General features: G+C 73.9%; 185 protein-coding genes and 4 pseudogenes (1 of these 189 cut by a window edge). 125 read left to right on the forward strand and 64 right to left on the reverse strand.

The window, feature by feature from the left end:
- The 3 genes and pseudogenes from BMW62_RS03660 to BMW62_RS03670 form a co-directional block, all read right to left on the reverse strand.
- A pseudogene (locus BMW62_RS03660) lies at positions 1 to 306 on the reverse strand (endonuclease); the annotation flags it as partial.
- Positions 307 to 805: 499 nt separating this feature from the next.
- Positions 806 to 3001 carry an MMPL family transporter gene (locus BMW62_RS03665; RefSeq protein ID WP_091929498.1) on the reverse strand — a complete coding sequence of 732 codons (2196 nt, stop codon included), beginning with the start codon at positions 2999 to 3001 and terminating at the stop codon, positions 806 to 808.
- Between the two features lie 6 nt (positions 3002 to 3007).
- Complete coding sequence (locus tag BMW62_RS03670) at positions 3008 to 3607, reverse strand: TetR/AcrR family transcriptional regulator (protein ID WP_091929499.1); 600 nt, start codon at positions 3605 to 3607, stop codon at positions 3008 to 3010.
- Between the two features lie 327 nt (positions 3608 to 3934).
- On the opposite strand from BMW62_RS03670, the gene BMW62_RS03675 reads away from it, so the two are divergent.
- The 14 genes from BMW62_RS03675 (at position 3935) to hypE (ending at position 17450) form a co-directional block, all read left to right on the forward strand.
- Positions 3935 to 4264 (forward strand): hydrogenase maturation nickel metallochaperone HypA/HybF, encoded by a 330-nt coding sequence (locus BMW62_RS03675; RefSeq protein WP_091929500.1) that lies wholly within the window; start codon positions 3935 to 3937, stop codon positions 4262 to 4264.
- Position 4265: 1 nt separating this feature from the next.
- Positions 4266 to 5033 carry a hydrogenase nickel incorporation protein HypB gene (gene hypB, locus BMW62_RS03680; RefSeq protein WP_091929501.1) on the forward strand — a complete coding sequence of 256 codons (768 nt, stop codon included), beginning with the start codon at positions 4266 to 4268 and terminating at the stop codon, positions 5031 to 5033.
- 168 nt (positions 5034 to 5201) lie between these two features.
- A complete protein-coding gene (locus BMW62_RS03685; RefSeq protein WP_244523814.1) occupies positions 5202 to 6704 on the forward strand; it encodes a hypothetical protein in 1503 nt (500 codons plus the stop codon).
- The gene (locus tag BMW62_RS03690) at positions 6701 to 7252 is read left to right on the forward strand and encodes a hydrogenase maturation protease (protein ID WP_091929502.1); all 552 of its coding nucleotides are present in this window, start codon (positions 6701 to 6703) and stop codon (positions 7250 to 7252) included. The genes BMW62_RS03685 and BMW62_RS03690 overlap by 4 nt, the downstream gene beginning before the upstream one ends.
- A gap of 34 nt (positions 7253 to 7286) precedes the next feature.
- Positions 7287 to 7832: a hemerythrin domain-containing protein gene (locus BMW62_RS03695; RefSeq protein WP_091929503.1), complete on the forward strand. Its 546-nt coding sequence runs from the start codon at positions 7287 to 7289 to the stop codon at positions 7830 to 7832.
- Positions 7833 to 7878: 46 nt separating this feature from the next.
- A complete protein-coding gene (locus tag BMW62_RS03700) occupies positions 7879 to 8943 on the forward strand; it encodes an NADH-quinone oxidoreductase subunit B family protein (RefSeq protein WP_091929504.1) in 1065 nt (354 codons plus the stop codon).
- 43 nt (positions 8944 to 8986) lie between these two features.
- Positions 8987 to 10783: a nickel-dependent hydrogenase large subunit gene (locus tag BMW62_RS03705; RefSeq protein ID WP_091929505.1), complete on the forward strand. Its 1797-nt coding sequence runs from the start codon at positions 8987 to 8989 to the stop codon at positions 10781 to 10783.
- Positions 10776 to 11519, forward strand: coding sequence for a hypothetical protein (locus tag BMW62_RS03710; RefSeq protein ID WP_211434965.1), 744 nt, complete (start codon positions 10776 to 10778; stop codon positions 11517 to 11519). Before BMW62_RS03705 ends, BMW62_RS03710 begins: the two co-directional genes overlap by 8 nt.
- 37 nt (positions 11520 to 11556) lie before the next feature.
- Positions 11557 to 12159, forward strand: a complete 603-nt coding sequence (locus tag BMW62_RS03715; RefSeq protein WP_091929506.1) for a DUF5947 family protein — start codon at positions 11557 to 11559, stop codon at positions 12157 to 12159.
- 12 nt (positions 12160 to 12171) lie between these two features.
- Positions 12172 to 12396 carry a hypothetical protein gene (locus tag BMW62_RS03720; RefSeq protein ID WP_091929507.1) on the forward strand — a complete coding sequence of 75 codons (225 nt, stop codon included), beginning with the start codon at positions 12172 to 12174 and terminating at the stop codon, positions 12394 to 12396.
- A gap of 255 nt (positions 12397 to 12651) precedes the next feature.
- The gene (hypF, locus tag BMW62_RS03725) at positions 12652 to 14979 is read left to right on the forward strand and encodes a carbamoyltransferase HypF (RefSeq protein ID WP_280138610.1); all 2328 of its coding nucleotides are present in this window, start codon (positions 12652 to 12654) and stop codon (positions 14977 to 14979) included.
- 5 nt (positions 14980 to 14984) lie between these two features.
- The gene (locus tag BMW62_RS03730) at positions 14985 to 15287 is read left to right on the forward strand and encodes a HypC/HybG/HupF family hydrogenase formation chaperone (protein WP_091929655.1); all 303 of its coding nucleotides are present in this window, start codon (positions 14985 to 14987) and stop codon (positions 15285 to 15287) included.
- Positions 15284 to 16390, forward strand: a complete 1107-nt coding sequence (hypD, locus tag BMW62_RS03735; RefSeq protein ID WP_091929509.1) for a hydrogenase formation protein HypD — start codon at positions 15284 to 15286, stop codon at positions 16388 to 16390. The genes BMW62_RS03730 and hypD overlap by 4 nt, the downstream gene beginning before the upstream one ends.
- Positions 16383 to 17450 carry a hydrogenase expression/formation protein HypE gene (gene hypE / locus BMW62_RS03740; RefSeq protein WP_244523815.1) on the forward strand — a complete coding sequence of 356 codons (1068 nt, stop codon included), beginning with the start codon at positions 16383 to 16385 and terminating at the stop codon, positions 17448 to 17450. Before hypD ends, hypE begins: the two co-directional genes overlap by 8 nt.
- Before the next feature lie 34 nt (positions 17451 to 17484).
- Here hypE and BMW62_RS03745 read toward each other — a convergent pair whose 3' ends face one another.
- From BMW62_RS03745 to BMW62_RS03770, 6 genes are all read right to left on the reverse strand, one after another.
- Entirely contained in the window at positions 17485 to 17934 is a 450-nt protein-coding gene (locus BMW62_RS03745; protein WP_091929510.1) for a PPC domain-containing DNA-binding protein, read from the reverse strand.
- Between the two features lie 67 nt (positions 17935 to 18001).
- A complete protein-coding gene (locus tag BMW62_RS03750) occupies positions 18002 to 19114 on the reverse strand; it encodes an enolase C-terminal domain-like protein (protein WP_091929657.1) in 1113 nt (370 codons plus the stop codon).
- Positions 19111 to 22206, reverse strand: coding sequence for an FAD-binding and (Fe-S)-binding domain-containing protein (locus BMW62_RS03755; RefSeq protein WP_091929511.1), 3096 nt, complete (start codon positions 22204 to 22206; stop codon positions 19111 to 19113). Before BMW62_RS03755 ends, BMW62_RS03750 begins: the two co-directional genes overlap by 4 nt.
- A 10-nt stretch (positions 22207 to 22216) precedes the next feature.
- Positions 22217 to 24013: a thiamine pyrophosphate-requiring protein gene (locus BMW62_RS03760; protein WP_091929658.1), complete on the reverse strand. Its 1797-nt coding sequence runs from the start codon at positions 24011 to 24013 to the stop codon at positions 22217 to 22219.
- Between the two features lie 108 nt (positions 24014 to 24121).
- The gene (locus BMW62_RS03765) at positions 24122 to 25972 is read right to left on the reverse strand and encodes a glycoside hydrolase family 15 protein (RefSeq protein WP_244523816.1); all 1851 of its coding nucleotides are present in this window, start codon (positions 25970 to 25972) and stop codon (positions 24122 to 24124) included.
- Positions 25965 to 26993: an SDR family oxidoreductase gene (locus tag BMW62_RS03770; RefSeq protein ID WP_091929512.1), complete on the reverse strand. Its 1029-nt coding sequence runs from the start codon at positions 26991 to 26993 to the stop codon at positions 25965 to 25967. Before BMW62_RS03770 ends, BMW62_RS03765 begins: the two co-directional genes overlap by 8 nt.
- A 348-nt stretch (positions 26994 to 27341) precedes the next feature.
- Between BMW62_RS03770 and coxB the strand changes: the two genes are divergently transcribed.
- The 4 genes from coxB to BMW62_RS03785 are packed head-to-tail and all read left to right on the forward strand — an operon-like array spanning position 27342 to position 31895.
- On the forward strand, positions 27342 to 27968 hold the full coding sequence (coxB, locus tag BMW62_RS03775) for a cytochrome c oxidase subunit II (RefSeq protein WP_091929513.1): 627 nt from the start codon (positions 27342 to 27344) through the stop codon (positions 27966 to 27968).
- Complete coding sequence (locus BMW62_RS03780) at positions 27965 to 30520, forward strand: cbb3-type cytochrome c oxidase subunit I (protein ID WP_170852192.1); 2556 nt, start codon at positions 27965 to 27967, stop codon at positions 30518 to 30520. Before coxB ends, BMW62_RS03780 begins: the two co-directional genes overlap by 4 nt.
- Positions 30517 to 30987 (forward strand): hypothetical protein, encoded by a 471-nt coding sequence (locus tag BMW62_RS22450; protein WP_170852193.1) that lies wholly within the window; start codon positions 30517 to 30519, stop codon positions 30985 to 30987. The genes BMW62_RS03780 and BMW62_RS22450 overlap by 4 nt, the downstream gene beginning before the upstream one ends.
- The gene (locus BMW62_RS03785; RefSeq protein ID WP_170852194.1) at positions 30984 to 31895 is read left to right on the forward strand and encodes a cytochrome c oxidase assembly protein; all 912 of its coding nucleotides are present in this window, start codon (positions 30984 to 30986) and stop codon (positions 31893 to 31895) included. The genes BMW62_RS22450 and BMW62_RS03785 overlap by 4 nt, the downstream gene beginning before the upstream one ends.
- Here BMW62_RS03785 and BMW62_RS03790 read toward each other — a convergent pair.
- The 3 genes from BMW62_RS03790 to BMW62_RS03800 are packed head-to-tail and all read right to left on the reverse strand — an operon-like array spanning position 31861 to position 33897.
- Complete coding sequence (locus BMW62_RS03790) at positions 31861 to 32331, reverse strand: heme-degrading domain-containing protein (protein ID WP_091929516.1); 471 nt, start codon at positions 32329 to 32331, stop codon at positions 31861 to 31863. The two genes, BMW62_RS03785 and BMW62_RS03790, sit on opposite strands and share 35 nt — an antisense overlap.
- 9 nt (positions 32332 to 32340) lie before the next feature.
- Positions 32341 to 32697 (reverse strand): putative quinol monooxygenase, encoded by a 357-nt coding sequence (locus BMW62_RS03795; protein WP_091929517.1) that lies wholly within the window; start codon positions 32695 to 32697, stop codon positions 32341 to 32343.
- A gap of 3 nt (positions 32698 to 32700) precedes the next feature.
- Entirely contained in the window at positions 32701 to 33897 is a 1197-nt protein-coding gene (locus BMW62_RS03800; RefSeq protein ID WP_091929518.1) for an FAD-dependent oxidoreductase, read from the reverse strand.
- Between the two features lie 124 nt (positions 33898 to 34021).
- Here BMW62_RS03800 and BMW62_RS03805 point away from each other — a divergent pair, with 124 nt between their 5' ends.
- Positions 34022 to 34681 carry a TetR/AcrR family transcriptional regulator gene (locus BMW62_RS03805; RefSeq protein WP_170852195.1) on the forward strand — a complete coding sequence of 220 codons (660 nt, stop codon included), beginning with the start codon at positions 34022 to 34024 and terminating at the stop codon, positions 34679 to 34681.
- A 109-nt stretch (positions 34682 to 34790) separates the two neighbouring features.
- Here BMW62_RS03805 and BMW62_RS03810 read toward each other — a convergent pair whose 3' ends face one another.
- Genes BMW62_RS03810 through BMW62_RS03835 form a run of 6 tightly spaced genes read right to left on the reverse strand, consistent with a single transcriptional unit; the run spans position 34791 to position 40789 of the window.
- Positions 34791 to 35966 (reverse strand): alpha/beta hydrolase family protein, encoded by a 1176-nt coding sequence (locus BMW62_RS03810; protein WP_091929519.1) that lies wholly within the window; start codon positions 35964 to 35966, stop codon positions 34791 to 34793.
- Positions 35967 to 35987: 21 nt separating this feature from the next.
- Positions 35988 to 36728, reverse strand: coding sequence for an SDR family NAD(P)-dependent oxidoreductase (locus BMW62_RS03815; RefSeq protein ID WP_091929520.1), 741 nt, complete (start codon positions 36726 to 36728; stop codon positions 35988 to 35990).
- On the reverse strand, positions 36725 to 37687 hold the full coding sequence (locus tag BMW62_RS03820) for a fumarylacetoacetate hydrolase family protein (protein WP_091929521.1): 963 nt from the start codon (positions 37685 to 37687) through the stop codon (positions 36725 to 36727). The genes BMW62_RS03815 and BMW62_RS03820 overlap by 4 nt, the downstream gene beginning before the upstream one ends.
- Positions 37687 to 38625, reverse strand: a complete 939-nt coding sequence (locus BMW62_RS03825; RefSeq protein ID WP_091929522.1) for a VOC family protein — start codon at positions 38623 to 38625, stop codon at positions 37687 to 37689. Before BMW62_RS03825 ends, BMW62_RS03820 begins: the two co-directional genes overlap by 1 nt.
- A 16-nt stretch (positions 38626 to 38641) precedes the next feature.
- Entirely contained in the window at positions 38642 to 39772 is a 1131-nt protein-coding gene (locus BMW62_RS03830) for an FAD-dependent oxidoreductase (RefSeq protein ID WP_091929523.1), read from the reverse strand.
- A gap of 18 nt (positions 39773 to 39790) precedes the next feature.
- Positions 39791 to 40789 carry a cyclase family protein gene (locus tag BMW62_RS03835; RefSeq protein WP_091929524.1) on the reverse strand — a complete coding sequence of 333 codons (999 nt, stop codon included), beginning with the start codon at positions 40787 to 40789 and terminating at the stop codon, positions 39791 to 39793.
- An 86-nt stretch (positions 40790 to 40875) separates the two neighbouring features.
- On the opposite strand from BMW62_RS03835, the gene BMW62_RS03840 reads away from it, so the two are divergent.
- The 3 genes from BMW62_RS03840 (at position 40876) to BMW62_RS03850 (ending at position 44322) form a co-directional block, all read left to right on the forward strand.
- Positions 40876 to 41835, forward strand: coding sequence for a LysR family transcriptional regulator (locus BMW62_RS03840; protein ID WP_091929661.1), 960 nt, complete (start codon positions 40876 to 40878; stop codon positions 41833 to 41835).
- Positions 41836 to 41920: 85 nt separating this feature from the next.
- Positions 41921 to 43180: an MFS transporter gene (locus BMW62_RS03845; RefSeq protein WP_211434967.1), complete on the forward strand. Its 1260-nt coding sequence runs from the start codon at positions 41921 to 41923 to the stop codon at positions 43178 to 43180.
- 95 nt (positions 43181 to 43275) lie between these two features.
- Positions 43276 to 44322 carry a YihY/virulence factor BrkB family protein gene (locus BMW62_RS03850; RefSeq protein WP_091929526.1) on the forward strand — a complete coding sequence of 349 codons (1047 nt, stop codon included), beginning with the start codon at positions 43276 to 43278 and terminating at the stop codon, positions 44320 to 44322.
- A 56-nt stretch (positions 44323 to 44378) separates the two neighbouring features.
- On the opposite strand, the gene BMW62_RS03855 is transcribed toward BMW62_RS03850, so the two are convergent.
- Positions 44379 to 45857, reverse strand: coding sequence for a GGDEF domain-containing protein (locus BMW62_RS03855; protein WP_091929527.1), 1479 nt, complete (start codon positions 45855 to 45857; stop codon positions 44379 to 44381).
- 164 nt (positions 45858 to 46021) lie between these two features.
- Positions 46022 to 47551, reverse strand: coding sequence for a DUF2252 family protein (locus BMW62_RS03860; protein ID WP_091929528.1), 1530 nt, complete (start codon positions 47549 to 47551; stop codon positions 46022 to 46024).
- A 160-nt stretch (positions 47552 to 47711) separates the two neighbouring features.
- On the opposite strand from BMW62_RS03860, the gene ggt reads away from it, so the two are divergent.
- Entirely contained in the window at positions 47712 to 49574 is a 1863-nt protein-coding gene (gene ggt, locus BMW62_RS03865) for a gamma-glutamyltransferase (RefSeq protein ID WP_091929529.1), read from the forward strand.
- A 3-nt stretch (positions 49575 to 49577) separates the two neighbouring features.
- Here the strand turns inward: ggt and BMW62_RS03870 are convergent, their stop codons facing one another.
- The 3 genes from BMW62_RS03870 to BMW62_RS03880 form a co-directional block, all read right to left on the reverse strand.
- Positions 49578 to 50444 (reverse strand): siderophore-interacting protein, encoded by an 867-nt coding sequence (locus BMW62_RS03870; RefSeq protein ID WP_091929530.1) that lies wholly within the window; start codon positions 50442 to 50444, stop codon positions 49578 to 49580.
- A gap of 100 nt (positions 50445 to 50544) precedes the next feature.
- On the reverse strand, positions 50545 to 51756 hold the full coding sequence (locus BMW62_RS03875) for a cytochrome P450 (protein ID WP_091929531.1): 1212 nt from the start codon (positions 51754 to 51756) through the stop codon (positions 50545 to 50547).
- Between the two features lie 25 nt (positions 51757 to 51781).
- Positions 51782 to 52717, reverse strand: coding sequence for a PDR/VanB family oxidoreductase (locus BMW62_RS03880; protein WP_244523817.1), 936 nt, complete (start codon positions 52715 to 52717; stop codon positions 51782 to 51784).
- A gap of 213 nt (positions 52718 to 52930) precedes the next feature.
- Between BMW62_RS03880 and BMW62_RS03885 the strand changes: the two genes are divergently transcribed.
- The 4 genes from BMW62_RS03885 to BMW62_RS03900 all read left to right on the forward strand — a co-directional run bounded on the left by BMW62_RS03885 (position 52931) and on the right by BMW62_RS03900 (position 56844).
- Positions 52931 to 53698: an IclR family transcriptional regulator gene (locus BMW62_RS03885; RefSeq protein WP_211434968.1), complete on the forward strand. Its 768-nt coding sequence runs from the start codon at positions 52931 to 52933 to the stop codon at positions 53696 to 53698.
- 115 nt (positions 53699 to 53813) lie between these two features.
- Complete coding sequence (locus tag BMW62_RS03890) at positions 53814 to 54797, forward strand: ABC transporter substrate-binding protein (protein WP_244523818.1); 984 nt, start codon at positions 53814 to 53816, stop codon at positions 54795 to 54797.
- Positions 54798 to 54869: 72 nt separating this feature from the next.
- Positions 54870 to 55691, forward strand: a complete 822-nt coding sequence (locus tag BMW62_RS03895) for an acyl-CoA thioesterase (protein WP_244523819.1) — start codon at positions 54870 to 54872, stop codon at positions 55689 to 55691.
- Between the two features lie 124 nt (positions 55692 to 55815).
- Complete coding sequence (locus BMW62_RS03900) at positions 55816 to 56844, forward strand: ATP-dependent 6-phosphofructokinase (protein ID WP_091929535.1); 1029 nt, start codon at positions 55816 to 55818, stop codon at positions 56842 to 56844.
- Here BMW62_RS03900 and BMW62_RS03905 read toward each other — a convergent pair.
- Positions 56834 to 57418: a TetR/AcrR family transcriptional regulator gene (locus BMW62_RS03905; RefSeq protein WP_091929536.1), complete on the reverse strand. Its 585-nt coding sequence runs from the start codon at positions 57416 to 57418 to the stop codon at positions 56834 to 56836. The genes BMW62_RS03900 and BMW62_RS03905 overlap by 11 nt on opposite strands.
- Before the next feature lie 55 nt (positions 57419 to 57473).
- Here BMW62_RS03905 and BMW62_RS03910 point away from each other — a divergent pair, with 55 nt between their 5' ends.
- From BMW62_RS03910 to BMW62_RS23095, 3 genes and pseudogenes are all read left to right on the forward strand, one after another.
- Positions 57474 to 58295 carry a mycofactocin-coupled SDR family oxidoreductase gene (locus BMW62_RS03910; protein ID WP_091929537.1) on the forward strand — a complete coding sequence of 274 codons (822 nt, stop codon included), beginning with the start codon at positions 57474 to 57476 and terminating at the stop codon, positions 58293 to 58295.
- A gap of 157 nt (positions 58296 to 58452) precedes the next feature.
- Positions 58453 to 59254: pseudogene (locus tag BMW62_RS23090) on the forward strand (alpha/beta hydrolase).
- A gap of 47 nt (positions 59255 to 59301) precedes the next feature.
- Positions 59302 to 60060 carry an alpha/beta hydrolase gene (locus tag BMW62_RS23095; protein WP_244523820.1) on the forward strand — a complete coding sequence of 253 codons (759 nt, stop codon included), beginning with the start codon at positions 59302 to 59304 and terminating at the stop codon, positions 60058 to 60060.
- 4 nt (positions 60061 to 60064) lie between these two features.
- On the opposite strand, the gene BMW62_RS03920 is transcribed toward BMW62_RS23095, so the two are convergent.
- Positions 60065 to 60928 carry a polysaccharide deacetylase family protein gene (locus BMW62_RS03920; protein ID WP_091929539.1) on the reverse strand — a complete coding sequence of 288 codons (864 nt, stop codon included), beginning with the start codon at positions 60926 to 60928 and terminating at the stop codon, positions 60065 to 60067.
- A 105-nt stretch (positions 60929 to 61033) separates the two neighbouring features.
- Between BMW62_RS03920 and BMW62_RS03925 the strand changes: the two genes are divergently transcribed.
- The 5 genes from BMW62_RS03925 to BMW62_RS03945 all read left to right on the forward strand — a co-directional run bounded on the left by BMW62_RS03925 (position 61034) and on the right by BMW62_RS03945 (position 66127).
- Entirely contained in the window at positions 61034 to 61885 is an 852-nt protein-coding gene (locus tag BMW62_RS03925) for a sulfite exporter TauE/SafE family protein (protein ID WP_244523821.1), read from the forward strand.
- A 105-nt stretch (positions 61886 to 61990) separates the two neighbouring features.
- A complete protein-coding gene (locus tag BMW62_RS03930) occupies positions 61991 to 63490 on the forward strand; it encodes a class I adenylate-forming enzyme family protein (protein WP_091929540.1) in 1500 nt (499 codons plus the stop codon).
- Positions 63491 to 63585: 95 nt separating this feature from the next.
- Positions 63586 to 64566: a phosphotriesterase family protein gene (locus tag BMW62_RS03935; RefSeq protein ID WP_091929541.1), complete on the forward strand. Its 981-nt coding sequence runs from the start codon at positions 63586 to 63588 to the stop codon at positions 64564 to 64566.
- A gap of 72 nt (positions 64567 to 64638) precedes the next feature.
- Positions 64639 to 65418: a sporulation protein gene (locus BMW62_RS03940; RefSeq protein WP_091929542.1), complete on the forward strand. Its 780-nt coding sequence runs from the start codon at positions 64639 to 64641 to the stop codon at positions 65416 to 65418.
- 91 nt (positions 65419 to 65509) lie between these two features.
- A complete protein-coding gene (locus tag BMW62_RS03945) occupies positions 65510 to 66127 on the forward strand; it encodes a carboxymuconolactone decarboxylase family protein (protein ID WP_091929543.1) in 618 nt (205 codons plus the stop codon).
- A gap of 11 nt (positions 66128 to 66138) precedes the next feature.
- Here the strand turns inward: BMW62_RS03945 and BMW62_RS03950 are convergent, their stop codons facing one another.
- Entirely contained in the window at positions 66139 to 66648 is a 510-nt protein-coding gene (locus BMW62_RS03950; RefSeq protein ID WP_091929544.1) for a phosphohydrolase, read from the reverse strand.
- A gap of 9 nt (positions 66649 to 66657) precedes the next feature.
- A complete protein-coding gene (locus tag BMW62_RS23400; RefSeq protein ID WP_091929545.1) occupies positions 66658 to 67617 on the reverse strand; it encodes a hypothetical protein in 960 nt (319 codons plus the stop codon).
- Between the two features lie 224 nt (positions 67618 to 67841).
- Between BMW62_RS23400 and BMW62_RS03960 the strand changes: the two genes are divergently transcribed.
- Positions 67842 to 68063: a hypothetical protein gene (locus BMW62_RS03960; protein ID WP_139206186.1), complete on the forward strand. Its 222-nt coding sequence runs from the start codon at positions 67842 to 67844 to the stop codon at positions 68061 to 68063.
- Positions 68064 to 68074: 11 nt separating this feature from the next.
- Here BMW62_RS03960 and BMW62_RS03965 read toward each other — a convergent pair whose 3' ends face one another.
- From BMW62_RS03965 to BMW62_RS03980, 4 genes are all read right to left on the reverse strand, one after another.
- On the reverse strand, positions 68075 to 68713 hold the full coding sequence (locus tag BMW62_RS03965) for a response regulator (RefSeq protein WP_244523822.1): 639 nt from the start codon (positions 68711 to 68713) through the stop codon (positions 68075 to 68077).
- Positions 68710 to 70728, reverse strand: coding sequence for a sensor histidine kinase (locus tag BMW62_RS03970; protein ID WP_091929547.1), 2019 nt, complete (start codon positions 70726 to 70728; stop codon positions 68710 to 68712). The genes BMW62_RS03965 and BMW62_RS03970 overlap by 4 nt, the downstream gene beginning before the upstream one ends.
- A 55-nt stretch (positions 70729 to 70783) precedes the next feature.
- The gene (locus tag BMW62_RS03975; RefSeq protein WP_091929548.1) at positions 70784 to 71434 is read right to left on the reverse strand and encodes a hypothetical protein; all 651 of its coding nucleotides are present in this window, start codon (positions 71432 to 71434) and stop codon (positions 70784 to 70786) included.
- A 189-nt stretch (positions 71435 to 71623) separates the two neighbouring features.
- A complete protein-coding gene (locus BMW62_RS03980) occupies positions 71624 to 72598 on the reverse strand; it encodes a zinc-binding dehydrogenase (RefSeq protein ID WP_091929549.1) in 975 nt (324 codons plus the stop codon).
- Positions 72599 to 72785: 187 nt separating this feature from the next.
- On the opposite strand from BMW62_RS03980, the gene serA reads away from it, so the two are divergent.
- The 5 genes and pseudogenes from serA to BMW62_RS04010 all read left to right on the forward strand — a co-directional run bounded on the left by serA (position 72786) and on the right by BMW62_RS04010 (position 77517).
- Positions 72786 to 73994 (forward strand): phosphoglycerate dehydrogenase, encoded by a 1209-nt coding sequence (serA, locus tag BMW62_RS03985; protein ID WP_091929550.1) that lies wholly within the window; start codon positions 72786 to 72788, stop codon positions 73992 to 73994.
- 49 nt (positions 73995 to 74043) lie between these two features.
- Positions 74044 to 75441 carry a thioredoxin family protein gene (locus tag BMW62_RS03990; RefSeq protein ID WP_091929551.1) on the forward strand — a complete coding sequence of 466 codons (1398 nt, stop codon included), beginning with the start codon at positions 74044 to 74046 and terminating at the stop codon, positions 75439 to 75441.
- A pseudogene (locus BMW62_RS23405) lies at positions 75438 to 75956 on the forward strand (UGSC family (seleno)protein). Before BMW62_RS03990 ends, BMW62_RS23405 begins: the two are co-directional and overlap by 4 nt.
- A 40-nt stretch (positions 75957 to 75996) precedes the next feature.
- Positions 75997 to 76620 carry a peroxidase-related enzyme gene (locus BMW62_RS04005; RefSeq protein WP_244523838.1) on the forward strand — a complete coding sequence of 208 codons (624 nt, stop codon included), beginning with the start codon at positions 75997 to 75999 and terminating at the stop codon, positions 76618 to 76620.
- A gap of 159 nt (positions 76621 to 76779) precedes the next feature.
- Positions 76780 to 77517, forward strand: a complete 738-nt coding sequence (locus BMW62_RS04010) for an HpcH/HpaI aldolase family protein (RefSeq protein WP_091929555.1) — start codon at positions 76780 to 76782, stop codon at positions 77515 to 77517.
- Positions 77518 to 77527: 10 nt separating this feature from the next.
- Here BMW62_RS04010 and BMW62_RS04015 read toward each other — a convergent pair whose 3' ends face one another.
- Together BMW62_RS04015 and BMW62_RS04020 are read right to left on the reverse strand one after the other, a co-directional pair.
- Complete coding sequence (locus BMW62_RS04015) at positions 77528 to 78817, reverse strand: D-arabinono-1,4-lactone oxidase (protein WP_091929556.1); 1290 nt, start codon at positions 78815 to 78817, stop codon at positions 77528 to 77530.
- A 354-nt stretch (positions 78818 to 79171) separates the two neighbouring features.
- Positions 79172 to 81610 carry a phosphatase PAP2 family protein gene (locus BMW62_RS04020; protein WP_170852196.1) on the reverse strand — a complete coding sequence of 813 codons (2439 nt, stop codon included), beginning with the start codon at positions 81608 to 81610 and terminating at the stop codon, positions 79172 to 79174.
- A gap of 163 nt (positions 81611 to 81773) precedes the next feature.
- On the opposite strand from BMW62_RS04020, the gene BMW62_RS04025 reads away from it, so the two are divergent.
- From BMW62_RS04025 to BMW62_RS04055, 7 genes are all read left to right on the forward strand, one after another.
- The gene (locus BMW62_RS04025; RefSeq protein ID WP_091929665.1) at positions 81774 to 82640 is read left to right on the forward strand and encodes a patatin-like phospholipase family protein; all 867 of its coding nucleotides are present in this window, start codon (positions 81774 to 81776) and stop codon (positions 82638 to 82640) included.
- Between the two features lies 1 nt (position 82641).
- A complete protein-coding gene (locus tag BMW62_RS04030; protein ID WP_091929558.1) occupies positions 82642 to 83715 on the forward strand; it encodes a 1-acyl-sn-glycerol-3-phosphate acyltransferase in 1074 nt (357 codons plus the stop codon).
- A 7-nt stretch (positions 83716 to 83722) separates the two neighbouring features.
- Positions 83723 to 84691, forward strand: coding sequence for an MsnO8 family LLM class oxidoreductase (locus tag BMW62_RS04035; protein WP_091929559.1), 969 nt, complete (start codon positions 83723 to 83725; stop codon positions 84689 to 84691).
- A 154-nt stretch (positions 84692 to 84845) separates the two neighbouring features.
- Complete coding sequence (locus tag BMW62_RS04040) at positions 84846 to 85595, forward strand: sulfotransferase family protein (protein WP_170852197.1); 750 nt, start codon at positions 84846 to 84848, stop codon at positions 85593 to 85595.
- A gap of 281 nt (positions 85596 to 85876) precedes the next feature.
- Positions 85877 to 86275, forward strand: coding sequence for a hypothetical protein (locus BMW62_RS04045; RefSeq protein ID WP_091929561.1), 399 nt, complete (start codon positions 85877 to 85879; stop codon positions 86273 to 86275).
- Positions 86276 to 86349: 74 nt separating this feature from the next.
- A complete protein-coding gene (locus BMW62_RS04050) occupies positions 86350 to 87912 on the forward strand; it encodes a phospholipase D-like domain-containing protein (protein WP_091929666.1) in 1563 nt (520 codons plus the stop codon).
- Positions 87913 to 87968: 56 nt separating this feature from the next.
- Positions 87969 to 88454, forward strand: a complete 486-nt coding sequence (locus BMW62_RS04055; protein WP_211434969.1) for a cupin domain-containing protein — start codon at positions 87969 to 87971, stop codon at positions 88452 to 88454.
- Between the two features lie 44 nt (positions 88455 to 88498).
- On the opposite strand, the gene BMW62_RS22455 is transcribed toward BMW62_RS04055, so the two are convergent.
- Both BMW62_RS22455 and BMW62_RS04065 read right to left on the reverse strand, forming a co-directional pair.
- Entirely contained in the window at positions 88499 to 90151 is a 1653-nt protein-coding gene (locus tag BMW62_RS22455) for an ABC transporter permease (protein WP_091929562.1), read from the reverse strand.
- Positions 90148 to 91071, reverse strand: a complete 924-nt coding sequence (locus BMW62_RS04065) for an ABC transporter ATP-binding protein (protein WP_091929563.1) — start codon at positions 91069 to 91071, stop codon at positions 90148 to 90150. Before BMW62_RS04065 ends, BMW62_RS22455 begins: the two co-directional genes overlap by 4 nt.
- A 75-nt stretch (positions 91072 to 91146) precedes the next feature.
- Between BMW62_RS04065 and BMW62_RS04070 the strand changes: the two genes are divergently transcribed.
- A complete protein-coding gene (locus BMW62_RS04070; RefSeq protein ID WP_211434970.1) occupies positions 91147 to 91644 on the forward strand; it encodes a GbsR/MarR family transcriptional regulator in 498 nt (165 codons plus the stop codon).
- Between the two features lie 178 nt (positions 91645 to 91822).
- Here the strand turns inward: BMW62_RS04070 and BMW62_RS04075 are convergent, their stop codons facing one another.
- A complete protein-coding gene (locus BMW62_RS04075; RefSeq protein WP_091929564.1) occupies positions 91823 to 92758 on the reverse strand; it encodes a polysaccharide deacetylase family protein in 936 nt (311 codons plus the stop codon).
- Positions 92755 to 93762: an asparaginase gene (locus BMW62_RS04080; RefSeq protein ID WP_091929565.1), complete on the reverse strand. Its 1008-nt coding sequence runs from the start codon at positions 93760 to 93762 to the stop codon at positions 92755 to 92757. Before BMW62_RS04080 ends, BMW62_RS04075 begins: the two co-directional genes overlap by 4 nt.
- Positions 93763 to 93936: 174 nt before the next feature.
- Here BMW62_RS04080 and BMW62_RS04085 point away from each other — a divergent pair, with 174 nt between their 5' ends.
- Positions 93937 to 94281, forward strand: a complete 345-nt coding sequence (locus BMW62_RS04085; RefSeq protein ID WP_091929566.1) for a hypothetical protein — start codon at positions 93937 to 93939, stop codon at positions 94279 to 94281.
- A gap of 18 nt (positions 94282 to 94299) precedes the next feature.
- Here the strand turns inward: BMW62_RS04085 and BMW62_RS04090 are convergent, their stop codons facing one another.
- Positions 94300 to 95490 (reverse strand): helix-turn-helix domain-containing protein, encoded by a 1191-nt coding sequence (locus tag BMW62_RS04090; RefSeq protein ID WP_091929669.1) that lies wholly within the window; start codon positions 95488 to 95490, stop codon positions 94300 to 94302.
- Between the two features lie 129 nt (positions 95491 to 95619).
- On the opposite strand from BMW62_RS04090, the gene BMW62_RS04095 reads away from it, so the two are divergent.
- The 3 genes from BMW62_RS04095 (at position 95620) to BMW62_RS04105 (ending at position 99100) form a co-directional block, all read left to right on the forward strand.
- The gene (locus BMW62_RS04095) at positions 95620 to 97443 is read left to right on the forward strand and encodes a flavin-containing monooxygenase (protein WP_091929567.1); all 1824 of its coding nucleotides are present in this window, start codon (positions 95620 to 95622) and stop codon (positions 97441 to 97443) included.
- Positions 97444 to 97520: 77 nt separating this feature from the next.
- Positions 97521 to 97739, forward strand: a complete 219-nt coding sequence (locus BMW62_RS04100; protein ID WP_091929568.1) for a hypothetical protein — start codon at positions 97521 to 97523, stop codon at positions 97737 to 97739.
- A gap of 149 nt (positions 97740 to 97888) precedes the next feature.
- Entirely contained in the window at positions 97889 to 99100 is a 1212-nt protein-coding gene (locus tag BMW62_RS04105; protein WP_091929569.1) for an MFS transporter, read from the forward strand.
- Here BMW62_RS04105 and BMW62_RS04110 read toward each other — a convergent pair.
- Positions 99036 to 99746: a hypothetical protein gene (locus BMW62_RS04110; protein WP_091929570.1), complete on the reverse strand. Its 711-nt coding sequence runs from the start codon at positions 99744 to 99746 to the stop codon at positions 99036 to 99038. The genes BMW62_RS04105 and BMW62_RS04110 overlap by 65 nt on opposite strands.
- 216 nt (positions 99747 to 99962) lie before the next feature.
- On the opposite strand from BMW62_RS04110, the gene BMW62_RS04115 reads away from it, so the two are divergent.
- Together BMW62_RS04115 and BMW62_RS04120 are read left to right on the forward strand one after the other, a co-directional pair.
- Positions 99963 to 100949, forward strand: a complete 987-nt coding sequence (locus BMW62_RS04115; protein WP_244523823.1) for a zinc-binding dehydrogenase — start codon at positions 99963 to 99965, stop codon at positions 100947 to 100949.
- A gap of 147 nt (positions 100950 to 101096) precedes the next feature.
- Entirely contained in the window at positions 101097 to 102254 is a 1158-nt protein-coding gene (locus tag BMW62_RS04120; RefSeq protein WP_091929572.1) for a serine hydrolase domain-containing protein, read from the forward strand.
- A gap of 54 nt (positions 102255 to 102308) precedes the next feature.
- On the opposite strand, the gene BMW62_RS04125 is transcribed toward BMW62_RS04120, so the two are convergent.
- Entirely contained in the window at positions 102309 to 103349 is a 1041-nt protein-coding gene (locus BMW62_RS04125; RefSeq protein WP_091929573.1) for an NAD(P)-dependent alcohol dehydrogenase, read from the reverse strand.
- A 130-nt stretch (positions 103350 to 103479) separates the two neighbouring features.
- Here BMW62_RS04125 and BMW62_RS04130 point away from each other — a divergent pair, with 130 nt between their 5' ends.
- The 4 genes from BMW62_RS04130 (at position 103480) to BMW62_RS04145 (ending at position 107162) form a co-directional block, all read left to right on the forward strand.
- Positions 103480 to 104364 (forward strand): helix-turn-helix transcriptional regulator, encoded by an 885-nt coding sequence (locus tag BMW62_RS04130; protein ID WP_091929574.1) that lies wholly within the window; start codon positions 103480 to 103482, stop codon positions 104362 to 104364.
- 121 nt (positions 104365 to 104485) lie between these two features.
- On the forward strand, positions 104486 to 104896 hold the full coding sequence (locus tag BMW62_RS04135) for a YciI family protein (protein ID WP_244523839.1): 411 nt from the start codon (positions 104486 to 104488) through the stop codon (positions 104894 to 104896).
- On the forward strand, positions 104869 to 106206 hold the full coding sequence (locus tag BMW62_RS04140; protein ID WP_091929576.1) for an RNA polymerase sigma factor: 1338 nt from the start codon (positions 104869 to 104871) through the stop codon (positions 106204 to 106206). The genes BMW62_RS04135 and BMW62_RS04140 overlap by 28 nt, the downstream gene beginning before the upstream one ends.
- Positions 106207 to 106253: 47 nt before the next feature.
- Positions 106254 to 107162 (forward strand): NAD-dependent epimerase/dehydratase family protein, encoded by a 909-nt coding sequence (locus BMW62_RS04145; RefSeq protein ID WP_091929577.1) that lies wholly within the window; start codon positions 106254 to 106256, stop codon positions 107160 to 107162.
- Between the two features lie 22 nt (positions 107163 to 107184).
- Here the strand turns inward: BMW62_RS04145 and BMW62_RS04150 are convergent, their stop codons facing one another.
- From BMW62_RS04150 to BMW62_RS04160, 3 genes are read right to left on the reverse strand one after another with little or no spacing between them, the layout of a single operon-like run.
- On the reverse strand, positions 107185 to 108216 hold the full coding sequence (locus BMW62_RS04150; RefSeq protein ID WP_091929670.1) for an NAD-dependent epimerase/dehydratase family protein: 1032 nt from the start codon (positions 108214 to 108216) through the stop codon (positions 107185 to 107187).
- Positions 108213 to 110804 carry an alpha/beta fold hydrolase gene (locus BMW62_RS04155; protein WP_244523824.1) on the reverse strand — a complete coding sequence of 864 codons (2592 nt, stop codon included), beginning with the start codon at positions 110802 to 110804 and terminating at the stop codon, positions 108213 to 108215. Before BMW62_RS04155 ends, BMW62_RS04150 begins: the two co-directional genes overlap by 4 nt.
- Positions 110801 to 111826, reverse strand: coding sequence for a 3-oxoacyl-ACP synthase III (locus BMW62_RS04160; RefSeq protein WP_091929672.1), 1026 nt, complete (start codon positions 111824 to 111826; stop codon positions 110801 to 110803). The genes BMW62_RS04155 and BMW62_RS04160 overlap by 4 nt, the downstream gene beginning before the upstream one ends.
- Before the next feature lie 278 nt (positions 111827 to 112104).
- Between BMW62_RS04160 and BMW62_RS23105 the strand changes: the two are divergent.
- Positions 112105 to 112191: pseudogene (locus tag BMW62_RS23105) on the forward strand (cryptochrome/photolyase family protein); the annotation flags it as partial.
- 77 nt (positions 112192 to 112268) lie between these two features.
- Here BMW62_RS23105 and BMW62_RS04170 read toward each other — a convergent pair.
- Both BMW62_RS04170 and BMW62_RS04175 read right to left on the reverse strand, forming a co-directional pair.
- On the reverse strand, positions 112269 to 112634 hold the full coding sequence (locus tag BMW62_RS04170) for a hypothetical protein (RefSeq protein ID WP_091929578.1): 366 nt from the start codon (positions 112632 to 112634) through the stop codon (positions 112269 to 112271).
- A gap of 437 nt (positions 112635 to 113071) precedes the next feature.
- Positions 113072 to 114523 (reverse strand): NAD-dependent succinate-semialdehyde dehydrogenase, encoded by a 1452-nt coding sequence (locus tag BMW62_RS04175; RefSeq protein WP_091929579.1) that lies wholly within the window; start codon positions 114521 to 114523, stop codon positions 113072 to 113074.
- A 194-nt stretch (positions 114524 to 114717) separates the two neighbouring features.
- On the opposite strand from BMW62_RS04175, the gene BMW62_RS04180 reads away from it, so the two are divergent.
- The 4 genes from BMW62_RS04180 to BMW62_RS04195 are packed head-to-tail and all read left to right on the forward strand — an operon-like array spanning position 114718 to position 117921.
- Complete coding sequence (locus BMW62_RS04180; protein WP_091929673.1) at positions 114718 to 115659, forward strand: NAD(P)H-binding protein; 942 nt, start codon at positions 114718 to 114720, stop codon at positions 115657 to 115659.
- Positions 115656 to 116501, forward strand: coding sequence for a CPBP family intramembrane glutamic endopeptidase (locus BMW62_RS04185; RefSeq protein ID WP_091929580.1), 846 nt, complete (start codon positions 115656 to 115658; stop codon positions 116499 to 116501). The genes BMW62_RS04180 and BMW62_RS04185 overlap by 4 nt, the downstream gene beginning before the upstream one ends.
- Positions 116477 to 117556 carry an NADH:flavin oxidoreductase gene (locus BMW62_RS04190; protein WP_091929581.1) on the forward strand — a complete coding sequence of 360 codons (1080 nt, stop codon included), beginning with the start codon at positions 116477 to 116479 and terminating at the stop codon, positions 117554 to 117556. Before BMW62_RS04185 ends, BMW62_RS04190 begins: the two co-directional genes overlap by 25 nt.
- Positions 117553 to 117921, forward strand: coding sequence for a hypothetical protein (locus tag BMW62_RS04195; protein WP_091929582.1), 369 nt, complete (start codon positions 117553 to 117555; stop codon positions 117919 to 117921). The genes BMW62_RS04190 and BMW62_RS04195 overlap by 4 nt, the downstream gene beginning before the upstream one ends.
- Before the next feature lie 18 nt (positions 117922 to 117939).
- Here BMW62_RS04195 and BMW62_RS04200 read toward each other — a convergent pair whose 3' ends face one another.
- The 7 genes from BMW62_RS04200 to BMW62_RS23575 form a co-directional block, all read right to left on the reverse strand.
- The gene (locus BMW62_RS04200; RefSeq protein ID WP_091929583.1) at positions 117940 to 118764 is read right to left on the reverse strand and encodes an MOSC domain-containing protein; all 825 of its coding nucleotides are present in this window, start codon (positions 118762 to 118764) and stop codon (positions 117940 to 117942) included.
- 69 nt (positions 118765 to 118833) lie between these two features.
- Positions 118834 to 120705, reverse strand: a complete 1872-nt coding sequence (locus tag BMW62_RS04205) for a BCCT family transporter (RefSeq protein WP_091929584.1) — start codon at positions 120703 to 120705, stop codon at positions 118834 to 118836.
- 275 nt (positions 120706 to 120980) lie between these two features.
- Positions 120981 to 123191: a diguanylate cyclase domain-containing protein gene (locus BMW62_RS04210; protein WP_170852198.1), complete on the reverse strand. Its 2211-nt coding sequence runs from the start codon at positions 123189 to 123191 to the stop codon at positions 120981 to 120983.
- Positions 123192 to 123658: 467 nt separating this feature from the next.
- On the reverse strand, positions 123659 to 124369 hold the full coding sequence (locus tag BMW62_RS04215; RefSeq protein ID WP_091929586.1) for a monooxygenase: 711 nt from the start codon (positions 124367 to 124369) through the stop codon (positions 123659 to 123661).
- 196 nt (positions 124370 to 124565) lie between these two features.
- Entirely contained in the window at positions 124566 to 125888 is a 1323-nt protein-coding gene (locus BMW62_RS04220) for a hypothetical protein (RefSeq protein WP_244523826.1), read from the reverse strand.
- A 22-nt stretch (positions 125889 to 125910) separates the two neighbouring features.
- Complete coding sequence (locus tag BMW62_RS04225; protein ID WP_091929587.1) at positions 125911 to 126678, reverse strand: alpha/beta fold hydrolase; 768 nt, start codon at positions 126676 to 126678, stop codon at positions 125911 to 125913.
- Positions 126679 to 126780: 102 nt separating this feature from the next.
- Complete coding sequence (locus tag BMW62_RS23575; protein WP_091929588.1) at positions 126781 to 127443, reverse strand: VOC family protein; 663 nt, start codon at positions 127441 to 127443, stop codon at positions 126781 to 126783.
- Between the two features lie 35 nt (positions 127444 to 127478).
- On the opposite strand from BMW62_RS23575, the gene BMW62_RS04235 reads away from it, so the two are divergent.
- On the forward strand, positions 127479 to 127691 hold the full coding sequence (locus BMW62_RS04235) for a hypothetical protein (RefSeq protein ID WP_170852200.1): 213 nt from the start codon (positions 127479 to 127481) through the stop codon (positions 127689 to 127691).
- Between the two features lie 204 nt (positions 127692 to 127895).
- On the forward strand, positions 127896 to 128552 hold the full coding sequence (locus tag BMW62_RS04240) for an AfsR/SARP family transcriptional regulator (RefSeq protein WP_244523827.1): 657 nt from the start codon (positions 127896 to 127898) through the stop codon (positions 128550 to 128552).
- Positions 128553 to 128661: 109 nt separating this feature from the next.
- Here BMW62_RS04240 and BMW62_RS04245 read toward each other — a convergent pair whose 3' ends face one another.
- Positions 128662 to 130578, reverse strand: coding sequence for an alpha amylase C-terminal domain-containing protein (locus BMW62_RS04245; protein ID WP_091929590.1), 1917 nt, complete (start codon positions 130576 to 130578; stop codon positions 128662 to 128664).
- A gap of 26 nt (positions 130579 to 130604) precedes the next feature.
- Positions 130605 to 132689, reverse strand: coding sequence for an alpha-amylase family protein (locus tag BMW62_RS04250; RefSeq protein WP_139206188.1), 2085 nt, complete (start codon positions 132687 to 132689; stop codon positions 130605 to 130607).
- Between the two features lie 506 nt (positions 132690 to 133195).
- Between BMW62_RS04250 and BMW62_RS04255 the strand changes: the two genes are divergently transcribed.
- The 27 genes from BMW62_RS04255 (at position 133196) to BMW62_RS04390 (ending at position 180458) form a co-directional block, all read left to right on the forward strand.
- Complete coding sequence (locus BMW62_RS04255) at positions 133196 to 133402, forward strand: hypothetical protein (protein ID WP_244523828.1); 207 nt, start codon at positions 133196 to 133198, stop codon at positions 133400 to 133402.
- Positions 133403 to 133555: 153 nt separating this feature from the next.
- The gene (locus BMW62_RS04260; RefSeq protein WP_091929676.1) at positions 133556 to 134752 is read left to right on the forward strand and encodes a S8 family peptidase; all 1197 of its coding nucleotides are present in this window, start codon (positions 133556 to 133558) and stop codon (positions 134750 to 134752) included.
- Between the two features lie 158 nt (positions 134753 to 134910).
- Positions 134911 to 136764 (forward strand): S8 family serine peptidase, encoded by a 1854-nt coding sequence (locus tag BMW62_RS04265; protein WP_211434972.1) that lies wholly within the window; start codon positions 134911 to 134913, stop codon positions 136762 to 136764.
- A 24-nt stretch (positions 136765 to 136788) separates the two neighbouring features.
- Entirely contained in the window at positions 136789 to 138150 is a 1362-nt protein-coding gene (locus tag BMW62_RS04270; RefSeq protein ID WP_091929593.1) for a hypothetical protein, read from the forward strand.
- A gap of 212 nt (positions 138151 to 138362) precedes the next feature.
- Positions 138363 to 140195, forward strand: a complete 1833-nt coding sequence (locus BMW62_RS04275) for a DNA/RNA non-specific endonuclease (protein WP_091929594.1) — start codon at positions 138363 to 138365, stop codon at positions 140193 to 140195.
- Between the two features lie 592 nt (positions 140196 to 140787).
- Entirely contained in the window at positions 140788 to 142701 is a 1914-nt protein-coding gene (locus BMW62_RS04280) for a phage tail sheath family protein (RefSeq protein WP_091929595.1), read from the forward strand.
- A gap of 16 nt (positions 142702 to 142717) precedes the next feature.
- Entirely contained in the window at positions 142718 to 143218 is a 501-nt protein-coding gene (locus tag BMW62_RS04285) for a phage tail protein (RefSeq protein ID WP_091929596.1), read from the forward strand.
- A 19-nt stretch (positions 143219 to 143237) separates the two neighbouring features.
- Positions 143238 to 143966, forward strand: a complete 729-nt coding sequence (locus BMW62_RS04290) for a hypothetical protein (RefSeq protein ID WP_091929597.1) — start codon at positions 143238 to 143240, stop codon at positions 143964 to 143966.
- Positions 143967 to 145136: 1170 nt separating this feature from the next.
- Positions 145137 to 146306, forward strand: coding sequence for a Pvc16 family protein (locus BMW62_RS04300; RefSeq protein ID WP_091929599.1), 1170 nt, complete (start codon positions 145137 to 145139; stop codon positions 146304 to 146306).
- Positions 146303 to 148186, forward strand: a complete 1884-nt coding sequence (locus BMW62_RS04305) for an ATP-binding protein (protein ID WP_091929600.1) — start codon at positions 146303 to 146305, stop codon at positions 148184 to 148186. The genes BMW62_RS04300 and BMW62_RS04305 overlap by 4 nt, the downstream gene beginning before the upstream one ends.
- Positions 148183 to 148470, forward strand: coding sequence for a hypothetical protein (locus BMW62_RS04310; RefSeq protein WP_091929601.1), 288 nt, complete (start codon positions 148183 to 148185; stop codon positions 148468 to 148470). Before BMW62_RS04305 ends, BMW62_RS04310 begins: the two co-directional genes overlap by 4 nt.
- Entirely contained in the window at positions 148467 to 149144 is a 678-nt protein-coding gene (locus BMW62_RS04315) for a hypothetical protein (protein WP_091929602.1), read from the forward strand. The genes BMW62_RS04310 and BMW62_RS04315 overlap by 4 nt, the downstream gene beginning before the upstream one ends.
- 10 nt (positions 149145 to 149154) lie before the next feature.
- A complete protein-coding gene (locus tag BMW62_RS04320) occupies positions 149155 to 149433 on the forward strand; it encodes a hypothetical protein (RefSeq protein ID WP_091929603.1) in 279 nt (92 codons plus the stop codon).
- Positions 149434 to 149441: 8 nt separating this feature from the next.
- Positions 149442 to 150587: a hypothetical protein gene (locus BMW62_RS04325; protein ID WP_091929604.1), complete on the forward strand. Its 1146-nt coding sequence runs from the start codon at positions 149442 to 149444 to the stop codon at positions 150585 to 150587.
- Entirely contained in the window at positions 150584 to 151324 is a 741-nt protein-coding gene (locus tag BMW62_RS04330; RefSeq protein ID WP_091929605.1) for a phage baseplate assembly protein V, read from the forward strand. The genes BMW62_RS04325 and BMW62_RS04330 overlap by 4 nt, the downstream gene beginning before the upstream one ends.
- Before the next feature lie 8 nt (positions 151325 to 151332).
- A complete protein-coding gene (locus BMW62_RS04335; protein ID WP_139206189.1) occupies positions 151333 to 151803 on the forward strand; it encodes a hypothetical protein in 471 nt (156 codons plus the stop codon).
- A 10-nt stretch (positions 151804 to 151813) separates the two neighbouring features.
- Entirely contained in the window at positions 151814 to 152212 is a 399-nt protein-coding gene (locus BMW62_RS04340) for a GPW/gp25 family protein (RefSeq protein ID WP_139206190.1), read from the forward strand.
- A complete protein-coding gene (locus BMW62_RS04345; RefSeq protein ID WP_091929607.1) occupies positions 152209 to 154665 on the forward strand; it encodes a baseplate J/gp47 family protein in 2457 nt (818 codons plus the stop codon). Before BMW62_RS04340 ends, BMW62_RS04345 begins: the two co-directional genes overlap by 4 nt.
- Positions 154662 to 157214: a baseplate J/gp47 family protein gene (locus tag BMW62_RS04350; protein WP_091929608.1), complete on the forward strand. Its 2553-nt coding sequence runs from the start codon at positions 154662 to 154664 to the stop codon at positions 157212 to 157214. Before BMW62_RS04345 ends, BMW62_RS04350 begins: the two co-directional genes overlap by 4 nt.
- On the forward strand, positions 157211 to 160489 hold the full coding sequence (locus BMW62_RS04355) for a phage tail protein (protein ID WP_091929609.1): 3279 nt from the start codon (positions 157211 to 157213) through the stop codon (positions 160487 to 160489). Before BMW62_RS04350 ends, BMW62_RS04355 begins: the two co-directional genes overlap by 4 nt.
- 22 nt (positions 160490 to 160511) lie before the next feature.
- A complete protein-coding gene (locus BMW62_RS04360) occupies positions 160512 to 163823 on the forward strand; it encodes a hypothetical protein (protein WP_091929610.1) in 3312 nt (1103 codons plus the stop codon).
- Positions 163824 to 163983: 160 nt separating this feature from the next.
- On the forward strand, positions 163984 to 168102 hold the full coding sequence (locus BMW62_RS22910) for an eCIS core domain-containing protein (protein ID WP_211434973.1): 4119 nt from the start codon (positions 163984 to 163986) through the stop codon (positions 168100 to 168102).
- Positions 168103 to 168129: 27 nt separating this feature from the next.
- Positions 168130 to 169155, forward strand: coding sequence for a hypothetical protein (locus tag BMW62_RS04370; protein WP_091929611.1), 1026 nt, complete (start codon positions 168130 to 168132; stop codon positions 169153 to 169155).
- A gap of 240 nt (positions 169156 to 169395) precedes the next feature.
- Positions 169396 to 170685: a hypothetical protein gene (locus tag BMW62_RS04375; RefSeq protein WP_091929612.1), complete on the forward strand. Its 1290-nt coding sequence runs from the start codon at positions 169396 to 169398 to the stop codon at positions 170683 to 170685.
- 18 nt (positions 170686 to 170703) lie between these two features.
- Positions 170704 to 173043, forward strand: coding sequence for a CHAT domain-containing protein (locus BMW62_RS04380; RefSeq protein WP_139206191.1), 2340 nt, complete (start codon positions 170704 to 170706; stop codon positions 173041 to 173043).
- A 74-nt stretch (positions 173044 to 173117) separates the two neighbouring features.
- Positions 173118 to 179345 (forward strand): ATP-binding protein, encoded by a 6228-nt coding sequence (locus BMW62_RS04385; RefSeq protein ID WP_139206192.1) that lies wholly within the window; start codon positions 173118 to 173120, stop codon positions 179343 to 179345.
- A gap of 39 nt (positions 179346 to 179384) precedes the next feature.
- On the forward strand, positions 179385 to 180458 hold the full coding sequence (locus BMW62_RS04390; protein ID WP_091929615.1) for a hypothetical protein: 1074 nt from the start codon (positions 179385 to 179387) through the stop codon (positions 180456 to 180458).
- Positions 180459 to 180993: 535 nt separating this feature from the next.
- Here the strand turns inward: BMW62_RS04390 and BMW62_RS04395 are convergent.
- The gene (locus tag BMW62_RS04395) at positions 180994 to 181500 is read right to left on the reverse strand and encodes a hypothetical protein (protein ID WP_139206193.1); all 507 of its coding nucleotides are present in this window, start codon (positions 181498 to 181500) and stop codon (positions 180994 to 180996) included.
- A gap of 617 nt (positions 181501 to 182117) precedes the next feature.
- Positions 182118 to 184475 carry an SEC-C domain-containing protein gene (locus BMW62_RS04400; RefSeq protein WP_091929617.1) on the reverse strand — a complete coding sequence of 786 codons (2358 nt, stop codon included), beginning with the start codon at positions 184473 to 184475 and terminating at the stop codon, positions 182118 to 182120.
- A gap of 393 nt (positions 184476 to 184868) precedes the next feature.
- On the opposite strand from BMW62_RS04400, the gene BMW62_RS04405 reads away from it, so the two are divergent.
- Positions 184869 to 185102, forward strand: coding sequence for an AbrB/MazE/SpoVT family DNA-binding domain-containing protein (locus BMW62_RS04405; RefSeq protein ID WP_091929618.1), 234 nt, complete (start codon positions 184869 to 184871; stop codon positions 185100 to 185102).
- A 4-nt stretch (positions 185103 to 185106) separates the two neighbouring features.
- Positions 185107 to 185514, forward strand: a complete 408-nt coding sequence (locus tag BMW62_RS04410) for a type II toxin-antitoxin system VapC family toxin (protein ID WP_211434974.1) — start codon at positions 185107 to 185109, stop codon at positions 185512 to 185514.
- 552 nt (positions 185515 to 186066) lie between these two features.
- On the opposite strand, the gene BMW62_RS04415 is transcribed toward BMW62_RS04410, so the two are convergent.
- A complete protein-coding gene (locus BMW62_RS04415) occupies positions 186067 to 187362 on the reverse strand; it encodes an acyl-CoA dehydrogenase family protein (RefSeq protein WP_091929620.1) in 1296 nt (431 codons plus the stop codon).
- A gap of 829 nt (positions 187363 to 188191) precedes the next feature.
- Complete coding sequence (locus BMW62_RS04420) at positions 188192 to 188419, reverse strand: response regulator transcription factor (RefSeq protein ID WP_170852201.1); 228 nt, start codon at positions 188417 to 188419, stop codon at positions 188192 to 188194.
- Between the two features lie 317 nt (positions 188420 to 188736).
- Between BMW62_RS04420 and BMW62_RS04425 the strand changes: the two genes are divergently transcribed.
- Positions 188737 to 188943, forward strand: a complete 207-nt coding sequence (locus tag BMW62_RS04425) for a DUF2191 domain-containing protein (protein ID WP_091929622.1) — start codon at positions 188737 to 188739, stop codon at positions 188941 to 188943.
- On the forward strand, positions 188940 to 189356 hold the full coding sequence (locus BMW62_RS04430) for a PIN domain-containing protein (protein WP_091929679.1): 417 nt from the start codon (positions 188940 to 188942) through the stop codon (positions 189354 to 189356). Before BMW62_RS04425 ends, BMW62_RS04430 begins: the two co-directional genes overlap by 4 nt.
- A gap of 159 nt (positions 189357 to 189515) precedes the next feature.
- Here the strand turns inward: BMW62_RS04430 and BMW62_RS04435 are convergent, their stop codons facing one another.
- Complete coding sequence (locus BMW62_RS04435) at positions 189516 to 190589, reverse strand: class I SAM-dependent methyltransferase (RefSeq protein WP_091929680.1); 1074 nt, start codon at positions 190587 to 190589, stop codon at positions 189516 to 189518.
- Positions 190590 to 190677: 88 nt separating this feature from the next.
- Here BMW62_RS04435 and BMW62_RS04440 point away from each other — a divergent pair, with 88 nt between their 5' ends.
- Complete coding sequence (locus BMW62_RS04440; protein WP_170852203.1) at positions 190678 to 193554, forward strand: BTAD domain-containing putative transcriptional regulator; 2877 nt, start codon at positions 190678 to 190680, stop codon at positions 193552 to 193554.
- A 359-nt stretch (positions 193555 to 193913) separates the two neighbouring features.
- On the opposite strand, the gene BMW62_RS04450 is transcribed toward BMW62_RS04440, so the two are convergent.
- Complete coding sequence (locus tag BMW62_RS04450) at positions 193914 to 194189, reverse strand: type II toxin-antitoxin system RelE family toxin (RefSeq protein ID WP_091929625.1); 276 nt, start codon at positions 194187 to 194189, stop codon at positions 193914 to 193916.
- Entirely contained in the window at positions 194186 to 194461 is a 276-nt protein-coding gene (locus BMW62_RS04455) for a type II toxin-antitoxin system Phd/YefM family antitoxin (protein WP_091929681.1), read from the reverse strand. The genes BMW62_RS04450 and BMW62_RS04455 overlap by 4 nt, the downstream gene beginning before the upstream one ends.
- 1421 nt (positions 194462 to 195882) lie before the next feature.
- Between BMW62_RS04455 and BMW62_RS04470 the strand changes: the two genes are divergently transcribed.
- The 27 genes from BMW62_RS04470 to BMW62_RS04600 all read left to right on the forward strand — a co-directional run bounded on the left by BMW62_RS04470 (position 195883) and on the right by BMW62_RS04600 (position 221546).
- On the forward strand, positions 195883 to 196335 hold the full coding sequence (locus tag BMW62_RS04470; protein ID WP_091929628.1) for a helix-turn-helix domain-containing protein: 453 nt from the start codon (positions 195883 to 195885) through the stop codon (positions 196333 to 196335).
- A 418-nt stretch (positions 196336 to 196753) separates the two neighbouring features.
- Positions 196754 to 197137 carry a hypothetical protein gene (locus tag BMW62_RS23110; RefSeq protein ID WP_244523829.1) on the forward strand — a complete coding sequence of 128 codons (384 nt, stop codon included), beginning with the start codon at positions 196754 to 196756 and terminating at the stop codon, positions 197135 to 197137.
- An 11-nt stretch (positions 197138 to 197148) separates the two neighbouring features.
- Entirely contained in the window at positions 197149 to 198033 is an 885-nt protein-coding gene (locus BMW62_RS04480; RefSeq protein WP_091929682.1) for an ATP/GTP-binding protein, read from the forward strand.
- 191 nt (positions 198034 to 198224) lie between these two features.
- Positions 198225 to 198716 (forward strand): SAF domain-containing protein, encoded by a 492-nt coding sequence (locus BMW62_RS04485; protein WP_244523830.1) that lies wholly within the window; start codon positions 198225 to 198227, stop codon positions 198714 to 198716.
- 15 nt (positions 198717 to 198731) lie between these two features.
- Entirely contained in the window at positions 198732 to 199535 is an 804-nt protein-coding gene (locus BMW62_RS04490) for a hypothetical protein (RefSeq protein WP_091929631.1), read from the forward strand.
- Between the two features lie 64 nt (positions 199536 to 199599).
- Positions 199600 to 200946 (forward strand): CpaF family protein, encoded by a 1347-nt coding sequence (locus BMW62_RS04495; RefSeq protein ID WP_244523840.1) that lies wholly within the window; start codon positions 199600 to 199602, stop codon positions 200944 to 200946.
- Between the two features lie 38 nt (positions 200947 to 200984).
- Entirely contained in the window at positions 200985 to 201851 is an 867-nt protein-coding gene (locus BMW62_RS04500) for a type II secretion system F family protein (RefSeq protein WP_244523831.1), read from the forward strand.
- On the forward strand, positions 201848 to 202762 hold the full coding sequence (locus BMW62_RS04505; RefSeq protein WP_091929633.1) for a type II secretion system F family protein: 915 nt from the start codon (positions 201848 to 201850) through the stop codon (positions 202760 to 202762). The genes BMW62_RS04500 and BMW62_RS04505 overlap by 4 nt, the downstream gene beginning before the upstream one ends.
- Before the next feature lie 28 nt (positions 202763 to 202790).
- A complete protein-coding gene (locus BMW62_RS04510; RefSeq protein ID WP_091929634.1) occupies positions 202791 to 202988 on the forward strand; it encodes a hypothetical protein in 198 nt (65 codons plus the stop codon).
- Between the two features lie 8 nt (positions 202989 to 202996).
- Positions 202997 to 203461 carry a TadE/TadG family type IV pilus assembly protein gene (locus tag BMW62_RS04515; RefSeq protein ID WP_244523832.1) on the forward strand — a complete coding sequence of 155 codons (465 nt, stop codon included), beginning with the start codon at positions 202997 to 202999 and terminating at the stop codon, positions 203459 to 203461.
- Positions 203462 to 203487: 26 nt separating this feature from the next.
- Positions 203488 to 203883, forward strand: a complete 396-nt coding sequence (locus BMW62_RS04520; RefSeq protein ID WP_244523833.1) for a TadE/TadG family type IV pilus assembly protein — start codon at positions 203488 to 203490, stop codon at positions 203881 to 203883.
- Positions 203880 to 204320, forward strand: coding sequence for a TadE/TadG family type IV pilus assembly protein (locus tag BMW62_RS04525; protein ID WP_091929636.1), 441 nt, complete (start codon positions 203880 to 203882; stop codon positions 204318 to 204320). Before BMW62_RS04520 ends, BMW62_RS04525 begins: the two co-directional genes overlap by 4 nt.
- On the forward strand, positions 204317 to 207535 hold the full coding sequence (locus BMW62_RS04530; protein WP_091929637.1) for a LysM peptidoglycan-binding domain-containing protein: 3219 nt from the start codon (positions 204317 to 204319) through the stop codon (positions 207533 to 207535). Before BMW62_RS04525 ends, BMW62_RS04530 begins: the two co-directional genes overlap by 4 nt.
- A gap of 48 nt (positions 207536 to 207583) precedes the next feature.
- Complete coding sequence (locus BMW62_RS04535; protein ID WP_091929638.1) at positions 207584 to 207838, forward strand: helix-turn-helix domain-containing protein; 255 nt, start codon at positions 207584 to 207586, stop codon at positions 207836 to 207838.
- A 216-nt stretch (positions 207839 to 208054) separates the two neighbouring features.
- Positions 208055 to 208657 carry a hypothetical protein gene (locus BMW62_RS04540; RefSeq protein ID WP_091929639.1) on the forward strand — a complete coding sequence of 201 codons (603 nt, stop codon included), beginning with the start codon at positions 208055 to 208057 and terminating at the stop codon, positions 208655 to 208657.
- 187 nt (positions 208658 to 208844) lie between these two features.
- Positions 208845 to 209837, forward strand: a complete 993-nt coding sequence (locus tag BMW62_RS04545; protein ID WP_244523834.1) for a hypothetical protein — start codon at positions 208845 to 208847, stop codon at positions 209835 to 209837.
- On the forward strand, positions 209834 to 210217 hold the full coding sequence (locus BMW62_RS04550; RefSeq protein WP_091929641.1) for a hypothetical protein: 384 nt from the start codon (positions 209834 to 209836) through the stop codon (positions 210215 to 210217). The genes BMW62_RS04545 and BMW62_RS04550 overlap by 4 nt, the downstream gene beginning before the upstream one ends.
- Positions 210217 to 211026, forward strand: coding sequence for a hypothetical protein (locus tag BMW62_RS04555; RefSeq protein ID WP_091929685.1), 810 nt, complete (start codon positions 210217 to 210219; stop codon positions 211024 to 211026). Before BMW62_RS04550 ends, BMW62_RS04555 begins: the two co-directional genes overlap by 1 nt.
- 28 nt (positions 211027 to 211054) lie before the next feature.
- On the forward strand, positions 211055 to 212629 hold the full coding sequence (locus BMW62_RS04560; protein WP_244523835.1) for a hypothetical protein: 1575 nt from the start codon (positions 211055 to 211057) through the stop codon (positions 212627 to 212629).
- Entirely contained in the window at positions 212626 to 214140 is a 1515-nt protein-coding gene (locus tag BMW62_RS04565) for an SCO6880 family protein (RefSeq protein ID WP_211434976.1), read from the forward strand. Before BMW62_RS04560 ends, BMW62_RS04565 begins: the two co-directional genes overlap by 4 nt.
- Positions 214137 to 215645, forward strand: coding sequence for an ATP-binding protein (locus BMW62_RS04570; protein WP_091929643.1), 1509 nt, complete (start codon positions 214137 to 214139; stop codon positions 215643 to 215645). Before BMW62_RS04565 ends, BMW62_RS04570 begins: the two co-directional genes overlap by 4 nt.
- Entirely contained in the window at positions 215642 to 216799 is a 1158-nt protein-coding gene (locus BMW62_RS04575) for a M23 family metallopeptidase (RefSeq protein ID WP_091929644.1), read from the forward strand. Before BMW62_RS04570 ends, BMW62_RS04575 begins: the two co-directional genes overlap by 4 nt.
- Before the next feature lie 58 nt (positions 216800 to 216857).
- A complete protein-coding gene (locus BMW62_RS04580) occupies positions 216858 to 218768 on the forward strand; it encodes a type IV secretory system conjugative DNA transfer family protein (RefSeq protein ID WP_091929645.1) in 1911 nt (636 codons plus the stop codon).
- Positions 218765 to 219307 carry a hypothetical protein gene (locus BMW62_RS04585; protein ID WP_091929646.1) on the forward strand — a complete coding sequence of 181 codons (543 nt, stop codon included), beginning with the start codon at positions 218765 to 218767 and terminating at the stop codon, positions 219305 to 219307. The genes BMW62_RS04580 and BMW62_RS04585 overlap by 4 nt, the downstream gene beginning before the upstream one ends.
- A complete protein-coding gene (locus BMW62_RS04590; protein WP_244523836.1) occupies positions 219304 to 219927 on the forward strand; it encodes a hypothetical protein in 624 nt (207 codons plus the stop codon). Before BMW62_RS04585 ends, BMW62_RS04590 begins: the two co-directional genes overlap by 4 nt.
- Positions 219924 to 220220: a hypothetical protein gene (locus tag BMW62_RS04595; protein WP_091929647.1), complete on the forward strand. Its 297-nt coding sequence runs from the start codon at positions 219924 to 219926 to the stop codon at positions 220218 to 220220. The genes BMW62_RS04590 and BMW62_RS04595 overlap by 4 nt, the downstream gene beginning before the upstream one ends.
- A 159-nt stretch (positions 220221 to 220379) precedes the next feature.
- Positions 220380 to 221546 carry a hypothetical protein gene (locus BMW62_RS04600; protein WP_244523837.1) on the forward strand — a complete coding sequence of 389 codons (1167 nt, stop codon included), beginning with the start codon at positions 220380 to 220382 and terminating at the stop codon, positions 221544 to 221546.
- A gap of 102 nt (positions 221547 to 221648) precedes the next feature.
- Here the strand turns inward: BMW62_RS04600 and BMW62_RS04605 are convergent, their stop codons facing one another.
- From BMW62_RS04605 to BMW62_RS04615, 3 genes are all read right to left on the reverse strand, one after another.
- Positions 221649 to 223925 carry an AAA family ATPase gene (locus BMW62_RS04605; protein WP_170852204.1) on the reverse strand — a complete coding sequence of 759 codons (2277 nt, stop codon included), beginning with the start codon at positions 223923 to 223925 and terminating at the stop codon, positions 221649 to 221651.
- Between the two features lie 324 nt (positions 223926 to 224249).
- The gene (gene mobF, locus BMW62_RS04610) at positions 224250 to 229739 is read right to left on the reverse strand and encodes a MobF family relaxase (RefSeq protein WP_091929687.1); all 5490 of its coding nucleotides are present in this window, start codon (positions 229737 to 229739) and stop codon (positions 224250 to 224252) included.
- 442 nt (positions 229740 to 230181) lie between these two features.
- Positions 230182 to 230686, reverse strand: the end of a protein-coding gene (locus BMW62_RS04615) for a site-specific integrase (RefSeq protein WP_211434977.1). The gene runs 947 nt beyond the window's last position; only the last 505 of its 1452 coding nucleotides appear in the window; its start codon lies beyond the right edge, outside the window; the stop codon is at positions 230182 to 230184.

The raw sequence follows: 230686 nt of genomic DNA on the forward strand, positions 1-230686 counted from the left end.
CGCCGGGAGGGCCTCGATCGCCCGCCCGGTGGTCACCAGCCGGAACGCGGCGGCCGGGGAGAAGCGGGCGTGCCCGCGCAGCCAGGAGGCCATGGTCTTATGCCCGTCGTGCTCGGCTGCTCCGGTCAGCTCGCACTGGCGGAGGGTCCGGGCGATCTCGGTAGTGAGCCGGTTCCCGGCGACCAGCAGCGGAGCGAGGTGTTCGATCAGCTGCGGCCCGAACGCAGCCGTCAGGTCCTGGGCGGCCAGGTCGTCCAGCGCGGCGACCAACCGGTCGATCGCATCGGACGTACCTGTCGAACACATGTGCGAATACTACCGCCGGTCGACGACATCCGCAGGACGGAATTCGCAGGTCAACGCCGTATCCACAGATGCAGACACGGCCTTGACACGGAGCCCGGCAGCGCCCGGGAGACGGCTCGACGGCGACCAGCACCGTCAGCGCCCGGGAGGCGGCAGCAGGCCGCGCTCGTCGCCGCCAGACTGGACCGGCGGACCGGATCGCGCGGGAGAATTCGGCCAGCCCGATCGGTCCGGGGGAGCGCGACAGGTCTGCACGTCCCGCACGTCGGCCGGTGGCGCGCCTGCGTTCCGGACCCCGGCCGGTGGGGCGCCTGCAGGTCTCGGACGCCGGCCGGTGGCGCGCCTGCTCGTTCCGGACGCCGGTCGGCGGCGCGTGCTTTCCGGACGCCGGTCGGCGACGCGTGCTTTCCGGACGCCGGTCGGTGGCGCGCCTGCTCCCCGGACGCGGAACGGCCCGCCTGCACGAGCAGGCGGGCCGTCCGGCGGTGCGTGGTGCGGATCAGCGCGGTGCGGCGCCGACCGCCTCCCGGTCGTGCGCGGGGCCCGACTTCTCCAGGGCGGCCCCCTCGACGTCGAGAACCGGCAGCCGCTGCAGCCAGCGCGGCAGCCACCAGGCCCGGTGACCCAGCAGCGCGAGCGCGGCGGGCACGAGCACCATGCGCACCACGAAGGCGTCGAACAGGATGCCCGCGGCCAGGGCGAACGCGATCGACTTGATCGTGGGCTCGCCCGCCGGCACGAAGCCGGCGAAGACCGAGAACATGATCAGCGCGGCCGCGACGACGACCGGTGCCGCCTGGCGGAACCCGGTGCGGATCGCCTCCAGCGGCGCGGCGCCGTGGCTGTGCGCCTCGTGCATCCGGGAGACCAGGAAGATCTGGTAGTCCATCGCCAGGCCGAACAGGATGCCGATCACCAGGATCGGCGTCAGGCTGATCAGCGGTCCGGTCACCTCCAGGGCGACCAGGTCGGCCAGCCAGCCCCACTGGAACACCGCGACGGCGGCGCCGAGCGACGCGCCGACGGTGAGCACGAAGCCGAGGACGCCGACCAGCGGCACCAGCAGCGAGCGGAAGACCAGGACCAGCAGCACCAGCGCCAGGCCGACGACGAGCAGCAGGTACACCGGCAGCGCCTCGTTGAGGCTCTCCGCCACGTCGACGCTGACCGCGGTGGCGCCGGTGACCGAGGCCTCGACCCCGTCGAGGTCGGCGAGTTCCGCGCGCAGGTCCTCGACGAGCTGCTCGGTCTCGGCCGTGGCCGGGCCCGACCCGGGGATGACGTTGAGCAGCGCCGCAGTGCCGTCGGCGTTGGGCGTCGGCGGGGTCACCAGGGCGACGTCGTCCACCTCGGCGATCGTGGCGCCGGCCGAGGCCGCGGCCTCGGGCGCCCCGTCGCCCTCGAACAGGATGGTCAGCGGGCCGAGGAAACCCTCGCCGAAGCCCTCGGCGAGCAGCTGGTCGGCCCGTGCGGCCGTGGAGTCCTCGGCCGGCTCCTGCACCAGCGTCGTGCGCATGGAGAAGAACGGGATGGCGATGACGCCGAGCACCACCACGGCCAGCAGCAGGGAGAGCACGCGGTGGCGGGTCACCGTGGCGACCCAGCCGGCGAGGAAGCCGCGGTCACCGGCGTCCTCCCGCTCCATCCAGCGAGAGGCGGCGGGGTCCGTGACGGCGCGTTGCCGGCGGGGCAGCGCCCGGCGGCCCAGGTAGCTCAGTGCCGCCGGCACGAGGGTGATCGCCACCAGGACGGCGACGACGATCGTCGCGGCCGCGGCGATGCCCATCTGGGTGAGGAAGGGGATGCCGACGACCGCGAGTCCGAGCAGGGCGATGACCACAGTCAGCCCGGCGGTGACCACCGCCGAACCGGCGGTGCCGACGGCGGTGCTGATGGCGGTGCCCACGGGCGACCCGTGCCGCAGCTCCTGCCGGAACCGGGTCACGATGAACAGCGCGTAGTCGATGCCGACGGCGAGGCCCAGCATCGCCGCGAGGATCGGGGTGGTCGAGGAGAGCTCGGCGAAGCCGGTGGCGACGGTCACGCCGAGGACACCGATGCCGACGCCGACGACGGCGGTCAGCAGGTTCATGCCGGCCGTGACGAGCGAGCCGTAGGTCACCGCGAGGACGACGAGCGCGACGACGACGCCGATGACCTCCGAGGGGCCGCCGACGTGCGGCGGCTCCTGGATCGCCTGGCCGGTCACCTCGACGGTCAGCGCGCCGTCGCCGGCCGCCTCGACCGCCTCCAGCAGCGCATCCCGCTGCTCCGGGGTGACCTCGCCCAGTCCGGCGGCGAAGGTCACCGTGCTGTAGGCGGTGGTCTGGTCGGCGTTGACCGCGGGTGCCGCGGGGTCCAGCGGGTTGCTCGCCCCGGCGACCCCGGGCAGCCCGCCCAGCTCGGCGACCAGCTGCTGGATCGCGGCCGCGTTCTCGGGCGTGGTCAGCGTCCCGCCGTCGGGCGCAGCGACCACGACGCGGGCCGACGCTCCTCCGGCGCTGCCGAACTCCTCGTCGATCCGCTCCAGGGCGGTGGTCGACTCCTGGCCGGGGATGTTGAAGGCGTCGGACGTCTCACCGGCGAGGGTGGCCGCGCCCGCTCCGCCGGCGACGAGGACCACCAGCCAGACCAGGATCACCGGGAGCCGGCGCCGGTGCGCGAGGGCCCCGAGTCGGGACAACAAGACAGCCATGCGGGATCAGGCCTCCACCTGGTGGGGATCGGGAAGAGCGACGCCGGGCCGGGAGTGGCCGAGGGCGTCGAAGCAGGTCGCGATGATCGAGGCGCGCCACCTCGTCGTGTCGTCCTCCTGGTGCGCGGTGAGGCTGAGGACCGCCAGCGCGGCGAGCGCGCCCAGCACCCGGATCGCCCGCTCGGAGGCGGGCGTTCCCGGATCGACGCCGAACGCCTGCAACGCCGCTGCGCCGACGGCCTCGAGCTCCGGGGCCTGGCGGTTCTGGTCGCTCTGCGTGATCGGCGCCAGGAGCAGCGCCACCATCCCCGGATGGGCGAGCGCCACGTCGACGAGCACCTCGAGGGCGCGCCGGTCGCGCTCAGGCCCCGGCGGCAGCTCGCCGACGGAGCCGAGCACACGCTGCCCGAGGACACCGGCCTGGGTCAGCACGGAGCGGTACAGCGTCTCCTTGCTCGCGTAGTGGTGCAGCAGCCCCGCCTTGGACAGGCCGACCGCGTCCGCGACGTCCTGGACCGAGGTCTTGGTGAAGCCGCGGCGCGCGAAGAGGGCGGCAGCCCGGTCGAGGATGCCCTCGTCGATCTGCTGCCGGAAGGGAGGTGCCACGCGCCCAGCGTACGGATGACCGACCAGATCGGTAGGTGTACCGACCAGATCGGTAGGTAACCTTCCTCACGATCACGATCACGATCACGATCACGATCACGATGCCGTCCGACGTCGACGACGAGCGCCCACGGCGCAGCGGCCATGCCCTCTCTCCACGTGCTGCTCGACGTCATGGGTCACCGAGAACCCGCTGCTCGTGGTGAGCGGCGTCCGGCCGCATCGTCCTGGAAGCCAGGCAAGGGCTGACTCTGCCGGCCCGGGCTTGCGCCCGCCCCGCATGAGGGCTAGGACGGGTCGTGCGGCACGACCCGCAGGGGGTGCGCAGTGCACGAGCTCGCGATCAGCCAGGCCGTGGTGGACGCCGTCCGGGAGCGGACCGGCGACCAGCGCGTGCGGTCCCTCAGGCTGGTCGTGGGCAGGTTGTCGGGTGTCGTACCCGATGCGCTGCGGTTCTCCTTCGAGCTGGTCGCCGAGGGCACGCCGCTCGAAGGTGCCGACCTGGTGATCGAGGAACCCGGGGGCCGGGCGCGGTGCAGGAGCTGCGGTACGGAGTTCGGTACCGAGGGCCTGGTCGTGCTCTGCCCGTGCGGCAGCGCCGACGTCGCCGTGACCGCCGGCTCCGAACTGCTCGTCCGCTCGGTGGAGGTGGCCTGAGATGTGCGGCACGTGTGGCTGCGAGGGCGATGCCGGCGTCCGGCTGACGACGTTGCCCGACGACGCAGCCCACCCCCATCCGCACGGTCCGTCGGGGGACACGGGTCGCACCGTCGTCCTCGAGGCGCGCGTGCTGGCCAAGAACGAGGACCTCGCCGTGCGGAACCGTCGCTCGCTCGCCGGGCGGGGGATCGTCGTGGTCAACCTGATGAGCTCCCCCGGCTCGGGGAAGACCACGCTGCTCGAGCGCACGGTGCGGGAACTGGGCGTCCAGTGGCCGGTCGCCGTCATCGAGGGAGACCAGGAGACGCACCTGGACGCCGAACGCATCCGGGCGACCGGCTGCCCCGTGGTGCAGATCAACACCGGGGCGGGCTGCCACCTCGACGCGGACATGGTTCGCCGCGGCCTGGAGGCGCTCGATCCGCCGGACTCCTCGCTCGTCCTCGTCGAGAACGTCGGCAATCTGGTCTGCCCGGCCTTGTTCGACCTCGGGGAGACCGCCCGGGTGGTGGTGATGTCGGTCCCGGAAGGCGACGACAAGCCGGTGAAGTACCCGCACATGTTCCGCACCGCCGACCTGGTCCTGATCAACAAGGCCGACCTGCTGCCCTACGTCGACTTCGACCCCGAGCGCTGCGCCCGACAGGTCCGGTCGCTCCATCCCGCGGCGGAGGTCCTGCAGATCTCGGCTACTCGCGGTGACGGGATGCCCGCCTGGTACGGCTGGCTCCGTGCCCTCCGGCCGGGCCTGCTCCCTCCCGGTTGACAGACCTCGGCGGTCGGGTGTGTGCTCGACGTCACATCCACGAATCGAGCGGCAGCCCACAGGGGTGAAGCGGATGCGGGACGTCGGTCTTCAGGCTCCGCGGTGCCGGCGGCCCCGGCCACCCGACCCGGTCGCCGGGGAACACCTGATCGCGGAAGCCGACGCGCGGTGAGCGCGGCGGCCCGGCAGGACGGCCTGCCGCCGGAGGGCGGCCAGGCTCCCGTGACCCTGCTGCGGTCGCCCACCGCTCCCGGTGCCGCACCGGTCGCGCCGTCGGGGCTGGAGCACGCCGTGGCCGTCGCCGATGCCGTCCTCTACGAGGGGTACCTCCTCTACCCGTACCGGCGGTCCTCGCCGAAGAACCGGGTGCGCTGGCAGTTCGGCGTGCTGGCCCCGCGGAACTTCGTGGTGGCGGCGGGCACGGCCGACACCGGCGTCGCCGGCTCGGCCGACGCCTGGTACCAGCAGACCGACTGCCTGCTGGAGCCGCGGTCCGGTTCCGAGGCCCGCTCGGTGCGGGTCGTGCTGCGCTTCCTGCAGGTGCAGCACCGGGCGGCCGAGGCGCCGACGCCGGACGGCGGCTGGGCGGAGGTCGATGCGCTCGACGTCGACGGGCAGCGGCACCTCACCTTCGACGAGGCCGTGCCCCGCGAGGTCGAGGTCGACTGCGGGCTGGACGAACTGCGCGACGGGCCGCGGACGTGGCCGGCGACCGCTCCCGGCGGCGAGGAGATCGAGGAGCTGCGCAGCGGGTCCGGCGTCACGGTCGGCCGGATCGTGCGGCGCCGCCGGCCGGTGCAGGCGACGATGCGCCTCGAGCTGTCGCCGGCGGAGGCACCGTTCCCCCTGCACCGGCTGCGGCTGGTCGTCGAGAACACCGCGGACGCGCCGGAGATCGCCTCGCGACCGGATGCGCTGCGGATCTCGCTGGTGGCCGCGCACAGCCTGCTGGCGCTCCGGGGGAGCCGCTTCGTCTCGCTGCTCGAACCGCCGGTCTGGGCCGCCGTCGCCGCAGGGGAGTGCCGCAACGTGCACACCTATCCGGTCCTGGCCGGCCGGGACGGCGGGCGGGACGTCGTCCTCTCCTCGCCGATCATCCTCTACGACCACCCGCAGATCGCCCCGGAGAGCCCCGGTCCGCTGTTCGACTCCGGCGAGATCGACGAGATCCTGTCGCTGCGCACGATGACGTTGACCGACGACGAGAAGCGCGAGGTCCGCGCGACCGACCCGCAGGCGGCGGCGCTGCTGGATCGCGTCGACCACCTCCCGGAGGAGGTCCTCGCCCGGCTGCACGGGGCGGTGCGGTCGCTGCGGCCGGTCCGACGAACGGCGCCCGCGGTCCGGTCGGAGGAGCGGGCCTGGTGGGAGCCGGGGGCGGATGACGACGTCCGCCCGGAGACCGACGCCGTCGTCGTCGACGGCGTGCGCGTGTCCCGAGGATCACGGGTGCGGCTGCGCCCCCGCCCGCACGGCACCGACGCGCACGACGTCTTCCTCGCCGGGCGCACGGCCCGGGTCGAGGCCGTCCTGCTCGACGTCGACGGCAGCCGGTTCGTGGCGGTCGTGCTCGACGACGACCCGGGCGCCGACCTGTTCGACTGGTACGGCCGGCACTACCAGTTCGCGCCCGAGGAGATCGAGCCGCTGCCCGGGGACGGCCCCCGATGAGCGCGGGCCGCGTGCTGATCGCCGGCATCGGCAACGTCTTCCTGGGGGACGACGGCTTCGGCGTCGAGGTGGCCACCCGCATCGACCGCGACGACCTGCCGGACGGCGTCGACGTCGTCGACTACGGGATCCGCGGCGTGCACCTGGCCTACGAACTGCTCGACGGCCGGTACTCGACGGTCGTCCTGGTCGACGCCGTCCCGCTCGCCGATCCGCCCGGCACCCTCGCCGTCCTGGAGGTCCCGCTCGGCGACGACGCCGGCCGGCGACCCGACGTCCTCGCGGCGCCGGCGGTCGACGCGCACGGGATGAGCCCGCTCGCGGTCATCGACCTGCTGCGCGGTCTGGGCGGGACCGCCGGCCGGGGCGGTCCGGTCGAGCGGGTGCTCGTGGTCGGCTGCCGCCCCGCCGTGCTCGAGGAGCGCATGGAGCTGTCCGAGCAGGTGCAGGCCGCGGTCGAGCCCGCGTGCCGGCTGGCCGTCGACGTCGTCCGGGACCTGCTGCGCCGATCGCACGACCGGGAAGGAGCCGCCGCCGAGGTCGCCTGACCGACGTCCGCGACGCACGAGGGGAAGGACGGCGATGGACGCCATCGAACTGCTCAGCCACGACCACCGGATGGTCGAGCAGCTGTTCCGCGACTACTCCGCCGCGGCCTCCGATGCCCAGCGCCGCGGCGTGGTGGAGGTGCTGATCCGGGAGCTGTCCAAGCACGCGGCCCTGGAGGAGCTGATGTTCTACCCGCTGGCGAAGCGGGTGCTGCCCGACGGGGACGCCGTGATCAGCCGGCGCCTGGACCGGCACGCCGCGGTCAAGCGCCAGCTGATCGACCTCGACCGGCAGGGCGAGGGCGACGGGCGGACCGACGGGGCCATGGCGACGCTGCGGGAGGTCGTCACCGCGCACGTCCGGGAGGACGAGGACGAGCTCATGCCGAGGCTGCGCCGGGAGCTCGACGAGCAGGCGCTGGCCGAACTGGGTGCCGAGCTCGACGAGGCCAAGCAGAAGGCGCCGACCCGGCCGCACCCGCTCGCCCCGGACGAGCCGCCGCTGCTGGCCCTCGCAGCCCCGGTCGCGGCGATCTACGACCGGCTGCGGGACCGGCTGCAAGGCAGGCCCCGGACGTGAACGCGCACCGAGGGACGACGGGGAACCGGCGAGGGAGGAGCACGCGATGAGCGAGATGGCCACAGCCACCCGGCCGGCGGCGGAGGGCTTCGACGAGGTGCACATCCTCTGGATCTCGGAGGGGATGAGCTGCGACGGCGACACCGTGTCGATCACCGCGTCGAGCCAGCCGTCGATCGAGGACGTCGTCACCGGCATGATCCCCGGCCTGCCGACGGTCCACCTGCACAACAAGGTGCTGTCCCCGACCGTCGGTGGCGAGGAGTTCCTGGCCGCCTTCCGGGCGGCGGCCCGCGGCGAGCTCGACGCACCGTTCATCCTGGTCATCGAGGGATCGATCCCGAACGAGAAGATCAACGGCGAGGGCTACTGGACCTCGTTCGGCAACGACCTCGAGACCGGCCAGCCGCTGACCCTCAACTGGTGGATCGACCAGCTGGCGCCCAAGGCGTGGGCGGTCGTCGCGATCGGGACCTGCGCCGCCTACGGCGGCATCCACGCCATGGCCGGCAACCCGACCGGCTCGATGGGGCTGGCCGACTACTTGGGCTGGGACTTCAAGTCCGCCGGGGCGCTGCCGATCGTCAACATCCCCGGCTGCCCGGTGCAGCCGGAGAACTTCATGGAGACGCTGACCTGGGTGCTGTACCACGCGGCGGGTTCGGCGCCTCCGCCGCCGCTGGACTCGCTGCTGCGACCGCAGTGGCTGTTCGGCAAGACCGTGCACGAGGGGTGCGACCGCGGCTCGTACTACGAGCAGGCCGACTTCGCCAAGGACTACAACTCGCCCAAGTGCCAGGTGAAGATCGGCTGCTGGGGACCGGTCGTCAACTGCAACGTGCCCAAGCGCGGCTGGATGAACGGCGTCGGCGGGTGCCCCAACGTGGGCGGGATCTGCATCGCCTGCACCATGCCCGGCTTCCCCGACAAGTTCATGCCGTTCATGGACATGCCGCCCGGCGGCAGCCTGAGCTCGATGCTCGGCAAGCCCTACGGCGCCTTCGTCCGCCGGATGCGCGGCATCACCAACGCGACCGCCAACCGCGAGCCGAAGTGGCGGCACAACCGGGACGTCCTCACCACCGGCTACGACCCGCGGTACCGCCCGTGAGAACCGAACTCGACCGGACAGCCCACGACCCGAGGAGCAGGACATGACGACGACGGAGCGACGCCCCGCCGCAGCAGAGCCCGGGCAACTCGTCGAGATGTCCTGGGACCCGATCACCCGGATCATCGGCAACCTCGGCATCTACACGAAGATCGACTTCGCCAACCAGCGGGTGGCCGAGTGCCACAGCACCTCGTCGCTGTTCCGCGGCTACTCGGTCTTCATGAAGGGCAAGGACCCGCGGGACGCCGGGTTCATCACCAGCCGGATCTGCGGCATCTGCGGCGACAACCACACCACCTGCTCCGTGTACGCCCAGAACATGGCCTACGGGATCAAGACGCCACCGATGGCCGAGTGGATCATCAACCTCGGTGAGGCGGCCGAGTACCTGTTCGACCACACGATCTTCCAGGACAACCTCGTCTTCGTGGACTTCTGCGAGGCGATGGTCAAGGACACCAACCCCAGCGTGCTGGCGCGGGCGGAGAACACCGAGGCGCCGCACGCCGGCATGCACGGCTACCGGACGATCGCCGACATCATGCGCGCGTTCAACCCGTTCGAAGGGGACGTCTACAAGGAGGCGCTCAAGGTCAGCCGGACCACCCGGGAGATGTTCTGCCTGATGGAGGGACGGCACGTCCACCCTTCCACGGTCTATCCCGGCGGCGTGGGCACGATGCCCGAGCCGACGCTGTTCACCGACTACCTGAGCAAGCTGATCTCGATCCTGGACTTCTGCAAGAAGGCGGTCGCGCTCAACGACGACGTCTTCGACTTCTGGTACGAGGCCCTGCCCGGCTACGAGGAGGTCGGTCGGCGGCGGGTGCTGCTGGGCTGCTGGGGGGCGTGGCAGAACCCGGAGGTCGTCGACTACCGGTACGAGAACATGAACGAGTGGGGCAAGGCGATGTACGTGACGCCCGGCATCGTCATCGACGGGAAGCTGCTCACCACCGACCTGGTCGACATCAACCTGGGGATGCGGATCCTGCTCGGCAGCTCCTACTACCAGGACTGGGTCAACGAGGAGCCGTTCGTCACGCACGACCCGCTCGGCAACCCGGTGGACATGCGACACCCGTGGAACCAGACGACGCTCCCCGCCCCCGGCAAGCGGGACTTCGGCGACAAGTACAGCTGGGTGATGAGCCCACGCTGGCTGCACCCGGACACCGGCGAGCACCTCGCGCTGGACACCGGCGGTGGCCCGTTCGCCCGCCTGTACACGACGGCGCTGGCCGGGCTGGTGGACACCCCGTACGTCAAGTCCACCGGGCACAGCGTGCAGATCAGCCTGCCCAAGAGCCACGAGCTGCCCGAGCAGACGATCGAGTGGACGATCCCGAAGTGGTCCAACGCGCTCGAGCGGGACCGCGCCCGCGTCTACTTCATCGCCTACGCCGCCGCCATGGCCATCTACTTCCTCGAGCAGGGCATGGCGCGGATGCGGGCCGGGGACACCAAGGTCTTCCAGGACTTCGAGGTGCCCGACGAGGCCATCGGCGTGGGCTTCCACGAGGCCGTCCGTGGCGTGCTGTCCCACCACCTGGTGATCAAGGACGGCAAGATCGCGAACTACCACCCGTACCCGCCGACGCCGTGGAACGGCAGCCCGCGGGACATGTACGGGACGCCGGGCCCGTACGAGGACGCCGTCGGGGACATGCCGATCTTCGAGGAGAACGGGCCGGACGACTTCCGCGGGGTCGACATCATGCGCGCGGTCCGCAGCTTCGACCCGTGCCTGCCGTGCGGCGTGCACATGTACCTCGGCGAGGGACGCACGCTGCAGAAGCTGCACTCGCCGATGTTCGGAGCCGGCAATGGTGGCTGAGCCCGCTCTGACCGATCACGCCGCGACCGATCACGCCGCGACCGATCACGCCGCGACCGATCACGCCGCGACCGATCACGCCGTGGCCGGCGCGGCGGATGCCGCGGTCGCCGGCCTGTTCGCCGCTGCCGGCGTGCCGCCGCCGGACGGACCGCCACCGGCAGGGCACCCGCTCGGCGACGCGGAGGTCGAGCAGCGCCTCGCCGAGCTCGACGAGCTGCTCGGCCGGGTGGAGGAGATCCCGGGGCCGGCCGGCGAGCTGGCCCTCGAAGCCGTCGCCGCGCTGGCGGAGGTCTACGGCGCGGCGCTCACCCGGGCGATGGCCTACGCATCCGGCGCGACGGGTTCCACGGGGACGCCGCTCGTCGAGGCCTTCACCGGAGACGACCTGCTCGGACACCTGCTGGCGCTGCACGGCATCCACCCTGCCCCCGTCGAGGAGCGGATCGCCCGGGCGCTCGACGAGGTCCGGGCCGAGGTCGGATCGACGGGCGAGATCACGCTGCTCCGCATCGGCGCCGGCGTGGCGGAGGTGCGGGTCGTCGAGGAGGGCGGGAGCGGCTGTGGCTGTGCGTCGGCGGCCGCCCCGTTGGGCGACGTCGTCCGGGACGCGGTGCTGGCGGCCGCGCCGGAGCTGTCGGAGGTCCGGGCGGTGACGCCCGAAGTGCCCCGCCCGGCCACCTTCATCCCGCTCGATGCGCTGTTGCGCCCACCGGTCCGATCGAGCCCACGGTGAGCGCGCCGGAGGCGTCCCGTCGCCCTGCGGAGCAGCTGTGAGCACCGGAGCGCTGGAGCGCGTGGTCCGCCGGTCGGCGAGCCCCGCGATCGACGACGTCGAGCGCTGCGACATGTGCGGGCTCGCCGTGCCGGAGCAGCACCGGCACGTCCTCGACCAGCAGGCCGGGGAGCTGATGTGCACCTGCCAGGCCTGCACGCTGCTGTTCCAGCGCGACGCCGCCGGCCGTGGGCACTACCAGCTCGTCCCGGAGACCCGGCAACGGCTGGCCGACCTGTCGCCGAAGGAGCTCGGCGTGCCGGTGGGTCTGGTCTTCTTCGTCGTGCAGTGCGACGGATCGGTGCTCGCGAACTATCCCAGTCCCATGGGTCCGACCCGGTCGGAGGTCGACGCCGGCACGTGGCAGGCCCTGCAGCAGCGCTGCCCGGAGCTGGCCGGCATGGCTCCCGGTGTGCAGGCGCTGCTGCTCGACACCGCCCGCGGCGCCGACGAGCACTGGCTGGTCCCGATCGACGACTGCTACCGGCTGGTCGCCGTGATCAAGCGGGAGTGGAGGGGGCTCTCCGGCGGCAGCACGGTCTGGCCGGCGATCCGGGAGTTCTTCGACGGGCTGGCCGAGCCGCGGCGCAGCACCTACTGACAGGAGGAGCCGATGACGACCGAGAACAGGCCGGCCGGGATCCGGGTCGGCAAACCCGACGCCCGGCCCGACACGGGGTCCCACACCAAGGGGGTGAAGCAGGGCAACCACGGCCCCTACGAGGGTCAGACCGGGCACCACCCGGACGGCACGGCCGACGCGCGCCGCTCCACCGGGATCAACCCGAAGAAGCACGACGCGATCCTGCCGATCATGCCCAACCTGCCGCCCGGTTGATCGCCGCCCCGGACGGGGGCGGCACCGAGGTCAGGAGGAGACCATGTACATACCGAGATGGGTGCTGCTGTTCCCGCTGGTGGTGGCCGTCGGGTTGCTGTGGAAGGAGTTCCCTGCGCTGGTCCGCTACGTGAAGATCGAGCGGATGTGAGCCGTGGTCCGTCGCCCGCGTCCGCGGCGGCGTGCGGCGGTGCTGTCGACCGGGACAGCGGGGTGGTCGCCGGCGTGCGGATCGGGCCGCCCGGTCCGGCGCCGGTGCCCGGTCCCGCCCGGTCGCGCCGCAGGTTCGTCGTCCACGGCATCGTCCAGGGCGTGGGTTTCCGGCCTTTCGTGCATGCGCTGGCCACCGAGCTCGGGCTGGCCGGAGCGGTGCACAACGACAGCGGCGGGGTCGTGGCCGAGGTCGAGGGCACGCCGGCCGCGGTGGCCGCCTTCGCCGCGCGACTGCGCACCGAGCCGCCACCGCTGGCCGTCGTGGAACGGGTGCTGGAGACACCGGTGCCGCCGTGCGGCGGCAGCGGCTTCCGGATCGACGCCTCGGCGCGTTCGTCGGCGGACCGCACCCTGGCGGCCCCCGACGTGGCCACCTGCGACGACTGCCTCGCCGAGCTGCGCGACCCGGCCGACCGGCGCTACCGGCACCCGTTCCTCACCTGCACGCACTGCGGCCCGCGGTTCACCATCACCACCGATCTGCCGTACGACCGGGCGAACACCACCATGGCCGGTTTTCCGATGTGCGCGGCCTGCGCCCGGGAGTACCGCGATCCGACCGACCGCCGCTTCCACGCCCAGCCGATCGCCTGCCCGGACTGCGGGCCCCGCCTGGAGTTCGTGGCGCCGGCGGGCGAGCCGGTGACCGGCACCGAACCCGCATTGGCCGCGGCCCGCCGGTTGCTCGCCGGAGGGGGCGTGCTCGCCGTCAAGGGGCTCGGCGGGTACCACCTGGCGTGCCGTGCCGGGGACGACGCCGCCGTCGTCCGCCTGCGCGAGCGCAAGCGCCGGGGGGCCAAGCCGTTCGCCGTGCTGGTGCGGGACCTCGCCACCGTCGAGCGGCTGACCGTCGTCGACGAGTCGGCCGCACGGCTGCTCACCGACCGCGCCCGGCCGATCGTGCTGCTCCCGCGCCGTACCGGCGCGGGCGAGGTCGCCGACGCGGTCGCCCCCGGCAATCCCGACCTCGGTGTGCTGCTGCCCTACACGCCGCTGCACCACCTGCTGCTCGGCGACGGCCCGGACGGCCCCGGCCCGGCCGCGCTCGTGCTCACCTCGGGCAACCTCGGCGGGGAGCCGATCGTCGCCGACGACGACGAGGCGCTGACCCGGTTGGCCGGGCTGGCCGACGGATGGCTGCGGCACGACCGGCCGATCCACGTGCCCTGCGACGACTCCGTGCTGCGGGTGGTGGACGGCGAGGTCGTCCCCGTCCGCCGATCCCGTGGCTACGCACCGCTCCCGGTGACGTTGCCGGTCTCCGTGCCGCCGACGCTCGCCGTCGGCGCCGACCTGAAGAACGCCTGCGCCGTCGGCAGCGGGCGGCGGGCCTGGCTGTCCGGTCACATCGGCGACATGGACGACCTGGCCACCTGGCAGGCCGCCACCGCGGCCGAGCGCCACCTGGAGCACCTGACCGGCGTGCGACCGCAGCGGCTGGTCGCCGATGCCCACCCGGGCTACCGGAGCCGGGCCTGGGCGCACGAGCGCGCCGCCGGAAGGCCGGTGGACACGGTGCAGCACCACCACGCGCACGTCGCCGCGCTGATGGCCGAGCACGGGTACGACGGCAGCACCCCGATCGTGGGGATGGCCTTCGACGGCACCGGCTACGGGACCGACGGCGCGGTGTGGGGCGGTGAGGTGCTGGTCGCCGACTACGCAGGGTTCGACCGGTTCGCCCACCTGGGCTACGTACCGCTGGCCGGCGGTGACGCCAGCGTGCACCGCCCGTACCGGATGGCGCTGGCGCACCTGGCCGCCGCCGGGGTGGCCTGGGACGACGACCTCCCCCCGGTGGCGGCCTGCCCGGGCCGCGAACTCGTCGCGCTGGCGCACCAGCTGCGGACCGGGCTCGGCTGCGTGCCCACCTCGAGCATGGGCCGGCTCTTCGACGCCGTCGCCTCCCTGGCCGGCGTCCGCCACGTCGTGGACTTCGAGGCGCAGGCAGCCATCGAGCTCGAGGCGCAGGCCCGCCGCGCCCCGCCGGGTGAGCAGGGTTACCGGTTCGGCGTCGTCGACGGCGAACCGGTCGTCGCGGATCCGGGGCCGGTCGTCCGTGCGGTCGTCGAGGACGTGCGGGCCGGGGTGCCGGCCGGGGTGATCGGGGCCCGGTTCCACGCCGCGGTCGCCGACCTGGTCGTCGTCCTCGCCCGCCGGCTGCGCGCCGAGCGGGGCCTGATCGCCGTCGGGCTGACCGGCGGCGTCTTCCAGAACGCGCTGCTGCTCTCGGCGACCGGCCGGGCGCTGGCGGCGGACGGTTTCACCGTGTTGCGGCACCGTCTGGTGCCGCCGAACGACGGCGGGCTGGCCCTGGGGCAGCTGCTCGTCGCATCGCTTGTATCCGAGACAGCCCCCGGGACGAGGTGAGCATCGTGTGTCTTGCGGTACCGGGGCGGGTCGTCGCCCGGCACGAGAGGGACGACACCCTGATGGCCGACGTCGACTTCGGCGGCGTCCGCAAGGAGGTCTGCCTGGAGTACGTGCCCCACGTGGCGGTGGACGACTGGGTGATCGTCCACGTGGGCTTCGCGATCCAGCAGCTCGACGAGGCATCGGCGCGGGAGACGCTGGCCGCCTTCGAGCAGCTCGGCATCCTCGAGGAGGAGTTCGGCGACGGCTTCACCGCCGCCGCGCGGCAGGCCGGCGTGCCGGCCGAGGAGGAGGTACGGCCGTGAAGTACCTGGAGGAGTTCAGCAACCCCGAGCTGGCCGCCCGGCTACTCGACCAGATCCGGGCGGTGACCACCCGGCGCTGGGCGCTCATGGAGGTCTGCGGGGGGCAGACGCACTCGATCATCCGGCACGGCATCGACCAGTTGCTGCCCGACCAGATCGAGATGATCCACGGCCCCGGGTGCCCGGTCTGCGTCACGCCGCTGGAGGTGATCGACAAGGCCCTGGAGATCGCTGCCCGGCCGGGAGTCGTCTTCTGCTCGTTCGGTGACATGCTGCGGGTGCCCGGCAGCAGCTCCGACCTCTTCCGCGTCAAGAGCGCCGGTGGCGACGTGCGGGTCGTCTACTCGCCGCTGGACGCGTTGCAGCTGGCCCGGGACAACCCCGACCGTCAGGTGGTCTTCTTCGGCATCGGCTTCGAGACGACGGCGCCGGCGAACGCCATGACGGTGTACCAGGCCAAGCGGCTCGGCGTGACCAACTTCTCGCTGCTGGTGAGCCACGTGCTGGTCCCGCCGGCGATCGCCGCGATCATGGAGTCACCGTCCTGCCGGGTGCAGGGCTTCCTGGGTGCCGGGCACGTGTGCAGCGTCATGGGCACGGCGGAGTACCCGCCGCTGGTGGAGAAGTACCGGGTGCCGATCGTGGTGACCGGCTTCGAGCCGCTGGACCTGCTCGAAGGGATCCGCCTCGCGGTCCTGCAGTTGGAGAGCGGCCGCTACGAGCTGGAGAACGCCTACCGGCGGGCGGTGCCGGCGGAGGGCAACCCGGCCGCGATGGCGATGCTGCGCGACGTCTTCGAGGTCACCGACCGTGCCTGGCGGGGGATCGGGGTCATCCCGGCCAGCGGCTGGCGGCTGTCGGACGCCTACCGGGAGTACGACGCCGAGGCGCGCTTCGACGTCGGCGGCATCCACACCGACGAATCGGCGATCTGCCGCTCCGGCGAGGTGCTGCAGGGCCTGATCAAGCCGCACGAGTGCGCTGCCTTCGGCAAGGAGTGCACCCCGCGCAACCCTCTCGGTGCCACGATGGTCTCCTCCGAGGGGGCCTGCGCGGCCTACTACCAGTACCGGCGGCTGGAACTGGTGGACAACCGTGGCTGAGCCGGCCGTCGACGCGCGTCCGGACCTGGCTGCGTGGTCCTGCCCGCTGCCGCTGGTCGACTCCCCGAACATCGTCATGGGCCACGGCGGCGGGGGAGCGATGTCGGCCGAACTGGTCGAGCACCTGTTCCTGCCGGCGTTCGGCGCGACGGGGGATCTCACCGACTCCGCCGTCCTCGACGTCGCCGGGGTCCGGGTGGCGTTCTCCACCGACTCCTTCGTCGTCCGCCCGCTGTTCTTCCCCGGCGGCTCGATCGGGGACCTCGCCGTCAACGGCACGGTCAACGACCTGGCGATGTCCGGTGCGCGGCCGCTCTTCCTGTCGACCGCCTTCATCCTCGAGGAGGGGACGGCGCTGGCCGAACTCGGTCAGGTGGCGCAAGCGCTCGGAAAGGCGGCCGAGCTGGCCGGGGTCCGGCTGGTCACCGGTGACACGAAGGTCGTCGACGCCGGTCACGGCGACGGGGTCTACATCAACACCGCGGGGATCGGGCTGGTGCCCGAGGGGGTGGACATCCGCCCCGGTCGCGCCCGGGTCGGCGACGCGATCCTGGTCAGCGGTGACATCGGGGTGCACGGGGTGGCCGTGCTCAGCTGCCGGGAGGGGCTGGAGTTCGGCACCACGGTCACCAGCGACACCGCGGCGTTGCACGGTCTGGTGGCGGCGATGCTGGAGACGGGCGCGGACGTGCACGTGCTGCGGGACCCGACCCGCGGCGGGCTGGCTGCCTCGCTCAACGAGATCGCCCGGACGGCCGGCGTGGGGGTGGAGATCGTCGAGCGGCAGGTGCCGGTGCCGGCGGAGGTCGCCGACGCCTGCAGCATCCTCGGGCTCGATCCGTTCTACGTCGCCAACGAGGGCAAGCTGGTCGCCTTCGTGCCGCCGCAGGACGCCGAGCAGGTCCTGGCCGCGATGCGGGCCCACCCGCTGGGTGCCGGAGCGGCCGTCATCGGCTCGGTGGTCGAGCCGCACCCTGGGATGGTCGTCGCGCGAACCGGGCTCGGAGGTACCCGCGTGGTGGACCTGCCGGTCGGTGAGCAGCTGCCGCGGATCTGCTGACGACCCTCCTGCGCACCATGCCCGCGTATCCAGCTCAGCCGGCTCCTGCCGCGGGGTCGATGAGCGCGAGCCCGGAAGCGGGATCGTGCCGGCGCCGCAGGTGGGCGGCGCCGGCCGTCACCACGACCTCCAGGGTCGGGCGGACGACGGCGCGCAGCAGGTGGCCGCCGACCGTGGAACCGTCCCGCCGTCCGCAGACCACGTGCCCGTGCACCTGCCACCCGCCCTGCCCGTCGAGCGTGATGTCCCCGGCCAGGGTCAGCACCTCGACCTGGCCGTCGACGGGGATCTCGGCGTACTCCTGCTCGTCGAGGTCGTAGTAGCCCAGCGTCGCCTCGGAGAAGGCACCGATGGCGGTGAACGAGCTGCCCGGCAGCTCGTGCCCGGTCGCCCACTCGGTCAGGCCGGACACGACCTCCTCGCCGGTCTCGAAGACGAGTGCGTGCTGCACGGGTGGGCCGTCGGTCAGCGTGGTGGCCTTCATGGCGGGGGAATCCCTCCTGCTACGGGTGTGCGTGCTGTCGGATCGGACGGGGCGTCGGCGTCGCTGGTCATGCGGAGCGGTAGCGCTGCGCATCGGGGCGCAGCCGCAGCCCGTTCCCCGGACGGTCGGTCTGCGGGCGCATGCGCCCGCCACGCACCTCCGGGACCCCGTCGAAGAGCATCGGCTCCAGACGGGCGTGGTCGACGAAGTGCTCGACGTGGCGCAGGTTCGGCACGCTCGCGGCGACGTGCGCGTGCAGCGCCGGCGCGCAGTGCGCGCTGACCTCCAGGCCGGCGCCGGCCGCCACCGCGGCCGCTCGCCGGAACTCGGTGATCCCGGCGACGCGGGTGACGTCGAGCTGCATGCAGTCGACGGCCCGGGCGACGCACATCCGCTGGACGTAGGCGAGGTCGTAGGCGTACTCGCCCGCGGCGACGTCGGTGTCCAGCGCAGCACGCAGCCCGGCCAGCCCGTCGAGGTCGTCGCTGGACACCGGTTCCTCGAACCAGGTGACGCCGAGGTCGTCCAGAGCACGGCCGACCCGGCGGGCCTGGCCGGGCGTGTATCCGCCGTTGGCGTCGACGAACACCTCGACGCCGGCGCCGACCACATCCCGCGCCCGGCGCACCCGCTCCAGGTCACGGCCGGTCTGCTGCCCCCACGACTCGCCGATCTTGATCTTCACGGCGGACATCCCCAGGTCGCCGACCCAGTGCTCGAGGTGCCGGGCCGACGTGGCCTCGTCCCAGGTGGGGAAGCCCCCGCTGCCGTAGACGGCGACGTCGTCGTGCACCTGCCCCAGCAGTACGACGAGCGGAACGTCCAGCAGCCGGGCGGCGAGGTCCCAGAGGGCGGTGTCGACCGCGGCGACCGCCATGGACACCAGGCCGGGGCGACCGGCATTCCGGCAGCGGCGCACCATCGCCTCCCAGGCTGCCGGGACGGCCTGCGCCGGCCGTCCGAGGACCACGTCGGCGAGGACGTCGGTGACCAGCGTCGCGCAGGCGGCCGGCCCGTACGTCCAGCCCAGTCCGGTCCGGCCGCCACCGGAGACCTGGACCAGCACGCAGGTCGTCGAATCCCACGTCAGGGTGCCGTCGGCCTCCGGCCCCTCGGTGGGGACGACGAAGACCGAGACGTCGACGGCGTCGATCGTCGGGCCGGACGGCGGACCGGTCATCGCCGCAGCGCCCGGATCGCCACCCCGGTCGTGCCGAGGCCGAGGGCGGTCACCGCGCCCAGGGCCGCCCACGAGGCCGCCCGTGGGGTCGACGGCCGGTCGGCCCACGTCTGCTCGGGCCGCGCGCCGGGCTGCGCGGCGTCCCCGCGCAGCGCCGCGGCCAGCACCTCGGCCAGATGCACACCCTCCCGGCCCCCGGCGTCCCCCTGCTCGATCTGGATCCGGCAGCTGAACCCGTCGGCGAGCACGACGTCCTCGGGGCCGGCCTTGCGGAGCTCGGGCAGCAGCACCCGTTCGGCGCAGGCCGTCGAGACGTCGTAGTGGCCGCGCTCGAACCCGAAGTTCCCGGCCAGCCCGCAGCAGCCGGAGTCGAGGACGTCGACGTCCATCCCCATCTGCTGCATGAGCTCGACGTCGCGGTCGAACCCCATGACCGCGTGCTGGTGGCAGTGCGTCTGCACGACCGCGCGCCGGCGCAGCTGTGGCGGCTCCCAGCCGGGGGTGTGCTCGGTGAGCAGCTCGGCCAGGGTCACGGTCTGCTGCTGCAGCCGCTGGACGTCGGGGTCGTCCGGGTACAGCTCGGCGGCGTCGGAGCGGAACACCGCGGTGCACGACGGCTCGAGCCCGAGCACCAGGGTTCCCGCCTGCACGTGCGGGCGCAGCACGTCGATCGTGCGACGCAGCACCCGCTTGGCGACGTCCAGCTGACCGGTCGAGATCCAGGTGAGGCCGCAGCAGACGGCGTCGGTCGGGACGACGACCCGCCAGCCGGCGTCCTCGAGCACCTCGACGGCGGCCTTCGCCAGCCCCGGCTGGAACGAGTTGCTGAACGTGTCGGGCCACAGCACCACCTCACCGCGCTGCCCCGTGCCGCGCGGCCCGCGGGCCGCGTACCAGGCCTGGAACGTCTGGTCGGCGAACTGCGGGATCTCCCGCTCCGGCGCGACACCGCCGATGGCCGTGGCGATCCGCCGGAGCCCCGGGGCCTGGGTGAGGGCGTTGAGCACCCGGGGGGCCGTGCCGGCCACCCTCGCCACCAGCGGCAGCCAGCCCAGCGTGTAGTGGGCGATCGGACGCAGCCGGCCGGCGTAGTGGTGGGACAGGAACTCGGCCTTGTAGGTGGCCATGTCCACGTTCACCGGGCAGTCGGTCTTGCAGCCCTTGCAGGCCAGGCAGAGATCGAGGGAGTCACGGACGGCTGTCGAGCGCCAGCCGTCGCCGATGGGCGAGTCCGCGTGGCCCTGCAGCATCTCGAACAGCAGCCGGGCCCGGCCGCGCGTGGAGTGCTCCTCCTCGCGGGTGACCATGTACGACGGGCACATCACCCCACCCTCGTCGCGCCGGCACCGGCCCACCCCGACGCAGCGCAGCACGGCCCGGTCGAAACTGCCGTCGTCGTGCGGATAGGCGAAGTGCGTGTCCACCTGCGCAGGCGAGTAGTCGGTGCCCAGCCGCAGGTGCTCGTCGAGCCGGTAGGGGGCCACGACCTTGCCGGGGTTCATCCGGTTGCCGGGGTCGAAGACCGCCTTGAGCCGGCCGAAGGCCTCGACCAGCTCGTCGCCGAACATCCTCGGCAGCAGCTCGCCGCGGGCCTGCCCGTCCCCGTGCTCCCCGGAGAAGGACCCGCCGTAGGAGACCACCAGGTCGGCGGCCCGTTCGATGAACTCGCGGAATCGCCGCACGCCGCCGGCGGTCTGCAGGTCGAAGGGGATGCGGGTGTGCACGCAACCCTGCCCGAAGTGGCCGTAGAGCGACACCGGGCCGAACTCGAACTCGTCGTACAGCCGCTGCAGGTCGGTCAGGTAGTCGGCGAGGTCGGCCGGGTCGACGGCGGAGTCCTCCCACCCGGGCCAGGCGTCGGGCTGCCCGGGCACGCGGGCGGTGGCCCCCAGCCCCGCCTCCCGCACCTTCCAGATGTCGGCCTGGTGCACGCCCTGGTCGAACACGGTCGCCGTGGGCCCGCTCTCCCAGCCGCCGACGAGGTCGGCGAAGCCCCGCGCCCGCTCGCTCGCCTCGTCGCCGGTCTCGCCGCCGAACTGGACCAGCAGCCAGGCGCGCGGTCCCTCGGGCAGCAGGGCCAGCGTGTCGGGGTTCAGGTCCTTGGCCTGCTGGAAGCCGATCAGGTGCCGGTCCAGACCCTCCAGGGCGATCGGCTGGTGCTCGACGATCGCCGGCACGTCGCGGGCGGAGGCGGCGACGTCGGGGTAGCCCAGCAGCACCAGCGCGCGGTGCTCGACCACGGGTACCAGCCGCAGCTCGGCGCGCAGCACCGTCACGAGGGTGTTCTCGGAGCCGATCAGCGCCTGGGCGAGGTCGAAGCCCTTCTCGGGCAGCAGCGCCTGCAGGTTGTAGCCCGAGACGCGGCGGGGGATGTCGGGGTAGCGCTCCCGGACCTGCTCGCCGTACCGGTCGGCCAGCTCGCGCAGCTGCCGGTACACCTCGCCCCGCCGCCCGCCGGCCTGCACGATCGCGGCGTACTCCTCGTCGGAGGTGGCGCCGACGGTCATCCGGGTGCCGTCGTAGAGCAGCACGTCGAGGGAGACGATGTTGTCGACGACCTTGCCCGTGCGCTGCGCCGTCGCACCGCAGGCGTTGTTGCCGATCATCCCGCCGATCGTGCAGTGGTTGTGCGTCGCCGGCTCCGGGCCGAACTCCAGCCCGTGCTCCTCCAGTTGCGCGTTGAGCCGGTCGAGCACGATGCCCGGCTCCACCACGCAGGTGCGTGCCCCGGGATCCACCGACACCAGCCGGGTGCAGTACTTGGAGAAGTCCAGGACGACGGCGGTGTTGGTGCACTCGCCGGCCAGGCTCGTCCCGCCGCCCCGCGAGAGCACCGGGGCACCGTGGTCCCGGCAGACCGTGATCGCCTCCGCCGCCGCGTCCACCGAGCGCGGGACCACCACCCCGATCGGCACCTGGCGGTAGTTGGAGGCGTCGGTGCTGTACGCGCCGCGGGATCCGGCGTCGAACCGCACCTCGCCGTCCACCCGGGCGCGCAGGTCGCGCTCCAGGGCGGCGACGTCGAGAGCGGACGGGGGACCAGCGCCCTCCGGTGGCCGGACGACGGGGGCGGGGAGGTCGACCGAGGTCACCGGCCGCGCCTCAGCCGTCGCCCTTGGAGCCGGGCAGGAACTCCTGCACCTTCTGCTTGACCCCCTGCTTGATGAAGCCGGCGGCGTCCTCGTCGCCCTTGAGCGCCGACTTGGCGGTGGCCATGGCCTGCTCGAAGGTGGCGTGCGGGGGGATGGGGGGCACGTCGGGGTCGCAGCGGATGTCGAGCACCGTCGGGCGGTCGGCCGACAGTGCCGCCTCCCACGCCGGCCCGACGTCCTCGGGCTTGTCGACGTTGATGGCCTGCAGGCCGAGCCCGCGGGCGAACGCGGCGTAGTCGATGTCGGGGATGGTCTGCGACTCGGCGAACTTCGGTGCCCCCTCCATGGCCCGCATCTCCCAGGTGACCTGGTTGAGGTCGTCGTTGTGGAAGACGGCGGTGACCAGCCGAGGGTCGGACCACTGCTTGTAGTACCGGGCGATGGTGATCTGCTCGGCCAGCCCGTTCATCTGCATGGCGCCGTCCCCGACCAGGGCGATGGCCGGCCGGTCCGGGTGCGCCCACTTGGCGCCGATGGCGTAGGGCACGCCCGGGCCCATCGTGGCCAGCGTCCCGGACAGCGAGCACTTCACGCCGCCGCGCACCTTGAGGTGCCGGGCGTACCAGTTCGCCGCGCTGCCGGAGTCGGAGGTGACGATCGCGTTGGCCGGCAGCCGCTCGGAGAGCTCGTGCACGATGCGCATCGGGTTGACCGGGTCGGCGTCGGTCAGCGCCCGCCGCTCCATGGTCTGCCACCAGTCGGCGACGCCGTCCTCGATGCTCTGCCGCCAGGAGCGGTCGGACTTGCGCTGGAGCAGCGGGATGAGCGCCTGGAGGGTGGCCTTCGAGTCGCCCACGACGTTGAGCTCGTAGGGGTAGCGCATGCCGATCCAGCTGCCGGACCGGTCGATCTGGATGGCGCGGGCCTGGTCGAGCTCCGGCATGAACTGGGTGTACGGGAAGTTCGACCCGATCGTCAGCAGCGTGTCGCAGCCCATCATCAGGTCGTAGCTGGGCTTGGTGCCGAGCAGGCCGATCGCGCCGGTGACCCAGGGCTCGGTGTCGGGCAGCACGTCCTTGCCCAGCAGCGCCTTGGCGGCACCGGCGCCGAGCAGGTCGGCGACCTGGGTCAGCTCTTCCTGGCAGTCGCGGGCGCCCTGGCCGACCAGCAGGGCCACCTTCTCGCCCGCGTTGAGGATCTCGGCGGCCTGGCGGACGGCGGCCGGGTCGGGCTGCGGCTTCGAGGGGGCGATGCCCAGGCTGGAGGGCACCTCCTTGAACTGGTGGCCGGGCGGCTCGTAGTCCAGTTCGAGGACGTCGGAGGGGAAGATCAGCGCCGTCGGAGCCCGCTCGCTGACGGCGATGCGGATGGCCCGGTCGATCAGGTTGGGCAGCTGCTCGGGGACGGTGCACATCTGCACGTAGTCGCTGCAGACGTCCTTGTAGAGGCTGAGCAGGTCGACCTCCTGCTGGTAGCCGCCACCCATCGCCGAGCGCTCGGTCTGCCCGACGATGGCCACCACCGGCACGTGGTCGAGCTTGGCGTCGTAGAGCCCGTTGAGCAGGTGGATCGCTCCGGGGCCGCTGGTGGCGGCGCAGACGCCGAACCCGCCGCTGAACTTCGCGAAGCCGACGGCCTCGAACGCCGACATCTCCTCGTGCCGGGACTGTACGAACTCCGGGTCGTTGTCGGCCCGCCCCCAGGCCGCGAGCAGCCCGTTGATCCCGTCGCCGGGATAACCGAACACCTGGCGCACGCCCCATTCGCGCAGGCGGGCGAGCAGGTAGTCGGCGACGGTCTGGGCCATGGTGACCTCCACGGTTACGGGTCGAGCGCGGCAACGTCTCGTCGCGCCCTAGCCACCTCGGGGGGGCGGCTAAACAGGGCCTCCGGGCGTGTCACGGGTTCGTCACAGTCACCCCCCGGGGCCGTCCGGGCTCTCCTCCGCGGCGGGGGTGCCGCTGAGGTGCCGTGCCGCGTTGACCAGGCCGACGTGGCTGAACGCCTGCGGGGTGTTGCCCACCTGCCGGCCCGCGCGGGTGTCGTACTCCTCGCCGAGCAGCCCCAGGTCGTTGCGCAGCCCGAGCAGCCGCTCGAACAGCCGCTCGGCCTCCGCGGGACGGCCGATGCCGGCCAGTGCGTCGACCAGCCAGAAGCTGCAGGCCAGGAAGGTGCCCTCGCGCCCGGGCAGGCCGTCCACCGACCCGTCGTCGGCGTCCGTCCGGTAGCGCAGCAGCAGATCGTCCTCGGTCAGTTCTCGCTGGACGGCCTCGACGGTGCCGACGACCCGGTCGTCCCGCCAGTCGAGGAACCCGAACCGCGGGATCAGCAGCAGTGCCGCGTCCAGGCCGGGGGAGCCGTAGGACTGGGTGAAGGTCCGGCGGGCGGCGTCGTACCCCCGGGTGCAGACGTCGGTGTGGATCTCCGCGCGCAGGGCCTTCCACCGGTCGACCGGCCCGTCGAGGCCGTGCCGCTCGACGGCTTGGACGGCGCTGTGGACACCGGCCCAGGCCATGACCTTGCTGTGCACGAAGTGCCGGCGCGGGCCGCGGACCTCCCACAGCCCGTTGTCCGGCCGGTCCCAGTTGCCTTCGAGGAAGTCCAGGAGCCCGCGCTGGAGCCGCCAGGCGTCGTCGATGGTGCTCAGGCCGGCCTCGCGGGACAGGTGCAGCCCGTCGAGGACCTCGCCCCACACGTCGAGCTGGAACTGGCCGGCTGCGGCGTTGCCGATGCGGACCGGCGCCGATCCCCCGTACCCGTCCAGCCACGGCAGCTCCTGCTCGGGGATCCGCCGGGCCCCGTCGAGGGTGTACATGATCCGCAGATCGGCCGGGTCCCCGGCGACCGCGCGCAGCAGCCAGTCCCGCCAGGCGCGGGCCTCGCGCACGTACCCGGTGCCGAGCAGGGCCTGGAGGGTGAACGTGGCGTCGCGCAGCCAGGTGTAGCGGTAGTCCCAGTTGCGCACGCCACCGAGGTCCTCCGGCAGCGAGGTCGTCGGCGCGGCGACGATGCCACCGGTGGGTGCGTAGGTCAGCGCCTTCAACGTCAGCAGCGAGCGGCGGACGGCGTCCGGCCAGCGGCCGGTGTAGTCGCAGCGGCCGATCCAGTCGGCCCAGAAGGTCTCGGTGTCCGCCAGCGCCCGGTCGGCCTCCACCGGCCGTGGCCGTGCGGCGTAGGACGGGGCGTGCGTGAGCACGAACGGCACCCGCTCGCCGGCGCCGACCTCGAACTCCGCCGTGCATGCGCCTTCGGAGTCCTCGAGCGGCACCGGCGTGCGCAGCCACGCGGCGTCCGGGCCGGCGATCGCGACCAGGTCGCCGTCCTGCCTGCGCAGCCACGGGGGCACGTGCCCGTAGTCGAACCGCAGCCGCAGTTCGGTCCGCATGGCGACCCGGCCGGAGACGCCCTCGACCACCCGGACGACGTCGGCCGCCTCGCCCCGGATGGGCATGAGGTCGATGACCCGGACGGTGCCGTCGGGGGTCTCCCACTCGGTCTCGAGGACGAGCGAGTCCCCGCGGTACTGCCGCCGGGTGCACGTCCCGCCCGCAGCCGGTGCCAGCAGCCAGCGGCCGGCGCGCTCGTCGTGGAGCAGCGCGGCGAAGCAGGCCGCCGAGTCGAACCGCGGCAGGCACAACCAGTCGATCGAGCCGTCACGGCCGACCAGTGCGGCGGTCTGCAGGTCGCCGATCAGGCCGTAGTCCTCGATGCGGCCGGGCATCGCCGCCGTCCGGCCCCTCAACCGGCCGGCCGGCGGCTCACGCACGCCGCCACAGGGCGACGCCTGCGGCCGCCAGGCCGGCGCCGACGGCGGCGAGCGCACCGTGGTGCCGGCCCGCCCAGACCTGCGGATCGGAGCTCCAGGCCCGCCCGCTGAAGCTGCCGCGGGGGCCGAAGTCGTGCCCGCCGGGGCCGTCGGCCGGCTCCCACAGGTTGACCGGATCGTCGGGCCGGGCGTCCTGGCCCCGCTGCTGCCCCCGGTAGGAGGTGCGGGCGAGATAGCGGTCGAGGAACTGCGGGGCGAACCTGCTGCCCAGGATCGTGTAGACGGTAGGGATGCCGATCCACCACGCCCGGCGGCGCGGGTGCTCGCTGGCGTGCACCAGGGTCTGCGCCATGAACTCGGGCTGGTAGACCGGCGCCACCGGCTGCGGGCGCTTCGGCAGCCTGTTGAGCACCCAGTCGAACTGCGGGGTGTTCACGCCCGGCAGGTCGACCAGCGTGACGTGCACGTTGCTGCCGTCGTGCCGCAGCTCGGTCTGCACCGCCTCGGTGAAGCCCTTGATGGCGTGCTTCGCGCCGCAGTACACGCTCTGCAGCGGGATGCCGCGGTAGGCCAGCGCCGACCCCGTCTGGACGACGGTGCCCCGGTCGCGTGCCCGCATCCGGCGCAGCGCGGCCATCGTGCCGTGCACGAACCCGAGGTAGGTGACCTCGGTGACCCGCCGCCACTCCGCGGCGGAGATCTCGGCGAACGGCGCGAAGACCGTGCTGAAGGCGACGTTGCACCAGACGTCGATCGGGCCGAGCTCGGCCTCCACGCGGTCGGCGGCCGCCTCGACGGCGCCCGCATCGCTGACGTCCACGGAGATCGTCAGGGGCGTGCCACCGGCAGTGCGGACGTCGGCGGCGGCGGCGGCCAGCCCCGTCTCGCCCCGGGCCAGCAGTGCGACCGCGTCGCCCCGGCGGGCGAAGGCCACCGCGGTGGCCCGGCCGATCCCCCCGCTGGCACCGGTCACCACGACGACCTTCCGGTGGGTGGCGGCTTCTCCGGCGGGCTCGGGCATGCACCTGCTCCTCGTGGACGGGCGGCCGGTGGGGCGCGGCCGGGGCCGTGCCACGGCCTCGGCCCGCACCACGGCGGGGACGTCGGGATCCCCACCCTCCCGGACGTCGTACGGGCACGCGACCGCAGACCCCGCGCTGCCGGCGGCCCGCCGGGGAGCTGGAGGCGTCGACTCCGGTTGAGGTCGCTCCCACGGCCTGCGCCCGATACGGTCGAGCGGCTCTGATCTTGGTGGAGGCGGCATGACCTGTGTTCCGTCGGCCGGCGTGCTGCGTGGCTCGCCGCCGTCCTCGGTCCGCGCATCGCCCTCCGGGCGCGCCGGCCGGTCTGCTGGTGCGGCAGGCCGCCGGTGAACGGGGACAGCAGCGGCAGCCTCGACCCGAAAGGCCCTCGAGCGGAGTCGATCGCCGACACCTGGTGGCTGATGCTCGGGCTGGGCGTCGCCGTGTTCGTCCTCTTCGCCGTCCTGCTGGCGATCGGTCTGTTCCGCCACCGGCGCGAGGGGGAGGCGCCGCCCTCGGAGCGGCGCTGGATCGTGGGCGGTGGCGTGGTCCTGCCGGTGCTCGTCCTGGTCGTCGTGTTCGGCGCGACGATCGCCGCGATGCGGACGCTGGCCGAGGACGCCCCGCCCGGAGCGCTGGTCATCGAGGTCACCGGTAACCAGTGGTACTTCGAGGTGGCCTACCCGGAAGCCGGGGTCACCACGGTCGACGAGCTGCACCTGCCGGTCGGCCGGCCGGTCGAGTTCCACCTGACGTCGGCGGACGTGATCCACGGCTTCTGGGTTCCGGAGCTCGGCGGCAAGATGGACATGCTGCCCGACGGCGTGAACGTCCTCGTGCTCCAGGCGGACGAGCCGGGGGAGTGGGGCGCGCCCTGCGCCGAGTTCTGCGGCTTGGAGCACGCGAGGATGCAGGTGCACGTCGTCGCGGAGAGCCCCGAGGACTTCGCGGCGTGGATCGAGAGCCAGCAGTGAGCGCGGGCACCGGAGCCAGGGACCCGGGGCGGTACACCCCCGAGGTCACCGACCCGAAGACGGCCGAGGAGCTCGACCGGCTCTGGGACGACCCCCCGGGGTTGCGCGGCCAGCTGACCGGCGTCCAGAACGACCTGGTCGGCAAGCGCCTGCTGCTGACCGGGTTCTTCTTCCTGCTCCTCGGCGGCAGCTTCGACTCGCTGATCATGCGCCTGCAGCTCGCCTTCCCCGAGCAGGAGCTGGTCAGCCCGCAGTTCTACAACGAGCTGTTCACCAACCACGGCTCGGTGACGATGTTCCTCGTCATCCTGCCGATCTTCGAGGGTTTCGCCATCCTCATCCTGCCGTCGATGCTCGGCAGCCGGGAGATGCCCTTCCCGCGTCTGGGCGCCTTCTCCTACTGGACCTTCCTGTTCGGCGGGCTGCTCTACTACAGCAGCGCGCTGTTCCAGCTGGTGCCCGACGTCGGCTGGTTCGCCTACGTGCCGCTCTCCGGACCGGAGTACTCCCCGGACCTCGCGGTGGACTTCTGGATCCTCGGGCTCGGTGTCGCGGAGGTCGGCGCCATCGCCGCCGGCGTCGAGATCATCATCGGCATCCTGAAGATGCGGGCGCCGGGCATGACCCTCACCCGGATGCCGCTGTTCGCGTGGGCGTTCCTGGTGATGGCGTTCATGATCGTCTTCGCCTTCACCCCGCTGATCATCGGCAGCCTCCTGCTGGAGCTCGACCGCGGGTTCGGCACCCAGTTCTTCGATCCGCAGCAGGGCGGCAGCTCGCTGCTGTGGCAGCACCTCTTCTGGATCTTCGGGCACCCCGAGGTCTACATCCAGTTCATCCCCGCGGTCGGCGTCGTGGCGATGATCATCCCCGTCTTCGTCCGGCACCGTCCGGTCGGCTACCTCTGGTTCGTCGCCTCGCTGGTCGGCATCGGGTTCCTGTCGTTCGCGCTGTGGGCGCACCACATGTTCGCCGTCGGGCTGCCACCGCTGGTGCTCAGCTTCTTCGCGGCGGCGAGCATGGCCATCTCCATCCCGGCGGGCGTCCAGATCTTCTCCTGGCTGGCCACCATCTGGGCCGGCCGGCCGGTGTGGAAGACGCCGTTCCTCTTCACGATCGGCTTCCTCATCATCTTCGTGATCGGTGGGATCACCGGCGTGATGGTCGCCTCGGTGCCCTTCGACCTGCAGGCGCACGACACCTACTTCGTGGTCGGCCACCTGCACTACGTGCTGATCGGCGGTGTGGCCTTCCCGATCTTCGCCGGCGTCTACTACTGGTTCCCCAAGTTCACCGGCAAGCTGCTGGACGAACGGCTGGGCAAGTGGAACTTCTGGCTGCTGTTCACCGGTGCCAACGTCGCCTTCCTCCCCATGCACCAGGTCGGGCTGATGGGGATGCCGCGCCGCGTCTACACCTACGCGTCGGGCCAGGGCTGGGACATCTTCAACCTGATCTCGACGATCGGGGTGCTGATCATCGTCCCCGGCATCGGGGTGTTCGTGTGGAACGTCTTCCGCACCCTGCGGCGGGGCGAGCCGGCCGACGCCAACCCGTGGGGAGCCGACACCCTGGAGTGGGCCCTGCCGTCGCCGCCCAAGGAGCACAGCTGGACCGAGCCGCCGATCGTGCGCAGCCGGCACCCGCTGTGGGACCAGGAGCGGCTCGACCGGGGCGATCCGCAGCTGATGCACTTCGTGCGCGGGCTCGGGCAGTGGCCGCTGAAGTGGCGGGCGGCGGTGGTGGTGGGCACGGCGGACGCGCGCCCCGTGGAGGTGTTCCGGGTCTCCAACCCCTCGATCTGGCCGCTGGTCACCGCGATGGGCGTGGTCCTGATCTTCCTCAGCGAGCTGGTGAAGCTGCGGTGGGGGGCCGGCGTCGGTGCGCTGATCATCATCGCCGCCGTCATCGCCTGGAACTGGCCGCAGCCCCCGCCGATGACCCCGGACGAGGAGGACGAGTTCGAGCGCGAGTACGGCGTCCCGGTGAACGCCCACGGCAGCGTGATCGTCGCGCGGTCCGGGACCCTGCTCGCCATCCTCTTCGTCGCGGTGGCCTTCTCCGCCCTCCTGCTCAGCTACTTCTACCTCCGGCTGGAGAACCCGCAGTGGCCGGCGGCGGGCGTCGGCGACCCGCCGCTGCTCCAGGCGTCGATCGCCGCGGCGCTCGTCGCGGTGAGCGCGGCAGGCGTGCCGTTCGCGCGCCGGAAGATCGCCGGAGGGGACATGCGCGGCTTCCGGGGCGGGCTGTACGCCGCGCTGGTCCTCGCCGGTGGTGGGGTGGCGCTCCAGGTCACCGATCTGGTGCAGCTCGACGTGGGGTGGACCGCCCACGCCTACGGCTCGATCTTCTACACCCTGGCCGGCTTCGTGATCGTGGTCGCGGCGGCCGCGCTCATCATGCTGACGATGGTGGTCTTCTGGGCGTCCCGGGGCACCTACACCTATCGACGCCACGCGCCGATCGCGAACGTGGCGCGTTTCTGGGTGGCCATGGCCGTGATCTGGGTGGTCGGCTTCGGCACCCTCTACCTCGGGCCGGTGCTGACGTGACCACCCGGGATCCCGGGCGGGCGCGACCCCTCCCCCCGGAGGAGACGGCCACGGCCGGCGGCGGCACGCCCGCCCCGGTCGACGTCTCGGTCGACACGCGGGCGGTGACGGCGGTCGTCGTCTTCCTCGCCGGCCCGGTGATCAGCTCCGTCCACTTCATGCTGGTCTACCTGGTGACGGAGGCCGGCTGCACCGGTGACGGACCGGGGCTGGACGCCTTCGACCCGCCGGTACCGACCGTGGTCACGCTCGTGACGACGGCGGTGGCCGCGCTCGCCTGCGTGGCCACCGCGTGGTGGGGCTACGCCCGGTGGCGGGCGCTGCGGCGCGCCCACCCGGAGGCGGGCGCCGACGAGCTCGTCGACCGGCGGCCGCTCGCCTTCGGCGGCTTCCTCCTCTCCCTGCTGGGCCTGGCCACCGTGCTGTTCGTGGGACTGCCCGCCCTGTTCCTGGGTGCGTGCGCGTGATCCTGGCCCATGCCGACGAACCGCTGGCACCCCACGACCTGTGGTGGGCGTGGCACGCCGACCCGCTGACCCTCGGGGGTCTCCTGGTGGCGGCCGTGGTGTACCAGCGCGGCCGGTCCTCGAACAGGGCGGCCGAGGCCTGGCGGCCGTGGTGCTTCGGTGCCGGACTCGTCGCGCTCGCCGTCGCGCTGTTGTCACCGGTCGACGCGCTGGGCGGCGTGCTGGCGTCGGCGCACATGGTCCAGCACCTGCTGCTCACCCTGGTCGCCGCACCGTTGCTCGCCATGAGCGCACCGGGAGGGACGCTCCTGCGCGGCAGCCCCGATGCCGTGCGCCGGGCGATCCTGCGGTGGCGCCGACGCCGCGGGCTGGCCGCCGGGGTGCACGCGCTCCGGCACCCGGTCCCGGCCTGGCTGCTGCACGTCGGGGCCCTCTGGGCCTGGCACGCCGGCGTGCTCTACGACGCGGCGCTGCAGGACCCGGTGATCCATGCTGCCGAGCACGGGACCTTCCTCGTCACCGGGGTGCTGTTCTGGCGGACCGTCGTCGGTGTCCGGGCCGCGCGGGTCCCGGCCGGGTTGGGCGTGCTGCTGCTCTTCGGGATGTCGATGTCGAGCGCGCTGCTCTCGCTGCTGCTCGTCTTCGCCCGGACCCCGTGGTACTCCGGCTACGCGACGACGACCCAGGTGTGGGGCCTCGAGCCGCTGGCCGACCAGCAGCTGGCCGGCGCGATCATGTGGGTCCCCGCCGGCATCGTCCACGTCGTCGCGGCCCTCGCGCTGCTCGTCGCCTGGATCCGCGGCACCGAGGACGGCGGGACGCCGCCACCGCTGCGGTCCACCGGACCTGTTCCCGCGTCACGGCCGGGAGGGGTCACCGCCGGAGGTGCTCCCGCAGCGTCTCGGTGACCATCCGGTGGTCCTCCAGCTGGGGGAGGCCGGAGACGGCGACGACGCCCACCGCCCCGACGTCCCGGACCAGCATCGGGAACGCGCCGCCGTGCGCCGCGTAGAGCTGCGGGTCCAGCCCGAACTCCGCCTCGAAGGTGGTGCCCCGCTCGATGCTGTCCTGGCGCACGTGGAGCGAGCTGTGCCCGAACCGGTGCACGACCCGCGACTTCCGCTCGATCCAGGAGGCGTTGTCCGGCGTGGCCCCGGGGAGCGCCACGGAGAAGAGCCGGTGGCCGTTGCGGGTGATCTCGACGGCGACCGGTGCGGCGTCGCGGCGCGCGGCGGCCACCAGCGCGCAGCCGAGCACCCAGGCGTCCTCGTTGGTGAACGAGGTGAGCTGGAGCTCCTGCTCCTCCGCGGCGAGCTCGGCGAGGGTGGGGAAGGGCTGCGTCATGGGTCCTTCCTACCGTCCGGCGGGTTCCGCCGGACGGCCCCGTGAGCCGTTCGCACGGGTGAGGCCCACGGAGGGTCCGGCCTCCGCGACGTCGTGGAACGACATGACCGGTTCGCCGGTCACCAGGCCGGGCGCCACCCGGAGGAACTCCCGCGTGTGGTCGTGGGTCATGTGCTCGTCCAGAGCGGGCCGGTCCGCCCACACCTCGATGCTGAGGATGCGGTCGTCGTCCTCCAGGTCCGCGGCGAAGGAGTACGCCAGGCAACCGCCGTCGGTACGGGTGGCGGCGGCCATCGTCCTGGCGGCGTCGAGCAGCTCGTCGCGACGTCCGGGCGCGGCCGTGGCGCTGCCGATCACGATCAGCACGGTTCAGCCCTCGATCAGCGCGAGCTGCTTGTTGATCTCGCGGGGGTTCGAGTCGCCGGCCATCTTCTGCAGGAACGGGGTGTGGTCGAACACGAAGTCGCGGATCGGCCGCAGTGGGGCCGGCACGTGGTGGAACACCTTCCCCAGCACGTAGGCCATCTGCACCTGCTTGGCGGTGTGCGGCTTGCGCGGGTCCTCGTAGGACTGCAGCGCCTGCCGCACGGCCGCGAGGTCGCTGAGGTCCACGCCGCGGAGGGCGACGCCGAGGAAGTAGCCGTCCTCGATCGACATGCCGGCCCCGTAGGCGGCGTAGGGCGACGTGGGGTGCGCGGCGTCGCCCACCAGCGTGGCGCGCCCCTTCGACCACTGCGCCAGCGCCGGCCGGTCGCGCAGCACCCAGCGCTGGACGTTCTCCGGCTCGGTCGCGGCGATCAGCCCCGGGAGCGGCGCGGGGAAGCCGGCGGCCAGCTCCGTCGCCGCAGCCTTGAGGTCGGCCGGTGCCGGGGCGTCCGGGTCGGTGGACGTGAGGACCCACCACTGGTGGCCGTCGCGGCCCTTGTGGCGGATGGAGGTCCAGCTCCCCTGGACGGTCCGGCTGTGGGTGAGGACGCACGTGTTCGGCACGGTGCCGGCGACGTCGTCGAACGTGAAGCCGCCGAAGATGTGGAGGCGGTGCTCGCGCTTGGGGGCGTCGCCCCAGAGCGTGCGGCGGACGAGGGAGTCGATGCCGTCCGCGCCCACCAGGACGTCGTGCTCGGCGGTCGTGCCGTCGGCGAAGTGCAGGGTCACCGCGCGGCCGTCCTGCTCGATCCGGTCGACCTGCTGCCCGAACCGGAGGACACCCGGCGGGATCGCGGCGAGCATGCGCTCGTACAGCTCGGGTCGGAGCAGTCCGATGAAGCCCCCGCCGAACGCCTGCCTCACGTCCTCGTCGAGCTTCACGTCCACGCGGACCTTGCCCTGCAGATTGCGGAACTCGGAGTGGGAGGGCGCCCCGAGATCGGTGGTGTCCACCCCGAGCGCGCGCAGCGCCTTCAGCGGCGGTGGCCACAGGTTGAGGATGTTGCCGGCCGGGCGGGCCTCGCGGTAGCGCTCGTAGACGACGACGTCGTGGCCGGCCGTGAGCGCGCCGAGGGCAGCGGCCATGCCGGCGGGGCCTGCGCCCAGGACGGCGACGCGTCCGGCGGGGGAATGGGTCATCGGGCACCTCGACGGGGGGATGCAAAAACCGTAGCGGACGCTACAGTTAGCCGGGAACTGTAGTGCCCGTCACGTTCCTGTCAAGGGGGCGTCACGGGGAGCCGGGAGGGGGAAGGATCACGCCGTGACCGACGCCGTCCTGCCTGCTGCCCTCGAGGTGCGCCCGCCCAAGCAGCAGCGCAGCCGCGAGGCCTGGAACCGTGTGCTCGACGCGGGGGTCGCGATCCTCGAGGACGCCGGGTACGACGCCTTCACGATCGCGGCACTCTGCGAGCGCGCCGCCGTCGCGCCCACGGCGATCTACGCCCGCACCACGAGCAAGGACGCGCTGTTCCTGGCCGTGTACGAGCACGGGATCGGCCGGTTGCGCGCCGAGCAGGGCGTCTTCGCCGACGGGGACCGGTGGGCCGGCCTGGCGCCCGCCGACCTGGTCCGTGCCGCGGTCGGCGAGACGGTCGGCATCTCCCTCCGCCACCAGCGGTTCCTGAAGGCGATCGTCCTGCTGTCCGCGGCGCACGAGGAGGTGCAGCGGCGGGGCGACCGGTACGCGCGGGAACTCGGCGACGGCTTCACCGCCGTGGTCCTCCGGGCGGGGGAGGCCATCGCGCACCCGGAACCGGAGGCCGCGGTCCGGTCCTGCTTCGGCACGGTGTTCGCCGCGACGATGATCCGCGTCGCGTACGGCCCGGCCTTCGCGACGCCGTCCCCGCTGGACGACGACGCGTTCGTGGCCCACCTGGGCGAGACGGCGGTCCGCTACCTCCTGGCGCACGCGCCGGGCTGATCGACTCGGATGGTGTGCCGACCCCAGGCCGTCGGGTCGCCGGCGTGGTCGTCGTCGACGACGACGCGGCAGAGCGGGACCACCTGCCGCAGGAGCGGCGCGGTCACGGTCAGCGCTTCAGCTCGGCGAAGGTGTCGGCCACCCAGTCGGCGATGAAGGTGCTGACGTGCGGCAGGTGGTCGAGACCGATGTGCTCGGTCGCGCCCTCCTCCGGCGTGAACACCCGAAGCTCGCGCTTGGGGGAGTTGACGGCCTGGTCGTAGGAGCGGTGCGCCATCTCCAGCGGGATCTGCCGGTCGTTGGCGCCGTGCGCGATCAGGAACGGCACGGTGATCTGCTCGACGACGCCGTCCAGGTTCACTGCGTCGGCGAAGTCGAGGAACGCGTCGAGGTGGTGCTCGTCGCCGTCCTTGCCCCAGACCCACAGGACGTGCTCCCAGTAGTGGGGGACCGGGCGCTCGCCCTCCCGCTCCTTGCGACGGCGCTGCACCGCGCCCCAGTCGTGGTTGGCACCCCAGGCCACGCAGAGGGCGAGCCGCTTCTCGAAGGCCGCCGCCCGGGGGGCGTAGTAGCCGCCCAGCGACCAGCCGACGATCCCGATGCGGGAGGCGTCCACGTCGTCCCGCTGCTGCAGCCAGTCCACCGCCGCACCCGCCCAGACCTCGGTGTCGATCCGCGCGGTCAGCCCCTGCAGCCGCAGCGCCTCCCCGGTGCCGGGCTGGTCGAGCATCAGGCAGGAGATGCCGCGGGCGGCCAGCTCCTCCCAGTGGCTGGAGGCGTACATGTGCTCCTTGGTGGAGTCCAGCCCGTTGACCAGGACCATCACCGGGGCCGGGCCGTCGTCCGCGGCCGGCGCCTGGCTGAAGTAGGCCGGCAGGGTGGTGCCCTCGTACGGGATCTCGACGCGGGAGACCCGCGGGCTGTGCAGCTCGAACGCCTTCTGCGCGATCTCCAGCATCCGCCGGTAGGTAGGCACCCGGTCGGGGTCGGAGTGGGCCAGCATCCGCTCGGCCTGGGCGAGGTAGTTGCTGGCGCGGAACCACAGCTGGCCGGCGGTGCGGGTGTGCCCGGCCTTCTCGGCGTCCTCCGCCTGGGCCACCAGCTGGTCGGTCAGCGCACGCCATGCGCGCAGGAACTCCGGTGTCCCGGCGTCCTCGCCGGCGTTCGCGGCGTCCTTGATCGGCCGGCAGGCGCGGTCCACCTCGTCGATGAGGCCACCGGAGTTCAGCGTGGCGACGACGCCGAGGTTCCAGGTGTAGGGGCCGGTGGGGAAGTACTCGAACACGTGCGTTCCTCTCGGAGTGGTTCAGGAGGCGGTGCGGACGGCGTCGCTGATCGACTTCACGCCGCCGTGGGCGGTCATCCCGCCGTCGACGGGGATCTCCGCGCCGGAGATGAAGGAGGACTCGTCGCTGACGAGGAAGAGCACGAGCGGCGCGACCTCGTCGACGGTCCCGGTGCGGCCGAGCGGGGTCTCGGCGACGTTGGCATCGCGGAACGCCGGCGCCGCGGAGGCGGTCATCGGCGTCTCGATGTAGCCGGGGTGCACGGTGTTGACCCGGACGCCGCGCGGCCCGAGCTCCAGGCAGGCGGCCTTGGCCAGCCCGCGCAGCGCCCACTTCGACGCCGTGTAGGCCACCGGATAGTGACCGGTCAGGGCGGCGACCGAACCGACGACGACCACCGACCCGCCGGCGGTCATCAGCGGGGTGAGCGCCTGGACACCCAGGAGTGTGCCGGTGACGTTGACCTCCGACACCCGGGCGAGGTCGGCCGGGTCGAGGTCGGCCAGCCGTGCCCGCCAGGTGATGCCGGCGTTGGCGACCAACCCGTCCACCCGGGCGAGGCCGGCGGCCAGGGCTGCCCATGCCGCGGCGTCGGTGACGTCGAGCTGCCGGTACTCGACCCCTGGCAGCTCCTCGACCGGCTCCGGACCGAGGTCGCAGCCGATCACCGTCGCGCCCTCGGCGGCGAGGAGCCGCGCCTCGGCGGCGCCCTGCCCCTGCCCGGCGCCGGTGACGACGACGACCTTCCCCGCGACCCTCACGACGTGCGCGTGCGGGCCCGCGACCGGGGCCGGGCCGGGGCCACCGGTGGCAGGTCCAGGCCCTCGACGACGCGGTTGCGGATCGTGCCGAGGCCCTCGACGGTCATCTCGACGACGTCGCCGGGCCGCAGCGGTGGGGGAGCGGTGGCGCCGTGCCGCCCCCACAGCTCGGCGAGGCAGCCGCCGTTGCCGCAGGTGCCCGAGCCGAGGACGTCGCCCGCGCGCACCTCCGTGCCGCGGGAGGCGTAGGAGATCAGCTCCTCGAACGGCCAGCCCATGTTGGACAGCAGGTCCTGGCCGAGCTGCTCGCCGTTGACCGATACCCGCATGTCCAGCGCCAGGAAGCCGTCGGCGTCGCGGTAGGGCTCCAGCTCGTCGGCGGTGACCAGCCACGGGCCGAGGGTGGTGGCGGAGTCCTTGCCCTTGGCCGGCCCGAGCTTGACGGCCATCTCGCGGAACTGCAGGTCGCGGGCGGACCAGTCGTTGAAGATGGTGTAGCCGAACACGTGCTCGCGGGCGGTCTCGGGGGTCAGCGAGGCGCCGTCCCGGCCCACCACCACCGCGACCTCCAGCTCGAAGTCGAAGCGCTGCGATCCCGGCGGCACCGCGACGTCGTCGTGCGCGCCGACGAGCGCGTACGGGTTGGTGAAGTAGAACGTCGGCGCCTGGTACCACTCGGGCACGACCGCCTCGCCGTTGCCGGCGACGATGCCTTCCACGTGCTCCTCGAAGGCGACGAAGTCGCGGACGGTCGGGGGCGTCAGCGGCGGCAGCAGGCGGACGGATCCCAGCGGCACGGCGGGGCCGTCGAGAGCAGCGGCGCCCGCCTCGAGGGCCGCCGGCAGGCCGGCGCGGACGAGGTCGAGGATGCTGCGGCCGTCGGGAAGGGCGTGCAGGCCGGCGGCTTCCACCACGCCGGCCTGCACGCGGCCCTCCGCCTCCCAGGTGGCGAACCGCATCAGACGGGAGGAGCGACGAAGAGACCCTTGTCGGGGTCGTTGAACGACTTCTGCGCGACGAACTCGTTCATGGCGTTCGCCGTGCCCCACTGGTCGCTGACCTCGGGGTTGCTGATGTCGTAGAGGTGCGGGTGCCAGGTGTCCTCGTCGAGGGTCTCCAGCTCGGTCGTGTACTCGACGGTGTTGCCGTGCGGGTCGAGGAAGTAGCTGAAGGTGTTGTTGCCGGCCAGGTGCCGGCCCGGGCCCCAGATCTTCTCCACGCCGGCGCGCAGCAGCCTCCCCGTTCCGCGCATGTACTCGTCGATGCCGCGCATCTCGAAGGAGGCGTGGTGCAGCGAGGGGTGCGGCCCGCGGGCGATCGCCATGCTGTGGTGCCAGGCGTTGGTGCGCAGGAACCACATCATGTTGCCCATGCGGGGGTGCATGAGCGTGTCCGACAGCGAGAAGCTCAGGTGCTTGTCGTAGAAGGCGACGGTGCCCTCGGGGTCGGCGGAGTTGAGAACCACGTGGGAGAGGCGGACCGGGATCGACTCGCCCTCCTCGATCGTGCGGTGCTGGCGCACCTCGACGTCGGAGCTGACCTCGATGGTGCGGCCCTCGTTGTCGAAGAACCGGAACCCGTAGCCCCCACCGGGGGTCTGCAGGTCGGTCGGCTCGTGCACCAGCCGGACGCCGTCGGCGGCCAGCTGTCCGGCGAGGGTGTCGACATCGGCGGCGTTCGCGGCGCCGAAGGAGATCAGGTCGATCCGCTTGTCCGTCGCCTCGCGCAGCCGCACGATGTACTGCTCCGGTGAGCCCTCGGCGGCCAGGAAGGCCAGCCCGGAGTCGGTGTGCTCGGTCTTCAGACCCCACGTGCCGGAGTAGAAGTCGAGCTGCGTGGCGAAGTCGGGCACGGCCAGGTCGACGTGCCGCAGGTGGGTGATCAGGCGCTGGGTCATCGGGTTTCTCCGGGGGTCACGCGGGCTGGCTGGTGAGGATGGCGACGGAGCGCATGAGGCTCGGGATGTCGCCCTGGACGTGGTCGAGCTGCCACTGCGCGAGCTGGTTGGATGCGTCGACGACGGTCCTGGCGCGCTGGTAGCGGCGGGCGTGGAAGGCGTCCCACAGGTCTTGGTCGAGGACGTCGCGCTCGACGAGCAGTTCGGCGAGGACGACGGCGTCCTCCAGGGCCATGGCGCCGCCCTGCGCGATGGTGGGCGGACAGGTGTGCGCGGCGTCGCCGATGAGCACCACCCGGCCGCGGTTCCACGGCTCGTCGAGGACGTGCGTCTCGAACCAGGTGTAGTTCACCCGGGACGGGTCGGTGAGCGTCTCGCGGATCTCGTCCCAGGGGCCGTGGTAGGCCTGCGAGAGCTGCTTCATGGTGGCCAGCTGCTCGTCGGGGGAGAGGGCGCTGCGGTCCTGGGCGTCCTCGACGATGTACGCGTAGAGGGTGTCCTCGCCGGTGGGGCAGTAGCCGGCGATGTAGGACGGACCGCCGTAGTAGAGGTCGGTCCGGGTGACGCTCGCCGGTCGCGGTCCGAAGGCGCGCCAGATGCCCATGCCGACCGACCTGGTCTCCAGGTTGACGCCGAGCGCGCGGCGGGTCCAGGAACGGACCCCGTCGGCGCCCACGACGAGGTCGTACCGGCCGGTCGAGTGGTCGGCGAAGGAGACGTCGACGCCGCCCTCGTCCTGGGCCAGCCCGGTGTGGGTCGTGCCGTACCGCAGCTTCACGCCGACCTCGGTGGCCCGCTCGCACAGGATGCGGGCCAGCTCGGGCCGGGGCATGCCCATGGCGGCGGGGAGATCGGGGCCGCCGGTCCTGGCGTCGGGGATCTCGGCGACCACCGTGCCGTGCGGGTCCGGGGCACGGATGCCGGTGACGTCGAAGGCGTAGCCGGCGGCCTGGACCTGGTCCCACACCCCCAGGGAGCGCAGCTCGCGCAGGGCGTTGCCCTGCAGCGTGATCCCGGAGCCGATCGCGGCGATGTCCGGCTTGATCTCGAGGAGGTCCACGGCGATCCCGGCCTTCGCCAGGTGGATCGCGGTCGCGGCGCCGGCCAACCCGGCTCCGACGACGAGGACGTTGTTCACGGCAGGCATGTGGTCTCCTACGTCGGTCTACTTGACGGCGATCGGGTTGACGGGGGCGCCGACGGCGCCGGTCACGCGCAAGGGGGCCGCGGTGAGCCAGAAGTCGTACCGGCCGTCCTCGGCGCAGTCGGCGGCGAGGGCGTCGAGGTCCCACATCTCGCCGATGAACAGCCCGATGTTGGGGATGGCCACCTGGTGCAGCGGCTGGAAGGCGATGTCGAACTCGTTGGGCCGGACCTCGAACCCCCAGGTGTCGGTGGCGATGCCGGCGATCTCGCTGCCGTGCAGCCAGTCGGCGGTGGTGAACGACAGGCCGGGAGCGGCGCCGCCGGCGTAGTCGCACCAGCCGCGGCCCTCGGCGATGTCCCGGCGGGCCCGGGTCAGCCGCCCGGTCCGCACCAGGAGCAGGTCGCCCCGACCGACGCGGGAGGACCCGCCCTGCGCAGCGATGGTGGCCTCGAGGTGCTCGGCGGTGATGGCGAAGCCGTCGGGCAGTTCGCCGTCGGTACCGATCGCACGGCCGACGTCGAGCAGCACGCCGCGGCCGGCGATGAGCGAGGCGACGGTCTCGATGCCGGTCACCGAGTCGCCGAGGCTGGTGACGACGTCGCCGGCGCGACGGCCGTTCCAGGCGAAGCCGTGGTCGAAGATGTGCCCCAGGCCGTCCCACTGCGTGGAGCACTGCAGCGGCATCGAGATCACGTCATCGGCGCCGCCGATGCCGTGCGGGAACCCCTGCACGCCCCGCTCGGCGTCGGTGCCGGTGTCGGTCATCGTGTGCACGGGGTTGGTCCGGCGCCGCCAGCCCTTCTGCGGGCCGTCGGTGTCGAAGGGCTGCGACAGCGAGAAGCTCGCACCCCGGCGGACCAGGGAAGCGCCCTCGACGCGCTTGTCCTCGGTGAGGAAGTTCAGCGTGCCCAGGACGTCGTCGGCGCCCCACCGGCCCCAGTTCGAGCAGCGCTTCGCGGCCGCGGCGATGGCGCCCTCGGGGTCGCTGCGGTCGAGGCTGTCGGAGTTCGGCTGCACGGTCCTGACGGTGGCGCAGCCCACACGGGTGAGGGAAGACGAGATGTCTGATGACATGCATCAGCGCCGTCGATAGCGTGGTCGGCGTGAACCTGGCGAGCCTGGACCTCAACCTGCTCGTGTCGCTCGACGCGCTGCTCCAGCAGCGCAGCGTCACGCGGGCCGCGGCCCAGATGGGTCTCAGCCAGCCGGCCCTCTCGGCCTCCCTGGCCCGCCTCCGCCGCCACTTCGACGACGAGCTGCTCACCCGTGTCGGCAACGAGTACCGGCTGACGCCGCTCGCGGTGCAGCTCAGGGAGCTGGCGCGGATCGCCCTGTCGGGTGTCGAGCGGGTGTTCTCGGCCCAGCCGGAGTTCGACCCGGCGTCCTCGACCCGCGAGTTCACCCTGCTGGTCAGCGACTACGTCGTCGCGGTGCTCGGCGACACCGTGGCCCGTCTGCTGGCCGAGGAGGCGCCGCACACCCGGCTGCGGCTCAGCACGCACTCCCCGGCGGTCGTGGACCGGGCCGAGCAGGCCCTGCTGTCCGCGGACCTCCTCTTCCTGCCGCCCGGCTTCCTCACCGACCTGTCCCGCCGGGACCTGTACCGCGACCAGTGGGTCTGCGTGGTGGCCGCCGACAACCCCGTCGCCGACGTGGGCCTGACCGTGCAGGACCTGGAGACCCTCCCGTGGGTGGCCACCTACCACGGGCCGACGGCGTCGACGCCGGCCGCGCGGCAGATGCGCATGCTGGGGATCGAGCCGCAGGTCCAGGTCGTCGTCGAGAACTTCCTGACCGTGCCGGCGCTGATCGCCGGCACCGACCGGATCGCGCTGCTGCAGCGCAGGCTGGTCGACCTGCTGCCGCTCGACATCGGCATCCGGGCGCTGCCGTGCCCCTTCGACGCCGGGCCGCTCATCGAGTCGATGTGGTGGCACCCCGTCTTCGACGACGACCCCGAGCACGTCTACCTCCGGGACCTGGTCGTCCGGGCGGCCGACCTGGCGGCGGGAGGGTGGTCGGCCGGTATCGATCAGGCTGATGCCGGTCAGCACGAGAAGTGATTTCCGCTCGGGGTCCGGCGTGCTGACACTTCACCGCCAGTGATGCCGGTCACCCGGACCGGCACGCCCGTCGATGGAGATCCCCGTGTCGGAGAACGTCCTGAGCCCTGAACGGCCGGCCGAGGAGCCGCTCGCCGGTGAGGTCGCCGTCGACCCCGCCACCGGCCGCCCGGCCGGCCGCGCACAGGCGCTGGTCCTGCTGCTGTCCAGCTGCCTGGCCGTCCTGGGTGCCGTGCTGCTCGCCCCCGTGCTGCCCCGCATCCAGGACGCCTTCGCCGACACCCCGGGGGTCGAGGCGCTGGCGCCGATCGTGCTGACCGCGCCGGCGCTGGTCATCGGCCTCACGGCCATGATCGCCGGCCGGATCGTCGACCGGGTCGGCCGCAAGCGGCTGCTCGTCAGCTCGCTCGTCGTCTACGCCGTCGTCGGGACGGCGCCGCTCTGGCTGCCCTCGCTGGAGCTCGTCGTCGCCAGCCGCGTGCTCCTCGGCCTCACCGAGGCGGCGATCATGACCTGCTGCACGACCCTGCTGGCCGACTACTTCCACGGCTCCGCGCGGGAGAAGTACTTCGGGCTCCAGGTGGTCTTCACGACCGTCGCCGCGACCATCTTCTTCGGGGTCGGCGGCGCGCTGGGCGCGGCCGACTGGCGGACGCCGTTCTGGCTGTACGCGGTCAGCCTGCCGCTCGCGGTCGCGGCCGCCACGCTGATCTGGCAGCCGGCGCCGCGGACGCAGGCGGCAGCACGTGCCGAGAAGCTGCCGGCCCTGCCGTGGCGTCAGCTGGGCCCGCCGCTGGGGGTGTCCCTGCTGGGTGGGCTGGTCTTCTACGTCCTGATCGTCCAGCTGTCCTTCAAGCTCGACAGCATCGGCGTGGTCTCGACGGCGGTCATCGGCGCCGCCAGCGCGATCGCCTCGGTCGGCACCGCGGTCGGTGGGATCCTCTTCGGCCGGCTGGCCAGGCGGGGTCCGGTGGTCCTGGTGCCGCTCGCCTTCGCCCTCTCCGGCGTCGGCATCGTCGGGCTCGGCCTGTCCTCGACGGTCCCTGCCGTGATCGCGTTCGCCGTGATCACCGGCTTCGGCAACGGGCTGATCCTGCCGTCGCTGCTCACCTGGGCGCTCAGCTCGCTGGGCTTCGAGCAGCGCGGCCGCGGGACCGGTGCCTGGACGTCGGTCTTCTTCATCGGCCAGTTCGTCTGCCCGCTGGTCGTCCTGGCGCTCACCGGCGCCCTCGGGGGCCTCGGTGCCGCCCTCGCCGTGCTCGGTGCGCTGTCGCTGGTGGCGGCCGTCGGCGTGCGGCTGCTGCGGCCGGTGGCAGGAGCCGGCAGCCCGGTCGCCGCGCACTGACCGATCCCGTCCGGCGGCCGCGCAGTTCGCTGCGGGGCCGCCGTGCGTGCGCGCACCGGTTCCGGGTAGCCGCCGACGAGGGAGGAGGTGCACGCATGGGTGTCGCCGCACGGCTCGACGCGTTCCAGACCAGGCATCCCGCGGCGGGGTTCCCGCTGGCGGTGGTCTACAAGTTCGTCGACGACCGGGGGCCGCACCTGGCCGCGCTGATCACCTACTACGGGTTCGTCTCGCTCTTCCCGCTGCTGCTGGTGCTCACCTCGGCGCTGGGCTTCCTGCTGGAGGACGACCCGGCGCTCCAGCAGCGGATCCTGGAGTCGGCGCTCTCGGACTTCCCGCTGCTGGGTCCGGCGCTGGTCGAGAACATCGGCACCTTCCGCGGCAGCGGCGCGGCGCTGGCGATCGGCGTGCTGGGCAGCCTCTACGGCGGGCTGGGCGTGATGCAGGCGGCGCAGGCGGCCCTCAACCGGATCTACGCCGTCCCCCGGTTCGCCCAGCCCAACCCGCTCCTCTCGCGGCTGCGCAGCCTGCTGCTGGTCCTGGTCCTCGGCGTGGCCGCGATCCTCTCCGCCGGGCTCACCGCCTTCGTGTCGGCCTTCTCCGACACCCTGCCCGTGCCGGGGCCCCTGGTCACCGCGGTGGGCACGCTGACCGGCCTGGCGATCAACGTCGGGATCTTCCTGGTGCTCTACCAGGTGCTCACCGCCCGCCGGCTGGACTGGCGCAACGTCGCCGTGGGCGCCGCCATCGCCGCGGTGCTCTGGGAGCTGCTGCACGTGCTGGGCGCGTACTACTTCGGCACGTACGTGATGCGGTCGAGCGACGTCTACGGCGTCTTCGGCGTGATCCTCGGCCTGGTCGTCTGGATCTACCTGCAGGCGCTCGTCGTCGTGCTGGCCGCGGAGATCAACGTCGTCCGGCACCGGCGGCTGTACCCGCGGTCACTGCTCACCCCCTTCACCGACGACGTGGAGCTGACCCGGGCCGACGTCCGTGCCTACACCGGGTACGCGCGCAGCGAGCGGTACAAGGGGTTCCAGCGGGTGGAGGCCACCTTCCGCAAGGACGCCCCACCGCGCCCCGGTGACGTCGAGGGCTTCCCCGGCGACGTCCCACGGGACGGGGCGGGGGGTCGGCGGTAGCCGGCGTCCGCGCTGCGGGAGGCGCCCGCGGCGTGGGTGGCGGGCACCGCCTGGGATCAGGCCTTGGCCGGGACCCGGATCAGGTTGACGTAGCGGTCGGTGCGGGACTGCTTGTCGGCGTACATCCGCTCGTCGGCGCGGCGGACCAGGTCCTCCACCGAGCACGGCCGGTGGGGGTCCCAGGGCTCCGCGCCGATGGAGAACCGCAGCTCGAAGGCGGCGCTGGACCCGGCGTTGAACTCCTCGAGGGCCGCCGCCAGCCGCCGCCGGACCTCCGCCTCGTCCGTGCCGTCGCCCAGCAGGACGACGAACTCGTCACCGCCGAGCCGTCCGACCACGTCGCCCGACCGGCACGCCGCCCGCAGGACCGAGGCGGCGGACGCGATGGCGCGGTCGCCCTCCTCGTGCCCGAGGACGTCGTTGACCTGCTTGAGGCCGTCGAGGTCGACGAACACGGCCAGGCGGCGCTCGCCGCTCCGGGCGGCCCGGGCCAGCTCCTGCTCGGCCAGCTGGAACCAGCCCCGCCGGTTGTGGATCCTGGTCAGCTCGTCGGTCGAGGCGATCACGGCCATGGCCTGCTCGCGGCGCCGGCTCATGACGACGAGGGCGGTGCCGGTGATGAGGAGCATGGCCAGGACCAGGACCTCGGTGCGCAGGGCGGCGCGGTCGAGGTGCCCCTGGAAGCCGTCCCTGGTCTGGACGTTCACGGCCAGCCACGTGGTCCCGGCGACCTGCTGCCAGCTCACGACGTGGTCGGTGCCGGCGTCGGTGGTGTCCGCGATGCCGTTCTCCCCGCCGGACCGCACCGCCGCGAGGGCCCGCGGGTACGGGAACGGCGAGCCGATCGCCTGCATGTCGGCGGAGCCGACCACGAGCCCGGCCTCGTCGACGATCCAGCCCTCGCCCTCACCGCTGATGACGCGGTCACCGGAGCCGTCCCGGGCGGCCCAGGCGCACAGGAAGAGCCCGGTGGACCCGTCGGACAGGGTCACGGGAGCACCGAGCGCGAGGGCGGGCTCGTCGGCGATCCGGATGATGCCGGACACCGGGAGGCGGTCCGCGCCGGCGTCGGTGAGCGCCGCGAGCAGGGGGCTGAACCCCGGGTCGGAGGGCGAGGCCGTCTCTCCCGTCGGCGCGTAGGACGCCACGACCTGGCCGAGCGGGTTGACGACGGCCGCACCGCGGTTCATCGCGTCGCCCGCGCTCACGACGAAGTCCCGGATCCGCGCGTCGTCCCGCTCGGCGGCGTCCGTCCCCGGCGTGGCGCTGAACGCAGGCACGCCCGCGCTCTCCTGCACCGCGAGGACGGAGGCCAGCTGGCCGAAACCGTCGCGCACGAGCTGCGCGGTCAGCTGGCCGACGACGCTCGTGTTCTGGACGCGGTCCGCCCGGTGCTGGTCGACGGCCAGCTCGCCGGCCTGCTGCGTGGAGAGCAGCCCCAGCGCACCCATGACGGCGACGAGCACGCCGGAGACCACGAGGGGTCCCCAGCGCCGCCGCCCCGCCGTGGTCCTGCTCCGCATCCCGATCGCCACCGTGCCTCCTCTGGCCGTCCCCCCTCCATCGGCAGCCGGTGGCGGAGCTTGAGGATCGGCTGCGCCGGATCCGCGCCGACTCACCCCGGGGGATGGGCTGCGCGCCCCGGAGCACGTCCGGACCGCAGCGGGCCGGGAGCCGCGGCCCCTCGGCGGCGGACCGCTCAGCGGTAGACGACGTCCACGCTGCGGAAGGCGCCGAGGGCGTGGTCGGCCGTGAAGTACCCGTGGTCCCGGCGCACCCGGTCGGCCGCCTCCTCGGCGTAGCGCAGCACGTCGTCGACGAACAGGTCGTGGCTGCCGATGGCATCGAGGATCGCGGGCTCCACGTCGTAGTCGACGTTGCCGGTCTCGTCGGACATGGCGTGGGTGTGCGCCAGCACGCGGCCGCAGATCTCGGCGTACCGCTTCCACTCCCCGGTCGAGAGGGAGCCCAGGCTGATGTCGTCCCGGTAGGGCGCCCGCTCCCGCACCATGAAGCTCTGGCCGTCGACGTCGACGCTGCCGTAGAAGACGTCGCCGCTGACCAGGTGCACCCGCTGGGCGTGCCGGATCCGGTCGGCCTGACCGTCCACCTCGTAGCCCGACGGCGGCACCAGGCCGGACAGCGCGGAGCGGCGGGCGCGCTTGAACTCCAGGAGGAGGTCGTCGGTGCCGTCGTCGCGCACGCCGGCGATCAGCACGTAGTAGCGGGTCAGGCCGAGCGAGGCGGTGCCGGCACCGTGCCGCTCGGCGACGTCCTTCACCCGCATCGCGCCGGCCCGCTCGGGCACCGGCACCTCGTTCTCGGCGACGAAGCGGTCGACGACTTCCTGGAACTCCTCCCGGCGGCTGCTGACCGGCACCAGCTCCTCGTCGGTCCGGAAGCCGCGCCGGGTGCCGTCCAGCAGCCCGGCCAGCCAGTCGGTCCGGCTCCTCTCCAGCGTGGTGGCGATCAGCTCCCTGATCAGCTTCGGCGCGTTGTCCAGCCGGAGCTGCTCGGTCTCCTCCCTGCCGTCGGAGGCGTAGGAGGCGATCCCGGCGACGTAGCCGCGCACGAACCGTTCCGCGATGGCGCGCTGCTTCTTCCGGCCGTGGCCGGACTTCGCGGCCGCACCCAGCAGGAACCCGACGGCGCCGCGCTTGAGGTCCCACGTGAAGGGTGCGTAGTAGGCGTCGTCGAAGTCGTTGACGCCGAAGACCGGCACGTTGTCGGCGCTGGGCATCACCCCGAAGTTGCCGGGGTGGACGTCGCCGAGCGCGAGCACCGTGGGCAGCCGGGCGTCCTCGCCGACCAGGTCGCGGTAGAAGAGCAGGTTCGTGCCGCGGAAGAAGTGGAAGACCGAGCCGGCGAGCTTGTCGAACTTCGCGCGCGCCTCCAGGTCGCCGGTCGCGATCCGCGTCTCGTGGTCCTCGCGCACGGTCTCGCGCACGTGCACCCGGCGGTCGTTCCCGCTGAGCATGCGGGGGATGAGCACCATCTCGCCGGCCGCGCGGGCCTCGGCGAGCCGGCGGAAGGCCTCGACCCGGGAGCTGATCTGCCGGCGGCCCGCCGCGGGGTGGTCGGTGTCGTGCAGCGGATCGGGCTCGTGCTCGCGCAGCGCGGCGACCAGCTCGTCCTTGGACATGCGGCTCCGGCCGGGGATCCCGCGCTCGCGGGCCAGCCGCAGCAGCTCGTCGCGGGCGGCGGTCGTCAGCTGCGTGTCGGAGGACATGCACCCGGCCTACCCTCCGGCGCTCTGACCAGGCACGACGATCGTGTGACAAGTGGCCGCCGTGGCCGGCCGCCGGCCGCGGACGGCGCCAGGGCTGGCGCGCCGGGGCCCGGGGGTGTCCGATGGGGCCCTGCGCATCGATGACGCCCGAGGAGTCTCCATGCTGCGTCCGCGTACCACCTTCCTGGCCCTCACCGTGCTCGCCGGCGGCGCTCTCGTGGCCGGTGGCCCCGCCGGCGCCGCGCCGGGCGAGGACCCGGGTGCCGCTCCACCCGAGAAGCGGGCGCTCGCCGTGGGCACCGGGGGTGCGGTCGCCACGGTCGACGCCGATGCGACGCGGGTGGGCCTGGACGTCCTGGCCGCCGGCGGCAACGCCGCGGACGCGGCGGTGGCCGCGGCCGCTGCCCTGGGTGTGACCGAGCCGTACTCGGCGGGCGTCGGCGGCGGTGGCTTCTTCGTCTACTACGACGCCGCCACCGGGGAGGTCGCCACGATCGACGGCCGGGAGACCGCACCCCTGGCCATGGGCGCCGACGCCTTCCTCGACGAGGCCGGGGACCCGATCCCCTTCACCGAGGCCGTCTCGAGCGGTCTCTCGGTGGGGACGCCGGGCACCCCGGCCACCTGGGTGACGGCGCTGGAGGAGTTCGGCACCTGGTCGCTGGCCGACGCGCTCGTCGGCGCGACCCGGCTCGCCGACGAGGGCTTCGTCGTGGACGAGACGTTCCGGCAGCAGACGGCGGACAACGAGGAGCGGTTCCGCATGTTCGCGCCGACCGCCGAGCTCTTCCTCCCCGGCGGCGCCCTGCCCGAGGTGGGAACGGTGTTCCGCAACCCCGATCTGGCCGACACCTACCGGCTGCTGGCCGGCAAGGGCGTGGACCCGCTCTACACCGGGGAGCTCGCCGAGGAGATCGTGGCGACGGTGCAGGACCCGCCCGAGGCGGCGGGGGTCGCAGAGGTCCGGCCGGGTCTGCTGGAGGCCGTCGACCTGGCGCTGTACGAGGCGCCGCTGCGGGAGCCCACCCGGGTCGACTACCGCGGGCTCGAGGTCTACGGGATGGCCCCGCCCTCCAGCGGTGGCTCGACCGTCGGGGAGGCGCTGAACATCCTGGAGCCCTTCCCGCTCGGCTCGCTGCCCGACGTGCCGGTGCTGCACGCCTACCTGGAGGCGAGCGCGCTGGCGTTCGCCGACCGGAACGCCTACGTCGGCGACCCGGCGTACAACCAGGTGCCGCTGGCCGAGCTGCTCTCCGACGGGTTCGCCGCGGAACGGGCCTGCCTCATCGCCCCGGACGCGGTGCTGGAGAAGCCGACCCCCGCCGGTGCCCCGGACGGCGAGTACGCCGCGTGCCCGGCCGGGGAGGGGCCCACGGTGGGGGAGGGGTCGGAGGGGCCGTCCACGACCCACCTCACCGTCGGTGACGCCGCGGGCAACATCGCCAGCTACACGCTGACCATCGAGCAGACCGGCGGCAGCGGGATCACCGTGCCCGGCCGCGGGTTCCTGCTCAACAACGAGCTGACCGACTTCACGTTCGCGGCCGCTGATCCCACCCGGCCCGAGCCGAACTTGCCCGCTCCCGGCAAGCGCCCGCGCAGCAGCATGGCGCCGACGATCGTCCTGCACGACGGCGAGCCGGTGCTGGCGCTCGGTTCCCCGGGCGGCAGCACGATCATCACGACGGTCCTGCAGACGCTCGTGAACCGCATCGACCGGAACATGGACCTCGCGGAGGCGATCGCCGCCCCGCGGGCCAGCCAGCGCAACACGGCGACGGTCAGCGCGGAGCCGGCGTTCGTCGACGCCTACGGCGAGCCGCTCACCGCCCTCGGCCACGAGTTCACCGTGGTGGAGGAGCTCGGCGCGGTCACGGGCATCGAGTACCTGCCGGGCGGCCTGCTGCTGGCCGCGGCGGAGGTGGAACGCCGCGGCGGCGGCAGTGCCGGCGTGGTGAACCCCATCGTCGACCCGGAGGCCCCCGGAGCGGCGGAGCTCGCCCCGCCGCTCGCGGGCCCCTGACGCTCAGCCGGCGATGGCGGCGTCCTCGGCCTCGATGGCGGCGTTCCAGTCGCGCTTGCCCGACTGCCAGCGGTCCTCGGTGTCGCCCCGCCGCCAGTAGCCGGAGATCGACGTCCACGCCGGGTCCAGGCCCCGCTCCGCGCGCAGGTGGCGGCGGAGCTCCCGGACGGCGTGGGCCTCGCCGTGCACGAAGACGTGCCCGTCGCCGGGCGGCAGGGCGGCGGCGCGGACGGCGTCGACCAGGAGCGTGCCCGGCGCGGCGCCGTCGCGGTGCAGCCAGCGCAGCTCGACGCCCGGGCCGAGGACGAGGTCGTCCTGCTCCTCCTCGGCCCCGGCCACCTCGACGAACACCAGCGCGCGGGTGCCCGCGGGGAGCCGGTCGAGGGTCGCGGCGATCGCCGGTAGCGCGCTCTCGTCCCCGGCGAGCAGGTGCCAGTCGGCGTCCGGCCGGGGCGCGTAGGCGCCGCCGGGCCCCATGAACTGGATGCGGTCACCGGGGCGCGCCGCGGCGGCCCACGGTCCGGCGAGCCCCTCGTCGCCGTGGTGCACGAAGTCGATGGTCAGCTCCCCGGCGGTCGCGTCCCAGGCGCGCACCGTGTACGTGCGGGTGACCGGCCACTGGTCGGCGGGCAGCTCGGCGCGCACCCGCTCGACGTCGTAGGGCACGGCGTACGAGGCATCCGCGGGCGGGAAGAGCAGCTTGACGTACCGGTCGGTGAACTCGCCGTCGGGGAAGCCGGCCAGCCCGTCGCCGCCCAGCACGACGCGGACCATGTGCGGGGTGACCCAGGAGGTGCGCACGACCTCGCCGATCCGCGGCGTCCGCTTGCGGGGCGGCCGCCCGTCGCCGGTGGCTCGTGGCTCGCTCATCGCTGCTCCGCTCCGTCTCGCGTCGGCGACCGCTGTGCCGGCTGCCCGGACGACGGTACAGAGCCGGATGATCACCGCTTCCGGCCGCTCGCCGGGCGGCTCACGCCGTCCGGACGCGGACCGGGATGCTCTCCCAGGCCCGGAGCGTGTTGTTGTGGTGCCGCACGGCCGGCCCGGCGAGCTCCAGCGACCGCACCCGGCGGGCGAGCGCGGTGAGCACAGCCTCGGACTCGAGCCGGGCCACGTGCTGGCCGACGCACTGGTGGATGCCCATGCCGAAGCCGACGTGCCCCGACGGGTCGCGGGTCAGGTCGAAGGCGTCGGGGCGCGTCCAGCGCCGCGGATCCCGGTTGGCCGCACCGAGGAACATGAGGATCTTGCTGCCGTCGGGGACGACGTGGTCGCCCACCCGCACGTCGCTCGTCGCGGTGCGGAAGAAGGTCTGCACGGGTGACTCCCAGCGCACCGCCTCGTCGAAAGCCAACCGGGCCAGCGACGGCTGCACTCGCAGGCGCTGCCACTCCTCGGGGTGGGTGGCGAACGCGTGGAGGACGGCCGACAGCCCGTGGACCGTGGTGTCGACCCCCGCGGTGAGCAGCGAGCGGACGACCAGCGGTGCCATCTCCGGGGTGATCTCACCGCGGTCGCTGGCCGCCCAGATGTCGGCACCGAAGCCGACCGGCGCCAGGGCCTCCCGCCGGCACCGGTCGGCCACCCAGGCCGACAGCTCGGCCACCCGCGGGGTGCCCCTTTCCACCAGGTCGTTCGCCGGGCCGAACGCGTTGAACGCGTGGTCCCCGTAGGGCAGGAGGTTCTCCCGTCCCTCCCGGCCGAGACCGACCGCGTCGGGGAACACCCGCAGGGGGAAGACCGAGGTGAGGTCGCGGACGGCGTCGAACTCGGCGCCCGAGGCGAGCACCTCGTCCACCAGCGCCTCGGCGTCGGCGGTCCACCGGTCCCGCAGCCGGCGCAGGGCCCGTGGCCCCAGCACCTTGGTGAGCACCCGTCGCGGGGCGTCGTGCCGGGGCGGATCGGCCTCCAGCAGCAGGCTCGGCGGACGCCAGGGCTCCTCGTGCCGGAAGTTGGACAGCCCGACCCCCGCGGCCGACTGGAAGTCCTGCCAGTCGACGAGGGCGGCGTGCACCTGCTCGTACCGGGCGAAGGCGTACACGTCGTACCGGGTCAGGTGGACCATGGGCCCGGCCTCGCGGAGGGCCTCCTGCATGGGGAGCGGGTCCTCCAGGACCTCGTGGGAGAACGGGTCGACGTCGTCGGTGGGGAGGGCGGCGTTCGTGCCCAGGGTCGCGGTCATGGCAGCTCCGGGGGAGGGGGGAGGGTCACAGGTCCAGGACGAGCCGGTCGCTGCTGGCACGGGAGACGCAGATGTACATGGAGTCGCCGGCGGCGCGCTCCTCGTCGTCGAGCAGCGAGTCGCGGTGATCGGGCCGTCCGGCGAGGACGGCGCTCTCGCACGTGCCGCAGATGCCCTGCCGGCAGGAGGAGAGGACCTCCACCCCGACGGCGCCGACCGCGTCGAGCACCGAGGTGCCCGGTGGCACCGTGACGGTGACGCCCGTGCGGGCCAGCTCCACCTCGAACGAGGTGCTCCGGGCGGGGGCCCCGCGCACCTCGGCGACGAAGCGCTCGGTGCGGAGCGCGTGCGGCGGCCACCCGGCGCACCCACCCTCCACCGCGGCCAGGAGCGGCGCCGGGCCGCAGCAGTAGAGCCGGACGTCGGGGCGCGGCTCGCCCAGGAAGCCGGCGAGGTCCAGCAGCCCGAATTCGTCCTCCGGGCGGACCAGCACCCGGTCGCCGTAGCGGGCCAGCTCGTCGAGGAAGGCCATCGACCCGCGCCGCCGGCCGCCGTAGAGCAGCCGCCAGTCCGCACCGAGGGCGTCGGCCTGGGCGATCATCGGCAGCAGCGGGGTGATGCCGATCCCGCCGGCCACGAAGAGGTAGTGCTCGGCGGGGACGAGCGGGAAGTTGTTCCTGGGCCCGCCGACGCCCACGAGGTCACCGACGGCGAGCTCGTCGTGCACGTAGGCGGAACCGCCCCGCCCACCCGGCTCCCGCAGGACGCCCACGCGGTAGGTAGCGCAGTCCCACCGGTCTCCGCACAGCGAGTACTGACGGGTCAGGCCGTCGGGCAGCACGAGATCGATGTGCGAGCCGGGGGTCCAGTCCCGCAGCCGGCCGCCGTCGGGCGCGATGAGTTCGAGTGCGAGCACCCCATCGGCCACGACGGTCTTCGCGCTGACCCGCAGCCTGGCCACGTCGGTCGTAGCTGGGGTCCGCGGCGCGGGAACCCCCCGGAGTGCGCGGGCGGGCTCGTCCCGGGGCATCTCGTCGGTCCTCGTGGTCAGCACACGGCCTCCTCGTCGGTGTGACCGGCATCATGTGGGCGGAGGATGCCGGGACCGGAGCGCTCTCTCACTGAGTGAGAGATGCCGTACGGCGGCGGCTGCCGCGGGTGCCACACTCGCGCCGTGGCGCGCAGCGGAGCGGGTGAGTCGGTGATCTCGCGTGCCATCCGGATCTTCGAGGCGTTCGGTCCCGACCGGACCGCCCTGCAGGTGTCGGAGATCGCCCGCCGCGCCGACCTGCACGTCGCCACGGCGTCCCGGCTGATCGCCCAGCTCGCCAGCTACGGCCTGCTGGAGCGCGGCGTGGACCGGGAGGTCCGGATCGGCGTGCGGATGTGGGAGCTCGCCGCGCGGGCCTCGCCCACGCTGTCCCTCCGGGACGCGGCGATGCCCTACCTGGAGGACCTGCACGCCGTCGTCGGCCACAGCGCCCAGCTCGGCGTCCTCGACGGCGACGACGTCCTGTTCGTCGAGCGGCTCAGCGCTCGGGACGCCGTCGTCAACTACTCGCGCATCGCCGGGCGGCTTCCGGTGCACATCTCGTCGTCGGGGCACGTGTTCCTCGCCTACGGCCCGCCCGAGCTCCTGGACCGGGTCCTCGGCCGGCCGCTGGAGCGGTACACCGCCGCCACCGTCACCAGCCCGGAGCGGCTGCGCGCAGCGCTCGCCGACGTGCGGCGCTGCGGGTACGCGATGCTCGCCGGGCACGTGCACGAGGACGCGACCGGCATCGCGGTCCCGGTGCGCAACGGCCTGGGGGAGGTCGCGGCCACCATCTCCGTCGTCGTCCCGAACGACGGCCGTGCCGCGGCGCACCTCCCCGTGATGATGGCGGCCGCGCGCGGGGTCACCCGGGCGCTGTGTGCCGTTCCCGTCGCACCGCAGCGCTGAACCGGGGCGAAGTCTTCTCGGCCAATGAGAGCGCAATGGTGCCCGTTGTGATGCGCACCTCATGCTCCCGGCCACATCGAGCGAGCCCCGCAGCGGGCGCCGGGAGGAGACACCAGTGACGCACGCACCTGGCCGCAGGCGACGACCGACGGGGCTGGCCCTGGGCTGCGCCGCCGTCCTCCTGGTGGCCGCCTGCAGTTCCTCCGGTGACGCGGGAGGAGCCGCCGCCGGCGGCGGGAGCGGCCCGACCGGCATGACCGTGGGTTACTTCCCCCTCGTGCACACGGCGACGGCGGTGCACGCCGAGGAGACCGGTCTGTTCGACGAGGAGGGCATCGACGTCACGCTCGAGCAGACCGGCGGCGGCGCGCAGGCGATCCCGCTGCTGATCGCAGGCGACCTCGACGTCGCCTACGGGAACTACACCTCGGCACTCCTGGCGGCTCAGCAGGGCCTGCCGGTGCGGATCCTCGCCGGGAACGACGTGGGCGCCGACGACCACGCGATCATGGTCGCGGGCGAGTCGCGGTTCCAGGAGCCGGGTGATCTCGCCGGCGCGCGGGTCGCGGTGAACAACCTGCAGAACATCGGCACGGTGGCGGTCAGGGCGGTGCTCGAGGAGGAGGGCGTGGACCCCGCGGACGTCTCCTTCGTGGAGCTGCCCTACCCGGAGATGCAGGCGGCCCTGGACAGCGGCGCCGTCGACGCGATCTGGCAGGTGGAGCCGTTCCAGGCGTCGGCGCTGGCCGGCGGCCACCGCATCCTCTTCCCGCTCTTCAGTGGACCCGTCGAGGGCATGCCCGTGGCCGGCTGGCTCACCACCGAGCAGTTCGTGCGGGAGAACCCGGAAGCGGTGGCGGGTTTCCGGGCGGCGCTGGCGGATTCGGCCGGGCAGCTGCAGGGCGACCGCGAGCGGCTCGTCGAGCTGGTGCCCACCTACACGCAGGTGCCGGCGGAGGTCGTGGAGCAGGTGGCCCTGCCCGAGTGGGAGCCGGAGGTCGACGCCGGGCAGCTGCAGGAGATGGCCGACCTCATGCTGGAGTACGGGATCATCGACGAGGAGTTCGACGTGACCACGATGATCGCGGCGACCGGCTGAGTCCACGGGTCCGGCCGCCGACGCGCCACCCGGCCGCCGGGTGACGCGGAGACCTGCGGCTATGTTCCCCGGGTGGGAACCGGAGGCGACGCCGTCCAGCCAGGTCCGACCGTGCTGGACGTGCTGGCGCTCGAGGAGATCGACCGCGACCTCTACCGCAGCACGCTGCTGTTCACCGATCCCTTCCCGCTCTACGGCGGGCAGGTGGCGGCGCAGGCGCTGCTCGCGGCGGGGCGCACGGTGGACCCCGACCGGTTGCCGCACTCGCTGCACGGCTACTTCCTGCGCAGCGGGGACGCGGCCCGCCCCACCGTGTTCCGCGTCGACCGCGACCGCGACGGCGGCAGCTTCTCGGCCCGGCGGGTCGTCGCGATCCAGGGTGGCGAGGTCGTCTTCAGCATGTCGGCCTCCTTCTCCCTGCCCGGGCCCGGCCCGGACCAGCAGGTGCAGGAGATCCCCGCCGTCGACCTCCCCGACGGGCTGCCGGTGTTCGAGCTGCCCCGGCTGTTCTCCGTGGAGGGCCGCCGGCCGCCGCAGCCGTTCCCGGACGGGCACTGGCCGACCCGCTTCTGGGCCCGGTCGACGGTGCCGCTGCCGGCGGACCGGCTGGTGCACGCCTGCGTGCTCACCTACCTGTCCGACATCGGCACCGGGCTCTCGGCGCTCCCGGACGACGAGGCCGCGCCCGGCCCGAGCCTGGACCACGCCGTCTGGTTCCACCGGCACGCCCCGCTGGACGACTGGGTGCTGATGGACATGGTCCCGCGGACCGTCGCCGGCGGCCGGGGCTGGTACACGGGGTCGATCACCACGGCCGGGGGGCTGCTCGCCGCCAGCTTCACGCAGGAGACGCTCTTCCGGCCCGGCCGGAACCCCTTCCGCCCGGGTCGGTGACTGCCGGGCACGCCGCGCCGACGGCGTCCCGGAACCTGCGCCGCACCCCGCGTCCTCCGCGGTCGTCTAGACGTCATGACGTATGGTCGGGCGAACCCGGTCCACGAGCGCGAGGAGCCAGCCGGTGCGCATCGGAGTGCTGACTGGAGGCGGGGACTGCCCCGGCCTCAACGCCGTCATCCGATCGGTGGTGCGCACCGCCGGCGCCCACTACGGCAGCGAGGTGGTGGGCTTCCGCGACGGCTGGCGGGGGCTGCTGGAGAACCGCTCGACCCCGCTGGACGTGGCCTCGGTCGACGGGCTGCTCACCCGGGGCGGCACGACCCTGGGGTCGGCCCGGGTGGCGCCGGAGAAGCTGCACGCGGGCATCGACGAGATGAAGGGCACGCTCGACGAGCACGGGATCGACGTGCTGATCCCCATCGGTGGCGAGGGCACGCTCACCGCGGCGCACCTCCTGTCGGAGACCGGCGTGCCGGTGGTCGGCATCCCCAAGACGATCGACAACGACATCGACGGCACCGACCTCACGTTCGGGTTCGACACCGCGGTGAGCATCGCCACCGAGCTCATCGACCGGCTGCACACGACCGCCGAGTCGCACCAGCGCGTGCTGCTGGTCGAGGTGATGGGCCGGCACGCCGGCTGGATCGCCCTGCACGCCGGGCTGGCCGCCGGCGCCCACCTCACCCTGGTGCCCGAGGAGCCCTTCGACGTCGACGAGGTCGTCCGGCTCGTGTGCGAGCGCTTCGCCCGCGGCGACTCCCACGTCATCGGCGTGGTCGCCGAGGGGGCCGAGCCGCTGCCCGGCCAGATGGCCTTCCGGCGCGGTGGTGTCGACGAGTTCGGCCACCGCCGGTTCACCGGCGTCACCCAGCAGCTGGGCGAGGAGCTCGAGCGGCGCACCGGCAAGGAGGTGCGGGCGACCGTCCTGGGTCACGTGCAGCGCGGGGGGACGCCGACCTCCTTCGACCGCGTGCTGGCCACCCGCTTCGGGCTGCACGCGACGATCGCCGCGCACGAGGGCCGCACCGGTCAGATGGTGGCGCTGCGCGGGACGGAGATCGAGCTGGTCCCGCTGGCGCGCGCGGTCGCCCGGCTGAAGACGGTGACCGCCGACCGGCTCGCCGAGACCCGGGCCTTCACCGGCTGAGCCCTGCGCCCGGCCGGGCCCAGGGCGGGTCCAGCAGCGCCAGGGCCCGGTCGACGGCGGGCCGGACCGCCTCCGGCGCGGCGGCGGTCACGACCACCCCGAGGGTCATCCGGAGCGCCAGCAGCACGTCGTCGGCGACGACCTCCTGCGGCACCACGCCGGCCCGGCGGGCAGGGTCCAGGGTGGCCTCGACCAGGCCGAGCAGCCGGTCGGCGAAGTCGTGCTCGGGAAGCGTGCGGCGCGCGTCGACGACCATCTCGACGAAGGCCGTCGAGCCGATCGCCTGGTCCACCAGGCAGCGCCACAGCCGGCCGATCGTCGTGGCGTCCGGGTCGGCGGCGATCGCCTCGAGCTCGGTGACGTTCTCCTCGAAGACGGCGAACGCGAGGTCCAGCCGCGTCGGGAAGTGCCGGTAGAGCACACCCTGGCCGACGCCCGCCTCGCGGGCGATCGTGCTCAGCGGCACCCGGTAGCCGCGCTCGGCCATCACCCGGCGGGCCGCGCGGAGGATCGCCCGCCGGTTGTCCGAGGCCGCGGCCGGACCGCGGTTGACCCGCCCGCCCGATGTGGCCATGCTCACAGCCTAGCGAACCGGACATCGTTGTCCGGTTCGACGTGAGGAGGAATGCATGACCACCAGCACGTCCGGCCGGCTCGCCGGCAAGGTCGCCTACATCACCGGTGCCGCCCGCGGCCAGGGCCGCGCGCACGCCGTCCGGCTCGCCGCCGAGGGCGCCGACGTCATCGCCATCGACAACTGCGCGACGGCGGCGACCACCTCGTACGCCGGGCCCACCGAGGAGGACCTGGCCGAGACCGCCCGGCTGGTCGAGGCCCGGGGTCGCCGGGTCCTGGCCCGCACGGTCGACGTCCGCGACCTCGACGGGCAGGTCGCGGTGGTGGCCGACGGCGTCGCGGCGTTCGGCCGGCTCGACGTCGTCGTCGCCAACGCCGGCATCTGCTCGGGCGCCCTGTCGTGGGAGATCCCCGTCGAGAAGTGGCAGGAGACCATCGACGTCAACCTGACCGGGACCTTCTACACGGCCAAGGCCACCGTGCCGGTCCTGCTCGAGCAGGGCACCGGTGGATCGATCATCATCATCAGCTCCGTCGCCGGGCTGCGCGGCCTGCCGTTCCTCGCCGACTACGCCGCCAGCAAGCACGGCGTCACCGGCCTGGCCAGGACCATGGCCAACGAGCTCGGCCAGCACAACATCCGGGTGAACACCGTGCACCCGCACGGCGTCGCCACCGGCATGCAGCCGGCGGAGATGTTCGAGCTGTCGCAGAGGTTCGCCACCACGCTGGGGCCGATCCTCATGCAGGCGCTGCCCGACCCGATCTCCCAGCCGGAGGACATCGCCGACGCCGTCGCCTGGCTCGCCTCCGACGAGGCCCGGCACGTCACCGGAATCCAGCTCCCGGTGGACCTCGGCACGCTGGCGCGCTGACGTGGCGAGGCTCGACCTGCGGGTCCGGCTGCTGGGGCGGGCGCTGCGGCTCGGCTCGATCGCCACGCTGGACGCCGAGCGGATCGCCCGCGTCCAGGGCCGCTCGCCCGGCCACAACCCCGTGACCGACCTGCTGCTCGGCGGGGTGGCGCCGGGGGTGGCCCTCGAGGACGGGGTCGTCGCCGGCGCCGAGGGCCCGCTGGGCATGCGGGTCTACCGCCCGCGCGGACCGGTCGCCGGCCCGCTGCCGCTGGTGGTCGACCTCCACGGCGGCGGCTGGGTGCTCGGCTCGCTGGACCAGGCCGACTGGCTGTGCAGCAACGTGGCGGCCACCGTGGGCGCCGTCGTCGTGTCGGTGGACTACCGGCTGGCGCCGGCGCACCCGTGGCCGGCGGCACCGGAGGACTGCTACGCGGCGCTGGTCGACATCGCCGGCCGCGCCGGCGACCTGGGAGGCGACCCGCGGCGGCTGGCGGTCATGGGCGACAGCGCCGGTGGCAACCTCGCCGCGGTCGTCGCGCTCATGGCCCGCCACCGGTCCGGGCCCGCGATCGGCTTCCAGGCGCTGCTGTACCCGGCGACCGACCTGACCTTCGGCAGCGCCTCGATCGCCGAGAAACGCCGAGGCGCCGATCCTCACCCGACGGGACATGGAGGCATACCGGGCGCACTACCTCGGCGACCGCGATCGCACCGACCCGTACGCCTCACCGCTGCTGGCCGGCGACCACGCCGGCCTCCCGCCGGCGCTGGTGCAGGTCGCCGAGCACGATCCCATCCGGGACGACGGGCTGCGCTACGCCGGGGTGCTGCGGGCCGCCGGGGTGCCGGTGCGGGCCACCACCTACGTGGGGATGCCGCACGGCTACCTGGCCTTCCCGCGGTTGTGCCGCAGCGCCCCGCAGGCGCTGGCGGAGCTGTGCGCCGAGCTCTCCTCGGCGCTGGCGGGTCCCGGCTGAGCCCACCGGCTGGACGGCACCGGCCGGCGCCGCGCATCCTCGATCGCGTGCCCGCCCGCTCCGAGACCGAGGACCGGTCGGTGCTCACCCGGCCGGCCGCGCCCCCCGACGAGGTGCTCCGGTACGGCCCGGCCTCGGAGCAGGTCGCGGACGTCCGGCTCGCCCTCGGCGCCCCGGCCGGGCGCCCGCTCCTCGTGGTGGTGCACGGCGGCTTCTGGCGGCCGGCCTACGACCGCACGCACCTCGGGCCGATGACCGAGGCCCTGGCCCTCGCCGGGTGGTCGACCGTCGCCCCGGAGTACCGGCGGGTCCCCGGACGGCCGGACCTGGCGGTGGAGGACGTGCACGCGGCGCTGCGCGCGGTGGCGGGGCGGGCGGACCTCACCGGCGGCCGGCGCGTGCTGCTCGCCGGGCACTCGGCCGGTGGTCACCTCGCCCTGCAGGCGGCCGCCACCGCCGCGCACGCGCCCGCCGGCGTGCTCGCCCTGGCACCCGTCGCCGACCTCCGGCTGGGGCAGGCGCTCGGTCTGGACGGCGACGCGGTGGCGGCCTTCCTGGGGGAGGACGCCGCCGCGCGGCCCGACCTGGACCCCGCCCGGCTGCCGGCACCGGCCGCGCCGGTCCGCATCGTGCACGGGACCGGTGACGCCGTGGTGCCCGTGGCGCTGAGCGAGTCCTACGTGCGGCGCCACCTGGCCGCCGCGCTCGTCCCGGTCCCGGCCGGGCACTTCGCCGTCATCGACCCGCGCGCCGCCGCCTGGCCGGCGGTGCTCGCCGTCCTCGAGCACCTCGGCCGCCCCGGCTGACCGGTCAGGACCACGCGTCCAGCTGCGCCAGCAGCGTCGGACCGTCCCAGGTGGGCGGCGGCATGATCCGCCGGACGGTCAGCAGCGGGTGCGCCGGGTCCTGCGGGTCGGCCAGCTGGAACGCCGCCCGGTAACCCGCCGTCGCGACCCGGGGCAGCGCCTCCGGTGACCACATGCCGTGCGGGTAGGCCATGGTCTCCACCGGGTGGCCGAGGATCCCGGCGAGCTCGGCCCGGGGCCGGTCCAGCTGCTCCACCCACTGGTCCCCGGTCAGCCGGTCGACCCGCTGGTGGTCCCAGCTGTGCGCGCCGATGGTCATGCCGGCCGCGTCGAGCTCCCGCAGCTGGTCGGGGCTCAGCCAGTCCGGTTTGCCGAGGACGACGGTCATCGGGAAGAACGCCGCCGGGAATCCGAACTCGCGCAGCACCGGGAGGGCCACCGAGTGGTGGGTCGCCGAGCCGTCGTCGAACGTGAGCAGCACCGGCCGGTCGGGCAGCGGCGCGCCGAACTGCAGGTGGTCCAGCAGGTCCGGGACGCCGATCGGGGTCCGCCCGCCGTCGCGCAGCCCCTGCAGCTGGGCCCGGAACATCGCCGGCGGGGTGATGATCGTGCGGGCGTAGGCGCTGTCGTCGGCGCGGAACTCGCGCAGCTGGTGGAAGCAGAGCACCGGCACGGTCGAGCGGGCGAGCACCTCCTCGGCGGTCGCGGGGGTCGGGGGGGCGCTCGTCGGCGCAGGCGCGGTGGTGGGGGAGGGGACCGTCGTGCGGGGGCGGGAGGTCCGCGGGGCGGTCGAGCGCTCCGCGACCGGGCTCGAGCAGGCGCCGAGCAGGGCTGCCCCGGCCGCGGCGAGGAGCGTCCGTCTGCGCACGCCCCCACCCTCGCCGCCGGCGGCCCCCGGGGCAAGCGCACCCCCACCCGCGCGCCGGGCCCCCGGGCCGGGGTCCTACCGTGCTCGGGGTGCGCCCGGGGCCGGGTGCGCGACGAGGAGGTCGTGGCGGGGGTGGGGGACGTCTTCCCGGTCGACCTGCTGCCCGAGGGGATCTCCGGCAGCGTGCTGCTGCTCCTGCTGGTGGCCGCGCTGGCCGCCGGCTGGATCGACGCCGTCGTCGGCGGCGGCGGGCTCGTGCAGCTGCCGGCGCTGCTGCTCGTCCCGGGGATCAGCCCGGTGGAGGCGCTGGCCACCAACAAGCTGGCGTCGATCTTCGGCACCACGACCAGCGCCGTCACCTACCACCGCCGGGTCCACCCCGACCTGCGCACGGCCCTCCCCATGGCCCTGGTGGCGCTGGTGGGGAGCTTCGCCGGGGCATCGGTGGCCGCGGCGCTGCCGGCGGCGGTGTTCAAGCCGGTCATCGTCGTCGCGCTCGTCGCCATCGCGGCCTTCACGCTGCTGCGCCCCTCGCTGGGGGAGGTGACGGCGCTGCGGCACACCGGGCGCCGGCACCACGGCGTCGCCGCCGCGCTCGGGGTGGGCATCGGGTTCTACGACGGCATCCTCGGCCCCGGGACCGGGTCGTTCCTCGTGTTCGCGATGGTGTCGCTGCTGGGCTACGACTTCCTGCACGCCAGCGCCAAGGCCAAGATCGTCAACGTCGCCACGAACCTCGGGGCGCTGCTCTTCTTCGCCCCCCTCGGCGCGGTGTTCTGGGGGCTCGGGTTCGCCATGGGCGCGGCCAACATGCTCGGCGGCTACCTCGGCTCCCGGACGGCGACGACCCGGGGGAGCGGGTTCATCCGCGTCGTCTTCCTGGTGATCGTCACGGCGCTCATCGGCCGCCTCGGCTGGGACGTGTGGACGGAGAACGTGCGCCCGCTGCTGGGCTGACCGCACCGGGCGCGGAGCCGCCGGTGGACAGCGCGGTCGCCCGCCGACAGACTGCCGGGACGACGCGGACGACGAGGTCAGCGGCCGGTCAGCGGGAGGTCGTGGATGCCCAGCCCCTTCGACCGCAGCGGCACGGAGGTGGGGCCGGACGGCATCCGGCGCTACACCGGCCTGCCGCAGAACCTGGTGCAGCTGCTCCGCGCCGCCGTCGACGCGCACCCCGACGCCGAGGCGCTGGCCGAGCTGGGCGGTGAGCGGCTGACCTACCGGCAGCTGTGGGACCGCGCCACGCGGGTCGCCGGTGGGCTGCGGGCGGCCGGTGTGCAGCCGGGTGACCGGGTCGCCAACCGGCTGGGCAACGGGAACGACTGGGTGCTGGTCTTCTGGGGGACGCTGCTCGCCGGGGCCGTCGTCGTCCCGGTGAACACCCGCTTCGCCGAGCCCGAGGTGCGCTACGTCGTCGAGGACTCCGGCGCCGCCGTCGTCGTGGAGCCCGGCGCACCGCTGCCCGATGGGGAGCCGCTCGCGGTGACCGACCAGGGGCACACCGACCTGGCCGGGATCTTCTACACCAGCGGCACGACCGGCTTCCCCAAGGGGGCGATGACCACCCACGAGAACTTCCTGTCCAACGTCGAGACCTGCCTGCGCTGCCTCGGGCTGCCGCGCGACGAGCCGCTGTCGACGCTGATCTCGGTGCCGCTCTTCCACGTCACCGGCTGCAACTCCCAGCTGCTGGTCGTCACCGCGGTCGCCGGCCGCGCGGTGGTCATGCCGGTGTTCGAGGTCGGCGCCTTCCTGCGGGCGATCGAGGAGGAGCGCATCTCGGTGGTCACCACGGTGCCGGCGATCTACTGGCTGGCGCTGCAGCAGCCCGGCTTCGCCGATGTCGACACCTCGTCGGTCCGGGCGCTGAGCTACGGGGGCGCGCCGATCGCCCCGGACCTCGTGCACCGCATCAAGGCCGCCTTCCCGACCGCCCGGGTGGGCAACGGCTTCGGTTTGACCGAGACCTCGTCGGTGTCGACCTACCTGCCCGACGAGCACGCCGCCGAACACGCCGACTCGGTCGGGTTCGCCGCTCCCGTCGTCGACCTGGACCTCGCCGACCCCGACCCGGCCACCGGCGTGGGCGAGCTGCTGATCCGCGGCCCGAACGTGGTCGCCGGCTACTGGCGCAAGCCGGAGCAGACGGCGGAGACCTTCGTCGACGGCTGGCTGCACAGCGGCGACCTGGCCCGCATCGACGACGAGGGCCTCGTCCACGTCGTCGACCGCAAGAAGGACATGATCAACCGCGGCGGCGAGAACGTGTACTGCGTCGAGGTCGAGAACGCCCTGGCGGCGCACCCCGCCGTCGGCGAGGTCGCCGTGCTCGGGGTGCCGGACCCGATGATGGGCGAGAAGGTCGGTGCCGTCGTCGTCCCGCTGCCCGGGCGCGACCTGGACCGGGAGGACCTGCTGGCCTTCGCCCGCGAGCGGCTGGCCGACTTCAAGGTGCCGCAGTTCGTCGCCGTGCGCACCGACCCCCTGCCGCGCAACCCCGGCGGCAAGGTGCTCAAGCCCCCGCTGCGCGAGCAGACCGACTGGCAGACCACCCGCTAGAAGGACCACCCTTCCCCCACGCCTCGCTCGCGCAGGCGGAGGGTCCCTGAAGGGTGGCCGACCACAACACCACACAACACCTGGGAGGCCCCGCAGTGCCCACCGTCGAGACCGTCCGTGGCCCGATCGACACCGCCGTTCTCGGCGCGACCCTGATGCACGAGCACGTGTTCGTGCTCTCCACCGAGCACGTGCAGAACTACGGCACCGGGGACTGGTGGGACGAGGACGAGCGGGTCGCCGACGCGGTGAGCCAGCTCGACGAGCTCAAGGCCCTCGGCATCGACACGATCGTCGACCCGACCGTCTGGGGGCTGGGGCGCTACATCCCGCGGGTGCAGCGGGTGGCCGAGCAGACCGACATCAACATCGTCGTGGCCACCGGGCTCTACACCTACGACGAGATCCCGCACCAGTACGAGCACCGCGGCCCGGGCCTGCTGCTGGACCTGCCGCACGACCCGATGGTCGACGACTTCACCGGCGACATCCGCGACGGCATCGCCGGCACCGGGGTGAAGGCGGCCTTCCTCAAGTGCGTCATCGAGGCCAAGGGGCTCACGCCCGGCGTCGAGCGGACCGTGCGCGCCGTCGCCGCCACCCACCGGGAGACCGGTGCGCCGATCACCGTGCACACCTCCTCGCACACCGGGGCCGGCCGGCTGGCCGTGCAGGTGTTCGGCGAGGAGGGCGTCGACCTCACCAAGGTCGTCATCGGCCACGCCGGCGACAGCAACGACCTCGACTACCTGAGCGAGCTCGCCGAGGCGGGCTGCCTGCTGGGCATGGACCGGTTCGGCCTGGACCTCTACAACCCGACGTCGTCGCGGGTCGACACGATCGTGGCGCTGGCCGAGCGCGGCTACGCCGACAAGATGGTGCTGGCCCACGACGCCAGCTGCTACATCGACTACTTCCCGGGCGCCGAGGGCCAGGCGGCGAAGCAGCAGATCGCGCCGAACTGGAACTACACGCACATCAGCAAGGACGTGCTGCCGATGCTCCGGGAGCGCGGGATGACCGAGGAGCAGATCAAGCAGATGCTGGTGGACACGCCGCGGCGCTACTTCGAGTAGTGCAGGTTCCACGCCCGAGGGCCCGGCGGGGCTGCCAGGCTGAGGGTTCCCGACCCAGGAGGTGGTGGCCCGATGGCCTTCAAGAAACTCATGGCCCGGCTCGGTGCCGGCAACGCGCAGGTCGAGACCGTGCTGGTCTCGCCCGACACCACGCCCGGCGGCACGGTCGCGGGGACGGTGACCGTGACGGGCGGCTCGGTGGCGCAGCAGTTCGACCGGATCCGGGTGGAGCTCGTCGCGACGGTCGAGGTGGAGAGCGGGGACGCCTCGTGGCGCGAGGACGTCACCTTCGGCGCCGCGGTGGTCGCCGAGGGCTCGACGATCGAGGCGGGGGAGCAGCGCAGCATCCCGTTCGGCTTCGACGTGCCGTGGCAGTGCCCGTTCACGACCGTGGGGCAGTGGCACCTGCGCGGCATGCGCGTCGGGCTGCGCACCCGCGTGGACATCCCCGGCGGGGTGGACCCCGGCGACCTGGACGCGGTGCACGTACGGCCGCTGCCGGTCCAGGTCGCGGTGCTGGAGGCGCTGGAGCGGCTCGGGTTCTCCTTCCGCGGTGCCGACGTGGAGAAGGGACGGGTGCGCGGGAGCGAGCTGCCGTTCTACCAGGAGGTGGAGTTCTGGCCGCCGCGGGAGCTGCGGGGCCGGATCAACGAGCTCGAGGTCACTTTCCTGACCGATCACCAGGGCGCCGACGTCGTCCTGGAGGTGGACCGCCGCGGGGGTCTGCTCAGCGAGGGCCGGGACGTCGCCGGCCGGCTGCGGCTGTCCCACGACGACACCGACGTCGCCGCCGTCGCCGCCCGGCTGGACGCGGCGGTGCGGCAGCTGGGCGCTCGCCGCGGCTGGCTCTGACGCCCCCCGTCGCCCCCGGCCGGCCGGGGGCGACGGGTCCCTTCCGGCGGGCCTAGGCTGCGGTGCCCCGCTGCCCACGGAAGGACCGCCCGTGCCCGAGGAGCTCACCGGCCGGCCCGCGCCCCGCGGCCCGGCGCGCCTGCCGCTGCTGCACCCCGCGGAGCTGGACGGCGAACGCGCGCGGCTGCACGCCGAGATCACCGAGGGCCCGCGGCAGGCCCAGTCGTCGGTCGTCCCGCTCACCGACGACGCCGGCCGCCTGATGGGGCCCTTCGCCGCGATGCTGCTCGAGCCCCGCATCGGCTCGGCGGTGCAGGCCGTGGGCGCGGCGCTGCGCGGTGAGCAGCTCCTGGGCCCGCGGGCGCGGGAGCTCGCGATCCTCGCCGTCGCCGCCCGGCGCCGGTCGCACTTCGAGTGGCTGGCGCACGAGCAGGCCGCCCGTGCGGCGGGCGTTCCCACGGCGCAGCTGCAGGCCCTGCTGGACGGCCGGGTCCCCGACGGGCTGGACCCGGTCGACGAGGCCGTGGTCGTGGCGACGTGGCGGCTGCTCGACGACGGCGAGCTCGACGACGCGGGCTACGCCGAGGCGACGTCGGTGCTGGGGGTCGAGGCGCTGGCGGCGCTGGTGTGGCTGGTCGGGTACTACGCGATGCTCGCCACCGCCCTGGCCACCTTCCGGCCGGACGGGGCCACGCCCTCCGCCGGCTGAGCCGGCCGGGGTCAGACGAGGATGCGCCGGCCGTGCAGGCGGTCGGCGGCCTCGGCCGCGAGCAGGATCCGGCGGGCGGGGCGGTACCGGCCCTCCCGCAGGGTGCGGGCCTTGTCCGGGTCGGTGCCGGCCAGCGCCTCGCTGGCGGCGAGGTCCAGCGCGTTGCCGACCAGCATGACCAGCCGTCCCAGGGGGTCGGCGGCGGCGCGGCGGACCGAGCCGCCCATGTAGGGCTCACCGGGCCGCGGGGTCACCGCTTCCACGGCGGCCACCACCGCCTCCGGCACGCCCAGGGCACGCAACCGGTCGACGTCATAGCGCCGGGCCCGGTCCCGGTGGTCACGGGTGAGGGCCAGGACGTCGCGGAGCACGCCGGCCATCTCCGCCTCGGGGCCGTGGGGGCGCAGCATCTCGGCGAGCGGCCGCAGGGAGGCGAGGTAGTGGTCGTGGCCGTCCCGGTCCACCTGCCCCTCGTGCGCGGCCAGCGCCAGCAGGTGCGCGTCGGGGACGGTGAAGGCCACGACCCGAGGCTAGGCGGTGCCCGCGCGCGGGGGGCGGGCGCGGCGGAGCCGGTCGAGGAGCCGGCCGGTGGTCGCGGCCGGCGGGTCGGCGGGCCCGGCCGGGACCGTGCGGGCCACGCGCTCGACCTCCGCCGCGAGCTCCTCCCGGCGGCGCTCCAGGGCCGCCACGTCCGCGAGCAGCGCCGCCCGGCGCTCGGTGGCCTGCCGGTCCAGCCGGTCGCGGTGCGCCGCCGCCTCGGCGTCCGCCCGGCGCCGCTCCTCCCGGCCGGTCGCGAGCATGTCGAGGACCTCCGCGCGTCCCTGCAGCCGGCCCCGGGCCACCTCGGCCGCGGCCTGCTCCACGAGCTCGGCGGCCCGCTCCGCCGCACGCCGCTCCACCGTCCGCGCTCCGGCCGCGCGGCGTTCCGCCTCGGCGACGGCGTCGGTGCGGATCCGGTCGGCGGCGTCGAGGGTGCGCCCGACCACGACGAGCAACGTCTCGGCCCGCGCCGTGGCGGCGGCGGCGGTCTCGCGGGCGCCGGCCCGGGCACGGGCCAGTTCGTCGGCGGCGAGGGCCCGCAGCTCCTCGGCCTCCGCCCGTGCGGCGGCGCGCAGCTCCTCGGCCTCGGCCGTCATGCCCTGGGCCTGGTCGGCCGCGGCGGCGAGCATCGAGCCGATGCGCTCCGAGAGCCGCAGCAGCTCACCGCCGCCGGCGGAGTGGTCGAGCAGTTGCCGGGCCTCGTCCAGGGCGGTCCGCGTCTGCAGGCAGCGGTCCAGCAGGTGCTCCCGCTCGCGCTCCGCCGTCGCCAGCTCGTCCTCCGCCCACTGGACGTAGGTGTCGACCTGGAAACGGTCGTAGCCGGCCAGCACCCGGCGGAACATCGGCGCGGCCCGGAACAGCGTGGGCAGGTCGCCGGAGACGTTCGGGTGCGGGCGCGGGGCGCCGTCGGTGACCTCGGCAGCGCCCTCGAGCTGCGTCGCGGTGCTCATCCGGCTGCCTCCTCCCGTGCGTGTCCGGCTCCCATCGCGCCGACGCTAGGGCGGCGGACCGAAGGTCCGCGCGCCGAGACGGGCCCGGTCACCCGGCCGGGTGGGGTGCCCACCCGGTGCGGTCGGGCGCCCCGGACGCCGTCGCGCTGCGTCATGTCGCCCGCACGGGTGAGGCTCCCGCGGCAGGCGTTCCCCGTCCCCCGGGGCGGGGCACACCGTGGCCCATGGCAGCGCCCAGCCCCGCGCCGGTTCCCGGCAACATGACCGTCCCCCCGCTGTTCGAGTGGGAGGTCGTGGCGACCGTCGTCCTGCTCGCGGCCGTCCTCGCGGTCGTCGCGGTGGTCGCGCTCTCGGCGGCGGCGGGGGCGGGCGACCGCGCGGAGTGGCAGCGGTGGCTGGCCGGCCGGTCGCACCGGGAGCCTGGCGAGCCGCGCGCGGACGGCTGACGGCCGCCCGCTCAGGCGCCGCCCCGGAACCGGAGGACCGCATCGACCCGGTTGCGGGCGTCGAGCTTGGTGAGCAGGTGGGACACGTGGTTCTGCACCGTCTTGACCGACACCCCGAGCCGGCGGGCGATGCCGGCGTTGTCGAGGCCCTCGGCCATCAACCGGAGGACCTCGTTCTCGCGGTCGCTCAGCCCGGGTGCCGAGGTCGGCGCGGCCTCGCGCACCTGGCCGAGCCGGGCGAGGAGCCTCGGGGCCAGGGAGCGTCCGAAGACGGCGGAGCCGTGGTGCACCGCCCGCACCGCCGCCAGGAGCTCCTCCTGGCCGGCACCCTTGAGCACGTAGCCGCGTGCTCCCGCGTCGAGGGCGGTGATGATCGCGTCGTCGTCCTCGACCATCGTGACCACCAGCACGGCGGTCGCCGGGCTGGCGCGCAGCACCCGCTGGGTCGCCTCGGCACCGGACATCCCGGGCAGGTTCAGGTCCATGAGGACGACGTCCGGCCGGTGGACGGTCGCCAGCCGGACGGCGTCCTCACCGGTGCCCGCCTCGCCGAGGACCTCGGTGTCCGCGACCGAATCGAGCAGTCCGCGCAGCCCCCGGCGGAACATCGGGTGGTCGTCGACCAGGACGATCCCGATCCGGCCGCTCACCGGGGTCCTCCGGCCGAGGCGCCCGTCGGCAGAGCGGCTCTGACCACCGTGCCGCCACCGGCGCGGTCCGTGACGACGAGCTCTCCGCCCAGTTCCTCCGCCCACTCGCGCATGGTCAGGAGACCGTTGCCGGGGCGGGGCGAGGCGAGCGCCGCGTCCCGGCCGTGCCCGTCGTCCTCGACCGAGACCGTCAGGCTCGGCCCGGCCTCCGCGCGGAGCACCACGCGCACGCACGTCGCGCACGGCCCCGCGTGCCGGATGGCGTTGGTCACCGCCTCCTGGGCGATCCGGTAGGCGGCCACCTCGGTCGCGGCGGGGAGCGGCGGAACCGTGGGGCAGGCCTCGACGACCACCGGGAGGGGGCCGGTGCTCATCCGCCGGGCGAGCGCGTGCAGCGCGCCGGGCAACCCGAGGTCGTCGAGCGCGGCCGGACGCAGGTCCTCCACCACCCGCCGCACGTCGGCGACCGCCTCCTGGACGTCGTCGCGCAGCTCGAGCAGCACCCGGTCGACGGCCGGGTCGCCGCCCACGGTGTTCCGCGCGGTGTCGACCCGCAGCGTCAGCCCGGCGAGCGCCGGACCGAGCCCGTCGTGGAGGTCCCGGCGCAGGCGGCGCCGCTCCTCCTCGCGCGAGAGGACGAGCCGCTCGCGGGACGCCTGGAGCTGGCGGGAGAGCTCCAGCGCGCGCACGACCGGAGCCAGCTGGTGCGCCAGCGCCGTCAGCACCGGGACCGTGGAGGCGCCGCGGTGGACGCCGGCGAGCCGCAGGACGCCGACCTCGACCCGTTCGTGCACCAGCGGCACCTGCTGCTCCGGCTCCCCGCGGCGGCCGCGGGACGCCAGGACGGCACCGTCGGCCCCCAGCACGGCGACGTGCGGCAGCCGGAGGGAATCGGCGAGCGCGTCGACCACCGCCGGGAGCGTGTGCTCCGGCGCCGCCGCATCGGCGAGCCGGTCGCCGAGACGGCGGACGACCTCCGCCGGCTCGTCCCACACGCCGAGGGTCAGCCGGTTCACCGTCCGCTGCACGCGCTCCCGGACCGGCTGGAAGGCCACCGCGACGACGGCGGCGGCGACGACCGGCGCCCACCCGGGACCACCGGAGCGGAGCACCGCGCCCACGCCGCCGACCACCACGACGTACACGGCGACGACCCCCGCGGTGAGCACGCCGTAGACGAGCGTGCGGTTGACCGCGAGGCGCAGGTCGTAGAGGCCGTGCTGCAGGACCGCCACGCCGACCGCGACAGGAATGGCCGCGACCGCGAGCGGGAAGGCGATCGCGCTCCGGCTCTGGTCGACCACGATCCAGAGGCCGATCACCAGGGACACGGTGGCGGCCACCAGCAGGGCGCCGACCTGCTGCCGCACGAGCGGGTCGCCCCTGCGCCGGCGCACGGTGACCGCGCAGAGCCCGACCAGTGCGCTGACCACCACCAGCGCGAGGCCGGTCAGCGGCAGGAGGTCCACGGCCGGCCGCCAGTCGCGGGGGAACCCGAGCGGGTTGCGGATGCCGGCGAGGCGGTAGTCGAGGGGTTCAGGGGCGGTGAGCACCGCGCCCGTGAAGAGCACCAGCGAGCCGAGGGCCAGGGCGACCGCGGGGCGCCAGCGTGCCGACGGCAGCCGCCCGTCGGGGAAGAGCAGCGGGAGCAGGACGACGACGAGGATCCACCCGGCGCCCCGCACGGCCAGCGCCACCACCGCGACCACCGCCCACCCCGGCCGGTCGGCGCCCGCGACCAGCCGGGCGGCGGCCACCTCCAGGAGCAGGGAGGACAGGCCCCACAGCCCGCCTCCCGCCCACAGGAGGAGGCCGATCGGGTGGCCGGGGCGGTGGACCAGCACCACCGCCCCGGAGACGACGAACAGCGTGACGACGACGGCGTCCGCCACCCGGGCGCCGGCCTGGGGCAGGCCGCTGCCGTGCGCGACGGCGGCCGCGCCGGCCGCCGATGCCACGGCCGCCGACGTCGCGAGCCACAGCCCGGCGGCGCCCGCCCGTCCCATGGCGGTCATGGTGCGGCTCCCGTGCTCCGTGCGGGGGGTTCCCGGTCGCGGCGGGTCGGCGCCGCTACCGGACGAACCGGGTCGCCTCCTCAGGGACGGACCGCCGGGAGAGGACGACGGCCGCCACCAGGACCCAGAGGGGGAGGACGAGCGCGAGCAGGAAGGACAGCGGCGTCACGAGGCCGACCGCGGCGAGGGCCGCGCTCGCCCAGCCGAACCACCGGGGGAACGCCGTGGTGCGGAGGACGGACACCGCCGTGCCGGCCAGCAGCACGGTCATCCCCACCGGCGCGGCCAGGCCGGAGAGCGCCAGCCCGCCGTCGTAGAAGACGACGGCGGACTCCGGTGCCAGGCCGGCGGGGCTGCCCGCCCGCAGGGCTCCGGCCGAGACGAGCGCGAACCCGCCGGCGAGCAGGCCGGTGGCCACGGCACCGCCGAGGCCCGCCATCCGGGCGGGCCACGGGTCAGCGGTCCGCGCGTCCTCCAGCGCGCGGACGAGCGCCGCCAGGAAGACGGCGAGCGGGACCAGCGCCAGCAGCGACAGCATCATCGCGACGGCGATGCGGTCCGGTGCCGCGGCGTAGAAACGCAGGACCTCCCCGGGCTCCGCGTGCGGCGCGGGGGTGGTGCCTTGCAGGGCGTTGCCTGCGACGGCGAGCGCGGCGAAGCCGCCGGCGGCGGCGAGGAGAGCGTGTCGGGACGTGGAGAGGGGCATGGTCGACCTCGTCGGCTGCGGGAGAGCGCCCGCCCGCGGGCCGGTCGGCGCGACCTGGGCCCCGGCGGTGCGTGGACGTGGCAACGGTCGCGCCCGGCGGTTCCCGCCGTCATCGGGCACCTTCCCCGCCGGCCGGGAAGTTCTCCCGGGTCCCGGGTGCCACCGACGGCCTGACCGGCCGCCCTCCGGTCAGGCCGTGTCGAGCACGATCTTGTACTGGCCGGCCCGCGGCTGGATCGCGGCGGCGAAGGCGGTCTGGACGTCGTCGACGGGGTGGACGTCGCTGACGTAGACGTCGCGCAACCCGGGGTGGGCCGCGAGGTACGCGCCCGCGTCCCGCAGCACCCGGGCCCGCTCGAGCGTGACCCCGGCGCGCAACGTCAGGTTCTTCCGCAGGAACGTGATCATGTCCAGCGGGTAGACCGGGTCGTCGGGGATGCCGAAGTAGAGGATCTCGCCCCCGGGGGCAGCGGCGGCCAGGCAGTCCTGCAGCGTGGTCACCTGGTGCCCCACCGCCTCGACGACGACGGACGGGCGGTCGGCGTCCGGGAGGGTCGCGGCCCAGCGGCTCGCGCTGGCGGTGACGGTCTCGTCCACCCCGAAGGCGCCGGCCGCGGCGCTGCGGTCCACCCGGTCGATGCCGACGACGTGGCGGGCGCCGCGCTGCTTGAGCACGTGGCTGAACAGCAGCCCGATGGGGCCCTGCCCGACGACGGCGACCGCCTTCCCGCGCACGTCGCCGAGCTGCTCCGCGGCGTAGAGGACGCAGGCCAGCGGCTGGAGCATGACGGCGGTGGTGGGAGGCAGCGCGGTGTCGTAGCCGGCCAGCCCGTCGCCGTCGGTGACCAGCAGTTCGGCGATCCCGTCGAACGCGGCCGCCCAGCCGACCACCAGGTCGCCGGGGGAGTGGGCCGGGTGCCGGCTGGCGACCACCTCGCCGACCACCTCGTGCAGCGGGAAGCCGGGGAACGGCGTCACCGTCCGGTCCGCCGGGTTCGGGGCGTGGAGGAAGGGCGCGCCCTTGAAGAAGGGCAGGTCGCTGCCGCAGATCCCCCCGGCCCTCGTCGCGAGCAGCACCTGGCCGGCCGCCAGGTCCTCCGCGCGCGGGGCGGCGACCTCCACCCGCTCGAAGGCGAACGGTCCGCTCAGCCGCTGGGCCCACACGTCGCACCGCCTCCCCCCGCGGCCGCCGGGTGCGGCCGCCCGGGAAGTAGACCAGCGCCGCGCGCCGGGCGCAGCAGGACCGGTCGCAGGACGTCCCGGCGCCGCCGGGATACTGGTCGGCGTCGCGCACGCCCGGCGACGCGCCGGCGCACCGGCCGGCGGTCCCACGGTCGAGGAGGTCCTGGACGTGCCCAGAGCGCTGCTGCTGGAGAACATCGACCCGGTCGCGACCGAGATCCTCGGTTCCGCCGGCTACGAGGTCGAGTCCCTGCGCGGGGCGCTCGACGAGGCGGACCTGATCGCCGCGCTCGACGGCGTCGACCTGCTGGGCATCCGGTCGAAGACGCAGGTGACCGCCGAGGTGCTGCGCAGCCGCCCCGCCCTGGAGGCGGTGGGCGCCTTCTGCATCGGCACGAACCAGATCGACCTGACGGCGGCCGCGGCGGCGGGCGTGGCGGTGTTCAACGCGCCGTACTCGAACACCCGCAGCGTGGTGGAGATGGCGATCGCCGAGATCATCATCCTCGCCCGGCGGCTGGTCGACCGCGACCGGTCGCTGCACGCCGGCACGTGGGACAAGTCGGCCGCCGGCAGCCACGAGATCCGCGGGCGGACCCTCGGCATCATCGGCTACGGCAACATCGGCAGCCAGTTGTCGGTGCTGGCCGAGGCGCTGGGCATGCGGGTGATCTTCTACGACCTCGAGGACAAGCTGGCGCTGGGCAACGCGGAGCGGTGCAACAGCCTCGACGAGCTCCTCGAGCGGGCGGAGACCGTCACGCTGCACGTGGACGGGCGGGCGGGCAACGCCGGCCTGTTCGGGGCCGAGCAGTTCGCCCGGATGCGCCCGCGCAGCCTGTTCCTCAACCTGTCCCGCGGCTTCGTCCTCGACCACGAGGCGCTGCGCGACAGCATCCTGAGCGGCCACATCGCCGGGGCGGCGGTCGACGTCTTCCCGCACGAGCCGCGCGAGCAGGGGGACGAGTTCACCTCCGTCCTCCGCGGCCTGCCCAACGTCATCCTCACCCCGCACATCGGCGGGTCGACCCAGGAGGCGCAGCACGACATCGGGCGGTTCGTGGCCGGCAAGCTGGTCGACTACACCGCCACGGGGACGACGACGCTGAGCGTCAACCTGCCCACGGTGGTCCTGCACGGCTCCTCGGCCGACCGTTTCGCGCTGCTGCACCGCAACGTGCCCGGTGTGCTCGCGCGGGTCGACGCGCTGGTCGGCGAGCACGGCCTCAACGTCGACGCCCAGGTGCTCGCCACGCGCGGGGAGCACGGCTACGCGGTCACCGACGTCAGCGCGCCGCTGCCGGCGGACCTGCTCGCGGGGCTCGCCGCGCTGCCGGAGGCCGTGCGCCTGAAGCGCTTCGGGCCCCGGGGCGGCTGACCGCGGCGCCTCCCTCGCCAGCGGAGCGGCACCTGGGTACGGTCGCGTCGTGCGGCTCCCGGACGGTCTCGTGGCCGTGGTCAAGCGCGACTGCCCCACCTGCGTCCTCGTGGAGCCGGTGCTGCGGCGGCTCGGCGCCGCCGTCTGGTGCCAGGACGACGCCGGGTGGTTCGACGGCGACGACACCGAGCTGGAGCTCTCCTACCGGCTGGGCATCGAGACCGTGCCGACGCTGCTGCGCGTGGCCGACGGTGCCGAGACCGCCCGGGTGGTCGGCTGGAGCCGGGAGCAGTGGGCGGAGCTGACCGGCGTCCCCGACCTGGGCGAGGGGCTGCCCGAGCACCGGCCGGGCTGCGGCTCGCTCTCGGTGGACCCGTTCCGGGTCGACGCGCTCGAGGCGCGCTACGGCGGCAGCGGGCTGGCCAGCCGGCGGATCGAGCTCGCCGAGCTCGAGGACGAGCACGAGGCGCTGTTCGACCGGGGCTGGACCGACGGGCTGCCCGTCGTCCCGCCGACGCCCGAGCGGGTGCTGCGGATGCTGCGCGGCACCACCCGGGACCCCGCCGAGGTCGTCGCCGTGGTGCCGCCGGACCTCGTCGAGTGCACGGTGGAGAAGGTGGCCGTCAACGCGGTGCTGGCCGGGTGCCTGCCCGAGCACCTGCCGGTGGTGCTCGCCGCGCTCGAGGCGGCGGCCGCCGAGGAGTTCGCGCTGCACGGGCTGCTGGCGACGACGTACTTCGCCGGGCCGGTGGTGGTGGTCAACGGGCCCGTCGCCGGCCGGATCGGCATGAACAGCGGGGTCAACGCCCTCGGCCAGGGCAACCGCGCCAACGCCACGATCGGCCGGGCCCTGCAGCTCGTGGTGCGCAACGTCGGCGGCGGCCGCCCCGGCGAGGTGGACCGGGCCACCCTGGGCAACCCCGGCAAGTTCACCTTCTGCTTCGCCGAGCGCGAGCACGACAGCCCGTTCGCCCCGCTGGCCGCCGACCGCGGGGTGGCCGGCGATGCGGTGACGGTGTTCGCCGGGTCGGGCGTGCAGCCGGTGGTCGACCAGCTCAGCCGCGACCCGGCGTCGCTGGCGCGCACCTTCGCGGCCTGCCTGCGCGTGAACGCCCACCCGAAGCTGCCGATGGCGTTCGACGCGATGCTCGTGGTCTCGCCCGAGCACGGCCGGGTGTTCCGCGAGGCGGGCTGGGACCGCGCCCGCCTGCTGGCCGAGCTCGAGGAGCTGCTGACGCTGCCCGCCGACGAGCTGGTGCGCGGGGCCGGCGGCATGGCCGAGGGGGTGCCCGCCGGGCTGGCCGGCGCCGACCTGCCGAAGTTCCGGCCCGGTGGTCTGCTGGTGGCGCACGCCGGCGGCGACGCCGGGCTGTTCAGCGCGGTCGTGGGCGGCTGGGTGTCCGGGGAGACCGGGAGCGCCCCGGTGACGAGAGAGGTGCGCGCATGAGGACCGTCCTGGACCCGACCGGCGAGCGGCAGGCGTCCGCCCGCGAGCTGCTGCCCCGCCCGGAGACGCTGCGCGGCCGCAGCGTGGGGCTGCTCGACATCAGCAAGGCGCGCGGCGACGTCGTGCTCGACCGTCTCGCGGAGCTGCTCGCCGCCGACGGTGCGCTCGTGCGCCGGTACCGCAAGCCGACCTTCGCCCGCACCGCCCCGGTGGACCTGCGGCACGAGATCGCCGAGCAGTGCGAGGTGGTCATCGAGGCGCTCGCCGATTAGGGCTCGTGCACGTCGTGCAGTGTGCACGACATCGCCGACCTCGAGCGCCGCGGCGTCGTCGGGGTGTTCCTCGCCAGCGAGGCCTTCGCCGAGGCCGCCCGCCTGCAGGGCGCGGCCCTGGGGTTCCCCGCGCCGTGCGTCCTCGCCCCGCACCCGGTCCAGGACCGCACCGACGCGGAGCTGCGGGCGGCCGCGGAGGCGGCGTACCCGGCGGTGCTGGCCGCCGTCACCTCCGCGGGGTGACGTGCGTGCCGGTCGCTGCCAGGGTGGGCCGGTGACCGAGATGCCGATCAGCCGCTTCCCCCTCCGGCCCGCCGACGAGCTGCCCCCCGACCTGGCCGAGCGCTACGCGGGGGTGGCGGAGAAGTCGGGCTTCCTGCCCAACGTCTTCGCCGCGCTCGCCTGGCGGCCGGACGAGGCGCGGGCGTTCTTCGCGATGCACGACGCGCTCATGGACAAGGAGACGCCGGGGCTCTCCAAGGCCGACCGCGAGCTGATCGTGGTGGCGACCAGCGCCGGCAACGACTGCCTGTACTGCGTCGTCGCCCACGGCGCCGTCGCCCGCATCCGCAGCAAGGACCCGCACATCGCCGACCACGTCGCCGTGGACTGGCGGAAGGCGCCGCTGTCGCCGCGCATGCACGCCGTGCTCGCGGTGGCCACCCGGCTGGCGGCCGATCCGGCCTCGGTCACCGCCGCGGACCTGGCCACCCTCACCGAGCACGGCCTGACCGAGGACGACGTGTGGGACGTCGGCATGATCACGTCGTTCTTCGCGCTCTCCAACCGGCTGGCGCACTTCGCGGCGATAACGCCGAACCCGGAGTTCTTCCTGATGGGCCGGCTGCCGCGGGGCGCCGAGGCGCCGCAGGGTGGTTCCCGGGCGGGCGAGCCCCCGACGGGTTGAGCCGGGCCGGCCGACGTCCAGCCGCACCGTGGCGCGGCTCCACGTCGGCCGGTGCGGCTGGACGAGCGCTCCTCGCGCGGTGTCCCGGCCCCTCGGTCGCGGGTTCCGCGCGGTGCGCGCAGGATCGGACCGGATCGGGCGACGACAGGGGAGGGCCGGATGGCGGGCGGCGAGGCGGAGCTGCGGCAGCGGTGGTCGGAGGGCCGGCCCTGCCACGGGCTGTGGAGCCTGCTGCCCGGGGCGGTGACCGGTGAGGTGCTCGCGCGGACCGGCGCCGACTACGTGGTCGTCGACCTGCAGCACGGGGCCACCGCCGAGGCCGACCTCCCGGGCACCTGCGCGGCGATCACGGCGGCGGGCTCGGTGCCGCTGGTGCGCACCCGCAGCTCGCTGTTCCCCGACCTCGGGCGGCCGCTGGACCTCGGCGCCCGCGGCGTCATCGTGCCCAACGTCCGCGACGCCGCGCACACCCGAGAGATCGTCGCCGCCTGCCGGTACGCACCCGCCGGCGGCCGGTCCATCGGCCGGCTCTCCGGCGGGGCCGACGAGCCGCTGGTGCTCGTCATGGTGGAGGCGGCGTCGATGCTCGCCGACCTCGACGCCGTCCTCGGCGTGCCGGGGGTGGACGGGCTGTACGTCGGCCCGGCAGACCTCGGGCTGTCGCTGCAGCTGACCGGCGACGACCAGCGGCAGGAGCTCCGCGCGGTGCTGTCCTCGATCATCGCCCGGGCGCGGGCCGCCGGGGTGCCCGTGGGCGTGCACGCGCGCAGCGGTGAGGAGGCCGCCGGCTACGCCGCGGAGGGCGCCACCGTGGTGACGGTCGCCGTCGACGCCGGTGCCCTGGCCGAGGCCACCGCGCAGCACCTCGGCGTCGCGCGGGCCGCGGCCACCGGCTGACGGCGCCCGGTCAGGCGAAGGCGGCGACGGTCCGGTCCAGGTAGTCGTTGCGGAAGACGCCCTGCGGGTCGAAGCGCCGGACGAGCTCGCGGAACGCGCCCATCCGCGGGTACAGGGCGGCGAGCTCGTCGGCGCCGGTGGTGAAGAGCTTGCCCCAGTGCGGGCGGGCGCCGTACGGGCGCAGCGCCGCCTCGATCGCGGGCAGCAGCGCGCGCACCCGCTCCTCCTCGGGCAGCCAGGTGAAGTGCAGGGCCAGCACCTCCTCGCCGCACGCCGGGCTCAGCCACAGGTCGTCGGCCGCCACGGTGCGCAGCTCGCTCACCTGCAGCAGCGGCGTGATGCGGTGCGCCAGCGAGCGCAGGGCCTCGCACGCCTCCCGCCCGTGCCGCCGCGGGACGAAGTACTCGGTCTGCAGCTCCTCGCCGCTGCTCGGGGTGAACCCGGTGCGGAAGTGGGGCAGCCGCTCGTGCCACTCGCCGGGGAGCCCCAGCTGGTCGGTGAGGTTCTCCACCGGGGTGCCCGGCAGCATGTGGGTGGGCTCCGTCGCGGCCCGGGCCCCGAAGAACTCCTCCGGCACGACTGCGTGCTCGTCCGTGCGGGCCTTGACCCACACCTGGGTCACCTCGCGCCAGTCGGTGAACACGCTGACGCTGTAGGCGGCATCGGCGACGGCGTCGAAGTCGGCGAACAGCCGCTCCCAGGTCAGCTCCACGTAGACGTCGGTGCGCACCTGGAAGGCCGGTTGGTACCGCAGAGCGATCCGGGTCACCACGCCCAGCGCGCCGAGGTGGACGACGGTGCCGGCGAAGTCGGGGTCACCGGGGGCCAGCCGCACCAGCTCGCCGTCGGCGCGGACCAGCTCCAGGCCGACCACGGCGGTGCTGAGCGAGCCGTTCCGGTTGCCCGACCCGTGGGTCCCGGTGGCCGTGGCGCCCGCGACGGTGATGTGCGGCAGCGAGGCGAGGTTGTGCAGCGCGAAGCCGTGCTCGGCCAGGTGGGGAACAACCTCTCTGTAGCGGGCGCCGCCGGGGACCCAGGCGGTGCCGCCGTCGCCGTCCGGGGCCGGCTCGAGCACCACCTCGCCGGGCAGCCGGTCGAGGGCCACCAGGTCGGCGGGGGTGTCGGCGATGTCGTTGAAGCAGTGGCGGGAGCCGAGCGCCTTGACCCGCTCGCTGCCGGCCACGATCGACTGCAGCTCGGCGAGGCTCGCCGGGCGGTGCAGCCGCGCCGCCCGGTAGGCGACGTTGCCGGCCCAGTTGGTCCCCGGTTCGGCGGGGGCGGCGGTCGACGTCTCGGGCATGCTGGCTCGCGATCTGCTCGGGGTCGGCGGCCGTGCGACCTGCCGGGGTCCGATGATCCCCGACCGGGCCGGCCGCCGCGGAGGCCTCGCTCCCGTCCGGCCGAGCCGCTGGACGGGCGGCGGCACGGACGGTGGTCGTCACCGCCCGGAGGGCCTGGAGATCCCACCGCCAGGTGGTGGAGCCGACCGGCGGGTGGCGCGGAGGGCACCCCGCGACCGCGGCGCACGAGGTGGGAGGAGCTGCTGCGGATCTCCGTCCCCGGCGCCGGCCCGGTGCCCTGACCGGGTCGCCCGCGCCGGGCCGCGCGTCCCCACCCGCCGGCCGGGGAGGGCGAGGACCGGCGGGAGACGTGCTCACAGGCGGGACCGGTGCTCGAAGCGCGCCGTGAGGGCTGCGCCGGCCGCGGCCGGCAGCCAGAAGGTGAGCAGCCGGAAGAGCACCACACCGGCGCAGGCGCCGGCGAGCGGCGCACCGAGCGCGGTCAGCGCGAGCAGCAGCGCCACGTCGGCCGCGCCGGGAGCCGCCGTCACGGGGACGACCGACCACAGCAGGCGCAGCACGCCGTAGACGGTCGCGGTGGCCAGCAGCGCGACCCGCCCGCCGACGCTGTGCAGCGCCGCGGCCAGGACGGCGGCCTCGAGGAAGACCCCGGCGACCGTCCACGCCAGCTGGGTGCCGCGGCGCCGCGGCAGGCCGTCGGGGCCCGGCCGCCGGACGGTGAGCAGGTCGCGCAGCGCCTGCCCGACGTCCGCCCGGAGCTCGGTCCGGGCCGGAGCTGCCCCCGACCGGCGCAGGGCGAGCCACTGCCCGGTGAGCACGAGCACCCACGCCCCCAGCCCGACGACGACGGCGGGGACCAGCGCCTCGGGCGTCCGCCAGCCGGTCAGCCGGCCCTCCACCACGGCGAGGACGAAGGTGGCCGCCGCCACGACGACGGCGGCCACGACGGCGCCCGCGGTGAAGCGGGCCAGCGCCGCCGCCGCGGCGTCGGGCAGCACCCCGGCCCGCTCCAGGAAGCGGGCCGCGGCGCGCCGCCAGCCGTCGCGGCCGTGCAGCAGCCCTGCGCTGTCGGCCACCATGCCGGCGCCGTAGGTGTGGCCCAGGGCGATGCGCCGCTCCACGGTCACCAGCGCGCCGGCGGCCATGGCGATCCGGGCCAGGACGGCCAGCGCCACCGCGGCGCCGAGCCACCGCCAGCCGCCGCGCCCGACCACCTCGGCCATCGGGCCGGCCCCCGCCAGCAGCGGCACGCCCACCAGCGCGCCGATCGAGCCCAGGGCCACGGCGCTCCGCGCCGGCCAACCGGCCGGCGCGAACTCCGGGCGGGCCGGGTCGGGCAGGCCCAGCCGCGCGCGCACCTCGGTGCGGAGCTGGTCGAGCCGGCCCGGCCGGGCCCGCAGCCGCGCGCGGGTCGCCGAGGAGAGGCCGAGCGGCGCGAGGGCCGGCAGCGCCGCCGCGACCGCTGCCGGGCCGAGCCGGTCCACGGCCGAGCCGACGACGAGGGACGGCTCGACCAGGAGCACGAGCGAGGCCATGAGCTCGGCGACGTCGCCGGCGAGCGAGTCGTCGGAGGCGCCGGTGAGGGCGTTGCCGAAGTCCACGATCCAGGGCCGGCCGGCCTCGTCGACCACGATGCTGCCCGCCACGAGGTCGTGGTGGGCGACCCGTGCCTGGCGCAGCAGGCCGACCTGCGCCCAGACCTCGGCCAGGAGCTCCGCGGTGATCGCCTCGGGCAGCAGGTCGTCCAGCGGCCGGGCGGGGAGGAACTCCTGCACCACCACGGCGCCCCGGTCGTCCCCCCGGGCGAGCAGGATGCGCGGGGTCCGCACCCCGCGCTCCCGGGCGGTCATCGCGGCGACCGCCTCGTGCTCGGCCTGCTGCCCCAGCGGCGCGACGGCGTCGGCGTCCTTGACGTCCCGGACGGCGAGCAGCCGGTACAGGCGGTACAACCAGTCCCGCTCGGCGCGGTCGGGTTCGAGGTACTTCACGTACAGCCGCTGCCCCGCGGGGGTGGTGGCGTCGAACGGGTGCGAGCTGCGGGCCTCGACCGCGGCCGGCCGGACGTCGGCCACGGGCAGGCCCAGCCGGGTCAGCAGCCCGCTGAGCCGGCGCGGGTCGACCTCGCGGCGGGGCACGCCGAAGACCCAGTGCACGAGCGAGCCGATGGCCCAGCCGACGGCCACGCCGCCGACGACGTCGAGCGGCAGGTGGGCGCCGACGTAGATGCGGGCGAGGGCGACCGACCAGGCCAGCACCCAGGCGACGCGCCGAGCCCGCCGCGAGAGGTAGGGCACCGCCGCGGTCGCCAGCGCGGCGGCGACCGCGGAGTGCCCGGAGATGAAGCCCAGGCCACCGACCGGCCCCTCCGGGAAGTTGACCTCGACGGCGAAGCCGCCCGGCCGCTCCCGCCGGACCACGCCCTTGACCAGGTCGGCCGCGACGTAGGCGAGCAGGCCGGAGAGCAACAGGTCCCGTGCCACGCGCACCTGCCACACGGCCAGCGCGCCGGTCGCCAGCACCGGGACGGCCACCGCGTTGCCGAGCTGCATGACCACCCAGACGAGCGGGAAGACCACCGCCGGCAGCCCGTTGACGAGCTGGAACAGGTCCCTCTCGAAGACGGGGAGCTGCCCCCGCTGCGCGACGAGGAAGCCGAGCCCGAGCACGGCGGCGCCCAGCACCACCCGGACGAGGTCGACGGGGTGGCGCTGCACCGGCGGGCGGCCGGCGCGGGCACGGCCGGCACCGGGGCGACCGACGTCCCGGCTGCCCGCCTCCAGCCGCGTCGTCACCGCACGAGTGCACCTCCCGGGAAGCCCGGTCAGCAGGGTCTTCCGACCCTGGAGCGCGTGCGCCCGCCGAGGGGAGGGGGCCCGGCTCCGCCGGGTGGCCTGACGCCGCCCGGGCCCCGCCGCCGCCCCTGCCGCGGCGGGGCCCGGGTGACAGGATGCGGGCATGGCATCGGGGACCGCGGCCGGGCGGGGGATGACGGCGTTCGTCCTCGGCGGCGGCGGGGTCATGGGTGCGGCCGAGGTCGGCATGCTGCAGGCCCTGGTGGAGGCCGGGATCCGGCCCGACCTGGTCGTGGGGACGTCGGTCGGCGCGATCAACGGGGCGCTCGTCGCCACCGACCCGACCGCGGGCGCCGTGGGCCGGCTGCGCGCGGTGTGGGAGGACCTGGCCGAACGCGGCGTCTTCGCGGGGTCGGTGCTGGCCCGGCTCGGCACCCTCGTGCGCACCCGCACCCACCTGCACTCCCGGGAGCCGCTGCGCGAGCTGCTGGAGGAGCACCTGCCGGTGCGGACGTTCGGCGAGCTCGCCATCCCCTTCCAGTGCGTCGCCTCCAGCATCGAACGGGCCGCCGAGCACTGGTTCACCGACGGCCCGCTGGTCGACGCGGTGCTCGCCTCCTGCGCCGTCCCCGGTCTGCTGCCGGCGGTGGAGATCGACGGGGAGCACTACCTGGACGGCGGGCTGGTGCACAGCATCCCGGTCGGCCGGGCGGTCGCCCTCGGCGCCGAGACGATCTACGTGCTGCACGTCGGCCGGATCGACCGGCCGCTGCGCCCGCCGGCCCGCCCGTGGGAGGTGGGGCTCGTGGCCTTCGAGATCGCCCGCCGGCACCGGTTCGCCGCCGACCTGGCCGCGCTGCCCCCGGGGGTGACGGCGCACGTGCTGCCCTCGGGCGGTGCTGCCACGCCCGGCGCGGGAGACCTGCGCTACCGCGACTTCTCCGGCGTCCCCGCGCGGATCGCCCGGGCGCACTCGGCGGCGCGGGACTACCTGGGGCGCTCCGGGGCCGCCGGCGCCGGGACGACCTGAGGTGCTGCCCCCGCGGCGCGTGCGCCGGTTCACCGGTCCGCTGCTGGTCGTGGCTCTCGTGGCCGCGGTGCTGCTGCTGCCGGTGCTCGTCCTGGTGGCCGCCGTCGCCTCGGTGTGGCTCCCCGGGCACTGGCGCGGCCTGCGGCTGCTCTGCTTCGCGCTGCTCTACCTCGCGCTGCAGGTCGCCGGGCTCGTCGCCGCGGGGGCGCTGTGGGTGCTCAGCGGGTTCGGCCGCCGGCTCACGGCGCCGCGGTCGCGCGCGGCCCACTACACCGTCCTGCGGCTGCTGCTGGACGCGCTGATGCGCGCCGCGCAGCGGCTGTTCGCGCTGCGGCTGGTCACCGACGGCGCCTCGTGGTCACCGCTGGACGACGGTCTCCCCGGCTCGACCAACGCCATGGTGGTGCTGTCCCGGCACGCGGGCCCCGGCGACTCGTTCCTGCTGGTGCACACCCTGATGGACCGGGACCACCTGCGCCGGCCGCGGATCGTGCTCAAGGACGTGCTGCAGCTGGACCCGATGATCGACGTCTACCTCAACCGGCTGCCCAACCACTTCGTGCCGGCCGACCCGGCCGGCGGGTACAGCTCGGAGGAGGCGATCGCCGGCCTGGCCCGCGACCTGGGGGATGAGGACGCGCTGCTGATCTTCCCCGAGGGCGCGAACTTCACGGCCCGGCGGCGCACCCGCGCCATCCAGCGGCTCCGCGACCGGGGCCTGCTGGCGGCGGTGCGCCGGGCGGAGGAGATGCGGCACGTGCTGCCGCCCCGACCGGCCGGGGTGGCGGCGGCCCTGCGCGCCGCGCCGCACGCCGACGTCGTCTTCGTGGCGCACACCGGCCTCGAGCACCTGAACACGCCGCGCGACGTCTGGCGCGGTCTCCCGATGGACAAGGCCCTGCACCTGCGCTGGTGGTTCGTCCCCGCCGCCGACGTGCCGCGCGACCCGGGCGAGCAGGTCGACTGGCTCTACCGGTGGTGGGAGACGATCGACGCCTGGGTGGACGCGACGCCGGCGGCCGAGGGCGACGGCGCCCGGGTGCAGCCGGAAGCCGATCGGGCGCTCCCCGGTTGACCCCGGCGTGAGGTTCTCGCTGCTCGACCGCTCCCGCACCCGCACCGGCCACCCGGAGGCGGCGGCGCTGCAGCACACGGTGGAGCGGGCGGTCGCGGCCGATCGGCTGGGCTACCACCGGTTCTGGGTCGCCGAGCACCACGGCGTGCCGGGCATCGCCTCGGGCGCGCCCGCGGTGCTGCTGGCGGCCGTCGGCGCTCGCACGGCGACCATCCGGCTCGGGTCGGGCGGGGTGATGCTGCCCAACCACCAGCCCCTCGTGGTGGCCGAGCAGTTCCTGGTCCTGGCCGGGCTGCACCCCGGCCGGGTCGACCTCGGTGTGGGCCGCTCGCTCGGCTTCACCCCGCCCGTGCGGCGGGCGCTGCGCCGCACCGACGGGGAGCCCGACGCGTTCGCCCACGACGTCGCCGAGCTGCGGGCGTACCTGGAACGGGAGGCCGAGGTGACGGCCCGCCCCGTCGCCGAGGGGCCGGTCCCGCTGTTCGTGCTCGCCACCGGCCGCGGAGCCGACGTCGCCGCCGGCCTCGGGCTCCCGCTGGTGCTCGGCGGCCCGGTGCTGGACCGGCCCGAGCTCGGCGACGTGCTGGCGGGCTACCGGCGCGGCTTCCGCCCGCACCGGGGCAGCCGCCCGCACGTCACCGTCTCCCTGGACGTCCTGGTCGCCGACACCGATGACGAGGCTCGTGAGCGGGCGCTGCCCGAGGTGTGGGCGATGGTCCGCTCGCGGCGCACGGGCGTGTTCGGCGCGCTGGAGCCGGTGGCGGAGATCCGGGGCGGGGGCTGGGACGACCTGGACGCCCGCCGGGTCGAGCAGGGCCTCGCAGCCGTGACCGCCGGCCGCCCGGCGACGGTGCGCCGCCGGCTCGAGCAGCTCGCCGAGCGCACCGGCGCCGACGAGCTGCTCGCCAGCGGCGCGACCTACGACCGGGCGGCGCTCGCCTCCTCCGACGCCGCCCTGGCGGCCCTGCTGGCCTGAACCCGCACCGCGGCACGGCGCCCGAGCGCACCGGTGCTCCCGGCGCGCACATCGCCGCCGACCGGCCGTCGGCCGTCCGCCTGGCTACGTCGGGGCGTCGCGCGTCCTCGCCGACCGCTCGCTGCGGGGTCGGCCCGGGGTACGGAGGTGTGCGGTGCGGCGGATCTTCGTGGTGGGCTGCCCGCGGTCGGGCACCACGCTGCTGCAGTCGTTCCTGGCTGCGCACCCGCAGGTGCACTCGTTCCCGGAGACCCACTTCTTCCACCGGCTCCAGGCGCCGCGCAGGGGCCGGCGGGCGACCGGGCTGGCCGCGACCGGCACGGCCGGGCGGCTCGACGAGGTCGCCGGCCGGCTGGGCGCCCCCCGCCGTCCCGTGCTGCCGACGGTGCGCCGCTCCGGCGCAGCGTTCGTCGCGATGGCCGACGCCGCCGCGCGCCGGAACGGTGCGGACACCTGGGTCGAGAAGACCCCGGCGAACCTGTACGTCCTGGACCTGATCGAGCGGGTCGTGCCCGGCGCGCAGGTGGTGCACATCGTGCGCGACGGCGTCGACGTCGTCGCGAGCCTGTGCGCCGTCGCCGGAGGCTGGGGGACCACCTACACCGTCGACACCGCCATCGACCAGTGGGCGGAGTGCATCGCCCTCACCGACCGGTACCGGGACCGGTCGCGGCACTCCGTCGTCGGCTACGACTCGCTGGTGCGCGACCCCGAGGCGGCCCTGGCCGCGCTCTGCGTCGAGCTGGGCCTCCCGTACACCGGCGAGATGGTCACCGGGCGCGCCGCCGCGGCCGGCGGGCTGGTCGAGGACTTCGAGCACTGGAAGGCCGAGAACACCGGGCCGCTGCGGGACGGCGCGGGCCGGCGGGCCCGCGAGGTCTTCGACGCCGCGACGCTGCGGTAGGTCCGGGATCGGGTCGCGGCGGTACCGGTCCGGGAGCTCGCGCAGCGCACGTGACCCGACCGGCCGCGCGGGCGGGCCGCCCGCAGTCGCGGCCGGTGCCCCTGGACGGCGACCGCACCGGCGAGGAGGGGAACCGGCCCCGGACCGCAGCACGTACCTGCGGGCAGTCGCTCTCTGCCCACTCCGGCGGGGCAGAGAGCGACTGCCCCGAGGTGAACGCTGCCGATCCCCGTCAGGGGACCGGTGCCACGACGCGGGGAGTGGCCCTACAGTGCGGCGGCATGGCGCGCCGGTCGACGCTCGTCGCGGTCTCCTCCCTCCAGCTCGCGGCGCAGCTGGCCGGGCACGTGCTGGCCGTGCGGCGGCGCCGGCACTTCGACGTCCCGCTGCTGACCGGCAGCCCCGACCACATCGGACGGGACTGGCTGTGGTTCGGCACCGCGTTCAGCGCGCCCTCCTACCTGGTGGCGCTGCAGACCTGGGCGGTGGCCCGGCTGCTCCGCGGATGGGACGACCGGGCACGGTGGGTGCTCCGGTGGGTCGGCACGGGGATGACCGTGGGCTACGCGAGCGAGCGGGCGGTGCGGCTGCGGGTGCGCGACCCCGACCTCCTCGAGACGCCGGTGGTCGTGACGGGGTGGGGGTGCGCGGCCGCGATGGCCGTCCTGTCCCGCCGCTGACCCGAGGCCCGTCGGTGCATACGGGAGGAGGCGGGGCGTTGGTGCCTGTGCGGCGGGACGGGCACACTGCCGGTGTGACGGGTGGCGGCGAGACGAGCACCGATCCCGGGATCAGGCTGCCCGAGCCGGACGGGGGCGACGGACGGTCCGAGGCGGGGGCACGGCTGCTGATCCCGGGCGAGACCTGCTGGCGGATCGAGCGGGCCGCCAGGTTCGCGATCTTCGTCGACGCGGCCGGCTACTTCGCCACCCTGAAGCGCGCGGTGCTCTGCGCCGAGCGCCGGGTGCTGTTCATCGGCTGGGACTTCGACCCGCGCATCCGGCTCGACCCGCTCGGCGGCGGGCGGCCCGAGGACGATCGCCTGGGCGCCGTCCTCGAGCAGGCGGTGGGGCGCCGCCCCGGGCTGGAGATCGGGGTGCTGCAGTGGGATCTCGGCATGCTGCGGGCCCTCGGCCGGGGGCTGAAGCCGATCGTGCTGCTCGACCGGCGCGCTCCCGACCGGCTCACCTTCGCCGTCGACACCCACCACCCCGTGGGCGGGGCGCACCACCAGAAGATCGTGGTGATCGACGATTCGCTCGCCTTCGCCGGCGGCATCGACGTGACGGCCGACCGCTGGGACACCTCCGACCACGCCGACGACAACCCGGACCGGTGCCGGCCCGTCAACGGCCGGGGTCCGGGGCGGCCCACCGGGCCGTGGCACGATGCGACCAGCATCATGACCGGCCCGGCCGCCCGGGCCCTGGCCGAGCTCGCCCGCGAGCGGTGGGAGAGCGGGACGGGGGAGCGGCTCGAACCGATCGAGGAGGAGCGGGACTGCTGGCCCGAGGCGGTCGAACCGCTGCTCACCGACGTGGACGTGGCGATCTCCCGCACCCGGCCCGAGCACGGTGGTGCGCCCCTGGTGCACGAGGTCGAGCTGCTGTGGCTGGCCGTCATCGCCGCCGCCCGGCGATCGCTCTACGTGGAGAGCCAGTACTTCGCCAGCCGGCGGATCGCCGAGGCGGTCGCCGAGCGGCTGCGCGAGCCCCACGGCCCCGACGTGGTCGTCGTGAACCCCTGGACCGCCGACGGCTGGCTCTCGGAGAAGGCGATGGGCACGGCGCGCGCCTGCGTGCTGGAGACCCTGCGCGAGGCCGACGTCCACGACCGGTTCCGGCTGTACACACCGGTGACCGAGCAGCGGGCGCACATCTACGTGCACGCCAAGGTGACCGTGGTCGACGACCGCCTGCTGCGCATCGGCTCCAGCAACGTCAACAACCGCTCGATGGGGCTGGACACCGAGTGCGACCTGGCGATCGAGGCGGTGGAGGGGGAGCCGGGCGCCGAGCAGCTCGCCGCCACCATCGGCGGCTTCCGGGACCGGCTGCTCGCCGAGCACCTCGGCTGCACGCCCGAGCAGGTCGCCGCCGCGGTCGAGGCGACGGGCTCCCTGGTGCGGGGGATCGAGCAGCTGCGCCGCCCGGCCGGGCGGTCGCTGATCCCCTTCGAGCCGCCCGAGCTGGGCCCGGCCGACCGGGCGCTCGGGGAGTCGGAGGTCATGGACCCGGAGAAGACGCCGAACCGCTGGCGCCGGGTCGAGCGGTTCTTCGCCCGCCGTCGGCGGCCGCGGAGCCGGGCCCGCGCCTGAGCCGTGCTCGCCGTGGGCGGCGACCACGGGCCCCGCACCGAGAGACAGGAGCGACCGTGTCCTTGCACCGGCACTACCCACCGGACCTCTACCGCGGCACGACGGGGGAGGTGAGCGCGTGGCTGCGTCCTGCGGGCGGCGACCCCGACACCACCTCGGCCAACGGGGTGACCTGCGAGTTCCTGGCCACGGGAGCGGAGACCGGCGGGCGGTTCGGGCTGTACCGGTACAGCTTCGGGGCGGAGGAGGCCGGGCCGGCACCGCACTTCCACCGTTCGATCTCCGAGCAGTTCTACGTGCTGTCGGGGCAGGTGAGCGTCTACGACGGGCGTTCCTGGCAGGACGCCGGAGCCGGTGACTTCCTCTACGTGCCGGAGGGCGGCATCCACGCCTTCCGCGGCGGTGCGCACTCCTCGATGCTGCTCATGTTCGCGCCGGGTGGCCCGCGTGAGGAGTACTTCGAGACCCTCGCCCGGGGCGAGCGGATGACGCCCGAGGAGCGCACGGAGTTCATGCTCCGCCACGACACCTACTGGCTCTGAGCCGTCGGCACGGAGCGGGGCCCGCCTCCTCCTGGGGTGTGCGGTCAGCCGGTCGCCAGGTCGCGGCGGCGGAACCCCGCGAAGCCGGTGGCGAGCAGGGCGACGGCGATGCCGGTGAGCGCCAGGACGGGGCCGGCGGTCCACGGCTCCAGCGGCATGAGCGGCACCCAGCTGACGGGGGAGAGGTCGCTGACCCAGCCGGGCCAGTCGAACGACCCGGCGAACATCGTGATCACCAGGAAGAGCCCCACGGCGGCCCAGGCGAGCGCGGTCGCCAGGCGGGGGAGCAGGCCGAACAGCGCCACGGCGAGGCCGGCGACCACCCAGACGGCCGGCACGTAGGCCACCGCGGCGCCCACCATCCGGCCGAGGGCGGCCGCCTCACCGGTCTGCAGGACGCGGACCACGCCCGTGGTGACGCCGGACGCCGCCATGGCCAGCGCCGAGCCGGCCAGCGCGACGGCGACGTGGCTGCCCAGCCAGGCCGAGCGGCTGGTCGCCGTCGCCAGCACCGGCTCGGCCCGCTGCTCGCCCTCCTCGCTGCGCGCCCGCAGGACCGCCGACACCGCGTACGCCGCGGCCAGCAGGGCGGTGATGCTGAACGTGGTGCTCAGGTAGGCGTCGACCAGCTCGCCGACGTCCGGGTCGCCGAACATCGCCAGCGCCTGCTCGTTGCCGGCGATCAGCGTCTCGACGGAGTCGGCCAGCGCGCCGTAGACCACGCCCAGCAGGGCCAGGCCCAGCGCCCAGGCGAGGAAGGCGCCGCGCTGCAGCCGGACGGCGAGGCCGAGCGGTGAGCGCAGCGAGCGCGTCGCGGCGGGGCGCCCCGGGCGCGGCTGGGTCAGGCCGGCGCCCAGGTCGCGCCGGTCGAGCAGGGCGAACCCGGCCACGGTCAGCGCGACGGCCGCCACGAGGCACAGCAGCAGCGGCAGGAGTTCGTCCCTCGAGTACGGGTGGGTGGCCTGCGCCCACCCGATGGGCGAGGTCCACACCAGCCAGTTGCCCTCGATGTCGCCGATCGCGCGCAGCACGAAGAACACCGCGAAGGCGCCGCCCACGAGGCCGTACACCGACCGGGTGTGCCCGGTGACCTGCACGGCCACGGCGGTGATGCCGGTGAAGACCAGCCCACAGGCGCCGAAGGAGGCGCCGAGGACGAAGGAGCCGGCGGCCGGCAGACCGGTGGCCGTGGCGGCGGAGCCGACGGCGACGGCGAGGGCGGCGCAGGCCAGCGCCGACAGCAGCACCGCGGCCAGCAGCGGCGCGTGCCGGCCGATCCGGGCGGAGCGGACCAGTTCGGTGCGCCCGGCCTCCTCGTCCGCGCGGGTGTGCCGGGTCACCGTGAACATCGCCATCAGCGCCGCGATCAGCATCACCGTCGCCGAGATCTCGAACGCCACCGCGCCGGCCACGGTGTCCAGCCCGACCGGCGGGCCGGCCAGCGCGATGGTGGCGGCGTTGCTGCCGACGGAGGCACGGTAGGCGGCCAGCGCCCCGGGGGTGTCGTAGAACGACTGGCTCGACACCGACTGCAGCGCCACCATGGCCGTACCGGCGGCGACCCAGACCGGCAGCCGGAGGCGGTCGCGGCGGAGCGCGAAGCGGAACAGCGCCGCCGTCCCGGCGGTGGTCGACGAGCGGCCGGGCCGCGCCGGTGCGGCGGGCCGTGCGGAGGCCCCGGACAGCTGCGTGCTCACGACCGCACCGGCTCCCGTGCCGAGGCGCCGTCCTCGGCGAGTTCGTCGCCGTAGTGGCGCAGGAAGAGCTCCTCCAGCGTCGGCGGCGTGCTGGTGAGGCCGACCACGCCGAAGCCGGTGAGGTGGCGCAGCGCGCCGTCGAGGGCGTCGGTGTCGACGTCGAAGCGCAACCGCCCGTTCTCCTGCCGCAGGTCGTGGACGCCGGCCAGGGCGTCCAGGCCGGTGGCCGGCCGTGCCGTCTCGACCGTGATGGCGGTGCGGGTCAGGTGCCGCAGCTCGTCCAGGCTGCCGCTCTGCACCGTCGCGCCGTGGCGGATGATGCTCACCCGGTCGCACAGCGCCTCGGCCTCGGCCAGGATGTGGCTCGACAGCAGCACGGTCCGGCCCTCGGTGCGCGCCTCGCGGATGCACTCCTGGAACACCGCCTCCATCAGCGGGTCGAGGCCGGACGTCGGCTCGTCGAGCACCAGCAGCTCGGCGTCCGACGCCAGCGCGGCGACCAGTGCGACCTTCTGCCGGTTGCCCTTGGAGTAGGTGCGCGCCTTCTTGCGCGGATCGAGGTCGAACCGGTCGAGCAGCTCGGCACGACGGCGGGGGTCCAGCCCGCCGCGGAGGCGGCCGAGGAGGTCGATCGACTCGCCGCCGGAGATGTTCGGCCAGAGCGTGACGTCGCCGGGCACGTAGGCCAGCCGGCGGTGCAGCGCCACGGCGTCCCGCCACGGGTCGCCGTCCAGCAGCCGCACGCTGCCCGAGTCGGGACGCAGCAGGCCGAGCAGCACGCGGATGGTCGTGGACTTGCCCGAGCCGTTGGGGCCGAGGAAGCCGTGCACCTCCCCGGTCGCCACGTCGAGGTCCAGGCCGTCCAGCGCACGGGTCGTCCCGAAGGTCTTGACCAGTCCCGAGACGGAGATCGCAGTCATGCCGGCGAAGCTACAGAGGTTTCACGAACTTGTGAAGCTCATTGAGCGGCCGATACGTCGGGTACCGTGGGCGGCGTGACGGTCGCGGAGAACACCGACGCCGAGCGGGCGACGCTCCTGCGCTATGTGGAGCGGTTCGCCCTGGTGCTGCGCGAGTCGGGCATGCAGCCGATGCCGGCCCGGGTCTTCGCCTACGCGCTGGCCGACGACGCCGACCGCTACACGGCCGCCGAGCTGGCCGACGGTCTGCAGGTCAGCCCCGCGGCGATCAGCGGAGCGGTCCGCCAGCTCGTGCAGATCGGCTTCCTGGTGCGCGAGCGGGAACCCGGCACCCGCAGCGACCTGTACGTCCTGGACGACGCCCACCTCTGGGCCCGGTTCGTCACCGCGGAGCTGCAGGCCCTGCAGCGGTTCCAGGAGATCGTCGCATCGGGCATCGAACTGTTCGGCACCGACCGGCCGGGCGGACGCCGGCTCGCCGAGACCCGCGAGTTCCTCGCCTTCCTGCGCGAGGTGCTGGCCGACGCCGTCGCCCGCTGGCCCGAGGAGCGCGAGCGCCGCCGGCTCGGCTGACGAGCACCGCCGGGCGCACCGGCGGCACCCGGGCGCGGGAGTCCTCAGGCGGGTGACCGGTCCTCGCTGCCGGCGTCCGTGGTCGACGGCGGGGGAGGGGCGAGCCAGAGCTGCTCGGCGCCGACGAGGCGTTGCCCCTGTCCCGGACATCTGACGGCCTCGAACGTCCTTCAGAGGGTCACCGCCTGGTCGACCCCGGCTGGCGAGCTGTATCCGGCCAGGACGTCGTCCGGCGCTGACTGCGGGGGGAGCGGCGCAGGAAGTCCTGCGCGATGTCGTCGAAGGTCACCCAGCGGACGCCGTCGTGGCCGTCGATGTGCTCGATGAGCCGCTCCAGCATGAGCAGCACCTGGGGGCGGCCGGAGACGTCCGGGTGGATGGTCATGGTGAAGGCGGCGTAGTCCATCTCGCGGTGGACCCAGTCGAACTGGTCGCGCCACATCTGCTCGATGTCCCGCGGGTTGACGAAGCCGTGGCTGTTCGGGCTGGACTTGATGAACATCATCGGCGGGAGGTCGTCGAGGTACCAGTTCGCCGGGATCTCGACGAGGTCGGTCTCCTCCCCGCGGACCAGCGGCTCCATCCAGCTCTCCGCCGGCGCCTCGTAGTCGATCTTCGTCCACGAGTCGCCGACCCGGACGTAGTAGGGCTCGAAGTCCCGGTGCATCAGCGAGTGGTCGTAGGTGATGCCGCGCTCCAGCAGCAGCTCGTTGGTGACGCCGCTGAACTCCCACCAGGGGGCCACGTAGCCGGTCGGCCGGCGCCCGGCCCGCTCCTCGATCAGGGCGATGCAGCGGTCGAGCACCGCCTGCTCCTGCTCCCGGCTCATCGCGATCGGGTTCTCGTGGCTGTAGCCGTGCACGCCGATCTCGTGGCCGGCGGCGACGCAGGCGTCGAATTGCTCCGGGAACGTCTCGATCGAGTGACCGGGCCAGAACCAGGTCGTCGGCAGCTCGCGGCGGCGGAACAGCTCCAGCAGGCGGGGCACGCCGACCTCGCCGGCGAAGACACCGCGGGAGATGTCGTCGGGCGAGTCCTCCCCGCCGTACGAGCCGAGCCAGCCACCGACGGCGTCGACGTCGACGCCGAAGGCCACGAAGATCTCCTTGCTCATCCCTGCACTCCATCCACTCGGTCCGACGTCCGGGTCCCTGCTGCGAGGTGGTCGCGCACGACCGGCAGCGGGTCGTGCGGGGCGACGGCGAGCGCGGCGGCGAGCAGCAGGCGGGCCTGCCACGGGCTCAGGTCGCCGGCGAGGACCGCGCCGTCCCGGGCCAGGTCGGCACCGCCACCGCCGGTGTACAGCGGGGCGACGGCGCCGGACGGGACGCGCGAGCACACCAGCACCGGCGTCCCCCCGGCGACCAGCTCCGCCACGGCGGCGGCCACGGCCGGGGTCACGTTGCCCGCGCCGAACGCCTGCAGCACGATGCCGGCCGCACCGGCGGCCACCGCGGCGCGGAGCAGGGCGTCGTCGGCGCCCAGGTAGAGCGGGACGACGTCCACGCGCGGCAGGTCGGCGTCGAGGTCGAGGGGGAGGGCCGGGCCGCGCACCGGTCGGGCCAGCGGCGTCACCGCATCGCCGTCGACCCGCAGCACCGGCCCGCGTCCCGGTGCCGCGAACGCCCCGCTGCGCAGGGTCTCCACCTTCCGCACGCCGCGCGCCGCGAACGCCAGGCCGTCGAAGCAGAGCAGCGCGCCGCATCCCCGGGCCGCCGGTGCGGCGGCGACGCGCAGCGCGTCGGCGAGGTTGCGCGGACCGTCGGGCGCGGGGTCGTCGAAGGGCCGCTGGGCGCCGGTGAGGACCACCGGGCGGAGGTCGTCGTGGACCAGGTCGGCGAGGAACACCGACTCCTCCATGGTGTCGGTCCCGTGCGTCACGACGACGCCGTCGACGTCCGCCGCCAGGCGCCGGCGCACCTCGGTGACCAGCCCGCGGAGGTCCGCCGTCGTCAGTGCGAAGCTGCCGACGGTGGTGAGGTCGCTGGTCGTCACCACCAGCCCGTCCGGCGTCCCCGCCGCGGCGAGGAGGTCGGCGGCGGGGGTGACCGAGGCGAGCCCGCCGGGCCCGCGGCGGCTCGCGATCGTGCCACCGGTGGCGAGCAGGTGGATGGGCACTCGTCCCCCCCGGGAGCGTCGGAGCGTCGGCACCGACAGTGCCCCGCGGGCCGTCCGCGCGCGACCGGAACCCCGGCGGGGAGGCCGGCGCCGGGGGAGTGAGTGACCTGGGGCCCTGTGCCGCGGCGCCGCTGAGGCGCACGCTGGCGGTACCCATCGGCGAGAGGAGTCGTCATGACCGTCGTCAGCGGAACGCCGCAGCCCCCCGGGGAGACCGGCCGGCGGCGCGGTGGGTGGGACCCGCTCCAGATGACCGAGGCGGAGAAGCGCGCCTGCGAGCGGGAGGCCAGGCACGACGTCGCCGCACGCGGTCGCCGGCCGGTGCAGGAGACCGTGCAGCACTACCTGGCGCACGAGCGGCTCACCCACGAGCACCGGGGGAGCACCGGAGCCGGGCAGGCGGCACGTCCGCCGGTCGCCCGTGCGACGCCGCCCGGGGTCCCGGACGGACCGCCCGCCCCGGTGCCGGTGCCGCGGACCGGTGGGCTGCTCCACCGGCTGCTCGCCCGCGTGCGCTGACCGCCGGGAGCGACCGGATCAGGAGCGGACGACAGACAGGGTGACGCCGTCCGCGAGCCGGTAGGGGGTGGTCGCCACCAGGCCGCCGATCACCCGGCGCAGCCGCGACACCTCCGCCCGCACCGTCACGCGGTGCTCCTCGTCGCCGTACAGCGCGGTGCTCAGCGCGGCGGCGGTCAGCCCCGCACGGCCGGCCCGTTGCAGCAGCACCAGGACGTCGGCGTTGCGCCGGGTCAGCGGCGTCCGCCACGACTCGGCGCCGGTGCGCAGCCCGAGCACCGGTGGGCCGGTGAGGTCGAGCTCGGCCTCGAGCACGTCGTCGCCGGGGCCCCGGGGGCGGACCAGCCAGCCCTCGCCCAGGCGCTCGGGGGTGCACAACCCCAGCCCGGGGACGGCGATCAGCCGGTCGGGCCGGGGCACCTCGATCCGGTCGCGCACCGCGATGCCCGACCGGTGCGCCACCCAGCCGTCGTCGTCGACCAGCAGGACGGGGCCGCGGACGGCCGCCAGCGCGGCGCGGGCCGAGCGGCGCAACCGCTCCAGCCGGTGCTCGTGGTGGCGCCACAGCTGCGACTCCGCCAGCTTGACGGCCGTCTCCACGAGAGCGCCGATCACCGGATGCAGGGTCAGCGCCGGTCCGCTGACGTCCACGACGCCGAGCAACTCCCCGCTGACCGGGTGGTGGATCGGTGCCGCCGTGCAGTACCAGGGGTGCTGGGCGAGCTCGAAGTGCTCGGCGGAGAACAGCTGCACCGGCGCCGCCTCGGCCAGCGCCGTCCCGATGGCGTTCGTGCCCACCGCGGCCTCCGTCCAGCGGGCCCCCTCGGTGAAGCCGAGCGCGTCCGCGCGCATCCGCACCCGCGCCGATCCCTCCCGCCAGAGGATGACGCCGTCGGCATCGGTGACCACCACGAGGAACGACGAGGCGTCGGCGACGCTGACCAGCACCTGGCGCAGCTCGTCGACGACCAGCGACAGCGGGCTCCCGCGGCGGCGCCGCTCGACGTCCTCGAAGGGCAGCGGCGCCCGGGCGTTGGTGCGGGAGGCGTCGAGGCCGAGGCCCAGGACCCGCGACCAGGAGCGGGCGACGACCGTGCGCGGGCGCACGGGCGGGCGCCCGCCGGCGATGACCGCGTCGTGCACCCGGACCAGCACCCGGGCGTGCTCCGACAGGTCGGTGCCGGGGGAGATCGCCGAGTAGCCGGCCACGTCCACCTCCTTCGGGGCGCCGCGGCGGCCGGGGGCCCTGCAACGCGCTGCAACGCTTCCCCCGCCGGAGGCCGAGCGCTGTGCTGGACATCACACCATGCCGATCGGCGGACGGAGGAGGCGCAGCGCATGACCCAGACACTGGACACGCCCACGCAGACCCCGGAGCAGCGGGCGCACCGCTGGTTCACCGGCTTCGAGGAGGCGCTCCGCGCGCGGGACGTGGCGCGCGCGGCCGGGATGTTCGCCACGACGAGCTTCTGGCGCGACCTGGTCTCCTTCAGCTGGAACATCACCACCGTCGAGAACCCCGGGGGCGTCGCCGACCTGCTGACCGCGACCCTCGAGCACACCGGCCCCTCGGCGTTCGCCGTCGAGGAACCACCCGAGGAGGCCGACGGGGTCACGACCGCCTGGTTCACCTTCGAGACCGCCGTCGGCCGGGGGCGCGGGCTGGTGCGGCTGGTCGAGGAGGACGGCGAGACGTTGGCCTGGACCCTCCTCACCACCCTGTCGGAGCTCAAGGGCCACGAGGAGCCGCGCGGCCCGGCGCGGCCGATGGGCGCCGAGCACGGGGCGAACAAGGAGCGCCGCACCTGGCTGGAGCGCCGCGAGCAGGAGGAGGCCGATCTCGGCATCGGCGTCCAGCCCTACGTCCTGGTCATCGGCGGCGGGCAGGGCGGCATCGCGCTCGGCGCGCGGCTGCGCCAGCTCGGGGTGCCGGCGCTCGTCGTCGACAAGCACCCGCGGCCGGGGGACCAGTGGCGCGGCCGCTACAAGTCCCTCTGCCTGCACGACCCGGTCTGGTACGACCACCTGCCGTACCTCAAGTTCCCCGACAACTGGCCGGTGTTCTCGCCCAAGGACAAGATCGGCGACTGGCTCGAGTCCTACGTCACGGTCATGGAGGTGCCCTACTGGGGCAGCACCACGGCCACGTCGGCGACCTTCGACGAGGAGAAGGGCGAGTGGACCGTGGAGGTCGAGCGCGAGGGCAAGCCCCTCACCCTCCGGCCGAAGCAGGTGGTCCTCGCGACGGGGATGTCGGGCAAGCCGAACATCCCGGCCATCCCCGGGCAGGACGTCTTCCGCGGCGACCAGCAGCACTCCTCGGCCCACCCCGGGCCCGACGCCTACGCCGGCAAGAAGGTCGTCGTCATCGGCAGCAACAACTCCGCCTTCGACATCTGCGGGGCGCTCTGGGAGCACGACGTCGACGTGACCATGGTCCAGCGCTCCTCGACGCACATCGTCAAGAGCGACTCCCTCATGGAGATCGGGCTCGGTGCCCTCTACTCCGAGCAGGCGCTGGCCGCCGGGGTGACGACGGAGAAGGCGGACCTGATCTTCGCCTCGCTGCCGTACCGGATCCTGCACGAGTTCCAGATCCCGCTGTACGAGCAGATGAAGCAGAAGGACGCCGACTTCTACGACCGGCTCGAGAAGGCCGGCTTCTGGCTGGACTGGGGCGAGGACGGCTCGGGCCTGTTCATGAAGTACCTGCGCCGCGGCTCGGGCTACTACATCGACGTCGGCGCCGCGGAACTCGTCGCCGACGGCCGGGTGAAGCTGGCGCACGGGCAGGTGGTCCGGCTGACCGAGGACGCCGTCGTGCTGGACGACGGCACCGAGCTGCCCGCCGACCTGGTCGTCTACGCCACCGGCTACGGGTCGATGAACGGCTGGGCCGCCGACCTGATCAGCCAGGAGGTCGCCGACCGGGTGGGCAAGGTGTGGGGCCTGGGCTCGGACACCACCAAGGACCCCGGCCCGTGGGAGGGCGAGCAGCGCAACATGTGGAAGCCCACCCGGCAGGAGGCGCTGTGGTTCCACGGCGGCAACCTGCACCAGTCGCGGCACTACTCCCTCTACCTGGCGCTGCAGCTCAAGGCCCGGTACGAGGGGATCCCGACGCCGGTGCACGGCCTGCCGGAGGTGCACCACACGGGCTGACGGCTGCCAGGAGGGTGACCGGGGGACCCGTCCGGTGCAGAATCGGGCCCCCGGTCACCCTCCTCCCGGCTGGACCGATGTCCGTGACGCCGCCGCCCCACCAGCGCGAGATCCGCTCGGCCCGGTTCCCGCACGGGCTGCCGGACCGCTGCGACGACACCGTCTTCGAGGCGTTCGACGGCGCCTGGTTGCTGCTGGAGCGGACGGGCAGCGGGTACCGGGTCCTCGGGGTCGCCGAGGACTACCGCTCCGCCCGGGCCTGGCTGACCGCGGCCGGGGACACCACGGGGCCCTGAGCCGCCGCCCGCGTGATCGGCGGGACCGCCGGCAGCGGCTGCGGCGGAGTGGTGCCGACCCCGGGGACGCCGACCTCACTCCGCCGACGGTCTCCTCGCGCACCCGGCGTGCGACCGTCGTGCCGGGCGGTCTCGTATCGTCCGGGGCCATGCACCCTCCGGCAGCGGTCGACTCCTCCCGCGGGTGGGTGGTGGTCGCCGCGGCGTTCGCCGGGATGTTCGTCTCGTTCGGGATCGCGTACTCGTTCGGCGCCTTCCTGGAGCCCATGGCCGACGAGTTCGGTTCCGGCCGCGGCACGACGTCGGCCTTCTTCGCCCTGACCTCGCTCACCTACTTCGGCCTCGGCGCGCTCAGCGGAGTCGCGGTGGACCGCTACGGCCCGCGCCGGGTGCTGCTGTTCGGCGCCGTCGCCCTGGGCGCCGGGCTGACCGCGACGTCGCTGGCCGGGGAGCTGTGGATCGGCCTGGTCACCTACGGCCTGGGGGTCGGCATCGGGGTCGCCTGCGCCTACGTCCCGATGGTCGCCGTGGTGAGCGGGTGGTTCGAGCGACGGCGCACGCTGGCGGTCGGGGTGTCGGTGACGGGCATCGGGCTGGGCACGCTCGCCGTGGCGCCGCTGGCGGCGTCGCTGATCGGTGAGCTGGGGTGGCGCACCACCCACCTCGTGCTGGGGCTGGGCGGCGCGGTGGTGCTCGCGGCCTGCGCGCTGGTGGTGCAGCCCCCGCCGGTGCCGTCCGGACCGGCGGCGCTGACCCTGCGCGAGGCCGTACGCAACCGCGACTACCGGCGGCTGTACCTGGCCTCGGGTCTCATGGCCGTCGCCCTCTTCGTGCCCTTCGTGCACCTGCCCGGGTACGCCGTGCAGCAGGGCGCAGACCCGGTCGCGGCGGCGGCCCTGGTGGGGGTGATCGGGCTGGCGAGCACCGCCGGCCGGCTGCTGCTCGGCGTGGTCGCGGCGCGGACCGGCACGCTGCGCGCCTTCCAGGGGTGCTTCCTGACCATGGGCCTGAGCTTCGCGTTGTGGGGCCTGGGGAGCGGGTACGGCGTGCTGGTCGTCTTCGCCGTGGTGCTCGGCGTCGGCTACGGCGGCTTCGTCGCCATCGGTCCCGCGGTCGTCGCCGAGCGCTTCGGCACCACCCGGCTCGGTGGGCTGCTCGGGGTCCTGTACACGAGCGCCGGCCTCGGGTCCGCCGTCGGGGCGCCGCTCGCCGGCGCGGCCGTCGACGCCTCCGGCTCCTACCTCCCCGCGATCGCGGGCTGCCTGGCGCTGGGGCTGGCGGCCTACGTGGCGGTGCTCAGCGTCGGTCGTGGTTCTCCGGTGCGGGGGACGGGAGCGGAGGTGCGGCCGGCGGCGCGGTGAGCTCCTGGTAGGCCGACGTGTGCGCGCGGAGGGCGGCGACCGCGTCGGCGACCCCGGTGACCGGGCGGACGCCTGCCGAGACCGCCCGCTCCGCCTCCAGCACCGCGTCGCAGACATCGGCGACCGTCGCGAGGTAGTCGCGGGCCTCGGGCCCGGGGTCGGCCCGGTCGGCGGGGTCGGCGGCCAGGGCGCGCTGCCGGAGGCGCTGCTCCAGCCGGGCGCCCTCGGCGTCCAGCGACGGCAGCAGCTCCGGGATCTCACCCAGGTGGGCGCCGGCGGCCCGGGCGGTGGCCACGTGGTGGCGCAGGCGGTCGCGGGCGCGGGCGACCTCGAGCTGCAGCCCCGCCGCGGAGCGCCGGTGGCCCGGCGGGAGGTGCCGCGCCGCCACGGCGGTCGCGCCCTGGAGCCCAAGGTCCCGCCCGCGCGAGGCGAGCTCCCGGCTCCGGGCCACCAGCGGGCTGCGCCGCACGCGCCGCAGCACCAGCCACCCGGCGAGCGCGGTGATCAGCAGGACGACCAGCAGCGCGCCACCGAGGACGGCGAGGACCGTGGGGTCGAGCGACGTCAGCCAGGTCAGCGCGCCGTCGTCGCCCAGGTCGCCCAGGTCGAGGGCGACGGCGAGGTCGGTCGGCGGCAGGGTGGTCATGGGGCTCCTCGTGCAGGGCGGTGTGCCGGTTCCCTGGGGAACGCTCCCAGGCCGCCCGTGGGTTCCCCGCCAGGACACACCGGCCCGGGAGGGCTCGGGCGCGCGCCTCAACGCCTGGGGCCGGGCCCGCCCGGCCGGGAGACCGACGGCTGACAGCATGGCGGCGTGCGCGCCCTCGTCGTCGATGCCGTCCGAGCCAGGCCCGAGGTGCGGGAGGTGGCCGCACCCACGGCCCCCGCGGGCGGCGTGGTGGTGCGCGTCATGGCCACCGGGATGTGCCGCAGCGACTGGCACGCCTGGGCGGGGCACGACGAGATCGCCTTCCCGCACGTGCCCGGGCACGAGCTCGCCGGGGTGGTCGCCGAGGTCGGTGCGGGTGTCGCCCGCTGGCAGGTGGGTGACCGGGTCACCGTCCCGTTCGTCTGCGGCTGCGGCCGGTGCCGGTGGTGCCGTGCCGGGGAGGCCCAGGTCTGCCCCGACCAGCAGCAGCCCGGCTTCACGCACTGGGGCTCGTTCGCCGAGCACGTCGCCCTGCACGGCGCCGACACCAACCTGGTCGCGATCCCCGAGCGCGTGGACTTCCCGACCGCGGCCGCGCTCGGCTGCCGGTTCGCCACGGCCTACCGCGCCCTGGTCGGCCGCGCACGGGTCGCCGAGGAGGAGTGGGTGACCGTGGTGGGCGCCGGCGGCGTGGGGCTGAGCACGGTGATGATCGCCCGTGCCATGGGCTGCCGGGTCGTGGCGGTCGACCGCCACCCCGCGGCCCTCGCGGCCGCGGCCGCGCTCGGTGCGGAGCACACGGTCCTGGCCGACGGCGCCGACGTCCCGGCCGCCGTCGTCGAGCTGACCGGTGGCGGCAGCGACGTCGCCGTCGACGCCGTGGGGAGCGAGCAGACCTGCGCCGACGGCATCCGCAGCCTCCGCCGGCGTGGCCGCCACGTGCAGATCGGGTTGCTGCCGCCGGTCCATGGGCACCCACGCGTGCCCATGGACCGGGTGATCGGCTGGGAGCTGGACCTGCTCGGCAGCCACGGGATGGCGGCGGCCGACTACCCGGGCATGCTGGCCCTCATCGAGCAGGGCGCGCTGTGCCCCGAGCTGCTGGTGGAGCGCACCATCGGGCTCGAGGAGGCGGCGGAGCTGCTGCCCACCTTCGACCGGGCGGCCGTCGCCGGGATGACGATGGTCGACCCCGCCCGCTGACCGGCCCGGCGGCCTCACGCGGTCGGGCGCGCGCGGGCGACCCCCTTGCCCCGGCGGGCCGGCAACGGCAGGGTGCCCTGCACCGCCATGACGCAGGTCACGGCGTCGACCGGTGCGGCCGGTCGTCCTCCGATCCGGGAGCGCCCCATGGACCCGAACGCCGTCGACGCCGTCCTGCAGGAAGCCGTGGCACGGGGCGCGGTGCCCAACGCGGTGGTGGTCGCCGCCGACCGGGACGGTCCGGTCCTGGAGAGCGCAGCCGGGTCCCGGGTGGCCGGCGGGGACGAGCCGGTCGGCGCCGGCACGCACTTCCGGATCATGTCGATGACCAAGATGGTCGCGACGGTGGCGGCGCTCCAGCAGGTCGAGCAGGGCACGCTCCGCCTGGACGCGCCGGTGGAGGAGTACTGCCCGGAGTTCGCCGGGCTGCAGGTCCTCGACGGTTTCGACGGCGACGTGCCGCGGCTGCGGCCGCCGGCGACGAAGGCCACGGTGCACCAGCTGCTCACGCACACGGCCGGGCTGGGCTACTGGTTCTTCGACGCCGACCTGCTGCGGTGGGAGACGGTGACCGGCACCCCGAACGTGCTGTCGGGGTCGAACGTCATCTTCGGGGCGCCGCTGCTCGCCGACCCGGGCACCCGCTTCGAGTACGGCATCAACACCGACTGGGTGGGCAAGGTCGTCGAGGCGGCCAGCGGGCTGGGCTTCGACGTCGCGGTGAAGGAGGGCGTCACGGGGCCGCTGGGCATGGACGACACCTCGTTCGCCCCCAGCGCCGAGCACCGGGCGAACTGCGTGCCGGTGCACATGCGCGCTCCGGACGGCTCGTGGCAGCCCAGCGAGCTGGACCTGCACCCGGAGCCCGAGTACTACGCCGGTGGCCACGGGCTGTACTCGACGCCCCGGGACTACCTGCGCTTCCAGCGGGCACTGCTCGGCGACGGCGAGCTCGACGGCGCCCGCATCCTGCGGCCGGAGACGGTGGACGCGGCGTTCACCAACCAGATCGGGGAGCTGGACTTCCCCGCCGCGATCACGACCGCCGACCCCGGCTCGACGGCGGACTTCTGCGTGGGGCCCGGCCACAAGTGGGGGTACGGGCTGATGCTCAACACCGAGGACCTCCCCGGGCGCCGGCGCGCGGGCAGCGGCGCGTGGGCCGGGCTGTGCAACACGCACTTCTGGGTCGACCGCACGACCGGCATCACGGCGGCGGTCTACACCCAGACCCTGCCGTTCGTCGCGCCCGACGTGCACCAGGTCTACGTGGACGTGGAGACGGCCTTGTACGCGTCCCTCTGACGGCCGCGCCGGGCGGTGCCGCCGACCCGGCGGGGGAGGTGAGCTGGTTCGCCGTCACCGGAGGGTGGCCGCGTCGATGACGAAGCGGTAGCGGACGTCGGAGGCGAGGACGCGCGCGTACGCCTCGTCGACCTGGTCGGCCGGGATGACCTCGACCTCCGCCCCGATGCCGTGCACGGCGCAGAAGTCGAGCATTTCCTGGGTCTCGGCGATGCCCCCGATCATCGAGCCGGCGTAGGACCGCCGACCGGCGATCAGCGACATGGCGTGCAGGCTCAGGGGCTCGGCCGGGGCGCCGACGTTGACCAGCGCGCCGTCCACCGCCAGCAGCGACAGGTACGCGTCGACGTCGATGCCGGCGCTGACGGTGTTGAGGATCAGGTCGAACCGCCCGGCGAGCCGGGCGAACGTCTCCGGGTCGGAGGTGGCGAAGTAGTCGGTCGCGCCGAGCCGCAGGCCGTCCTCCTGCTTCTTCAGCGACTGCGACAGCACGGTCACCTCGGCACCCATCGCGGCGGCGAGCTGCACGGCCATGTGGCCCAGCCCGCCGAGCCCGACGACCGCGACCCGCTTGCCCGGCCCGGCGCCCCACCGGCGCAGCGGGGAGTACGTGGTGATGCCGGCGCACAGCAGCGGCGCGGCCGTGGCCGGGTCGATGCCGTCGGGCACCCGCAGGACGAAGCCGGCGTCCACGACGACGTGGGTGGAGTAGCCGCCCTGCGTGGTGGTGCCGTCGCGGTCGGTCCCGGCGTAGGTGGGGACCATGCCGTCGAGGCAGTACTGCTCGTCGCCGTTGCGGCAGTTAGCGCACTTCCCGCAGGAGCCGACCATGCAGCCGACGCCGACGCGGTCACCGACCCGGTGCGCCGTGACCTCGGAGCCGACCTCGGCGACGACGCCGACGATCTCGTGGCCGGGGACGACGGGGAAGGGCTGCGGACCCCAGTCGCCGTTGACGGTGTGGATGTCGGAGTGGCAGATGCCGGCGTACTCGATCTCGATGAGCACGTCGCCGGAGCCGACGTCCCGGCGCTCGATGGTGGTCGGGGTCAGGGGCCGTCCGGCGGCGGGGGCGGCGTAGGCGTTGACTCGCACGGGGTTCTCCGTCTTCTGGTCGGGGGGTGTCCTCCACGGAACGCCTCCGCGGGCGCGGGAGGGAGGTCGGGTCTGTGGGGGGTAGCAGCTCGACCTCCCTGGACGCCGGGCCCGCCGTACCGTCGATCGCGTGGACAACCGCTCCGACATCCGCGACTTCCTCACCACGAGGCGGGCGCGGATCACCCCCGAGCAGGCCGGGCTGCTGCCCGGGGGTGGCCGCCGCCGCGTGCCCGGGCTGCGCCGCGAGGAGGTCGCCGTCCTTGCCGGGGTGAGCACCGAGTGGTACACGCGGCTGGAGAAGGGCCACATCGCCGGTGTGTCCGAGGACGTCCTGGAGGCGGTGGCGCGCGCCCTGCAGCTCGACGAGGCCGAGCGGACCTACCTGTTCGACCTCGCCCGCGCCGCGATCAAGCCGGCCCGCACCCCTCAGCGACGCGGTAGGGCGCAGGTGCAGCCCCGCGTCCAGTGGATGCTCGACTCGATGACGGGATCCGCCGCCTTCGTCGCGAACGGCCGGTTGGACATCGTCGCCACCAACTCCCTGGGGTGGGCGCTGAACTCACCGCTGTTCGACGCCCCGCAGCGGCCGGCGAACTTCGCCCGGTTCACGTTCCTCGACCCGCGGGCCGCCGACTTCTACCCGGACTGGGCGGGCGCGGCGGACATCACCGTGGCCCTGCTCCGGGCCGAGGCCGGCCGCCACCCGGGCGACGCGCGGCTGCGCGCGCTCGTCGGCGAGCTCTCCACGGTCAGCGAGGAGTTCCGGACGCGCTGGGCGGCGCACGACGTCCGCATCCACCACAACGGCGCCAAGCGGTTCCAGCACCCCGTCGTCGGCGCCCTGGATCTGGCCTACTACACCCTCGACCTGCCGGCCGAGGATCACCGCGGTCTGCGCCTGACCGTCTACACCGCCGAGCCCGGGTCACCCTCGGAGGACGCGCTCAAGCTGCTGGCCAGCTGGGCGGCGACCGCCGCCGGCACCTCCGCGGCTGCCACCGATCGGTCCTGAGCCGGCTGGGTCGGAGAAGATGTCGTGCTGCCTGTCGATCCGGCCGTGTCGCCGTTCGACCCAGGGGTGAGAGGGTCCGACCGGGACCCGGACACCACCCAGGAGCGACGCCGTGAAGTACATGCTGATCATGCGGGCCACCGACGAGAGCTACGCCGAGATGGCGAACGTCGACTTCGACGAGGTGCTCTCCTCGATGGGCCGGTTCAACGACGAGATGATCCGGGCCGGGGTCCTCGTCGCGGCCGAGGGGCTCGACGACGCGGCGAAGGGCGTCGTCGTCGACTACTCCTCCCAGCCACCGGTCGTCACCGACGGCCCGTACGGGGAGACCAAGGAGCTGTTCGGGGGCTTCTGGATCCTCGACGTGGCCTCGCAGGAGGAGGCCGTCGAGTGGGCCAAGCGGGCGCCGCTGGCCGGCCCGGGCATGAAGGCCGAGATCCGCCGCGTCAGCAGCATCGACGAGTTCCCGCAGGACAACGAGTGGATCCAGAAGGAGCGCGCGTGGCGGGAACGGACCGGCCAGCTGTGAGCCCGCCGGGGGGTGGCCGTCCGGCCACTCCCCGCACCGGCAGCGGCCGGGAGGCCGTCGAGGCGGTGTGGCGCATCGAGTCCGCGCGCATCGTCGGCCGGCTCGCGCGGTACACCGGCGACTTCGCGCTGGCCGAGGACCTGGCCCAGGAGGCGCTGGCCGAGGCGCTGGTCACCTGGCCGCGGGAGGGGGCACCGCGCGATCCCGCGGGCTGGCTGCTCACCGTGGGGCGACGGCGGGCCATCGACGCCTTCCGCCGCCGGTCCGCCCGCGACCAGCGGTACGCCACCCTCGCCCGGGGCCTGGACGACGGAGGCACCACGTCCGACGCCTGGGCACCCGCCACGGACGACGCCGACCTCCTGTGGGACCCCGACCGGGTCGACGACGACGTCCTCGCGCTGATGTTCATCGCCTGCCACCCGGTGCTCTCGCGGGAGGCGCAGGTCGCGCTCACGCTGCGCGTCCTCGGTGGCCTCGGCAGCGACGAGATCGCCCGTGCGTTCCTCGTGCCGACCGCCACCGTGCAGGCCCGCATCACCCGGGCCAAGAAGACGCTCGCGGCGGCGGAGGTGCCCTTCGAGGCGCCGCCGGCCGAGGAGCGCCGCGAGCGGCTCGGGTCCGTGCTCAGCGTGCTGTACCTGATCTTCACCGAGGGGTCGACGGCCACCTCCGGGGACGACTGGATCCGGCCGGACCTGACCCGCGAGGCGATCCGGCTGACCCGGATCCTGACGCGGCTGGCGCCCGACCAGCCGGAGGCACACGGCCTCCTGGCGCTCCTCGAGCTCACCGCGGCCCGGTTCCCGGCCCGGGTGGGGGACGACGGCGAACCGGTGCTGCTCGAGGACCAGGACCGCCGGCGCTGGGACCGGGCGGCGATCCGGCGCGGTCGGGCGGCGCTCGCCCAGGCCGGGCGCGTCGGCCGCGGGCTCGGCGCGTACGGCGTCCAGGCCGCGATCGCGGAGTGCCACGCGGTCGCGCCGTCGGTCGAGGGGACCGACTGGGAGCGGATCGTGCTGCTCTACGACATCCTCTCCCGGCTGGCGCCCTCGCCGGTGGTCCGGCTCAACCGGGCGGTCGCGGTCTCGATGGCCCGGGGTCCGGCGGTCGCGCTGCCCCTGGTCGACGACCTCGTCGCGGCCGGCAGCCTCTCCGGCTCCCACCTCCTGCCGAGCGTCCGAGGGGAGCTGCTCCGGCGGCTCCACCGCTTCGAGGAGGCGCGGGAGGAGTTGGAGCGCGCGGTCGGCCGCTGCGGCAACGAGCGCGAACGCGGCCTGCTCCGGCGCAAGCTCGCAGCGCTGCCCTGACCCCCCGGCCCGGGCGGTGTCGGGCGGTCGCTGGCAGGGTGGGCGGCATGGTCGCGTCCTCTCCCGTCGTCGTGGTGACCGGTGCCAACGGACTGGTGGGCACCGCCGTGTGCCGGGCGCTCGTCGAGCGGTCGGCGCAGGTGCGCGCCGTCGTCCGACGCGCGGGCACCGCGCCCTCGCTGGACGGGGTCACCGAGCACGTCGGCGACTTCGCCGACGGGGGGTTCGCCCGCGAGGTGACCCAGGACGCCGGCGCGGTCGTCACGACGGTCCACCCGATGGGGTCGCCCCGGGAGGTGCAGCACCGGGTGGGCGTCGAGGGCACGCCGGTCATCGCCCGGGCCGCCCGGGACGCCGGCGTCGCCCGACTGGTGCACGTCTCCACCGCCGGGGTCTACGACCGCTCGGCCGGCGTCGGCGACGTCGCCGAGGACGGCCCGCTCCTGCCCGAGGGGAGCGGCGCCTACCCCGACACGAAGAACGCCGCCGACGCCGCGCTGGCGGAGGTCGGCGGGCTCACGACGGTGCTGGTCCGCCCGCCGGCGATCCTGGGTGCCGGCGAGACGTCGGTGTGGAACACGCTGCGGCCGCAGGCGGTCCGCGACGGCGAGAACCGGGCGAACCCGGCGCAGACCTGGGCGTGGGTGCACGTCGACGACCTGGCGGCGCTGATCGCCGACGTCGCCACCGGCGCGATCCCGACCGCCGACGACCCGGAGCGGGGCCCCGTGGCCGGGAGCACGACCCCGGTCGTCGTCGCGGGCGAGCCGGCGACATGGCGGGACTACCTCGGCACGGTGACCGACGCGCTGGGCACCGTGCCCGCGTGGACCGACGAGCCGGTCTGGACCGGGCAGCTGGTCGCCGACCGCGCGCGGCGGTGGGGCTGGGCGCCACGGGTGGGCCTCGCGCAGGCCATGGACGAGCTGCGGCGGGGCCTGACGCCCCCGTCGTGACGGGCGCCGGTGGGGGACCGCGCTACCCGGACGCGGCTGCCGGCGGGACGCTGCCGACGGCGCCGGCCCCGGGGTCCGCACCCGTGCCCGCGCCGCCGTACCAGGCGGCCAGGCGGGCGAACCCCTCCTCCAGGCCGATTTCCGGCCGCCAGCCGAGCGCGGTCCGGGTCCGCCGCTGGTCGAACCAGTGCGCCGTCGTCAGCTGCTCGGTGAGGAACCGGGTCAGCGGGGGAGTCGAGCACCGGCCGGTGGCCGACCAGATCCCCTCCACCACGGCGCCCGCCAGCCAGGCCGCGTGCGCCGGCACCCGGCCTCGCGGTGGGGGCACGCCGGCCGCCGAGCACAGCCGACGCAGGATCTCGGCCACCGGGCGGGGTTCCCCGTTGGAGACCACCAGCGCCTCGCCGTGCACGGGGCCGCAGGCGTCGACCGCCGCCACGAGCGCGGCCACGGCGTTGTCGACGTAGGTGGTGTCGATCAGCGCGGCGCCCGAGCCGACGAGCGGGAGACGCCCCGCCCCGGCCCGCGCGACGATCCGCGCCACGAGCTGCTCGTCGCCGGGCCCCCACACCAAGTGCGGGCGCAGGACGAGCACGGCGAGGCCGGCCGAGTCCGCGTCCAGCGCCACCTGCTCGGCCACCGCCTTGGAGCGCGAGTAGGAGCCGCGGGCCCGCGCCGGGTCGGCGGAGCCCGCCGCGGCCCCGAACAGCGGGGACCCGGCGTGCGAGACCGACGGGGACGACACGTGCACGAGCCGTCCGACACCCTCGGCGGCGCAGGCGGCGACGACGTTCCGCGTCCCCTGGACGTTGGCCCGCTCGTACTCGTCCCACGTGCCGGTGACGTCCACCTTCGCCGCGAGGTGGACGACGGCGTCCTGCCCCGCGGCGGCTCGCGCCACCACCGAGGGATCGGCGACGTCCCCGAGCACCTCGGCGCAGGGCAGGCCGGCGGGACGGCGCTGCAGGACGGTCACCTCGTCGCCCCGGGCGAGCAGCTGCTGGGTGGTGACCCGGCCGAGCATGCCGCTCGCCCCGGTGACGAGGACCTTCACGGTCTCGTGCTCCGCCGGGAGGCCCACCGGACCGGCGTGCCGGAGAGGACCCGGGTCGCCCGGCGGGCCAGTACCGCCCGGTCCACCTTCGACTGGTGCCGGATGTCGACCGGCAGCGCGCCGGCCACGAGCACGGCGGCGAGGTCGATCTCGGCCACCTCCCGCACCGTTCCCGCGAGCTCGGCCGGCGCCACGGTGAGCCGGTCGGCGCGGGGGAGTCGCCGCCGGGCGCGGCCCGGGGGCACGACGACGGCCACGGCCACCTGGGCGCCCACCGGGCCGACGCCGACGATCGCCGCGGCGGCGACGGCGTCCAGGAACTCGATGCGGAGCTCCGGGCCGACCGGGGTCATCGGACCGTCCGCGGTGGTGAGCACGTGCGCCAGGCGGCCCTCGATCCAGAGCCGTCCCTCACCGTCCAGGTGCCCGACGTCCCCGGTGCGGTGCCAGCCCGGGTCGCGGCCGGCGGCACGCTCGGTTGCCCACAGCGCGTCGTAGCGATCCTTCACGTGCGCGGCGCGGACGCAGACCTCGCCGGGGACGTCGGGGGACCCCGTGAGCGCTCCGTCGGCGGTGCCCAGCGGGGAGAGCGGGCTGATCCGCACCTCCACGCCCGGCACCGGGCGGCCGACGCAGATCCCGTTCCCCGGCCCGGCGGCCTCGATCTCGCCCAGGGAGACGTCGGTGACGGGCAGCGCCTCGGTCATGCCGTACGGGGTGTGCGGCTCGGCCGCCGGGAAGGTCTCGCCGAGCCTGCGCAGGAGCGGGGTCGGCACGGGTGCCCCGGCCGACATGAGCAGCCGGACCCGGCCCAGCGCCGACCGCTGCTCCTCCGTCAGGTCCGAGGAGGTGGCGGCGACCCGGCGCAGGGCGGCCGGCGCGGCGAACACCACGGTGGCGTCCACCGCGGCCGCGGCGTCCGCCAGCTTCGCCGCGGTGAGCGTCGCGGGCGCCGTGACGTCGACGTCGGGCACGGACGAGGCGATCCCGAGACCCGGTCCGAGGACGGAGAAGGGGGCGAAGGCGGCGACCAGCGAGTCGCCCGGCGTGAGGCGGTACGCCGTCCTGACCAGCTCCAGCTGGGCGCCGACCTGGCGCTGGGTGTAGACCACGCCCTTGGCCGGGCCGGTGGCCCCGGAGGTGAAGACGACCGCGCAGTCGGCGTCCAGCGGTGGCTCCGCCGGCGCGGACGACGTCCGGCCGAGCACCTCGAGCGAGGCCAGGTCGTGCCCGGCGCCGAGGGCCCGGCGGAGCCGCGCCGACGCCGGGCCGGCCAGGATGCGCGTCGCGGGCAGGCCCATCGCCCGCGCGGCGGCCAGCCCGGCGGCGCTGCCGAGGACGTGGTCCGGCGCCGCGCCGCGCAGCGCGCGCCGCATCCCCCGGAGGCCGAGGCCCTTGTCGGCGACGACGATGACGGCTCCGGCGCGCCAGGTGGCGTAGACCGCTGCCGTCAGGTCGGTGGAGGGCTCCAGGAGGAGCGCCACCCGGTCCCCGGGGCGGATACCGGCCGCGGCCAGGCCGGCCGCGAGGTCGGAGACCCGGCGGGCCAGCCGCGCCCAGCTGACCGGAACCCCGCCTGCCGCCACGACGGCCGGGGAGTCGTCGCCCGCGCGGTCGGCCAGGGCGGCCCAGGGCCGGGCCGGCTGGGCCGATGCCCCACCCCTGCCCGGGGTCGGAGCGTTCGACGCTCCGCACCTGTCGGTCACCCACGTCGCCACCGCCTCGGCGTACTGCGGAGCGTCCTCGGGGAGGAGGTGGGAGGCGCCCTCGTAGCGGTGCACGTCCGCCCGGGGCAGCCGCTCGCGCAGGTCGGCGAGGTACTTCTCGCCGAAGACCGGGTCCCGGGGACCCCACAGCAGGAGCGCCGGCACGTCGAGCGAGCGGATCCCCTCGGCGATCGCCTCCTGCGCCGGGCGGGAGGCGTGGCCCGGCCGGAAGGGGATGTCGGCGACGAACTCGCCCACGGCCCGGCGCCGCTCGGCCGAGTCGTAGGGCTGCGCGTACGCCCGGCGGACCTCCCGGGGGAGCGGCGGCCGGGACAGCGCCGTCGCCCCGCGGACGAACACGGAGCTGGCCTGGGTCACGGCGGTCCGCAGGCCGGGCGCGTGCGCCAGCCGGATCAGCGCCGGCCCCAGGTCGCCCTCGGGCATGGCGACGGCGGTGTTCGTGAGGACGACGCCCCGCACGTCCTGCCGGTGCTCGAGGGCCCAGCCGAGGGAGATGATGCCGCCCCAGTCGTGGGCCACCGTCACGACCGGGCCGCTGACGCCCAGCTCGGCGGTGAGAGCTCCCAGGTCGGCCACCCGCTGGGCCAGGGTCCGCGGTGCGGCAGGGCGGTCGGACCACCCCATGCCGAGCTGGTCGGGGGCGACGACGCGCCACCCGGGCGGGGCGGCGGCGACCAGGCGGCGCCACAGGTAGGACCAGGTCGGGTTGCCGTGGACGCAGAGCAGGGTGCCGACCGGGTCCGGGACACCGTTGTCGAGCACGTGCCAGCGGTGCTTCCCGCCGTCCGCGCCGGGCACGGGAACCCACCGCGACCAGGACGGGTCCAGCCCCGGCAGCTCGATGGGCGAGCTCGCCGTCACCAGGCGATCTCGAGGCAGCAGGCGTTGAGGCCGGAGCCGATCCCCATCAGCAGCACGCGGTCCCCGTCGGCGAGGGTGCCGGTCTCGCCCGCCAGCGTGAACGGGACCGAGGCAGGGCCGAGGTTGCCCCGGGTCGGGAAGGTCGTCGGCACCCGTGCCCGGTCGATGCCGAACCGGTCGCACAGCGCCCCGGTGTGCACCTTGGAGACCTGGTGGATGACGTAGCGGTCCATGCCCCGCGCCCAGTCGAACTCGGTGTCGGCGTCCGCCCAGAGCTCCCCGGACAGGGCGAGGCCGGCGTCGAGCAGGCCCTTGAGGTCGGTGTGCATCCCGTCGTTGTCGCCGGTGCACAGCCCGTGGTGCCGGGTGTCGGCCCGGCTGACGGACCCGATCAGCCGGTGGCCCTCGGGGTGCTCGTCGGCCCGGCCGAGGACCATGGCCACCGCCCCGGAGCCGAGGGTGAGCGTGGCGAAGTGGCCCATCACGTCCTTGGCGACGGTGTCGGGCCGGTTCAGCAGGTCGATGGTGCGCTCCTGCACGGGCCGGGAGTCCTCGCCGTTGACGACGAGCGCGTACCGGACCATCCCGACGTCGATCATCGCCGCGGCCAGCTCCATGCCGTTGATGAACCCCAGGCAGGCGTTGGTCACGTCGAAGTTCTGGCAGGAGCTCGGCAGCCCGAGGGCGTCGTGCACGGCGACGGCCGTGGAGGGCTCGAGGTGCTTGCGGCTGACCGACGTGTTCACCATCAGGCCGATGTGCGCCGGGTCGACACCGCTCTCGCTGATGGCCTTGGCGCCCGCGGTGGCGGCGCCGTCGACGAACGAGGCGCCGTCGGCCCACCAGCGGCGTTCCCTGATGCCGGCGAGCCGCTCCAGCAGCCCGGGTCGCAGCCCGACGCGCTGGTAGGTGTCGCCCAGCTGCTCGTCGAGCGCAGCCGAGGTGATGACCTGGGATGCGTCCGCCGTCTGCACGGTCAGGATCGCGGTGTTGCTGAATCGGTGTGTGGCGTTGCCGGTCATCAGATCCACTCGTGAGGCGCGGCGGGCGGCCGCCGTCCTCGTGCGCCACCCTCGTCCGGCCCGCTTACCCCCCAGGGCGGCGCGTACACCGGGCCATTGCGCCGGCTGAGGTGAGGACCGCGCGCGGTGGCCGCTGGGTGTGTGCGCACCCACGTCGTGGAGCAGCCGCGACCACGTGCTCCGCCGTCCGGCCTCCAGGTGCTCACCGCCTGCGGGTTCGTGAGCTCCCGGGCCGACGTCGCGGCCTGGCCGACGGGCGGAGGCAGCAGCGGCGGCTCGTGGACGACTTCTACCGCGACGCCCGGTGGCGGCACGACGTCCTCCTGGACGGCGCACGCCCGGTCGGTGACCGCCGGAACCTCGACGACGAGAACTGGCAGCCACCGCCGGCCGACGGCCCCGGCTACCCGCGGACGACGAATCCAACAGCCCGGTCGCCCAGCTACCGGCGAGAGGTCCGCACGGTCACGAGGAACTCCGACGTGGCCGAAGGAACCACGTCACCGGTCCAGGGGTCTTCCAGGTGGCCGTCGTCGTCATCGCCGAAGCCCCGCAGCGCCTGCCCGCTCGGTACGCGGAGGACCGCCTGCGTGACACCTCCGGCCTGGACGACCCGGATCTCGGTCACCCGTCCCCGGATGCGCTGGTCGGCCGGGACGTCGAGGCCGCCGTGACGACTCTCGGCGAGTCGCAGCAGGCCGTCCGGCCCCACGTAGCGGATGCATCGGACGTCCACGAGCTGGTTCCGCTCGATGGCGTCCCCGCAGCACTCGTGCTCCCAGCCACCCACCTCCACGACGACATCCACGGCAGCAACCTATGCCCCGGCAGGGGGCCGCACAGGCATCCCCGCAGTGCCGACCTGCCCCTCCTCGCTTCGCCCCGGGCGCGCCGATCGGTGGCACGGTCCGGGTCACGAGCCGCAGCGACCGGCGCAGGACCGGATGGCCTCGGGGGAGTGGTGGGGCGCGCACCGCCGCGGTGCGGACCGCCTTCTCCGCGGGGGTGTCCGAGAGGCGAGACAGCGCATGCGCGCTACCGGGCCGCCGGAGTGCCACGCGTTCGAGTACTGCGGCCGTCGACGTCCGCCTGCCTGGCGGCTGCCTTCCCGAGACCGCCGCTGATGGCGACGGAGTGCGCAGATGGTCAGTTGTCGGCACGGGAATGGCGCGTCTGCGCACACTGTCCTGACGCGAAGCGCTAGCCGGCCCAGCTCGAACCAGTCGAAGGTTGCGTGCCGCGGTACTAGATCGAGATGCCGACGAGCTTGGTGTCGAGGTACTCGTCGATGCCCTCGTACCCGCCCTCGCGGCCCAGACCGCTGGCCTTGATCCCGCCGAAGGGGGCGGCCGCTGACGTGGGGTTGATGTCGTTGATCCCGACCATCCCGAAGCGCAGCTTCTCGGTGACCCGGATCGCCCTCGACAGGTCGTTGGTGTAGACGTACGCGGCGAGGCCGTACTCGGTGTCGTTCGCCCGGGCGATGACCTCGTCCTCGTCGTCGAACGGCGTGACCGCGGCGATGGGCCCGAAGGTCTCCTCGCGGGAGATGAGCATGTCCGGGGTCACGTCGGCCAGCAGCGTCGGCGAGAAGAAGGTCGTGCCGTCGAGCCCGTCGACCTGCACGCGCCCGCCTCCCGCCACCACCCGGGCGCCGCGGGTGCGGGCGTCGAGCACCTGGGCCTCCATCTTCGCCACGGCCCGCTCGTCGATCAGCGGGCCGATCGAGACGCCGTCGGAGTCGCCCTTGCCGACCCGCAGCGCCGCGATCCGCTGCTCGAGGGTCGTGACGAACGTGTCGTAGACGGACCGGTGGACGTAGATGCGGTTGGGGCTGATGCACGCCTGGCCGGTGTTGAGGAACTTCACCAGCGCAGCGCCCTTCGCCGCGCGGACCGGATCGGCGTCGGGGAAGACGATGAACGGCGCGTGGCCACCCAGTTCCACCGACACCCTCTTCAGCGTGGCACCGGCCTTGGCCGCCAGCATCTTCCCGACCGCGGTGGATCCGGTGAACGTCAGCTTCCGCACCAGCGGGGACTCCAGCAGCGTGTCGCCGACCTCGGCCGGGCGCGTGGTGGTGACCATGTTGACCACGCCCGCGGGGACCCCTGCATCGGCCAGCAGCTGCACCGTGGCGACCGCGCACAGCGGTGTCTGGTCGGCGGGCTTGAGCACCGAGGTGCACCCGGCGGCGAGAGCCGGCGCGAGCTTGCGGGTCAGCATCGAGATCGGGTAGTTCCACGGGGTGATCGCCGCGACCACGCCGACCGGCTGACGCATCGTCACGAACCGCTGGTCGGCCCGTGCCGAGGGGATCGTGACACCACCGATGCGCTTGGCCTCCTCGGCGAACCACGCCAGGAAGTCCGCGGCGTACGCCACCTCGTTCATCGACGCCTTCAGCGGCTTGCCCTGCTCCCGGGTCATCAGCGCGGCCAGGTCCTTCCGCCGCTCCCGCATCAGCGCATCGGCCTTCGCGAGGACGGCCGCGCGCTCGTAGGCCGTGGCGCCCGACCAGGCCGGCAGTGCGCGGTCGGCAGCGGCGATGGCCGCCAGGGTGTCCGTCCGGTCGCCGTCCGCGGCCTGCCCGATCACCTCGCCCGTGGCCGGATCCGTCACGGGGAACGTCCGGCCCCCATCGGCCGGACGCCACTGCCCGTCGATGTGGAGCGTCTGTGCTGAGCTGTGCGTCATCGCGTCTTCCTTCACCGGGCGAACGAGACAGGAGGCGTCAGGTCGCGGAGCCGTGCCTGCAGGGCGCCGCACCGACCAGATCGTGTCATCCCTGGTCGGAGGAGGAGCACCGAGGCGAGGCCGCCGACGACCGCGTCGCCCGGACCCGGTGCCACGGGTGGCGTCCGCACCCCGGCCCGGGTGAGGCTGTGGCGGTGAGGATCCTGGTCACCGGTGCGTCGGGGTTCGTGGGGAGCCGGCTGGCCACCGCGCTGGAGGAGGCGGGCCACGACGTCCGGGCGATGACCCGGCGGCCGGCGCGGTACGCGGGCGTCGGCACCCCGGTCGCCGGCGACGTGGGCGACGAGGCCTCGCTGAAGGCGGCGCTCGAGGGCTGCGAGGCCGCCTACTACCTCGTGCACTCCCTCGGCGACCCGGACTTCGAGCGCAAGGACGCCGAGGCGGCGCGCGCGTTCGCCCGGGCCGCCGCCGCGGGGGGAGTGGGCCGGATCGTCTACCTCGGCGGCCTCGGCCGGGACGACGACCGGCTCTCGCCGCACCTGCGCAGCCGCCGGGAGGTCGAGCAGCTCCTGGCCGGTACGGGTCTGCCGGTCACCGTGCTGCGCGCGGGCATCGTGGTGGGCCACGGCGGGGTCTCCTGGGAGATGACCCGCCAGCTGGTGGCCCACCTGCCCGGGATGGTCACCCCCCGCTGGGTCAGCACGCGGACGCAGCCGGTCGCGGTCGCCGACGTCGTCCGGTACCTGGTCGGCGTCCTCGACGCACCGGGCACGGAGGGGCGGGTGTTCGAGGTGGGCGGCCCGGAGGTGCTCACCTACCTGCAGATGCTCACCCGGGTCGCCGACATCCAGAACCGGCACCTGTTCGTCGTCCCCGTGCCGCTGCTCAGCCCGCAGCTGTCCTCGCGCTGGCTGGCCCTGGTCACCGACGTCGACGTCGCCACCGGCCGGTCGCTCATCGACTCGATGACCATCGAGGTGGTCGTCACCGACGACGCCATCCGCTCCGTCGTCCCGTTCGAGCCGATGGACTACGACGAGATGGTGCTCACCGCGCTCATCGAGCGGGCGCGGGAACGCCGGCGGCAGGTGGGGGAGCGGCGCGGCGGCTGGCTGAGCCGGGGAGCGCGGCGGTGAACCACCGCCGGGCAGTCCGGGCGCTACGGGCCTGGGTCCTGCGGGCCGCCGGGCCGCTGCTGCGCAGCGTGCCGCGGGACCACTGGGAGAGCGACACGGCCTTCCGGCGACGCCGGCGCGTCACCGGCGCCGTCGCGGTCACCGGTGCGTCGCTGCTCGGGGCGTCGCTGTCGACGCCGCCGGGTTCACCACGGTTCTACGGGCTCACCCTGGGCGTCGCCGGCACCTGGGTGGTCGGCGGCCTGGCGTCCGGGCCGCTGCACCTGGGGCGGATGTTCGGGCCCGGGGATTCGCTGCGCCGGCCGGTGCTCACGCCGGTCGCCTCGGGGGTGGGCGCCTTCGGTGCCTTCTACGCCGCGGCGCTGGTCGCCCGGCGGATCCCCGTCCTGGAGCGGGCGATCGGCTCGGTGCTCCGCTACGCCGACCAGGGGTCGACGCCGCTCGTGGCCACCACCACGCTGGCCAACGGCATCGCGGAGGAGGTGTTCTTCCGCGGCGCGCTGTACGCGGCGGCGGGCACCCGGCGGCCGGCGCTCGTCTCGACCGCGGTCTACGGGCTGGCCACGACGGCCACCCGCAACCCGGCGCTCGTCCTGGCCAGCGTGCCGATGGGGCTGCTGTTCGCGCAGCAGCGCCGGATCACCGGCGGCATCCAGGCGCCGGTGCTCACCCACGTGGTGTGGTCGGCCCTGATGCTGCGCTACCTGCCGCCGCTGTTCGCCGACCGGCTCGCGGAGGAGCGGTCGCCCTCGCCCGGGGAGGGTGGACGACGGAGCGGTCCGGCTCCGGTACGTCCTGCCGCCGTACCCTCGCGCGGGTGTCCGACCTCTTCGCACCCCTGACGCTGGCCCACGGCCCTGCCGCACCGAACCGGCTGTGGCTGGCTCCGCTGACCAACACGCAGAGCCACCCCGACGGCCGGCTCTCCGACGAGGAGCTGCACTGGCTGGCGATGCGGGCCCGCGGTGGGCACGGGCTGACCATGACCTGTGCCGCGCACGTGCAGGCAGGTGGCCAGGGCTTCCCCGGGCAGCTCGGCGTCTTCTCCGACGACCACCTGCCCGGGCTGACCCGGCTCGCCACCGCGCTCAAGGACGCCGGATCGCTGGCCGCCCTGCAGCTGCACCACGCCGGTGCCCGGTCGCCCCGGGAGCTGGTGGGGCAGCCGATGGCGCCGTCGGACGACGAGGAGAGCGGCGCGCGGGCGATGACCGCCGACGAGGTCGCCCAGCTGGTGGAGGACTTCGCTGCCGCCGCCCTGCGGGCGGAGCGTGCCGGCTTCGACGGCGTGGAGGTGCACGGTGCGCACGGCTACGTGCTCACCCAATTCCTCTCGCCGGAGCTGAACCGGCGCACCGACCGCTACGGGGGCTCGCTGGAGAATCGCGCCCGCCTCCTGCTCGACGTCGTCACCGCGGTGCGCCAGCGGTGCGCGCCGGACTTCCAGGTGGGCGTCCGGCTGTCGCCCGAGCGCTTCGGCCTGCGGCTGGGTGAGGTGCGCGAGGTAGCGGCCGAGCTGTTGCGCTCCCACGACGTCGACTACCTGGACCTGTCACTGTGGGACGTCGCCAAGCAGCCGCAGGAGGAGGCGCACCGCGACCGTCCGCTGATGGAGTGGTTCACCGACCTCGACCGCGGCACGGCCCGCCTCGGCGTGGCCGGCAAGGTGCGCACCGGCCGGCAGGCGCTCGAGACGCTCGAGCGGGGCGCCGACTTCGTCATGGTGGGCCGGACAGCGATCCTGCACCACGACTTCCCCGAGCGCGTGCGTCGTGACGCCGCGTTCGAGCCGGTCCCGACGCCGGCGAGCCCGGCCCACCTGGCCGCCGAAGGACTGTCGCCGCCGTTCGTCGACTACATGCGCGGGTGGCGCGGCTTCGTCGCGGACGTGTCGTGACCGCGACGGCGCTCGCGGTCTCCGCCGTCGCACTGGCCGGGTGGGCCGTGTCGACCACCCCTGCCGTGGTCCTCTGCGGCTTCGCCGGCATCGGTCTGGCCTACGGGGCGGTCTCCGCGCTGGTGCCTGCGGCGACGGCGGACCGGGTCGGGCCGCGCGCGTTCCCGACGGTGTACGGCTTCGTGTTCACCGCGTGGGGGTGCGCGGCTCTCGCGGCACCGCTGTTCGACGGTGGGACTCCGGCTGCCGGGGGGAGCCGGCCGCAGGCGTACCTCCTGTTGGCGGCCCCGCTCCTCGTCGCCGTGGCCGCACTGGCGTCGTTGGCGTCGTTGGCGTACGAGGAGACGTCCCGCCTCGGCAGGTGAGCGCCGTGCGGTGCGGAGCTACCGGTTCGAGACCTCGGCTGCGTCGACGAGCTCGACCCGTTCGCCCACCGAGATCTCACCCGGCTGCTCGACGGTCGCGTACATGCCGAAGATGACCGCTCCGTCGTCGGGGAGGTGGGCGACCGGTGTCGTGAGGTCGCGGGCGAGCTCTCCCCGGTAGCGCACGATGGCCTTGAGCGTGTTGAAGTCGATGATCCCGCTGTCGGGGTTCTCGTTGGTGACCACGCAGCGTGGGACGGGCCCGACGACGCGCAGCCGGGTCTGGCCGACCTGCACGCACCGCCCGGCCCAGCTGTCCTCCTCGTGCACCTCGCACCCGTCCACCTCGAGGAGCATCCGGAACCGGCGGTGGTCCAGCGATCCGCCGGGAGCGACGCGGCGCAGGTGCTCGATGGTGGCCGACGACACCAGCGTCACCGGGTGCACGTCGACCGCATCACCGGGGGAGTCGGCGGCCACGAGGTGCACCGGCTCACCGACGAAGTCGCTGAGCGCGGCCGACCACGGCCCGTCGACCAGGTGACCGGCCACGTCGCGGCCGTAGAAGTTGGTGACCACGGCCTCGCCCCACTCGTTCGCCGGGCCTTCCAGCGGCTCACGACCGGGAATCCGCAGGGACAGGCGTTCGTGCTGCTCGTCGAACTCGGCCGTGATCTGGACCAGCGGCCCGTGCTGCTTGCCGTTGAACAACCGCCGTCGGGCATCGACGAGGTAGAAGCGGCGATTGGTCAGGACCCCGTTCCGGGTGACCGCGACGCGGGCCGGGTGGTGGAGTGCGGAGCCCTTGACCGGGGTGATCGAAAGGCGCGAGACGAACGGCATGGATCGCTCCCGGGGCCAGTAGGTGCCCGTGACCCTAGTGGCCCCGAGCGGGGCCGCAGCCAGGCGCGTCTACTCCCGGCCGTCGGCTCCCCGCCGATCCGGCACGGGGGAGTCCACGTCACCGAGCGTCCGGCCCGCTGATCCCGTCCGGTGCTCCGCTGTCCGCGTCGGTGGCGTCCCCGCTGCCGGGCCGCGGTCACCTGCGCCGTCGGCCTCGTCCACGTGCTCCACCGCCAGCACGAAGTCGTCACCGTGCCGGGTCAGGCCGTCGACGACGGCCTGCCGCACCGCCTCGAGGGCGACCGTCCGGCGCACCATCGCCGGATCGCTGCGCAGGTCCTTGGCCAGGGACACCATGAGCACGGCGATGACGACGGCGAAGGGGACCGCTCCGATGATCGTCAGGTTCTGCAGGCCCTGGAGCGCCTCGTCGCCCCCGGCGAGCATCATCACGGCCGCGACCGAGCCGGTGAGCACGCCCCAGAAGATGACCACCCTCGACCGCGGCTCGCGGTTGCCGCGCTCGGACAGCGACGCCATGACCACGGAGGCCGAGTCGGCCCCGGTGATGAAGAAGATGGAGATCAGCAGCATGACGAGGACCGTGGCGATGCTGGACAGCGGCAGCCCCTCGAGCAGCCCGAACAACTGCGCCTCCGTCGAGGACCGGCCGGCCAGGTCACCCCCGGTCCGCTGGACGTCGATCGCTGCGCCGCCGAAGATCGCGAACCAGAGGACGCTCACCGCGCTCGGCACCAGCAGCACCCCGGCGACGAACTGGCGGATCGTCCGTCCCCGGCTGATGCGGGCGATGAAGATGCCGACGAAGGGTGTCCAGGAGATCCACCACGCCCAGTAGAAGACCGTCCACCCGGACAACCAGGTCGCCATGGCGTCTCCGCCGACCGCTTCCGTGCGCGCCGCCATCTCGGCCAGCTGGTCGAAGTAGGCGCCGAGGGCGGTCGGGACCACGTTGAGGATGAAGACGGTCGGGCCGAGCACGAACACGAACAGCGCCAGGGTGAACGCCAGCACGACGTTGATGTTCGACAGGTACTGGATGCCCTTCGCGATGCCCGAGAACGCCGAGACCACGAACGCCGCGGTCAGGATGGCCAGGATCACCAGGATGACCGCGTTGCCGGCCTCGCCGACCCAGCCGATGAGCTCCACCCCGCTCCCGATCTGCAGGGCGCCGAAGCCGAGCGATGCCGCGGTGCCGAAGAGGGTGGCGATGACGGCCAGCGTGTCGATCACCTTCCCCGCCGGCCGCTCCGACACGTCGCGGCCGAACAGGGGGACGAACGCCGACGAGAGCAGCTGCCTGCGGCCTCGCCGGTACACCCCGTAGCCGACGGCCAGGCCCATGAAGGCGTAGATCGCCCACGGGTGCAGCGTCCAGTGGAACAGCGTCGTCGCGAGCGCGGTGCGCACGGCGTCGTCCGTGCCGCCCTCGACGGTGCCCGGTGGCGGTTCGACGAAGTGCGCCAGCGGCTCGGCGACCCCGAAGAACATGAGGCCGATGCCCATACCGGCGCTGAACATCATGGCGATCCAGCTGATGGTCCGGAACTCCGGCGCCTCGTCGTCCCGGCCGAGGGGGATGCGGCCGTACTTGCTCGCGCCCAGCCAGAGGACGAAGACCACGATCACCGTGGCCAGCAGGACGAAGAACCAGCCGACGTTGTGCACCACCCAGCTCAGCCCCGCGCTGGACGTGCTGCCGAGGCTGCTGGGGGACATGAAGCCCCAGATCACGAGCGCGAGGGCCAGGACTGCGGCGACGCCGAAGACCACCGTGTCCAGCCCGCGGGTGTCCTCCGCGACGTCCGCCGGGGGCTGGACGAGCGCGGGGTGCCGGCGGGGCGCCCCCTTCGGGTGCCGGGCGGGCGGCCCGGCCGGGGATGGCCTGCTCCCGGAAGGTCCGTCGTTCTCGCTCATGGAACGCACGGCGCCGACCTCGCGGCGCCCCTCCTCTCGTCGTCGACGTTCCCGCGTGCGGCCTCCGCCGAGCGCGGGAGAAGGTGCGGAGCGACGCCGTCTCGCCGCCGTCGGGCCGGGGCAGCCCCCGGACCGACCCGACCGGGGTGCCCGCGCGGCGCCGGGAGCACACCTCGGGGCCGGAGCCGGTGGTCGTGGCGCGGTCGAGCGCCATCGCGTGCGACGGGCTCCGGTGCCGGCCCGCTGCCGCCGGCACAGGTGGAGGGTCAGCGTGGTCACCGGTCCGGGGACGCCTGCTGCCGGCTGCCGGTCTTGTGCCGGTACATGGCGGCGTCGGCGCGTGCGATCAGCTCCGCCGCCTCGCCGGCGTCGAGGGGGAACAGCGCGGCGCCGGAACTGGCGCGGAGCCGGACCGTGGCGTCGGGCAGCTCGAACGGGGCATCGAGAGCAGCGTGGAGGTGCTCCCGGACCCGGCGGACGGTCTCCTCGGCCGAGGGTCCCCGCGCAGGGCCTTCCCGTCGTCCTCCCGGCGGGAGACCGGCGAGCACCACGAGGAACTCGTCGCCACCGAGTCGTCCGAGCAGGTCACCGGCGCGCACCGCCGACCGGAGGCGGCGGGCGGCCCAGGTCAGCGCCGAGTCCCCGGCAGCATGGCCGAACCTGTCGTTGATCTCCTTGAAGTCGTCCAGGTCCACCATGAGGGCCGCCACGCACGTGCCGCTCCTCCGTGCGCGTCGGAGCTCCAGCTGGAGGTGCTCGAGGATGTGGCTCCGGTTGGGCAGCATCGTGAGCTCGTCGTGGTGGGCGAGGTAGGCCGTCCGTCGTTCGCGCTCGATGCGGCTGGTGACGTCGAGCTGGTTGCCGATGAAGTGGGTGATCTCGCCGGCCGGGTTGGTGACCGGGCTGATGTGCAGCTCGTTCCAGAAGGTCGAGCCGTCGCGCCGGTAGTTGAGCAGGACGGCGTGCACGCCGCGCCCGGCGAGGATCCGGCGCCGGATGGGTTGCACCTGGCTCGGGTCGGTGGCCGGGCCCTGCAGAAAGCGGCAGTTGCGGCCGAGCACCTCCTCCTCGGAGTACCCCGTGAGGTCCAGGAAGGCCGCGTTGGCGTAGACCAGGGGAACATCCGGCAGGAGCGCATCCGCGATCACGATGCCGTTGCTGGCCGTCGCGATGGCGCGGAGCAGCAGGTCCGGGAGGTCTGCCGGGGGCACCCGCACGGCGTCCTGCGCAGGGGTGCCCCGCGCGACCGGTGACGGCGCGGCTGGAGCGCCGGACGTGGGGCGCACCCTCTGCAGCATGAGCCCTGCCGCATCGAGGACCCGCTGGCGGTCGTAGGTCAGCAGGTACTCCAGCCGGCGCCCCGGCTGAGCGTCCGGCCCGGTCGGCCGGTCCCCTCCGTCGTCGTCCCGGGAGGTCACGTCCCGGGCCACGAGAGCGGCGGCGAAGTGCGGGCTGACGATGATGACCACCCACTGCCCGGTGAGCGGGTCGTCGGCCTCGAGGGCGGTGCCGTGGACGCCGGGGGCGGGTTCGTCGGGCATCCCGGCACCGGTGACCGCGGTCAGGGCCGAGAGGCTGGCCAGGGACTCGTACCGTCGACGGGTCGCCGGGGTCATGGCCTGCGCGTTCTGGAAGTTCGCCAGGACCACCGTCTGCTCGTCGAGGAGCAACGCCTGCCGTTCCAGTTGGCGGGTCATCGAGGCGACCAACGGCTCGGCGGCTCGCTGCGCGGCCGAGGTGGCGGCGAGCACCGCGAACGGCGTCCGGGGCACCTCCACGGGCCCGGCGCCACGCGCACGTGCCGACGGGACGGAGAGCGCGGACATGCCGTCGGTGGGCAGTGGTCCGGGACGCCCGAACATCCAGCCCTGACCCAGTCGAGCGCCCATGGACAGCGCACGGTCGAGGTGCTGCTCGCTCTCGATGCCCTCCGCGAGCAGGATCGCGCCGGATCGCTCGGCCTCCGCGCGCACCGCGTTGACCACCGCGGCGGTCAGCAGGGTCGTGTGCCCGCGGACCAGGGCGAGGTCGAGCTTGATCACGTCGGGCCGCAGGAACGGCATGAGCGCGAGCCCCTTGGGCTCGGCACCCGCATCGTCCAGGGCCACGCCCCAGCCGAGGTCGCGGAGGACCTGGACGCCACGGACCACTTCGGCGGCTCGCTCCAGGAGGTCGCGTTCGGTGACCTCCACGACGACACGGACGTGCTCCGCCACCGCGTCCGCCAGCGCCGTCAGCCGCCGCGGGCCCAGGGCCGACAACGTGGCCGGCTCGACGTTGACGAACAGCGTGACGGCAGCGGAACTCTGCGCGGCACCCTGCAGGGCAGAGCGGAGGCAGGCCTCGTCGAGGTCGGCCAGCGTCCCGGCGGCCCGTCCGGCTGCGAAGAGCGCTGCGGCGGACTCCTGCGGTCCCGGTGCTCCCCGGGACAGCGCCTCGACGGCGACGAGCGTGCCGTCGTGCAGGTCGACGATGGGTTGGTACAACGATCGGACCGTCCACCTGGGGGCGCCGGGCGACGTCACGCTCGACACCTTCCCACGCGGCCGGGGGTTCAGCGCGGCCGTCGGTCGCCAGGTGACGCCGGACGTGTGCGCGGCCATCCGGAGCCGGTGGGCGCCGTCGCGCCGGGGACGCGCCCTGCGCGAGGACGGCCGGAGAGGCAGGAGGTGGACGGCTGACGACGGGCCGCGCCGTAGCGGGACACGACGCCGGTTGCCGACCACCCCTCCGGGACGGCAGAACCCCCACGGTCGGTGACCGCGGGGTCTCTGCTGTGTCCGACGAGGTGGAGAACGCGCTCACCAGCTGAGCTCCCGCTCGCAGCAGCCCCTCTCGCGTGGCTCGGGACGGGAACTGCTGGCTCGGGACGGGAGCTGCGCCGAGGCCACCTGCGGGGTGACGGCGGGAAGTGGTCCGGTGCTGGCAACCCCGACCGGCACGGAAGCGCCGGTCAGCGGGGCGCCGGTCCCAGCGGCTCGACGCCGGCGATCGTGCCGGAGGACGACCGAACGGCGAAGCGGGCGAACAGCTCCTCCGCGTACCAGCCCTCCCGGTGGGTCCGCTCGATGACCGCCGTGTGCGGGGACCGCCCGTAGGCGAAGGCGTTCAGCGACGACGACGAGTCCCAGAGGCTGAAGGTCCCCTGCAGGCCCAGCGGCGCCTCACCGATGCCCAGCGCCATCCGCAGGCCGGGGGACTCGAGCAGGTCCGCGGAGACCGGGGGGACGGCGGTCCAGAAGCGTGCCGCCCGCCGCAGCACCAGGCGGGCGCGGGTGATCGCGGCGACGGGGCCGCCGCAGACCCGCGGGCGGGGTCTGCCGAACGGCTCCTGCCCGGACCACAGCCCGCGCGCGGAGAGGGGCTCGAGATGGGCCACCCACTCCTCGTCGGCGAAGCGTCGCCAGCGCGCAGGCGGCCCGGAGTCCTGGAATGCCGCGGGCGCGGCCGGGTCGTCCCAGACCGCGAGCAGTCCCCACTGGCGTGGATCCGCGTCTCGGACGGTGAAGGTCCGCCCGCTCCCGGTGCCGAGCAGCTTGGCGAACCGCAGGCCAGGCGTCCGCCGCAGCGGACGGCGGTCGGCAGCCATGTGGACCAGCGCGCGCGGGATCGCGTGCGTCGAGACCTGCCACAGATGAAGGGTCACGACAGCCGGGAGGGTCACCAGGAGGATGCTGCCGCACGTCCCGCGAACAGGCGTGGTGCATGGCCGGCATCCGCCTCTCGAGCAGGACCCGAGCCCGATCCCCGGTCCGGCCGACAGCTCGGTCCTCGCCCGCGATACGACACCGACCGGGAACGGGGACGCCGCAGCCGGGGTGCACCAGTCGGTGTCCGGGGGGCGATGCGGTACTTCCGCATCAGCCACCCACGACGGACAGCTGCTCCGCACCGCGGAGACCGGCCAGGGCGTCCGCGACGGCCAGCGGTGACCACGGCAGCCCGGCGTCGGGCAGCGACCGCAGCGCGGAGGTGTAGCGCGCGAAGACGGCGAAGTCGGCCGGGAACGCCCGCGGGTCCACGCCGAGCAACCGACCGCGTCGGCGTGCCAGCTCGGCGATGCGCTGCCAGGTCCGGGCGTCGGCCAGTCCCCGGGATTCGACCCCGTGGCTGAACAGCAGGACGTCGACGTCGTCGTACGTCGTCGACGCCAGGTAGTCGGACAGATCGCGGGCGGCCGACCGGACCGGGAAGAAGGTCCAGAACGGCACGGACCCCGTGGCGATCGTCCGCCACGGGTCGTGCACGACGAACGAGCTCACCAGCAGTCGCTGGGCAGCGCCACCGCGCCGTCGTGTCCACGACCGGAGCACGTCGGCGACGGCGGCGGCGGGATCCTGCGGGTGGCCGTACCGCACCTCGACGACCGGGTGGCCGGTGCGGTGCGCTGCCTCCCGGAGCCCGTCCAGCAGCGGGTCGGCGAATCCCCACTCGGCCTCGGCGGCGGTCTCGTCCGGTGTCGGCACGCCCGGTGCTCCCAGGTACTCCTCGGAGGACATGCCGCCCTGCGCACCGACCTGGAAGACGTGCCGGTCGTCGACGCGGGTGACCGGCCAGCTCGACGTGTCCCGCACGACGACGACCGGCGCCCCCGGCTCGAGCCGCTCGTCGAGGAAGCGCTGGTACGCCGGTGGCAGGCTGGTCCACTTCACCCGGAAGTAGGCCATCTGGGAGCCACTGAGCGCGTCCTGGTTGGCGTCCTGCATCTGGTGCAACGCCACCCGTGGGTTGTGCGCCAGGAGGGACGGGCCGTGGCGCGCGCCGAAGTCGAGTGCCGCCGGCATGTCCGCCGGGTCGGCGCCGCGGCGGCGCACCGGCACGAGCAGCGTCTGGGGCAGCCACGGGACGCCGCAGGCGGCCGCCAGGTGGGTCAGCGCGCCGTTCGACGAGCCGATCAGCACGGCCGGATAGCGCCGGTCCGGATAGGTCCGCGCGACCCAGGAGGCGACCTCGTCCAGGTCGATGTCGCCGAGCCGGTCGACCGCGACCCCTTCCCGCCCGCTCGCGACCGCGTACGCACGGCAGCGAAGGGGCCGCGGAAGCAGCGCGCTGGCCCGCACCGGCAGCGCCTTCCACCGCGACTGACCCAGGTAGGGGAAGTCCCGGCTCTCGATCGCACGGGCCAGGGCCATGAAGAAGGCGCTGGCCGAGTCGAAGGACGCGACCGCCTCCTCGGGCGGCACGGGGCGGCTCCGGCGGGCCAACTCAGCGCGCCTTGGCCGACAGCCCGCGCAACGGCGCCGACCAGGCCTCGGGATCCAGCCACAGGAACGCATGGGCACCGGAGACCGTCACGAGGTCGCCGCCGGCCGAGTCGGCGAGCCCGCGCACCCAGGAGTCGGTGGTCAGCCGGTCGTCCTCGGCACGGATGACCAGCACGGGCACCCGGAGGCGGGCGACCTGCTCCTCGATCCGGTCGGCGAGATGGACCTTGACCAGGTGGGCCGCCCCGGCGATGCCGGCGCGCCGCCACTCCGGCACGTGGTTCTCCTCCAGGCCGGGCGAGGGGGAGCGGGCGTCCAGCCGCCAGCGGTAGAGCAGCTTGGGCAGCGGGCGGGCGATCGGGTCGATCGTCGGGCTGGCCAGGCCCACCGCCGCCACGCGGTCCGGCGCCAGCACCCCGGCCCACGCGGCCACCTGCGTGCCGCTGGAGTGGCCGACCACGACGGCCCGGTCCAGGCCGCTCGCCTCCAGCCAGTGCACCACCGCCTCCCCGTAGCTGCGGACGTCGAGCCGCCGTGTCGGCCGGCCGCTGCCACCGAAACCGGGGACGTCGAAGAGGTGCACCTCCGTCCACGAGCCGAGTGCTGCGCACGCGGGCAGCAGGTAGTCCGAGACGGCCATTCCCTGAACCACGACAACCGGGAGGGCGTCCGGCTGACGCTGGCCGAGCACGCGGGTGCGGATGCGACCCTCCGGCACGTCCGTGTAGCGGAGGAGCATCTCGACGGGCAGGTGCGGCGGCTCCGGCATGGGCCAGCCCTACCCGCCTGCGGCTGCGCTACCCGGCCGGGCCGGGCGACGGCCTGCCCCACGGTCCTCGGCTCGATGCACATCGGCAACCGGAGCGGAAGGCTAGAGCCAGAACTCGAACTGGATGCCGTCGGGATCCTCGAACGACACGAAACGCCCCAGGTCCAGCACGCGCACCGGTGAGTGCGCCACGCCGAGTTCGTCGAGGTGGGCGATCCACCGGTCGAGCTCGGCGTCGTCGGTCACCTTGAAGGCGAAGTGATCGAGCCCGGTGCGACGGTGGTCGAACGCCGCGGACGAGCCGTCGTCGGGCTGACACAGCCCGACGACGAAGAAGCTCGCCGGGTCGAGCAACAGGATCCGCGGCGTGCCGGCCTCGTCCGAGCCGTAGCGGCGCAGCTCCTGCAGCCCGAGGACGCGCTGGTACCACTCGGCGCTGGCGTCCATGTCGCGAACGGTGAGAGCGATGTGCGAAACACCGTGGAGGGAGGGCATGGCGCGATCCTGGCAGCCGGCGCGCGAGAAGCCGGCGGGCTTGACCTGCCCGGAGCAAGGTGATCCGTGCCGAAGGGACAGCTCGGACTGGTGTGCGGATGGCTGCCATGCCATGCGCCGGGGCTCCGGACCCCGAGGACGGCGAACCTGCATGGGTTGGAGGACGAAGCGCCCGACTTCATCCGGTCGGGGAAGTGTGCTCGCTGATGGTCGAGGGGAAAAATCGATGGTCTCGGTCGGCGGCGTGATCTGGTCGTGTGTACCGCGCATACAGAATCTCGCTGTGTGAACTACTTGGTTGAGGGATGGCCGTGACCGACGATCGAAGCGCTGCGCTCCTCGTCCGGGTCTGGTTCGAGGACGGCAGCGAGCAGTTTCGCGCGCGTGTGACGGCGGTCGGCCTCAGCACACCGGAAGAGGACCACACCGTCGTGCTCGCATCATCACCGCGTGAGGTGATCGATGCGGTCGGTGATTGGCTCGACCAGCTCGTCCGTCGGGCTTCTCGAACGGATTGACACAGAGGCACAGCCCTCCGACGATCTCCGCTCCCAGGTGACTGCTTCGTCGCGCATCGCACAAGACCGCGCCCAGGGGGTGTTCCCGCTGTGACTGTCGCCTTGACCCCGCGCATATCGCTCCTCGACGGATTCTCGGTTCAGCTCGGTAGGGGGATTTACCACGAGCCGGTCGACGATCTCCCGCGAGGAGTCCAGCGCCTGGTGGCCCACGTGTGCCTGTCCGGTCGGCCACCGCGGGCCGCCATCGCCGGCCACCTGTGGCCCGATGTCCCCGAGGAGCACGCCCACGGCAGCCTGCGCTCAGCCCTGTGGCGTCTGCAGCGCGTCGCTCCCGGGCTCGTGCAGGCGTCCGGAAGCGTGCTCGCGCTGGGCGAGGGCGTCCGGGTGGACGTGCTGGAGCTCGCGGACTGGGCCCGGCGGGTGCGGGATCCGGCATGCTGCCTCTCCGACGTCGACGCCCCGGACCTGAGGAGCCGTGGCGAGCTGTTGCCCGGCTGGTACGACGACTGGGTCCTGCTCGAGCGCGAACGGCTGCGGCAGCTGCGCCTGCATGCGCTGGAGCAGGTCGCGGCGAGGCTGGCCGCGGCCGGTCGGTACGGCGATGCGCTGCAGGCCGCGTATGCCGCCGTGGGGGCCGAGCCGCTGCGGGAGAGCGCTCATCGCACGGTCGTCCGCGTCCACCTGGCGGAGGGGAACGCTGTCGAGGCACTGCGGGCCTTCGAGCGGTTCCGGGCGGTCCTCGTCGAGGAACTGGGTGTGCAGCCGAGCGAGCAGATGACCCGGCTCGTCGCGGACCTCCACACGATGTGGCCGACGGTCGGCCCCCGGCCGCGCCGTGACCGTGGCGTCGGCCGGTGACGACCGCCTTCCAGCGTTTCACCGGTGTTCCTGGTCGACGCGGAGGCCGCACTCGGGGATCCCGGCAGGTGCGGCCCACGGGGACAGCGGGGAGCCCCGTTCGACCAGCTCACGCGGCGGTGAAGAGCACGATCGCGTTCGGCGGGATGGTGACCGTGGCCGCGGCCGGCATCCCGTGCATCCCGGCGCCGTCGGCCCAGACGGACCCGGCGTTACCCGCGACGTGCGGGTTGATCCAGTTGTCGTAGACGTCGCTGTTGAAGACCTCGGCCCACCGGCCCGGCCGTGGCATGCCGATCCGGTAGCCGGTCCGAGTGGTCTCGCTGAGGCTGGCGAGGACGACGACATCGTCGCCGGCGCCCTCCACCCACCTGTGGAAAGCGATCACCCGACCGTCCTGGTGGACGTGGAACACGTTGATCCCCTCCCCGCGCAGGCCGGGATGGTCCCGCCGTATCCGCAGCAGCTCCTGCACGAAGACCAGGAAGTCGGTGACGACCTCGTCGCCGGAGTCGAGCCGCGCCCACGAGAGCACGTTCCCCGCCCTGTTCACGTCGTCCGTCCAGGGCGTGGCCTCCAGCATCTCCTGACCCATGAACAGCATCGGGATTCCCGGCGCCGTGAGGAGCAGCCCCGTCGCGACTCGTGACCGGCTCCGGGCGTACCAGGAACGCGGGTCGCTGCTGTCCGCGAGCACCGGGACCCGTGGTCCGCGGTCCGGCCGCACCTCGTCGTGGCTCTCGATGTAGCGGACCGAGCGCCACGCGTCCCGCATGCCGCCGGGCCGACGCAGATTCCGGGCGACCCGGTCCATGTCGACCGCGGCGTCCCTGCCTGCGGAGGCCTGGGCGACCGCCGCACGCACCGCGTCCCGCAACCCGTCGTCCCAACAGGCGTCGAAGCCGGCACCCTGCTCCAGCGTGCTCCTGACCGCCCGCGGGTCCACGGGCCAGTACTCCGCGACCTGGACGGCCTCCGGCTTGACGAACCGGACGGTGCTGGTCAGGTCCTGGCAGAACCCCCAGCCGTCGCCGCTCTGGTGCACGGCCACATCCATGGCGTCGTACCGGAAGCCGTCGACGTGGAACTCCGTGGCGAGCAGCACGGCGTTGTCGATGAGGAACTGGCGGACGTCACCGTTCCAGTACGCGAAGACGAGGCCGCCCACCCAGCCCTGGTCGGTGAAGTAGAGGCTGTTGTTGTTGTCGCCGGCGGGCGCGCGATCCAGGAAGTACAGGCTCTCGTCGTCGAATCCGGGACCGGCGTGGTTGTAGACGACGTCGACCAGGACGGCGAGGCCGTGGAGGTGGCACACGTCCACCAGCGCCTTGAGCTGGTTGGCGCCGCCCTGCAACTGCCCGGTCGTCAGGCCGGAGCGACCGCCCCGCGTCAGGTACCGGTTGACCAGGTCCCGAGCGCTCTCCAGTGCTGCAGGGTCCTGGACCGCGTAGCGCTGCTCGGGGGAGTAGAGGTCGGTGCCGTTGTAGCCCAGGCTGGTGGACGTCGGGAACTCCGCGACCGGCAGGAGCTGCAGTGCGTTGACGCCCAGGGCCAGGAGGTGGTCGAGCCGGCCCAGCACGTCGAGGAACGTGCCGACGTCGTGCCCTGGCGTCACCGACATCGAACCGACGTGCAACTGGTAGATCACCAGCTCGTGGAAGGCCGGTGGTCGGAAGCCCGCGTCGTGCCAGGGGTAGGACCCCGGATCACGGACGATGCCGTTGGCGAGGGGAACCGGATCCGGTGTGAGCTCGCGAGCTCGCGGGTCCCGCTTGAAGCCGGTGCTGCCGTCACCGACCACCCACAACTTGTACTGCGAGCCGTCCCTCAACCCGTCGACGAACCCGGTCCAGTGGCCGGCGGGCCCCCGGGACAGCCGGTTGTCCTCGACCGGCGCCCAGTGGCCGTGGTAGCAGACGTGGACCGCGCGGGCGCGCGGCGCCCACAGACGAATCGTCGCCCCCGTGCCGGCGAGCGTGGCGCCCATCGGGGTCCCGGGCCAGACGTGGTGCTGGGGCAACGCCATGGCTGTCGACCTCGCGTCCTGTGGTCCTACGGAAGTCGGACGAGCTCCAGCCCCTGGATCTGGTAGGGCTGCAGGCCGATGCTGAGCCCGTCGCCGAGCAGTGCGGCCCCGGAGATGGGCCGGTTCCACAGGGGCCGGTCGGGGTCCAGGCCGACGAGGTCACGGACCTGGTAGAAGGCGTCCGGCACCTGCGCCAGCCACCCGCCGAGGGTTGGCCCGGTGCCGTACGTGGCGGTCGCCCAGCCGATGCGGCCGAGGTTGCCCACGACGACGAGCGGCGGACCGTCGTCAGCCGGCCCGGTCCGCGTGCAGGCGATGATCCCCTGCGCACCGGCAGACGTCCGTGGGTGCAGGCGCTCGCGAGCCGTGCCCGCGAGGGCAGGGTGCCGTGTCCGCAGGCGCCCGGCGCGCGCGACCCATGCGGCCAGCGTCCGGTTCGCCGCCGGGAGTTCACCGGTGCGCAGCTGCCACAGGGTGGGGATGCCACCCCGGGCCTTGAACCGAAGCTGCTGTGCTTCGGCGAGCTCGTCGCCCGCGAGCATGGTCATGGGACCACCCATGAGCAGCATGGTCAGAACGGCGTTGCCGTAGGCAAGCAGGTCGCCGCCGAAGAAGGTGGACCCGCGGACCTCGTCGTGGTTCCCGGTACCGCTGAACTCGGCGGTGAAGAACGGGTTGTCGTACAGACGCCAGACCGCCTCCACGTCCTGGTGGGCGAGCGCGTGCAGCAGGGCCTCGTAGCCCTTGGACTGCACGACGTCCCCGACACGTGCCGAGTAGTCCTTCCGGTCGTGGTCCTCGTGGGCCAAGACCAGGTAGGCGTCATCGCCACGGCTCCTGCGCATCTGCGCCTCGACCCACGGCAGGGTCTGCTCGAAGAAGTGGTACGGCATGCCCCAGGTGTGGTCGACGCGGAAGCCGTCGGCGCCGAGCTCGGTGACCGCCCACAGCATGGCGCGGCCGATGTAGGCCAGCACCCGGAGGTTCTGCGTCGTCCGGGGGTACCAGATGCGCTGGCCGGCGTGGCCGCCGTGGTTGAGGTGCTTGGTGTCCGCCCACACGCCGTACCAGTCCGGCGAGTACGTCTCCTGGACGCTGGACGCCCCCGCCGGGTCATAGGTGCCGTCCGGGCGCCGGGTCGCGTACAGCTGCGGGAGCATGTATTCGGCGTAGTCCTTGACCGGCTCGTCGATGTCCGGCGCGGCCAGCCGCCCGGCCACCTCGGCGAGCTGGCCGGCGTCGGTCACGACCTGCTGGTAATCGCGGCGGCGGATGTGCAGCAACCCGTCGGCGTCGAAGGCGTCCCGGAAGATGAAGTTGTGCCCGACGTGGTTCGGTGCGATCTCGAAGAGGACCTGCATGCCGAGGTCGTGGGCTGCGTCCACGAAGCGCCGCATGCTCGCGTTGGCGAGCTGGCGCTGGCGGTCCAGGTCCCACGGGGGGACCAGCCGCCCCTCGCGGGACAGCTCCGGGTCGATGGAGAACCAGTCGGTACTGGCGTAGTCGCTGCCGGCGTCGTCGACGGCGGGCAGCCTGTTCCAGACGTCGAGGCGGTAGGGCACCTGGACCCAGATGCAGGTCACGCCCTCCTCGGCGATCCTGGCCAGGGTGTACCCAGGTCCGTCGAGCATGTCCTCGATCGTGGAGATGTCGGTGCTGTCGGACCGGGCGTTGGCCTTGTCCAGCGGGACCTGGCGGACCAGCAGACGGTGGATGTCGGGGTGGGACACCCGGAAGACGAGCCGGTTGCTGAGGTTGTGCTCGTCTCTGCCAGGATCAGCCGGCGCGTGGTCCTGGGCCCAGTGCCGGACGCCGTCGACCTCGACGAACGCCGTCGCGATGTAGGTCCCGACGGTTGCGGCCGGGAGCGTTGCCTCGAACGCACGATGGTGGCCGTCGGTAGGCGCGACCGGCGTCATGGCCACCCTGGTGAAGTCCGCCGGGTCCGGTGAGCCGTAGTTCGTGTACACCCAGCCCTGTGCGTCGGCGAGCTCGTCCGGCGACGTCGCCGACGCCCCGAGACCGACGGTCAGGGTCTCACCCGGCCGTAGCGCGACCCTGGTGGTGCCGGGGCGTAGTTGCGCGGTCCCGAATCCGATGGACCGGATCACGGCCACGTTCCGGCCGTGCTCGGACGTCGGAAAGACCGTCCCGCGGGCTCCACGTCGCCTGGCATCGTCGTCCCCTGCGTGCGCCGGATCAACGTGACCGATCTTCGGCGCAGACCGTGATCCGGCCGTCACCGTCGCGTCACGGGCCTCACCTGCCCCGCGCGTGCGGTGAGGACTGCCTCATCGCCGGCGGGCGGGCGGCACGGGGCGTCCTGCCTGTTCCGGCGCCACACGGCCACACGGGGCCGCGCTGACGAGGTGGGGACCGCAAGGTGGCAGCTCATGTGCCGGTGACCGGCCGTGCATGAGAGGCGGCCGACAGGTCTGCTCCGCGTCGCCCCGCGAGAGGCGGCGCCCCCTCGCCACGCTGCGTGTACGGCTGACGCGTCGAGGTTCATCCGGTCGGGGACTGCGTCCACGCTTCGTCACCCTGGATCATGATCCCCACAGTCGGCGGCTCCATGGCGGAGGTCGACGGCGCGTGATGACCGGAGCGAGGGGTGGCCGTGGCCGACGACCGGAGCGCAGCACTTCTCATGCGGGTGTGGATCGAGCACGGGGCCGAGCAGTTTCGCGCCCGACTGATCGCGGTCGGCGCCGACGGACAGGAGAGCGGCCGGACCGTTGCGTTGGCCTCGTCGCCCGATGACGTGCTCGGTGCGGTGGGCCATTGGCTCGACGAGCTCCTCCGGCAGGAGCCCGCGCCCGAGTGACACCGTGCCGGCGCCTGCCGACAGGCGCGCATGCACCCGGTGCCCATCACCGGCCCAGCGGTGACGCCGGTGTGACGGCTGGGGCACATGCTGGCGATCACCGGCGGCGCCACGATCGCCGGCCGTCGCGGTCGTCGAGTCCTGGAGGAGTCCATGCGTACGTACACCATCCTGCGCGACCTCGGGGCCGGTGCGACAGGAGAACCCTTCGGCGGCGGTGCGGCCAGCATCGAGGAGACCCAGCTGGGCACCGCGGGAGTGCGGATCGACGTCGAGCGGCTGGACAAGGCCGACGTGCGCGCGCTCGGCCGCGACCCGGAGGTGCGGGCGCTCGCCCCGGTCATGCCCACCCGCCTGGTGCGCCCGGTCGACCAGGACGGCGTCGACGGGCGGGTGGCGGACGACTCGGCGTCCAGGACCTGGGGAGTGTCGGCTGTCGGTGCCGACCGGTCGTCCCGGACCGGAACGGGGGTCACCGTAGCGGTCCTGGACACCGGCATCGATTCCACGCACCCGGCGTTCTCCGGTGTCCAGCTGGTGCAGCAGGACTTCTCGGGCAGCGGCGACGGGGACAGGCAGGGGCACGGCACCCACTGCGCCGGAACGATCTTCGGCCGGGACGTCGACGGCCTGCGGATCGGTGTCGCCCCGGGCGTGGAGACCGCGCTGATCGGCAAGGTCCTGGGGGACGACGGGTCCGGCGACTCGAACATGATCTTCAGCGGCATCCAGTGGGCGTTGCAGAACGGGGCCCACGTCATCTCGATGTCGCTGGGCTTCGACTTCCCCGGGCTCGTGGACCAGCTGGTGCAACAGCAGTGGCCCGCCGACCTCGCTACCTCGCTCGCCCTCGAGGCGTACCGCGCGAACCTGCGCATGTTCGACGCCCTGATGGGCGTAGCCAAGAGCCGCGAGGCCTTCGTCCCCGGCACCGTCGTGGTCGCCGCTGCGGGGAACGAGAGCAAGCGGGATGTGGATCCCGACTACGAGATCGCGGTGTCCATCCCGGCTGCCGCTGAGGGCGTCGTGTCGGTGGGCGCGCTGGGGGAGACACCCGCCGGGCTGCAGGTCGCGCGGTTCTCCAACACCTTCCCGCAGGTCAGCGGGCCCGGGGTGGGCGTGCGCTCGGCGCAGGCGGGGGGCGGCCTGGTCGACCTCAACGGGACCAGCATGGCCACGCCGCACGTCGCGGGTGTCGCGGCCCTGTGGTGGGAGGAGATCGCCGCCTCTCCGGTCCCGCTGTCGGTCCGCCCGGTCCTCGCCGAGCTGCTCGCCTCCGCGTCCACCCACGGGTTCGCCCCGGATGTCGACGTGGCCGACCGGGGCCTGGGCCTCGTGCAGGCCCCGTGAGCCGGGACGGGCGGAGGTGCCGGCGAGCACAGGCGCGTGACGCTGCGGTGACGGCAGATCCCTAGCGTCCGTCGGGCCCGGGTCCCCGTTCTGCGGAACGCGGCCGCACGCGGCCACGGCGTCCGGTTCCCGGCCCCAGCTGGAAAGGAGGCGCGGCGATGGCCCTGACCTCGATCGACCGGCTGGGTGACTACGTCCTCATCGCCCTGCTCCGCAGCGATCAGGGGGCAGGCCGACCGAAGGAGGTGATCAGCCGGATACGTGAGACCTTCGGGGAGCTGCTCCAGCCCGAGGACCGGGAACCGGTGCGGTCGGAGGAGGGTGAGTCGACGACCAGCGAGATGGAGGAGTGGGAGCGGCGCACCTACGTCGCGCTGCGCCGGCTGATCTCAGCTCAGTGGGTACGGGCCGACCGGCGGCGGTGGCAGCTGACCGAGACGGGGCGGTCGGTGGGACAGGAGGCGGAGGACCGGCTGGAGGCGCCGGAGGACCGCCCACCGGTCACCCGGCAGCCCGCGGACCGTGCGCTGGTCCGGCCGAGCGTGCTGGCGAACCCGCTGCTCGATCCCGACGAGCGCGCCCGCATCGGGCTGCCGGTGGACGACGACACGGCCATCCCCGTCCTGGTCGAGCTCAACGTCCGGTACCGCGGCGGCGTGGACGAGGCGTTGCACCAGCTCGAGACGATCGCCCGGGAGGAGGCCCAGATGTCTGCCGACCGCGTGCGCGCGGGCCGGCTCACCGAGGACACCGTGGCCCTGCGGATGTCCATGCGCACCATGCAACGGCTGGTGGAGCGGGACGCCGCCGGCACGACCGCCATCCGCGACCGGGCCATCCACCGGGTGTGGCCGGACTTCCCCGTGCAGCCGCTCGTCGACTCCTCGTCGCGCGCGGTGAAGGCGGACGCCGCCCGGCGGGCCTTCAGCGCCTACGGCGACGGGATCGTCTGGGCCGTCGTCGACTCGGGCATCGACCGGGAGCACCCCCACTTCACCCACGGCCTGACGGTCGACCACGACGATGTCCGGGACCTGCACCGCGACTTCACCAAGTCGCTGCATCCCGGGTCCGACACGGCCGCCTCCGCGCTGGTCGACGAACGCGGACACGGCACGCACGTGGCCGGCATCATCGCCGGGCAGGCGCCCCCCGGGGACAGCGCGATCCGGGTCGAGGTGCTCCGCGACCGTTTCGCCGACGCGGAGGAGCACCTGCCGGGCCCCACCAACCAGCGCGGCTTCTCCCGTGAGCTCCTCGCCGGCATCGCACCGCGCGCACGCTTGGTGAGCCTCAAGGCGTTGCCGCAGGAGGAGGACGGGCAGACCAGCCGGGTGATCGCCGCGCTGCGCTACGTCCGGGAGCTCAACGCGGCCAGCGACCGTCTCATGCGCATCCACGGCGTGAACCTCAGCGTCGGCTACGAGTTCGACCCCAAGTGGTTCGCCTGCGGGCAGAGCCCGCTGTGCCGGGAGGTGGACCGGCTGGTGCGGACGGGCGTGGTCGTCGTCGTCGCTGCAGGCAACACCGGGTACGGCCGGTTGAGCGCCTTCGTGCGGCAGACGAGCACCGGCGTCGGCATGACGATCAACGATCCGGGCAACGCCGAACGTGCGATCACGGTCGGCGCCACACACCGCGACCGCCCGCACACCTATGGCGTGTCCTACTTCTCCTCCAAGGGGCCCACCGGCGACGGCCGGGCGAAGCCCGACCTGGTGGCGCCGGGGGAGCGGATCGCGTCGTGCGCGGCGGGCGCGAAGGCCGCGGCCAAGGTCGCCGGGGGACGGGCGCCGCACGTCGCGCTGTACATCGAGGACAGCGGTACGAGCATGGCCGCGCCCCACGTGTCAGGAGCCGTGGCGGCGTTCCTCTCCGTGCGCCCGGAATTCATCGGCCAGCCAGAGCGGGTCAAGGAGATCTTCTGCCGGTCGGCGACGTCGCTCGGGCGCGAGCACTACTTCCAGGGCGCCGGCCTGCTCGATCTCATGAGGGCCCTGCAGTCGGTGTGACACCCAGCGAGGAGGAGATGGACCGTGGAGCGCATCGCCGCACTTCCGTTCCGGGAGGTCTCGTTCGCCGCGGACGGCGGGCTCGAGGGCGACGCCGCGGAGGACGTGCGCGCCGATCTGCGCGCCGAGGGCGTCACCGACGTCCTGGTCCTCAGCCACGGGTGGAACAACGACTCGGCCATGGCCCGGCGCCTCTACGAGCGCTTCTTCGGTCTGCTCCCGCCACTGCTCGACGGACGCGTCCCTCCGGATCGGAGGATCGGTCTGCTCGGGGTCTTCTGGCCGTCGAGACGGTGGGCGGACGAGCCCGCCCCGGATGCCGACCCGGCGCTGCTGCCGGACCTGGCCGTGGGCAGCGCCACGGCGAGCATCGGAGAGGGGATGGCCGGCTTCCCGCCGCCGCCGCCGCCCGACGAGGAGACCGCCGCAGCGGTCCAGGACGCGTTCCCCGGTCAGCCCGGCGCCGTGGGGGAGCTGCTGGAGCTGCTGCGAACCAGGCCGCCTGACGAGGCTGATCTCCAGCGCGCCCACGAGCTTCTCGCGACCCTGCTGCAGAACGCCGAGAGCAAGCAGACGGACGACGACGGGGACGGCGCGGGCCCGGTTCCCCGGGCCGCCGCCCCCGGGCGGGACGCCCGGGACGTCGCCGGGAGCTACGTCCAGGCCATGGAGGACCTCGGCGTCCTCAGCACCGGGCCGGGCGGCGGTGTCGCCGGCCTGACCGCCGACGTCGGACGGCTGTGGCACGGCGTGCAGGAGCTGGCCCGCCAGGCGACCTACTGGCAGATGAAGAAGCGCGCCGGCGTGGTCGGCCAGCGGGGCCTGGGCCCGGTGGTGCGGGATCTCCTGACCGGAGGTCTCGACGTGACGCTGATCGGACACAGCTTCGGCGCCCGGCTGGTCTCCTTCGCCCTGCGGGATCTCGAGGAGGGCGCACCGCGGGTGCGCGGCGTCGTCCTGCTGCAGGGCGCCTTCTCCCAGTTCTCCTTCGCCGGCCGGCTGCCCTTCGAGCTCGCCCGGTCCGGGGCGCTGCACGGCGCCACGTCCCGGGTCACCGGCCCGGTGGTCGCGTGCCACTCGCGCTTCGACGAGGCACTCGGGACCTTCTACCCGCTCGCCTCCCTGGCCCGGGGCCAGGACGCATCCGCGATCGGAGCGCTGCAAGCGCGGTGGGGCGCGGTCGGATTCGGTGGGCATGAGCCCGAGGGGACCCGGGTGCCGATGCAGGCGGTGGGAACGCAGTACTCCTTCGGCGCGGGCGAGTTGGTGAGCATCGACGTCGCGGAGGTCGTCCGGCGCGGGCGGCCACCGTCCGGCGCCCACTCGGACATCGTCCACCCGGAGCTGGCCTGGATCGTGCTCTGCGCGGCCGGCCTGGCGTCTTGACCGGCGGCGCTTCGGTGACGCGGAGGTGACGGCCTGGTGGCGGCTGCGTCGTAGCGTCCGCAGCACGGCAGGGGTCGGGCCGAGGTCACGGAACGGGCGGCGGCCGCTCGCCGTCCGCCCACGGCGTCCGCCGACCCGAGCGATGCAGGGAGGGCCCCATGCCCAGCGATGCAGACAGCGCGCGACCCGACGGGACGACCGACCGTACGCGGATGAGCGCCGCCGCGTACGAGGACCTGATGGCCCGGCTGCGGCGGTTCATCCGGACGAACGGTGAGGCCTACCTGGCCGATCCGAACATCTCCTCGATCGGCATCGGCTACAAGACCATCGAGGGCAGCCGGACCTCGGACATCTCGGTGCAGTTCACCGTGGCGAAGAAGGTCGCCGGCTCGGACCAGCTCGAGTCGATGGGGACCGTGGCCGTGCCACCGGTCATCGTCGTCGACGGGGTCGCCGTGCCGACCGACGTCCTCGAGCGGACCTACGCGCCGTCGTTCCGGCTGGTCGCCGAGCCCCGGACCGTTGGGCGCAAGGTCCGCCTCGACCCCGTGGCGCCTGGTGCGAGCGTGGGTCATCCGAGCATCACCGCCGGCACCGTCGGTGGCGTCGTGTACGGCCGGCGGGACGGCACGCAGTACCTGCTCAGCAACTGGCACGTTCTCCACGGCCCGGACGGCGCCATCGGCGATGACGTGGTGCAACCGGGGCCGCACGACGACAACCGGACCAGCGACAACCGGCTGGGTCGGCTGGTCCGATCCCACCTGGGCATCGCGGGGGACTGCGCGATCGCCACGGTGGAAGGTCGGCGCGTCGACGCCACCCCCCTGGGACTGAGCGTGGTGCCCGACGAACTGGGCGACCCGGAACTGGGGGACGCGGTGGTCAAGTCCGGCCGCACCACGGGGGTCACCCGCGGGATCGTCCGACGGGTCGACACGATCGTGCAGCTGGACTACGGCGGCACCGTGGGACTCCGCAACATCGGGTGCTTCGAGATCGGTGCGGATCCGGAGCACCCGGCGGACTCCGACGAGATCAGCCGGGGCGGCGACTCCGGGGCGCTGTGGTTGTTCACGGAGGCGGGGCAACCGTCCGGGGTGGTGGCCGGCCTGCACTTCGGTGGCGAGTCCGGCACCGACCCGGACGAGCACGCACTGGCCTGCCTCCCGTCGTCGGTCTTCGAGAAGCTCGAGATCGCGCTGCGTCCGCCGTCGCCGGAGGACGTCGAGGTCGCCCTCGGGTACGACCCGGACTTCCTCGGCACCCGGATCACCGCGCCGGTGCCCGGCGCGACCGTCCTCGCCGACGTGGCGGCCACCGTCGACGGCGACACCGTGGTCGAGCACATGCACTTCTCGCTGCAGATGAGCGCGTCCCGGCAGTTCGCGCTCTGGGTCGGGTGGAACATCGACGGCGGCGCCCTGAAGTCGCTCAGCCGCAAGGGCATCAAGTTCGTCAAGGACCCGGAGATCGCCGAGCACCTCCAGGTCGGCGACGAGCTGTACTCGCACAACGACCTCGACCGGGGCCACATCGCCCGCCGGGCCGACCTGGTGTGGGGCAGTCTTCCCGTCGCCCGGCGGGCCAACCGCGATTCGTTCTACTTCACCAACATCACGCCGCAGATCGACGACTTCAACCAGAGCGCACGCAACGGCGTGTGGGGCCGGCTGGAGGATGCCGTCTTCGCGGACGTGGACGTCGAGGACCTGAAGGTGAGCGTGTTCGGCGGCCCCGTCCTCGGCGCCGACGACCGCGCCTACCGCGGTGTGCAGCTCCCGCGGGAGTACTGGAAGGTCCTGGCATTCCGCGAGGCGGGTGCCCTCAAGGCCCGGGGCTTCCTGCTGACCCAGGACCTCGACCGGCTGGAAGCCCTGGACCTCGATGAGTTCCGCGTGTTCCAGGTGTGGCTGTCCGACATCGAGTCCCGCACCGGGCTGCGCTTTGCCGACGTCCTGCGGGCGGCCGACACCTCGGCGCTCCCCGAGTCGGCCGGACAGCGGAAGCCGCTGGGTGGCGTCGACGACATCCGGTGGTGATCGGCGGGCCGGTTCCGGGGATGCCGGAAGGCGCCGCCCGGCCGGCGTCCCTGAGGATCATGCCCAGGACAGCCTGAGATCGGTGCTCTGGCGGTTCAGCAGGTGGTCCCGGCTGGTGGACGCCTCCGGCGGCGCCGTGGGACCGGCGGCCGGGGTGCGGGTCGACGTCCGCGATCACCGACTGGGCGCGCCGGCTCACGATGCACGCCCCGGAGGCCCCCACCGCCGTGCGCACGCCCACGGGCTGACCCGATCGCGGGAGACCACCGCGACGGCGCCGGCCCTGCCGCACAGCCGCCCGGTGCTGCCCGCGCCACGTTGCTCACCGTGGGGTGACGCGCGACTCAACCAGGTCCGGGCCGTCCTGCAGGCACGCCGAGGTCCGAGGACCTCGGCCCGGCGGTCCGGCGATCCGCTCGGCCTCCACGCGAGCCGGCTCACCGCCGGGACCCCACGGCCCGGGTGATGGCGTCGTGACGCGCGGGTGACAGGGCGTCCGGAGGATGGCGCCGTCGACCGGTCGACCTCGGCCGCAGTCTGCCGGGTTCGTACTCGCCCGTCCGCTGGGACGGTGCCCTGGGAGGACCGCTCCATGACGACGCCACTGACCCCGGGTGTCTACGTCCGCGAGGCGCCGGGCGGAGCGCGGGCGATCGAAGCCGCGCCGACTGCCGTCACCATCTTCGTCGGCGAGACGGAGCGCGGTCCGCTGGACCCCACCCCGGTGTCCAGCCCGCTGCAGTACCAGCGGCTCTTCGGTGGTCACTTCCGCGATGACGCGGCAGCCGCGGGAGCGATCACCCGCCTGTACCTGCCGTACGCGATCCAGGGCTTCTTCGACAACGGCGGTCCTCGCGGCTACGTGCTCCGACTGATGGCCGGCACGGTGGAGCGGGCCACCCGGGCGCTGGAGGCCAACCAGTTCGCCGGTGTCGACGTGACCGACGGCACCTCCACCGCACACATCACCGCCCGTCGCGCGGGAGCGGCCGGCGAGCTGATCCGGCTGCAGATCGCCACCGCCACCAGCGGTGACCCCGGTGCCTTCAACCTGACGGTCCAGGTGTCGACCGACGGCGGTCAGACCTTCGCCGACCGGGCGGCGGTGCCGCTCTACGAGAACCTCAACGCCATTGCTAACGACCCGGGGAACGTCGCGACCGTGCTGCGCGACGACCCCGACATCACCTGGGTGGGCGAGCCCATCCGGCCGCAGAACGCCGCCGACCAGCGCCTCCGGATCACCCGTCCGTTGCCTCCGGCGACGCTGGTCGCGACCGCGCCCGGCGTATGGGCCCGACGGGTGCGGTTTGCCGTCACCGACGCGGCGGACGGGGACCCCGACCGCTTCGACCTGGTGGTGTTCTACCGGGCGCCGGGCGAGGCCGCGCACTCGGAGGTCGAGCACTTCGAGGGGCTTTCCGCGCAGCCCGCGAACGAGAAGTATCTCGTCGACCAGCTCGCCCGGTCGGCCTACGTGAGCTGGCGCGGCCCGGTGCACCGGCCGGCCAACACCGACGCCCCGGACGACGACCTGCCGGGGGTCGGCTTCGACGGCACACCGGGCGACGGCAACCACCTGTCCACGGGATCGGGCGGCGACGCGACGCTGCAGGCCGGCGACTACGGCGAGGCGCTCGCCCGGCTCGACGGGATCGACGACGCGGCGCTCATCGTCTGCGGCTCGGACGGCATGCTCAACGCGGCCACGGCCGCCGAGCACAACGGGCTGGTCAATGCCGTCCTCGCCTACGTCGAGCGCCGTCCCCAGCGGGACCTGTTCCTCGTCGCGGACGCGCCGGCCTCGCGGGCGGCGGCGACCGACCCGGTGGGCGACGCTGTGCACGCTGCCCGGAACGAGATCACGGCCACCGACCACGTCGGGCTGTACTGGCCCCGGATCGTCGTCAACGATCCCGCGGGTGTGGGCCGGAATCCCACTCGGACGATCCCCGCCGCCGGCCACGTGGCCGGCCTCTACGGCCGCATCGACGGCCGCCGCGGGGTGTGGAAGGCCGCGGCCGGCACCGAGGCGACCATCGCCGGCGCCGTGGGTCTGGACTACGCCGTGCTCGACCGCGACCAGGACCGGATGAACCCGCACGGGCTCAACGCCCTCCGCACGGTGCCCGGTGCCGGGCGGGTGGTGTGGGGCGCGCGCACCCTCCGGACGAACTCCGAGTGGCGGTACATCAACGTCCGGCGGATGGCGATCTTCCTCCGCCGGTCGATCTACAACGGCATCCAGTGGGCCGTGTTCGAGAGCAACGGCGAGCGGCTGTGGGCCACCCTGCGGGAGACCATCGGCGCGTTCCTCGACGCACAGTTCCGCAACGGCGCCTTCGCCGGGGCGACCAGTCAGGACGCCTACTTCGTGAAGTGCGACTCCGACACCACCACCCCCGACGACCAGGTGGCCGGAGTCGTGAACGTCCAGGTCGGTTTCGCGCCGCTGCGCCCGGCGGAGTTCGTGATCGTCACCCTCAGCCAGAAGACCGCGGCGTGACGGGAGGACCGCACCGATGCCCATGTTCGTGGTCAACGCGCACCGGATCGACCCCTACAAGAACTTCCGGTTCCGGGTGTCGTGGGAAGGCCAGGTGGTCGCCGCGCTGTCGAAGATGTCGGCGGTCAAGAAGACCACCGAGGCGATCGAGTGGCGTGCCGCCGCCGACGGCGGGATGGTCCACAAGCTGCCCGGCCGCACCAAGTGCGAGCCGATCACCTTCGAGGCGGGGCTGACCCACGACCGGCAGTTCCTCCGATGGGCCAACCAGGTGAACAACCCCGTGGGGGACGCGGCCAACTCGCTGCTGAACTACCGCAAGTCGGTGCGCGTCGAGGTCCTGAACATGCAGGGGACGGCGGTGATGGCGTTCAACCTGTCGCGGGCCTGGGCCAGCGAGTTCCAGGCGCTCCCCGAGATGGACGCGAACGCCAACGCCGTCGCGATCCAGTCCCTCAAGATCGAGTACGAGGGTTTCGCCCTGGACGAGTCCGTCGTCGAGCTGCCCGAGCGATGACCGGCCGGGGAGGTGGGTCGTGCGCGAGCTGACCGGGCAGGAGGAGCTGACCTTCGTACCGGGCACCGGAACGGGTCCGGCAGGGCGGCTCACCGCCCTCCTGTCGGCGGTGGACGCGGTGCCTCCCGAGTCGCTGCGGACGCTGCCGCTGGCGGCATGGGAGGCGCTGCTCCTCGACCTCCGGGTGCAGGTCGTCGGTCCGGCGGTGCACGCCGAGCTGCGCTGTCCGGACTGCGGTGCCGGCGTCGCGGTGGACTTCGACGCCCACGACCTGCCCCGGGAGCCGCCGGCCCCCCGCGCCACCCCGGTTCCTCTCGCCCCGCTGACGGTGGGCGACGTGCTGGCGCTCGAGGAGGCCGGTACGGCGGGTGAGGCCGCGCTGTCCTCGCTGCTCGCAGCGGCGGCGGACATCGACGCCGACGAGGCGGGAGCGCGGTTGCACGGCGCGGGCCGCGACCAGCTACTGGGTGCGCTGGACACGCTGGCGTCCGGACTCGGGCTCGAGCTCGGCACCCGGTGTACCGATTGCGACGCGGCGATCACCGCCGCATTCGACATCCCGCTCTTCGTGGACGCCGAGCTGGCGTCCCGGGGCGCCAGGCTGCTGGACGAGGTGCACCTGCTCGCCCGGACCTACCACTGGTCGGAGAGCGAGATCCTCGCCCTGCCCTACGGTCGCCGGCAGGAGTACCTCCGCCGGATCCTGCTGGAGCGTCCGCCGGCGCTCGACGTCGACGCGGTGGCCTGACCGCCATGGGACCCCGGCTCGCACGGCTGATCGGCCTCGGCCCACCCCGTCGCGGCCGGGCCGTGGGGCTGCCATCGGAGGCCGACCGACCGCTGTTGCTGCCCGCGCTCGGAGCGGCACAGCCGTCCGCCGTGCAACCAGGGCCGCGGCCGGTGCCGGCGCCCGGGCCGGCCGACGGGGACGCCCCCACGGGTGGACCGGGCCGGCCCGGCGACGGCCCGGTGGCGCATCCCTCCGCCGACGCCCCGACCACCCGGGCCACCCCGACCACCCCGACCACCCGGGCCACCCCGACCACCCCGACCGCCCCGGCCGAGCAGGTCGGTCCGGCCGGGGAGCCGGCGGCGAACGAACCGGAGCGGGGGGCCGCCGGGGCCGCTCCCGCCGTCACCGACCCGGCCGTACCGCTCCGGCGCACCACCGTCCGACCGGCGCCGGTTCCGCCGGAGGCCGCCGGGCCCGGTTCCGCCCGGGCCGGGCCGCCCGGCGCGGTGCCCGCGCCGCCGACGGGTGCGGACCGGAACCCGGACCCGCTCCCGTCGGCCCGCCCGACGGGACAGGTTCCCGTCCGGCCGCCCGCTCCAGGCGGGCCGGCGCCGGCCGTTCCGCCGACGCCGACGAGAGGGCCGCGGGCGGCAGCCGGCCCGCCGCCCCCCGGCGCTGCGTCGCTGCCGGAGGAGTCGCCGCCAGGAGCCCACCGCGTGCGTCAGATCCCCGGCAGGCCTGCCGGCACGGATCGGGACGCGCTCCCGTCCGGCGCGCCGGTCGCCGTCGGCGACACTCGGCGGCGGACGGCCGGCGGAGACGACGGCCCCAGGGACGGCGTCGCAGCCGGCGGGACCGAGGGCGGGGCCCGGGCACCACGGGGGGACCTGACCGCCGCCCGCGCGGTCGCGCCGCAGGCCGATCCGCTGCGCCTCCCGGTCGTCCCGCCGCAGCGGCCGGCCAGTGCGGCTCCAGCCGTCGCGGCCGGGGGCACCGCCGGGCCGGCCCCGGGTCCGGCTGCGTCCGCCGGTCGTTCGCTGCTCCAGCGCGCGGTGCCGCCACCGCCGTCGGTGCGCATCGAGATCGGCCGGGTGACCGTGGTGCCACGGAGGGCGGCTCCCGGCCGAGCCCCGGTCCGGCCGCGCGCCGCCCGACCGCACAGCATCCCGCTGGAGGGGAGCTGACATGGCCGTGTTCGCCAACCTGCACGACGCCGGCTCGGCCCTGGCCAGCCACCTGCGGCGCAGCCTCTCGCCGACGCTGCAAGACGTGGTGGCCGGCCCACCGATCGACAACCCCGCCACCGCCACCGAGTCGCTGCGGATCTCGCTGCTGTGGGTCACTCCGCAGCCGACGCACCGCAACGACGACTGGGCGACCGGGACCGACGGCCGCCGGCGTCCTCCACCCGTGTCGCTGTCGGCCTTCTATCTGATCACCGCCTACGGGACGACGGGTGCGGGGGAGCCGACGCAGGCGATCAACCGGCTGGGCCAGGCGCTGCAGGCGGTGGAGACCGACCCGGTCATCACGCTCCCGCTCGGCGACGACCTGACGACCCCGGGCAGCGACCCCATCGCCGGGGAGGGGACCATGAACGCCTCGCTCGTGCCGATGGCCGCGGACCTGATGGAGAAGGTGTTCACGCCGCTGCAGATGCGGCACCGGCCGTGGGCGCTCGTCGAGGTCGGACCGGTGCAGCTGGACCGGCTCCTGGCCGCGGAGCCCGCCGTGCCGGTGGTGGCCCCCGGCGGCATCCGGCTGACCGGCCCGGGTCCTGCCGCCCCACCGGTGGTCAACGCGGTCTCGCCGGAGCGGGTGCGACCGGGCGGGCGCCTGCGCCTGGACACGCACCAGGCGGCGGACGCGCAGGCGCTGCGCCTGGGACCGCACCTGTTCACCTTCGCCGACACCCCCGCCGCGGTGGACGAGATCGCCCGTCCGGACCAGGAGGGCCGGGTGTTCGTGACCTGCCCGGCCGGCGCGGTCGCCGCCGACGTCGACGTCGTCCTGCGGGGGCCGACGGGCACCTCGGCACCCGTGCCGCTCACCGTCGGCGAGCCGGAGCAGCCCGGGCTGGACGCGCCGGACGCCCCCCTCGCCCGCGGCGCCGACCTCGTGCTCACCGGCGGGGGGCTGGCCGAGGTCGACCGTGTGTACCTCTGGCCCGCCCGCGGGATGGCGGCGCCGGCGGAGGTCGTCGACCTGCCGCCCGCCGAGGTGGCTGCCGCAGCGGTGCGCGTGGCCGGGGCGGACCTGGTGGCCGCCGGGCTGCGTGGCCTTCCGTACCGGGTCGCCGTGCGCTCGGGCACCGGTCCGGTGAGCCCCTTCGTGCTGGTCGAGGTGCAGCGATGACGCTCATCCCGGCGTCTCCCGCCATCGAGTGGATGCGGGACGCGGCCGTGCTGGCTGCAGAGTGCAGCATTCGCCAGCCGCACGACGCCCCCATCGCGCCTCGGGAGGGCTGGCCGGGGACGACGGCCGCGTGGGACCGCATGGCCGGTCGGGCCGCGGCGATCGACCTGCCGGCGGCGACGTGGGTGACCGCGGCGGCGGCCGCAGCCGAGCTGCACCCGGACGCCGCGGCGGCGTTCTCGATCCTGGCGGAGAACGAACGGGTCGCGCTCCCCGTCCCGGCCGGCCTGGCCAGGATCGCCGTCGCGGGGCTGGGCCTGACCTTCGACGAGATGCTCGCTGCCGCGCTCGCGCCGTCCACCACGGTCGATCGGGTCGAGATCCCGGGGCACACCCTGCCCGCCGCGCAGACCGGCCTGCGCCTCTCGGCCGAGGCACTGGCCGACCTCCTGGGACGTCGCACCGATCTGCTCGGCAGCCGCGACGCGGCCACGCACCGGCCCGTCTTCCCCGAGGCCGCCCGGGCCGCCCGGCGGGTCCTCGCCGAGGACGGGACCGTTTGGATCCGGGGCCGCTCCCGCCGGCTGGCCCGGCAACTGGCCTTCGACGTCGCCGCGCTGCACCCCAGCGCCGCCGCGGTCTTCCTGCCGGCGCCCCCGGGGCAGCCGGTCCCGGCATCCGGCACGGCGGCGGTCGACGCCCTGGAGGTCCTCGACCTCTTCGAGCTCGACGGTCCGCCGCGGCTGATCCTCGGTGACCGCGAGCGGGTCGTCGTGGCTCCCGAGCGCTTCGAGCACCCGGGCGTCCGGGGGATCGACGCGCCGGTGCCGGGGCCGGTGGAGACGGCGGCGATCTGGGCCACCGCCCGGCTGCCGGAACCCGACCGTGCCCAGCTCGCCGCCCGGTTCCGGCTGACCCTGCCGGAGCTCCGCGAGGCCGAACGCGAGGCCGGGACGCTGGCCGCGGTCGGCGGCGCCGACCCCGACGCCCGGCCCGACGCGGCTGCCCTCGCGCGCGCCGTCCGCGCGGCGGGAGCACGGCGCATGGGGCCGTTCGTCACCGTGGTGGACACCACGGTGACCCTCGACGACCTGGTCGCCACGCCGGAGATGCACGCCCGGCTGGCCGACGCCGTGGCCTGGCGGCGCAACGACGACTGGGTGTGGCAGCAGATGGGGCTGCCCTCGGACGGTGCCGACGCCCGGGGGCTCTCGCTGCTGTTCTCCGGGCCTCCCGGTGGGGGCAAGACCTTCGCCGCCCGCTGCCTGGCCAACAGCCTCGGGCTGAACCTGTACCGGGTCGACCTGAGCCAGGTGGTCTCGAAGTACATCGGGGAGACGGAGAAGCGGCTCGCGCAGATCTTCGACGAGGCCGAGGCGGGACACGGCGTCCTCTTCTTCGACGAGGCGGACGCCGTGTTCGGGCAGCGCTCCGAGGTCAAGGACGCCCACGACCGATACGCCAACATCGAGGTCGGCTTCCTGCTGCAACGGGTGGAGAGCTTCGGCGGCGTCATGGTGCTGGCCACCAACCTGCGAGCCAACCTCGACCCCGCCTTCCTCCGCCGCATCCAGCTGCTCGTCGAGTTCCCCCTGCCGGGCCGCCAGGAGCGCGCCGTCCTCTGGGACCGCAACCTGCCGCCACCCCGGTGGCGCGGGGACGACCTCGATGTGGCCGACCTCGCGGCGCGGTTCCGGATCTCCGGCGGCAACGTCCGCAACGTCGCTGTGGCGGCCGCCCACCGCGCGGCCCAGGACCGGGCGCCCGTGGGGATGCGCCACCTGGCCCCCGCGCTCTACCGCGAGCTGGAGAAGTCGGGCCATCCGCGCGGACGGGCGGAGCTCGGCCGGCTGGCCGACCACCTGGAGGGGCTGGGATGACCGACGCCATCTCGTTGCGGATCCAGGACCTGATCCTGGAGACGGACCTGGCCGGGCCCGACCTGGCCGCCCTCGAGGCGCGGATCGAGGCCGCCCTCTCCGAGGTCGCCCGGCTCCTGCAGGTCCGGCTGTCCGGCCGGTCGGGACCGTCCCGCCTGCTGGTCCTGCCCGACCTGGTCATCGACGGCCCGGCCCTCACCCGGCTGGTCGCCGGCCCGGGCGTCGACGCCCTGGCGGCGGCCGTCCTGGCGCAGGTGGATGCCCGGCTGCGGAGTGCGTCATGACCCAGCCGCTGGCCTACACCCGGGGCGCCTTCGCCGTCTTCGAGCCGGACGACACCAGGACGATGTCGCGGTTCCTGCCCTTCCGGTTCAACCCGGAGGGGCTGCAGCGTCAGCTCACCGTGGAGCAGGCCCAGGGCGCCGCCGGCGGGACCGGCGCGTCGCCGGGCGGTGAGCCGGTCGGGGGAGAGCAGGGCGCGGACGCCGCCTCCGGCACGCTCAAGCACAGCCTGTCCGTCGCCCTCCGGTTCGACCTGGCCGAGCGCGAGGAGGCCGGACCGGGCCTGCCGGTCGGTCTCGGTGTGCTCCCCGAGGTCTCGGCGCTCGAAGACCTGCTGTACGCCCCGTTCACCGAGGCCGACGCGCCCGGCGACCGGTCGGTGCCCGTGCGTGCCCGGGGTCGCCGGCCGCTGGTGCTGTTCATCTGGGGCGAACGCCGGGTCCTGCCGGTGCGGATCACCGGCATGACCATCAACGAGACCCTCTACAACGGCATGCTCTACCCGGTCCGCGCCGAGGTCGAGGTGGCACTCGAGGTGCTGGGTGACCGCGAGGCGAAGGACAACACGCGGGTCGCCGCGTCCCTCGACTTCACCGCCGCGCACCGGCGCCAGATGGCCCGTGTCTACCTGGACAGCACCGCCCGCCAGGGCACCAACGTCGCCCTTCCGTTGTAGGAGCCGCACCGTGTCCGTCGACGAACGCAGCCGCTACGCCAGGTCCGGCCGCACCGGCTGGGTCCGGGCCGACGGGTCCGCCGTGGAGCTCGTGGCGCCCACACCCCGGCCGCACCGGGCGGCCACGTCCTGGCGCACGGCGACCGACACCGACCGGCTGGACACGCTCGCCGCCCGCTACTACCGCGATCCTCGCAAGCTCTGGCGCATCGCCGACGCGGCGGAGGCGCTGGACCCCTTCGACACAGTCGTCCCCGGCTCTCCGGTCGACATCCCGCCGGACAGGTGAGCTGACCCATGCCGCTCGCGCGCTTCGCCATCTCCGTCGACGGGACCCCCCTCCCGGCAGATGCGCTCGGCCGCGTCACCGCGCTGGAGATCTCCGAGGGTGACGACACCGCCGGCCGCGCCGTCCTCCGCTTCGATCTCGGCCAGGCCGCCGACGGCAGTTACCCGCTGATCGACGACGGGCCGTTCCAGCCGGCCGCCGAGGTGCGGATCCGGCTGGGCGCGCCGGGGGGAGCTGACCAGGCCGTCTTCACCGGCCTGCTGTCCCACCTGCGCCCGCACTTCGAGGACGTCGAGGGGAACTGCTTCCTCGAGGTGGTCGTCACCGACCACGCCGTCCTGCTGGCCGCTGAGGACCGCGTGGCCAGCTATCCCGACGTCTCCGACAGCGAGGCCGCCGAGGAGGTCCTCGCCCGCTACGGACTGACGCCGGAGACCGATGAGACGGCGGCGCGGCTCGGCAGCGACGACGTGCTGCTGGTCCAGCGCAGCGACGACTGGGCGTTCCTGCGCCACCTCGCCCGACGCAACGGTTTCGTCGCCTACTTCGAGCCGGACCCGGCCACCGGGGACCCGGTCGGCCACTTCCACGCCAGGCGCCTCGAGCAGCCGCCGCAGGCCGACCTCACCATCCTCCGCGAGGACGACAACCTGGGCTGGCTCGACGTCCAGGTGGCCCACGACCGGCCGGCAACCCGTACCGCAGCCGGGATCGACACCCTCGCCAAACGCCTCGTCCGTGCGGACACCGCCGACGACGAGCCGGTCCTCGGCAAGGAGCTGGTCGTCACCGCCGCCGCCCGAGGGCTGGCCCGGGCGGGCGCCCAGGCGCCGGTGCGGCACCTGCGCGGCGCCGTTCCCCGGGACGAGGCGCTCAACGCGCACGTGGCCGGACGGATGGCCCGCGACCACCTGGCCGTCGAGGTACGGGGGTCGCTGGACCCCGCTGCCTACCGCGGGCTGCTGCGCGCCCACCGGCCGGTGCTGGTCAAGGGCATCGGAGAACGGCTGACCGGCACCTACTACGTCACCCGGGTGCTCACCACGATGGAGGGCGGCGAGCTGCACCAGACCTTCACCGCGGTCACCAACGCGCTGGGCCGCTCCGGCCGCGAGGAGTTCGGGCAGTCCGCGGAGCAGGAGGAGCCGGCATGACCGATCCCCTCCGCCTGGACCTCCCGCGCAGCCCGGCCGGAGGCTCCCTGACCGGCGACGAGCTCGCCCAGCTCGTGGCCCTGCTGGGCGAGGCCGGGCGCCCGGCGTTCTACGGCAAGTGGGCCGGGATCGTCACCGACAACGACGATCCGCGGGGGATCGGCCGGCTCCGGGCACGGGTGCCGGAGGTGCTCGGCGAGGAGGAGCCGACCGGTTGGGCGCTGCCCTGCGCGCCGTGGGGAGGGGGCCACGGCCGCGGCCTGTTCGCCGTGCCCGAGGTGGGCGACACGGTCTGGATCGAGTTCGCCGCCGGTGATCCCTCCCGGCCGATCTGGACCGGCACGTTCTGGGGCGCCCCCGACAGCACCGGGGGGCAGGACGACCTGGGCACCGAGGTGGGCGCCGAGGCGCCGCCGGGTGCCGACTCCCCGGCCGGTCCCGGGCAGCACGTGCTGCGCACCGCGGCCGGGCACGTCATCTCGCTCGACGACGCCGGCGGCGTCGTCGTCCTGGCAGAGGCCGCCGGGGCCGAGATCCGGATCACCTCCGACGGCGTCGTGACCCTCACCGCCGACTCGATCCGCCTGGGCGCGAACGCGGCCGAACCGCTGGTGCTCGGCAAAGCCTTCTCCTCCCTGTTCAACAGCCACACCCATCCGACCGGCGTCGGACCCTCCGGGCCCCCGGTGCAGCCGATGGGCAGCCAGCACCTGTCCGCCGTCAGCGAGACGGAGTAGCCGCCGTGGTGCTCGATCCCGCAACCCTCGCCGCGGCCCTGGAACGCGACTGGCTGCCACCGGACGACGGCCCCTGGCACGGCGACGCCCCCGCCTCGGCCGGCGCGCTCGCCGGCGCGGTCGCCGGCTGGTTCGCCGGGGCGCAGGCGGCCGGCATCCCCTGCGCCACTGCCGCGGCCCGGCGCGGCCAGCTGGCCGGCCAGCTGGTGCCGGCCCTGCAGGCCCAGGACGCAGCGCTGGCCGGCCAGCAGATCGCGCTCGCCCTCGCCCTCTACGTGACCGGGCAGAGCTTCGGACCGGGGGTGGCCGGACCGCCGCTGGCGACCGCCGTCGGCGGCAGCTCGATCGCCGCCGCCCTGGCGGCGATCCAGCTGCCGCGGTCGGCCCGCGCGCAGCAGGTCGCCGGCGCGGCCCAGGTCGTGGCCGTCTCGGCCGTCGTCGCCTTTCCGCAGCCGCCGTTCACGGCGCCGATCACGTGAGGAGTACACGGTGGCCCGTCGCTACATCGCCGATCCGCTCCGGCTGGGCCCGACGCTGGCCCGGAGTGGGAGCTCGCCGCGACACGAGGGCATCGCGGAGACCGACGACCTGGAGCGGCACGTCCGCGACAAGATCCTGGCGATCCTCTTCACCCGGCCCGGGGAGCGGGTGATGCGCCCCCGCTTCGGCGCCGGCGTCGACGCCCAGGTGTTCGACGGGATGTCCCCACTGGTCCTCCCGGCGCTGGAGTACCGGATCCGCGAGGGGCTCGCCCGCGTCCTCGCCGACGACGTGCTCCTGGCCGACGTCGTGGTCACCGCCGCGGAGGGCGAGGGCACGCTGCTGGTCACCGTCGACTACGCCCTCCGCGCCGACCGCGTTCCCCGCCGGCTGGAGGTGACGGCGTGACCGGGCCCCGGGGATTCGGGCTGGAGTGGGGCGAGGCCGAGATCGACCTCGCCGCCTGGCAGGGCATCACCGCCCTGCGCTTCGACCCGGCGCCGCCGCCCGGGCTGGTCGCCGTCCTCGTGGTGGACCTGGCCCGCCCCGCCTCCGGGCTGACCGCGGCGGACGTGGCCGTCGACGCGCCCGACGGATCGGCGCTGCACGCCCTGGTCGACCAGGTCACCGACGGCGACACCAGCCTGCGGGCCGGCTTTCCCGACCGCGGGCCGCGTGGGCACTCCGTCGTCCGGCTGACCTCCGGCGGCGCGGATCCGCTGCACCCCTTCTTCGACCGGGCGACGTTCGACTTCCACATCGACTGCCCCGCGGGGGACTGCCGCGCCGTCGCCGGCGCGGAGCGCACCGCACCGGGCCCGGAACCGGCCGTCGACCTGGTGACCAAGGACTTCGACGGCTTCGTCCGGGTGGCGCAGGACTGGGCGCTGGCGACCGATCCCAACTGGTCGGACCTCGATCCCGCCAGTACCGAGCAGCTGCTGCTCGAGCTGGTCGCGCACCACGCCGACCTGCTGTCGCTGCACCAGGACCGGGTGGTCCAGGAGGCCTTCGTCGACACCGCCCGCCAGCGGTCGTCGGTGCGGCGGCACGCGGCCTTCCTGGGCCTTCCGCTGGACGAAGGAGCCAGCGCCTCGGCCGTGGTGGCGCTCGACGTGGGCGCCGGCCGGTCCGGCTACCTTCCCGCCGGGACGCGGGTGGTGCGCCGCGAGGACCGCGGCCGGGTGACCGCCACGTTCGTCACCGCCGCGCCGGCCCTGCTCGACGCCCGGTGGAACGCCGGCCTCGCCGATCGGGCCGATCGCGGCGACCTCGTGCCGGCCGCCTGGCCAGGGGCGCCGGACGCCGTGGTCCCCGCGGGCGCCACCTCGCTGCTGCTCCTCGGCTGGAACTCCGGCCTGCTCGCCGGTCAGCAGGTCGCGCTGGTCCAGGGGACCGACGCGCACGTCGGCACCCTCGTCGGCGTCGAGGAGTTCGAGGCCCCGGGCTGGACCGACGAGCCCACCGCCCTGCCGGGGACGGCCATCCGACAGGTCACCCTGCTCGCCTGGGACGCCCCCACGACCGTCTCCTTCGCGCCCTGGGCCGACCCGGGCCGCCCCCTGCTCGTGACCGCCAACCTGGTCCCGGCCACCCACGGCGACCCCCGCCGCGCCGTCAACCGGCCGGCCGACGGGTCGATCCCGCTGGGTGCCACCCGCCGCGATGCGGTGCTGGCCACCGACGTCCCCACCGGGCAGGTGCAGCTCCGCGCGCTCCGCACCCCCGAGAGCGGGGTGCTGGTCGAGGACGGGACCCGGCCGGCGCTCGCGCTCGCGATAGGGGGCGAGGAGTGGCACTGGCAACCGGACCTGTGGACCTCCGCCGGGTTCGATCCGCACTACTCGACCGAGCGCGACGAGGACGGCTCCGTGTGGCTGCTGTTCGGCGACGGACGGCGGGGCCGCGCGGTCCCGGTGCCCCCGGGCACCGCACCGGCCGCCGGGCTCGGCTTCGACCCGGCCGATCCCGCCGGGCTCATCGAGCTGGCCTACCGGCGCGGACGGGCGGAGGACGGCAACCTCGGCGCCTTCGCCCTCAATGCCACCCTGCCGCCGGTCGGCGGGGACGCGAGCGCCGAGGCGGGGTACGCCGCCCTCGGCGTGCGGGCCGCGACCAACCTGCTGCCGGCCGCCGGTGGGCGCAGTGCCGTGCCGCTGGAGACGGCCCGGCAGCTGGTGCCCGAGAGCATCCGGCACCCGGCCCTGGAACGGTGTGTCACGCCGGCGGACTACGCCCGGGCCGCGGAGGACGTGCCCGGGGTCGCGCACGCGGCGGCCAGGCCGCTCGGCGGGATCTTCAACACGATCGTCGTCCTCTGCGCCCCGGCAGAGACCGACGAGCTCGGGGAGGACCTCCGCGCCCGGGTGCACGGGCACCTGGACCGGCTCCGGATGGCCGGCCGGGAGCACGTCGTGCGGCAGCCGGACTACGTCCCGCTGGACATCGCCGTCCTGGTCTGCCCGGCGGACCGGCGCACCGGCCCGGCCGAGCTGCGCGCCGGGATCCGCGCCGCCCTGGCGCCCGGCACGGCCGCCGCGCCGGGCTTCTTCCACCGCTCGCGGACCGGCTTCGGCGCCGAGATCCAGCTCGCCGACGTCCTCGCCGCCTGCAGCGACGTGCCGGGCGCCGGTCCGGTCCGGGCCCTCTTCTTCGCCCCGCTCTTCGACGCGGGAGAGGTGCGCGTGCGCCGGTCGATCCGGTTGACGCCGACCGAGATCGCCCAGTTCCGGGCCGACGAGTCCCGACCGGAGCAGGGCCGTCTGAGGGTGCTCGTGCAGGGGGTCGACCCGGTCGAGGCCCCCGACGCCTTCCGCATCGGCGGTCCGGTTCCCGAACCCGGTCAGGGGGGTGTGCCGTGAGCCGCCCGCCGGTCCACCGGCCGGCCCCTTCCCCCCGGGACGTCGCACACCCCGACCCGGCGTCGGCCCGCTACTTCGGGCCCGGCTTCGCCGAGCTGGTCCAGCTCGCCGAGCGGCTGGCCGGCGAGCGGCACGGGATCGAGATCCCGGCCAAGGGACGGGGGCTGGCCCGGACCCTGCTGGAGATCCCGGCGCTGCTCGCGCACGTGCTGGGGGAGCACCAGTCCCTCTACGCCCGGGAGGCCTTCCTGGGGACGGCGGAATCGGCCGACAGCCTGTGGCGCCACGCCCGCACGCTCGGCTACACCCCCGACGCCGGTGTCGCCGCCACGGGCCTGGCCGCAGTGACCGTCGGAGCCGGCCTGTCCGGCACCATCCCGCAGGGGTTCGCCCTCCAGTCCTCACCTCGTGGGGAGCACCGGGCCCAGGCGTACGAGACGCTGGCCGCGACCCCCGTCGATGCCGCGTTCAACGCCATGCGCCCGGCCGACAGCAGTGTGCCGACCCCGGTCGTGGTCGCCGGTGGCCTCGTCGAGCTGCCGCTGACCGGGCGCCACGGTCTGCGCCGGGGGGACGTCGTGCTGCTCTCGGGCTCCGAGAAGGCCGGCGTCTTCCGGGTCGAGGACCCCCTCGACGGCGTCCGGCCGCCGCGCGTGCGCCTGCACCGCATCGACGCCGGCCCGCTGGACGAGACGTGGCCGCCGCCGGGGGACGACGGGTACCGGCTGCACAGCCGGCCGCAGCTGCGCGCCCGGGTGTTCGGCTGGAACGCGTCCGCCTCGCTGTACCCCCCGGCCGCGCTCGCCAGTCCCGCCGGGTACTCCGACCCGACCGAGGTGGGCAAGGTGCGGCACGGCTACGAGGTGCCGCCGGACCCGTCCGGGGCGGCCGCCGCCCTCGGGACGGAGCTCTTCCTGGCCGAGGCAGTCGACTCTCCCGGCCGCAGCGGGTTCGGCGCCCTCGTGACGGGCAGCGGAGGCGCGGTCGTCGTCCTCCAGCAGGCCGTCGACCGCACCGTGCGGTTCCGGCGCGGCGAGTGCGTGGAGCTGCCCGGCGGCGAGGGGACGACTACCCAGCAGGTCGTCGGGAGCGCCTTCGAGGGCCGGGTCACCGCGCTCACGCTCACCGACGCCTCGGGCACGGCGCGGACCTGGACGTCGTTCCCCCTCGATGCCGTGGTCCTCGCCGGATTCGACAGCTCCGTCGACGTCGTGGCCGCAGTTCCCAACCCGGCGCCGTTCGACCTGACCGTCGGTCTGGCGGCGGACCTCGGCCGGCTGCGCCCGGGCCGCCCGGTCATCCTCCGCCGCACCGACACCGACACCGGCGAGGCGCGCCAGGCGGTCGTCACCGCGCTGCTCCCGCCGGCGGAGGAAAGGGATCCGTGGCAGGCGGTCCTCTCCGTCCCCGGCACGCCGCTGCCGCCGGGGTGGACCAAGGGCGGCGTCGAGGTGCTGGGCAACGTCGTCCCGGTCAGCCACGGGGAGACCACCCGGGCCGGCGCGCACAGCTCCGACGGCGTCACGCCGCACCAGAGCCTGGAGCTGGCCAAGGCACCGGTGACCCGGGTGCCGGCGGCCGGGGGCGTCGCGACGGCCCTGGAGGTGCGGGTGGGCGGCGTCCGCTGGGATCGGGTGGACGACTTCTCCGGGGTGCCGTCCGGGGCCCGGGTGTACCGCACCGAGAACGGCGAGGACGGCGCGGTGACGGTGCACTTCGGCGGGGAGGGACGGGGCGCCGTCCCGCCGGCCGGCTCCCGCAACGTGACGGCGACCTACCGCGTGGGCCTCGGAGCCGTGGGCAACCTGGAGGCCGGGCGGCTGACCCGCGTCCGCCGCTCGTCGCCACTGGTCGCCTCGGTGACCAACCCGCTACCACTCTCGGGGGGCACCGACCCGGCGAGCCTGGCCGACGTGGCGCGGCAGGCCACTCGGCCGGTGCGCACCCTCGACCGCGCGGTCTCGGTGGCAGACCACGCCGACCTCGCGCTGCTCTTCCCCGGCGTGACCAGAGCCCGCGCGCGCTGGCTCGGCGGCGGGGCCGTCGAACTCGTGGTGGCCGACGCCGAGGGTGCGGCCGTCCCCGATCCCGTCACCCTGCGCGCCTTCCTCGACGCCCGGCGGGACACCGGCACGCCCCTGGTGATCCTGGAGCCGCAGGCCGTGCCGGTCGTCGTCGTCCTCCGTGTGGAGCGCGCCCCGGCCTGGCTCGGCGACGCGGTCCGGCGCGCCGTCGAGGAGGCCCTGACGGGCGCCGGCGGTGGAAACACCCCACCGGGGATGTTTACCTTCGCCGCCCGGCAGCTGTCCGAGCCGCAGTCGCTGGCCGGTCTGTACGCGCGGCTCCTGGCCGTCGAGGGGGTCAGCGGTGCGGAGGCCACGACCTTCGCCCTGCGGCCGCCGCAGGGCACCACGGTCGAGGTGCTCGATGTCCTGCACGCCACCGACCGGCAGTGGCTGTCCCTGCGTCCGGCCGACCTGACCGTCACCGTCGTCGAGCCCGGCCAGCTGGTGCCCGACGTCGCCCGGTCGACGGGGGACGACGCATGACCGACTACCCGTACGACCCCGACTCCCTCCGGAGGACCGCCGAACTGCTCCTCGCCCACGTGCCGGAGTTCCACCGCCGGGCCGACCGGGCCGCCCAGGCGGCCGACCCGCCCCGGCGGGGGGAGCTCGCCGTGTTCCTAGAGGTGATGGCGGCGCCGCTCGCCGCGGTCCGGCAGTCGATCGAGGAGCTGTACGGCGACCTGTTCGTGGACACCGCCGGGGAGGACGTGCTGCCCACGCTCGCCGCCTCCATCGGCCTCGACCTGGTGTTCCGCGACGCCGGCGCCAACCGCCGGGACCTGCGTGCGGCGATGGCCCGGCGACGGCGCAAGGGCACCCCCGCGATGCTCGAGGAGATGGGCCGGGCACTGGTCGACCGGCAGGTGACCACGCGGGAGGGCTGGCGGGCGGTGCTGGTCGCCCAGGACCTCGACCTCCTGCGACCGGAGCGGACCACACCCGACCTCCGCTCGGTCCTGCTCCCGGAGCGGCTGCCCGGCTCCGGGCCCGTGCCGGCCAGGATGGTCGACCCCCGGCCGGTGACCGCCCGCACCGGCCACGCCCATCCGCGGCACCTGGTGCACCTGGCGTTCCTGAGCCGGCTCCACCCGCTGCTGGCCGCGGCCTGCTCCCGGCTGCCCGACGGGCCCGGTGACCTGCGTTTCGCCTTTGACGCGGCCAACGACTGGCGGTGGCTCCGGGTGCGGGCGACCGGGACCGACGACCGGCCCGGGACCGACCGGGTTCCCGAGGGCCCGTTCGCCGCCGCGCCGGGGGACTGGCACGGGCGGGACGGGCGGTTCACCGTCCGCTTCACCGGCCTGCCCGCCGCGGCCAGGCACCGCCGGGTCCTCCGGAGCGCCCGGCGGGTGCCGGCCGACCGGTCGGTGCTCGCGGGCCCGGTGACGATCGAGGTGCTGGAGACCGACGGGGACCGCACGTCCGGCCCGGTGGAGCTGGAGCTGCTGGCCGTCCCCGGGACGCCCGTGCCGGACGAGACGGCAGCGGTCAGCTGCGCACGCCTGGTGCTGGACGCCGGCGGCGGGCAGCAGACCGCCGCCGGCGGTGGGGTGCCGGACGACGCCGTGGCCCTGGTCCGCCTGCGGCCTCAGGCGCCGGCGGTCAGCCGCACCCTGGGGGAGTCGGTCGTCGCGATCACCGGGGCCACCGGGAACGCACACCGCGCGCCCGGCGACCCGGAGCTCGCGGTGAGTGGCTACCGGCGGGGTGCGCTGCTGGTCCGCGTGCCGGCGATGCGGCTGGATGGGCCCCGCTGGTTCTACGTGGGAGCCGACGGCTCCCTGCACGACGCGGAGGAGCCGGGAGGCGCCGGCCTCCGGCGGCCCCTGGAGGTGACCGGCGGCACCCGCCGGCTCCCGCCCCGGAGCGTGGTCTCGAAGCCGGTGGGCCCGGCGTTCCCGGAGGCGCCGGAGACCGCCGAGCGGGCGCCCTTCGCCCCGGCGCTCATCGCGCCGGGCGCCGCGCCCGTACCGGTGCACGGGCTCCGCGTGCTGGAGCCCGCCGGCGGCGGTGGGGCGCTGCCGGGGTCCCGGCACTGCGCGCTGGTCCTCACCCTCACCTACGCCGCCGCCGGCCGGGTCTTCGAGCCGATGCTGCGCCTGGCCTGGCAGGGGGACGACCCACGTGCCGCCCGCTGGGAACCGCTCGACGCACGGGCCCGCCCGGCGGGCAGCGCGGCCGGGCGCCTCGCGGAGCTCGTCGACAGCCTGCGGACCGGGCGCAACGACGTCGCGCTGGCGATGCGGTTCGAGTGCGAGGTGCGCTCCGCCGTGCTGACGCCGGGAGAGATGGCCGTCACCGCCGTCGACGGCCGGGCCGTGCTGGTGCACCTTCCCGAACTGGTGGCCGACGCCGGCCCGGTCGCGGCCTGGCCGCGCGGTCCCGCACCGCTCACCGCCCAGTCCGAACCGGTGCAGGTGGGAGCCGACGGCTCGACCTGGGTGGCCGGGACCAATCGGTTGCGCCGCCGGGCACTGGGCGCCGAGGTGCCGCTGCTGGGGCCGGTGGCGGTGCGCCGACGCGAGGTGCGGTGGCGCCGGCTCTGCGCGTGGCGGAACGAGACGGCGACCGAGCACCTCGATCCGACGCCCCCGGGACGGCTGGACGTCGACCCCCGCTTCGGGCTGTTCTCCGTGGCGGCGAGCGAGCCGCCGGTGGGGCATCCGGAGGGCCCGGTCCCGCCGCCGCCGCCGGTCACCGTCGACGTGCAGGTGGGGTCCACGATGGAGGTCGGGGCGCTGCCCGTCGACCGGGACCGGCTGCTCAACCGCCCGCCCCGCCGGCCGACCCGGCTGGTGTGCGCCTCCGGCCACCTGGGTCGCGGCACGCCACCGGACTGGCTGGGCCTGCCGCTGCACCGCCGGCTGTCCGACGCGCTCGCCGCCGTGGACACCGGAGGTGCCGCCGTGGAAACCATCCGGCTGGTCGACTCGGCGTACTACGCCCAGGAGACCCTGATCTGGCCCGCGACCCCCTCGGTGGTGGTGGTCGAGGCGGCAGCGGGGGCCCGCCCGGTGGTCGAGATCGTCGCCTCTGCCCCGGGAGCGGCGGCCTACGAGCGCCTCGAGCTCGTGGGGGTGGCGCTGCTGCCTGCCCCGGGCGCACCGGTCGACGTCGTCCTCCCGCCGGCGCAGCGGGTGGAGCTGGCCTTCGTCTCCGTGCTCGACGCGGATCTGTCCCTGACGGTCCGGCTGGCCGAGGCCGCGGGCACGGAGCGGCTCACCGTCCTCCGCTCGGCCCTGACCTCGGTGGACCTCGCTCAGCCCGGCGAGGTCGAGGTGACCGACAGCATCCTGGACCCCGGAAAGGTCTCCCGGTCGGCTCTGACAGCACCGGAGGCGCACCTGACCATGGTCCGGTCCACGGTGGTGGGCCGGCTCCGGCTCGGACAGGTCGACGCCGGCGACTCGATCCTCGCCGGCGAGGTCACCGCCCGGGAGCTGTTCCGCGGCTGCATCCGGTACAGCCTGCTGGTCCCCGGCGGGGCGACCCCGCGCAAGCACCGGGTGGTGCGCCCCGACCCCGGCACCGGCGCGCCGGTGCGCCTCCCGTTCGTCAGCGCCGACCGGCGTGACCCCGCCTACCTGCGGCTCGATCCCGGCGGCGACCTCCGGATCCTGACCGGCGCGTCCGACGGCGGGGAGATGGGCGTGTTCAACGGAGCACGGCTGGGCGAGCTGTGCTCGGGGCTGGCGCTCCGGCTGGCCGAGCACACACCCGCAGGGCTGCACACCGGCGTCGTCCTGCGGGACTGACGGCGAGGACCAGGGAGAGGGCATGGAAGGCGATTTCTCCAGGGGCCACCGCCCCGACGGCAAGCGCGGCCGTCGCTACCGCCGCGTTCTGGTCGACCAGGGTGCTCCGCTGCTCGACAGCGACGTCGCGGCCCTCGTCGAGGCAGGCGAGGAACTGGTGCGCGAGGCCGTAACCCATGGCTCGTGCCCGGCTGGTTCTCCCGACCTCGGCTTCCTGGTGACCCCCGGTGAGCTCCTCGCGATGTTCGGACCGGTCCACGGTGCCGGAACCGTGGCCGCGGCCCCCGCCGTGGCGGTCCGCGACTTCTCCCGCCGGCTCCTCGGCGTCCTGCCCGGCCTGCGCGTCACCGGCGTCGGCGGCTCGGTCACCGTCCCGCTCCGGCGGACGCTGGCCGCGGGCACTCCAGTCCGCGCGTGGCTGCGTGCCGACGGCGGCGCGACCGCCACCATCGACGGCACCCCGGTCGCCGTTCCGCCGGGCGCCGACTACACCGCCGTCGACGTCCCCGCCTCCGGCAACTCGCTCGTGTTCGAGCCCGACCCCGCCGGCCCCTACTGGGTGGGCATGGTGGAGACCAGGGCGCCGGCGGAATCCGGCGCGCGGTGCCACTGGGCGGCGGGGGAGTACCAGATCGGCGGCGTGATCGCCCGGACCGCGGGCGCGGAGTGGCCCGGACTCTCGGACCCGGCCGGGAGCGACATGGTCGCCGCCTCCCCGGCCGACCCGGGCACCCGCTACCTGGCGTACCTGGAGCTCTCCGAGCGGCACATCACGGGGATCGAGGACCCCGGCATCGTCGAGCAGGCGCTGGGCGGTGCCGAGACGGCCAGCCGCAGCAGCGTCCTGGCGCAGGTGAAGCTCGCCCGGGTGACCGGGACCCCCGACGCCGCCGTCCTGGCCGCCGCCGTCGCCGCCCCGGTGCTGCCCGGCGGCACCGTGCGCCTGGGCGTGGCCGCCGCCGCGGGCGCCACCGACCCGTGCGACCCGCCGGTGCCGGGCGGGTACACCGGTCCGAACAACCGGCTCTACCGGCTCGCGGTCCACAGCGTGAGCGCGTCCGACGACGGGCCGACCGTGTTCAAGTGGTCCCGCGACAACGGGTCGGAGCTCCACCCGGTCGCCTTCCCCGACCATCCGGCGCCCACCGATCCCGTCGACAGCCTCGTCGTCGACGCCGGTCTCGCGCTGCGGGACGGCGACCTGGTGGAGCTCCGATCGGAAGCCTCCGACCTCGGTGACGCCCGCCCCGGCAGCGTGGACCCGGCCGGCTTCCGGCGCCCGGTGCGGTCTGAGGGCCTGCTGCTGCGCCTGTCCGGCGGTGAGCAGGTGGATGGGGCACACCGGGTCTTCACCTTCCGCGATCCGTTCACCGAGGCACCGGTCGCGACGATCGACCCGGCGCCCTTCGGGGAGGTCGGGCTGAAGATCCGGCGCTGGTCCGGTCTCGTCGTGCGCACGGGCGCCGGGCGGAAGACCCTGGACCTGGAGCGCGGCATCCGGGCCGAGATCGACGGCGACTTCGAGCCCGGCAGCTGGTGGCAGTACGAGGCGCGTCCCGCCGCCGACAACGCCAACGGCCCGGCGGTGCTCACCCCCCACGGCCCGGAGCGGCTGTTCGCGCCGCTGGCTCTCCTGGAGACGGCACCGGCCGGCGAGCCGATGCGGCTGGTGGCCTGGCTGGACACCCGCTACCGCCGGCTCTGCGACGACGAGGCCGATGCCATCGCCTACGACGGGGACCGCGCCGGAACGGCCGCGGACAGCGTGCAGGAGGCGCTCGACGAGCTCTTCCTCCGGGTGTCCGAGGGCTGCGGCGAACTCACCGTGCACGAGGGCGTCGAGATCCAGGACGTCGTCGACGAGATCCCGCCCGGCGGCTCGGCCCGCATCTGCCTGCACGCCGGGGTCCGCGATCTCCGGACTCCTGTCCGGGTGGCGGGCAAGGGCGACCTGGAGGTGGTCGGGCTGGGTGGCGCGACCCTGCTGCGCACGACCGGCCGGCAGGTGTTCGAGTTCACCGGCTGCGGATCGGTGGTCCTGCGCGACGTCGCGATCGAGGTCGGCGGCGTGGCCGGCGACGTCCTCTCCTTCACCGACTGCGCGACGGTGGAGGTCGACCGACTGCGCATCCAGGCCATGACCGGAGTGGAAGAAGGCTCCGCGGTCATCCGCAGCCGGGCCACCCAGCCTGGTCTCTCCCGCGAGGTGACGGTCACCGGCACCCGGATGGTGCTGGACCACGGGGACACCGGCATCCTGCTCATCGACCCGGTCCGCACCACAGTGCGCGGCAACGTCATCGCCGTCCGCGAGGCCTCGTTCGACCTGCGGACGGCCGTGGCCGAGCGGTCGGTGGCCGCTGCCGTCGGCAACGTGTTGATAGACCGGCTCGATTTCCACGAGGACCGAGCCTTCGACTTCGTGGGCGGCTCGGTGGTCTCCATCCCGGTGCCCGGGCTGGAGGGGACGACGACCCGCCACGCGTTCGTGTTCAGCCCTTCGTCCTGGGGCCGCTCGGTCTTCTCGATCACCACCGACGTTCGGTTGTCGGATGCTGACTGGCAGCTCCTCGTGGACGCGAACCCGCCGCCGGAGGGGCAGCAGACGACCGCGGCCAGGATGCGGGCCTTCGTGCGGCGTTTCCGGTCGGACCTCGCGCGCGCCGTCCTCGGGGTCCAGCCGGAGACCGACGTCACCGTCCCCGGTGACGTGCGGCCGGCGTTCGACCGGCTCGCGGCGCTCCTCACGGCGTCCAACCGGAGCGTCACCGGCGCGGCGGGCATCGTCGTCGCGCTCAACGGCTCGGCCTTCCGCAACCCGGGCAACCGGACCCGGCTCAGCCGCCTGTTCCCGCAGGGGATGGGAGAGACGGTGACCGTGGCGGACAACGACGTCCGCGGCTTCCGGCAGGGCATCCGGATCGGCGCGGGAGGGCGGAAGAGGTCGGCGAACGTGCACGTGGCGCACTCCGTGGACGTCACCGGCAACCACGTCGAGCTCCGCGTGCCGATGCAGGCCCGCCAACGGCACGGGATCTTCGTGGGGGGTGCGCTGACCGTCCGCGTGGTGGGGAACCGGGTGGAGGACCTGGCCTTCGAACCGGGGGCACAGGTCGAGCGTCCGCCGCTGCCGGTGGTCGACTGCGACGGTCTGCGACTCTGGGGTCACTACGGCCCCCTCGTCCAGGTACGGGAGAACCTCGCCTACGGCGTGACGGTCGGGGTCCGCTTCACCGACACGGCCCCGCCCCCCGCCGCGGGCCCGCACGACGCGCGGACGGTCGCGGACAACGCCTACGTGGGCCCCGGCACCCCGCTGATCGCCACGCCATGAACCGTGCTCCCCGGCCTGGTCCGGCGCTAGGATCGGAGACCTCTGCACGAGCGCGAGCGACTGCAGAGGTCTTTCCGGTCGGCTTCTGCCGTGGGGTTCGAGTCCCCGAGAGAGGGCGCCCTCGGGCGCCCTCTCGCCTCGTCCGGGGGCGGTGGGCGCGGTGAGCCCGGTACCCGCCACGCGCATCCCGACGGCGGGCGTACCGGTTCCGGCCCCCGCTGTGGTGGTCCCGGCCGCTCCGCAGATCGACGTGGAGAGCGGCCCGAGCCTCGCCCGGTTGCGGGCGGGGCTGGGCGGTGGTGCTCCGCTCCCCGCAGGCACCCGGCGGCGGATGGAGGAGGGGTTCGGCCGCTCGTTCGGCCAGGTGCGGGTGCACACCGACGCCCTCGCCGACGACGCCGCCCGACGGCTGGGGGCCGAGGCGTTCACCACCGGCTGGGACATCGGCTTCGCGTCCGGCCGGTACCGGCCGCAGACCACGGCCGGTGACCGGCTGCTCGCCCACGAGCTCGCACACGTCGCGCAGCAGGGCGGCTCCGGTGGCGCGGTGCGGGCCAGCAGCCCCCTCTCGGGCCCAGGCTACGGCGCCGAGGCCGAGGCCGACCGGGCCGCCGACGCGGTGCTGGCCGGCCGGCGGGTCCGTCCGACGGCCGGTGGCCTGTCCCTCAGCGGCCGGATCCTGCGTCGCGCGCGGGGCGGGGCGCTGCTGGAGCGGCCGCGCGCTGGCATCAGCGGGTTGCGGTCCGCCCTGCCCGGCCCGGCGCCGGTGCCCGCCGCCGTCCTCACCTCCACGGTCAGTCCGGCCGGCGGCCGGCTGACCGGCGTCGTCCGGCCGACCGGCCCCGGCCAGGTGGCGCCCAGCGTGAAGACGCCGGACGAGGCGCAGGTCGCGGCCGGGCCGAGCACCGCGACCGGGCCGAGCCCGGCGACCGTGATGATCGCCGGGGCTCCCGCGGGCGGAGCGGAGGACGCCCACGGAGCCGCGCCCGGCGAGATCGGCCGGGGCCGGGAGCGGCCCGGCGGCGCGCCGCCCGGGGACCAGCCGGCCGAGCCGGCGGCTGCCGTGGAGGAGGCCCGATCGACCGGTCCGGGACCGGGCCGTACCCGGCGGTTCGGCCGGGTGCCCGGCGACCGCGGCGCGGCCGCGGCACGGGCCGCCCGGCGGCGCCTCCGGGTACGCGCCGCGGCGGTCCAGCGTCACGAAGGAGCGCAGCGGCGCATCAAGGCCGCCCGCGCGGCCGCCGAGCCCCCCGTCACCGCGGCCGAGGCCGCCGGGAAGCGCCGGACGGCGCAGGCGCTGCGGGACGTGCCCGTTCCACCACCGGACACCGCCGGCGCGCAGCAGCGGGCCGCCGCCGCCGTCGTGGCACCGGCGACGATCGAGGACCTGGAGAACTTCGCCGGACCGGCCGGTGCCGGGGACCGCGGCCGGATGGCCGAGTCGGTGGCCGCGGAGGCCCGCGCCCAGACCGCCGGGGTGCAGCGGACGCTGTCGGCGGTGAGCGCGCCGCCCTTGGGACCGGCACCGCCCGAGCCCGTACCGCAGCCCGAACCGCTGGCCCCGGGGCGGACCGCCGCCCCCGATCTGGCCGCCGCGACACCACCGCCGGTGCCCGAGGAGAGCCTGGACGCCGGCGAGTTCCGGGCCGACGCCGAGGAGGCACTGGGCCGGTACGACGTGGACGACGTCACCCTCGCCCGGGCCGACGAGGGGCCGCTACGGGCGATCGGTGACGACAAGGAGCGGCTGGATGAAGCGGTGTCGAACGCCGCCGGCCGGGTGCGGGGGCAGGAGGCGGCGGCCCTCGGGGGAGCGGGCAGCCGGCTGGCCACGCTCGAGTCCGACGCGACCGGCGGGATGACGGCGGTCCGCGAGCGGGCCCAGCGAGGGGTCGGCGCCGAACAGGACACCAGGAGGAGGAGGGAGGAGACCGGCGCGGAGTCGGTCGTGGCGCGGATCCACCGGATCTACTCGACCGCGGAGCAGGCGGTGACGGCGCGGCTGGCCACCCTGCAGACCGACGCCGTGACGCGGTTCCGCACCGAGCAGGCCGAGCGGATCGAGGCCTTCGCCACCGGGGTGCGCACCGACCTCGCCGCGTTCAAGCGCCGCCGCTACTCGGGGCTGGGCAGGGTCCGGCGCATCCGCGACTGGGCGCTGTCGATCAACTCCCTCGAGGAGGTGAAGGCGCTCTACCGGCGGCACCGGGAGGAGTACACCCGCGGCGTCGACCAGCTCCTGGCCGGTATCCGGTCCGATGTCGACCGCACGGTTCGCGAGTGCCAGGCCGCCCTGGCCACGGCCCGTGAGCAGATGGACGAACTGGAGCGGAACAGCCGGACGACGCTGGACGCCGAGGCCCGTGCCGCCATCGCCCGCGCCCGGCGCGAGTTCGGCGCCATGGAGGGCCGGATCGCCGCCACCGCCGTGGCCACCTCGACCGCGCTGGAGCGGGAACGCGAGCAGGCCGTCGTCGCCATGGACCGCGCCCTGGAGGAGATCCGGGCGGAGAACGCCGGCCTGGTCGACCGGATCGCGGCCGCCATCCAGGCGATCGCCGAGGCGCTGGGCAGGTTCTTCTCGCTCATGACGCGGGTCACCGTGATGGGGGTGGGCGCATTCGTCGGCGCCGCGGGCTCCCAGGCCCGGGAGGGGGTCGAGCGGCATCTGTGGGACCAGCTGAAGGAGGCGTTCACCCAGTGGCTGTTCATGAAGCTGCCCGCGTTGCAGCTGCTGCTGGCGCTCCCGGCCGACTGGTCCGCGATGCTCGTCGCCCTCGGGACCTCGATGACGACTCTGTTCGCCGAGGAGCTGCCGGCCCTGCTGCCGGTCATCGGCGCCGCCGCGATGCTGTGGCTCGCGATGTCGCTGCTCACCAGACTCATCCCTGGCGTCGGCGCCATCATGGCGGTCATCGACGCCGTCCGCGCCGCGTGGGCGCTGGTGCAGTCGCTGTTCTCCGCGGCCCAGGCGTTCTACGAATTCCTGGTGAAGGTGGCCGACCGGGGCAACGGCGCGGTGGCCTTCGCCCGGGCGCTGGCCTTCGGGATCGTCGCCGCGGTCGACGCGATCTTGACGTTCCTGGGTGTCGACCGGCTGATCCGCCGGGTGGCGGGCGCCGTCGCCCGTCCCTTCGGCCGCATGGTGCAGCGCGTCCAGGGCCGGTACCGCGGCCAGCGGGCGGCGCGGCGCCGCGAGGCCCCGGCGGGGGCCGATCCCCGCGCCCGCCGTCGGGACGACGACGGGGACGAGGTGCCCGCGGCCGCCCGCCGCCGGGCCGCCGAGCCCCGGCAGCGCGCCGAGAAGTCCCGCGCCCGCGAGGACCGGGACCGGCGGCGTCGCGAGCAGGTGCAGCGACGGTTCGACACCGGGATCGCCGCGGTGCGACGGGGGCTGGCCCGGAACCAGGCGGACGAGTACGTACCCGTCGCCCGGCACCGGCTGTGGCTGACGGCGCTCCGTCTCCGCTACCGGTTCACCACCCTCGAGCTCCGGCCCCAGGCCGGCGGCCGCTGGGTCATCGACGCGCGGATGAACCCCCGCGCGCTGGTGGACGACTCCACGAAGATCGTCGACCCGGACCGGATCAGCCCGCTGTGGCCGGTGGGGATCCGCGATCCCAAGGACCGCGGGTTCCGGCCGTCCCGGAGGTCGGGGAACATCCGCCTTCGCGCGTGGGAACTGGCCCGGCCGGACGCCGTCACGTGGATGTGGCTGCTGCGCGGCGGCGGCTCGTGGCGGCCGGAGAACGTCAACCAGGTCGGCCGGGAGGGCGAGGAGGCCGCCCGCCGTGAGCTGGAGCGGAACAAGGAGGACTTCATCCGGGGTGTCGAGCCGCGGGCGGCGAACGCCCCCGGTTTCGACGTGGGTGGGCTGGGCCGGTTGCCCGGGTCCAGCGAGGACCGGCTGTTCATCGGGGAGGCAAAGGCCACGCGCGCCGGGGGGCGGACCGCCTTCGGTGCCGAGAAGTTCACCGCGGTCACCACGAACCTCGGCGAGAGCCTCGACGAGATGCGCAGCACCCTCCGCGGGCAAGGGGGGATCGCCGGGACCCGCGCGGTCCGCAGGATGAACTCGGCGCTGCGCGACGGGCGCGTGACGTTCACCATCTTCCTGGTGAACGAGGCCCGGCTCTGGGCACCGCAGCGCGCGTTGATCGCGAGGCGGATCCGTCGGCACCTCACCCGCTACCTCACCACCACCCTCCGGATGAGCCCTGCGGGCGCCCGCAGGGCGGTGCGGTCCGTGACGATCGAGGTCGTGGACATCAGCAGCTGAGCCGGCGACGGCAGGAGGAGGCACCCCGTGGCGTGGATCAACCTGGTCTCCGAGCGACATGCCCTGCGCCCGGAGCCGGAGGAGATCGAGTTGCTCGTCGACGGCCCCGACGACATCGAGGAGGTCGCCGCCCTGCTCCTGTCCGCCGCCGTGTCCGGGGCCACCCAGGACCTCGTGACCAGCGCGGAGGCGTCGGCCCGGTACGTGCACGATGACCTGGCGGCACTGCGCCGCGGCCAGCTGGAGCTCTCCTCCGGCCGCAGGTTCGCCGACTACCTGACCAGCGTCGTGCTGCTCCACCTCGCCGGGCGGGAGATGGCGGAGGCGTTGCGGTGGCTGGCGCAGGTCGAGCTGCGTCGGGACCCGCACGTCGCCGCGCTGCAGCACCTGCTGGGCGTCGCGCTGGGGGAGGCCCCGCCGGGGACCGGTGACCCGCTCGACGGTCACGACGACGAGCTCGAGGGCTGGACCGATGCGGTCCGGACGGCGCCGCTGGGCAACCTCGTCGACCTGGCCCTGTGCCCGGACCACCCGGCCTGGCACCGCCTCGGCTGGTACGCCGCGCCGACCGTCCTCGCCGCGGTCGGGGGCCCGTCCGGGGACCGGGACGCGGGCCTGCGGATGCTGCGGTGGGCGACCAGCCCGGAGCGTGCCGGGGAGCTGCTCCACGAGCGGGTCACCGACCGGGCGCCCTACGACCCCGAGGCGGGCCGGACCGACCCGTCCTACGCGCAGGGTTTCGACGCCGTCGTCGAGGAGGAGGGCCGGGTGGCTTGCTTCTACAACTTCTCGATGCGGTTCGCGGCGCCATGGGTCCGCTCCGGCGACCTCGACGCGTTCTGGTTCCTCCGCTGGATCGACCGGGACTGGGACACGGCCACGGCCGCGGCCTCCGGCGAGGCCGGGCGCCGCCTCGCGGCCGCCCGGAACGGCCCCTGCTCGTACCGCATCACCTACGACCCCCAGCGGGCGGCGGTCGACCCGGCCGGGGTCCGGGCTGCCGCTGCGGAGTACGGCGTGGCCGTCGAGCTGGTCAGCTTCCTGGACTGCTGACCGCGGCCTGGCAGGTGCTCGCGGGCCCGGAGGATTGCGGATCGAGCCGTGCCGGATCCATGGCCACGGAGCGCTTCCGTGGGCTCTAATACGTATGGCCGCCGGCGCGGCGGAGAGATGGGTCGCAGCCACCCATCCGGCTCTCGCGGAACGGGTACCGCCATGGTGTCTCAAGCGATCCGACGGGCTTCGTTGTCCTGGATAGCGGAGACCTCGCGCGAGGTGTCCGCGTGGAGCCGGATGCGCCGCGAGCGGGATCCGCAGGGCCAGCACCGCACCCAGCTGGCCAGCCTGGAGAACACCCTCTGCGCGGCCACGGCTCGGCTGGCCGACGTGGCCGGCGCGGACCGGGGGCGGACGACCCTCGACGCCTACGACTTCTACCGGGAGATCGACCGGCAGACGACGTTGATCCGTCGGATCTGGCGCTGGTTCGCCGACAAGTACGACCAGCGCGACCACCCCTCCCGGGCCGGCGTCCTCAGGGCGGCGGACGAGGTCGTCTGGGCCGTGCACGCGGAGGTCCACCGGGCCGCGGGCGCGGATCCGCCTCCGCCCGCGCCGCTGCCCTATCTCGAGGAGGTCGACGCCCCCGAGGCCGTCCCGCGGGACGAGCCCTCCACGGAGCTCAGACCGGACGGCTTCGACGACGTCCTCCGCTCGGTGCTCGCGCGGCTGCCCGTCCCGGTGGTCGGCCTGCCACCGCTCGGCCCGGCCGGGCCAGGCGCCCTCGTGCTCCTGGGCCACGAGGTCGGTCACCATCTCCTCTACGACCTCCGACCGGGGCGCCGCGTGCTGGCCGAGCTGGGCGAAGCGGTCCGGGTGGCCGCCGGTGACCGGGAGCCGGCGCGATGGCGCGCCTGGAGCCAGGAAGTCTTTGCCGACCTGGTCGGTCTGGTGGCGCTCGGAACCCCCCTGATCACGAGCCTGCTGCGCTACGAGATGGGCACCGAGGACCACCTGTTCGACCGCGGACGGGGGCGCTACCCGGCACCCGCCGTCCGCCTGGCCCTGCTCGCAGAGATGAGCCGCCGGCTGGGCCTCCCCGCGCATCCGACGCTGGAGGAGAGTGACCCCTCGGGCTGGGCGGCGCCGCGGGACGACGGGCGAGAGGCACGCAGGACCGCCGTCCGTGACGACATGGCACAGGTACCCGCGATCGTGAGCGCGCTGCTGGATTTCCGTCCGGACGGTGACGGCACGCTGCCCGAGCTCCTGGACTTCGATGTCCAGGCGCACGAGCGCGACGGTCGCATCGCCACGAAGGCCCGGCACCTGCTGTCCGGTTCCCTCTTCGCGGACTCCGGGCTCGCGGAGGTCCGGGAACTGGCGTCCGCCGGCGCCCTGGCGTGGCAGCGGCTGCTGGACCGGCCGGACGTCGGCCAGGGCGAGCTCGATGCATTCACCGAAACGCTCTGCGGTCGTCTGGTGGCCGCCCGGGAGCCGGGCACCCGGGCGGCCGGGAACGTCGCGCAGACCGATGCGGACGCGGGGCTCATGGATCTCCTGACGGCACCGGTCGCTCGCTGAGGAACGAGTGAGGAAGACATGACCGTGATCTCCGGGCACGCGGCACGTCCTCAGGACAACGGTGGGCAGCCGACGGCCAGCGACCCCGGGCCGCAGAGGAAGCCCGACGGGCGCAATCTCCGGATCGTCGTATCCGCGGAGCCCACGGAGACCGGCTGGACCTTCGTCCTGACGTGCCCGGAGGACGCGGGATTTCGCATCGAGCGGGCCGCCGTCGTGGACGTCCTCTCGGGCTCCGTGCCGTTGCCCGCAACGCCGTGCTGCCACGGGCCGGAGGAGTGGTGCATCGGTAGCGACCCAGCAGCGGCCGACAGAGCACTGAGGAACCTGCGCTCGCGCAGCGGCAAGGGCGGAGTCGCGGTCGGACACCTCCTGTTCTCCGTGCTCCTGGGCGAGGACTGGCCGGAGGTCGGCCGGCTGGCCCGGGCGCACGACGCCGCGCGCGTCGAGCTGGCCCTGAGCTGGCCGCAGCAGGCGGCCGTGCTGAACCGCCTGCCGTGGGAACTCATGCACGACGGCGAGCGATACTTGTCCACCTCCGGTGGCGAGGTGGCGGTGGCGGTCACCCGTGTGGTGGCCGGAACCCGGCACGGCATGCGGGAGCTGTCGGTCCCGCCCCGGGTCCTCTACGTCGTCGGAGCCGCGCTGACCGACGAGCAGATCCGGCCCGGGACCGAGATGCTGTCGCTCCTCCGTGAGATCCGGGCAGCCGGCCGTCGCATCGACCACCGCGTCCTGGACCAGGCGACGCCTCGTCGGCTGGGTCGCGCCGTGGCCAGCTACCACCCCGAGATCGTCCACTTCATCTGCCACGGTGGGGAGACCGACGACCATCGGGGATTCCTGCGGCTGCTGTCCGACGATGCCGAGGGTGCGTCGGTCGACCTCACCGCCGACCAGTTGCTCGAGCACCTCCGCATCGAGGGCGCCCCACCGCCTGCCGTGGTGCTCAGCGCCTGCGACACGGCGGGCGCGAGCGGGACGGCACGGAAGCGCACGCTGGGCGGACCGGAGCTGGCGGCGCCGCTGTCGGTCGACCTCGTGCGGGCGGGTGTGGCCGTGGTCCTCGCCATGGCGGGCACCGTGGCCGACCGCACCTGCCGCGTCTTCACCCGGACGTTCGGCGCGGCGCTGGCCGCAGGGAGTTCACTGGTCACCGCGACGGCGGAGGCCCGGCGCTTCGCGTTCGCGGAGACGCCGGGGAGAGCGGGTGTGGACTGGGCCCTGCCGGCGGTGTTCTTCTCGGCCGGCGTCGATCCGGACGACGTCCACTACACGGAGGACCCCGGCCAGAGGCTGGTGGAGCAGTGGCTCGGGGGTCTCACCGAGAGCACACCGGTGTTCTGCGCGCGGGAGGCGTTCTTCGACACGTTCTGGTCGATGCTGTCGGCGGGGAACGGCGGTCGCAGCGGATGGGAGCCCGACGAGTTGTCCGAGCCGAAGGCCGCCCTCGCGATCGCCGTGGACGACGCGGCGGCGGGCATCGGCAAAACCCGGCTGCTGGAGGAGTTCCAGCGCGCTGCGCTCGTCAACGGGCACCTGCCGCTCCTCCTCGGCTCGAAGGGGGACGGCCCTCCCTCGGACCTGCGCGCCTTCGTGCACGGGCTCGGGCAGGCCTTCGGCGAGCTCACGTACAACGTCCTGGACATCGGTCCTGGTCACGGTCGCCAGCTGCACGCGCTCAGGAAGGTGGGTCCCTTCGCCGACGCCGGCGACATCCCGGGTCTGGACGAAGCCGTCCGGGAGGCGCTGGACCTCGGCCTCGGCGCCGCCCTCCGGGCGGCCCTCAGGTTCGACGCCACGCGGCTGCTCGACGCCGTCCGGCAGCAGTTCCCCGACGTGTTCACGGCGGCGTCCCGCTGCGTCGTCCTGATCGACGACCTCGGCCGCGAGAGCATCCCCCTCCTCACCGAGCTCTTCGAGCGCAAGCTGCTGACCGATCACGGGCTGGGCTCTGCCAGCCTGCCCGTACCGGTGGTGCTCACGGTGCGGTACGAGAAGGAGTTCGACATCCGCCGCAAGCTGGCGGAGAGCAGCGATCGACGGTCGGTAGGGGTACGGCACCTCGTGCCCTTCGACGCGAACACCGGCGAGGACCTCCTCGCCTACGAGCGCGTGATGCTGCACCCGTTCCGGGAGGGGCGGGGCGAGGACCTGGGACGGCGATGGGTCTTCGACCGCGATCTCGACGAGGAGCGGTGGACGAGGTGGACCAGTCGCCTCCGGGACTTCCTCCAGGGGACGCCGGCCCACTTCCACGACATCAACTACGTGGCGGCTCTGGCGGTCGGTGTCGACGGCAACTACCTGCTGCCGGCCACCGACGAGGACGAGTGGCGGCAGGGGGGAGCAGCGTGACCGCGCCCGCACTGGCGGCGGCGACGCCGCTCGGCGATCGCGAGTGGCGCGTCACCGAGCTGAGGTCGAGGGTCGTGAGGCTGGGGCCCGAAGCGGTGGCCCGGCTGGCCCTCCCGCCGCTGTGGACGGAGTCGATTGCGCTCCGGAGCGGTCTCTTCCCGGGCCGGGAGGAGCTGTCGGCCTTCCTCCAGGAGTGCGAGCGGCACAACTGGTGCGCCCGCCGTCCCCTGCAGTACCACGCCGGCTCGGCCGAGGAGCCTGCGGAGCTGCTCGTCACGGCCACCGTCGAACTGCTGCGGGCCGCCGCGCCCGACGCGGTCCTGGTCCGTGCCGGCCACGCCGCCCTGGCTGCCCTGTCGCGCCTTTCCGACGCCGAGCGGGCCGAGGCCGGCCGGCGGCTGGCTCCGGCCCTCGATCTCCTCGCCACCTCGTCGGTCGAGGGGTTCGGCGAGTTCGGCCGCTACTCCGCCGGCGGCGTGCCGCCGTCGCACACCTCTGCGGGCACCGGGACGCCGGGACGGCTCCGGCCGGACATGCCGGCGACCGAGCTCGCAGCCGAGGCGACGCCGCTGGTCGGCGACCTCCCCGGCGGCGCGCTGGCCGAACTCGTCAGGCGATGCGTGGAGCAGGCGGAGGTCCGGTCCGCAGCCCGGCTGCTCGCCGCCGCGGCGCGCCGGCTGCCGGGGGAGGAGGTGCGCCGCCTGGTGGAGGTCCTCGTCGCCCGGCTGCCGGCGGACGACCTGTCGGAACAGGTCGCGCTGGGCCACCTGGCCACGGCGGCGGCGATCGGGGACGCCGTCGACCGCGCACTCGAGCTGGTGCAGCGGCTCCAATCCGAGCGGTTGCGGGCGCGCACGCTCGCGGGACTGGCGGCGATGCTGGTCCAGCGCGCGGGCGCGAGGCCGCGGGTGGAGCAGATCCTGCAGCGGCTCACCCGGACGGTCGTCCAAGGATCCGACGTCGATCTCGCCGCGGCGGCCGACGCGGTGCAGCAGCTCACCGACGCGGGGGCGCCCGGCACGGCCGCACCGCTGGTCACGCTGGCGGACCGGGCTCTGGAGAACCGCACCCGCCGCGGGTCGGAGGTGACGGCGCTCGTGCGACTGGCGAGCGCCTGCGCGCGCTCGGGGACCGGCGAACAGGCGGGCAGGTTCCGCACGGCGGCGCTCCAGGCGGCGCGCGCCGAGGGCGATCCGCTGGTGCGGGCCGGCGCCCTCCTGCAGGTGCTGACCGACCTCCCTCACGAGACACGGCCCCAGGTCGCCCAGGAGGCGCTGGAGGCGGCTCGCGGCGTCGTGGACACCGATGACCGCGCCGTCCTCCTGGCCCGACTGGTGCCGCACCTGCAGGAGCTGGTGCGGACCGAAGCACTGGAAGAGCTGATCGGCCTGTGCACACCGGACGACAGCCGCTACATGTTCTGGATGCCCGAGGCCGCGCGCAAGGAGCTGCTCCCGCTCCTGGACGGCCTGGGAAGCGGCCTGGGAAGGCCTCGCCTGGCGGACGTCGCCCGTGACGTCGCCCGGCGCCTCGTCGAGCTGTCGACCGTCGGGGCGCCGGAGCGACGGGAGCGCCCGGGGGTGCCCGTCGTCCTGCCCCCGACCACGCGGCGGTGGGCAGTCCTCGCCTCCCGGCTCCGGCCTGGTGACACCACCGGGACCGCGGTGGGGGACATCCTCCTCGGCCAGGTGGAGTCGCTGCTGAGATCGGGAGCCACCGCCGAGGCTCTGCGCTGGGTGGAGTCGGCGCGGCAGCTGCTGCCCGTGGTGCACGGTTCCTACGAGACCAGCGTGCTGCTCGCCGAACGTCGCATCGAGGTCGAGCAGCGCAACCAGTACGACCACCGGCAGCTCGAACGCTTCCTGGAGCGGGCTGAGCAGGTGCGGGCGTTCGAGGAGCTGCTCGCCGCGCGCGACGACGGCGCCTGGGCGCTGCACTACCTCGGCCACGGGGGCGTGGGCAAGACGACGTTGCTGCGCTTCATCACGGCCGAGCGGGCACCTCGCGCCGGGCGGGTCACGGCCCGGGTGGACTTCGATCGGCTCAACCCCGACTTCCCGCTCCGCCGCCCGGGCCAGCTCCTGCTGGACCTGCTGACCGAGCTCGAGCCCTTCGCCACCGGCCACCTCCTCCACCTCTACGTGACGGCCAGGGAGAAGCTGCGGCACCTGGAGTGGTGGGCGGACGAGCAGGACTCCAGGCAAGATCTCGCCCTGGCGACCGAGCGGTTCTGCGAGTACGTCAGCAAGCTGCCCCGGTCGGTCGTCATGGTCCTGGACACGTGCGAGGAGCTGACGAAGTACCAGCCCGGCGGCACGTCGGTTCCCCGGCTCGACGCCGCGTTCGAGCTCCTGGAGAAGATCCACCGCCGCGTCCCGTCGCTGCGTGTGGTCCTCGCCGGCCGGCGGCCTCTCGCGGCGTCGGGGCCGGGCTGGCGGATCGACTCCGCCGACCTCCCGGCTGTCCCACCGGTCAAGGACTACCTCGCCGTCCACGAGATCCTCGGCTTCACCCGGGAGGAGGCCATCGCCTACCTGACGACGGTGGAGGACCTCCCGCTCGACGACCCCGACGTCCTCGACCGGCTCCTCGCGCGCTGCGTCGACCCGCACGAGATCGCCGTCATCGGCGGTGACCCGGCCGGGACCCGGTACAGCCCGTTCGACCTGGGGTTGACCGCTGCAGCGGTGCGGGACGACCCGCACTACGCCGAGGTCGCGCCGAGCGAGGACGTCTACGTCGAGACCCGCGTGCGCCGCCGTCTGGGCGAGCGCTGGGGGGGCCTGCTCGCCGTGGTCACGCTCCTGCGCCGGTTCGACCCGGACATGCTGGCCGCCGTCGTGCCGCCCGAGAACCTCGACGACGCCTGGCGTGAGCTCAAGGCGACCGAGTGGATGACGTCCGCCTACGACGGCGCGCTGCACCGCACGTTCCTCGAGGTCGACCCCGGCCTGCAGCGCCGCCTGGAGCAGTACTTCCGGCGTCCGGCCCATGCCGCCGAGCTGGAGCGGGTCCGGCAGGGCCTCGGGACCGCCCTCGACCGGCTGGTGCGCGCGACGGACCTCGACGAGCTCTCGATCGAGGCGGTCGAGGCGGCGTTGCGCACGCTCGATCCTGGCGCCGCAGCCCGGCTCGTCGAGTGCCTGACCGCCACGGTGGCACGGGACCGGGCGTGGATGTGGGCGCACACCGTCTTCGGCCGGGTCCTCGGTGCGGAGGGGGTGCTGGCCGATCCCACCGCCCCTGCCCGGCCGGGGGCGCTCCTGCTGTACCTGACCGCGGCGTCGCACATGGCGAGCGCGACCGCCCGGACCGAGGAGTGGCTCGAGGTGATCCGCGGCGCGGCCAACCACCCCGATCCTGTCCACGGCACGTGGATCCGCACGGTGGCCGCGCTCCACGTGGACCCGGAGGACGCGGAGGCGTTGGCGGCAGGCCTCTCCGCGGTCGAGCAGCTGCTCGGCGCCGAGCCGGCGCGGGCGACGTGGCTGCTGGGCACGTGCCTGTCGGTCCTGGAGATGCGCGCGTCCCGGACACCGGACGACGAGCTGGCCGATCGACTGGTCCGGACCTCGGAGGTCCTGGACCGGAACGGCTTCCACGGCGTCGCGGCGCTGCTCCTCGCCGAGGCCTCGTCGTGGGTCGCCGAGGACGGCAGCCGGCGGTTGGACCTGCTGCGCACGGCGGTCCGGGTGGTCGAGCAGGCCGCTCCTGCCGCGGAGCCCGCGTCGTGCGTATCGGCCGACTGGACAGCGCCGGCTCGGGCGCAGGAGCGGGTTCGGCTGCAGGCGGTCCTGGCCGGCGTCGTCGGTGACCGGGAGAGGTGGTTGTCCGAGGCCCTGGCGGCCTCTCCCCCCACCGACCCCGACGCCGACCGCCTGGCAGCGGCGCTGCTCGACGACTGGCTCGGGGACGCCCCGGTGCCGGTCGAGATCCTGCGCGCCGCTGCTGCGGCGCTGGGGGAGAGGCCACCACCCGCGGGCGGTGACCGCTACGCCGGGGTGCCGCCGCTGCGGGTCGCGCTGTCGCGAGGGTGGCTCGCCATCGGGTGCGGGCAGAAGGCGCTGCACGCGCTGGGTCCCCGCGGGCGGTTCGCGACGACGGCGGCCGATCAGCTCGCGCTCGACCTCGGCCGGGTGGACGTCGCCCGGAGACTGCGGTTGGAGGAGCAGGACCGGCGGCTGCGGACCTCGCTGTGCGAGTCCCGACGGCCCTCCGAGGTGCCGCGCGTGGTGGAGGCCGTCGGGCTGCTCGACGGTCGGCCGCCGGCGCCGCGCCGCGGAGCCGACGCGGCCGACGTCCACGTCCTCTGGCGCGTGTCCTCCACCCCGTCGGCAGACCTCGTGCAGCGTGTCAGGTACCTGGCCGTCGCCGGTGCCCGAGGGGAGGCGACGACCGGGCCGTTCGAGCGCGTCGCCTCGTCGCTGGACGCGGACGAGGCGCGCCTCGTCGGTGATCCCTCCGCGCCGGTCCGGCCGATCACCGGCGAGCGCATCGACTGGCAGGCCCTCGCCGCCGACGTCGGCCAGGAGCAGGCTGCCCGGCTGCTCCTGCGGGCGCTCGCGATCGAGCACCTCTCGCCGGGCGAGCGGCACGAGATCCTGGAGCGGGTACTCGGCGGTCCCCGGCGGCCGGGCCCTCGCCGGCTGGCCGAGTGGGCGCTGGAGGAGGGCGAGTTGCTGGCCCTACGGCTGACCGAGCCGGGGGCAGGCCTCCTCCGCCAGGCTGCGGTCTGGTTCCAGGACGCCGGCGACCCGGTCGGGCGTCTCATCGCCACGGTCGGCGCGGAACTCACCGCGGAACGAGGCGGCCGCAGGCCGGACCTGCGGGCGGTGGACGCAGCACTGGTGGCGGCGCAGTCGGTCGTCCCGGTGCTGCCCTCGTCGGTGTCGGCGCTGACCCGGACCGGTCCGACCGAGGTCTCCGGCGACTGGACGGGGATGCTGATCCGGCTGACCGCGCTGGCGCGGGACAGCAGGCTGCTGCGCACGGAGACCAGGACGCAGCGGGGCTACTCGTCTCCGGAGCTGGCCGTGGAAGGACCGCGGCCGGGGCCGATGCAGGAGGTAGCCGAGGTCCCGTCGACGGTCGACTCGATCCGCGCCAGGGCGGCCCGCCCGGTGGGATCCCCCGGACGGGCCGCCGGACCCCCGACGGCAGCAGCGGGGACGGCGTCGTCCGGCCGGGGCTGGGTGCTGATCGGTGTGGTCGTCGTCGTCGCCGTCCTCCTCCTGGTCGCGGCGGGAGCATGGCTGGCCTACCGGGGATTCTCCGGCGCCGTGTCGCAGCAGTGGCCCGGCGCGCCGACGGCGGTGCGCGTCCTGTCGTTCGTGGCGGTGGTGGCCGCCCTGTGCTGGGTGGTCGTGCGGATCGTCACGGCCGGCCCGACGGTCAACCGGCTCCACGTCGAGGTCACCGGTGAGAACGACGTCCTCGGGATTCGCGCCAGCGGCTTCCGCAAACGCCGGCTCCTGCCGACCCGGCACGCCTCGGCACACGTGGACCTGCAGCTGCGCGGCTCGGGAGCGGGGGCGTGGTCCTCGGGGGGCCCCCCCCTGGCGGCGCAACTGCGGGCCCTGGCTCACCCGACGGCCCCGCTGCGGGTGGATGTCGGGTCTCCTCCCGCGGCCATGGGGCTGCCCTGGGAATCCCTGCTGGGGGAGGAGTTGCGCGATCTCGGCCCGGTCCGGGTGCACCGGAGCTTCATCCGCAGCCGGAACGTCCGGACGTCTGCCAGCCCGGCCCCGCTCAGCGGCCGGCTGGCCTACGCCGCTCCGCCCGAGTGGGTGTCCCTGTTCCAGGCGCTGCGCTGGGATCGCGTCGCCGAGGCCACGGGCCCCGTCGTCGTCGAGCCGATGACGGCCGCCGCCCCACCGGGACGAGGGGACATCGCTGTGATCGTCGGGGTCCCGATCGACAGCGCGGTCGGCCCCCGCCTCGTCGTCCCCTCGATCCTGTTGGTCGAGCCGGACGCCCTGAAGCCCGAAGGCTCTCTGGTCGTCGTGGCCGGGCTGCCGCTGCCGGACCGACCCGAGAGTTCGACGGACGCGGCCGACATGCACGACCTCCGGCGGTGTGCCGCCGATCTCGTCGTCGCCGGGGCGGACTACGCCGTCGTCCTGCCCAGCCTTCCGGCCACGGTCCTGACTCACTGCCTCAGCACGCTGACGGAAGCCCTGCGGCCTTCGGCACGGCTGTCCCCGCGGGCGGTGGGAGCGGCCGTGGACGCCATCCGGCAGGGGCTCCGGCAGTTCGAGCTGGCCGCAGAGCTCGAGGTGACGGAATTGCACGCACAAGGCTGAGGTCTGCCAGCGGCGACCGACCGGGGAAGAGGGGCTGTCATGGGGTGGTGGGACGCGATCAAGCGGACGGGCCAGCGCGCCGCGAACCCGTACCTGGTGAGGGAGTTGCCCGACGAAAGCAGCCGGCCTCTGAAGGCGGACAGCGATTACCTCAGGGTGTGGTTGTGCGAGATGTTCCTGGCGCAGCGCTCGACGTTGCTCGCGCACTGGTTGCCGGCGGCTTCGGTGTCGGTCTCGCTGACCGTGGCCGGCCGGCCGACGCTCCAGGTCACCCGCATGTTGCGCCCGAAGCTGACGCCCAGCGACGGCGGAGTGGCGCTGCTCAACTACCCGGTCACCGACTTGCTCCCCTATCCCGGTGGCGTGCTGGAGATCGATGCTGCGCTCTTCGGCCTGCAGTCGGGCACGCGGCTCGACGTGGTCGTCGACGTCCTCCAGGCCGTGTCGCACTTGCCCATCCCCGCTGTCGACCAAGCGGTCACCGTTGCCCAGCAGGTGGCGACGGGGGCCCGCGACCTCGTCGCCGGGACCGACGGCCAGGTCCACCTCGACGTGCACCAGGGCTGGTCCAGTGCGCCGGAGAGGGATCCAGGACAGGCATCGAATTCCTCAGGCCTGCGCGGCACGTACCTCGCCGCCCTCCTGGCCACCGACGAGCAGGTCGATCCGGGGACGTTGCGCGTCGTGGACAACCGGCTGCACACCCTCAACGGCGGCGGCACGACCTCGCACCTGGTCGGCTGGGACTTCCTCCTCCTGCGGGTGGAGTCGCGATCCGAGCGGGACGACTTCTGGCTGCCCGAGCTCGAGGAGCAGTTCGGTCGCGCGGTGGATGCCCTGGAGCAGGGCATGCCCGAACTGGCTCAGAACTACCGGAGCGCGGCGGTCGCCATCGCCTGGAAGTCGCCGAACTTCACCTGGTCCGACCGGGACAGGATCATCACCGCCGTGCACGCCCGCTTCGACGCGCTGGCGAACAGGGGGAGGGGTGCCGCCGCGGCTCCAGCGCCTCAGGACCTGTCGGAGCTCGTGGAGATGTACGGAGACTCGGCAGACGCGATCCGGGCCCACGGTCCCCTCACGGAGGAACAGGCATTCGCGGGCCGCGGGTGACCCGGCAGATCGACCGAGCGTGCGCTCGTCGAGCAGGCGCTCACCGCGGCACGCAGGCGCCGTAGCCCTGGCACGTCTCCGCAGCACGGCTCGGGTGGCGTCGAGGTCGCATCCGTCGGACGAGTTCAGGTCCATCAGCACGACGTCCGGGGACAGGCGCCCGGCGAGCGCGACGGCCTCCGACGTCGTCGCGCCTGAATGGGCTCACCGGCTCGGCGTCGGCAGCTCCGTCCGGCACACGTCGGCCAAGCCGAGCGGCGGCGGCGTAGCACGCCCGCGGCCATGGGCGGGTTGGGTGGAAGCCGGCCGCGGTCGAGGGGGCAGGCACGGTTGGCCCGGTCCGGCCGGGTGTCCGGGCCACCTCGTGTCCCCGCCGGTCGACGGTGACCCGCAACGGTTGCTTCCCCTGGTGGGGAGTGGCCCCGGATGAGGCCCGGAGGCCGGTCCTCGAGGGTCGTCGACGGTTGGGGGCCTTCCCCGTGTCCCATGTCGCAGTCCACGAGGGGAGAAGCGACCGGGCGCAGCACCACTGAAGTCAGTCCACGCAGACGGGGGTCATGGTTTCCGCAACTATCTCGCCATCCACCTCGGCGTACAGATTGACCGGTTCCTCCTCGCAGTAGTCGAGGTGGGCGGTGAGACCTTCCACTACTCGCAGATCTCCAGTGCTATCGGTGTCCACCCAGAGGGACAGGTTGTATGGATCGTCGAAGACGTGAATCTGAGTATCGGCCGGGAAACCTGAACCAACGATCGCCCACGGTTGGTAGAGGCCGACCTGCTCGGGAGTCACCGAGAGCACGGGCGGGGCCGGCAGCGCTGAGTCGTCCGAGTCTTGAACCGGCAGGTCCACCTGTGGTGCCGTCTCAGGCTGCATCGGAGGTGACGGCGCTGGAGAGTCAGGATGCGGGGTCGACTCCACCGTCTGCGGCGCGTCCGTGAGTGTTGACGCCGTGCGCGAGTCCGGCCTGACAAGTCCCGTCTGGATCATGGCAGTGATCACGGCGGCGACCGCTGCAATGAGCGCGCAGGTGATGGCCACCCTGCCCCCGCCGCTTCCCCCTTCGGGCACTGAGGCCTCCTTCACCGCCAGGGACCTGACGCTGCCCCAGCGTCGGGGCAGACAGGTGGAGCAGGAGTCGACACCAACCGCCCGAGGACGCGTCCGCTGCGGTCATGCTGATCCTTCCGAGGGGTCCACACAAGACCTCTCGACACATCGTCCCGACGGCCATCCTCCCGGAGTCATCCCACCCGGCCGGCCCCTCCTGCTCGCCAAGGGAGGAGGCCATGGCCGGCGAGGCCCAGCGAGTGCAGCGGGCATCCGCGCGGTCGGTCGCTGGGCAGAGGATGCGCCGATGGCCTGCCGTGGCCACCGCCGGCCGAGCATCCGGTCACCTGGGGAGGTGTGATCAAGGCTCGGTGTCCGAGGCGGGGACACGCTACATGCGCACACGTCTCGTTCCACGAAGCCAGGAGATTCCCTGACGACTTCCAGGCCGGCACCCGTCCTGTGAGAGCGGCGGCTGCAGACAGCGTGCTACGGCGAGACTGCCTCCGGGCATCAAGGCATCGCCGGAAGTTGGAGCAGTTCGCGCAGCCGATGCGGCCGCAGTCCGACCGCGCCGCTGGCCGGATCGACGTGCGGAAAGCTGGCGATCAGCCGGGACAGCTCGTCGCGGCGGGTGGGGTCGGCAGCCGCCTCCTGCGGGGTGCGGCCGCCGAGCGCCGGTACGGGCTCCCTGCACCACGCGCGCTCCTGCTCGTCCAGCCACTCGAGCAGGATGTCGTCGGGCACCGTGGGCGACTCGGAGGCGGGGCGCGCGATCGCTGCCGACTCGATCGGGCCACGCTCGTCGAGGACCAGCCGAGCGGCAGGGAGGTCGGAGCGGATGTCGGCCAGGCAGGCATCGAGCCGGGCGGCGGACATCGTCCGCACGGTGAGCGTGTCGTCCTGCAGGCGAAGCCAGGCCAGGACGGTGCGCGAAGCGGCTGTGGCCGCACCCTTCTCCGGCGCCGCGAACGACAGCCGCCGTCGTCGTCCCGCTCGTAGCGGTGGTCGAGCACGCTGCGTGCGGAAGACGGGTCGGGAACGCGAAACTCCGCGCGACAGTCCAGTAGGGGCTCGCCGTCCGTGGTGATGAGCCGCGGCGGTCGGCGCAGGTCGGCGACGTACTCGAGCAGCGCAGGCCCGTCGTGCTGGTCCAGTAGTTCGAGCAGCGCCGCCTCGGTGCCGGGCGCCACCGGGAAGAGGCCGCCGACGAACTGGTGCGTCTCGCCGTCGGGAACGATGCGGGCGCACACCAGCGTCCCGCTGCGGGCGGTGCGGCTGAAGGTCCGCTCCCGGACGTCGAGACGGTCACCGGTCCGGAGGTCCCGAACGGTGAGACCACGGCCGGGGACGACGTCGAGCACCTCGCAGACCGTCCGCTCGACCAGGGCCCACGAGGCGGCCAGCAGCGCCTCGTCGTCCGGTAGCAGCGGCCCTCGATCGTCGAGGAACCGCGGCCACCAGCCGCCCTCGTGCAGCACGGTGTCGGACACCAGTGGGTCCTCCAGCGCGTCGTCGATCGCGTCGGCGTCGGCGTCGGCGGAGACGAGGGCGAGCGCATGCTCGGACACCACCGACCGCACCTCGCCCCCGCGCCGCTCCAGATAGGCCACCGCCTTCCGGTACAGCCAGCCGACCCGGTCGGGCAGCGAAGGCTGCTCCGGGCGGTTCAGATGACACACCTTGTACTTGCGTCCCGATCCGCACCAGCACGGCTCGTTGCGGCCGAGCGACCGCTCCACCGGCGCTTCCGCGAACCGCTCCAGAACGGCCAGGTCCGGGCTGTCCTGTCGGGAGAATCCCAGCCGGCGCAGCCGTGCGACCGCAGCGACGGCGTTCCCGCGGTCGGACTCGTACCACGCGAGCCGGTCCTCTGCAGCCGGCCAACCGGGATCGGCACGGACGGCGGCCCGGAGCTGCGTCTCCGCGTCCTGAGCGGCACCCAGCCGCTCTGCCGCCGCCGCGGCCAACCAGTGCGCGACCGCCTGCTCCGCGGGTCGCGAGGTCAGTGCGAGCAGGCGGTCGGCGTGCACAGCGAGTCGGGCTGCGCGGTCCGCATCGTCGGACGTTCCGAGGAGCTCGTCGACGACCACCTCCAGGACGGGCAGCGAGTACAGGTTCCGCAGCACCTCGTGCGCCGCCGTCCGGTCGGGGATGCCCTCGTCGAGAAGCTCGAGCGCCCGTCCCGCGGCGGACACCTCCGGGCCGGCGCCGAGCCGGTGGATGATCCGGTAGTGCCGGTCGGCGATGGCCGCCTGGCGCCACACGGACTCCTCGTGGGCGAAGCTGGCCCCGCGCAGCTCCAGGCCCGCCGCGACGGCGAGCTCGGTGAGCGGGGGCGCCGGCTGAGCGAACGCCCCCCGGTCGCGGACCAGCGTCGCGAGCAGCAGGTCCTCAGCGGGAACCGGCAGCCAGGGCTCCTCGACCTCGGTGTCGTAGGCGGCGCGCACCGTGCCGACCAGCTCGTCGGCGGCAGTGGGCTCGGAACTGAGAGCCGCGAGTGCGATCTCGCCGTCCGCCTGCGCTCGGACGGTGAGCAGCGAGCCGGCCGGAAACGAAGTCAGCCAGTCGCGGGGGCCGAGCCACCGTGGCAACCCGTCGTCCCCCACGCAGTCGTGGATGGCCTCGCCGTGGTGCTGCAGGCCGGTGCGTGCGAAGCCGGGCAGGTCCACGGCGAGCAGCACACCCGACTCCCTCTCGTCGTCGGTGAGCCGATGGGTGAGGACGACACCGTCGAGCAGAGCGGGGACGTGGACCAGCAGGTCCGGCGCGAGCATCGCGATCGGGCTCTCGTCGTCCCGCAGCAGACCGTCGATGACCCGGTCGAGGAGCTGCTCGACCAGCGGGTCGTCGGGGGTCGCGCCGAGCTGCTCGATCACCAGCCGGTCGACGTCGTCCGTCCCGACCGGCTGCCGCTCCCGGACGACGGCGACGACGTGCTGCTCGATCTCCTCGCCGGTCGGCACCGGCAGCCGGGCGAGCGCCGCGAGATAGCCCTCCTCGTCGAGGTCGACCTCCGCGTCGGCGCCGGTCCCCAGGACGCGGTCAGCGTCAGGCGGAGCTGCCGGTGGACGGTCGCCCGGTCCAGTCCGGCGTCGAGCAGCCGGAGGGCGGTCCGCCACACCTCGGCGGGGTCGTCATCGGTGATCTGGCGAGCGAGCATCTCGCCGATCAACGCGCGGACCGCTCCCAGCGCAGCAGGCCCGTGCGATCCGGCATCGTCTGCGGCCGCCAGAAAGGCTGCTCGGGCGTCGTCCATCGCAGTGATGCTAGGCGGCCGGCCCAGGTGCCCAGCAGGACGTCTCTCACGTGGACGCAACGCCGGAGTGTTAATCCCATGCAGATGGTAGCGTCGTGGTATGCGCACGACCATCGACAAGGCAGGACGTCTGGTCATCCCCAAGGAGTTGCGCGAGCGTGTCGGCCTGGGCCCAGGTGAGGTCGACATCCGCGTCGAGGGTGCGACGTTGCGGGTGGAACCGCTGGCCAGCGATCGGCTGACCGAGCGCAACGGTCGACTCACGGTGCCGGCAAGTGGCGATGCGCTCGATGACGATCGGGTCCAGTACCTGCGCGATGTCGACCAGCGGTAGCTCCGTGCCCCACCTGCTCGACACCAGTGCCGCGATCGCCTTCCTCGTCCAGGATCACGAGCACCACGAGGCGACCTTCTCTGCGCTGGCCGATCGGCAACTCGGCTTGGCCGGCCACGCCGCGTTCGAGACCTTCTCGGTCCTGACCCGCCTGCCGTCGGCGTCCCGACTGGTCCCAGGGGCTGCGCACCGGCTATTGGCGACCAACTTCCCGCACAGTCGCTTCCTGAGCAGCGAGAAGACCGCCGTCCTGCTCGCGACGCTGGCCGACCTGCGCATCGCCGGCGGCTCGGTCTACGACGCGCTGGTCGGGGCCGCGGCTGCCGAGCACGGGCTCACGCTGATCAGCCGCGACCGTCGTGCGCTCGACACCTACCGCGCACTGCACGTGTCGGTCGAGATGATCGATTGAGCGGGATGGACTCCGGGCTCAGCCAGCCGCTTGCCCATGAGGCAGCGACCAGCGGGCGGCGGAGAAGTGAGTCCACCCAGCCGGCCGTCATCGTCCTTCGCGCATCGAGCCGATGCGCCGACATCAGAACGGGGAGGCCCCCCGCCGACCCAGAAGCCGTGGGGGTCCAGCTCGGTGTCCGAGGGGCGACACGCTACGTGCGCACACGCCCTCCTCCGGGCCCCCGTCAGCCCTGACGGCCGTCGCCCCTCGCTGATGACCGTCTGCAGCACTCCGGGGTCGCCTCGATGCCCGCCACCACGCCCGCGAGGGTGGGCCCGACCCGCCGTGGAGGTCGAGCAGCCTCCACGGCAGGCCGGCGCAGTCGTCCTCCACCAGCACGACGGCGGGGCCCGGTCACCTCGGCGACCGGGGCCCGCCGTGGTGGGTTCGAGGGTGCTCATCGGATGCGTGTGCCGACCGGTCCGGCCGCGACGCTGCGACGGGGGGCGGGGGACGACGGACTCGACAGCCGTCCACCAGCCAGCGGCGGCGAGCGGTCGGCTGAAGCGCTCAGGGGCCGGCGAAGACGCCCTCGCCGAGGGCTTCGGATCGACCCGGGGCAGGTTCGGCGTAGCGACCGGCCTCGTGGCGGGCGACGACGAAGTGGTGCACCTCGTCGGGCCCGTCGGCCAGGCGGAGGGTGCGCTGGCTGGTGTACATGTCGGCCAGCGGCGTCCACTGCGACACCCCGGTGGCGCCGTGGATCTGGATGGCCTGGTCGATGATCTGGCACACCCTCTCCGGCACCATCGCCTTCACCGCCGAGACGTAGACGCGGGCCTCGGAGTTGCCGAGCACGTCCATCGCCTTGGCGGCCTTCAGCACCATGAGCCGGCAGGCATCGAGCTCGATGCGCGCCCGCGACACCGTCTCCATGTTCTTGCCGAGGTGGAGGATGGGCTTGCCGAACGCCTCCCGGAACTTGCCCCGGCGGATCATCAGCTCGAGGGCCTTCTCGCCCTGGCCGATGGAACGCATGCAGTGGTGGATGCGCCCGGGCCCTAGACGCACCTGGCTGATCTCGAAGCCACGGCCTTCACCGAGGAGCATGTTGGATGCGGGCACGCGCACGTCGGTGAACCGGAGGTGCATGTGGCCGTGGGGCGCGTCGTCGCGGCCGAACACGCGCATCGGGCCGAGGACGTCGACGCCGGGCGTGTCCATCGGTACGAGGATCTGGGACTGCTGCGCGTGCGCGGGCGCGTCCGGGTTGGTCTGGCACATGACGATCATGATCTTGCAGCGGGGGTCCCCGGCGCCGGAGATGTAGTACTTCTCGCCGTTGAGGACGTACTCGTCGCCGTCGCGCACCGCCTGGAGCCGGACGTTCTTGGCGTCGGAGCTGGCGACGTCGGGCTCGGTCATGGCGTAGGCGGAACGGATCTCGCCGTTGAGCAGGGGCTCGAGCCACTGGGCCTTCTGCTCAGGGGTCCCGACGCGCTCGAGCACCTCCATGTTGCCGGTGTCCGGGGCCGAGCAGTTGAGCGTCTCGGAGCCGAGCGGGTACTTGCCGAGCTCGACGGCGATGTAGGCGTAGTCGAGGTTGGTGAGGCCGCCGACCTCGGAGTCGGGGAGGAAGAAGTTCCACAGGCCGGCCTCCTTGGCCTTGGCCTTGGCCGCGTCGAGCGCCTCGAGCTGACCCGATGCGTACGTCCACGGGTCGGCGCGCCCCTCGCCGAGCCGGAAGTACTCCTCCTGCATCGGCGCGACAACGTCCTCGAGGAACCGGACGACGCGGTCGAAGAGCGGCCGGGCCTCCTCGCTCATGCGCAGGTCGAACAGCTCCGTCGGTTCAGCGGTCTGCATCAAGGGCCTCTCTCAGCTGGGACGTGCGGCGGCCTGGGGATCCTCACCGGGAGCGCCGCGAGAAGCGCAGCGACGACATGCTCCCGGTAGGACGGGACCCCGAGCGTGGCACAGCGGGTGGTCGACCGCTCGAACCGGTCGAACTCCTCGAGCGGGACGGGTTCCGGTGCTCCGGGAACCGCATGCCGCCCGATTGGCCGGGGCCGCTGCCCTGCAGCGGTCTGCCGAGACCGTCGCCAATCTGACTGCCTCGGAGGCTGTCGGGGCTGTGCAGCCGTAGCGGCTGCGCGGCAGGCCCAGGCTCTCTCACCTCGCCGGAGGCTGAACGGGCCGTCGCCGAGTCGATGCGCTGGCTCGGCTGCACCAGCATGGGCGTGGCACCCGTCGGCGCGGACGCTGGCACCGACGTGCGCTCCGTCGAGACGGCTCTGCTGTCGCGACGACGGAAGCGACGACGGGAGCGACGTCGTTCCCCGCAACGACGAAGCCCCACGGGGCCGCCGTGGGGCTTTCGCTTTGTGTCCGAGGGGCGACACGGTACATACGCACACGGCTGGGGCGCTCTGCCGGCTGATGCCGGGGCAAGAACCTGCCCGCCCTCGGCCGGGAGGTCGTCGGTGGAACGGCTGCCAGGGCCGGAGGCCATGGGTCCTGCCGGTGTCCCGGGGAACCAGTCGACACGCCTGCACCTGCTGCTAGACGGGTACCGCTACGACGGAATCGGAGGGCGCTGGCGCGGGTCGTGGCAACTCGGGCCAGGGTCGACACCGCCGTCATCGGACGGCTCGTCGCCGCGGCGAACATTGCATGCCGTGCCTGCGCTCCGACATCAGCGGCGAGCCTCACCGGGGATGATCAGGCCGGTCTCGTAGGCCAGGACGACGGCCTGCACCCGGCCCCGAAGACCGAGCTTGGCCAGGATCCGGTTGACGTGGGTCTTCACCGTGGCCTCGGCGATGAACAGCGTCCGCGCGATGTCCTCGTTGGTCAGGCCCCGGGCCACCAGCTCGAGCACCTGCCGCTCGCGTTCGGTCAGCTCCCGGACGGCGGCGGGCACCCCGCTGGTCGGTGGTGGCCGGCGGACGTGCTCCTCGATGAGCCGCCGGGTCAGCGCGGGGGCGAGCAGCGCCTGCAGCGGATAGACCCGTCATGGCATGTGGTGCAGTAGAAGCCACCGCGGATACCGGCCAGCTTGCAGCCCAACAAGCGGGCGTAGTCATGCTGGTGTGCATCAGCTGGTGTCCGAGGGGCGACACGCCACATACGCACACGGATTCGAGCGTGGCGATCGGCGCAACCGAGAGGTTGTGCGGAATGAGTGCATCGATATACGCTGAATTCTCCTAGTATATATTCGCCGAGAGGTACTCCCGGATGACGAAGCGCCTGATCGACCTGGATGACGAGCTGCTGGCGCAGGCGCAACGCGAGCTGAATACCACCGGGGTGTCGGACACGGTCCGCGCCGCCTTGCGGCAAGCGGCGAACGCGGCCGCGCGCGCCCGGCAGGTGGCCTGGCTCCAGGAGGGTGGGCTCGAGTCGATGGCAGATCCGCGCCAGCGGTCTGACGTGTGGCGGTGATCGCCCGGTTCCTCATCGACACCAGTGCGGCGGCCAGGATGCGGCTGGCTGCTGTGTCCGACCGACTGGAGCCCCTCATCACCGGGGGGCTGGTGGCTACCTGCGCCGGCCTGGATGCCGAGGCGCTCTACAGCACACGGAGCCCGGCGGAGTACGAGCAGGTGCGGGCCGACCGCCGTGAGGCGTATGAGTACCTGCCCACCGACGATGGCCACTGGCAACGGGCATTCGACGCGCAGCGTTTCCTGGCTCGCACGGGGCGGCATCGAGCGGTGGGCATCATCGATCTGTTGACGGCGGTACTCGCGGCTGAGCACGGGATGACGATCGTGCACTACGACGCCGACTTCGAGATGGCTGCCGAGGCACTCGAGTTCGAGCACCGATGGGTCCTGCCGCGAGGAGCCGTGTAAGGGGCTTCCCATCAGTGTGCATCAGCTGGTGTCCGAGGGGCGACACGGTACATACGCACACGGCTTTCGTCGCCGAGACGGTGAGGGACAGAGGGCCTCCACCGACTGACAGCGTGTCAGAAGCCCTCGAACCCGCGCCGGCGAGGAGCTGTTCAGGACCTACGGCTTCGCCTCGACCACCATGTTGAAGTCGTTCTCGGCCGCCCGGCGAACGGAGCTGTAGCCGGCTTCGGTCAACGCGTCTCGGAGCCGCGCCTCGCCGGCCTGTGCACCCAGCGCCAGGCCGACCGGCTGGGACAGGGAGTTCGGCGTGCAGAAGAAGGTCGACGCCGCGAAGCCGAGCGCTGCCATGGGCGCCGTGGCCAGCGTCGTAGCGAGGTCGTCGGCGGCCAACGGCTCCACCAGCACCAGGGTGCCGTCGGGGGCGAGGGAACGGCGCGCGTGCGAGGCCGCCCCCACCGGGTCACCGAGGTCGTGGAAGGCGTCGAAGAACGTGACGACGTCCACCCCGGTGTCCGGGTAACCCTGGCAGAAGTTGACCTCGAAGCGCACCCGGTTCGAGACCCCGGCCTCGGCGGCCCGCTTGGTGGCGGTCTCGACCGAGGGTCGGTGCACGTCGTACCCGACGAACTGCGAGTTCGGGTACGCCTCGGCCATCAGCAGGAGCGGAGCGCCGTGCCCACAGCCGACATCGACCACCGTGGCGCCCGCCTGGAGCTTCTCGTGGACGCCGTCCAGCGCCGGGATCCACTCGCTCAGCAGGCTGTTGCGGTAGCCGACGCGGAAGAATCGCTCCGTCGACTCGAAGGTGGCCGGATCCTGGTCGGCCCACGGGATGCCGGCACCGCTGCGGAACACCTCCACCAGCTGGTCGGTCCGGCGGTGCATGCCGCTGATCAGGGGGGCAGCACCGATCATCGCGGCCGGCGAGTCGTCCGAGGCCAGCACGGCGGCATGCTCGGGCGGCAGGGTGAAGGTCCCGTCGATCGGGTCGAACGTCACGAAGCCGACCGCCGCCTGCTGCGACAACCACTCGCGTACGTAGGGCTCGGCCGCTCCGGCCTCTCTGGCGAGCTGCGCGGGGGTGAGCGGCCCGCCCGCCGCCATCGCGGCATACAGGCCGGCCCGGTCGCCGACCACCATCATCGCGGTCGTCGCCCCGCCGGCCAGCACGGCGCCGACCTGCTGGGCGAACGCCCCGACCTTCTCCATGTCCGGTGCAGCGGTAGTCATGGCTCCTCCTCTTCGGATCGATGCGGGCCAGCGTGGTCCCCGCAGGATTCACGGGGGTTTCACGCGGGATTCGGGCACACTGGAGGAAATGCCTGAGCTGCTGTTCGGCGTCCTCGGAGCGCTCGAGGTCCTGGTCGACGGGCAACCGCGGAACATCCCTCCGGGCCGTCGACGGGCCGCGCTGACGTGCCTGCTGGTACACGCCGGACAACCGGTCTCGGCGGACGCGCTCATCGAAGCGGTCTGGCGCGACGACCTGCCGCAGGTCCCGCCGAAAGCGCTCCGCACCATCCTTTCCCGGCTCCGCACGGTGCTGGGCCGCGACGCGATCGGGTGGGGGCCGGCCGGGTACCGGCTCACCGGCGCGGCGGTCGACGCAGCGGAGTTCGAGGAGCTGGTCGAGCGAGCCAAGACGGCCGAGCCGCAACTGGCCGGCGAGGTGCTCGGCCGCGCCCTGGCACTGTGGCGGGGGCCGGCGTACGGGGAGTACGCCGACGCGCCCTTCGCCACCGCCGCCGCTCATCGTCTGGAGCAGATGCGCAGGGACGCTGTCGAGGCGCGAGCGGCAGCGCTCATCCGGGCCGGCGAGCCGGGTGCGGCCGCGGTGGTGCTGGAGGAGATGCTGGCCGAGCAGCCGTTCCGGGAGCATGCGCTGGAGCTGCTGGTGACGGCGCTGTACCACGGGGGCCGGCAGGCTGCGGCACTGGAACGGCTGCGGTCCTATCGGGCCCTGCTCAGTGCGGAGCTGGGACTGGACCCCTCGCCGGACCTGGTCGCCCTGGAGGGCCGAATCCTCGGGCATGCCCTGGAGCCGGTCCGGTGGGACACCTCCGGGGTGCCGGCGTGGCTGGACATCTCGACCGCGTTCGTGGGCCGGGAGGACGAGCTGGCCGATCTGGTCACCGCCGTCGCAGGGAACCGGGTCACCGTGGTCACAGGCCCCGGCGGAGTCGGCAAGTCCCGGCTCGCGGCCGAGGCGATCGCCGGCCTGCACGACCGGCTGGGTCTCACGGTTGCGGTGATCGAGCTGGCGCCCGTCGTCCCTGGGCGGGTCACGACGACGGTGGCCGACGTGCTCGGGCTGCGGCCGGGAACCGACTCCGGGACGCACTCGGTTCTCGACGACCTCGTGGAGTACCTCAGCGCCGTGCCGCACCTGCTGGTGCTCGACAATTGCGAGCACGTGAACGGCGAGGTCGTGCCGCTGGTCTCCGTCATCGCCCAGCGGTGCCGAGACGTGCGGGTGCTGGTCACGAGTCGGCGGCGGCTCGGGCTCGCCTCGGAGCTGGTTCTGCCGCTCGGTCCGCTGCGGGTGCCCGACCCGGACACCACCGTCGGCAGCCAGGGCGCTGCAGCCTCCGTCCGGCTGTTCGGCGACCGGGTCCGCCGGCTGCGCCCGACCTTCGCCGTGACCGCCGACAACATCGTGGAGGTCGCGGAGTTGTGCCGGCGCTGCGACGGGCTCCCGCTGGCCCTCGAGCTCGCGGCGTCCCGCACCGCGACCTCCGGTGTCAGCGGCGTGCTCGCGCGGCTCCCGACCGACGTCGTCAAGAAGTCCGGTGGGCTGTCGGCGGTGGTGGCCTGGTCCTACCAGCTGCTCCAGCCCGGTCAACAGGCACTGCTCGACCATCTGTCCGTCTTCGCCGGCGACTTCTCGGCGGACGCGGTCGTGGGCCTGATGGCGCACGTGCCCGGGTGGTCCGGCGACGTGGACCCGGTCCTCGCCGAGTTGATCGAGTCCTCACTGGTCATCCACCACGAGACCAGCAGCGGGTCGCGCTATCGGCTGTTGGAGATGGTCCGGGCCTTCGCCGCGCGCCGTCTCGAGGAGTCGGGTCGTCGGTCAGAGGCCGGGTCGGCGCACGGCGCGTGGGTGCGCGACGTGGTCGCCCAGATCCGGCACGACTGGTCTCGAGTCGACGGTGCCGTGGTGGCGGCTCGGTTGACCGCCTGCAGCACCGAGGTCGAGAGCGCCCTGCGGCGAGCCCTGGATGCGGGGGAACTCGTGCTTGCCTCGGAGATTGCGCACGCCGTGGCCCGCTGTCTGCACTGGACGCCCAGCCTGGAGCTCCGGGACCTGATGATCGAGGTGGGGGAGCGCGGGGCAGCAGACCCCACCCCGGACGTGGCCGCCGGGCTTGCGACCGCTGCGTTCTCGATCGGCGAGCGGGGCGATCCCGCACGCGCGCGCGCGCTCGGAACAACCGCGCTGGCGGTGTCCCAGGACGCCAATTCCGCGGCCACGGCGCAATTGGCCCTCGCCGTGGCCGCGATGTATGCCGGGGACCTCGCCGACTCCGGTCGGTGGTTCCGAAGCCTGGCAGCCATTCCCGCGCTGACCGGGGAGGCGAACGCCTCGCTGGCGTTGATCGCGTGCTACTCGGACGAATTGGTCGCCGCACGGGAGCACGCCGAGATCGCGCTCGCCGCCAGCCCCTCGGGCAGCGACGCGTCGTGTGCCTTCGCCCGGTATGCCGCCGGCGAGGTCGAGGCCCGGACCGACCCCTCACGCGGCGCAGCACTGCTGGGGGAGGCGTCGGCGGAGGCTGACCGCGTGGACGCGGAGCAGGTCGGCCGGGTGTCTCGCATCGCGCTGTTCGCCCTGCTGGTGCGCGGCGGTCGGCACGACGACGCGATCGTCCTGGGAGTGGCCCTCTTCGCGCACCTGCGCCGGTTGGGCGCTTGGACCCAGGTGTGGACCCTGCTGCGGATCCTCGCGGAGCTGCTGACCGAGAAGGGGCGGTGGGCCGACGCGGCGTTCTGTCTCGGGGCGGCGCAGGGCGCGGCCGCTGCGCCATCGCCCATCGGCCAGGACGTCGAGCGATACCTCGTGCTCGAGGCCACTCTGTCCGAACACCTGGGCGCCCACGTGCTGGAACAGACCCGGATGGTGGCTACGGCGACGCCGCGGGCACGGGTTCTGACTCGGGCCGAACGGGCCCTGTCCGAACTCCAGGGCAGATAGGGAGATGCCGTCGGGTCGGTCGTCAGGCTACGTCGCCGTCGGCTGCGAGTCGGTCGGCGTCTCCGGCGGGGCGGTCACGCGCGTCTCCGGCGGGAACGCGTCGACTGGACGTGGGCACTCTTTCTGGAAGACGGTGAGAAGCGCGACGTAGTACGCGTCGGCTCTGCCGGCGTCGATGAGGATCGTTTCGACGACGGGGTCGATACTCCTGTGCTGCTCCGCGCCGTGCGGAGTGCAGGGGGCGACCGCCTCTGACCGCCGCACGGAGTCAGGGCGGGCGGTGTGCCTATCGCTGTGTCCGAGGGGCGACACGCTACATACGCACACGGCTGCTCGACGTGGCTCCGAAGCGGCGGTGATCAGCCGTAGACGTCGGCGCGGTGTGAGATGCGAACGACCCGGACCAGGACCTCATCCTCGTGGATCGAGTAGATGACGCGGTACTGGCCCCTGCGGGCGGACCAGTAGCGCTCCAGGTCGAAGCGCAAGGGCTTGCCCACGCGGCGGGGGCCCTCAGCGAGTGGCCCGTAGAGGAAATCGACGACGGCGACAGCGACTGCTTCCGGTAGGTCCCGCTCGATGGCGCGCTTGGCCGCCGCGGACACGACGACGTTGTAGATCGGCGACTCGCTCATCGGCGACGTGCGGCCAGAGCGGCGCGCACGTCAGCCTCGGCGTAGACCTTCCCGTCGCGCATCTGCGACTCCGCCTGCCTGATCTCGGCCACGGCCTTGGGGTCGGACAGGATCTCGAGGGTTTCGACCATTGAGTCGTAGTCCTCGACGGCGAGAATGACGGCGACGGGACTGCCGTTCTTGGTCACTGTTACTCGCTCATGGGTTCCCGCGACCTCGTCGATGACCCGGCTGAAGTGTGCCTTCACGGAGGCCAAGGAGAGTGTCGACATGACCCGAATTATGGTCAAACAGCCATCGGCGGTCAAGGAGCCACCAGCGCGGTAGCCACAGCGTCTCTGGGCCTCGTGGCCACGAAAGACCACCTGGCGAAACAGAACCCCCACGGCCGGCGGCCATGGGGGTTGTCTGCGGTGTCCGAGGGGGGACTTGAACTCCTGTCCGCAGTTGAGCATCTAGATGCGTCCTGGCGCCTTGGCCTGCGCTTTTGCCTTCACCGGCGACGCCGAGACGGCCCAAATTCGCATTCAGATACTGCTGAATGCGCGGGCGGCAGTATCACGCGGAGTATCACGAGGCGATCCTTCGCGGACCCGACTCCTGACCGGTCGGCCAGCTCGGTCCCGGGTATGCCATCCCACGCAGACGACGCGTTGTCGGCTGGGCGGCGAGTTGTCGGTACTGCCGCTGGGCGTCCTGGTTGCGATCAGCTCGGTCGTTATGGGATGCATGGCTACCGGCTACCGGCTACCGGCTACCGGCTACCGGCTACCGGCTACCGGCAGAGGTGTCGTTTAGGCCTCCGAGAGCGTCGTCGACGGCCACGCCGAGGACGGCCAACAGGGGTAGGCGTGGGATGAGTACTCGTCGACCCAACCGGACCACCGGCAGCTCGCCGTTCTCGATGGCTCGGGTCACCGTGCGGACGTCGACACCGAATACCGAGGCCGCCTGTGCGACGGTCACAACGGCGGAGCCGCTGGCTCTGAGGTCCTCAAGGTTCACCGCGATCCCTCCCAACCAGCGATGACGTCGGGCTGGACCGGACGCGCCGCAGGGCCGGCCTCCGCCCTTGCCGGAGGCCTTGGACGGATGGTCGTCCTACAGCCGGCCCGGAGCAGGCCCACCGCCTCCTCCGGCGTCAGCAGCAGGGGATCGGCGCCCAGCACGTCGTGGAGCAGTTGAGCATCGCCCATGTCGTTATCCTCCGGAACTGTCCCGCTCCCGCTGACACGGGTCCGGACCGTGCTGGAGCGATTGCTGCCTGCCGTCCAATGGTCTCGAACGAGGCTCCAGAAGTTCTCTCGTTCCAGTGAACGGGAGCACCGCCCGTCTGCCGTCATCAGCCAGGCCGGCGCCTCGGATGCGTCTTCGGCTACTGGAAGATTCCTGGGGAAGTACCGGAGGTCAGCCTCGTGTACGGGCCAGCGGCTACTCGCCGGGTGCGCGTCATAGTGGGACGCCCTTACGGACAGCGCACGGAGCTCGGCCGCGCGGTCCCGCCCGCATGACTTCGACTCGACTCGCTTCGCTCCGCTCCGAGCGCGTTCTCCGGTATTGCTCCTGTAGTTCTCCGGTCAACGAAAGTGGTCTCGCGCCACGACGAGGCCCGTCGGACGGAGTCGAGGTTGCGGCTAGGGTTCGACGTCACACGAGCGGGTGTCCGCCGAACGGGTGACGTAGGGGAGCTGCCATGGCGCGGCCACTGCTTCGAGGTGACCGCTTGCAGGCTGCCCGTGAGGCCGTGGGGCTGACGAGGGAACAACTGGCCACGAAGCTGGAGCTCTCCAGCCCGGCGCGCATCCGGGTCTGGGAGACCGGACTCGAACGCCCGCGACCCCGCTTCGTACCGCGGTTGGCATCCGCGCTGGGCGTCGACCCGTTGTACCTGCTCGACGTCGATGCAGGAGACCCACCCTTGGCGGCCCTCCGTTTGGCGGCCGGATTCGCCACGAACCAGGTGACTGCTCCCGGCCTGTCAGTCATGACGTATGTGCGCCTGGAGGACGGTCGCCCCGGTGTAGATGACTCCGCCAAGGTGATCGCCGCCGTCGCCGAAGTCCTCGGTGTGGACATCGCCCGCGTCGAGGCGGCCGTCCGCCGTTCCCGCAGCGACCACGCGGCCTTGGCGTCTTTCGGCGGCTGAACAGGAGGATTACGGGAGGAAAGGCTTGCCCCCACGGGCGATCTCGGTGGTAATTTCCCCCACCACTGCCCAGGAGGTGCCCATGGCCCGCACGACAAAGTCGAGTGCGACAGCGGCCGGCATGCCTTCGACGCCCGGAGCCCGCCTGCTTTCGGGTCACGCTCGTGCTGGAACGCGTCCTGCGGCCCCGGCGAGGGCAGCCGCGTTGACCACGCGGCGGTGGACGGCCGGCGTACTCCTAGCGCTGCTGCCCCTCGCGGGCTGCGCGGCAAGCGACGCCAGTCCGGACTCCTCACCCAGCGCGACGACGTTCTCGTCTTCGCGGACTCCGTCGCCCTCTCCGCTGACGAGCGACGCGCCGACTCCCGAGGACGAGGCGGCAGAGACCGCAACCACGGTCGTAAACGAGATGCTGCGCGTGACTGACGCCGCCAAGAAGGACCCAGACGCCAGGGACTGGGAGCCGGAGATCCGGCGGTTCTCGGGCGACCCCGCCGCTCTGCTCGCCATCACGGCAGTGCGGGACTACGCAACGATCGGCCTCCGCCAGGAAGGCGACACCGCCGTCGAACTGGAGGTCACCGACGTCGAGCTGGCGGCTCCCGATGGGCCGACCGTGAGAATCACGGGTTGCTACGACAGCCAGAGCACGCGGGTCGTGAAGGTGGAGACCGGCGAGGTCGTGCCACCAGGCACCCCGCGCCGCTACGTCTGGGACATCACCGTGACCCGCTACGAGGCCGAACCTGGATCCCCTTGGCTGGTCAGCCAGCTGGACCCGCTGACGGACCGACCATGCTGAGGACGTTCGGCGTGGTCCTGCTGGCGGCCGCGATGCTCGCGGCCCCTGGCGGGTTGGGCAGTGCTATGGCAGCACCCGTCGCGTGCGCCAAGCAGGATGCGCAGACCGGCATCTGCCTGGTCGAGGCGACTTCTCCCGGTCAGCCTGCGGACGCGGACCTCGTAGTCGACGGTGCCAGCTCCGGTGGAGTACCGGAGACCGGCGGAGACGCCTCACCGCAGAACCCGTGCACGTACACCGTGGCCGAGCCCCAGCCGGCGCCGACCAGCATGCTGTGGGAGGGGAGGTCTCCGGACGACGGCGTGATGTACGTGCAGGTCTGTCCACGGGTGGATGGGTCGGGTCTCACCACGATGCTCGTTTTCGTGGCGAACGGTACCGCGCCGCCTGCACCTCCCGTGGATCCGCGGGTTCTGGCAGAGCAGGCGATTGCATCGCTGGTGATGCGCGCGCCGGAGATCCGGATGGCGCCGCCACCGGGCTCGACCAGCGGGCTGGTCGGCCTGCCGGTGTGGATGTGGACCGAGCGCGGGGAGGCGTTCCTCGGGCCGACTCGGCAGTCGGTGTCAGCCGGTGGCGTCACGGTCGCTGCCGTGGGCCGCGTGGGCCGCATCGTCTGGGACATGGGGGATGGCACCACGGTGGTGTGCGGCGCCGGGACGCCGTACTCGCCGGGCGCCGAGGGTCCATCACCGGACTGTGGCCACGTCTATGCGGAGGCGTCGAGCAGGCACGTGCCTGGCGGTGGGCCGTGGCCGGTAACAGCGACGAGCACGTGGACGGTCACCTGGTCCGGTGGTGGACTGTCGGGCAGCGAGATGCTGGAGCTGTCCTCGTCGTCGGAGCTGTTCGTCGGCGAGCTGCACGTCCTGAACCAGGACGGGAGCAGCCGATGACTCGCACCCAGCCGCCGAGGACCAGCGCGGCGCCCCCCTCCGCTGTGGGCAACGGGCTGTCCCGGGCGCCGGTGCTACCGCCGCCGCGTCGGCGACGCCGTCCGGCGCTGCTGGCGCTGGCGCTAACCATGGTGGTCCTCGGAGCGCTGGGGGCGACCTACCTGGCGACGTCGCTGGGCCAGACGTCCCCGGTGATCGCGCTCGCCCGGGAGGTGCCCTGGGGGCAGGCCATCACCGCTGCCGACCTGGTGGAGGCGAGGATCTCGGCCGATCCGGCGTTGCAGCCGATTCCGTACGGCGACCGCGACCAGGTAATCGGCATGGTGGCGGCGACCACCCTGACGCCGGGGTCGCTGCTCACCATCGACGCGCTGACCGATCAGCGCCTCCCGGCCCCCGGTCAGCAACTGGTCGGGGTCGGGGTGTCGACGGTGCAGCTGCCGGCGACCGCGCTGCGGCCCGGCGATGACGTCCTCCTGGTGCCCGTGGCCGCAGGCAGTGCCCCAGTCGCGACCGAGGTAGGGGCTCCGGGCGTGGTGGACGCGACCGTGGTCCAGGCGGGTCCGCCGGGGCCTGACGGGTTGCGGGTGGTCGACGTGCTCGTTGACGTGGCCGATGGGCCGGACGTCGCTGCTCGCGCCGCTGCAGGCCTGGTCGCCATCGTCGTGGTGGCCGACGAGTAGGCGGGGACGACTGCCGTGTTGATCGCGCTGTGTTCGGCTAAGGGTGCGCCCGGGGTGACCACCAGCGGCCTGGCGCTGGCGCTGTCCTGGCCGCGGCCGGTGGTACTGGCCGAGCTGGACCCGGCCGGCGGGGACGTGTTGGCGGGATACGGCCGAGGCGAGTTGTCCGCCGGCGGGCTGGCCGACCTGGAGCTCGCGGCGCGGCGTGGCGGTCTGGCCCCACACCTCGACAGCCAGCTGCTGCGGCTCGACCCCGAGGGGCGGGCGCGACTCCTGCCCGGCTTGGCCGACCCCGCCGGCGCCCGACATGTGGACTGGGCTCGCCTGGCCGCCACGTTGGCGTCGGTGGAGGACGGCACGGTCGACGCAATCGCCGACTGCGGTCGGTTGCGCGCCGAGCACTTTCCGGCCGCCGTCGTTCGGCGGGCTGCCGCCGTGGTCCTGGTCACCGGCTCGGGGCTGCGGACCGTGCGTGCGGCGACGAAGGCGATTGCCGAGCTCCGCGGAGGAGACGGCCACGTCGGCATGGTGGCGACGCTGGTAGTCGGGCCGGGTGAGCCGTACGGCGAGCGGGAGATCGGCGAGGCGCTCGGCGTTCAGGTCATCGGTTCGCTGCCGCGCGATGCCAAGGCGGCGTCGGTGCTCAGTGATGGTGCGCCGGCCGGTCGGCTGTTCGCCCAGTCAGCGCTGCTACGGGCTGCGCGGACGGTCGCAAACCGCTTGGTCGAGTTCGCCGCGGCGCACGAAACCCGGTTGGCGCCACCGCCAGCGCCCGTGCCTGCGTCGGCGACCACGATCGGGGGCAGCCGTGTCCGCTGACCTCACCACCGACATCCTCCGCGCCGTGGCCGTGCCTCGAGGACTCGACGCATCACCGGTCTCGGTGGACTGGACGCTTGTCCGCCGGCTGCACGAGTCGACGGCGACGGCGCTGGCCGAGGAGCTCAAGCGCCGCCCAACGCTCAGCACGGCGGCGCAGCAGGAGCTGGCCCGCACCCTTGTTCAGGACGGCGTTGACGAGCTGGTGCGCGAACGGATGCGCGCCGGGCAAGCGGTGCCCACCCCCGAGGACGAACAGGCGATCGCCGAGGCGGTGTTCGCAGCCCAGTTCGGGCTGGGTCGGCTGCAGCCCTACTTGGACGACCCGCTGGTGGAGAACATCGAAGCGCACGGGCACGACAACGTGTGGGTCGGCTATTCCGACGGCCGCGATGTCCGGGTCGACCCGATCGCGGACTCAGACGAGGACCTGGTGCGTCAGCTGCAGCACATCGCCGCTCGGCTGGGCCGCTCGGAGCGGACGCTGACCACGGCAAGTCCGCTGCTGACCATGCGGCTGCCGGACGGGTCTCGGTTGGCGGCGGTGATCGAGACCGTGCCGCGTCCGCAGTTGGTGATCCGGCGGCACCGGATCCGCGACGTCGACCTCGACGACCTGGTGGAGCTGCGGGCGATCGACCCGCCGCTGGCGGAGTTCCTACGGGCAGCAGTGCGGGCCCGGAGGAACATCGTGGTCACCGGCGCGCAGGGTGCGGGCAAGACGCTGCTGCTGCGAGCGTTGGCCAACGAGCTGCCGGTGAGCGAGAACCTGGCCACGATCGAGAAGCACTTCGAGCTGCTGCTGCACGAGCTGCCCGATCGGCATCCGCGGGTGGTGCCGTTCGAGGCCCGGGAGGGCTCCGGGGAGCGCGGCCCGGACGGCCGCCGCCTCGGCGAGGTGACGCTGACCGAGCTGGTGGAGCAGGCGTTGGTGATGAACGTCAGCCGGGTGTGGCTGGGGGAGGTCCGTGGCGAGGAGGCTTGGCCGCTGATCGAGGTGATGGAGGCCGGGGAGGGCGGTTCGTGCTGCACCCTGCACGCCCGCTCGGCACACCACGCGTTCGAGCGGCTGGCCAATCTGTGCATGCGTGGCCGCGCTGCGGTCACCCCGGAGCATGCGTACCGGTCGTGTGCGTCGGCGATCGACCTGGTCGTGCACATCACCACTGTGGACGAGCGGTGGATCGGCGGTGAGCGGCAGCGGTTCGTCAGCCAGGTCGTCGAGTGCAACGGCATCGGCGAGGGCGGACGCCCGGCGGTCACCGAGGTTTTCGCTCCGGGACCCGACGGTCGGGCAGTGCCCGAGCACGATCCGGTGGACCTGGCCGACTACGTCCGGGTGGGCTTCGATCCCGGCTGGCTGCGAGTCGGCCAGGGACCGTGGGCCGGCACGGTCGGAGGACGACGGTGAGCGGCGCAGGACTACTGGCCGGCGTGTGTGGAGCGCTCTTGGTCGCTGGCCTGCTGCTGGCCGCCCACGCGCTCACCGCCCCGGAGCCGCCGGCTCAGCCGCGGCGCCGCAGACCGCGTCCGGCGTCGTCGGTCGACCGCCCGGCGACGCGGCGACAGCGGGCACTCTGGGCGGCCGCCGCCGTGGCGGCGGCCGCCGTGTGGCTGACCTCCGGCTGGCCGGTCGGCGGGGTGCTGGTCGGGCTGGCGGTTATCGGGCTGCCGTGGCTGCTCGCGCAGTTCTCCGCCGGCAACGCCGCGGTGGAGCGGCTGGAGGCGCTGCAGGAGTGGGTGCGCCGCACCTCCGACGTCCTGGCCGCGGGCGGTGGGCTGGAGCAGACGCTGATCCGCTCGGCCCGTACCGCGCCCGCGCCGATTCAGGTGGAGGTGATCACGCTGGCGGCGCGCCTGCAGGCGCGCTGGCCGACAGCCCGGGCGCTGCTGTCCTTCGCCGACGATCTCGACGACGCCGCTGGGGACCTGGTCGTCGGCGCCCTGCTGCTGGGCGCGGAGCTGCGTGGGCCGGGGCTGGCGCGAGTGCTGACCGAGCTTGCGGGAAGCCTCAGCGAAGAGGTCACCATGCGCCGCAAGGTTGAGGCCGACCGCGCCAAGCCCCGCGCCAACGCCCGCTGGCTGCTGCTGATCACGGTCGCCGCGGCCGGGCTGGCGGCGCTGAACGGCGACTACCTGGCGCCCTACGGCACCGGGTTGGGCCAGCTGGTGCTGGCGGTCATCTGTGCGCTGATCGTGAGCTGTCTGCTGTGGATGCGCCGGCTCACCGTGGCCGTGCCGTCGACCCGCTTCCTCGTCGATCGCGACGGCGGCCGGCGGACCGAGCTCGCCCCGGAGGAGGTGCCGGTCCGGTGAGCGGCGCTCAGGCGTTGCTGATCAGCTCCGGCGCGGTCGTCGGGCTTGGCGTGTTCCTGCTGCTGCGCGCCGCCGTGGTGGTCGAACAGCCGCGGCTTGCCGACGCGCTGGTCCGCCTGGACGGGCGCCCGGTACGCGCACCGGTCGGGCCGGTTCCGGGGGCGGGTGACCGGTGGGCACGGGGGGCCGGCCGCGCCGGTACCTGGGCCGCCGCCTGGTTGCCGGGGGCAGGGCGGCGGGTGCCGGGACAGGCGCTGGCGTTGATCGGCTGGACGCCGGAGGGCTACGCCGCGCGCAAGGTCGGCCTGGCAGCCTTCGGCGCGGCCTTCGTGCCGCTGCTCACCGCCGTGCTCGGAACGGTCGGCGTCCGCCTGCCCGTAGTGATCCCGGTGGCCGGATCGCTGGCGCTGGCCGTCGTCCTCTTCTTCGTCGTCGACCTCGTCGTGCGTGACCAGGCCGCCGACGCCCGCTCCCAGATGCGCCTGGCGCTGTGCTCCTATCTGGACCTGGTCAGCCTGCGCCGCGACGCCAGCGAGGGCCCCACCATCGCCCTGGAACGAGCCGCCGCGCTCGGCGACGGGTGGGTGTTTCGGCGGATCAACGACGCGCTGGTTGCCGCCCGGCTGGCCGGGGAGCCGCCGTGGGACGGGCTGCGCCGGTTGGCCGCCGACACCGGGGTCGGCGAGCTGGCCGATGTCGCCGACATCGCCGCGGTCGCCGCCGTCGAGGGTGCCTCGATCGCCCCGACGCTGCGGGCCCGCGCCCAGTCGATGCGGGTGCAGCTGCTGGCCGAGGAGGAGGCGGCGGCCAACACCGCCAGCGAGAAGCTCACCGCCCCGGTTGCGCTGCTATCGATCGCCTTCCTGTTGCTGTTCCTCTATCCCGCCCTGGCCCGACTGATGGCCACCTGACTGCCATGCCCCTCAGAAGGAGAGTCCGATGATGCCGCTGCTCACCACCTTGACCGCCCTCGGCGCGGCGCTGCGCGAGCGGCTCCACGAGCTGCGCGACGAGCCGGAACGCGGCTCGCTGTCGGTGGAGCAGGTGATCATCACGGTGGCGCTGATCGGCATCGCCGTCGCACTGGTCGCGGTGATCGCCAATGCGGTCACCTCCCGCTCGAACTCGATCCAGTAGCCACCCCCGTGGTCCGCTCCGCCAGCCAACGCGGCGCCCCACCGCTGTTCCGGCTCGGCCATGCCTCTGGCCGCCGGGCCAGCGGCGTGGTGCGCCGGCGGCTGTCCGGGGAGCGCGGCGCGGCGTCGGTGGAGCTGGCGGTCACGTTCCCGGTCGTGCTGTTGCTGGTCATGACGCTGGTCCAGGCGGCCCTGTGGTTCCACGCCCGCTCGATCGCCCTCGGCGCTGCGCAGGAAGGCGCCCGGGAGGGGCGGGTGCAGCCCGCCTCGACCGCCCGCGCCGGGACGGCGGCCGAAGACTTCCTCAACCAGGCCGCCTCCGACCTGCTGACCGGCAGGACTGTCACCGTGGCCGGCTCACCGACCAGCATCGAGGTGACCGTGACCGGCACCTCCCTCAGCCTCTTCCCCGGCCTGTCCGGCTGGTCGGTCACCCAGAGCGCCGTCGGCCCTGTGGAACGGCTCATCCCATGAACGGCCGGGTAGGGGAGCGGGGGTCGGTGTCGGTCGAGTTGGCGCTGTTGGCGCCGGCGCTGCTTCTGCTGCTGTCTTTCGCCGTCGTCGCCGGGCGAACCCAGGTCGCCGAGGGCGCCGTCGCCGAGGCTGCTCGCGCGGCCGCCCGGGAAGCCTCCCTCGCCCGCGATCCCGCCACCGCCACGATGCTGGCCAGCGCGCAGGCGCAGCGGACCCTGGCCGCTCAGGACCTGCGGTGTGAGCGCACCACGGTCGATGTCGACACCGCCGGCTTCCAGGCGCCGCCCGGCCAGTCGGGCGACGTCACCGTGTCGATCACGTGCGTCGTCGACATGGCCGACCTGCTGGCACCCGGTCTGCCCGGTTCGGTGACCGTGGACGCGACCTTCACCAGCCCCGTCGATGCCTACCGCGAACGATGACCCCACGACAGCGCCTTCGAGGTCAGGATGCCGAGCGCGGGGCGCTTGGCGTCTTCCTCGCCGTCCTTGTCCCCGGCCTGCTGTTGATCATCGGCCTGGCCGTCGACGGCGGCGCCAAGGTGGCCGCCACACAGCGCGCCAACGCCATCGCCGACGAAGCCGCCCGCGCCGGCGGCCAAGCCCTCGACGTCTCCGCCGCTCTCGCTGGAGATGTCCGGGTCGATCCGGCCGCCGCGGTCGCCGCGGCGCAGGACTACCTGGCGCGCAACGGCGTGAAGGGCGCGGTGACGGTTGTGGACGGCGACAGCCTGACGGTGACCACGACGATCACCGAGCCCACCGCCTTCCTCGGCCTCATCGGCATTCAGACCATGACCGTGGAGGGCTCCGGGACCGCCGACCTCATCACCGACCAGGACGCGGGAGCGGAGCCATGATCACTACGCCGCGTGCGCTCGACGTGTCGCGCCGACTGCTCGCATTGTTCGTCCTGATTGCTGCGGTCGCTGGTGTCCCGATCGGGCTCTGGCAGCTCGGCGCCGCCTACGTGCCGACAGCACTCTTGTCATGGGAACAGGTCACGGGCGCGTTGAGCGGGCCGGACAACGGTGCTCTCTTCCTCGGCCTGCTCGTGGTGATCGGCTGGGCCGCGTGGGCGGTGTTCGCCCTGTCGGTAGCCGTCGAGCTCGCCGCCCAGTTACGCGGTCTCCCACCGCTGCGGCTGCCCGGCTTGGCGGCACCCCAGCAGCTGGCTGGCCTACTCGTTGCCGCCGTCGTCGGCGTCGGGGGTGCGCCTCTGCTCGCCGCCCCGGCGCTCGCCGGACCACCGGTGGTCGCAGAGCAGCCGACCGACGAGCCGCCACCAATACCTTCCTCCGTACCGGATGCCGAGCCAGCCGAGCCTGCCGCGAACGGCCCCACCTACACGGTGCAGCCGCGCGACACCCTCGGCCGTATCGCCGCCCGCTCCCTTGGGGACTGGACGCGGTTCGAGGAGATCCTCGAGCTCAACCGCGGCCGGCCTCAGCCCGACGGCGCCGTCCTGACCGATCCGGCGCTGATCCGCCCCGGTTGGGTCCTGGTCCTCCCATCCGACGCCACGCCTCGCGAGCAGGGAGCGACCGCCGGCGAGGTGACCGTGCGGCCCGGCGACACCCTCGCCGACATCGCCGCGCAGCACGGGCTGGGCAGTTGGCAGCCGATCTTCGACCTCAACGCCGGTGAAGCGATCCCCGGCGGCGGCCGATTCACCGACCCCGACCTGATCCGCCCCGGGCAGGTCCTTGACCTCCCGCCCGCCGGTCCGGAAGGCTCCGACCCGACGCCTCCGCCGGCCGCTCCGGAAGCACCGGCCGAAGACCCGCCGCCGTCGACGCCTCCGCCGGAGGGGAGCGAGTCACCCGTGCCGGCGACGCCATCGCCGACACCGCCGGCCTCGCCGCCATGGGTGAGTCCCTCCGACGAACCAGCGCAACCGGCAGCCGACGCCCCCGATGCCGAGGCCGACCAGGTCCCGTCGGAGCTGGCGGTCGTCCTCGCCGGCAGCGGGGCACTGCTCGCCGCCGGTGTGGGCGCGATGTGGCGTGCCCACCGCCGCCAGCGTCTACGTCGTCGGCGGTCCGGTCGACGGCTGGCCCCGGTGCCGTCGACGCTGTCGGCCACGCATACGGCCGTGACCTCGGCGGCCGACGCGGGCACGGCCGACTACGCCGCACTCGACCTGGCCTTGCGCGGCCTCGCCGTCCGGATCTCCGATGATCCTGACGGGCGGCTGCCGGACGTCGTCGCCGCCCGACTTGGCCGGGGCCGGCTCGAGCTTCGGCTGCACGCCCCTGCCGACCGTCCTCCGCCCGACCCGTGGACCGCCGACGACACCCGCCTGTGGTGGTCTGTGCAGTTCGACCAGGACACCAGCGCCGCTCCCGAGGTCGCCCGGGCACGGCTGGCCCCCTACCCGACCCTGGTCACCATCGGCACCGACGGCACAGACCGCTGGCTGCTAGACCTGGAACGCCTCGGCACGCTCCACGTCAGCGGGCCGGCCGAGCGATGTGAGGACTTCGTCCGGCACCTGGCCGCGGAACTGGCCGTCAACAGCTGGTCGGACTTGCTCACCGTCACCACCGTCGGCTTCGGCGAGGAGCTGGTCGACCTGGCGCCGCACCGCATCCACCCCGTGGACACTGCCGCCGATCCCGTGCTGCACACCGCCCTGCGCGAAGCCATCGACCGGGACACCGACGACGTGCTGGACGGGCGACTGCGCGCCGGAGCCGGCGACGGCTGGATGCCTCAGATCGTCCTCACTACTCATCAGCCGCAGGACGGCGGTGAGCTGGCCGAGACCGCCGCCGTCCTGCGAGCCCGGGAGCGGCGTGCAGCGGTCGCCTTGGTACTTGGTGTTGAGTCCACCCAGGTCGGCGACGAGTGGCTGCTCACGCTGACCGACGACGGGTCGCTGCTCGTCTCGGCACTCGGACTGTCCCTTCCGGCCCCACAGCTGACCGTCCAACAGGCTTGTGACATCGCCACCCTGCTGGCCTTCGAGCGCGACGCGATGGACGACGCCATCCCCGCATCCGACGGGGACCGGCCGTGGCAGGTCCACACCGACGCCGCCGGCGCACTGCTCGATGACGCGACGGCGGAGGAGCCCGGCGACGCTCCGGAACGCTCGCCCCAGCCACGGCCGGCTCGCCGGTCTTCTGCTGGTGGCGCGGCACTGGGGCCGGTGCCGCGTGCGGACCGTGCCAAGGCTGCGGATGGCAAGGGTCAGAAGACGCAAGGTGAGTGGCACCCGACCCGGCTGCGTCAGCGGGTCGAGGAGGACCTCGAGCAACTCGACCGTGACCTGGCGGATTGGTGGTCGCTGGACTGCGCCCGGCCGCGGCTAACTCTGCTCGGACCGGTCAACCTCCGCGCGCACGGCGACGAGCACGCCGTCGCCAGGTCTGGGCGGCGGCGCCGCTATGAAGAGGTGGTCGCCTACCTGGCCACCCGCCCGCACGGTTCCACCGCCGACGAGGCCGCCACCGCCTTGCAACCGGCTCGCGGCGGCAAGACCGACCCGGTCAGCGTTCGCGCCTACGTGCATCGGATGACCGCCGGTGCCCGCGCCTGGCTCGGCGACGACCCGGTGACCGGGGAGAAGCATCTGAGCTCGGGCTACCGCGGCCGGTACACGTTGACCGGCGTGCTCGTCGACGCCGACCTGTTCCGCCAGCTGCGCGCTCGCGCCGAGGTTCGCGGCGACGACGGCTTGCCCGATCTGCTGGCCGCACTTGAGCTGGTGTCCGGCGCGCCGTTCGCCCAGCGGCCCGCGGGCTACGAGTGGCTGGACGGCCTGGACCTCACGCTCACCGCGGGCATCTGCGACGTCGCCCATCAAGTCGTCACCGCTGCACTCGCCGACGACGACCTGACTTCGGCCCGCACCGCCTCGGCCGCCGCTCTGCTCGTCGCGCCGGACGACGAGAAGGTGCTGCTCGACGCGATGTGGGTCGCCTACCGCGAGGGCAGCCGCGCCGAAGCCGAAACCTACGTCGCGCGGATCGTGACCATCCACGACGGCGAGGACGAGATGGACCTGCCCATGAGTACCGCGGAGACCATCAACCGCGCCCGCAGGCAGTTCCTCGACCGGGCCTCGTGAGGAAGGGCCGCAGCCTGCACCCACTTCGAGGGAGGTGTCCCACCAGCCATGCCGTATCCGCCTCGACCGCAGCTGCGCCCGCTGCCCGCGTTCGCCGGCACCGCCCGCAGCGGCACCGTGCCCAGTCAGCGGCTGCAGGCACAGCTGGAGGCCTTCGTCCTCGCCGAGTACGCCGCCGGACGCTCGCTGAGGCAGATCGCCGAGCTGATCGACCGTTCCCCGACCGCGGTCCGCCGTGTGCTCGACAAGCATGGAGTTTCACGGCGCGCCGTCGGCGCTCCCCGGCAGCCCGACCCCACATGACGGCGTCCACCGACTTCGGAACGGCACGCTTCGCGCCCGAGCAAGACGAAACCCCGGCGATGTGGCCGAGGAGGCCAGGGATCGTTCCGGGGTCTTCTCCGTCGACTCTACGGGGACGCGTCTGACATGTCCACGCCTCCACCCGGAGACAGAAGATCGCCGAACGCGACCGGCCAGGCCTCAGCGACCGCGCTGCTCATCCAACGTCACCTGTCCGTGCCCCGTCTGGCCACCTACGTGCGCGCCACCGGTGACGACCTGGACCGTGCGGTCGAGCTCTACCTGTGGAACGCGAGGGTCGCCGGTGCGCTGTGGGAGGTCCTGGGCCACGTCGAGGTCGTGCTGCGCAACATCCTGCACGACGCTCTGACCGCTCGACACCAGCGGCTGGGCCGGACCGGGCAGTGGTACGACGACCCCGCCCGAGAGCTCTCCCAGCACGCCCGCGACGACATCAGCCGAGCCAAGCAGCGGCTGCAGCGGGCCGGCGCCCCGTTGCTGCCCGGCAAGATCGTCGCCGAACTGGGGTTCGGATTCTGGCGGTTCCTGCTCGCCCGCCGCTACACCGCTTCCCTCTGGCCTGCGCTGCGACCCGCCTTTGGGTACTTGCCGGGGTCTGATCGGCGCCTACTGGAGGCTCCGGTGGCCCGGTTGCACGTACTGCGCAACCGCGTGGCCCACCACGAACCGCTGCTGGCTGAGCCGCTGGGCGACCGCTACACCGATCTACTCCAGATCGTGGGATTCGTCCACCCGCAGCTGCGCGGCTGGCTGGACACCCACAATCGCCTGCTGGCCACGCTCGTCGAGCGGTCCTGACCGGAACCGGAGCAGCGCAGCTTCGGCCGGTACGCGACGTCGGTTCTCCCGTAATCCTCCAGTAGTTCGCCAGTGGTCGGCCGACCGTCACCGCCGCGGCGCCCGTCGCATGCCTGACCTCGCCAGGAGACCTCAGTGCCGTAGCTGACTGGAGAACTACAGGAGGTTGGAGCGCAACGGTCGGCGCATGCAGACCACCGCCCCGCGTCGGGGATCGAGGAACGGCCGAACGAGCCGTGAGGCGCCGTCGTCGTCGCTGGCGATCGCCAATCCCGCGCGTCCTTCTGGTGACCAGCCGATGAGGGTTGAGGCGCTGCGCGCCGCCGTGATCGCGATCCGCGCCGGGATCTTCGACGAGGTCAGCAGTGACGATGTCGTCTGCACAGGCCAGGTGTCCGGCACGGCGGTCGCCGGCAGCACCTACCGGTCGGATGCCGGTCCGACTTCCTGGGCGGCAAATGATGTGGGCGGCCCTGTCGTCCTGGTCGTGGCCGGTCACGCCGGGGCCGGCGCCTCGACGGTCGCATTGGCGGTCGCCGAAGGGCTGGCGGAGAGCCAGCGGGTCCAGCTGATCGACTGCGCCGAACCGGTCCGGTCGGGGCTGACGGCGGCATCAACCATCGAACTGGGCACAGACGGCGCCGAGTGGCGACGAGGCCGGCGCGGTCGACTCGACGTGGTCCGCCTCGCCCGCCGCCCAGGCGACGGAAAGCTCCCACCGCCCCCGAAGACCGACGACACCGCTCGGCTGCTGGTGGTCGATGCGGGCTGGTCGCTGACCACCGCGCTGCTCGACTCACCCGGTTCCCTCATCCAGGACGCGAACGTCGTCGTCGTTACCCGGGTGACGGTTCCCGCGGTCCGGCAGGCCGAGCACGTGCTGGCCGCCCTCGCCGACGAGCCGGTCGTCGCCGCGGTCGGCCCGGCGCGCTGGCCCCGGGCGGTGCAGGCCAGCTGCGGACCACGACTGCGTGAGTTGCGGTCGCTGGGGCGGGTGGTCCGGGTTCCGGTCGACCGGCGACTGGAGACCGCCGGACTCAACGGTGACCGGCTGCCGAAGCCGGTGGCGTCCGCTGGCCGGTCGATGGCCGCGCTCCTGGTGCCGGCCGAGGATCCGCAGCCCCGGCATCGGCGTCGAGCGGGGCGGGCTGGGACCGACCGGGCGAGGGAGATCCGATGACCAGCGGGCGCCGAACCGCGCCCGCGGCGCTTCGCGCGGCCTCGGCCCTCGCACTCGTCCTCGCCGGGGTGCTGGTGCTGGGCGCTGGGCCGGCGGCTGCGGCTTCAGCGGAGATCACCGCGGCGGTCTGCCCGGAGGCGCCGCCGGGGATGCAGGCCTTCGCCGACGACGTCACCGCCTGGGTGAAGTGGGGCGTGCTCGCGCTGATCGGCATCGGCGCGGTGGTGTCACTCGGCTCCATCCTGGTGGGGCGGATCTTCTCTCATCCGCACGCCTCCCGGTACGGGGCGATGGGTATCGCAGTGGTGGTGATGGTGGCCATCAGTTACACCGCGATCCTGACGATCCTCGGCTCGATCACCGGCAGCGGGTGCACCTGATGAGCCGCCGTCAGAGGCACCAGGAGAGCGGTGCGGCGGAGTGGGGCCCGGCTCGGCTGCTGACGCTTCTCGTGGTCAGCGCACTGGTGGCGCTCGCGGTGCTGGCCGGACTGATCCTCACCGTCATCACAACGTTCACCGACGACGACCCTGGCCCAGCGGACACCACACCACAGGCCGCAGCCCCGGCAACGGACATGTCGCGGCAAGATGCACTGGCCGCCGCTCCCATGCCGCACGCCGAGCCGGAGGCCGCGCTGCCCGGCCCGCTGACGACCGAGGCCGCCGGCGTCCTGGAGCTGCCACGGCCCACCGGCATCGGTCCGGCAGAGGTGCCCACCGGCTTCCCCCGCACGCCGGAAGGCGCGCTGGCGCAGCTGGCGGCCATCGACGTGACCGCGATGGAGAGCGGATCGGTGGACGGCGTGCGTCGGGTCATCTCCGAGTGGGCCGCACCGGACGGCCCCACCCCCGAGACGTGGTCGGGCGTCAACGGGATGGCGCGCATGCTCTCGGCGGCCGGCTTGTCGAGCGCGGGGTCGCCGCTGTTGGCCATCGTGGTCCGCCCGCTGATGGGGCTGATCAAGGGCACGGTGGACCCGGACTTCGCGGTGGTGTGCGTCGACTTCGAGTTCACCGTCACCGTGGAGCAGACCTCGCGGGTCGCAATCGCCGACTGCCAGCGCATGGTCTGGACCGGCGACCGCTGGCTGATCGCGCCCGGGCCGGAGCCAGCCCCGGCTCCGTCCGTCTGGCCGGGAACCGAGGCCGCGATCGCGGCCGGCTACCGGGACCTGCGCTATGTCTAGGCGCTCGCTCGGAGGGCGCGGCGGGCCGGTGTCGCCGCGTGTGCTGGTCCTTGTTCTCGTCCTGACCGCGCTGGCCTGGGTGGCGACGGCCTCCACGGCGTCGGCCGACTCCACGGTGCTGGCTTTTCCAGCGGAACCGACTGCCGACGACGGGGTGCTGTCGTGCCTGCCGCTCAATCCGTTCTGCGTGCTCGGCGAGGTCGCCGGCGCCGCGGTCACCGATGTGTGGGTCAACGCCATGCTCTCGTTGTGGGAGGCAGGCCTGTGGCTACTGGGCCTGGCCTTCTCGGTGATCGATGCCTTGGCCACCCCGGACCTGTCCGCCGACGGACCGCTGGCGGCGGTGTATCCGGTGACCTTCGGCATCGGGGCGACCGTGGCGGCGCTGATGGCCATGGTGCAGCTGGGCGTCGCGGCGGTGCGCCGGGACGGGGAGACACTCGGCCGGCTGCTGATCGGCCTGCTGCAGTTCGGGCTGGTCTGGGCCGGCTACGTCGGCGTGGCCGCGCTGCTGGTCACCGGCGTCTCCGGGCTGACCACCGCCCTGCTGCGCAGCCTGCTGGGCATCGACAACATGGCTTCTTTCGAACCGTCGATCAGCGTGGGCCGTGATCTGGTCGACGGCACGGTCGCGACCGTCCTGGGCGTCTGTTCGATCTTCTTGCTGGTGCCGGCCAGCGCCGGCTTCCTGCTGCTGATGCTGGTCCGCGAGGCGGCCCTGATCGTGCTGGCGGCAACCTCGGCGATCTCGGCCGGCGGGCTGCTGGCACAGACGGCGAGCTCCTGGTTCTGGCGCAGCCTTCGCTGGTTCCTCGCTGCGCTGCTGGTTGCCCCGGTGGCCGTGCTCATCCTCGGCGTGGGAGTCACCATCACCGAGGGCATCGTCACCGGAGCTGAGGAGACCAGCACCGAGCAAGCGGTCGGCATGGCGGTGGTCGGCTGCCTGCTGATCCTGCTCGCCGCGATCTGCCCGCTGGCGCTGTTCCGGCTACTGGCCTTCGTCGACCCGGGAACATCCAGCGGCGCGTCGCTTCGCTCCTCGCTGGCTGCCTCCGGCGGCGCGATGGGCGCGCTGGGCAACCTCGGCGGCCGGGGTGGTGGACGGGCCGCGGGGGCCGCGGCCGTCGCGGCCTCCGGCGGGGTGGCCGCGACAGGCGCCGCGGCCCAGCTGGCCGGAGACCGAGCGCAGGGTGAGTCGACCGCGGACTCCGCTACCCAAGGTCGGTTCGCCGGCGTGCTGCACGGACTCACGGTCGGCACCGCCCAGGCGGGCCGGCTGGCCGCGGGGGTGGCCGCCTCGGCAGCCGACGTGCTCTCCGGCGCCGGGATCGGGCACTCCGCGCACTACTACGGACCGCCGGTACCCGGTCGGGCCGCTCCCGGCTCCAACGGACACGGCCGAGCAGCGCCGGGCTCGGCGGGGGCAGGGCACTCAGCGCGAACGGACGACGGCGGCCCTCCGCCGGGTGCCGCAGGTCCGGCCGCGTACGGGCCGACGGGCACCGACCGGAACGACAGCTCGGCCGACTCGGGTGATGCCGGTCCTCCGGCTCCCTGGCTACCTCGTCGAGGCGACGGGCCTGCCGATGGAGGTGCGCGGTGAGCGCGCACCGCTACGGCGACTACTCCCGGGACGTCTCGGGCTGGTTCCTCGGGATGACCGGCGCCCAACTGGCCCTGGTGGCGCTCTCCGGAATGCCGGCCCTGCTGGCGCTGAACGCCCAGGCATGGGGGCTCTTCTTCGGCTGGCTGCCGGTGTGGGCGCTGCTGGCCGCGGTGCTGCTGGTGCCCGTCCGGGGCCGTGCGGCCGGCCGCTGGTTCGCCGACCTGCTTCTGCACGCGATGGGAGTCCTCATGGGATGGACGGCGTTCGGCTCCCGCGCCGCATCGGGAACGGCCGACGACCTGGCCGAGGCGGATCTGCCCGGAGTGTTGGCCGGGATCCGTACCCACGACGGGCCGCCCTTCGGGCAGCTGTTCGACCGCCCGGTAATCGTGCAGGACTCCGCGGCGCGCACCTGGGCGGCAGTGGCCCGGATCACCCACCCGGGCATCGGGCTGGCCGAGCCGGGTGAGCGGGATCGGATGGGGGCCGGGCTGGCCGAGCTGTGCGAGCTGACCGCACGCACCGAACTGATCGACACCCTCGCCGTGCACCTGCGGACCGTGCCCGACGACGGCGCCGAACGCGCCACCTGGGAACACGCGCACACCCGCGGCGACGCGCCGACTTTGGCCACTCATGTCAACGCGCTGCTGGGCGCGATGCTGACCCCGGCGGCAGTGCGCACCGAGGCCTTCGTCACCGTCGTCGCCGGCGAGAGCCGGATCGCCCGCGCCGCGAAAGAAGCCGGCGGAGGGGTGGACGGCCGCGCCCGAGTGCTGCACGGAGTGATGGCCGAGGTCGAGGCCGCACTGCGCGGTCCGGTCGGCTGCACCGCGGTGGCTTGGCTGGACTCCGCCGCACTGGCCGCCGCGGTGCGCACCGGCTTCGCCCCCGGCGACCGCGGCCAGCTGGTCGCCGCCGACCTGGCCGCCGCGTCCGGGCAGGGGCTGGCCGCGGGGGTGCCGATGGCCGCCGCCGGCCCCACCCAGGCGCGCGCCGAGGTGCGGCACTACGTGCACGACGCGTGGGCGTCGGTCACCGACACGATTCTGTTGCCCGACCAGGGGGCGGTGCTCGGTGCGTTGGCCCCCGTGCTGGTGCCGACCATGGCGGGGGAGCGGCGCTGCCTGACGGTATTCCTTGCTCCGCTGCCGCTGGAGCGGGCCACCCGGATGGTGGGCCGGGAGGAGATGAGCGCCACCACCGGCAACGAGCTGCGCGCCCGGATGGGCTTCCGGCAGCGGGCTCGCCAGCGCCGGGACACCGAGCGAATCGGTGCCGCCGACGAGAAATTGGCCACCGGCCGGGCACTGGTTCGCCTTGCCGTCGCCGCCTGCGTCACTGTGCCGGCGTCCTGGCCGGTGGCCGAGCACGGCCGCCGGTTGTCCGCCTCCGTTCGCGCCGCCGGATTCGTGCCGCTGCGGCTGGACCTGGCGCAGGATGCCGGCTTCGCTGCCGCTGCCATCCCCCTCGGCGTGGGGCTGCCGAACCGGCGGGGACGACGATGACCCGCCGCCTTTCCCGCCGCGGGCGCGATGTCGCCGTCCTGCTCGACGACTTCGGCCATCGCCTGCCCACCGCTCTTTCTGCACCGGCGGCGCCCCGCGAGCGGGGGCCGTTTCCCGTTCTGGTGCCCCGCCGCGGCCCCCGCGGCCGCGGCCGGGGGCGGTCCGCGACACCGGCGCCGCTGTCGGTGTGGCGGATGACTTCGGAGCAGACCCCGGTGGCGTGGCCGCTGATCCCCACGCCCGGCCTGCCGCCCACCGGCGCACAGATGGGCATCGACCTGCTCTCCGGAGGGACGTTCTACTGCGACCCGGTCGGTTGGGTCACCGACGACGCCATCCCGGTCACCAATCCCAACGTCGTCGTCTTCGGCAAGCCCGGCCGCGGCAAGTCCGCCACGGTCAAGGCGTTCGCGCTGCGGATGCTCGGCTACGGCTACCGCACTCTGATCCTGGGGGACACCAAGGACGAGTACGAACCGCTGTGCCGCGAGCTGGGGGTGGAGCCGTTCGTCATCGGCTCGGGCCTGCCCGCCCGGGTCAACCCATTGGCCTTCGGCCCCCTTGGCTACCGCTGGGAGCGCCTGGACGCCACCGAGGCGCGCCGCCGTGAGGCGATCATCTTCGCCCGGTGGCTCGTGCTGCTGCGCGGCCTGGTCGGCTCCCAGTCTGTGCCGTTTGGCCCGGTGGAGGAGACCGCGGTGGGGGAGGCGCTGCGGCTGCTCACCGGCTACCGCGGCGGCGCCACCCGGCTGACCGAGCCCACGATCCCGCAGTTGTGGCGGGCGCTCGACGAGCCTCCCGACGAGTTGGTCGCCGGCTGCCGGTACGCCGACCGCCGACACTTCCTCGACGCCACCCGCATCCTGCGTGACGCCCTTGGCGCCCTGGTCAAGGGTTCCCTGGCGGGGCTGTTCGACGACCACACCAGCATCGACGTTGACTGGCGCGCGCCGATCCAGTCGCTGTCGCTGTCCCGGCTGGAGCCGCTCGGTGATCAGGCCGTCGGTATCGCGCTGACCTGCCTCAACTCGTGGGGGCAGGCGATGCGGGAGATCGCCGACCCGGGTGATCTGCGCATCGTCGTGCGCGACGAGACCTGGCGGCAGATGCGCCTGGGCGCCGAGGCGATGAAGAGCTTGGACGCCAATTTGCGGCTGTCCCGCCGGGACGCCGACGTGCAGATCCTGCTGGCGCACAAGCCCTCGGACATGCTCACCGCCGGCGACGCCTCCTCCCAGGCGGTGGCCATCGCCCGCGACCTGCTGCACCTGTGCGACACCCGGGTGCTGCACGGCCAGGACCAGGCCGTCGGCGCGGAGCTCGGCACCCTGCTCGGCCTGACGCCAGTGGCGCAGCGGGTGGTCACCGACTGGGCTCTCGCCGGCAAGGGCCGGGCGCTGTGGCTGGTCGGCGATCGGCCGTTCAAGGTGCAGACCGTCCTCACCGAGCCTGAGCTGCGCCTGACCTACACCAACGACGCCCTCACTGCTGGAGGACCGGCGTGAGCGGGACGGCAGAAGGATTGGCCCAGGCGTACGCGACGCGATGGCTGTGGAAGGCCGCTGTTCCGATCGCACTACCGGTGCTGGCCGGGCTCACCGTGTTGCTTGTCCCGCTCGCCGTCCTCGCAGCTCCGGAGGCGGTCTCGTCCGCCTGCTCGACCGGTGGCACCGGCGCGACCGTCGCCGGAATCGAGCTGGACGCCGTCCAGATGGGGCAGGCGCAGACCATCGTGAACGTCGCCGCGGCGCGCGGGCTCGGGCCGTATGCGGCCGTCGTGGCGCTGGCCACCGCCTACCAGGAGTCACGGATCCGGATGCTGGCCAACGACGGCAGCAGTTCGGAACTGACCGCGGAGCAGGCCGCGGTGACCGCCGCCAGCCTGCAGTACGCGCATGACGGACTGGGCTCCGACCACGACAGCGTCAACACCTTCCAGCAGCGGTGGATCGCCGGTTGGGGCACCCCCGAGCAGTTGATGGATCCCGTCTACGCCGCCGAGGCCTTCTACGACCGGCTCGTCGAGGTGCCCAACTGGCAGACGATCCCTTTGACCCGGGCAGCGCAGATCGTGCAGGTGTCGGCCTACGGGTCGGCCTACGCCCGCTGGGAGCCGCTGGCCCGAGAGCTGACCGCCATGCTGTGGCCGGCCGCCCAGTCCACCGCCGCCAACCCCGGCGGTGCAGTCTCCGGCGTCTGCCCCGGCCTGGCGGTCCCAGCGGGGTCGTGGGTCCGGCCCAGCACCGGCACGGTCACCTCCGGCTACGGACCCCGCTGGGGCACCCTGCACGCCGGGGTCGACATCGCGGGACCTCGCAACACCCCGGTCTACGCCGCCTCCGGCGGCACCGTGACCACCGCCGCATGCACCAGCGCCTACTGCGACCGCGACGGCAGCCTGAACCTGGCCGGTTACGGCAACCTCGTCGAGCTCGACCACGGCGCCGGCGTGGTCACCCGCTACGCGCACCTGTCCGGCTACACCGTCACGCCCGGCCAGCAGGTGCCCGCTGGTGCACTGCTCGGTTTCCAGGGCTCCACCGGCAACAGCACCGGCGTCCACCTGCACTTCGAGATTCGGCAGAACGGAGCGCCGATCGACCCCGTCTCGTGGCTGGCCGACCGCGGCGTCGACCTGCACGCCCCCAACCGCGCATGAGCTCCCATGCCTCCACCCGAGGAGAAGTCATGAACGCTGCACGTCCTGGAGGTCGGCGGTGAGCGCCGGCCGCCCGCGGCCCGACGTCGGCCCGGCCAGTTGGGAGATCCCGGCCGCCGTTGTCGTGGTGTGGCTGACCGCCGGCGCGCTGCTGTTGCCCGCCGCCCGAGCGGCTGCGGCGCTAGTGACCGGTGGCGGCTGGGTATGGCCGACCGGATCGCCCGCCCTGGTCGCCTCCGTCGGCGGGCTGCTCACCGGCGACCCGGCCGCGGGCCTCGACCACACACAGGCCGCCGCCCTGCCCGGAACGGGCGCCGTGTATGCCGCCGTCATCACCGTTCTCGTGCTGTTCCTGACCGGCAGTGGGGCAGCGGCGTTCGCCGCGCACCGATTCCTCGGCGGGGGAGCGGGCATGGCCACCCGCGGCCAGGTCGCCGAGGTCCTCGGCTCCGCCCGGCTGCGCCGGGCCGCCCCCATCGTCCGCCCGGACCTGCCCCGAGCTCGCCGACGCCGAGACCGCACGCCGATCGAGCGCGAGGTCGGGTGGCGGCTGGGCTCCGCCGCCCTCCCCGCTGCCGGTGACCTGTGGGTGCCCTTCGACCGCGCCACCGGCGTCTACGGCCCCCAGGGCTCCGGCAAGACCCTGGACCTGCTCGCCCCCGCCCTGCTCGACGCCCCCGGCCCGGCGCTGGTGACCCTGACCAAGGCCGAGGACCTGTTGCTTACCCTCGGCGCCCGCGCCGACGGCGACCGCCCAGTCGCCGTGCTCGACCCCTTCGGCGCGGTGCCAAGCCTGCCGGAGCTGGTGTGGGACCCGGTCGCCGGCTGCGTCGACCCGATGGTCGCCGAACGCCGGGCCAAGGCATTCACCGCCGGCACCGTGACCGGCGCGGTCACCGGCGGCAGTAGCGACAGCGCGGCGCGGTTCTACGCGTTCGAGGCGGCCAAGGTGCTGCAGGCCTATCTACACGCCGCCGCGCTCACCGGGCGCACGATCGAGCACGTCCTGGAGTGGGCCGCCCACCCCCAGGCAGCCAACCAGCCGGCCGACATCCTGCGCGCCCATCCGCACGCCGCACCGTTCTGGGACGGGCTACTGCACGGCGCCTTGAGCGGCGATCCGCGCACCGCCGGCAACACGGCGACGACCGTGCAGCAGGCCCTGGCCTTGTTCTTCCAGGCCGACATCCGCCGCCGGTGCGTGCCCGGACCCGGCCGGGCGGCCACCGACATTCCGGCGCTGCTATCCGCTGGTGGCACCGTCTACCTGCTCGGCCGCGACGATCCCTACGCCTCGGCGTCGCCGCTGATGACCGCGCTGGCCGAGCACGTCCTCGACACCGCTCTGCAGCTGGCCGCCGCCGCGCCCACCGGGCGGCTGTGCCCGCCGCTCCTGGCCTGCCTGGACGAGCTGCCCTCCACCGCGCCACTGCCGACCCTACGCACCCGGATGGCCAACGACCGGGCTCTCGGGATCAGCTTCCTCTACGCCGCCCAGACCTGGCGGCAGCTGGTGCTCGTCTACGGCGAGGACGAAGCCCGCGCCCTGTTCGGGCTCACCAACGTGATCGTCGCCTTCGGCGGCGGGAAGGACGGCGGCTTCTACCGCGAGCTCTCCGAGCTGCTCGGCACCACCCGGGTGCGGCGCACGTCCTACACCTACCGCGGAACCGGCTGGGGACGATCCACCCACGGCGAGACCGTGCCGGTGCTGAGACCGGAGGAGATCCGCCAGCTGCCGCCCGGCCGCGCCCTGGTCGTCGCGGAGAACGCTCCACCGCTGATCGCCCGGCTCACCCGCTGCCTCACCGGCCGCCGCGGCGGGGAGCTGCTCGCGGCCCAGTCCGCCGCCCGAGACCGTGTCGCCGCTGCCCGCGACGAGACCGCGCCTCCGGCCGAGCGCGCCGCCCTCGCCCACGAGGCGGCCGCCAACGCCGGCCTGGCCCCGACCGGGCAGGACATCCGATGACCAGCTCCCAGCTCGCCGTCCCGTTTCCCAAGCCGCCGCAGGAGGTGCGCCGCGCCCTCGAACAGCTCCGGCTGGCCGAGGACGCCGGCCTCGCGCCCACCGGCCTGCCGTTGCTGGACCGGCCCTGGGACCCGGCCACCTGCTCGGCAGTCGTACGGCAGCAGTTGTGGCCGTGGCTGGACGACGTCGCGGCCTGGCTCAACCACACCTACGCCTGGCAGACCACGTACGCCATCCCGTCCTGCTGGCCCACCCACCCCCACCTCGTCCAGGAGCTCGCCGTGCTCGCCTGCCTGCGCATCACTGCCGCCGCCGCCATGGTTCCGCACGGGCTGGAGGAGTGGCACCGCTACGCGTTACCGACCTTCCACGCCCGGATGAGCGAACGACTCAGTACGGGTTGCCCGCCCGGCCGGCATACCGACTGGCCCGCCCGATCCCGGGCTGCCGACTACGACAGCCCGAAGGCCGCCGAAGCACGTCGGGCACTGTTCGACCGCGACCTCGGCCCCACCCCGCCCCCCGGGAGTGAGCCATGACCGACCGGCAGCGGGATGGGCAGGCCGTGAGCCGCCCCGCCGCGCATGGCCGCGGGGACTGGATGTCGCTACTCGACGGCGTGCGAATCAGTCGCCGCTGGATGACCTGCCACACCCCACAGCTGCTCGCCGCGTGGTGTGACGCCCCCACCGCCGAGCACCGGCGGTTGATCGCCGCCCGCATCCTGCAGATCGCTGCGGACCTGGAGAGCGAACCGGACGACGTCGACGACATGGCGGCCGCGTCGACCTGGCGGGCGTTCGTCGTCCAGATCGATGACCGCCTGGTTCGCGACCCGGCCTGGCTTCCGCTGGCCGCCGCGCTGACCCGGGCTGCGGCCGCCGGCTACGACGTCGCCGCCCGGCTCCCTGCGCTGGCCGCCGCCGCGCCGGTGCCCGACCGTCATCCGGCTCGGGAGCTGCACTGGCGATTGCTCGACGACTGCCCGGACGCGCTGCCCGCGCTCAGCCACACCGGTGACCTCGCGGCGACCACCGAGGTGGCCCCGATCGTCCACAACGGTCCTGGCGGTCCACAGATGTTCCGCGGCATCCCGCCCGGTCTGCCGCACCGACTCAGCCTCGACACAACCCACCTTCAGGACAGGAGACCGTCATGACCGCCGACGTGGCCAGCGATCCGCTCAGCTATGCCGCCTCCCTCCTCGACGCCGTCGGCGCTGACCGAGAGCAGGTGCCCGCCGACATCGCGCTGGAGTGCCTCTACGCCGCCGAGTTGCTGGAACTCGCCGGTGCCCGTACCGAACGGATACCGCTGATCGACGGCGATCCGCGGGCCAGCGTCCGTGCCGCCATGGGAGCACTCGGCCTGATGGACGAGGCCGCCTTCGCGGACCCCCCGGTGCTCGACGCCGCGCGCGCCGCCCGGCACGCCCTGCGCCGACTGGGCTGAGAAGTGGCCACCACCCTGCAGCAGCTCCTCGACGGCCTCACCGGGCGGGCCACCGAGCCGCAGCCCTCGGCAACGATCGAGGACGTCACCGGCGGGTTGGCCCACCTCGGCCGGGCGCTCACCGGCCTGGCCCACGACGGGCTCACCCCCGGCAACAGCATGCGGCAGCGCGCCGCCGCCGAACTCGCCGCCGCCTGCGCCACCGCTGGCCGGCTGTGGCCGCCCACCGGCGGACCGCTCACCGACCTCGCTGGCACAGCCGCCGATCTCGTCGGCCGCGACCGCGACATCATGGGCCGCTCGCATCGGTGGGCGGTCACCGTGGAACTGGCCGAGGTGGCCGACCACTGCGCGCGGCTCGGCCGCCGACTGCTGCCGCAGGCGGCGGCCCCGGAGTTGGCGACTGTTCGGGAGTCGGCCGTCGCCGTCGAACGGATCGCACAGACCGAGCCTCCGACGGCGATCGGTGCGGTGATGCTCGACCGCCTGGTACCCATGCCCGGCGACCCGCTGGCAGCCGCGCAGCTGACCGTCCTGGATGCTTCCGGGGCGCTGGCCGCGGCAATCGACCGAGCACAGGGAAGCAACGAATTCACCCTGCGCGACTTCCGCGCCGCCGTCGCCGCCGCCGAGATCACCAGCCGCAGCGCCGCCACCGTCACCGCAGTCGCCACCGGCAACGATGCCGGACCGCTGCTGGTCACCGGACTCGCCTGGCAGCTGGCCGGCCGCGCCAGCACGGTCTTCGACGATGGCCGGAGAACTCGGTCCACCGATCCCCACGGCGTCGTCCCGTGGGCCTTGACGTTCGTGGGCTACCTGCGCGCACAGGCCGCCTTCGACACCGACATCGGGGCGCTCCGCGACCGGGACGATCTGGCGGCCGTCGCCGGCAGGATGCAGCAGGTCACCAGCCAGCTGCCGGTCCTCGCCGACCAGCTCACCGCGGCAGTCGACCGCTGGTCCCGCACCGGACAGCTGTACGCCAACGCTCGGGACCTGCCACCCATGGACAACATGCCGGACGACCGGGTGGCTGCTGTGATCGCCGGACGACACGTGCAGGCCCACGGCTCCGATTTCGACCGCCTTCGGCAGGTCGTCGGTAGGGCGGCGGAGCTGTCGACCGGACTGGCCGACGCGCTACACCGCGCCACCGCAGCCGGCCCGCCCGCCCAACGACACCGGGCCCACCTCTACGCCCAGGCAACGCGAGCGCCCGGCGCCCCCGAGCGCCTGCTCGACCACGCCCAAGCTGTCCATCGCGACATCACCACGATCCGGCCCCCGCATCAGGTCGCGCGGACACCCCCACCGTCCGGATAGCCCATCCGGATCCGAGGGGCTGCCGGAGCATCCCGGCATGAGTGGTCGAACGCCTTAAGGGTGCAGAGTGCAGCGCCAGTCGCTAGCCCGTGAAACTTCGTATCATGACTTCGCGGCCTCGGAGTTGCGAACGGCCTGGTAGGCCAAGCTCGTGATGGCCTTGTTCAGTGCGTCGTAGTCCTCGACCTCCTCGCGGGGGTCTTCCGTGAGCTTGAACCGGGATCGCCAGGAGGCCAGCGTCTCCTTCACGGCGTCCGCCTCCACCGAGTAATCGAGCTGGGCCTCAATCTGCTCGATGAGGTCGAGGACGTCCTCGCGGCGAGCGGTGCCCTTCAGCGTGCGAGTGAACTCTCGCTTGATGCGGTTGATGCGTGAGGAGATCCGGTCGACGTTCCCGGCCCGGAGGGCGTCGCGCTGAAGGCGGGAGAGGTTAGAAAGCAGGGCGACGAGGTTGGTCTGGGCGGTGTCGAGGTCGGCGTCCGTGGTAACGCGACTGGCCGTGGTGTCGTCGTCACCCATGAGGATCTCCACGACACACCGGGCGAAGCCGATCTTGTCGAGGTGGAACCCGTCGGTCCCACTGGCCGTGGCGATGGCGGTCTCCAGGTCCTTGAGGAGTCCCTTCTTGCCGGAATCGTTGCCGGCGAACACGATTGCGGCGTCGAGGCCGAGGGCGTGCACGTTGACGTCAGGAACAAACTCGCGGCAGTAGCGGGCGGCGCCGTCAATTGCGACGTTGATCGGGAGCAGGTCCTCGATCGCGACGACGCCGGCGGGGTTGTCGACCTGGACGTCGAGGGCCTTATCGCCGAGCTGGAGGACGAACCTGTCGTTCATGAGCGGCTTACCGGTGGCGCCGCCGTTCTGGAGGTCCCTGCGGGCCTTGTCGCCGGGGCCGTCCGAGTCGAGGAGAACAACGATCGCGGGCTTCTCGACGTCGCGGCCGCGGGCGAGGTAGACCATGTATGGCACGTGCTCGGTGCCGCCGGCCGGGACGATGGTGATGGCGTTGAGGTCGAGGCGGTCGCGTTCGGCGATCCTCTTGCGCTTGAGCCAGCGGGTGGCGCCGGCGATGAGGATCTGATCGGAGGGTCCTTCGACAACGAGGTTGCAGCCGGAGATGAAGGTGGTCTCGGCGACGAAGCTGCCGAAGGCGGACCGCAGGGGCTCGTAGTGGTTGGCGGCGACGCTCTTGACTACGCGAGTGCCTTCGTCGTACTCGCCCTTTTCGAGTACGCGGATGCGGCGGGCGTCGTTCTTGTCGATGAGGAATGGAGAGTGGGTCACGTAGACAACCTGGACCGCGGTGCGGGTGGGGTCTTGTGGGTGGGCGAAATCCTCGAAGATGCGCAGCAGGTCCTGCTGCGCGGAGGAGGACAGGAACCGGTCGGGCTCGTCCATGAGGAGCACTTCGGACTTGGCGACGGTGGTGGGCTCGTGGGCGAGATATTGGACGAAGTAGGACAAGAAGTACTTCAGGCCGTCGCTGCGCTCGTCGAAACTGTAGGACTTGCCAGTGCGGTCGCGGATCTCGAACTGAAGGTCGAACTCCAGGGCGGAGACGACAAGCTCGAACTGAGAGTCTTGAGACCACCAGTGCGGAAAGTTGAGCGCCTTAGCAATCTTCTCGTTGAAGCTGTCGACGAGGCTAGAGGCGTAGCCGTTCTTGTCTTTGATAAACTTCTGCAGTTCGGCGACCTGATCGCGCTCAATCTTGGCCACCTTGAAGAGGAGGTCGGCGGCGAGTTCATACTGCTGAAGGGTGTTGGCGTCGACAGTGTCCGTGGTGTTACTTGGACCAAACGCGGTGGCGATGTCGGCGGCGGCGTTCTGGACGGCGCCTGCGTTGACGAACCACCCGCCGTGGGCCTTGAACCGCTCGTGAAGCGCGGTGACGATGTCGCGGCTGACAGCGTCGCTGGGCTTGCCGGTAATGAGATAGTTCCACGGCACCGAGTTGGGGAGTGGCACTTCGGCGTCGATAACCGTCAGTGCGGGGATGCCCAGCGCCGCGGTGAGGTTGGGCTTCTTGATGTTGTACGGCTCTGTCCACTTACCGTCGGTCTCGACGTAGATCCGAAACTTGTAGGTCGTGTTCATACGAAACAGGGCAATGCGGGTGACGTTGCCCAGCGATTCGGCGCCAGTCATGTCCTCGACGATGGCGACCTCGTCAGGGGTGATGTCGGAGAAGAGAGCACCGAACTCGGGTTTGACCATCTCGGCGTCCGCGCCGAAAAAGGAGGAGTAGCGGCAGAAGTCGCTGCGGTCGTAGCCGGTGCCGGTAAGGGCGGCTGTAATGGCGCGGAGTACCTGGCTCTTGCCGGACTCGTTACCGCCGACGACCGTGGTGATGTCGGGCTCGAGTCGCAGCCGCACAAATGGGTAGTCAGCGCCTGATGGGGTGGAGTCCCATGGCAGTGCCGTGTAGTCCTCATGTGAGGCACGAAGATAGTCGTAGTTGAGTGAACGATAGAAGCGTGCAAATACCTCTTGCAGTCGCAAGTTGCATCCCCCCGTGCGCCCGGCTCGAAAGCCGGGCCCGAGTAGCGTCGGTGGATCCTTGGCGTCACCGTAGTATGCGCCTCCGACAGCCGTGGTGTGCCGCGTTGGAATGCGCCTAGGGGGACGCAGCGCGGACTCGCTCATCGGCATGAGCGTGCGCTCTCGATCGCATGAGAGCGCGTTCCGCAAGCCGAACGTCTAACGGGAGTGGTGCAGGTCCGGAAGCGCGGCCTGCGACGGCCATCCCGTATGCCCCGTCCGGTGAGGATCGTCGTAGGGGGACGCCAACCGGGACGCCTGCCGCGAACTCGCCGTGGTCCTGGCGGCAATCGGTTCGGTGTCCAGCACGGCAGCGTGGACGGCGCCCAGGGGGACACCGAGGATCTCGGTGACTCGGTCGATGTGTGCTAGCCACCGGGCTGGTGGTGTGGCGACGATGATGGCTGCCGCGTCACGCACTCCCGCCTTGATGACCACGGGGTTCCTGTCGCTCCGGGTCGGGGTGAGGCGGGCGTCGAGAAGGGCGTCGGCCAGGCTGTCTGAGGTTTCGATGGCCGTGCGCAGCGCGACGACGCCGTCGCGATGGAGGACGTCGGCCGGGTCGAGGCGGTCGGGCAGGGTGAGCCGGCGGGGGTCGTCGCCGCGCGCGGTGAGCTGCCAGAAGATGCGCTCGGCGGCCCTCTGTCCGGCGGCATCGTTGTCGGTAGCCAGGAGGATGCCGGGATTGCCCTCGCGGATGTGGGAGCGGAGCAGGTCGGCTTGTCGATCGGTGAGGGCTGTGCCGAGGGCGGCGACGCCAACTGTCCGTCCGTCGCCGGCGAGGGTGATCGCAAGAGCATCCAGCGGTCCTTCGACGAGGGCCGGGACGGCACCGGCAGCGAGCGCGGCACGGCTTTCGTAGAGCCCGAGCAGGTGGTCGCCCTTGGTGTAGAGATCGGTGCCCGGGGTGTTGAGGTACTTGGGTCCTGCGCGATCGTCGTCGGTGGCGGCGGGGTTGCGGCGGGCGATGAACCCGACGACGGTGCCGTCGACGCCGTGGATCGGGAAGACGAGCCGGTCGCGGAACCGGTCGATCAGCGCCCCGGTGCGGGCACGCTGGGCGAGGCCGGCGGCGAGCAGCTCAGTGTCGGTAGCGCCGGACGCCCGCAGGTGGTCGAGGAGGACGTTCCACGAGGCGGGGGCGAAGCCCGGGCTGAACCGCGGGTCGGCGGTGAGGTCGGTGCCCAACCGTTCGCGGAGGTATTCCGGCGCCCACGAGTGGGGGTAGCGGTCGGTGTAGAGCGCGGCCGCCTTGGTGTTGAGCTCGATCAGCCGGTCGCGGCCGACGACGGCGGTGGCCCAGAAGTGCTGCTCGAGCAGGTAGTCCGCTTCGTCAGCGGCCGGCTCCCCGAGGGCGAAGGGGTCCGGCGTGCGGTACCGCGGTTCGGCCAGCGACGACTCGCCGCCGGGGACGGGGGGCTCGGCGTCGTCGTCAGGCCCGTAAGCCCAAACGGCGCTGGTGAGCGCTGTGTTGTGGGCGGCCGGTGGGAGCAGATGCGCGTCGTCTGGTGGCTGCAGGTCGTCCGGTAGCGGCTCGGGCGTTTGCACGGGCGCGGGGTCGATGAGGGCGGTGATCCGGAAGACGAGCGTTTCGGCCAGCTCGTTCCCGGACCGGCCGCCGTCGTCCGCTGACGGCAGGCCGGCGACAGGGGCGGTGAGCAAGTCGGTGGAGGACCAGCCGTCGCGGATCCCAACGGTGACCGCAGCGACGAGGGCCGGCCAGGCAGGCGCGGCCAGCACGCTCCGCCCGTGCTCGTCGGGCAGCAGCGTTAGAAGGGTGGTGCACCAGTCCGGCCGGACCACGGTGGCGCCCGGCCCGGCGGCGACGGTGGCCGGGGCCAGGTGAGGGGTGAGTCGCCACCACAGGGCCGCGGCGGGCAGGTCGTCGGGCAGCGGTCGCTGTGCGGCCACCGCGGCGAGCAGGCTGGCGGCGTCGAGGCCGGCGCGGTCGGCTGCCGCGAGCCGTTCGGCCAGGGCCGGCCAGTGCGGGTCGCGGCGCACGCGGGGGTCGATGCTGTCGGCCAGCCTTGACCACCCTGAGCTTTCAAGTGTCGGGATGGCGGCGGCCACCGCGTCGTCCAGCCGTTGCTGATGCCGGCTTTCGGCGGCCGCGGGGTGGGGTGAGCCGGTGGGCCGCCGGTCGCTGTCGGGGACGCCGAGGGCGGCGCGCCAGACGGCAAGTTCGGTGCGCAGGGCTGCGTGGCTGGGATCGACTAGCGGATGCGCCCAGCCGGGTGCGCCAGCCGGTGTCATCGCGGCGGCGGTGTCGGCGACTCGGGTCGCGCAGTCGGTGACGTGGTCGGCGCGGGCGGCGAGGTAGGTGCCCCAGTGCGGGTCGTCGGCCAGGGCCGTGGGCGTGCCGGGCAGCCACGGCAACGGCCCTGCCGGACCGGAACCGGAAACGTTCAGGCGCCAGTCGAGGACGGCGGCGGGGTCGCGGACGCTGTTCAGTTCGCGTCTGGCTGCCGCCGTCCGTAAGGCGGCGATGGGATCGGTGCCGCCGACGGCGAGCAGCGCCAGGTGCCCGTGCAGTGTGGGCCAGGCAGGAGCCCCGGTCAGCCCAGGGTGGAGCTGCTCGGCGGCGTTCTCCAGTGCTTCTGCAGCGGTGGCGCCGAGGTGGTGGGCGGCGGCGAACCGCAGTGCGTCGGCGTACCGCGCGGCCGCGGAGTGCAGCTGTTCGGCAGGGTCGGCCAGCGCCCGGCGGGCACCGGTGGCCGAAGTCTGCGCCCCCTCGCGGTCCAGCATGCCGATCAGCAGGTCAGTGGCGGCGGGTGGATGGACGGCGGCGGGGGTGACGATGCTGTGCGGATCGCCATCCCCGACGGTGGCCAGGTAGAGGTGGTTGGCGGTTCGGCCGCGAGAGAGCGCGACGTAGAGCAGCTGCCGGCTCTCGCTGCCGCTGAGCACGGTGCGGCAGGTATCAGCGGTGACGCCCTGGGCGCCGTGCACAGTGGTCGCGTAGCCCAGTTGCACGTGCTCGGCGACGTAGCCGACGGGGAGGGTGATGCGCCGCCCGCTGCGGGTGTGGGTGACGGCTAGGGCGCCGTCGTCGTGCACGGCGGTGACGGTCCAGCGGTCGCCGTTCTTCACCCAGTCCGCGGCGCCCAGCGGCAGTCGCCGGTCGTTGATGCGGGTGATGATCGGGTCACCGGTGCCGGCCCGGGTGCCGTCGGCCAGCGCCACCTCCGGGCCGGCTGGTCCACCGAGGGCGGCGAGTCGATCGATGCGGGCCCGCGCGTTGAGCGCGGTCACGGTCTCGCGGGTGGCGGCCAACAGCAGGGCGTCGACGCCGCGAGCCCGGTCGGCGGCCCAGGCGGTGTAGGCCTGCTCGGCGCAGGTGGCCGCGTCGCCGACGTGCACCCGGCCGGAGTCGAGGTAGAAGCCCACGGCGGTGGTGTCGCCGTCGCGGACGGCGACGGTGGCCGCGGCCTCGGCCGGATCGGCGAAGCGGACCAGCTGAGTGAGCGTCACCGCGCCGTGCGTCGCGGCGATCTCCGACAGCACACCGCCGGCGGCGACCGCGGCCAGCTGCCGGTCATCCCCGACCAACCGCACCGATCCGCCCCGCCCCAGCACGTGGTCGACGGCGGCAGCGAGCTCGCGGGTGCCGGCCATGCCCGCCTCGTCGACGATCACCAGCGTGCCGGGGCCGATGTCGGTCACCCAGGCCGGCCGGTCGCCGGTGTCCAGCGCCCAGACCAGCTTCGTCACGGTGTCGCAGTGGCCGCCGACGGCCTCGCGCAGCCCGGCGGTGGCCACCGCCGACGGCGCCAGGCCGAGCACGCTGCCGCCGCCGGCGGTCCAGGCCCTGGCCAGCGCGGCCAGCGCGGTGGTCTTGCCCGTACCGGCGGGCGCGATAGCCAGCTGCACCCGCATCCCGCTGCCGGCCAGGTCCCGGACCAGCTGAGCCTGGCCGGGGTTGAGCTCGGTGCCGTTGGCGGTGGCCTCCAGCAGTGCCAGTTCGACCACCCGAGGATCAGCCTGGCGGCCGTCGGTGCGTCCCGCGGCGGCCAGCAGCAGCGCCTCGGCGCCTAACACCTGCTGGGACGTGTAGAGCTCGGCGCCGGCGACGGTGAAGACGCTGGCGCCGTCCGAGCGACGCAGCTCCGAGGGTTCGACCGCCGAATCCAGCTCGCGGAGCGGGATCGACAGAGAAGGGGAGAGCGCCGCCGCGCTGACCTGGGACACCGCGGCATCGACGACGTCCGGCGCGAGGTCGGCGGCCCGCACGGATCGTTCGGCTTCGGCGCGCACGTGCCAGACCTGCCAGGTCGCGCGCTGCGCGGAGACCGTGTCCAGCACCCGGCCGGCGGCTGAGCGCACCCAAGCATCGGTCACCACCGCAACGGCACGGACCCGTGGGCGCAGGACGTCGTCGAGCATGCCGGCCACCGCATTTGGCCCGCCGAGCACTTCGAGGGCCTGCTCTCGCCAGGCCGCCCGCTGTTCGGCCAGCGAGCGAGGCTCGTGCTTCGCGTCCCGCGTCTCCAGCGTGGCCTGCTGGGCCAGCGCGATCGCCTCGGGCGTGGTCGGTGTCCGCCCGTGCTCGGACTGGAAGTCGGTGGCCAGCTCGTCACGGCGGATGTCGATCGCTTGCCGCCGCGAGGACCAGGCGGCCAGCAGCCGGGCGTCGAGGCCGACGATCTCCCGCACCGGCCGCTTGCCGTCCTCCCGGCCGGGACGCTCGGCGAAGCGAATCCCGAGCCCGGATATCAGGTTGGCCTCCAGCCGGGTGTTGTACCGCTCCGAGGCCGCGACGTTGGCCTTGTACAGCACCCGCCCGTCCAGGGCCCGCCACCGCCCGTCACGGGTCTGCACCTTGTTGCTCACCGCCACGTGGGTGTGCAGGTCCGGATCACCGGCGCGCGAGTCGCGATGGGTGAACACCGCGGCGATCAGCCCGGAGGTCTCCACCTGCCGCACCCCGCCGGCGCCCAGCCGGGTGAAGCAGGCGTGCTCCTCGAGCCAGGCCAGCGTGTCGTTGACCGCGGCGTGGTGGGCCGCTTCGATCTGCTCGGAGATCTCACGTGGCGCAAGCGCCCACAACGCCGAGACCGATTTCACGGGCGAGAACGTCAGGTCGTAGCCGGCCACCGCCTTCGTCGCCGGCCGCGACGCCCGGGCGATGAACCCGGACAGTTCCCGGACGTCGGCGGGTGGGCGGCTGTGCTCGGCGGCGAACATGCCGCGTGCCACCTCGCCACGGATGCGGGCCCGTTCTGGCGCCGGCAGGGGCGCATCGCGTGGCAACCTGCGCGCGGCGTTGACCGCAGCGAACTCGTGCGCGCAGCGGGCCCGGAAGCCGTCCGCGGGTGTGGGGTAGACGAGGAACGGCTGGCCGAGGGCGGCGGCGGCGCGCGCCTGCTCCGGCGTCCGTCCGGCGGCCAGGGCGTCCCGCTCCAGACGCTCGGCGTCGGGATGGCAACCCTCGCCGAACAGCGCCTTCATCTGCGCCTCGTCGACCGGCTGCCCGGCGCTCACCCCGGTCAGCCCGGTCAGGCCGCTGCCGGTCCACACGCCCGGCGACTCGCCCCGCTGTGAGTAGTAGTCACCCAGGCCGGCATGCCCGCGTTCGGTGGCATCCTGCGCTGCGACCTGCCGTGTCAGGTAGGTGTAGCCGTCACCCGCGGTCAGCTTGTGCAGCGACATCACCACGGCCGAGGACGGTAAAAGCGAGACCTCCAGTGGTTCTCGCGTAGTTCTCCCGTTCTGCGGCCTTCTCAGTTCCCCGCCGTTTATCGGCGGGGTGCAGCGCTATCGCGGGGCTAACTCCTTACAACCCGGCAGGAGGATCGAGGTGGCCGGCGGATCGTTGCCGGCGCCGGGGAGGTCCGACAACCGTCGGGCCGGTCGCGTTGCCGCCCGTCTGTCGGGGGATGGACCGGAGCCATCCGACGGATGACGGCGCGCACCAGGCTGGCAGGAAGGTCGCCTGCCAGAAGGTGGCTCGGTCGGCGAGACGCGACCGACGTGGGCACGAACACCGGGGTCCGACGAGCTGCGTCGATACTCAGGATGTCGGCGTCTCAACTGCCGTGGCGCGAATCCCACTAGATGCAACATGCAGCCTGTATCGGTGGGTCTGCGATGTTCAGTGCGGGATTTGTTCCCTGCGCTGCTCGATGTAGCCGCCCCAGTCGCGGGCGGCCAGGGCGGCCCATCTTGTCGCCGCGGTGGAGGAGATGCCGAGGGTCTGGGCGAGGATCATGTGCGGGATCTGCGCGGAGAGTGCGAACAGCGCGGCGTGGCGTGCGGAGTGCGGTCGGATGCCGCGGGCAACGAGCTGGCTGCGGATGTTCTCGGTGACGAGGTGCCGTCCGGGGATCCCGCCGGGGAAGAGCCAGCCGTTGCCGCGGCTGGCGTAGGAGGCCTGTCCCCGCTGGTCCAGGTGGGCGTGGACGAGCGCGCCGAGAGGCTCGGGCATCTCGATCGGGGTGTCCCGGAAGGTGACGAGGACGCGGCCGCCGGGATCGGTGACGTCGACCTGGTCGGTCCGCATCCGGCAGATGTCGACCAGGGGCTGAGCGAACAGCAGCATGAGCAGCCCGCCGATGCGGGTGTAGAGGCGGATCCTGTCGTCGTGCAGCAGCGTGGCA

Source organism: Blastococcus sp. DSM 46786 (genome assembly GCF_900109665.1).
In the GTDB taxonomy this organism is placed as follows: domain Bacteria; phylum Actinomycetota; class Actinomycetes; order Mycobacteriales; family Geodermatophilaceae; genus Blastococcus; species Blastococcus carthaginiensis.

Coding starts and splice junctions, on each gene's coding strand:
- BMW62_RS03665 (WP_091929498.1), bottom strand. CDS start 3,001: ATGGCTGTCTTGTTGTCCCGACTCGGGGCCCTCGCGCACCGGCGCCGG.
- hypB (WP_091929501.1), top strand. CDS start 4,266: ATGTGCGGCACGTGTGGCTGCGAGGGCGATGCCGGCGTCCGGCTGACG.
- BMW62_RS03690 (WP_091929502.1), top strand. CDS start 6,701: ATGAGCGCGGGCCGCGTGCTGATCGCCGGCATCGGCAACGTCTTCCTG.
- BMW62_RS03695 (WP_091929503.1), top strand. CDS start 7,287: ATGGACGCCATCGAACTGCTCAGCCACGACCACCGGATGGTCGAGCAG.
- BMW62_RS03700 (WP_091929504.1), top strand. CDS start 7,879: ATGAGCGAGATGGCCACAGCCACCCGGCCGGCGGCGGAGGGCTTCGAC.
- BMW62_RS03705 (WP_091929505.1), top strand. CDS start 8,987: ATGACGACGACGGAGCGACGCCCCGCCGCAGCAGAGCCCGGGCAACTC.
- BMW62_RS03720 (WP_091929507.1), top strand. CDS start 12,172: ATGACGACCGAGAACAGGCCGGCCGGGATCCGGGTCGGCAAACCCGAC.
- BMW62_RS03745 (WP_091929510.1), bottom strand. CDS start 17,934: ATGAAGGCCACCACGCTGACCGACGGCCCACCCGTGCAGCACGCACTC.
- BMW62_RS03750 (WP_091929657.1), bottom strand. CDS start 19,114: ATGACCGGTCCGCCGTCCGGCCCGACGATCGACGCCGTCGACGTCTCG.
- BMW62_RS03760 (WP_091929658.1), bottom strand. CDS start 24,013: ATGGCCCAGACCGTCGCCGACTACCTGCTCGCCCGCCTGCGCGAATGG.
- BMW62_RS03770 (WP_091929512.1), bottom strand. CDS start 26,993: ATGCCCGAGCCCGCCGGAGAAGCCGCCACCCACCGGAAGGTCGTCGTG.
- BMW62_RS03790 (WP_091929516.1), bottom strand. CDS start 32,331: ATGACGCAGCCCTTCCCCACCCTCGCCGAGCTCGCCGCGGAGGAGCAG.
- BMW62_RS03800 (WP_091929518.1), bottom strand. CDS start 33,897: ATGACCCATTCCCCCGCCGGACGCGTCGCCGTCCTGGGCGCAGGCCCC.
- BMW62_RS03820 (WP_091929521.1), bottom strand. CDS start 37,687: ATGCGGTTCGCCACCTGGGAGGCGGAGGGCCGCGTGCAGGCCGGCGTG.
- BMW62_RS03825 (WP_091929522.1), bottom strand. CDS start 38,625: ATGACCCAGCGCCTGATCACCCACCTGCGGCACGTCGACCTGGCCGTG.
- BMW62_RS03830 (WP_091929523.1), bottom strand. CDS start 39,772: ATGCCTGCCGTGAACAACGTCCTCGTCGTCGGAGCCGGGTTGGCCGGC.
- BMW62_RS03850 (WP_091929526.1), top strand. CDS start 43,276: ATGGGTGTCGCCGCACGGCTCGACGCGTTCCAGACCAGGCATCCCGCG.
- BMW62_RS03860 (WP_091929528.1), bottom strand. CDS start 47,551: ATGTCCTCCGACACGCAGCTGACGACCGCCGCCCGCGACGAGCTGCTG.
- ggt (WP_091929529.1), top strand. CDS start 47,712: ATGCTGCGTCCGCGTACCACCTTCCTGGCCCTCACCGTGCTCGCCGGC.
- BMW62_RS03870 (WP_091929530.1), bottom strand. CDS start 50,444: ATGAGCGAGCCACGAGCCACCGGCGACGGGCGGCCGCCCCGCAAGCGG.
- BMW62_RS03875 (WP_091929531.1), bottom strand. CDS start 51,756: ATGACCGCGACCCTGGGCACGAACGCCGCCCTCCCCACCGACGACGTC.
- BMW62_RS03905 (WP_091929536.1), bottom strand. CDS start 57,418: ATGGCCACATCGGGCGGGCGGGTCAACCGCGGTCCGGCCGCGGCCTCG.
- BMW62_RS03910 (WP_091929537.1), top strand. CDS start 57,474: ATGACCACCAGCACGTCCGGCCGGCTCGCCGGCAAGGTCGCCTACATC.
- BMW62_RS03930 (WP_091929540.1), top strand. CDS start 61,991: ATGCCCAGCCCCTTCGACCGCAGCGGCACGGAGGTGGGGCCGGACGGC.
- BMW62_RS03940 (WP_091929542.1), top strand. CDS start 64,639: ATGGCCTTCAAGAAACTCATGGCCCGGCTCGGTGCCGGCAACGCGCAG.
- BMW62_RS23400 (WP_091929545.1), bottom strand. CDS start 67,617: ATGAGCACCGCGACGCAGCTCGAGGGCGCTGCCGAGGTCACCGACGGC.
- BMW62_RS03960 (WP_139206186.1), top strand. CDS start 67,842: ATGGCAGCGCCCAGCCCCGCGCCGGTTCCCGGCAACATGACCGTCCCC.
- BMW62_RS03970 (WP_091929547.1), bottom strand. CDS start 70,728: ATGACCGCCATGGGACGGGCGGGCGCCGCCGGGCTGTGGCTCGCGACG.
- BMW62_RS03975 (WP_091929548.1), bottom strand. CDS start 71,434: ATGCCCCTCTCCACGTCCCGACACGCTCTCCTCGCCGCCGCCGGCGGC.
- BMW62_RS04005 (WP_244523838.1), top strand. CDS start 75,997: ATGCCGATCAGCCGCTTCCCCCTCCGGCCCGCCGACGAGCTGCCCCCC.
- BMW62_RS04010 (WP_091929555.1), top strand. CDS start 76,780: ATGGCGGGCGGCGAGGCGGAGCTGCGGCAGCGGTGGTCGGAGGGCCGG.
- BMW62_RS04015 (WP_091929556.1), bottom strand. CDS start 78,817: ATGCCCGAGACGTCGACCGCCGCCCCCGCCGAACCGGGGACCAACTGG.
- BMW62_RS04025 (WP_091929665.1), top strand. CDS start 81,774: ATGGCATCGGGGACCGCGGCCGGGCGGGGGATGACGGCGTTCGTCCTC.
- BMW62_RS04045 (WP_091929561.1), top strand. CDS start 85,877: ATGGCGCGCCGGTCGACGCTCGTCGCGGTCTCCTCCCTCCAGCTCGCG.
- BMW62_RS04065 (WP_091929563.1), bottom strand. CDS start 91,071: ATGACTGCGATCTCCGTCTCGGGACTGGTCAAGACCTTCGGGACGACC.
- BMW62_RS04075 (WP_091929564.1), bottom strand. CDS start 92,758: ATGAGCAAGGAGATCTTCGTGGCCTTCGGCGTCGACGTCGACGCCGTC.
- BMW62_RS04085 (WP_091929566.1), top strand. CDS start 93,937: ATGACCGTCGTCAGCGGAACGCCGCAGCCCCCCGGGGAGACCGGCCGG.
- BMW62_RS04095 (WP_091929567.1), top strand. CDS start 95,620: ATGACCCAGACACTGGACACGCCCACGCAGACCCCGGAGCAGCGGGCG.
- BMW62_RS04100 (WP_091929568.1), top strand. CDS start 97,521: ATGTCCGTGACGCCGCCGCCCCACCAGCGCGAGATCCGCTCGGCCCGG.
- BMW62_RS04105 (WP_091929569.1), top strand. CDS start 97,889: ATGCACCCTCCGGCAGCGGTCGACTCCTCCCGCGGGTGGGTGGTGGTC.
- BMW62_RS04110 (WP_091929570.1), bottom strand. CDS start 99,746: ATGACCACCCTGCCGCCGACCGACCTCGCCGTCGCCCTCGACCTGGGC.
- BMW62_RS04120 (WP_091929572.1), top strand. CDS start 101,097: ATGGACCCGAACGCCGTCGACGCCGTCCTGCAGGAAGCCGTGGCACGG.
- BMW62_RS04135 (WP_244523839.1), top strand. CDS start 104,486: ATGCTGATCATGCGGGCCACCGACGAGAGCTACGCCGAGATGGCGAAC.
- BMW62_RS04145 (WP_091929577.1), top strand. CDS start 106,254: ATGGTCGCGTCCTCTCCCGTCGTCGTGGTGACCGGTGCCAACGGACTG.
- BMW62_RS04160 (WP_091929672.1), bottom strand. CDS start 111,826: ATGACCGGCAACGCCACACACCGATTCAGCAACACCGCGATCCTGACC.
- BMW62_RS04175 (WP_091929579.1), bottom strand. CDS start 114,523: ATGACGCACAGCTCAGCACAGACGCTCCACATCGACGGGCAGTGGCGT.
- BMW62_RS04200 (WP_091929583.1), bottom strand. CDS start 118,764: ATGCCGTTCGTCTCGCGCCTTTCGATCACCCCGGTCAAGGGCTCCGCA.
- BMW62_RS04205 (WP_091929584.1), bottom strand. CDS start 120,705: ATGAGCGAGAACGACGGACCTTCCGGGAGCAGGCCATCCCCGGCCGGG.
- BMW62_RS04225 (WP_091929587.1), bottom strand. CDS start 126,678: ATGCCGGAGCCGCCGCACCTGCCCGTCGAGATGCTCCTCCGCTACACG.
- BMW62_RS23575 (WP_091929588.1), bottom strand. CDS start 127,443: ATGCGCGGTACACACGACCAGATCACGCCGCCGACCGAGACCATCGAT.
- BMW62_RS04235 (WP_170852200.1), top strand. CDS start 127,479: ATGGCCGTGACCGACGATCGAAGCGCTGCGCTCCTCGTCCGGGTCTGG.
- BMW62_RS04245 (WP_091929590.1), bottom strand. CDS start 130,578: ATGGCGTTGCCCCAGCACCACGTCTGGCCCGGGACCCCGATGGGCGCC.
- BMW62_RS04260 (WP_091929676.1), top strand. CDS start 133,556: ATGCGTACGTACACCATCCTGCGCGACCTCGGGGCCGGTGCGACAGGA.
- BMW62_RS04265 (WP_211434972.1), top strand. CDS start 134,911: ATGGCCCTGACCTCGATCGACCGGCTGGGTGACTACGTCCTCATCGCC.
- BMW62_RS04275 (WP_091929594.1), top strand. CDS start 138,363: ATGAGCGCCGCCGCGTACGAGGACCTGATGGCCCGGCTGCGGCGGTTC.
- BMW62_RS04280 (WP_091929595.1), top strand. CDS start 140,788: ATGACGACGCCACTGACCCCGGGTGTCTACGTCCGCGAGGCGCCGGGC.
- BMW62_RS04285 (WP_091929596.1), top strand. CDS start 142,718: ATGCCCATGTTCGTGGTCAACGCGCACCGGATCGACCCCTACAAGAAC.
- BMW62_RS04300 (WP_091929599.1), top strand. CDS start 145,137: ATGGCCGTGTTCGCCAACCTGCACGACGCCGGCTCGGCCCTGGCCAGC.
- BMW62_RS04305 (WP_091929600.1), top strand. CDS start 146,303: ATGACGCTCATCCCGGCGTCTCCCGCCATCGAGTGGATGCGGGACGCG.
- BMW62_RS04310 (WP_091929601.1), top strand. CDS start 148,183: ATGACCGACGCCATCTCGTTGCGGATCCAGGACCTGATCCTGGAGACG.
- BMW62_RS04315 (WP_091929602.1), top strand. CDS start 148,467: ATGACCCAGCCGCTGGCCTACACCCGGGGCGCCTTCGCCGTCTTCGAG.
- BMW62_RS04325 (WP_091929604.1), top strand. CDS start 149,442: ATGCCGCTCGCGCGCTTCGCCATCTCCGTCGACGGGACCCCCCTCCCG.
- BMW62_RS04330 (WP_091929605.1), top strand. CDS start 150,584: ATGACCGATCCCCTCCGCCTGGACCTCCCGCGCAGCCCGGCCGGAGGC.
- BMW62_RS04355 (WP_091929609.1), top strand. CDS start 157,211: ATGACCGACTACCCGTACGACCCCGACTCCCTCCGGAGGACCGCCGAA.
- BMW62_RS04360 (WP_091929610.1), top strand. CDS start 160,512: ATGGAAGGCGATTTCTCCAGGGGCCACCGCCCCGACGGCAAGCGCGGC.
- BMW62_RS04375 (WP_091929612.1), top strand. CDS start 169,396: ATGCGCCGCGAGCGGGATCCGCAGGGCCAGCACCGCACCCAGCTGGCC.
- BMW62_RS04380 (WP_139206191.1), top strand. CDS start 170,704: ATGACCGTGATCTCCGGGCACGCGGCACGTCCTCAGGACAACGGTGGG.
- BMW62_RS04390 (WP_091929615.1), top strand. CDS start 179,385: ATGGGGTGGTGGGACGCGATCAAGCGGACGGGCCAGCGCGCCGCGAAC.
- BMW62_RS04405 (WP_091929618.1), top strand. CDS start 184,869: ATGCGCACGACCATCGACAAGGCAGGACGTCTGGTCATCCCCAAGGAG.
- BMW62_RS04415 (WP_091929620.1), bottom strand. CDS start 187,362: ATGCAGACCGCTGAACCGACGGAGCTGTTCGACCTGCGCATGAGCGAG.
- BMW62_RS04425 (WP_091929622.1), top strand. CDS start 188,737: ATGACGAAGCGCCTGATCGACCTGGATGACGAGCTGCTGGCGCAGGCG.
- BMW62_RS04435 (WP_091929680.1), bottom strand. CDS start 190,589: ATGACTACCGCTGCACCGGACATGGAGAAGGTCGGGGCGTTCGCCCAG.
- BMW62_RS04440 (WP_170852203.1), top strand. CDS start 190,678: ATGCCTGAGCTGCTGTTCGGCGTCCTCGGAGCGCTCGAGGTCCTGGTC.
- BMW62_RS04450 (WP_091929625.1), bottom strand. CDS start 194,189: ATGAGCGAGTCGCCGATCTACAACGTCGTCGTGTCCGCGGCGGCCAAG.
- BMW62_RS04455 (WP_091929681.1), bottom strand. CDS start 194,461: ATGTCGACACTCTCCTTGGCCTCCGTGAAGGCACACTTCAGCCGGGTC.
- BMW62_RS04470 (WP_091929628.1), top strand. CDS start 195,883: ATGGCGCGGCCACTGCTTCGAGGTGACCGCTTGCAGGCTGCCCGTGAG.
- BMW62_RS04510 (WP_091929634.1), top strand. CDS start 202,791: ATGATGCCGCTGCTCACCACCTTGACCGCCCTCGGCGCGGCGCTGCGC.
- BMW62_RS04525 (WP_091929636.1), top strand. CDS start 203,880: ATGACCCCACGACAGCGCCTTCGAGGTCAGGATGCCGAGCGCGGGGCG.
- BMW62_RS04530 (WP_091929637.1), top strand. CDS start 204,317: ATGATCACTACGCCGCGTGCGCTCGACGTGTCGCGCCGACTGCTCGCA.
- BMW62_RS04535 (WP_091929638.1), top strand. CDS start 207,584: ATGCCGTATCCGCCTCGACCGCAGCTGCGCCCGCTGCCCGCGTTCGCC.
- BMW62_RS04545 (WP_244523834.1), top strand. CDS start 208,845: ATGCAGACCACCGCCCCGCGTCGGGGATCGAGGAACGGCCGAACGAGC.
- BMW62_RS04550 (WP_091929641.1), top strand. CDS start 209,834: ATGACCAGCGGGCGCCGAACCGCGCCCGCGGCGCTTCGCGCGGCCTCG.
- BMW62_RS04555 (WP_091929685.1), top strand. CDS start 210,217: ATGAGCCGCCGTCAGAGGCACCAGGAGAGCGGTGCGGCGGAGTGGGGC.
- BMW62_RS04570 (WP_091929643.1), top strand. CDS start 214,137: ATGACCCGCCGCCTTTCCCGCCGCGGGCGCGATGTCGCCGTCCTGCTC.
- BMW62_RS04585 (WP_091929646.1), top strand. CDS start 218,765: ATGACCAGCTCCCAGCTCGCCGTCCCGTTTCCCAAGCCGCCGCAGGAG.
- BMW62_RS04590 (WP_244523836.1), top strand. CDS start 219,304: ATGACCGACCGGCAGCGGGATGGGCAGGCCGTGAGCCGCCCCGCCGCG.
- BMW62_RS04595 (WP_091929647.1), top strand. CDS start 219,924: ATGACCGCCGACGTGGCCAGCGATCCGCTCAGCTATGCCGCCTCCCTC.
- BMW62_RS04600 (WP_244523837.1), top strand. CDS start 220,380: ATGCGGCAGCGCGCCGCCGCCGAACTCGCCGCCGCCTGCGCCACCGCT.
- mobF (WP_091929687.1), bottom strand. CDS start 229,739: ATGTCGCTGCACAAGCTGACCGCGGGTGACGGCTACACCTACCTGACA.